Origin of the sequence: Campylobacter anatolicus (assembly GCF_018145655.1) — a bacterium.
Classification (GTDB): domain Bacteria; phylum Campylobacterota; class Campylobacteria; order Campylobacterales; family Campylobacteraceae; genus Campylobacter_A; species Campylobacter_A anatolicus.
In genome coordinates this window covers 230687-456851 of the sequence record NZ_JAGSSY010000002.1, presented here as the reverse complement: position 1 = coordinate 456851, position 226165 = coordinate 230687, and the positions used below count along the sequence as shown (strand labels likewise).

The following is a 226165-nucleotide window of genomic DNA, read 5'->3' as shown; positions in this document are numbered from 1 at the left end:
AAAGATATTTAGTTTTTTATCTAACTCTACTTTCCAAAGAAAGCCTGAGTTAAATATGGCTCAATCGATCACTTGTTTAGATTTCAAAGATTGACTAATAGTTTAACATTGTTAAGTTAAAGAACAACGATAAATAAAGAAAAGGCTTTATTAACATGTAAGTTAAAGGTGGTTTCTTAATTCGTGAGCTGGAATTATATACAAGGGAAGCTTAAAGTATGTTGAAAACATAATACAAAAACAAAATATTTTATAAAATTTGATATTTTACAAATCCAGTCTCTTTTAAAATAGTTATCTTTGCTTGGTTTCCATTTTTATCAAATAATGTTATAACACAATCCTTGCTTAACATTTTATCCGTTGCTCTAAGTGCATTTTGCATGGCGGAATGAGGTCTGCCAAGGTTGTCGAAAGCTATACTAGTAGATCGCTGTCCGCAATTTGTCAGTTTAACGCTATTTATGCCATATGTTTTTGTCAAATTTAGCTTTTTATTTAGCTTTTTATCATCATAATTTTGCTTTTGAAAGCCAGATATTAGTTTCTTTTGAGCATTACTTGGGTCATTTGCTACTTTATCTAACGAATTTGGATTACCACTAAAAGTGCTTCTACGTCGCTCATCAAAAAACACAGCATATCGCCAAACAGCACCGCTATTTTCACTATAAAAATATATCCGCCAATAACCCTTATACCACTCATCTTCACTAAGGCTAAATTTATCATCGCTAACTGCGAGATGTTGTGTATATCTAATGTGAGATACAATCTGCTCGGTAGCAAGTTTTAGACTATTACTTTTCATCTTTGGTGCAAAAATAGCAGAAAGAATGCTAATAATAACTAAAACAAAAACAATCTCTATAAATGTAAAAGCTCTTCTCATATCGGCACGATATCAAAACTAGCTATGAGTTTATCAAATTTTTCTATCTTTATCTGCGATGTTTTATCTAAATTTGTATCGATAAGCTCTTTTTTCGCACTATCGCTTGCATATATGCCATAAAATTTAAGTCTTAGTCCAAGCTTATAATCTCGAACGTAAATATCTGTCTCACCAAGCTTTTTAAGCTCATCTGAAAGCTCACGTACTATGTGAAATTTATAAGCAAAATGGCGGTCTGGGTGGTGCATGATTGTATAAAGCAAGGGGTTGAGTGCTAGAGTAATCGAGTTGAAATATAAAAATACAAGAACAAGAGCAGTAAAAATTTTATACTTTTTTCTAAATTGTGGCAATCTCACACGATAAGAGTTAAAAAATACACGAACCATGATCGGTGTGGCGATTAAACAAAACGGCAAAAACTCTTCTAACTGAAGTCGCTGACGAATAGATATAATCATACAAAAACAAAACGAGCTAGTAGCTATGAACCAAAGTAGCTCTTTGCTCTCTTTAACCCAAATTCTATAAAGCGTATAGATAAAAAACAAAAAAACAAACGGCGAAAAAACTGCCGCAAAAATACCAAACGTGTCGATGAAATGTCCGCTAGGTCGCCCGCGTGTGTCAAAGCCAAAAAGGTAAAAACTAAACAAAAGCAAAAGCCCACTCACCCAAGCAAGGCGTATATTTTTGCGATTTGTCGCAAAAAAGAAAAATGCAAGATAAAGCACCATAAAATCGCGATCTATAGCTACAAGTGATATAAAAACAATATAAAAAAGCAGATAAAATTTAGAGTGATAAAGATATACAACAAGTAGTGTTAGCATCATACAAAAACCAGCATTATCTACGACTACACCACTTGTTAAAGTGCCTGGTAAAAGAACAAAAAGTATAACACTAACGATACGATCAAACTCAAATTTTATATAAAATTTGCTAATTTTATACAGTAGAACAATACTAAGAATATTAAAAATAATCATTGGTAGACGCAAAGCAAAATCATTACGTCCAAACACCGCACAACTAGCTCTTATGATATAACTTATTGCATTATTTTTTTCAAAAAATATTGACGCTTCGTAATAACTTATGCTTAAATTTGAAACACAAAATACCAAAAATAAAGCGTCAATAAGGCAGATGAGAGTAAGTGTTAAATTTTTATGTCTTAGCATAAGCTCTCTCATCTTTTGTCTCCATTAAATATGTATATCCCAGAAAAACTCAACCCATTCGTGAGCCTCTTTAACACGATAATCAGGCAATAAAAGTGCCTTTTTCTTATAAAAAATAGTAGCTATTTTTATCTGCAAATGTGGATAACTTTTTAGTAATTGACGTTTAATCTCAACCATACTTTCGCCACTATCGATAATGTCATCTACAAGTAAAATTTTATCAAATTTAGATAGATCTGGGACGTTAAAAACGCTAATTGTGTCTAGCTTATTTGTATTTTCATAGTGGATAGAATTAAGCGTAAAAAGGTTACGATTATCAAGTGCAACAGCGAGTGAATGTCCGAGTGTAAGTCCACCACGAGCAACTGCTAGTATCACATCAGGAGCAAACTCCTCCTTTATCTCATATGCCATTTTAGCAACATCAACCGCAAATTCTTCATATGTGTAAAATACCATTCTCTCTCCTAATGAACCAAAAATACTAATAGGCTAATGAGTGAAAGCACAACTATACCGACGCTTATCTCTCTCCATTCACGACGTAAAATTTTAATGATAATATAAGCCATAAAGCCAAAAGCCAATCCATTTGTGATCGAGTATGTCAAAGGCATAAGCATAACGATAAAAAATGTCGCTACAGCCGTAGCTGGATCTTTTAAATTTACACTTGAAATTTCACTAAACATAAGCACGCCAACCATTACAAGCACTGGGTATATAGCATTTGACGGAATAGCCTTAAATAAAGGCAACATAAAAAGCGTCATAGCAAACAATGCTCCACAAAATACTGCCGTAAGTCCAGTACGTCCACCCTCTTCTACACCGCTCGCACTCTCTACAAATGAGGTAGTAGTGCTAACACCTATGAGTGAGCCAGCAACAGTAGCGATAGCATCAGCTTCAAGCGTCTTTTCTAGCTTATGGATACCTTCTGAGCTATCTTCGCTAAATATCCCTGCCCTAGTTCCTACGCCAGCAAGCGTACCAATAGAGTCAAAAAGATCAGTAACGAAAAACACTACTATAACAGGCACAAGAGCAAGGCTTAAATTCCCAACTGCGTCAGAAAATATGCTAGTCATATCAAATTCTAACAATATCGGTGAGATTGATGCTGGAAGCGAAAAAAGCTCAGTTGGATAAGGTGCAATACCAAAAAACCAAGCTATGATAGATGTCGCAAAGACTGCAAGTATAAACGCTCCTTTAAGTCTCCATACCCAAAATGCAACGACAAGAACTAAGCCTATAATTCCTAAAAGTACATTTGGCTCTTTAAAATTTCCAAGACCTACAAGCACTACATCATTATTTGTCACAATGCCCATCTGCTGAAGTCCGATAAAACTTATAAATGTCCCAATACCAGCACTGATAGCACGTCTTAGATCAACTGGAATTGATTTTATAACCCAAATTCTAAAATTTGTAAAGGACAACACCACAAAAATAACACCACTTAAAAAAACTATGCCAAGCCCAGTCTGCCACGGCACATTCATACCTATACAAAGTCCAAAGGTAAAATAAGCATTTAGCCCCATACCAACGCTCATCGCCACTGGCGTGTTTGCCCAAAGTCCATTAAATATCGTCGATAATATCGTAATAAGTGCAGTCGCTGTTATGAGTGCATCTAATGGCATACCAGCTTGACTCATGATAAAAGCATTTGTCGGTACAATATACATCATCGCCAAAAATGTCGTAAAACCAGCATTAAACTCCTGTTTTACGCTGGTTTTATGCTCTCTAAGTTTAAAAAAGTCCATCTCAACCCCCTTTAAATTTAATAAATTTTTATCTCATTATAAAGACTATCACGCTCAACTGGCACAAGTCCAGAGCTACGTATGAGATCGCAAAATGTCTTTGTCGTTGCTCCGCTCGCACTAGCTGCCCCAGCCGCACTTTGTATGCTCTCTTTTTGTATTGTGCCATCTATATCATCGGCTCCAAACTCTTGAGCAATGAGAGCTAAATTTAGTGTAGAAGTAGCCCAATAAGCTTTGATATGTGGGACATTATCAAGCACAAGGCGAGATATGGCGATAGTCTTTAAAATCTCAACCGAACCAAGAAATGCAACATCTTTTAAGTAGTTATTCTCACGCTGATATACAAGCGGTATAAATGCGTTAAATCCACCGGTCTCATCCTGTACCGAGCGAATCCTAAGCATATGATCTATGCGGTTTTCACGGCTTTCAATGTGCCCAAATAACATAGTTGCATTACTCTGTCTGCCCTTATCGTGCCACATTTTATGAATTTTTAGCCAATTCTCTGAACTTACCTTACCTTTACAAATTTTCGCCCTTACTCGCTCATCAAAAATTTCAGCTCCGCCACCAGGCATACTATCTACGCCATATTCTAGCATTTTTTCTATCACCTCATCATAGCTAAGTCCATAACGACGAGACAAAAAGTCAATCTCAGCCGCAGTTAGTGCTTTAATGTGGATTTGCGGATATTTTTGTTTTATTTTTTTAAAAATTTCTAGATACCACTCCCAGCCACTTGTGGCATTGTGAGCCGAGACGATATGTATCTCTTTTACGCCTGTTTGCACAGCTTTATCTACGATAGACATTATCTCATCATGGCTCATTAGATATGGATTTGGGTTTTTCCTGTGTGCTGAAAATGCACAAAATTTACAGACATCAGCACAGATATTTGTTGGATTGATATGGCGGTTGATGTTAAAAAAGACCTTTTTGCCATACAGCTTTACCCGCCTTGCATTTGCAAATTTAGCTAAGTCAAATAGTTCTAAATCATAAAGCCCAAATACCTCTTTGGCACTCAAACGCTCACCGCTTTGTAATTTATCAAGTAGTTTCAAATTTTATCCTAAGCTTATTTTATGGGGTGATTATACGTAAAATTTCCTTTGTTTTTGCAAAATTAGATATAAATTTATAAGTTTATTGGTTCAAATTAGAAGTTACGCAACTTTTGTACTCACTTTGTTTTTAACTTAAAGCAAAAACGTCTATAAAATTATAAATTTATTTTTGATTATTGGCTTTAAATTTAAAAGCTATGCTATAATTTGCAAAAATTTACAAAGGTAAAATATGTGTGGAATAATAGGATATATAGGTGATGCCGAAAAAAGGAGTGTGATATTAAATGGCTTAAAAGAGCTTGAATATCGTGGATATGATAGTGCTGGTATGGCGGTGATGAGCAGTGGTGAAATAAGTTATTTTAAGGCTGTAGGTAAGCTTGAAAATTTAGCCGAAAAGACAAAAGAGTATAGCTCAAATGGCTTTGGCGTAGCGATAGGTCATACACGCTGGGCAACTCATGGAAAACCAACAGAGATCAACGCACATCCGCATCTTGGAGAATTTAGCTTTGTCGTGCATAACGGTATTATTGAAAATTTTAAAGAACTTAAAGATGAGCTTAAAGCAAAAGGGGTTAAATTTGTTAGCCAAACAGACACCGAGGTTATAGTACATCTATTTGAAGAGACACTCAAAGAGCGTAGAGATAATGATGTTTTTAAGGCATATGAAGCGATGGTTGGGCGGCTAAAAGGTGCTTACGCGACACTGCTTATAACAAAACTTGCTCCTGATAAAATTTTCTTTGCAAAAGAGGCCGCTCCAATGGCGATAGGTAAAAGCGAAGCAAAAGAGCTATACTTCGCCTCATCAGACGCACCGCTCATCGGCGTAGCACGTGATGTTTGCTACCTAGATGATAAAACCTATGGCTTTGTAGGCATTGACGAGATTGCTATTTTTAAAGATGGCAAGGCTTTAGCTCAAAACTTTACACCACTGCCAAAAGATAAGAGCTACGCACAAAAAGAGGGCTATAAATTTTTTATGGAGAAAGAAATTTATGAGCAAAGTACAGTCGTAGCAGAGACACTTATGGGGCGTGTGAAAAACGGCAAAGTCGTGCTAGAAAATTTAAGCAATGAGTATCTAAAAGAGCTTGATGACATCGTGATTTGTGCATGTGGTACGAGTTATCACGCCGCACTTGTGGCTAGTTATTTATTTGAACGCTTGGCAGATGTTCGAACAAAAGTTGAGATAGCTAGCGAGTTTCGATACCGCAAACCAAAGCTAAACAAAAATGCTCTTTTTATAGTCATCAGTCAAAGTGGCGAGACAGCTGATACGCTTGAAGCCCTAAAAATCGCTAAAGCAAATGAGCTAAAAACTCTAGCCATTTGTAACGTAGATAACTCATCGATAGTCCGCATAGCTGATAACACTCTACTAACTCGTGCAGGCATAGAAAAAGGCGTGGCTAGCACAAAAGCGTTTGCTACGCAGATTATCACACTTTGGCTACTTGTGCTTCAAATAGCACAAGCCAAAGCGACACTAAATAAAACCGAACTAGACAACGAGATCAAAGCCTTACTTCATATACCGCAAATTTTAAACATAAATACGAGTCTACAAGAGAAAATGAGACGCCTAAGTAAGCACTATATGCACGGACATGGATTTTTCTTTATCGGGCGTGATATATTTTATCCACTTGCACTTGAAGGTGCTTTAAAGTTAAAAGAAATTTCATACCTTCACGCCGAGGGCTACCCATCTGGCGAGATGAAACACGGACCAATCGCACTAGCTGATGAGAAGCTATTTACCATTGCACTTATGCCACATACGCTTTTGTATGAAAAAACTAAGAGCAATATTGAAGAGCTTGCAGCAAGAGACGCATATATCCTAGCCATCAGCCCTGAAGAGTTTGAGCTAAGTGATGACTTTATTAAAACAAGTAAGCAAGATCACCCTATGAGCGAGTTTTTTGAGATGATGATCGCACTTCAACTCTTTGCACTTGAAGTAGCCATAAGACTTGGAAATAACGTGGATATGCCACGAAATTTAGCAAAATCAGTAACAGTAGAGTAATCTAAAGGAGCTTTTATGAAAACAGCTAAGCAGCGTAGAATCGAAAGTATAACAAGATTAAAAAGTGAAAATGTACCATACTTTGAACAACTACCATACCTTAGTGACGCAAGTCAGGTCAAACGCAGAAGTGTAGAAAATATCGCAAAAAGAGCCGTCACGTCTTTGGCTAGTATCATTATGGCACTTTCTATAGACCGTGGCGAGTATGAAGAGACGCTAGAGGCTATAGACGCTTTTATAGATAAATTTGGCGTTAGAAACAAGCTAACAAAACAAGAGAAAAAGATACTAAAAAACAAAGCAACCAAACAAGATATAATAAATGCTACGTGGAAATTCGAAAGCTACTGGGCATTGGTGTGGGCCTTGGGCTTTGTGGATGAGCTGAAATTCCCTGATACTATCATAGATATTGATGTAGCAATCAGTATTGTAACGCAGTTTAATAGTATGGACGAGTTAGTGGCAGCAACAAAACTGCGTGATGTGGAGCAAATTTTAGACGAAGCAGATCTCATATACCGCTACCACTGGGCATGTGTGGATGCTCGTATAAATGGACGCCAAGCACCGCAAGGACTTGATGAGAGCGTCGTAAAAGAACGTCGTGCTGGGCTATGGTGGCTTGTAGATATGGATGAAGAGGATGATTGGGATAATGTCGCTATGGATACCTGAAATGTTTAAATTTAAAGCTTTTATCACTTTTTTCTTAACATTTTGTAGTTTAAACGCAACTGAAATTGGCATAATAAGTAACAGTACAAACTCCGTAATAGTCGATAAAAACAGTAAAATTTTATATAAATTTTTTCTCTACGATAATGGCAATGACTACGAGCATGATGGACTGGTGCGTATAGTGGACAAAAATGGTCTAATAGGCTACTTTGAGCCTAGCACGCACAAAATAGTAATCAAGCCAAAATTCAGATGTGCCTATCCGTTTGAAAATGGTATTGCTAAAGTCGCCATAAAATGCAGTGAAATAACCCATGGCGAATATAAAAAGTGGCAAAGCGATGAGTGGGTTTATATCAATAAAAATGGTAAAAAAGTGAAGTGAGCCTATGAGAATTGGGTTTAATTTATAAACATTTAAATTTAACAGTATGTCAAAGTCAACATTTTAAATTTACTTCTTGTCATATTTAAATTATGTAGTGTTATATTTCAAAAAATAAACTAAATTCTGTAATATATTTTTTATTAAATTTAATCCAATCCCTGCTCTAATATCTCATTTAGTCTATTTTTTAGGCTCTGTGTAAGCCCAATTGATGAGTATATGCCATAGTCTTCACAGTATTCACCGCCGATAACTTCACAGTATTCACTAAGTGCATTTTTATATCCACCACGTACAACTGCACTACGATTTTCTAAAAAACCAGCTCCACCAAGCACGAGCGAACCAAGATCAAGCCCTACTTTAACTTTCGCACTAAATCCACTCTTTACCCAGCTTAAAAATATCTCATCATAACGTAGACTTAATGCTCCAATGCCATCAGGTACGACTAGCAAATCAACACCATAAAGGCTCTCGCTATGAATTTCAGGATGTAGTCGCAGCCCAAACTCATCTGTTATCTCAGGCTTAAAGGCATAGCACTTAACACTTACTCTATCAAAACTATGTAAAAACGCATAAATACTTGCAAAACTTTGCAAATTCACCTTATCATACATAAGTATTGCGACCTTTTTCATATCATCCTCTCTGTAGTTTTGACTCTTAATGAAGTGCTTCGTTTAGCTTTATAGCACGTTTTGATACACTTGCGGTAATACGACCATTTTGGCTATTTTGCCTAAAATGAAGACCATTAAGTCCGGCTAGTTCAAGTCCTTTATAAATTTCTTTATCAAATTTAAATCCAGCATTTATCGCTGCAAGTTGTGTGCGGTCTTCATCACTTATAAAGATCTTTGTACCTTCTAAAATAGCAATACCGGCATCTACGATACACTTATCGCCAAGCGGTATACCAGTAACTGAGTTTGCTCCAAGAAGGCAGTTTTTACCGATGCCAACAGGGTTGCCATTTGTACCACTTAACACACCAAGAATTGATGCACCACCACCTATATCGCTACCATCACCCACAACGACCGAGCTACTCACACGCCCCTCGATCATTACACTACCAGTTGTGCCAGCATTGAAATTTACATAACTCGCACCGGGCATTACAGTCGTACCATGAGCGATAGAAGCACCCATTCTGACCTTTGCGGTATCAAGTATGCGGACATTGTCGCTTGGGATTACGTGGCTTAGATAACGTGGAAATTTATCTACGCTAACGATTGCTGGATAAGAGCCGTTCATTTTTAGATTTATCTCATTTTGACGCAACCATTCAAGCTCTATTGGCTTATTGTTTGCATCCCACGCGACATTTGGTAATACTCCAAACGCTCCATCAAGGCAGAGTGAGCGAAGTGGTACTTTTTGCAGACTTAACAAGTAGAGCTTAAGATACACAATCTCAACGCTTTGTGGTTTTGCGTCATCAAACATAAATACAACTTTAAAATCGCCATCTTTTGCTACTTTACTCTCAAAAGCCTCTTTAACTGCCTTTAGCACTTGCACGTTTTTATGCTTTTCAAGATCATTTATAAACACATTAAATAGTTCTAATGCCTTATTTACAGCATTTTGCGAAAAATTAGCCACGAACTCACTGCCACTAAAATCAACCATCACACCATCTTGCTCTAATGCCCAAACAAGTGCAGCAGCCGAGAGAAAGCTCTCTTTGAAATTTACAACAGCATAACTTGTCTGTAATGTTTTACTCATATTTATCTGACCACGATCTATTCTTGCTACACCAAATGCAACAGGATCGCGATAGCCATCTTTTACTCTTAAATTTTCACAAAATTCCTTAAACTGATCGACTGAATTTATATCTATTTTTGACATATTTATCCTTATAAATTTTTCTAAAGTGTAGCAAAATATTGTTTAAAATATCATTTTAGATTTTATATTTGTGATAAATTTAAACCTATAATTACGCAGATTCTTTGAAGTTAATTTAAATGATTTAATCAGTAAAAATTTAAAAAGTATATTCAAATTTTAGACAAATAGCAAAATAAAATCCTTTGTAAATATTTAAGAATTTAATAAATACTACAAATAAAGTGTCTTGACAGAAAAAAAGGTGGATAAGTAAAATAGTGCAAGACGAATAACCTAGTTATTAATCAATAATGTAAACATTGAGTTTTAAATCATCAACAATGAAGCTTTATCGTTAAATATCTAGTTTATCAAAGCATTTAAGCAAAATTAAAGCTTCAAGATATGCTAAAATATACAAAAATTCTCCTCCTCATAAGTCTTTATCAAAACAGAAACTAAATACAAAATATACTATTAAATAGCAATAAAAACCAAATAATCCGGCATAACAATGGAATCGAATAGCTAGATTATAAAAAAGACAGATAAATAAAAAATAAGGAAGTTGGAAAAACAGAGATGTATTAAAAATTTTATATCATTGTTTTTAACTATCTTACTTATCGATGTTGCTCCAAGCTCTTTTAAACTTACAAATTTATCATATTGTTTAATAGCAATAGTTTTAAAATCAAGCTCATTTAACTCTTCATCATTCATACTCTTAGCTTCAAGGATTAAACTCACTAAGCTTTAATTTATCATCAAAACCAATCTTTTCATAAGCAAAGTTATTAAATCCGCTATCTTTGTTAAATATATTATTGTCTCTTAGATCTATCCAGCCATATTTATTAGCATAAGTATCAAAGAAATTTTTAGTGTCTGAGTTGGTTAGCTTTTGATATCTGCTTTGGGCTGAGAAGATTGTGTAGGGGTTGAGGAATGATAAGATATCCTATGATTATAAATCCTTTTAAAAGACTTTTAAAATATATCGACAAAATTTAATATTTGTTTACCTTTTAGACAATTTAATAAGTCTCTTATTATCTACAGCAATTACATTCTCTTGATTATCTAGATATGCTCGCATATCAGTAGACTTAAAATTATTTTTACAATAAATTAGATCAGATATAACTTTAATAGCTAAAGTATTATCTATATTTAAGTTTTCTATCTTGTTGATAAACCATTTTACTCATATCTTCTTTATCAGAATTAGCAAACATCGGTAAGCGAGTATTCCAGAAATGTCCAGTCATTTTATGATCTTTGATTAAACTTTCAAATTTGAAAATACTACCAAGCACACTATTTTAAACATTGCTATAACTTTTGCTTCCGAACCTATTAACTATCGACATTTTATTTAAAATAGCTAGGATTTAAAAGTGTTACAGACTTGTCGCTATCAAACTCTAACAATCCTAATGTTAACCAACTACCAGCAATTAATGACAAATAGCGATCTTGTCATATGAGACAAGATCAAACAACTTAGCCTATCTCAACAATATTCAAACTTGATATTTTACTACTATTAACAGTAGTTATGAGGATTAGTGCCTATGACAAAACTTTAAATAGCTTCAAGATACTACCATAAAACTAAGGTATGCATCTAAAGGTTGTCAAATAGATCGATAAATATTAAATAAAATAAAATAAATCTATATGAGATGTAAAATTGCTTAAACCTAGCAAATTTACATCTTTGTTACATTATTTGCTACACGCGGATTTGCCATCCATAATAGGCTGAATGCTTGAATTATCCGCACCGCCATCATTATTTATAGCCTCTATAGCCTCCCAAAGCTCACGAGCAGCAGTCTCGTAACGTTTTGCAGTTACACTATTTGGCTCATAAAAACTCACTGGTTTACCGCTATCACCGCCTATCCTAACGGCAGGTTCAATAGGAATTTCGGCTAAAATTTTAGTCTTATAAAATTTTGCAAGCTCTTCTGTTGTGCCTTTGCCAAATATATCATACTCCTTGCCATTATCAGGGCAAATAAAGCCACTCATATTCTCAACGATACCAGCGATAGGAATATGGAGCTTCTCAAACATATCAAGACCACGCTTACTATCATCAAGTGCGACTACTTGTGGGGTTGTCACGCATACACCAGCGGTTACTGGCACACTTTGAGCTAATGTAAGCTGTGCATCACCAGTACCAGGGGGCATATCTAAAAATAGCACATCAAGCTCACTCCAAAGCACATCTTTTAAGAGTTGCTCTATCGCTTTCATTATCATTGAGCCACGCCAAATAAGGCTTGTGCCCTCTTCCATAAGCACACCCATACTCATCATCTCTATGCCGTGAGTAGTGATAGGGCGAAGTTTGTTGCCTATAACTTGTGGCTGAGTATTTATCTCGCCAAGCATTCTTGGGATATTTGGCCCATATATGTCAGCATCCAAGATACCAACTTTTTTACCTAGCTTTGCCATAGAGATGGCTAAATTTAGTGTAGTTGTGCTTTTACCAACACCGCCTTTGCCCGAGCTAACCATAACAAAATTTTTAATCTGCGGTGCTATATTTTTACCACTTTGTGAATTTGAACTTTCTTTTGGCATTTTTGGCTGAATGATATTTATATCAGCCTCCACGCCACCCAAAACTCGCGAGATATCCACTTTTAGCTCATTTGCCACATCGGGATTTGAACTAACTATCTCAACATCTATTTTTATCTTGTCATCAACTTCAATTTTTTTAACAAAGCCAAAGCTCACGATATCCTTTTCAAATCCAGGATAGATAACACCTTTTAGACGCTCTAACACTTGATCTTTACTTAACATTTTTCTCCTTTAAATTTTTAAATTCCAAATATTTTGACAAAAGCTTCGCAAAATACCGAACGTATAGTATGATCTTTATCATCTTTAACTCGCTAAAAATCACCGACAATAACGCCATTTATACATATTTTACTTCACTACATAAAACCATAAGTGTTTGTAACAATAAAAAATTTTAATTTTGATCATTTATTATCTTTTGTGAAATTTTATACGCACAAAACTTTGGTCCACACATAGAACAAAAATGTGCTTCTTTAAACACATCCTGTGGTAAACTCTCATCGTGTAGCTGTCTAGCCCTATCAGGATCAAGTGCTAGTTCAAACTGCCTATTCCAGTCAAACGCATATCTAGCATCACTCATCGCATGGTCTCGCTCTATAGCTCCAGCCCTACCACGTGCAATATCGGCCGCGTGTGCTGCTATCTTGTGAGCAATAATGCCGTCTCTTACATCATCTACATTTGGTAACCCCAAATGCTCCTTTGGCGTAACATAACAAAGCATCGCCACGCCATAAGATGCCGCCAATGCCCCGCCTATGGCTGATGTTATATGATCATACCCAGCTCCGATATCACTCACCAGTGGGCCAAGCACATAAAATGGTGCATTATGACACCACTCTTGTTGCAATTTTACATTATACTCTATCTGATTTAGTGGAACGTGTCCAGGCCCTTCTACCATAACCTGCACATTTTTATCCCACGCACGAAGTGTCAGTTCGCCTAAAATTCTAAGCTCACTTAGCTGAGCCTCATCTGTAGCATCATACAAACATCCGGGACGCAAACTATCGCCTAAGGATAGTGCAACATCATATTTGGCACAAATATCACAAATTTCATCAAAGGCTTCATAAAATGGATTTTCCTTATGATAGTGCATCATCCACGTTGCCATTAAACTACCACCACGGCTTACAATACCCATTTTACGCTTTGAAATAAGTGGCATAAATTTAAGCAAAAAACCAGCATGTATCGTAAAGTAGCTTACCCCTTGCTTTGCCTGACGTTCAAGTACTTCAAGCATTGTCTCAATATTTAAATTTTCTATATCACAAACATCGTGGATGATCTGATACATCGGCACCGTGCCTACTGGCACACTTGAATTAGCGATGATTGCTGTGCGTATAGCATCTAGATCGCCTCCAGTGCTTAGATCCATCACCGTGTCAGCACCGTATTTTAAGCAAACTAAAAGCTTTTGAAGCTCACCACTTATATCGCTTGCCATACTTGAGTTGCCTATATTTGCATTTACTTTTGTTTTAGCATCTATGCCGATAGCCATTGGAGTTAAGTTTGTGTGATTTATATTGGCTGGTATTATCATCCTACCATTCGCAACCGCATCTCTGACAAACTCAGGCTCAAGGGCTTCAACCTTAGCCACATAAGCCATCTCAGGCGTTATGATACCTTGCTTGGCATAATACATCTGCGTTGGTGTTGCGTCATTTACTCGGCTCTTAACCCACTCTTTTCTCATTTTATCTCCAAATTAAATCGGACAATTTTACTACAAATTAACTTCTTTTATGCTTTAAAGGAGATTTGAAATGCAAATTTTTAAATTTGCAAAAAGTTTTATAAACAAGTAAAATGCAAGTTTTAAAAGTGTATAATATCGTAACATTTTTACAAAATTATAATATAAAAATTTAGATTTTAAATTTAAATCTTTAAAGTTATTATACAAAAAATGTATAAAACTACACAAATTTATTATCAGTCTGAAAGGATGAGTTTTGCTTGATATCTCTTTGATAATGCTCGGAGCTGGTAGTTCTAGCCGTTTTGAGCTACCTGTAAAAAAGCAGTGGCTTCGTATCGGCGATGATCCACTTTGGTTAAGGGCTACAAAAAATTTGAGTGAATTTTACACGTTTAAAGATATTATAGTAGTTAGTAAAGAGTGCGAATATATGGCTAGGTTTGCCCCTGATTATAAATTTATCCAAGGTGGCGAGACACGCCAGGAGAGTCTAAAAAACGCACTTGCTGTTTTAAGTAGTGAGTTTGTTTTAGTTAGTGACATAGCTCGTCCGTGTATCACTCGTGAGCTATTTTTAAAGATAATAGACGGCTCAAAACAAGCTGACTGCGTTGTCCCAGCTCTAAAAATAGCAGACACCGCCTATTTGGGCGATGAGCAAATTGATCGTGAGCGAGTCAAACTCATACAAACTCCACAACTCTCACGCACAAATTTACTGAAAAAAGCATTGCAAACTGAAATTACCTACACCGACGATAGCTCGGCGATAAAGGCTGTTGGCGGTAGCGTATGGTATGTTCAAGGCGATGAACTAGCACATAAGATAACAACTAAAAATGACCTTACCAAAGTCCCATTAATGCCACCAAGCACTGAGCAGTTTGTAGGCACTGGCTTTGATGTACACCAATTTAAAACAGGGCGACCATTATGGCTGTGTGGAGAAAAGATAGAATTTGAACTCGGGCTTAAAGCTCATAGCGATGGAGATGTCGCTCTACACGCACTCACAGATGCTATGTTGGGTGCAGCTGGACTTGGTGATATAGGCGAGCTTTTCCCTGACACGGATAATAAATTTAAAGATATTAGCTCAATTTTTTTACTAAAAATGGCATATGATAAAATCTTAAGCGTTGGATATGAACTAGTAAATGCTGATATCACGATAATGGCAGAACGCCCAAAAATCTCTAAATTTAAAAGAAAAATGGAGCTAAATATCGCAAATGCTCTGCAAATAGCACCAAATCGCATAAATGTTAAGGCGACAACGACAGAGAAGCTAGGCTTTATCGGACGTGGCGAAGGCATAGCCGTAGTCGCAAGTGTAAATTTAAAATATTATGACTGGACTAAAAAATGAGAATACTAATTGTAGAAAATGAGATATATCTAGCTGGCTCAATGGCTAGTAAACTAGGTGATTTAGGTCATGAGTGCGAGATTGCAAAAAGCGTGAAAGAAGCGATCGGAAAGGATGATAGCTTTGATGTTGTGTTACTTTCTACCACACTTCCTGGACAAGACTTTTACCCAATAATTGATAAATTTAAAGAGCGTATCATTATACTTTTAATAGCCTATATTAGCAGCGATACAGTGCTAAAACCGATACAAGCTGGTGCCGATGATTACATACAAAAGCCATTTATGATAGAAGAGCTGGTGCGAAAGATAAACCACTTTGAAGAGCATAGGCGTATAAAATCCATAGTAAAAAACTATGAAAACTACATACAATATAGTCTTGAACATTTTAAAATAAATGAATTTGATCCTAAAAAAATAAAGCTACCGTTGCTTATAAAAACACCAAAGATAAACTACGCTGATAAATTTGTCTATACATTTATGCAAATGACAAAAAATCTATTTATATTTACTCCAGCCACAAGCTTTAACGATGTAGAAAAAGCGATAAAACAAAATGCTCAAGAACATATCTATATCACGAATTTTCAGCTTTTAAAACAAGATGAGCGTGATAGAATTTTAGTCGCCGTTTATAAGAAAAAAGTGATTATCTCCACAACCGACCTCGAGCAAAGTGCCCCATTTGAGACACTTGAGATAGCAAATAATGATCAACTTTTTAGCATAGATGAGATCGTAACGATTGATAATTATATAAAATATGTAATAAGCAATTACCAAGATAGATTCCCTGATACGGAGCTATCTAAGAAACTCGGAATTTCACGCAAATCACTTTGGGAAAAGAGAAAAAAATATGACATCATTAAGAAAAAATAAACAAATTTTTATAAATAAAGAGGCTTATGGCACACTTGAACTGATAAAAAATCAACTATTATCAAATTTTAACTCATTTATGGACTACGATCAGATAAAAAGCGTCAATGAGAGTGGCTACTTTGATGGTGAACCAATGCCTTATTCATTTGGTTTTGCTCCATTTGGCGATATAAATCAGCAATTAATAAAAACTCTAAAAAATGGCGATATAGTTGATATTGTATTAAAAGATCGCGTAGTCGGCGAGATAAGGGTCAAAGATACTTTTAGGCTTGATGCTCAAACGCGTAAAAATAATATATTTTTAGCAAATGAATCAGCCAAAGGTAAGCAACTAAGGCTAGGAGAATACTCCATCAGTGGGGATTTTGAAATTTATAATGAAAATATGAAGGAGACGAAGCAGCGACTACATAAAGCTATACAAGATATGAAAGCTAGACGCATAACGGCGGTATTTATCACTGCAGATCCATTTAATAGGGCACACGAACGACTCGTGCGAATGACAATAGATAAAACCGATCTTGTGATTATATTTCTCATTAGGACGCTTGATGAGAGGCATATTGATTATGCACTAAGAAAGCGTGTGCTTGATTATTTTACTCAAAATTATCTACCATCAAATAGAGTTTTTGTATTTCCTCTTGAAAACACGACGCTTTTTAACTCACATACAAACCCAACTCTTGAGTGTATAACAGCTCACTCTATCGGTGCAGATAAGCTTGTTATAGGACAAAACCACTCAGGTATTGGTATGTTTTTTGATAGTAATCAAGCTCACACAATACTAGACCGCTATAAAAATGACTTAAATATGGATATAGTTGTGCTGCCTGAGCTTGTATATTGTAATGAGTGCAAGACTCTTGTTAGCACAAAAACATGCCCACACGGACAACATCATCATATCAAATACCATCCAGCCACGATAAAAGAGCTATTTTTTAAAGGCATTATGCCACCAGCTATACTGGTGCGACCTGATATATCGGCGATAGTGCTAAGTGAACTATATCCAAAGCGTTTTGAAGGGCTACAAAAGCTATGTGATGATCTATTTCCAAACTCTGGACTGCTTGAAAGTCACACAGATCGCGACTTTTACGTTGAGCTTATGAAGTTGTATCAAACATCATCATTGACATAAAGTAAATTTGGCGTTTTAAACAAACGCCAAATTTAACTAGACTAATACATTAATCTTTTCTGTACTTTTTTGAGAAATTTCTATCTCTTGGATAGGCTTCTCATTAAAATGTTTCTTTTTGTCTACTTTTTGTTTTATATCCTGCCTTTCGCACTCTCTAAGGCGTCATAAATATCACGCAAAGAAAATGGAATGCACTCCCTACCAAAAGCAACATTTTAAATCCTTTTGATAATGTAATCAAAACTAGCAAGTTTTTTAAATTTACAAATCAATCTCTTTGCAGCTTCTTTGTAAATATCTCTTTTTGTATCACACTCACTTCTGTCTTCTCCATACGGATAAACTTTAGTACAACCATCACTAGCATAATATCAATCTATACCAAATACAGACATTGCAAACGATAATAGCAATACAACTAAAGCTAACTTTTTCATTTTTACTCAATTAATAGTAGTATATTAGAAATTAAGTTATCTTTAAATAATTTTTTAAATTTTTATATATTTTTAGATACAATTATATCAAAAAAGGAATTTTATGCAAAAACTATTTTTGACATTTTTTGGCATAGGATTGTTACCAAAAGCACCTGGGACTTGGGGAAGTATAGCTGGGGCGATAGTAGCATATCTAGTGCTTTTAGCATTTTCGAATACAACTTTGTTTTTAGCAAGTATATTGTTATTTTTAGTAAGCATTAGTATCATAAACGAATACGAAAAAAGTGTAGGCGAACACGATAGCTCACATATAGTAATTGACGAAGTGGCTGGTGTATGGTTGGCGATCGCTATAAGTGGCGGAACTATAACTCAAATTTTGCTCTCATTTGTATTTTTTAGAGTGCTTGATATCACAAAGCCATCTATCATCGGTAGGATAGATAAAGATGTAAAAGGTGGACTAGGGGTAATGGGAGATGATATGGTGGCTGGATTTTTCGCTGGACTTATGAGTGCTATAATATATGGAATCTGCTTAAAACTCGGAGTAAATTTAATCTAATACCCCTTAGTTGCATTTTCGATATTAATCACTCTAGCTTCAATGCCTTGTTTAGTCTTAACAACAGCGATACTAGCACCATAAAACATACAAATGTAAAATTATAAGAATTTAAAGTAAGGAAAATTTTAAAAAGTGCGTTTAAATAGTTATTTACAATGATTTTATTTAAAATAAGGTGGTAAAAATATTTTTACATTACTTTACAAATATTAATCAAATTTGATTAATATGCAATAAAATATTTAATATCTTTTTTACAATATCTATCATAATAAGCTTAATAGTCCATAGTAGTTAATTAATAATGAAATAGACAGCACAACTACTCCCTATTTTATAAAAAATGTAGTTGATTTGATTATTTATTTTTTATAATAATTGGCTATATTTTAACTTTATGCTAATTTATTTGAATTTAATATTAAATAGCTAGTTTTTACGATTTTTACGATTTTTTATACCTTGATTTTCACTCTCTTCTATCTGTATAACGTAGGTTGGATTTTTCTTTTTTGTCTCTGTATCTAAGTATGAGATGAGCTTTGCGTCTACATTTTTATGTGAACAAACAAGCAGAATAAAACTAAAATAGGCATTTGCCTCTTTTGGAATTTTATTTTCTACTTTTAGTGGTATAGTTAAATTTGCAGTAAAATACCGCACCAGCCCAAACAAAGCATTTTTGTCTAAATTTTGATCAGATACCATACGTAAAAGGTCGTTTATATTAAGTTGTTTTGTTTGTGCCGATGAGATTTTAGATACCTTTTGCTGTGGTTGTGTGTCGCCTTTTGAGATAAATTTAATAAGAGCAAATAACAAAATGGCAATAGCTACGAGCAAGACCACTATGATAAAAACTACAATGATCTTGCTTGAAATCATATTATAATTTAGTACAAATTTGACGCTTAAAATATGCTAGTATAGACATAGCAAACATTATGCAAAGTCCGATATATACGAAATTTGGCACCGGTAGAGGATCTCCTGCAGCATATGAGTGCATACCTGCAAGATAAAAATTCACGCCAAAATATGTCATTATAATCGTCCAGTAGGCAAAAAATGATGCGACTGCAAAAGCGTATTGTCCATTTAGCTTTGGTACAAATCGCATATGTAATACCGCAGCATAAACTAGTATTGATACTAATGCCCACGTCTCTTTGCTATCCCAGCCCCAGTAGCGTCCCCAGCTCTCATTAGCCCACACGCCACCAAGAAAATTACCAAGTGTAAGTAGACTAAGCCCAAGTATCATCGCCATCTCATTTATACGTGTAGCCTCTGTGATATTGCGTGAGATTTCAGGGTTTGGCTTTGTTTTATTTTGCATTATAATCAGCAATAAAACAAAACCGCCAAGCAACGCACAAAGCCCTAAAAATCCATAACTAGCCGTTATAACTGAAACGTGTATTGTTAGCCAATAGCTTTGAAGGACAGGCACAAGCGTAGTAATCTGTGGATCCATCCAGCTAAGATGTGCGACAAATAGAGTGATACCAGCAAGTATAGATGTTAAAGCGATGGCTATTGGACTACGTTTTGAAAAGACTATACCACTAAGTCCAAGAGCCCACGCTATATACACCATCGACTCATACGCATTGCTCCAAGGTGCGTGTCCTGCGATATACCAGCGAAGTGCTAGACCTATCGTATGAGCTACAAAAGCCAGCATATTTACACCATAAACAGCCTTTACTACGCGATCGATATTAACCTTTGGAGCGAGCATTTTAACAAAGACAAATATCAAAAGTACAAAACCAGCGAGCAGATAAATAGGTGTTAATCTGTCAAAAATTTGAGCCTTGTTAAATAAAAGCTCCATATTTATCTTTGTTTGACTTGGGATAATCGCCGCACCATACTTTTGCTGATAGGTAAAAATTTTATCCAAAGCTGCGTCAGCCTTACTCCAATCCTGTGTCTTTACACCATTATCAACTGCGACAAAATAATCTTGCATCATCGCACTTACTAATTTTGCCTCTTCTGGCGAAAAATACATCATCGCAGAAGTTGGTGAATACCACGAATTTGATGGGTCATCTTGCTTAGGGAAAATTTTAAAAACTTCACCGATAAATATCATATAAAATACATTTAAACGTTCATCTATCTTTATCACATCCTTATCAAACACATTTCGTGAGCCTGGGTGTTTTCTGTTAGCTATTTCAGCAAATTTAGTCAGCTTGTATTCACTTCCGCCATCATTGCTAAATTTAAAAAAGTCATTAAAAGTAGCGTATTTGACATTTTCATCTATGCCAAGCTCTTTTTTTAGCTCCTTGCTTGTACCCACAGCGATGATTGGCTCATTTCGCCAAAAATCAGGCGATACCATTATCGATAAAATAGCTTGATTTGAGTTTAGTGACCCGACGCTATCATCTCTATGAAATTTATTTAAAACCTCTTTGCTAAGTGTATCAAACGGCTTTACCCTGCCGTCTGGACTTTGCACTAGCAATCTAGCAAGTTTATCAGCGTGTTCTTTGCTGACATTTGGTAAAAAGTCAGCTGCATTTACCTCACTAGCACTAAAAGCCACTATACCAGCCACCAAAAACGAAGCTAACTTTTTAACACTATCTCTATCTATCAAACGAGCTAACTTTTTAAATCTACTATCTGGACTTATAACATTTAGCAAAAATCCAATACCTAAAAGAAAATATCCTATATATGTTGGAATTTTACCTGGGTCTTTATTGACAGAGAGTATGGTGCCACGCTCATCTTGATCGTATGAGCTTTGGAAAAAGCGGTATCCGTCATAATCAAGTACATGATTCATATAAATTCTATAATCAAAACTCGGTGCATCGCCATCTTTAACCACAACTTCACTCGCATAACTCATCGGAGAGTTAGAGCCTGGATAACGCTTAAGTTCAAAATCTTTAAGATACAAACTAAATGGCAATCTTATCTGCTGAAGTCCCCACGACGCAGTAAATAATCTATCTTTCATGACAACCTTTGTAGGCTCTATCAAGTTAAAAAATAGCGTCATCTCTTTACTATCTCCGTTATAGCTTAACTTTGCTATAAGTGCGTCAAATTCGCTATTTTGCGTCTCTACTAGCTTTTTGCTAGCCTTGGCAGATATGAGTTGCGGTGCGAAATTTACACCAGCTATCGTATAAAGATGCATAGGTAAAAACTCATTTACACTTCCGGCTTCAAATGCAACCTTAACATTGTCAGCCATTGAAAATTTAGATATTTCTTGATTTGATGTTATATTAAATTTATTATTTTCAAAGGTAAAAAGCACATACTTTTGACCTTGTTTTGGCATAGCGTTAAATATAAAGCTAATATCTCCAGCCACAACCTCTTCGCCCTCTAATAGATATATCTCCTCTCTCTCGCTCTGATTTGATATAACTAGATCTATTACCGGCTTACCACTTTCATCCTCTACAAATTTATAAGCTGCATTTGGTATATATTTAACATACTCAAGCTGTGCATTACCATCAGGAAGTTTTAGATCTAGCTTGAAGCCTTTCTTTACATTTTCTAAACCAACTGGAATCTGAGCAAAAATTTCATTACCGTCTACTATTGTGCTAAGCGATAGATGTGAGCCTTTTGTTGTTACTATATTTGTTTCGCTATTTTCTCTTATATGGACATCACCCTCAAAACCGAGATATCTTGTTATACCGGCACCAAGCAATATCACTAAAAATCCAACGTGAAACAGCAACGCTGGAAGTTTTTTTAAATTTATTAGCTTATATCTATATACATTATAAGCTAAATTTATACCAAGCAATAGCTGCACCAACGCAAACCAACTCGCTCCATAGACATACATCCACGCCATTGCAGTGCTGGTTTTAGTCTCGATTATAGTTGCTACGCCACTTCCTATGGCAAAAACTATCATTAGCACTATAGCCGAGGTCATACTAAAAAATGCGGACACAAAGTTAAACATACACACCTCTTTTCAATATCTTTAAATTTTATCTTAGATAACTACCCTGCTTTTTCTCAGTCGAGACAGGTTTGTTTTCGCTTTTGTCTTGCTCGACTAATGCATTTTTACCTTTTAAGAAGGCGATGATAGCACCAAGGTCGTTGTTGCTTAAAAATTTAGCTTCATTTTGCATGATGATCTTGCCACTACCGCCAAATGACGGATCGCTCCTATATGATACTACAGAGTCTTCTATATCTTGTGCACTTATATCTTTAAGTGCGGTTGAGCCATATGGCTTTTTACTCGCATCATCGCCGTGACAGCTCGCACACTTTTTCGCATAAAGCTCAGCACCCAAAGATACACTATATCGCCCTTTATGATCGACTCCGATTTTTAAAATTCTATTGTCTTTATAGCGTCTTGGATCTTCATCAACTGATATCGAAATTTTTTGATTTTTCTCATCTGCATATTTTTGTGCCATATCTGCAAGCTCCTTGCCAAAGTCACCATAAGCTTGTATATAATACACTTGCGATGCACTAAAAGCACTCGCCACAAACAAAGACGCTAAAAAAGAAATTTTTAATACCTTCATATACTTTCCTTATAATGTGCCATAAATTTATAAATAACTCGTGATTATATCATAAGTTGTTTAAATAAAGCCAGACTTTTGATAATAGTGTTGATGAAATTAGCTTGATTTGGTAGATAAAACAATATAAATTTAATAAAAAAATGATAAGAATTTTTAATTAAAATTATTAAATTACGGTAATTAATCTTTTAAATTTAAAAATCCCAAGCTGGGATACCAACTTGGGATAAGTAGAGTTTAGTTAGACTAAACGATATTAGAATGAGTATTTAGCCTCAAATCTTAGCTTCTCTTGTTTAGTCTCACCCTCACCTTTTACATCTTTAGTTAAGAATGAGTAGAATGAGCTAAATTTAAGCTTTTTGTTGTATTGATAAGATACCTTTGGCATAATCTCTTCATACTCAATTTTGTCATCCGCAGATAGTTTAACCTTACCATTGATATAATCAACACCACCATAGAATTTATCATATCCATAGCCAAGTGTTACAAACCAGAAATCACCCTTACCTTTTGCGAAAGTATAGTCTGTGCCCTCTGCTTCATCGCTAAATAGTTGCTCACCTGGTGCTATAAGATGACCCTTATCTTCTATAGAAAATGATGTTGCACCATAATCTTTAGCTTTCCAACCTATATAACCAGCAGATATGTCAGCACCATATAGTCCTGTAGATAGCTCAAATGCATAGTAGTTACCATCATTATAACCTGCAGTACCTTTTAGTTTGCTATCGGCATTATTGTTGATATATTGACCAGTAAAGCCTACATTTACATCATCAGTTATATCAAAGCTACCAACTAGCTCAACACCTATAAGATCAGCTGCATTTGTAACAGTAGCATACCATAGTTGAAAGCTTATCGGATCGTATGAGCCTATGATAGCAGCACCATATAGGTTACCAGCATCATAGCCTGCTTCCCTAACAGTTTTAAATAAATCACCATCAGTCTCACCGTCAAGATTTTCAAGTGCATCAAATGCGACAGCAGCTAGTGTCAAGCCCTCTATGTCTTGATTTAAAATTTTAATACCTGTGCCGATAGCGTCATCATCAAAGAATGTACCTAAGTCTTGCTTACCAGCTATCACGGTAGTTTTACCGATTGTATAGCCTAAATATGCTTTATATACATTAAATGTTGAATCTGTATTTGTTTTATTAGTGCCCATATGTCCGCTACCTGAATCGTCTGTAGCATTATATCTAAGACCTAAAACACCAAAGAAGTTATCATCTATGGCAGCTTTAAAATCTGTTATGATTTTAAAGCCATGTCCTGACTCAGAACCAGAATGTCCACCTGCTCTTTCTCTTTTATTTGTATATCTATATCTAGCCATACCGCTTACATCTACATTTTTTATAGCCTCTTCAAGTGGTGTCGCAGACGCAACGCTTGAAAATGCACCTAGGGCAATCAAAGCTGCTAAACTAATTTTAGTTAGTTTCATAAAATTCTCCTTTTAAGAAATTGTTGTGGAGCTATTATAATACATATTTTTGAAATTTTCCTTAAAATTTAGCAAATTTATTAAAATTTGTTACCAAATATTTACCAAAATAGACCAAAAATGGATAGTTTTATAAAATTATGCACCATAATACCACTAGCAATTGTATCTATCGCTATAAATTTTTAATGAAAATAAGTAATAGTAACGCTACAAATCATAGCTAATATAATGATAATGGGTATAAATTTTATTTTTTACCTAGCATATGACTAAACAAATCACAATGATAAAAAATTAAAGATAAAAAAAGGGGCAGTTTAACAAGCCCCTTAAAAGGAGTTCTATTTTTGATTGCTTAAGTGTAATTATAACTGCACTGAGTAAATGAATGGCAATCAAAAGTTTATCTTTTCCTCTTTTGGAACTTTGATCTTTGTTTTTATGTTTTTCTTTTTTAAAGTGGGTTTTACTACATTGCTACGTAAGCCACCATCGCGTATAAGTAGCATACTCTCAAGTCTATCACCAATAAATGTCGCATACACAAGATCGCCTTTATCGTGATAGTATCTATCAGAACAGAACTTAGCACTACTTAACTTTGCGTTGCTTGTATCATTTGAAATGATAGTGTAGCAATATCTTGTATCTTGGTATGTTAGCTGAGTGATGACGCCTTTTATATGGCTTTTAATCAATTTTTGCACTACTGGTTTTGACTGAGATTTGGGTGCTGGTGTATTATGGCTACAACCGATAAATACAAATATAGCTAGTGTAAATAATATAAAATTTCTCATTGATGTTCCTATTTGATATAAAATGTGATTTTACTGGTATTGTGATTAATTTCTTCTTATTTTAAAATATTTTATGAGTAAATTCGTAGTAGAGTTTTAAAATTTATAACTTAATCAAACAACTAAAACATAAGTAAAATTATTAGAGTGTCTTTATGTTTAAATTATAGACTTTTTATGATTGTGACATTTTTTATAGATTAAAATATCTAATGTTTAACACATTCTTGACGCAAAACTATCAAAGGATAGCAAAATATGTGTAATTATTTAAATTAAACTTTTAAAAATAACTCTCTAAAAGCAAGAAATTTTGACTTAATAGCAACTCTTTAAGGAGATAAAGTATGTTTAACCTTAACCAAGCCAAACATACTTTTGATTTGGTTTTAACTTAAGCCGATACGTTTAATACGTTACCATCACCAAATTCAGCTATCTTTTTATCTATAATTTCAAGTGCTTTGTCTATAGTTTTTTGAGAGATCTCAGGTAGCTCGCCACCCCACGCTTTCTGTGCTTGCTTAAAGCCATTTAGTATGCCTTCACGACCTACTTTTAGCTTATTTAAGTCATCACCAGCACCATTTAGCACAAAATTTGAAAGTCTATCAGCGGTATTTTGTATGCCAAAGTATCCATCTTCGCCCACTAAAGCATTTGCCTCATCTACGCTTAGCTCACTAATGGCTTTACCATTATAACCTATCGCAGTGTAGTCTATACCGCTTAAAATATCCATTAAATTTTCTGGTGCCTTAAATCCACTAAAAAGAGTATCTAAGCCACCCTGTGCGTTTATCTCATTTAATGCTTTGGCTGAAAACTCTAAAAAATAGCTATTTGAGATCTCTTTGACGCTCATTTGTGTAGCTTTTTTGAGTGTGTCTGTGTCATTTAAATTTAAAGCGTTTAAATTTGTATTTTGATCTTGTGCTTTTTGAGTGTCATTTTTACAGTTTTGTGCGATGTCTGCTACTTTGTAGGCACTTGTATTTATGCTAACTTGCATTTTAGCTCCTTTATCTTTAGTGTAACATCGGTAAATTTTGGATTTTATTTAATTTTTGCAGATTTAGATTATAAATTTAAAAGGACGCTCAAATTTGAGCGTCCTAAAATAAGTTATTTGCCAAGTGTTGCGTTTAGTAGCCAAATAGCTTTTTCATACTTCTCAACTTTCTCTTGAGCATAAGCTTGAGTACCGACATCACCCTCAGCGATCTCATCAAGCTTCTTAAACTCGCCCAAAAGATGTTTATAATCAGCCAAGATCATCTCTAAAGCCTCTGTTGGAGCGTAACATGGCTTTGGCTCATACTTTATGCAACTTAGTTTCTCTAGCTCAGCTGTACCTATAACTGCCTTACCGCCGATGATAATAGCTCTTTCTGCTGTATCATCAAAGATCTCACTCATATCATTATAAGCTTTTTCTGTGTATTCGTGGATACTGAAAAACTGAATACCTTTTACATTCCAATGGATATCATGAAATTTTACATATAATGCATGTGCATCAGCCTGAATTTTGTTTAGTTGTTCTACTACTTTTGACATATCGTCTCCTTTTAATTTATTTATGGGAGAATTATAGCAAATTTTATTAAATATTTAGTAACTAGATAATAATTTTTATTGTTTAGTTAAATTTTGTATTTGTCCCCAGCGAGATTCGAACTCACGACCTCAAAATTAGGAATTTTGCGCTCTATCCAGCTGAGCTATGAGGACATTTTGTATAATTTAAAGTTCAATTTATAAATTTACTAGCTTTTTAAAACCAATAAATTTAAAGGACGAAATAAATCGCCCTTTTTATTTATAAAAGCGTTCTTATCGCTTTAAAATTTCAAAATTATTAGAGTAAAAAATTTCACTCTAAATTTTTAAAATAGCTAATCTAGACTTTAGCCATTTCTCTTTTTAATGATCTCTTCGCTTACATTCTTTGGAACCTCTTCGTAGTGATCAAATTCCATAGAGTAAGTCGCACGACCTTGTGTTTGAGAGCGTAGATCGGTAGAGTAGCCAAACATCTGTGCTAAAGGACAAAACGCTGTAACTATCTTATTGCCACTTCTTTCATCCATTGAATTTACTTGACCGCGACGTTTATTAAGATCTCCTATAACATCGCCCATATACTCCTCAGGTGTCTCAACTTCAACTTTCATCATAGGCTCAAGTATAACGGCACCCGCTTTTTTTGCACCCTCTTTAAAGCCCATAGATGCAGCAAGTTTGAATGCCATCTCCGAGCTATCAACTTCGTGGTAACTTCCGTCAAATAGCGTAACTTTAACATCTTCAACTGGATAACCAGCTAAAACACCACTTTGAAGTGCCTCTTTGCAGCCTTTTTCAACAGCAGGAATATACTCTTTTGGTACAACGCCACCTTTGATATCATTAACAAATTCAAATCCACTACCCGGCTCAAGTGGCTCAAGACGTAAGAATACGTGTCCGTATTGACCACGACCGCCTGATTGTTTAGCGTATTTATACTCTTGCTCAACTGGTTTACGGATAGTCTCGCGGTATGCAACCTGTGGTTGACCAACCTCTGCATCTACCTTAAACTCACGAAGCATACGATCTACAATGATCTCAAGGTGAAGCTCACCCATACCCGAGATGATAGTCTGTCCACTCTCCTCATCGGTGCCAACTCTAAAGCTTGGATCTTCTTGAGCTAGTTTTTGAAGTGCAATAGCCATCTTTTCTTGATCTGCCTTAGTTTTTGGCTCAACTGCGACAGAAATAACTGGCTCTGGGAAATCCATCTTCTCTAAAATAACTTTATCTTTTTCACTTGTAAGCGTATCACCTGTTAGAGTATTTTTAAGCCCAACAACCGCACCGATCTCACCAGCGTGAAGCTCTGTTATCTCCTCGCGTTTATTTGAGTGCATTTTCAAAAGACGACCGATACGCTCTTTGCTATCCTGGACGGTGTTGTATGCATAACTACCACTCTCTAAACTACCACGATACACGCGGATAAATGTAAGCTGTCCTACAAATGGGTCAGTCATAATCTTAAACGCAAGGGCAGCAAATTCGCCATCATCAGTTGATTCTACAGCTACTTCTGTGCCGTCTTCATAGACACCTTTAATAGCTTCAATCTCATCTGGTGCTGGAAGATAAGCTACAACCGCATCAAGCAATGGCTGGATACCCTTGTTTTTAAATGCTGTTCCACAAAGCATAGGCGTAATAGTCATTCTTAAACAACCGGCTTTTATGCCTTTTACTATCTCTTCCTCGCTTAATTCTTCACCACTAAAAAATTTCTCCATTAGACTATCGTCTGTTTCTGAAACTGCTTCTATAAGTTTTGCTCTATACTCTTCAGCTTTTTCAAGCAAATCAGCTGGAATTTCTTTTACTATATAATCTGTTGGTTTTTTATCATCTTCCCAAACATAAGCTTTCATCTTTACTAGATCGATAACGCCTTTGAAGTTATCCTCAGCTCCGATTGGAATTTGAATAGGCACCGGATTTGCTTTTAAGCGATTTCTAATCTGGCTTTCTACATTGTAAAAATTTGCACCGATTCTATCCATTTTGTTTACAAAAACTATTCTTGGAACGTGGTATTTATTTGCCTGTCTCCAAACGGTCTCAGATTGTGGTTGGACGCCACCAACCGAACAAAATACAGAAACAGCACCATCAAGAACACGCATAGAACGCTCAACTTCGATAGTAAAATCAACGTGTCCCGGAGTGTCTATAAGGTTTATCTGATGATCTTTCCAAAAACAAGTAGTAGCAGCCGACGTTATCGTGATACCACGCTCTTTCTCCTGTTCCATCCAATCCATCGTAGCAGCACCATCATGCACTTCGCCGATCTTATGACTCATACCAGTAAAGAATAAAATTCTCTCGCTCGTAGTGGTCTTGCCAGCGTCAATATGAGCTGCGATACCGATATTTCTAACCATATGTAATGGTGTTTTTCTATCTGCCATAAGAACCCTTTCTTACCAGCGGTAATGTGCAAATGCTTTATTAGCCTCTGCCATTTTATAAGTATCCTCTTTCTTCTTAAATGAAGCACCTTTTGAATTTGCAGCGTCAAATAGCTCATTTGCAAGTTTATCTATCATAGTTCTTTCGCTTCTTTTTCTAGCATAAGTGATAAGCCAACGAATAGCAAGTGCTTGTTGACGTGCTGGGCGAACCTCAACTGGAACTTGGTAAGTCGCTCCACCAACACGGCGTGATTTTACCTCCAAGAGAGGTTTGACATTTTCAATAGCGTCGTTAAATACATCTATGCCTTTAACATCGCCACTTTTTTTCTCGATAGCCTCGATCGCACCATACATTATCTCAGTAGCGACACTTTTCTTACCATCATACATAAGTGAGTTAATAAATTTAGTGATTACTTTATTTCCATATATCGGATCAGGTAAAACTTCCCTTACAGGGGCTTTTCTTCTTCTCATTTGATTATTCCTTCAAATTTTATAAATTTTACTCAAACGCAACCAAATTTATGTGGCGTCTGCGAACCTAAATTTTATTTTTTACTAGCCGCTGCTCCAGCTTTAGGGCGTTTGGCACCATATTTAGAACGTGAAACTGTTCTTTTAGCAACACCTGCAGTATCTAATGCACCACGAACAATGTGATATTTAACACCTGGCAAGTCTTTAACCCTACCACCACGGACTAGCACGATGCTGTGTTCTTGTAGGTTATGACCCTCACCACCGATATAGCTAATGACTTCAAAACCACTTGTTAGCCTAACTTTGGCAACTTTTCTCAAAGCTGAGTTTGGTTTTTTAGGAGTTGTTGTATAAACTCTCGTGCAAACTCCTCTTCTTTGAGGACAATTTTTTAGCGCTGGAGATTTTGACTTTGTCGTTACCTTTTTGCGCTCATTTCTGACCAATTGATTTATGGTTGGCACAGTAATTCCTTTCAACTAAATTTATTAAAAAAGAGCAATTTTATTTAAAATTTGCTTAAAAGATGGTTAAACACTAATGATTAAAATTTAGCTTTTACTTATTTTATTAAAGCTCTACTCGTAAATTCCTTTTGCCATAAAGCCTTGATTGTCTTTTAAAATTTTACCCTTTGCTATCATAAACTCTAGGTTTAAATTCTCATCAAAAAGCAAAATATCTGCGTCATATCCATTTAAGAGCTGCCCCTTTTTACTGCCCAGAGCAATAGAATTTGCCACATTTGTCGTAAAAAATGTAAGTGCCTCTTCAAGTTTAAAGCCATCATTTATAAAACTTATAAACTCTTCAAATATCGCTTTTACACTTGCAACACCGATTTTAATCAACTTTCCATCACTATCATAATTTGAGTAACTTCCGTATCCATCGGAGCTAATAGTAGTTTTGTGAGTAGAAATTCCAAGTGATTTTATACGTTTTACCGCTTCAAGTGGCGTAATCTTATTTTTACAAGTTAAGTCAATATAGCCACCGTCTTTTGTAAATTTAATAGCCTGAGCAAATAAATTTTCATTTCTATTTACATGTGTAGGCTGAAAAAATGTAATAGGTATATCATATTCGCTAAGTACGTCATACACTAACTCAAGTCCTTTTTGCCCATCTCCCATATGCAGTGTAGTGTGTCCGGATTTGGAGCTTATCATACCAGCAACACGTCCCGCAGAGACAATACGAGCCAACTCATCACGTGTTACAGATGATGAGCGATGATCGCTTATAGCAAGTTTCGTGCCAATAATAGTCTCTATAAAAACGATATCTTTTTGTATATTACCAGTTATAGTCGGAGTGTCAGCGTTATAGGCTCCGGTATGTACGTAACAGCTTATGCCCTCATCATTTAAAGCATTTGCCTTAGCGACTAGATTTTCTACACTCCTAGTCGCACTATCAGTACCTAGCAATCCTACTGCTGTCGTGATACCTGCTTTGATAAATTTAGAGAGCATTATCTCGGGTACTCTTGTTTTAAATCCGCCCTCACCGCCACCACCAGTTATATGTACGTGCTTATCTATAAGTCCAGGGGTAGCAATGAGTTTTGAGCCGTCTATTTGCTTTAAATTTGGCAAATTTGGCGAGAGATCATTATCTATGCATACTATTTTACCATTACATACAAAAATATCTTTACGTCCTAAAAATTTTGGTGAAAAAATTTCAATATTTTTTATAAGCAACATTACTAAGCCTTTTTGCTATCTATCTTTGCAATGCCTATGCCAGTTATAGCAAGTATCACGGCAAACACTATACCCATATAATTTACTACAGCCCAAGGCAGATACTCAATAGTCGCCACTCCAAGCGTAGCAGTCATATATGCACCAGCCGCAGACCAAGGTATGAGTGGGACTATAACAGTGCCAGAATCTTCAAGAGTTCTTGATAAATTTCTAGCAGCTAAGCCCTTTTCTTTGTAAAAATCTCTAAACATCTCACCTGGAACAAGTATAGATAAATATGAACTACCTGTTAAAAATGCGACTGTTACACAAGATGAGATAGTTGAAATGATAATGCCTGCCTGAGTTTTTACACTTGACATTATAGTATGTAAGACGACATTTAGCATACCTGTAACTGATAAAATTCCAGCAAAAGCCATAGCACAGATAACTAGCATAGTTGTTGAATTTACAGAGCTTACGCCACCACGATTTAAAAGCTTCATAATATCTTTTGAAAACTCTATATCAAGACCTGTCATATTTAGGTTAAAACCTGTCATAACTGAAACAAAGCCATTTTTAAGACTAAAATCTTGAAAAACTATACCAAAAATAATCGCTAAAAACGACGATATAAGCATAGCTGGTATAGTTGGCCACTTAAAAAATGAACCAGCTAAAACTATAAGAGCTGGAAGCAAAAGAATTATATTAAAATCAAAAACTTTATCAAGTTCACTTTGAAGCGATAATATAGAAGCTGATACGTCACCACCACTAGCTGCGTTTGAACCTATAAAAAAGTATATAAGTAATGCGACTATTGTAGCTGGTATAGTGGTGTAAAACATATGACTAATATGCTCATAAAGCTCTGAACCAGCAGCAATTGGAGCTAAATTGGTAGTATCTGAAAGAGGTGAGAGCTTATCTCCAAAATACGCTCCAGCCACGACCGCTCCGGCAGTAGCAGCAAGATCAACGCCAAGCCCTTGGGCTATACCCATAACAGCCACACCAACTGTTCCTGCTGAACCCCACGATGTGCCTGTAACTGTAGACAGAATAGCACATATCAAAAACGCCGTTACTACAAGGTATTTTGGACTAACTATCTCAACTCCGTAATAAATAATCATCGGAATCGTGCCTGAAAACATCCAAGCTCCTATCATAAAACCAACAGCCCAAAGTATCATAAGAGCTGGAAGCGAGCTTGAAATTTTCTCAATTATCCCAGCTTCTAGATCTTTGTAGCTATATCCGATCCACCAAGCTATAAATCCAGCAACAAGGGCTGATATGAGTATGATTGGCTCAACTTTTAGTTTAAGATAGCCAACTCCTATAGCAAGTCCTAAGATCATCACTAAAATTGGCATTACACTTTGTGTAAACGTGGGCTTGCGTTTATCATTTGACATTTTGGCCTCCTAAAAATTTAAATAATTTAAATCTATATTTAAAAGGCTTAAAATATTATTAAAATTTGATAAAAATTAATAATATTTAATAAATATGTAACAAATTTTAATCTCTTGCAACGGCATATTTACCACTACCCATAAAAACAAGGCAGAGTGCCATAGCTATATAAAGGTATAAAATCTCAGCTTTAAAACCACCGTATTGTGTAAGTGCCAATAAATTTGGATGTGCAACATAAAGTATAACAATTGAGTTAATAGCTATAATAGCCGATGAAATACGTGAATAAAAACCGATTATAAGTGCAAGTGGAGCGACCACTTCACCAATATAAACACCGTATGATAAAATTTCAGGCAAACCAGCACCGACAACCATCGATTTGACAAAACTAATGCCACCGGTAAGCTTCGCAAATCCGTGGATAAATAGACAAATTCCAAGTCCAAGACGGAGTAATAAAAGCCCCAAATCACTATTTTTTAACATTATACATCCTTTAAAATCAAGGATTATACTAAAAAATAGTAAATCAAATTTAATACATAGCCCCTAAAACAAGGGGCTAACAAAGAAAAAGAATATTAAATTTCTTTTAATTTTATCTTTTTATCTTTATAAAGACCAGTTCCAACAGGTATCATACGGCCTAGAATAACATTTTCTTTTAGATCTTCAAGATAGTCAAATTTAGCAGCTATTGATGCCTCTGTAAGCACCTTTGTAGTCTCTTGGAAAGATGCTGCAGATATAACACTATCACTACCGATAGCCGCACGAGTAACACCTAGAAGTATCGGCTCAGCAATGGCAGGTTCACCACCCATTCTCATAATACGCTCATTTTCTTCTTTAAATTTAGTACGCGAGATCATATCGCCAACGATAAAATTTGTATTACCACTATCAACGATCTTAACTTGACGCAACATCTGAGATACAATGATTTCAATATGCTTATCAGCTATCGCAACACCTTGACGGCGATAAACCTGTTGAATTTCACTAATCAAATAGTAATGGAGTGCCTTTTCGCCCAAAATTCTTAATATATCATGGCTTGAGATAAGACCATCAGTTAGTTTCTCGCCAGCATGAACAAACTCACCATTTCTAACTTGAATTTGACGTGTTTTATCTATAAGATACTCAGCTGTCGCACCATCCTCTGCTTCTATAATTATACGCTCTTTTGAGCGAAGTGGCTTGTCAAATCTTACAACACCATCAATCTCAGCAACAATAGCTGTATTTTTAGGGCGACGTGCCTCAAATAACTCAGATACACGTGGGAGACCACCGGTGATATCTTTTGATTTTGCGACCGCTTTTGGTGTCTTAGCTAAAATATCAGCTTGTGCAACATCTGCACCATCAGTAACGAAAATAGCTGTTTTTGGCTCAAGCTGATATCTCATAAGTCCACCTGTCTGTGTTGCTACAATGATAGTTGGTTTTACACCACTTGGCAGATACTCATTTATAACCAAACGGCTCTGTCCTGTAGCCTCATCAAACTGCTCAGCCGCACTATATCCTGGCTCGATATCTTCAAAGCTAACCACACCAGCCTCTTCTGCGATGACTGGGCTTGAGTATGGATCCCACTCAGCGATTATTAGCTTATCGCTACTCTCAGGTAGTGCGATAATAGTTTTTGTATCAACGGCTTCATTATCATCTAGCTGAATAATAGAATTTCTTGGAATGTAGTGGCGAACAGCCTCACGTCCATCTTTATCAGAAACGACGACAAATAGCCCTTTTTCAGTTACTTTATGACCCTTTTTTATCTCTTTAATACGCTCTAAATAATCACCATTGAGTATGAAAAATTTAACAATACCGATCGCACCTGATAAAATTTTCTGCGTTACTGGCTCTCCATCTGTTATCTTTAACTCACTTGCATAAGGGATACGATTTGGCACATTCCAGCCCTCTTTTATAATCTCTACAAGGCTTTCATTTGCACTTATCTTATCGCCATTTGCATAAGGGATATACATCTTTCCTTCGATCTTACCACTAACACCAGCAAGCTCATTTGGCTTTGCTAGATCGTGCCTACGGATAGTGTATTTAACCTCTTCTTTTTTGCCTTTAATAGTTATATTTACGTCTTCGTGAGCAAATTCTATCTCTACTTTACCGTCAATAGTTGATTTAATCTTTGGCTCTACTAGTAAAACAGCAGCACTTCTTCTATTTGCAACAATTATCTTACCATTGTTTTCGTATGTATTAAGGTTATAAAATCTTATAAAGCCCTCTTGCTGAGCGACTACTTGACGGTCTTGCTGCTCAGTTGATGCTGTTCCACCGATATGGAATGTTCTAAGTGTTAGCTGAGTTCCTGGCTCACCGATAGATTGAGCTGAGATGATACCGACAGCTTCACCTGGTTTGACTAGCTTACCTTCGCCCAAATTTATACCATAGCACTTAGCACATACACCTTTTGGTGCTTTGCAAGTAATAGGCGTCCTTATACTTACTGATTTTATACTAGCGTCTGCAATAGTTTTTGCCTTCTCTTCGTCAATAAGCGTACCTTCTGAAAATAAAATTTCATTTGTTATAGGATCAATCACATCATCAGCCAAAATACGACCCAAAATTCTCTCTTCTAAGCTCTCTATAAGTTCACCATTTTCTGTTATATCAGTGATCTCAACACCTTCGTGAGTACCACAATCATGCATAGTGACCTTGACATTTTGTGCGACATCTATCAACTTACGAGTAAGATAACCAGCGTTTGCAGTTTTTAACGCAGTATCCGCAAGACCTTTTCTGGCTCCGTGCGTAGAAATGAAGTATTCCATTATGTTTAGACCCTCACGGAAATTTGAGGTAATCGGAGTCTCAATAATCGAGCCATCTGGTTTAGCCATCAAGCCACGCATACCAGCAAGCTGACGAATTTGTGCCGCAGAGCCTCTAGCTCCAGAGTCAGCCATCATATAAATAGAGTTAAATCCACCTTTATCATTTTGGATAAGTTTCATCATCTCACCAGCAACAGAGTTATTTGTATCTGTCCAGATATCAACGATCTTATTATACCTCTCACTATCCGTTAACAGACCAGCTCCGTATTGACGCTGAATCTCACGTACCTTTTTCTTGGCTTCATCGATATGTTTTTGTTTGCTATCAGGAACTATAATATCAGCTATAGAGATCGAGATTCCAGCTTTTGTCGCATAACGGAAACCTAAATTTTTAAGCTTATCTAAAAAATCTGCCGTTACTTCAAGTCCACCATTGCGATAAACATAATCAACCAAATTCGCAATATCTTTTTTCTTCATTACTTTATTCCACATATTATCTGGAACAAAATCTGGTAGTATCGAACGAAGTATCAAACGTCCAGCGGTCGTAAACATCGTCCTATCATCTATCATTGTCTTTATCTTGGCATGAAGCCCTAGGGTATTTGCCTCTTCGGCTATCATAACCTCATCAACTGATGCAAAAATTTTATTCGCACCTTTTTCATCAGTTCGCTCTAAGCTTAAGTAATAAATCCCTAAAACCATATCTTGGCTAGGCACAGTTATAGCCTTACCGCTGGCTGGAAGTAAGATATTCATAGAGCTAAGCATTAAAATTTTACACTCTGCAATAGCCTCCTGCGATAGTGGCACGTGAACCGCCATCTGGTCACCATCAAAGTCTGCGTTAAACGCCGCACAAACTAGCGGATGAAGCTGTATTGCTTTACCTTCAACTAACACTGGATGAAACGCTTGGATGGATAGTTTGTGAAGCGTCGGAGCACGGTTTAGCATAACTGGGTGATCTTTAACAACCTCTTCTAAACACTCCCATACCTCGTTTGTCTTATCCTCTATCATTTTCTTAGCTTGTTTTACAGTAGTTGCATAGCCCTTTTCTTCTAAACGTGCTAAAAGGTGTGGCTTAAATAGCTCTAATGCCATTTTCTTAGGCAAACCACATTGATCCATTCTAAGCTTTGGACCGACAACTATAACGGAACGACCAGAGAAATCCACACGTTTACCAAGTAAATTTTGTCTGAAACGCCCCTGTTTACCTTTGATAATCTCGCTTAACGACTTAAGTGGACGTTTGTTTGCACCTTTTACGGCATTTGCTCTACGGCCATTGTCAAATAGTGCATCTACTGCCTCTTGAAGCATACGCTTTTCGTTTCTTATAATAATCTCAGGTGCATCAAGTTCTAAAAGACGCTTTAAACGACTGTTTCTATTTATTACACGACGATATAAATCGTTAACATCTGAAACAGCAAATTTACCGCCATCAAGGCTGACAAGTGGGCGTAAATCAGGCGGTAGCACAGGTAAATTTGTAATCATCATCCACTCTGGGCGATTGCCTGAGTTTAAAAAGCTCTCAATAACTTTTAAACGCTTAACAATAGTTTTTTTCTTTGCTTCTGAATTTGTAGCCTCAGCTTCAGCCTTAAGTTGCTCTAATGTAGCCATTAGATCAATATCAGTAAGCATATCGCGGATAACTTCACCACCCATTCTAGCGACAAAACCATTATTTTCATAGCGTTGAGCTAAGCTTTGATACTGTTCTTCATTTAAGACATCGTATTTTTCAACCTTTTTAGAATTCTCATTATCATAAAATGCCTCGCCTGGTTCTTCGACTATATATGCCTCATAATAAAGCACACGCTCAAGATCTTTCATTTTTATACCAAGCAACGTTCCTATGCGACTTGGAAGTGAATTTACATACCAAATATGAGCTACAGGAGTTACAAGCTCAATGTGTCCCATACGTGAGCGACGAACTTTTGAGCTAGTTACTTCAACGCCACATTTTTCGCACTTAACGCCCTTATAACGCATCTTTTTGTATTTTCCACAAAGGCACTCATAATCTCTTATCGGTCCAAAAATTTTAGCACAAAAAAGACCATCACGCTCAGGCTTAAGTGTGCGATAGTTTATAGTTTCAGGCTTTTTTACCTCGCCGTGACTCCAAGATTTTATCTTTTCTGGACTAGCCAAACGAAGTTGAAAGGCCTCGAAATTTCGTGGTCTATGATCTTCTTTTATCTCAATCGGTATTAAATTATTCGTTTTCATTACTCTCATCCTCATCATATATCTCAACATCTAAAGCTAGTGATTTTAGCTCATTTGTAAGAACAAAGAACGTCTCTGGTATGCCTGTCTCTGGGACATTTTCACCACGTGTTAATGCCTTGTATGCTGATAAACGACCCTCTACATCGTCTGATTTGACTGTTAGCATCTCACGAAGCGTGTGTGCTGCACCGTAAGCCTCTAAAGCCCAAACCTCCATCTCTCCAAATCTTTGTCCACCAAACAATGCTTTGCCACCGACAGGCTGCTGAGTAACCAGACTGTATGGTCCAGTGCTTCTAGCATGGACTTTCTCGTCAACAAGGTGGTGAAGTTTAAGCATATACATACAACCAACATTAACACGCTCACGAATTTTTGAACCTGTGCGTCCATCGTATAGCTCTGTTTTACCGTCTGGGTCGATGTGTGCCATCTCAAATAGCTTGGCAAAATCCTCAACTTTAACACCTTCAAAAATAGGTGTCGCAAATCTCACGCCTTGTCGCCAATCTTTAGCATATTCAAGTAACTTATCATCACTCATCTTACTAAGTGCATTTTTTGCATCCATAAGCTTTGATACGCTTGCTATCTCTATCATTTTAGCACGTAACTCTTTTATCCATTCGCTCTTTTTAGTCTCAAAAATTTCATTTATCTGCTCACCTAAGCGGTAGCCAACAAGACCTAAGTGACTCTCTAAAATTTGACCAATATTCATACGGCTAGGAACACCTAGAGGGTTAAGCACTATGTCAACTATCTGACCACTAGGTAGATATGGCATATCAACCTCTGGAACTATATTTGAGACGATACCTTTATTTCCGTGCCGTCCAGCCATCTTATCACCCACTTTTAGTTTACGTTTTGTAGCCACATAGACCTTAACAAGCTTGACTACACCACTTGGCAATATATCGTCTTTTTCTAAAATTTCTATTTTAGCATCGTGTTCTTCTTTAAGTTTTTTCTTCTCATTTTGGAAGTGATTTTTAAGCTCATCATACTGCTTTTGCACCTCTTTTGAGAAGCTTTTAACGATAGCATTTAGCGTAAAGCGATTAGCGTTTTCTAAATCATCTATTGCTATCTTTGCACCTTTTTTATACTCTTTTTTGTTTATAGTTTGTGCTGATGTTAGTACATTTTTAGATAGTAAAGATGTTACTTTTAACATTTCTTCGCGATCTAACATCAAAAGTCTATCGTGGTGCTCTTTTTCTAAGATTGATTTCTCTTCCTCATAAGCTTTGTTTGTCCTAGCATCCTTCTCATGTCCCTTTTTCGTAAAAATTTTAACATCAACCACGACGCCTTCCATAGAAGCAGTCGCATATAGGGATTTGTTGACAACGTGTCCTGCTTTTTCGCCAAATATAGCACGAAGCAACCGCTCTTCAGGAGTTGGTTTGACCTCGCCTTTTGGAGATACTTTGCCTACTAAAATCATACCAGGCTTTATTTGTGTTCCTATCTTTATGATGCCGCTCTCATCAAGATGTAATAAGTCCTCTTCTTTAACGTTTGGAATATCTTTTGTGATCTCTTCTACTCCGTCTTTTAACTCACGAGCCTCTATCTCTTTTTCATAAATATGAACGCTTGTAAATGCATCTTCGCGTATCATCTTTTCGCTTATAACAATCGCGTCTTCGTAGTTATATCCATTCCAAGGCATAAATGCGATAAGAGCGTTTTTACCGATCGCAAGCTCACCTTTCTCCATGCTCGGACCATCAGCTATTATCTGATCTGCCTCGATCTCTTCACCTTTTTTAACAATAGGGTGTTGAGAAAAAGTTGTATTTTGGTTTGTTCTTAAATTTTTATCAAGAGAGTAATGGTCTATAAATGGACCTGCTTCATCTTCACCTAAAATAAATATATTTTTATTATCTACTTTTTCTACGATACCACCGCGTTTAGCCTTTACACTTTCCCAAGTATCACGTGCGATAACGCTCTCCATACCAGTTCCAACTATTGGGGCTGTAGAACGAAGTAATGGAACAGCTTGACGCTGCATATTTGATCCCATCAAAGCACGGTTAGCGTCATCATGTTCTAAAAATGGAATTAGCGATGCAGCCACACCAGCTATCATGCCAGAGCAAAGGTCTATAAGTGTTACCTCTTCTCGACGTGCAAGCATCATCTCACCCTCACGCCTAACTTCTAACAAATCTTCAACAATATAACCATTCTCATCGACTTTTGTCGAAGCAGGAGCTATGACGTTACCCTCTTCTTGGGTTGCTGTTATATATATAATCTCATCAGTTACCTTGCCGTCAACGACCTTTTTGTATGGTGCTTCAACAAAACCAAGTTCATTTACTTTAGCATATGTAGCAAGGGTGTTGATAAGACCGATATTTTGACCTTCTGGCGTCTCAATAGGACAAATACGACCATAGTGCGTAGGATGTACGTCACGCACTTCAAATCCAGCACGCTCTTTAACTAAGCCACCTTCACCAAGTGCTGAAAGACGGCGTTTGTGAGTAACTTCGCTCAGCGGATTTGTCTGATCCATAAACTGGCTTAGCTGTCCGCCAGTAAAAAATTCCATTATCGTAGCTGTTATCATCTTTGGATTTATAAGATCATATGGCATTATCTCTTCTACATTACTGCTTAGACTTGTAAATTTATCGCGGATCGCCTTTTGCATCTTAACAAATCCCAAATGAAGCTCATTAGCCAAAAGTTCACCGATAGATCTAATACGTCTATTTCCAAGGTGATCGCGATCGTCGATATATCCTTGCCCATTTTTAACTTTTATAAGATATTTTGCCGTTTTTATGATATCTTCACTAGTTAAAACTGTTACATATTCTGGTACATCAAGCCCAAGCTTGTGATTCATCTTCATACGACCAACTTTTGTCAGATCGTATCTCTCTGGATTAAAGAATATATCATTTACAAAGCTCTTTGCTGCCTCTTTTACGACTGGCTCGCCAGGACGCATAACTTTATAAATTCTAATTGCAGAAAGGTCGTTTTCATCATCTACACCTTCGGTTTGGCGTAAAATTTTAAGCATCTCATTATCAGCGATAAATGAGTTAATAATTGCGTCATCAACGCCAGAAGCTGAGTTATTGATAATCTCAATACTATCTTGTTCGTTTAAAATTTTAATGAGTTTATTTTCATCAAGTTGAGAAAGTATATCATAAAGCACTTCGCCACTTTCTTTATTTATAACAGGGGATGCCAAATAACGGCTAAGTAAAACTTCTGTTGGATACTCAACCCATTTTACACCATCTTCGATAAGCTTATCTGCTTTTTTCTTAGTTAAACGCTTACCGGCTTGATGAAGGACATTGCCATTTTCATCTTTTATATCATAATCAATCCTACCAAGATAATCATCTGGATTAAATGGTGTCAAAAATTTATTATTTTTAATGCCTAATGTTTGAATTGGATAAAATAGCTTTATAATATCTTGTTTTTTATATCCAAGTGCTCTAAATAGTATAGTTATAGGTACTTTTCTGCGTTTATTAATTCTAACGTATAAAACGTCTTTTGTATCATATTCAAAGTATAACCAAGAGCCACGATCTGGTATGATTTGAGCTGTATGAATAAGCTTGTTTGCAACAGTCGCACTCTCTTCTTGTTTAAAAATAACGCCTGGACTTCTGTGAAGTTGATTAACAACAACACGCTCAACGCCATTGATAATAAATGAAATTCTATCTGTCATTAAAGGAATTTCTCTAATATAAATTTCTTGCTCTTTTATATCTTTAACGCCTATCTTTTCACCAGTTTTTTCATCTTTTTCGTGAAGAATAAGGCGAATTTTCATCTTTAAATTTACAGAATATGTAAGACCACGCTCAATACACTCTCTAATAGTATATTTTGATTTACCGATCTCAGAACTGACATATTCTAAGCTTAGACGATTTTGTGGATCGTGAATAGGAAAAATTGATCTAAAAACTTTTTCGATTCCACTCTCTGCTTGATTATTATCTAAATTTAAAAAATTATCAAAACTCTTTTTTTGTAATTGTAGTAGGTTAGGAACATCTATCTCTTTGGCGACATTAGAGAAATCAACTCTAAGACGATTTCCTGAGTATAAGCTATTTAACATTGCATCTACCTCGTGGTAATTTTGAAAGAAAGTATAGCCCTTTTAAAAAGGCGTCTAAATTTAAAAAAAGAGAGAGCATTGCCCTCTCTGCGATTAATAACTTCAAGTTGAAATTATTTAAGCTCGACTTTAGCACCAGCTTCTTCAAGCTCTTTTTTAGCTGCCTCAGCTTCATCTTTGCTGATGCCCTCTTTAAGAACAGATGGGGTTCCCTCAACTGCATCTTTTGCCTCTTTAAGACCAAGACCCGTAAGAGCTCTAACAACCTTAATAACGTTGATTTTTTTATCACCTGAATCAACTAAAACTACGTTAAATTCAGTCTTCTCTTCAGCTGCCTCAGCAGCACCGCCAGCTACAGCACCGCCAGCTACCATAACTGGAGCAGCACTTACACCAAATTTCTCTTCAAACTCTTTTACAAGTTCACTTAACTCTAATACTGAAAGGTTAGAAATAAATTCTAATACATCTTCTTTAGTAATTGCCATTTTATTATCCTTCTAAATTTTATGCTGATTGTTCTTTTTTCTCTCTAAGCGCATTTAGTCCAATTGTGAAATTTTGGATAGGCGCATTCCAAACTTGCAAAAGCATACCAAGAAGCTCATCACGACTAGGCATTTTAGAAAGAGCGACAACTTTTTCAGCTTTTGCAACCTCTCCATCGATATATGCTGTCTTAATTTTAAAAAGCTCAGAATTACTCTCTTCAAATTTAACAACAACTTTTGTTACAGCTAGTTGATCTTCACCCCAAACGTAGATATTTGTATCTTTTAGATCCAATCCACTTTTTTCTACATTATTAAGAGCTATATTAGCGAGTGTATTTTTGATAACTTGAACTTTTACACCTTGCTCTCTAGCAGCATTTCTTAAAACTTCAAGTCTTTTAACACTTAAACCGCGATAATCACAAACAACAATCGCTTGTGCTTCTTTAAATTCATTTTCAAGATTAGCTATAACTTTCGATTTTTCGTTACGTGTCATATTACTCCTTTCCGACCGGTGATTTCAAGCAGAGTGGGTCGAATCAATTAAGCCCTAAGGCCTCGGCTATCTCCAATCTAAGATAAAAATCTAAATACTAAAGTATTCACATTTTTAGCTTAAATTTAAAAGAGCCTCTAAAGAGGCTCATAAATCTATTTTAGATCCATAACTTCTTGAGTATCAAGTGCAATAGACGGACTCATTGTTAATGACAATGTAGCATTTTTAACATATCTACCTTTTGCTGTAGCCGGTTTATGTTTGTTTATAGCTTTTATAAAAGTTGAAATATTTTCAACGAGTTGCTCTTTACTAAAGCTTACTTTACCAAGACCAGCGTGTATATTTCCTTGCTTATCAACACGGAAATTTACCTGACCGCTCTTTGCATTGTTAACGGCTTGAGCTACGTCCATAGTAACTGTGCCTGTTTTTGGATTTGGCATAAGACCTTTTGGTCCAAGGATACGACCGACTTTACCAACTAGCCCCATTAAATTTGGTGTTGCTATAAGAACATCAAAGTTCATAATACCCTTTTGAATATCCTCTACAAGCTCATCAGAACCAACTATATCAGCACCAGCAGCCTTAGCCTCATCAGCTTTAGCATCTTTTGCAATGACTGCAACACGAACAGTCTTGCCTGTCCCAGCTGGTAATACTACCGAGCCACGAACCATCTGGTCTGCATGTCTTGGATCAACATTTAGTTTAAGAGCAATCTCAACTGTCTCATCAAATTTAGCAGATGATAAAGTTTTGATAGTATCTATCGCCTCTGTAAGATTATAAATTTTATTTGCATCTACTTTTTTTAGTAACTCAGCAAATCTTTTAGTAGTTTTTCCCATTAAATTCTCCGCATTTTAAAGTGCTTCCGTCTTATGTTAATCAACCCGACGGTAAAGGTTTTAGTCTATTACTTCGACACCCATTGAACGAGCTGAACCAGCAATGATCTTAGCCGCTTGCTCTTTATCTTTTGTATTTAAATCTGCAAGTTTTTTCTCAACTATCTCTAAAACTTGAGCTTTTGTAAGTTTACCAACTTTGTTTTTTAAAGGGTTATCTGTTCCTTTTGCTATACCAGCAGCTTTTTTTATAAGGTCTGTTGCAGGTGGTTGCTTTGTAATAAATGTAAAGCTTTTGTCAGCATAAACAGTTATAACTACAGGGATATTAAACCCCACCATATCTTTTGTTCTTTCGTTAAATGCTTTACAAAATTCCATAATATTTACACCCTTTTGACCAAGTGCTGGACCAACTGGAGGGCTTGGATTTGCCTTTGTAGCAGCAATTTGTAATTTAATTTCGCCTATAACTTTCTTAGCCATAAACTTTCTCCTTAGATTATCTTCTCAACTTGTGAATATAAAATATCAACTGGTGTGCTTCTACCAAATATCGAGACATTTAGACGAAGTTTTCCATGAACCATATCGTATTCTTCTACAATACCTGTAAAGTTTGCAAAAGGACCATCTATTATTCGAACACTCTCACCTTCTTCAAAGAAGATTTTTGGTTTAGGTGCAGCACGTTTTTCTACTTTTTCCAAAATTGTATTAATATCTTTATCGCTTAAAGGCGTAGGCTTTTTTTGCTCACCTATAAATCTACTAACTTTTGGCAAGGACTGAATTTTATGCCAAAGAGCAGTATCAAGATCTAATAGTGCAAAAGCATAACCTGGATAAAGAGTTCTCTCATTTATCTTTTGTTTTCCATTTTTAATCTCTATGACATCTTCAGTAGGAACTATAACATTCTTTAACCGATCTTCAATACCATGATCTTTTACTAAATTTTCAATACCTCTTTTAACAGCCATCTCACTACCAGCATAAGTCTGAATAGCATACCACTTATGTGCCATCTTACAATTCCTTATATTATTTTAGAAAGCGTAAATGACATAATCGCATCAACTAACGCCAAAAAAAGTGATACTACTGCAACTACGATAAAAACTGTAATAAAAGCATTTCTTACTTGCTCTTTGGTAGGAAATATAACTTTTAAAATTTCAAGCTTAGATAATTTTATATAATTTATTAATTTTTCCATTTTTAACCTTATTATGGCAGGGCAAGAGGGATTCGAACCCCCAACCATTGGATTTGGAATCCAGTGCTCTACCGTTGGAGCTATTGCCCTAATGGTATTAGCCCATTAACTTTTTAATTTTACTTCTTTGTGAATAGTATGTTTTTTAAGTCTTGGGCAATATTTTTTAAGCTCTAACTTTTCTGTCATAGTCTTACTATTTTTAGTTGTAGTGTAGTTTATATCACCACTTTCAGAACATTTTAAACCAACTTTAACTCTCATCAATTTTCCTTAAAATTTAAAGAGCGAATTTAATCGCTCTTTATTTGAATTATGCAAGTATTTTAGAAACAACGCCTGAACCAACAGTTCTACCACCCTCGCGGATCGCAAAACGTGTACCTTCTTCAAGTGCAACTGGAGCGATAAGCTCAACAGAAATTCTTATATTATCACCAGGCATAACCATCTCAGTTCCTTCTGGAAGTGTAATAGAGCCTGTAACGTCAGTTGTTCTAACATAAAATTGTGGTCTATAATTATTAAAGAATGGAGTGTGGCGTCCACCTTCTTCTTTAGTCAAGATATAAACTTCACCTTCAAATTTTGTATGAGGAGTTATTGATTTTGGCTTACATAAAACCATACCACGCTCAACATCCTCTTTTTTAGTACCTCTTAATAAAACACCAACATTGTCGCCGGCCTCGCCTTGATCCATCTCTTTTCTAAACATCTCAACACCAGTAACTGTTGTTGTTTGAGTGTCACGGATACCAACAATCTCAATAGTGTCACCAACCTTTACAACACCTTTTTCGATTCTACCAGTAACAACTGTTCCACGACCTGATATTGAGAAAACATCTTCGATAGGCATCAAGAAGTCTTTATCAGTTGCACGAGTTGGAGTTGGTATATAGCTGTCAACTGCAGCCATAAGCTCCATAACTTTTGCTGACCACTCACCATCTTGACCTGCTTTAGCCTCTTCAAGAGCTTTAAGTGCAGAACCAGCTATAATAGGCGTATCATCGCCTGGGAAGTTATATTCGTTTAAAAGCTCACGAATTTCCATCTCAACTAACTCTAAAAGTTCAGCATCATCAACCATATCAGCCTTATTCATAAATACAACTATATATGGAACGCCGACTTGGCGAGAAAGTAGAATATGCTCTCTAGTTTGTGGCATCGGACCATCAGCAGCAGAAACAACTAGTATCGCACCATCCATTTGAGCCGCACCAGTAATCATATTTTTAACATAGTCGGCGTGTCCTGGACAATCAACGTGAGCATAGTGGCGATTTTCTGTCTCATACTCAATGTGTGAAGTAGCGATAGTTATACCACGCTCTTTCTCTTCTGGAGCATTATCGATATTATCATAATCTTTAAGCTCAGCAAGACCTTTTCTTGAAAGAACAGCAGAAATGGCAGCTGTCAAAGTTGTTTTACCGTGGTCAACGTGACCAATGGTACCTATATTTACGTGTGGCTTGTTGCGTGAAAATTTTTCTTTAGCCATCTTATCCTCCGTTATGATATGTGTTTCATCAAATAAAAATTTATATTAAATTTAGCTTCTCACAAAATACGTGGAGCTCATAGCGGGACTTGAACCCGCGACCTCTTCCTTACCAAGGAAGTGCTCTACCTCTGAGCCATATGAGCGATGAACACTCGGCTGAGATGACTAAATAACAATATAAACAACTAACTGGAAACATTAAATACTGAATAAACTGCAGGTATAATTATATATTACAGCTCCCAGTTTCAGTTTCCAAATTCTGGAGCGGGAAACGGGGCTCGAACCCGCGACCCTCAGCTTGGAAGGCTGATGCTCTAGCCAACTGAGCTACTCCCGCAATAGCATTATGGTGGTGAGACGTGGATTCGAACCACGGAAGACATAGTCAGCAGATTTACAGTCTGCCCTCGTTGGCCACTTGAGTATCTCACCCTTTAAAATAAAATTGCTTGGTATTTCTGGTCAAACACTGTTACAAAAATGGAGCTGGTGAACGGACTTGAACCGCCGACCCACTGCTTACAAGGCAGTAGCTCTACCAACTGAGCTACACCAGCACCAAAGTTGTGAAGTGGCAATTATATCTCAAAACAAAATAAATGTCAAGGATATTTTATCATATATATAAAATTTTATGATTTTAACTATTCTTAAACGATAAATTCATATAATTATAAAAAATTTATTAAGGATATGAATATGCAATTTCTACCTTGGGTTATCATTTTAGCACTCATTTACATTATGTATTTTATTATGGTTCGTTATGAAAAACGCATAGTAACACTTTCAAAACTGATAGAGCAAAATAATGAAAAGATAAAAGAAAATCGTGAGCTTATTAACCACAATAGATCTTTAATAGAACAAAATAAAAAACAATCAAAAGATATAAATTTAGAAGATTAATTCTTCCAAAAAATTTCTTTTTTTTCTTTTTCTAGTAGCTTTTCATAAGCTACTATTTTGATATTTGCAGGTTCTAAATTTATGCCATCTTTTTTAAATTTATAATACTTACCTCCCATAAGGCAATAATCGACCTTTATGTCGTACCGCTTAGAAAGAGGTAAGACTTTAAAACTTAAATTATCAAGAATAAGTGGCTCATGTTTGGCATCTTCCCAAACAGCCAAGACCATATGATAAGAGCCTGAAAATTTATCTTTTACGACTAAAAGGCAACTTTGATTATCTATGCCGAGATCTTTTAAACTATCTCTTTTTGCTATGGCATACTCTTCACAATCGCCACCACCACGACGCAAAAACTCTCCACGAGTACTCCAAATGTCAATATTTGTATTATAAAAATCATCGTATCGTGGCATAAGTGTGTTAATATAAGAATTTATAAGCTCCAACTTTCTTATAAAACTTTCATTTTTTATATTTTTTAGATAATTGGCATAGTGATTTAATATATTCTTACAACGCTGATCTTTACAGGCTGATAAATTTTGAGATGCCAATTCAAAATTGATGGCAAATAACTGACAGCAAAATATTAAAATTATAAAAATTTTAGGCATTTGCAAGTTTTTGCATAAATAGCACCAACCCTATCCTATCTTTGACACCAAGCTTACTATATATAGATGTTATATGTGCCTTGACAGTTCTTAGAGTTGCATCTATATTGTCAGATATTTCTTGATTTGTTAAACCTTTATATATAAGATCAGCAACCTCTTTTTCACGACTTGTAAGTACATCTAGACTATCATTTTTTGTAGAATTAATGTTCTCGTATGAATTTGTAAGCTCAACTATCATCTCCTGGACAAACTCTGGATAAAGCCATACGCTACCATCTCCTATAGCCTTAAATGCATCTTTGAAATGGATCTCTTGCATATGTGAGTTCGCGTAGCCCTTTATACCAAGTGCAAGCATATATTTACCTTGAATAAAATTTGGTTCATTTGCAAGGATAAAGATTTTGGTATTAGGAAATTTTAGACTTAATTCATCTAAATTTCCTTTTATATCATCCTTTATCGTATCAAAATCTATACCAGCTATTTCAACTTTATAGTCTCTAAGCACATTCAAAAAGTCCTTTTTATTGTGTGCAAATTTAACATTTTTACCAAGAGAGTAACTTCTCCACAAATTGTTTAGAGAACCATTTTTTGTAAATAGAACAATCTCCATCTTTTATCTTCCTTAATTTGTAAATATTTTATTATACACTATTTTATCATTTATGTATATAATAATATTTTTATTACTATTAATTTTTGAATCAAAATCACATTCGAGTGTTGACAAAAACGACACTACACTATCCCTATCTGTATCTAAAAATATACTCATTTCAAAGCTATCATTTGTTATAGCGTATCGATATGGCACATTTAAAGTAAGATTATCGAGATCAAATTTAAAATTATCATTAGTCTCGTTGTAGCCTTTTATGACTATTTTTATGCTTTTTATGATCTTATCTTCAATTTTTATCTCATCTGTGTCAATAGACCAAACATCTCTTTGTATATCAGAGATTTGATAAAAATTTTTAGTGCAATCAGCGAAAATAAACTGCTCTATCTCATCACTAACTAGATCACAAATTTCACTATTTTGAATGATGACAAAATTTTCTATGCTTCTTGTTGGTAATATCTTATATGTTGAAAAACAACCATCATAATAAGCATTTTTTGAATCTACCATTACCTCTCCGTTAATGCATTATGCTTTGCTTTTAATATAGGTTTTAGTAAATAATCAAGTATCGTTTTCTTGCCAGTAATAATATCAGCCGAAACTATCATACCAACCTTTATACGAAGTGGCTTTGCCTCACTGCCAAGATAGTTTTTCTCAGTCTCTATACGCACTAGATAGTAACTCTCTCCGGTCTTTTCATCTGTTTCAGTATCGGCACTTATCTGTGTTACGTTGCCATCTAAGCCACCATAAATACTAAAATCATACGCTGTAAATTTAACAACAGTTGGTAATCCAGGACGCAAAAATGCAACATCGGCAGGTTTGACTTTGACTTCTGCGACTAGCTTATCTTCAAGTGGCACTATCTCAGCAATGCTCTCACCTGGTTTTATAACACCAGAAACAGTATGCACCATCAACTTACTAACGATACCATTTACAGGTGAACGTACATATGTTCGCTCGACTCTATCGCTTAAATTTATCTGCGATTCGTTTATCCTAGCTATCTCTGCTGAAACTTCATTTAGTTCTTTTTTAGCATTGTTTTTAAATGCAAGTTTACTTTCGGTTATTTTATTTTGTGCCTCTTTTATGGTTGATTCCACACGTGGTACCGATAGTCTTGCAGCATCAAGTTCACCCTTTAAACCACTTAATTGCCTTTGCAGTTGAAGGTACTCAACCTCACTTACAAGACCTTTTTTAAATATCGGATCCATTATATCTTTCTCTTTAAGCATAAGGCTATAACTTGTTTGAGTCTGTGATATTTTATTATAAAGCTCATTTAGCTCACTTTGACGCTGACGAATTTGCTCTGAAAGTATGCCAACTTGCTCATCAAGTTGAGCCATATTTGAGTGATATAAACTAAGCTCATACATTATCGCTTTTGAATTATTTGTATCACGCGTCGCATTGTATTCAAACACTTTATCATTAGCCTCTGCATCAAGCCTTAAAAATTTAGCTTGAAGCTCATCAAGTCTTAGCTTGGATTCGCCATAACTACTTGAAAAATTTTTATTATCTAGACGCAATATAACCTGATCTTTTTTAACCTCGTCACCCTCTTTGACTAAAATTGCCTCTACAATACCGCCTTCAAGGTTTTGAATGGCTTGATTTTTACCAGATGGTATGATCTTGCCATTGCCACGTGTTATCTCATCTATCTCGGCATATGAAGCCCAAAGTATTAGCCAAAAGCAGGTAAATGCAACCGTATATAAAATTTTCTTAGAATTTGATGGCGTTTTTGCCAAAACTGCCTCAGAAAGACTTGACATAAATTTAAGATCTTGTGAGTCGTACCCTTTTGTTTGCAATCCAGCCCTAATATCTTTTACGGCGTTATAAACATTATTGCCTATTCTTTCACGCTCTGACACGTCTAGCTGCAGTTTTTGACTATCTTGATCTTGTGTCACTTCAGATGGCTGATTTTCGTTATTTTTTATCTCTTCACTCATTGTTATTTCCCACTAAGCTTTTGTAATACTTCATCTCTTGAGCCATCAAGCAAGATTTTGCCATTATCTATCACGATTAATCGATCGACTAGGTCAAGCAATGACATCCTATGCGTTATAAGCAACATCGTCTTATTTGCCATACTTGCTTTTAAATTTTGCTTTAATTTATTTTCTACAGTATTATCCAGCGAATTTGTTGGCTCATCAAGCAATATAATTGGACTATTCAGCAAAAATGCCCTTGCCACGGCAATACTTTGACGTTGTCCACCGCTTATACCATCGCCACGTTCAAGCACAGGCATATCAAATCCAAGTGGATGAGCATTTATATACTCATCGACACCGCTTATTTTTGCGGCTTTAATAATCTGCATATCATCAACATATGGTGCTTTTTGTACGATATTTTCACGAACTGTGCCTTTAAATAGTATAACATCTTGTGGCACATAGCCAATATTGCGTCTTAGATCGGCTGGATCGATCTGATTTATATCGATACCATCTATCAAAACAGAGCCTTCTGTAGGAGAATAAAGACCCAAAATAAGCTTTTGAAGTGTGGTTTTACCAGAGCCGTTTTTGCCTATTATACCGACTTTTTCACCAGGTTGAATAACAAAACTAACGCGATCCAACGAGCCTTTTGTAGTTTCTGGGTATGTAAAGCTAACATTTTTAAATTCTATCTTACCATCAAAGGAATTTCGTCTGACAAACTTTTTACCTTCTGGACGCTCAACTGGCATCTGCATAATTTTACTAAGGCTTTCATATGCATTTTTAGTCTGTTCAAAATTTGCAGCCAATGCCGCTACTTGCCCCATAGGAGCGATCGCTCGTGAGCTAAGCATAACGGCAGCAATAAGCCCTCCCATCGTAAGCTCAGTCTCTTTTATCATATACACACCAAGAACAATAATGGCAATAGTGTTTAGCTGCACCAAAAATGACGTTATTGTTGTGATCGAAGTTGTTATCATTTTTGATTTTATGCTACGATTTGCTATCTCACCAGTCGCCTCCTCCCAGCTCCACTGGACGTGCCCACTAGCACCAAGTGTCTTTATAGTCTCAAGTCCGCTCAAACTCTCTATCAAAATTCCATTTTTCTTAGCAGATGCTTCAAATGTGCTTTTTATCGCATTTTGAAGTGAATCTTTTATAAAAAATGTATAACATAAGATAATCAGGATTGTTATCACTGGCACAACAACTAAATATCCGCCTATAAAATATGTAACTGCTAAAAAAATAACAGCAAATGGGAGATCAACTAATGCCGCGATAGAGGCCGATGAGAAGAAATTTCTAACAGTATCAAATTCTTTTAAGTTACTAGCAAATGATCCTACAGACTTTGGTTTATTGCTAAATTTCATATCCATAACCCGCTCAAATAGCATTGAACTCATTATAATGTCGCTCTTTTTACCAGCAACTTCTAAAAAATACGAGCGGACAAATTTTAAAAATAAATCTATACCGTAAACAACAACTACGCCAAGTGCAAGAACCCAAAGCGTTTCTATTGCGTTATTTGGCACAACACGATCATAAACATTCATTGTAAAAAGTGGACTGGCTAGAACAAATAAATTTATAACAAGACTGGCTAAAATAACATCAAAATAAATTTTTCTTGAACGCTTTAAAGTACCCCAGAACCAATGATCTTTTCCAGCATCTATTAGATGTGTCGAACTATTGTCCTCTGGGACAAATTCGCGTTTTAGATAGTATGCATAGCCTAAATGCTCTTCTTTTAGCTGATCAATATCAATAGTGCTAGTTCCAGTTGATATATCTGGCGTAATAATAGTCGCTTTGGTCCTATCAGGACTTATACTCTGTAATATACAAGCACGTTTACCACGTAGCATAAGTATACAAGGCAGAACAAGCGGAGAAATCTCATCTATCTGCTTCCTAACAAGTGTCGAAACAAATCCAGCTCTTGCTGCTGCACGAGAAAATAATGACTTTGAACCATTTAAAGAAAATAGCTCAATCTCTTCACCTTCTTGCACTGGAAGTCCAATGGTAAGGGCATCTGCACTATATGGGTTATTATGCAGTTTAGTAAATATTACTAAACATTCAAGCAACTCGTCTTTTATCTTTTCATTTTGCATTTTTTATCCAATATTTTTAATCTCATCTATAAACATACCTTGTAAATTTGTTATACCAAGTTTTATAAGTCTATCTTTTTGCTCTTCACTCTCAACACCAATCGCGATAAGCTTAATCTCTTTTGAGCTCATAATAATCTCAAGCGACTGCCTTGTTTGGACACTGCTCTCATCGCTAAAAAAGTCAATGATATTTGCTGCTTGTATTTTAACATAATCTGGATTAAGTTCTTTTAATTTCTCTATACTTTTTGCATCAATACTAAAATGATCAAAACCAAAACCAAAACCAAATTCTTTAAGTTTTTTAGTCAGTTTAATAACACTTTGCATACTAATATCATCTTTATTTGGAATTTCTATATAGTTTTTAAATTTAGAATTTGCTGCGATCTTTTTAAGGGCTGATTCAAGTTTATAAAAGCTATCGTCTGAGTTTAAGATCTCTTTGCCTAAATTTATTGCTAAAGATGTTTGTGGGAGAATTTTATTTGGTAAAATTTGAGCTATTCTATTTAGTATATGCAAATCAAGCGTAGCACTAAGCTCAAGTTCATTTACCATCGGCATAAAATATGATGCCATCTGCCACTTACCATTTTTGTCGACAAGACGTAAATAAAGCTCAAAATGCTCAAAATTTTCACTACCAAATACTACCTTTTGAGCTGCAAATTTAAACATATCATTTTGCATAGATTTAGCGATTAAGTCACGATATTTCTCTTTGCCAATTATCAGTGCATTTGTATCATCCTTAAAAATTTTATACTCAAAGCTTCCTATCAAACGAGCTGAAGCCAAAGTAACGTCAGCAGTTGTAAGGAGCGTCTTTAGATCGCTTTGCGGAGTATATGCAACGACGGCTGAATTTTGTGAATGTTCGTTATCATTTATATCAAAATTTTTATAAATTTCTTTTATATTTTCTGTTATATCTTGGACTAAATTTATAGTACTATCTACGTTTGTGCTAGGTATCAAAATTGCAAAATCATTATCGTTTAATCTTGATACAACGGCACTATGTCTACTTTCACTTACACAATCATTTAGTTTTTGAGCAATCTTTATAATCAGCTCTTGCCACTTTTCAAAGCCTAAAGTTCTCTTTAAATTTACAAGCCCCTTAAAGCTTATAAGCACTAAAACACCACTTGAATACTCCTCACTTGCATGATACTCACTAAATTTAGTCTGAAAATATCGTCTATTATAAACACCGCTTATGCTATCTTTATAAAGCAACTCTTGGTATTTATCAAGTGTTTGTGCCTCTCGCTCAAATATATCCTTAACCTTTGCAACCATAGAGTTCATAGCAAGCACCATCTGCTTAAGATCAGTTGTAAATGGAATTTTTTCTTGGATTAAAAATTTATTATCAAGTATCGCTTCAGCTTGTTTTTGTACATTGTTTAACGGTCTAAATATAATCTTTAATCCAAAATATGTTACCACAAGAGCAATCATCATCATCACAACTAAAAACTCAGATATATATTTCATATTAGAATAAAGACCAATATATGCAAGTCCTGTATTGCTTTGAACGTAAAGCGTACCAAATTTAGCCCAGCCAGTCATTATCTCGCTACTCTCAACTGGTGCTGTAAATTTAGCAAATTTTAAAAACCACTCAGGAACACCATCGACAACAATCTCCTGTGAGCTCTCCACTAAGGTTTTGCCATCGACATCGTCAAGTTTTATCAGGCTATAATACCCACTATCAAACATCGAATTTATCATCGTTTCAGCCATAGAAAGATCATCTGGATCAAGCACTGGTTTAAGAGAAAGCCCTAATGAATTTGCCGTATGTCGTGCATTTATGCTAAGCTGATCGTTTATATAATTATTTAAACTCTTAAAATTTAAATACCCAACTGCAACAAATATCATAAAACAAAAAGCCATCACGGCCAACATAATCTGTTTAAATAGTGTCATTAGTCCTCTTTTTCCATTTTATCCATCAGCTCTATCCACTTTGGATTTTGTTTTTTATTGCCACCCGGCACAGCTTGCCCGAGCCCCTCTTGCTTCGCTAAAAATAGTGAATCACCATTAAAACTATATACGGGAAGAAGATCTGTTCTTTGTGTTGCGATCTTTATTTTGCCATTTATATTATCTAAAATTAGTGGTATTGATTTTGGCGTATCATAATAAGAAAGCACCATATGAGCCTGATTGTATTTAATGGCTTTTACATATGTAAAATACAATTTACTAGTTGGGACACCAAGTTGTTTAAGTGTAAAATATTTCGCTATGACATAATCTTCGCAGTCTCCTGCACCTTTTCCTAGAAATTCCATTCTCGTTGCCCAGTAGTCCTTTTGCCTCCAAACTTCCATATCAGAAGCCCATCTAAGGGAGTTAAAAAAATCATTTACCTTTACAAGCTTATCTTGTTCGGTTGCACTTGAAAGTGATGCCATAAGGGCATTTAAGGCAACAACTCTTCGTCTAGCACTATCACCATAAATTCGCTCCATTTTTTTAATAGTAGCATTTTTTATAAAATCAGCAATAGAATTTAATGAAAACAAAAGAGTGCCAACTATTAGCACTCTTATTAGTTTTTTTATCATTTATTACTTTAGATCATTTTGTATGCTACAAGCACCTTGAATATATCTTTTTGCAAATCCTGGCTCAAAGCTATCTGAGATCATACCCATATTATCAAGTATTCTATATTTTGCATAAAGTAAAGTTGTCTCTGTATTTATAATCTCTTTTAAGGCCGTATTATACTCAGTCTCTGCATCAAGTAGGTTTATAAGATCGCGACGACCTATTCTAAACTCATCTTGATAAGAATCAAGTGTAGCTTTTGCATATTCAACGTGTTGATTTAGATAAGCCATTTTTTCTTGTGAATATGTGTAGTTCTGCCAAGAAAATTTAAGTGCCTCCGTAAGCCCTCTAACTAAATTATCCATAGTATGTTGCTCTTGTTGAAGTGCTAGTTGGCTCTTTTCTTTATCTAGCTTATCGCTTCCTTTATTATAAAGGTTATAATTTACTCTTACCAATGCATCAAAAGTATCTTCTTTATAATGATTATACAATACATCGGTGCCATCATGAGTTCCAGATACCACTAGATCAACTTTCGGTAAAAATGGTGCATTTTTCTCTTTTATCACTGATTCAGCCATAGCGATATTTGATCTTTGAACTAGCAAAGATGGATTACAAAGCATTGATTTATCGTATACTACTTGTTCTGTTGCTGGAAGTGGTATATTAAAGTCTGGCATTACTAAATTTTCAGCAGCTACTGGCTTTCCATATAACTTTTGAAATGTAGATATCGCATCATCGTAGTTATTTTTAGCAGCTATGTAGTTTGATTGAGCCAGTGTAAATCTCGATCCAGCTTGACGCTCTTCAGATGCTACCCCATATCCTGATTGGGCTCTTTCTTTGATCTGATTATAAATTCCTTGGTGATTTTTAACATTTAGTTCTTCAATCTCTAAAATTTTCTTAGTCTTTATTACTTCAATATAAGCATTTACAGTATCAAGAGCAAGTCTATCAGCCTTTTGAGCTACACTATAAGCAGCTGAGTCCAAACGAGCACTTTGGGAATTAATTCTATTCTTATCAGCTCCGCCATTATATAAATTTTCTACTAAAGTTAGGCTACCGTTCATAACTTCACCGTCACCTATTCTGCTCTTTTCGTTTTTATTTTCTCTACGTCTTTTTTTCTCGTATCCATATGATACAGACGCATCAAGTGTAGGATAGTAAGCATTTTTAGCTATTTTTAGATCTTTGCCAACTTGTAAATATGCAAACTCGGTTGCTTTTAAGTCTGGATTTTCAGCCAATATAGTTTTAACTACTTGATTTAGTGTCAAAGTGCCATTTTGAATAGGATCTACTGTTTGAGTGTTTGATGCTGCCATCTCAGTAGTAGTCTCTGTTTGTGCTTTAGTATCTACACTCTCGCTACTAAAAGCCATTGATGGAGTACCTTCTTTTTCCTTCATATATGCGTCAGAATGTCCATTCATTCTCTTAAAGTCAGCCAAAATACTGTTTGCTTCAGCTTGGCTCATAGCAGTTGTATCAACGTATAAAATTCTCTGACCACTATTTGTAGTATACAAACCAGAGCTTAGTCTAGAATCTCCGGCAATCTTATCTTTGATCTTATCAGCAATCCTTTTTATGCCGACTTCATTGCCACTCTTACTAAAAGTACCCAAAAATATCCTATATGATACATCTTGAGCAGACAAAACAGTAGCTGCAACCAAAGCACTCATTGCAATCATTTTTTTCATACATAGCTTCCTTTAATTATAAAATTTTGTTTCATTTGGATTATATATAACACTTGTTTAATTTTTTATTAATTTGTAATGCATATATAAAAAAATTTACAATATTTTTACAATGTTTTTGAAAATCTTCTTAAATTCTCTGGTATTTTTTTAAGATACGCATCAAAACACATCGCTATATTTCTTATTATTAATGTTCCCGTTTCATTTACATTTATCCTATCTGCAGTAATTTTAACAAACTCACTTAACTCACTAAGCTCAGCTAAATCATTCTTAAAATATTCACTAAATTTAATACTAAATTCAGTTTCAATAGCCTTTATATCTACAGCAAAGTTACTCATCAAGCTCATTATCACACTCTTTCTTATAAGGTCATCATCACTTAGATAAATCCCTTTAAAATATGGTAACCGGCCAGCATCTATCGCAGCCTCATACTCATCAAGCTCTTTGAAATTTTGTGCATAATGCCTCTTGCCCTCACCGATACTCGTTACTCCTATGCCTATTAAATCCGCTCCACCTTTAGTAGTATAGCCTTGAAAATTTCTATGCAAAGTACCATTTTCTAACGCTACAAATAGCTCATCATCAGGCTTTGCAAAATGATCCATACCTATCATTTTATAGCCATTTTGTGTTAAAAACTCGGCTGTATATTTTAAAATTTCTAACTTAATCTGCGGACTTGGCAGAGTCGTCTCGTCAAATTTACGCATTGACTTTTTAATCCACGGTACATGTGCGTAGTTAAATACCGCAAAGCGATCAGGACTAAGCGTAAGTGCTAAATCTAAGGTGCGTTTAAAGCTATCAAGGCTCTGATATGGCAGTCCGTAGATAAGATCCATATTTATAGAGCTTATACCCTTTTTGTGTGCTAAATTTACCGCATTTTGCGTGACTTCGTATGGTTGGATACGATGAATTTCTTTTTGCACTCTCTCGTCAAAATCCTGCACACCGTAACTTATGCGATTAAAGCCATGAGAAGTTAGCACATCAAGCTGAGCTTCATTTAAAAAGCGTGGGTCTATCTCGCAACTAACTTCAGCTTCTGGTAAAAAATTTGGGAATTTTGCCTTTATTAAATTTATAATCCGATCTAGTTGCTCAGCACTATAAAATGTCGGAGTCCCGCCACCAAAGTGCATCTGAAGCACTGGTGAAGAAGTATCAAGATGGTGGGATAAAATTTCAAGCTCACGTTCAATATATCCTATATAACGCTCTTTTTTATCCTCTTTACTCGTATATATCACGTTACACCCACAGAAATAACAGGCACTTCTGCAAAACGGTAGATGCAAATATAGCGAAAGTGGTCTGGCTTTATCACGATTTTTAAGCTCGTTTATATAATCATCATAGCAAAATTTATCACTAAACTCAGGTGCGGTTGGATAGCTTGTGTAACGAGGTCCTGGACGTGAATACTTCACATATGCTGCAAAATCAATCATCTGTTCTACTCCTTGCCATATTTATCATCGCTTCGATATTTACAAACAAATTTGGATGCTCCTTCTTTATGTTTTTTACAAGTTTTTCAATGTCAATACTAAAATTTCTATCACTCTTTTCAGTGGCCATTTTGCGTATCTCATCCATCGCAACAACCCAAACATCACTAAAATCAACCGGTACGTTTTGATATATCGTCTTTTCAAGTTTTAGATCAAAGTTCTCTTTTTGCAACTCTTTAAACTTATCTAAAAGTTCAGAAAGCGACTTTATAGAGACCATCGTGTGTAAATTTTGTTTATCATCTATAGCAAACCACGGCTCCACACCATCCCACGAGCCACTTTTCAGGCTTAGCGTGTGTTCGTTTGGATTTTTAGTCGGCACTATCTCAAATATCGTTCGTTCACTATCTTTAATACCTAAATTTGAGCTTATTTCATCTATCTTATCATATACGTTTTTATCTTCACTCATTTTTTATCCAAATTTAAAAATTTATAAATTTCTCTGCCTATCTAGCCAGACCATTATGCCCTTTTGTGCGTGTAGGCGGTTCTCAGCTTCGGCAAAAATTTCATCCGCATGTGCTTCAAACACCGCTTCACTCACCTCATATCCACGATAAGCTGGTAAACAGTGCAAAAATATCGCATTTTTATCTGCCAAAGCCATTATACTCTCATCAACGATAAACCCATCAAAGTCTTTTATACGTTGTTCTTTTTCACTCTCTTGTCCCATTGATACCCAAGTGTCGGTAGTAACGACATCTGCATTACGCACAGCATCTTTTATATCATTGCTGACATAAATTTTAGCCCCTGAAAGCTCTGCATTTTTATAGGCTTGTTTTAAAATTTCACTATTTACTTCATATCCTTTTGGTGTGGCTACTCTTAGCTCAAAGCCAAGCTTTGAGGCCAACATCAGCCACGAATGAGCCATATTATTACCATCACCTACATAAGCTACAACCTGCCCTGAGCCAAACTCTTTCATAGTAAGAATATCAGCCATAAGCTGCACTGGATGGTAAAGGTCGCTTAGTCCGTTTATAACAGGCACTGAACTAAATTTAGCAAACTCAGTAAGCGTATCGTGTGAATTTACTCGCATCATCACCATATCAACCATTTTATCAAGCACTCTAGCGGTATCTCTTATTGGCTCTCCACGTCCCATTTGTATGTCATTTTTTGATAAAAATAGTGCGTTACCTCCAAGCTGGTTCATCCCGACCTCAAAGCTCACACGCGTTCTTGTAGAACTCTTTTCAAATATCATAGCTAAGTTTTGTCCTTTTAGATATGGTACAAACTCACGGCGTTTTGTCTGCTCCTTTATCTCTTTTGCAAGGACTAAAATCTCTAAAATTTCATCTTTACTAAAATCATTTAACGTTAGAAAATGTCTCATTATCTACCTTTTATATCTATATCGCAGAGCAAATCCACTTATCGCAGCGTAATCGCCGAAGTATCTTTTTGCCCTATAAAAAGGCTTTTACACGCTCTCATATTGCTCTCCTTAAAATTTCAGCTGCTTCCTTAGCATGATAGGTTATCATCATATCCGCTCCGGCACGTTTTATCCCAAGCAACGTCTCCATCATCACACGCTCATAATCAATCACTCCAGCATTAGCCCCAGCTTTTAGCAAGGCATATTCACCGCTTACATTATACGCACATATCGGCAAAAGCGTTGAGTTTCTTAACTCACGGATTATATCAAGATAGGCAAGTGCTGGTTTTACCATTAGCAAGTCAGCAGACTGAGCTTCATCTTGCAAACTTTCATTTATCGCCTCCAAGCGATTTGCACTATCCATCTGATAGCTTCTGCGATCGCCAAAACTAGGAGCAGATTCTGCCACATCACGAAAAGGTCCGTAATATGCTGAAGCAAATTTAGTAGAGTAAGCCATAATTGGCAAATTCTCATATCCATTTTCATCTAAAGCTTCACGCAAAGTAGTAATAATGCCATCCATCATACCGCTTGGTGCTATCATATCGGCACCATTTCTTGCGTGAATGATCGCTTGTTTGGCTGAAATTTCTAGCGTTGCATCATTATCTACTGTATTATGGACGTGATCTAGTATACCACAGTGTCCATGATCTGTGTATTCACAAAAGCAAAGATCTGTTATAACTACCAAATTTGGAAACTTATCTTTTATCACACGAAGTGAAGTTGCGATTATACCATCATCGCTTAGAGCATCAGAGCCGATACTATCTTTTAAATTTGGTATACCAAATAAAATAATCGCCTTTATCCCAAGGCTCACAACGACTTCGCACTCTTTTAAAATCTCATCCAAGCTCATCTGAAAAACACCAGGCATTGAGCCTATCTCTTTTTTCACACCACGGCCTTCAACTACAAAAAGTGGGTAGATAAAGTCGTTTGGACTTAAATTTGTCTCACGCACAAGCTCTCTAATATTTGGATTTATCCTAAGCCTTCTAAATCTTTTAAACATATATTTGCCTTTTTCTGTTAAAATATTCCGTTTTAGTTAGTGTAACACAATCGGAGTAAATTTAAGATGAATATTGAAATTTCAAATGAAGCAAACTTGCCATCACGCTTTGGTGGTTTTAAAGTTAAGGCTTTTAAAGAGGGCATTAAGGAACATTTGGCGATATACAAAGAGCCATTTGATGAAATTTTAAACGTACGTATCCACTCAGAGTGTCTGACTGGGGATGCCATAGGTAGCCTAAAATGCGACTGCCGTGACCAGCTAGAGGCTAGTTTGAAATACATTGAAAAACACGGCGGTATGGTAATATACTTACGTCAAGAGGGACGAAATATCGGACTTTTAAACAAGATAAACGCTTACGCACTGCAAGATAAAGGACTTGACACTATTGAGGCAAATCACCAGCTAGGCTTTAAGACTGATGAACGCACTTATGAGATAGTTGATTTTATCTTAAAACATTTTGGCATAAAACGTATAAATTTACTTACGAATAATCCGCTAAAACTTATGGGGCTAACCTGTGTTGAGATCGTAAAACGTGTACCTATCATCATAAAACCAAATAAATATAACGAGAATTACTTGCGTGTAAAAAAAGAGCAGATGGGGCATAAGCTTTGATGGTTTTACCGAGTAATTTTAATGCAAAAGTGGCTAAATTTAGTGAGATTTTAACTAAATTTAACCGTATTCATAGCTTGACAAACTATAAATTTATAGACGAGCAAGTCACCGATAGTATCGCACCGATAGAAATTTTTGAGCTAAATTTAGAGCAAAATACACCTAAAATCGCCATCGATGTTGGCAGTGGTGCTGGGTTTCCAGCGGTATTTTTGGCAATGATTTTAGAAGATTGCGAGTGGCATCTGTTTGAACCAAATGCTAAAAAATCATCATTTCTTAGCCTTATCAAGGTTGAATTGGGACTGATAAATTTAAAAGTGCATAGTCAAAAGATAGAGCAGTGTGATAAATTTAGAGCCGATCTTATAACATCAAGAGCATTAATGAAAATGCCACAGTTTATAAAAATTTGCAGTGGTTTTTATGATAAACAGACTAAATTTTTACTCTATAAAGGTAGTAGCGTAGCAGATGAGCTTAGTGGATATAATGCAAAAATTTACAATAATAAAAATAGAAATTACATTTTAATGGATAATATATTATGATAACTAAAATTTTAGTCGCAACCATCGTACTTTTCATCATCTATATAGTATTTTTCAAGGCAAAAAAACAAGTCGATGAGAGAGTGGAAAATTTCGTTGAGTGCGGTAAATGTGGCACTTTTGTTGATATAAAAGAGAGTATTTTGCGAAACGGAAAATACATCTGCAAAGACTGTGAAAAGGAGAATTAATGCAACTTATCGGGCATGAGCTAGTAGCATATGAGCCACTTTTTGTAGTGAGTAGCGAGAGCCAGATAATGGCTGGACGAGTAAATTTATTTGATTTTGATAAAAATATGATAGCTTATGCAAATGAGCTAAATACCGAATTTGCAGTGTATTGTAGCGATGTTAGCCAAGCAATAATCGCAAATGCAGCAGGAGCAAAGCTAATCATCGCAAATGAGCTAGAAAAAGCTAAAAAATTCGCCGAATTCGCTCAGTTTTATCTGTTTGATAGCAAGATAGCTTATGTTATAAACGATGAAGTAGAACTTGAAACTCTAGCTCAAAACGGTGTAGACGTAGCGATATTTAAAAAAGGGATAGACAATGGAGATATTTAAAACCTGTTTTTTGATGGTTGGCATGATGATGCTTTTTATGTTTGTCGGTAGCCTAGTTGGCGGTCAGCAGGGTATGATAATGGCATTTTTAATAGCAGCTGGCATGAATATATTTTCATACTTTTTCAGCGATAAACTCGTGCTAAAACGATACAATGCAATTGAAGTTGACGAGGCTAATGCTAGTGGACTTTATACTATCGTGCGTAGACTAAGCAAAAGGGCAAACATACCTATGCCACGTGTTTATATCATACCAGAGTCTGCACCAAATGCATTTGCAACTGGTCGCAACCCTAGCAATGCCGCAATCGCCATAACAGAAGGGCTTTTAAATTTATTAAATGAAAATGAGATAGAAGGTGTTCTAGCTCACGAACTTTGCCACGTAAAACACTACGACATCCTAACAGGTACGATAGCTGCGGTAATGGCAGGTGCAATAGCGATGCTTGCAAACTTTGCTAAATTTGGTGCAGTTGCCAATCAAAACTCACAAAATAATAAAAACAACGGTGTAATAATGCTCTTAGTTGCTATAATAATGCCAATTGCTGCCACAATAATCCAAATGGCAATCTCACGCGAACGCGAATACAAGGCAGACAAAGGTGCAGCCTTGTTAACCGGGCATCCTGAGTGGCTCGCAAACGCTTTGCGTAAACTTGAAAGCTACTCACAAAATCGCATAATAGCAAACGCTACTCCACAAAGTGCACATATGTTTATTATCAATCCATTTGGTTCTATCAAAAATACACTCTCATCTTTATTTCGTACGCATCCGCTAACAAGCGATCGCATAGCTGAGCTTAAGAAAATAGAGCAACATCTAAGAGAATAAAAATTAGTGGAGAATATACAACCCTCCACTAGTTTAAATTTAAATTCTAAAATTTATAAAATTGACATTAATTTAAGCTAAAAAATTTATTGATTATCGCTTATTTATGCAGTCAAGTTTGTTTATTTGGTAGTTAAAAAGAAGCCTACCATCTTGCGTATAAAACACCTGATCCATCGTAATGTTATTATCCAGCATAGCCATCGCTTCACTATCTTGACAAATTTGAGCCAGATTCATCTTGCGTGTTTCGTCGGCATATTTTTTAAGCTCTTGTGTATTAAATTTACTCACCCAAGTCTTTTTCGTGTCATTTACTGCGTAACGATACAAAAGGTTATCGCCTATGTTTAAAAGATCGTTTAATACGAGATTTGAGTTACGCCGCAAAGGTATAGCTTTTTTATAAAATTTTGCATATTTAGCTGCCATTTCATAGGAGCTTGCTCCAAAAATGAACGAGCTAAAAAGCAAAGTAAAAACAACTACTCGCAACTACTTTTATCCATCTTTATATCAAAAAGGTGTCTGCCATCTAAATGATAGCTACCAAACAAAACTATGCCACGATTTAGCAAGGCAATAGATACACTCTCTTTACAAAGAAATTTCTTGCCATTGCTCTTAAATTCGCTCTTTAATGCCTCAAGTTGTTTGCTATTAAATTTAGAAATTTGTCTAGTCTTAATATCATTTAGACTAAAAATTGCATTTATATTTAAGCCATTAGCGTCAAGTGAGCTTATGGTGGTTATCTCATCTATCCTGCGTGGTAAATTTAAACTTGCAATACCCTCTATAAACTGCGGTATCTGCTTGGTTTTTAACTCAGATAAAATTTGCTCATAAAATGCCCTCTCAGTTGTAGCTTTTTTATCAAAGCTATCCGCGTTTGCAAGGGCTAAAAAAGCCGTTAAGATTAATAAAATTTTTCTAATTAAAATCACAATTTTATACCCACACTCGCTTTATAAACGGTGAAAGCTTCGTGACAACATCATAATTTATAGTACCAAAAAACTCTGCCCAAACATTTGCATCATCAAACACGCAGATCCACTCACCAGCATCTATGCTACTAAAACTATCCATAGACATCTTGCCAAGCAGTATATTACCATTAGCTAAATGCAGCTCCCCAACGCCGTTATAACGCAAAAGTCCATCGCCATACCCAAGATCATAAGTGGCGATATTCATATCATTTATAGCTGTAAATTTTGCACCATATCCTACGCTTTGACCACATTTTAACACACGTCCACTCACTTTATTTGCCCACAAACTAAGCACTGGACGTAAATTTAAACTATCATCAAACTGAGCATATCCGTGCTGAGCGATACCAACACGCACCATATCATCACTGTTTTCACTAAATCGCTCCAAGCCAGCTGAGTTATGCGAGTGAAATATAGGTCGTGTCAATCCAAATTTATCACAAAGACTTAAAATTTGCTCCTTTGCCACCTTGAAATTCTCTCTTTGTACAAAATAATCAGCATTTAGCTCATCACTTGCACGAAAGTGCGTATAAGCCCCTTCAAGCTTTAATTTTTTAGCCAACAAAAGCTTAAAAACTAAGTTTAGTTCACTTAAATTTAGTCCATTTCGATGCATATTTGTATCTATACAAAGGTGTATACGCGAACCATTCTTTATCCGCTCTAAGCCCCGTATATCATTTATAGCGTAGATGAACTTATCCGTTTCGTTTCCATTTGCAATATGAGAAAGTATCAATATATTTTTAAAAAAAGGCTCTATCTCATTGGCTTCAAACTCATTTTTAACCGCAACAAATTTTATCCCAAACTCACTAGCCTCTTCTGCGATAAGCCTAGCTCCGTGCCCATAAGCATTATCTTTTAGCACCAATATAACTCGATCTTTGCCATTAGCTTTAGTGCAAATTTGAGTTAAATTGTGTCTATAAGCAGTGCGATTTAGTCGTATCTCAGACATTGAAATTCACATCGTAAGCGGCATAAACATCTGGTAAAAGCTTTCGCACATTGTAATCATAGGCATAAAATTTAGCATAAATCTCTTTTAAATTTGTGCTACTCACTGCATTAAAGTCAAAAACATCTGTATTGTTTATCTTTGGGACTTGCCTATCAAGCTCTGCAAAAAACTCGCTCCTTGCTTTAAAAATTTGCTCCAACTTGGCTGCTACTTGTTCTGCTTTGTCATTATTATTTTGCATATTTACTCCTCGATAAATATCTTCATCTCATCGCCATAAAGCTTGATATAAAGGGTTTTTTGGCCCTGAAATTTATGTGTTGATGAAGTATAGTCTTCATAAAAGCTCACACGAAACAGTTTATCATTTTTAGAATTTGGGTATGGCGTGATGATAAAATTTGAAAATCTTATCTCTTTGCTCTCATTTCGTGAAAATATCATCTTTTTCATCGCTTTAAAATTTGCCAAACTCATACCATCATAACGAGCAAAGTCCTTATCATAAAATTTCAAATACTCATCTATATTGCTATCAGTCCAGCTTTTTTTCCATTTAAAAAGTCCAGAGATGATAGTAGCGATCTCGTTTGAGTCAGTGATTGGTAATGTTTTTTCATATATTAAAGCAAGGCTTTTTTTGTAATCTATAAGCTTATCATACTGCATAAGTATATCATTTTCCATAGCTACACAACCTTTAGTTTTAAGCTCATCTGTGCGACTTCCGTCAAGTGGATAGCCGTGTATCCATATGCCACCGCCATTGCGATGAGCTAACTTGTCAAGTAAATTTGGATAAGAAAGTGAGAATGCAAGAGGTCCGAGATATCGGTCACTTGGGGTAAATCTACGTGTTAGCTCATAAACTCCAATTGGCGTTTTTAGATCGCCCTCAGCTAGTTTATCACCACTTTTACCAACTATGACATTACTAGCAAAAATTTTATTTAAAACACCATTTTTATAAGATATGACTTTTAAATTTTTAGCCGTTTTATCAACGATAGTGAGTAAAATTTCATTGTCGTAATAGCCATATTTTACATCTGTATCTTTTAGTTTATTAACCCAATAATCTTTACTTAAAATATTTTTTTCAATTGCATTTATAACAGCTTTGGCTCCATTTTTAAGATAAATTTCTTCGTAATCTTTAGCATTAGCAAATATGATCAAAATAAATAAAAGCACTATCTTTCTCAAAACAAAATCCTAAAAAATCATAAATTTAAAGCGTAATTATAGCCTAAAAAATTACATTTTTTTATAATTTAAACTAAATTTTATGCTTTATAATTGTATAATTTGAAAATTATTATTAAAAATTTCATCAAAAGGAGATACTTTGAAAAAAATTATTATGTCTGCGATCATCGCAACTTTCGGCATTTCGGCTCTTATGGCATCTGATATTAGTATAGATAATGTCCGTGCAAGAACAACAAAACCTGGCTCTAACAATAGTGCGATATTTATGGATATAAAAAATAAATCAAATAAAGATATAAAGCTACTCCAAGCACGCTCAAGCGTATGTGCCAACACAGAGATACATACCCACAAAATGGAAAATGGTATGATGTCGATGATGCAGATTGATAACATAAATATTGCAAAAAATAGCGAAACCAAACTTGCTCCTGGCGGACTTCATATAATGCTTATAAATTTAAACAGACCACTAAATGATGGCGACAAAGTCGATGTTGAACTTGAGTTTGATAATGGCGAGAAGATAAAGCTTGATGATGTTAAAGTAACACCAAATTTTAAATGAAAAAAATACTGATCTTAATTATATCTTTGATTTTTATTAGTGGCATATTCGCAACTTGGTATGTTATCAAAAGTAGCAAAAGTGAAGATTCTCTTGAGTTTGCAAATTTTAGCACTACACTTGAGCCACTTAGCTGCGATATGAACATTCAGCCTTGCGAAGTGAGCTTTGGGACGAATAAATTTATATTTGAGCTTGAGCCAAGACCGATATATCCTATGAAACCTATAAATTTAAAGATAAGCGGTGCAGTAAAATTAAATTTAAAAGAACCTAGCCTTGATATATATGGGCTTAATATGAATATGGGCGTAATAAAGGCGAAGCTTGAGCCACGTGGCGATGATTTGGTCGCAAATATCGTGCTTAGTGCATGTGTGATAAATGTCATGAGATATAGATTTGATGTATTAAGCGATGGTAAAAAAACTGGTCTATATATAGATTTTGATCTAAAAATTTAGGATACCTTATGAAGTATGTTTTTGCATTTTTAGTTTGTTTTTTTATAAGTAGTGGTGCTTTATTTTTAGTTTTAAAGTCTGATAAATATGACTTTATTGCTGAATCTGTAAATGGCGAAGTAAGTCTTAAAAGTTTTAATGGCAAATATAAAATTTTATACTTTGGTTATCTCTTTTGCCCCGATGTTTGCCCTAGCACACTTGCATTTATAGGCGATGTCTTAAACGAGATAAAACGCGATGACTTTGAGCTTGTATTTATCACATTAGATCCAGAACGAGATACACCAGAAAATCTAACGCTAATGGTACAAAATTTTTATAAAAATGCGATCGGACTAAGGCTAAAAAATCTAGATAAAGTTGCCAAGAACTATGGTGTAAAATACCAAAAAATTAATCTTAAAAACTCAGCTATGCTCTACTCTATTGCACATAGCTCATCGATATATCTCTTTGATAAAGATAGCAAATTTTTTACTGAAGTTTCAAATTTAACACCACAAAACATAAGGGAAAATATAAAAAATTTAATAAATAATCGTCCATAAAAATAAACTATAAGGAAAAATTATGAAATTATTAAAGATGGTATTATTAATCGCAATAGTTGCAAACATTAGTTTAGCTGAAGTTAGCGAGATCGCAGTAAAACCTCAAGAGTTATCAAACTACAAACAAATCGTAGATGTCCGTACACCAAAAGAGTGGGCTGAAACTGGCGTTATAGATGGAGCAAAGTTAGTAACTCTAAGTGAAAACAAAGATGAGTTTATAGCAAAATTAAAAGAGGTTGGGGTAAATATAAATGAGCCAGTAGCCTTTATCTGTAGAAGTGGAAAAAGAAGTGCCAAAGCTGCAAATCTTATAGATAATGGTAATACAAAATATATAAATTTAAAAGGTGGTATGAGTCAACTTATAAAAGATGGCTATCAAACAAAGCCTTATAGCGAGAAATAAGTTAATTTCTGGTGGTTTATCTATCAAATTTAAAAAATAGTAGCCAAAATTTTAGCCGCAATGTTAAACGATTGTTTAATAAATAAAATTTAACTTAAAAGTATAAGCACATTAGCAATAAATTTTTACTTAAATTTATAATTTATATGTCAATTATGGTCGATATCTTCGGCTTTTAGATCATCGTTTGTTAAAATTTCACTTATCCTGCCTTCTGCTTCTAGTCTTACACGATCTGCATCACAATTCTCTTGATAGCTATAAACCATCACTACGCCAGCCACACTATCTATCGTTTCTATATTTTTAAACACTCTTATTTCATCGTCAATATTTTCAGCCGTTACAACATACATTGTCGTCTTGTACCGCGATGATCTCGCACTTATTCATTAGCTCTAAATTTTTTAAAATTTCATCAATTTTTTGACTATCTTTTACATAAACTATCAAACTTGAGATATTCGTCTTACTCTCCAAAATAGTATCGTTTTTTCATACGCACTTGTTATAAGTTCGTTTTCATTTATAAAAATTATACTATTTATCATTTATCGTTATCTGTAAAACCGCTTTTGAAATCAAAGTCATTTTATGCTTAAAATCAAAGTGAGTTAAAAACTATGCTTTTCACTTTGATTTCTAACCCAAAATTAACCACCTTTTAAAACCACTTAACGTCTTAAACCCATCAGATTTTTATAAATTTTATCCTTTGGTTTTAACGCTTTAATGCCACTATCTAAAAGCGGTGGATTAATCTTTGGCATAGGCTCTCCTTTTTTACGGACATTTTTTTAAAAAATATTTTCTATCCGCTAAATTATCCGGAAAAAATCTTGTAATAAACTTAAACATATTGTAATAACCTGAAATATATTAAAACATAGATATTGTAACAAAATATCATTTTTACGAAGTTTGTTAAACGTTTTGAAATGTAATGAAATAAGTTTAAATATTAAAAATGGTGGAAGTGAGGGGGATTGAACCCCTGTCCAAAAACAAAACAATCACAGCCTCTACATACTTAGCAAAAGTGAAAGCTTCATCTAGCTACGCTCACCTTCCAAAACGACTAGCCAGACTAAGACAAATATTCAGTCCTCGCATTGTCAAAACGCAGACCTACACTATCTAGAGTTACTCGCAGGCTTTTTAGATAGTATCAAAAGTGCAAGGCTCAACTGAACTTACGCGACTTTAGCGTAAGCAGGAGCAAATTTAACGTTATTTGCGTTTAAATTTAAGTTTGAGCTTTTAACGCTTTGCTCAAAGCGGTATGCAACCATGACAACTCTGCTCCTGTCGAAGCCAAGTCACTCCCATAAAAAGGCAGATATTATAGTATTTTTTAAAATTTTAATCAAGTTCAGTCGGTATATCGATAATTTTAGGGTTTAAAACGCTAAAATGTTCAGCATCATTTTCTATATCTTGCTTATATTTTTCAAATTGATCGCTTGCAAGTAAAAGCCAATCTATAAATTTATCATTTGCAGGACCATCTAACTCTCTAGCCTCTGAGCAGACCTTCTCAGCCAATGTTGTGAGCTTCATAATTGGATCAATATGCATAAATCCTGCAGCGGATTTGATGTTATGAAAAATCCTAAAAAGCTCATTGATATTTTCTTTATACCTATTTTCACGACTTAAGCTTATAATCAAAGGTTCCATTAGATCGCACATCAAAGCATAATGCGACAAAAAATCATCAACTATATCATAAGAATAATCAATCTCTAATCTTTTTAATATTCCCATAAATCACATCCTTAAATAATTTTATAATTGTATCAAAAATTTGGTAAAATTATAACGATTTTATAAAATTTAAGGAAAAATAAATGCAAATTAGAGGCAAAAAGCTAAGTGTAACAGATATAAAAAATAAAAAATTTAGTGAACCAATAGTAATGATAACCGCCTACGATGCGTTATTTGCACGACTTTTTGAAGGTATTGCTGACATTATTTTGGTGGGTGATAGTCTAAATATGAGCTTTAATGCTCAAAAAGACACACTAAGTATCTCAATGCGTGATATGCTTTATCACACAAAAGCTGTTAGCAAAGGAGCGGAAAATACTTTTATCATTGCTGATATGCCATTTGGTAGCTACTTTGATGAAAAAACCGCACTTAAAAATGCTATCAAATTTTATAAAAAAGCGGGAGCTGACGCTGTTAAACTAGAAGGTGGCATTAAGACTGCACCAATAGTAAAGCGTTTAGTCGATGAAGGTATAAATGTGATGCCTCACATCGGACTTATGCCTCAAAGTGTGCGATTTGACGGCGGATATAAGATAAAAGGACGCAATGAATCTGATGCAAAAAGACTAATATCTGAGGCTAAGGCCCATGAAGCGGCTGGAGCATTTGCGATAGTGATTGAAGGTGTTATTAGTAGTGTTGCTGAGGAGGTCGCAAAAAGCGTAAAAGTGCCAGTCATAGGCATAGGAAGTGGTGCAAATATAGATGGTCAAGTGCTTGTTTGGTCTGATATGCTCGGCTTTTTTGATGAGTTTAAGCCAAAATTTGTAAAACGTTATATTGATGGGGCAAATTTAGTCAAAGCGGCGGTGAGCGAATACGCAAATGAAGTCAGAACCAGAAAATTCCCAAGCAAGGAGTTTGAATATAAAGCGTAAATGGCTATTTTTAAATTTAAAAATGTATAATTAAATCTAAAAATTTAATGAGTGATAAATGGATAGAATAGTTGAGATAGAAAAAGTAAGCTTTGAGAGCGAATTTGAAACATCATTGCGTCCGAGCAACTTTGATGATTACATCGGACAGGAGAAGATCAAGCAAAATTTAAATGTCTTTATAAAAGCGGCTAAAAAACGTGGCGAGTGTCTTGATCATGTGCTATTTTACGGTCCTCCAGGGCTTGGTAAAACAACACTTGCTCACATCATCGCAAACGAAATGGGCGTAAACATAAAGATGACCGCCGCTCCTATGATAGAAAAGAGTGGCGACCTAGCTGCCGTGCTTACAAATTTGCAAGAGGGCGATGTGCTCTTTATAGATGAGATTCATCGCTTAAGCTCGGCTATTGAAGAGGTTCTTTACCCCGCGATGGAGGATTTTCGTCTTGATATCATCATAGGTAGCGGTCCAGCAGCTCAGACTATAAAAATAGATCTACCTAAATTTACTCTAATTGGTGCTACGACACGGGCTGGTATGATCTCAGCACCGCTTCGTGATCGCTTTGGTATGGATTTTCGTTTACAATTTTATAGCCATGCAGAGCTTACAAGAATCGTGCAAATAGCGTCTTTAAAGCTTGGTAAAGAGTGCGAAAAACTAGCCGCTCATGAGATAGCACGCCGCTCACGAGCCACACCGCGTATCGCTTTAAGACTGCTTAAACGCATTCGTGATTTTGCCGAAGTAAATGATGAGTTTATCATTACACAAAATCGTGCAAAAGACGCTTTGGACGCACTTGGAGTAAACGAAATAGGCTTTGATGAGATGGATATAAAATACCTTGAAATTTTACTAGAAGCCAGGCGTCGTCCATTAGGCCTTAGCACTATAGCAGCAGCACTTAGCGAAGACGAGGGCACGATAGAAGATGTCATAGAGCCATATCTAATCGCAAATGGCTACATCGAGCGAACGGCGAAGGGACGGATCGCAAGTGCGAAGTGTTTTGAGACTTTTCATATAAATTTGCACTCTAACAAAGGGTTGTTTGATGAGTAATATGATAAAGTTAAACCATTTTAAAAATTTTAAATTTAACAAAGCAAATAAATCGCCACGTTAAATTTTCGCTTTTATTTTTGATATAATTGCAAATACAAAAAAGGAGATAGATGAATAACTCAAAAATTTTTATAGCGTTTTTTGCATTTTTCGCACTTGCACTTTTGCTCTATCTGTTTAAGCCATTTTTATTAAACATATTCATAGCAGCACTCCTTGCGGTTGCTACATCAAATATAAATATAAAATTTTTACAGCTCACAAAAGGACGCAAAAGCCTATCAGCGGCACTTACAACAGCGGTACTTTTTGCACTGTTTATCGCACCGTTTTTATATACTATTATTGAGCTTACTGGATATGCTTCGACGTTTAACATAGCTCATATTACAAATATGATCGAATATATCAAAAATTACGACTTTGGGCTACCATCGAGCATTGAGTTTTTAGAGCCAAAGTTTAAAGAATTTATCACTACTATAGATATAAAATCAATCAGTGCAAATATATTTACAAACCTTGCAAATATAGGCAAACTTAGTGCTAAATTTATAACTGATGTCACCTTTATCTTGGTATTTTACTTTTTTGCGATACTATACGGAAATGAGCTTGTTGCATATCTAAAAAGTGCTCTCCCGATGAGAAACGATGAGAGCACAATGATACTAAGCGAGGTCGCAAATGTAATGAGCGTCGTGCTTTACTCTATCATCATAAATGCAATATTACAAGGAATTTTGTTTGCTTTTATTACGACTCTGTATGGATATAATGGCATTTTAACAGGCGTTTTATATGCATTTTGTTCGCTCATACCCGTCGTTGGTGGCATACTAGCTTGGGGTCCTATTAGTCTTTATGAATTTACTATTGGAAACACGAGTGTATCCATCGTGATCGCACTTTATACCATTATCGTTATATCAGTGATAGCTGACACATTTTTAAAGCCACTTGTTATTAAATTTATAAATGATAAACTAGTGAAAATCCCAACTAAAATCAATGAACTTTTGATATTTTTTGCAATGATTGCTGGTATGACAACGTTTGGCGTATGGGGTTTGGTGCTTGGTCCAGCAATAGTTACATTTTTCCTATCAACAATAAAACTTTATGTGCTTTTAAAAGAGCATGAGATAGTCTAAAAAGGGAAATTTATGATATATAAAGATAAATTTATAAGAGTTGAACGCGAAGATAACGAGCTTCCATGGGTTAAAATTTTTGCACAAAATAACTTTCGTGAGTTAAGTGATTGTGATGAAACCACACGCACAAGGCTATTTGAAGCGATGATGATAGCGGAGCAAACTATGATTAAGTTTTATGCTCCAACAAAGATAAATATCGCTAGTTTTGGCAACTATGTGCCACAAGTGCATATCCACGTTATCGCTCGTTTTGAAAACGACAGCTTTTTCCCTGAGAGTGTTTGGGGTAAAAAACAGCGAGAAAACGAACTAAACCTGCCAAATTTTGATGAATTTGCAAAAATTTTAAGCTCAAGTTTAAGGACAAAATTTGAGTAAAAAAAGCCTTATAATTACGTTCATATCGGTTCTATTTGCTATTGTTTGCTTTTGGCTTTATCTGTTTTATAGTGCATATAAAACAGAGCAAAATAGCTTTGCAATAAAGCTATTTTTTGATAATCAAATAAAACAATTACATAAAAGCGTAGAAGATGCCAAACTCTCATCAATGGCGATCGCTGTTTTACTAGGGCAAAATAACACGATACATATGTGTTTTTTAAATGATAACCGCGATGGGTGCTTAAAAAATATAAAAGAGCTTATAAAAACACTCAGTGCGGTCTCGATGTATAATGACATAAAAATTCATCTACATACAAACGATCTAAAAAGCTACGTCAGAAGCTGGGATACACAACGCTATGGAGATACTTTAGTCTCTTTTCGTCATCTTTTAAATGAAGCAAAAAATAGCAAAAAGCCAGTCTCTGGAATAGAAGCTGGTGTAGCTGGAGTATTTATCCGTGCAGTCTCAAATGTAACCTATAATAATCAAAATATCGGTAGCATCGAAGTATTGTTAAATTTTGAAAATATTGGCAAATTTTATAAAGAACAAGGCGTAGATCTATATGTTTTGATAGATAAAGTAAAATCAAAAGCCACAAAAGACGAGACAAATAGTAAAATTTTAGATGATTTTTATATAGAAAATCTAAGCAGTGCAAACTTAAATTCCTTAGAAATTTTACGCGATATTGAATTTAATAAGGTAAATTTTTATGAATACAAAACGCATTTTTTCAGTATCGTGCCACTTATAGATGCAAGTGGACAAAAGATAGGCTATTATGTCTTACATATAAATACTGATGCAAAAGAGCGTAATATCTCACAAAACTATCAACCACTTGATGGATTATTTTGAGTTTTAAATTTATAAGAAAATATACTTCCAACGTTTACTTCGCTCTTGACATCGTAGATTATGTCATATTTATGGCAGATTTCAGAGACGATATTTAGCCCCAAACCAAAGCCACCTTGCACTTCATCCTCACGCTCATAACGCTTCCAAATTCGTTTGATGTCTTTTATGCCATTGCCAAAATCCTGTACGCTAAAGACTACAAAATCACCATCGCGATATAAATTTATAAGTATTTTGCTATCAGCTGGACTGTATTTAATAGCGTTTGTTATTGTGTTATCGATTATGCGTTGAGCAGCTAGTTTACTGATAAAAACCGTATCATGGTTAGTTACATATAGCATAAGTTGAGTGTGCTTAGCACCTGCCACGCTTTGTAAAAATCCCACTCTCTCACTTAGATAACTGCCTAAATCAAGCCACTCTTTTGGAAATTTTATATATCCACGTTTTATAAAATACTCTACGTCCTCATAGGTTATTTGCATCTGCTTTAGAGCATTTTTGATGCGACTTGTGTATTTATTATCCACACCAAGCATCTCTAAATTTATCCCAGCCACACCAAGCGGTGTTTTTAGCTCATGCATGGCGTCATTAAAGAAGTTATTCATATACTTTTGTATATCCTTATATGGCTTAACACTTCCAAGATATGAAACATAAAGTATGAAAAATACAGCTAAAAGCACGAGTGTAAGCATCAAAGCAGCGATAAATATCATCTTTTTATGCCCCTGCTCTTGTGCGACAATGATGTAATATGGATGCTTATCTTTAAAAAAGAAACTTTTATAATACAAATAACCATCTTCCTCAAGCATAACAAATTTTAAACTCTCTGGCACCTTTTCTAAATTTGAAACGATCGGCATCAAATTAGTATCGATTATCGCATACCTATATATCATTGAATTTGGCAGTGTTGCATTATTCAAAAATAGCTGTTTGATTTGCGATTCAAATTTAATGAGTGCAAAGAGGTTTTTATAGCTCTCATCTTTTTTACTTAAATTTATTATCGTTAAGCTTTGAAAAACAAACAAAGCCATAATCACAATAGTAGATATTATCGGAATCTTAAAGCTTTTTTGCATCTATTTTGTAGCCGATCCGCCTTTTTGAGATAATAAAATCATTTGAAGTTTTTTGACGAATTTTTAGAACATGCATACGAATATCAGCTGAATCTATCTCTTTGTCTCTCCATACTTGATCTCTTATATCTTCCATACTAACATAGCGATTTAGATGCATTATCAAGCATTCAACTAGCTCAAGCTCTTTCGCACTAAGTCCAACATCCATGCCATCTTTTTGTAAAATTTTACTAGCGGTATTAAACTCAAAACCGCCACCTAAAATGATGATATTTTTATCATCAAGGCTATAATATTTTCTCATAAGCTCACCAACACGGAGTTTAAGCTCGGCTAATTCAAATGGCTTTTTTAGGTATTCGTTACAACCAAGCTCATATCCTATTGCCATATCATTGACATCTATAAGCGAAGTCATTATCATTATCGGTGTATCTAAACCTAAATTTTTGATGTATTTTATCACTTCAAATCCACTTAAATATGGCACCTTGACATCAAGTATAAAAAGATGGTAAAAATTTGCTACTATCTTATCGCAAGCTACCTGTCCATCATTGACCGTATCTACGTCATAACCAAGCCCTTGCAGATATTCGCATACGCTCTCACAAAATTGAACGTCATCTTCTAAAAGTAAAATTTTCAAATATTCCCCTCTTAAATTTATATGAAATGTAATTTTAAGGATCTTTGGGCGTCATAAAACGCCCAAATTTTAAGCACCTGTAAAAATTTGTCCAGCATAAACTATATAATATCTTAGCAAAATTACTCCTGTGATTACAATAAGAGTGTTAAAAATAATCACAGCTGGTTTATACGCGTGTCCTTTTAGTGCAGTAAAATCAATAATGATAGGCAGTATAAGCCCTACTCCAATAACCCCAAACCAGAAAATTTGAGATAGATAGCTACTGCTTAACACACTCTTTGCTACTGCAACACTCGCTTCATTTCCACCAAACATAAGAGCAAACAAGACACCCAAAAGAACCAACTCACACACTATCGTAATAAGATCAAATTTAAGCAAGCTTGCAACTATATGTCTATCAACATCTTTTTTAAACAAAAGCATACCGCCAAGCACACTAGCAGCTATACCTGAGCTAAATCCTGAAACTAAAAATAGTATCGGTAGTATCGGTGTATCCCAAAGTGGCAGTTTATGCACCGCACTTAGTAAAAATCCTGTATAAACACCAACGCCAATCGCTAGGATAAATAGTAAAATTTCTATAAATTTAAGCAATAGTGGGCGTAACATCAAATTTGATAAGCCGTTTAAAAGACCTATATTCATTGACTTTATCTGTGGAGCAAATGCAACGAGCAAATAAGCAAACGCAAATGGCGTATAAACAAGCAACAAAGCAACACCTATTGACATTACAGAGGTGAAGTTATACTTTAAAAGTATCCAATAAAAGTTAAGTGGCTTACCAAGATCAAACACTAAAAGTGAAAGTCCGATACATATCGTTATGGGTGCGATGATAGTTGCTGCCTTAAAACAAGCATCAAATTTAGATTCAGCACTAACAGCATTTGGATCAATAAGCTTCCATCTAAGCTTAATCGCCACCATCATAGCACCCGCTGAAAGCCCTGCTAAAAATAGATAAATCGCTATCGGCCACGGCCAGTAAATCTCGGTGTATTGAGCCATACTTCCCCACATATTATTCATTGTGTCCTCCTTTGCGGTTTGCTATCATAGCTAGTTGCGGATGAGTATTTAGCTCCGCCTTTGGTAGATAGTATTTTTTCTCTTTTAAAATTTTAGAAACTTCTGAGGTTTCATCGTTTAAATCACCAAAAATGAGTGCGTCAGTCGGACACACCGTTACACACGCTGGCTGCTCGCCTTTTGCTAAACGCGTCTCGTAGCAGAAAGTACATTTGCCTATCTCGCCAGTATCAGGCTCAACAAACCTAGCGTCATAAGGACAGGCTAAGATACAGTATTTACAGCTTACACAAGTGCGATGATCTAATAATGTGATGCCCTCTTTGGTTTTAAAGCTTGCTCCGGTAGGGCAGACATCTACGCATGGACTATCTTCACACATAACACAGCTTTGGCGTATAAAATCCATCTTTAAATTTGGAAACTCTCCGCTTACTTTTGAATGCACTTGCAGACGATAAACACCCATAGGAACGCCATTTTCGCTTCTACATGCTACCGAACAGCCCTGACAGCCAATACATAAATTTTCATCGTGTATCATCATATATTTTTTTACATTATTACTCATTTTAACCCCCTTATGCCTTAACTATATCCACGCCAACATTTGTAACCATAGTCGCTGCAACTGGTCCTTCGGCTGGATTTAAAAGGACACTAGAATTTACACCTAAACCATTTGCACGAGTAGCTCCTGGTGTGATATGCCCAAATCCATGATAGACAAACAGCGTATCCTCACGGATGCCTTGTGTTAGCATTATTTTACCTTTTTGCTTACCAAATTTATTTTGCAGATAAACCAAGTCGCCATCTTTTAAGCTCTTACGCTCGGCAGTTTTTGGATGTATCCAAATAGGCGATTCGCTCATCATATCGTGTAAAAATGGTACATTTTGAGTATGTCCGTTTGTGTGTATCGGCGTTTTACCGCTCATCAAGCAAAGCTCGTGTCCATCATAAACATCTATATCTTTAAAATTTAGTCCACCATATCCAGGAAACTGAGCCTCTACATCTTCTTTAAACAGCTCAATCTTGCCACTTTTTGTCTTTAATCTCGCCATATCGTCCATAAGTCCATTCTCGCCAACAAACTGCATAGCATTAGGATACTTCTCTACAAATTTAGCAACTGAGCCCTTTTCGCGGTATAAGATACCAGGCACTTTCCACGTGATATAGCCGTTCTTTTCAAGAGCAGTTAAAAGTTCAACATTTCCTTTAACCTGTTGCATACGCCACTCACGCATATCGTTGTATTTATAAAGTTCATCGATTTTCATTTTACGAGCAAGCTCTCTAAATATACTTAGTCCGTCTTTCGTATCACCGATCGGTTCTACGATCTTATTGCGTATCATATAGGCTGGTTTTTGACCTGATTTATCTTCAATACCCTCATCACGTTCTAAATACGTACTCTCAGGCAACACAACATCAGCAAATGTTGCCATATCATTTAGATATATATCGCTCACTACGATAAAATCAAGCTTTTTAAGAGCTTCTATGCTCTTTTGTGTCCCAGCAACGTTTATGAGATGGTTAAATCGAATATTAAACCAGCCTTTTATAGGGTAAGGCTTTTCATTTAAAATAGCATCTGCTATATCCATCAAAACACCGTGTTTGTTACTGACAAATTTATGCTTTCCATCTTCACCAGCAAAGTCAAGGCGTTGCACTTTTGGTAATTTAAATTCTTTATCAGGGTTACTAAGCTCTGGGAAATCACTCGTGCCAGTTAGTTTATTAAATGTCTTAGCATTTTTACCACCAAACAAACCACCCTTAACTTCCCAGTTACCCATCATCGCATTTGCGACCATTATTGCTTTAGTCCGCATATATTCGGCTTTTGTAGTAGTTGTCTTATGCCCAAAGTCGATGATGACCCTTGGTGCAGCAGCCCAAATTTCAGCTGCTATGCGTTCAACTGTCGCTGCAGGTATACCGGTGATGCTCTCTTGCCATTGTGGGGTTGTATCTTTGGTATCTTCGATGATCTTATCAAAGCCAATAGTAAATTTTTCTATGAATTCTTTATTGTAAGTACCATTTTTGATCCAAGTGTTTATAAGTGCCATAACAAAGGCTATATCTGTGCCAGGCTTTACTGGTAGCCATTCATCAGCCTTGGCCGCGACGACACTAAAGCGTGGCTCAAGCACGAGCAATTTTGTATCTTTTTTATCAGCAAATTTAGCCAACTTTTTCGCGTCTGAAATGACGATACCTTCAAAAAGGTTATGTCCAAAATTTACAATATATTTTGCGTTTGAGAAGTCTCGTTTTAACTTTGCGATACCATACATATGTTCGCAGACCATTTGGTATGTGATCGGACAGCAAGAGAAGTGTGAAAAGCAATTTGGTGATCCATAAGCACTAGCAAAGCTTACCATAAGCTTGTGTGTTTGGCTTGATTTAGCAGTAAAAACAAAGCTTTGTGCCCCATATTTTTGTTTTATTTCACTCATCTTTGTAGCGACTAAATTTAATGCTTCGTCCCAACTCGCCTCTCTCCACTTGCCCTCTCCACGCTCACCAACTCTAATAAGTGGTTTTACGATACGCTCTGGATCATAAAGCTGGTTGTGTCCTGCTCCGCCACGCGCACATACTGATGTTGAACCAGCATTATGATTGCCTTGTATAAAGACATTTTTGCCATCTATAACGCGTGCTTCGATCGGACAACGAGTAGAGCACATCTCACAAAAACTACATGTAAAATTTTCACTTCCCTGTAAAGCCCTAGCACCAACAGCACCAAGACTTCCAGGCGTAAGACAGGTTGCCAATGCACCAGCACCAGCACCGACTTTAAGAAATCTTCTTCTAGATTTATTCATCTTATCCCTCCTTAAATCTAAAAAATTAATTTTATTTTACAGTATTTACGTAAAAATAAGGTAAAAACTTAATTATAAAATTTAAACTTATAAATTTATAAATTGTTTGATAAAAAATTTTAATACAGATCAAATTTTAGTTAAAATATGGGGTTAAAATTTGAATTTTAATATATAAATTTATTAAAAAATGTTTAAAATTATTATCAAAATTAGACTAATTATCCATGTAAATAGCCAAAAATTACTCTTTTTACTTAATGCATAAAATATCTTTTTGTTATATTTATATCACTTTATATTAAAGTGCTAACTCTGTAAATTTATTTAATAGCTCTTGAGTTTGTTTATTATTTTTATTTTTAGATTTGAAATTTAATGCATTAGTTTCATTGCTATCTTAACTTTCTACTATAGAAACTTTAAATCATGATAGGCCATTTGAGCTAAAGTACCTACCTTATCTATTGCTTTACATTGCTAGCCGGTTAGATCTATGACATTTATCAGCTATTTTACTTTATAAATCTCATATGCTCTATCATAAGCAATATTTTAATACCGAATTTATACTATCTATCTTAACGAGTAGCAACCTCAAGCTGAGTTAGTTTGCCGTTAAAGGACTTATTGTTGCTAATAGTTTGGCTTAAAATTTCATACAAGCTTGCAACATTATCGCATTATCGCTTACTTTACTTTGCAAGTAGTCATTTAGCATACACAAATCAATCGACTCAAAGCAAACAAGATCTTGATTTTAGAAGCTACTTTGACTAAACTTTAAATTTACATACTTATACCCCATTTTATGCTATTTTATCACTATCGGCATTTAAAATTTCATCCACATACGATATCCTTATATAAGCTATCTATAAATGCAGTAACTACTAAGTCAAATATTATCATTATCTAATGTAATAAAAATTATTTTAAGCAGATTAAAAAATATTAGTATTTAAATTTATTTGGTTATTTTCACTGATAAAACTTACCATATTAGTTTTGTTATCAAATTTATTAAATTCTTTTGTAATTAAGTAAAGTCATTCTTGTATCTTAAACTATTATCATTGCTTTTATATTTATCTTTGGAAGATAAGTAGCAATGACTATCATAACTACACTTTTTTACATTCTATTATTTCACCAATAACAAACAAAAAGCTAAAAACAACTAAAGTTAATACGAACTTTTTCATTGCAATCTCCTTAATAGTAGGATATTTTAGCTTTTAAATATCAAATCGGTAAATTTTAAATAATATTAAAAATTTAAATACCGAGAGAAAGCTCTCTCGGTTAAATTTATTATAGCAAAACTGGAGCTATTAAAAATCCCAAGATAACAGACAAAGTGACCATTATTGTACCAGGGATAAAGAATGAGTGGTTAAATACAAATTTACCAACTCTTGTTGTACCGGTATCATCCATCGCTATAGCACCCAAAGTTGTAGGGTATGTAGGAAGGACAAACAAACCTGACACAGCAGCAAAAGATGCTACAAGTATCCAGATATTTTGCGAGTTTTCTGGACTTGTCATACCAAGTGCAGCAGCTATAGCTGGCATCATAACTCTTGTGGTTGCAGCTTGTGAATACAATAAACAACTTAGGAAATATAACGCGATAGCAAGAACAAATGGATACTCTATAACAACCGCTTTAGCTATGTCTTTAATAGAATCAAGGTGTCCATTAACAAATGTTGTACCAAGCCAAGCAATACCGATAACACATATGCAAGCGTTCATACCACTTTGGAAAGTGCTAGTTGAGAGCAACTTACCAGTGTCGATCTTGCATAAAACTGCTATCAAAAAGCCGATAGTTAGCATAAAACTAATGATTGCGTTATCTCTTGTTAAGATTGGATTTTCTATTAGTCCGATATTTTTTGATATAACAAGTGCGTAAGCAACGATGATTAAAACGCCAATGCCAAATATCATAACTGAGCGTTTTGCGTATGGTTTTGGCTCTGCATACTCCTCGGCTTTAATCTCGGCGACCAGACCTCTTGCTAATCTATCTTGGTATGTAGGATCTTTTGAAAGGTCAAGGTCATAAAATTTATTTACAAAAAGAGCAGTAACTATCATCGCTACAAATGTTGTAGATATGCATATAAAAAGCAATGTCGGATAAGCAACACCAAGAGGCTCACATACGCCAGTCATAGCAACAAATGCTGCTGAAATAGGGCTTGCTGTAATGGCAACTTGAGAAGATACAACAGAAAGTGCTAACGGTGCCGATGGTTTTATGTTTTGACCCTTTGCTACCTCTGTGATAACTGGTAACATAGAAAACGCAGTATGCCCAGTACCTGCAAATATAGTAAGCAGGTATGTAACAACCGGTGCTAGTATATTTATCTGTTTTGGATTTTTACGTAAAATTTTAGATGCTACTTGAACCAAATAATCAAGTCCCCCTGCCACTTGCATAGCCGTAATAGCAGATATAACAGAAGCAATGATAAGGATAACATCCATAGGGATACCCTTCATCTCTACTTTCATACCAAGCATCGCTAAAACAATGACACCCAGACCACCTGCGTAACCAACGCCCATACCACCTAGTCTAACACCTAGGTATATGCCCCCAAATAGGACTATAATCTGTAAAATCAGCATTATATCCATATCTTACTCCTTTTAAAAAATTAATTTCAGATTTTAGATTTCAGATGGCAATTAAATCAATCTTAACACCATCTGAAGCCAGAATTTTATTGCACTTAATATAAAATTTTAAATTAAATTATTAAATTTATAATTAATTTTTATTTACCTATGCTATCTTTATCCATACTAGGATTTAACATATTCTTAGGCTCTAAAATTTTATCTATCTGCTCTTTACTTAGGTATCCACGCTCTAAACATATATCGCCAACTGCTTTACCAGTTTGCAAGGCTTCTTTAGCTATACTTGCTGATTTTTCATAGCCTATATGTGGGTTAAATGCTGTTACTATGCCAACTGAACCAAGAACTGCTTTTAGGCAAGCTTCAGGATTTGCAGTGAGTTTTCTGATAGCTTTTTCAGCTAGTGTTTTCATCGCATTTTCAAGTATGCTTATAGAGTTAAATAGTGCGTAGGCGATACCTGGTTCAAATGCATTTAGCTCAAACTCGCCACGCTCTGAACAAAGCATAATAGTTACATCATTGCCGATAACTTCATAGCAAGCCTCACCAACAACTTCAGCTATGACCGGATTTACCTTGCCTGGCATTATAGAGCTACCCGGTTGCATTTGTGGTAAATTTATCTCACCAAGTCCGCATCTTGGACCCGAGTTCATAAGGCGTAAGTCATTTGCTATTTTACTTAGTCTAACAGCAGCGGTTTTTAACGCACCACTTACATGCACAAAATCCGCAGTATCTTGAGTGGCTGCTATAAAATCTTCGGCTGGTTTGTAATTTACACCAGTTATCTCACTTAGCTTTTTTTCAACTACAAATTTATAATCAGGATGGCAGTTTATGCCAGTTCCGATAGCTGTTGCACCCATATTTAGGTATGTCATAGTCTCTCTTGCTGCTGTAATCTTTTCGATGTCACTTTTTATATAACTTGCAAATGCGTTAAAAGTATTTCCAAGTGTTGTAGGAACAGCATCTTCAAGCTCTGTTCTACCCATTTTTATAATATCTTTAAATTCTTTCGCTTTTATCTCAAGCTCAGTCTTTAAAAGCTCCATCGCTTTAAGCAGATCTGTAAGTTTTGCATATGCCGCTACTTTAATGGAGCTAGGATAGCTATCATTCGTGCTTTGCCCAAGGTTTGTATGGTCGTTTGGATGAAGATATTGATATTCGCCCTTTGCGTGTCCTAAAATCTCAAGTGCAACGTTTGATATAACCTCATTCGCATTCATATTTGTAGATGTTCCTGCACCACCTTGTATCATATCAACTACAAATTGATCTAAAAATTCACCTGCTATTATGCGGTCGCAAGCCTTAGCGATAGCATCAGCTTTTGTGCTATCTAAAACGCCGACTTCTTTATTTGCAAGTGCTGCAGCTTTTTTTATCTGAGCAAATGCTTTTACAAAATATGGATAATCTTTAAGCGTTCTTCCACTCATATGAAAATTTTCGAGTGCTCTAAATGTTTGCACACCATAGTACACATCATTAGAAATTTCAAGCTCTCCAATGAAGTCGTGTTCTTTTCTAGTACTCATAATATTTTTTCTCCTTTAAAAGAATTGTTATTAAAACTATACAACTTTTAAAAATATAAACAATTAAAATTTAAATTAAAATTTAATATTTATATTAAATGACGATATTTACGATATTGTTACAAATAATTAATCCTATATTTTAAGCTTATTTTTATATTTAATCCATAAAAATATCAATATAAATAAAAATATAACTTTTTTATCACTAAAATATAACTAAAATAATATGATTTTTGAGTATTTTTTAAGCTTAAAAGATAAAATATCTATTTTAATTAAATAACAACTTTGTTTTTAAATTTAAATTTTTATGAGTATTTTTGTATTTCTTGGTTTCTTTTTAAATAAATTCTGATTAATAGGCAAAATATAGCTACAATCTACATAAATTTTAGTAACTTACTTTGACAGTACTTAATAACTAAAATATGGACTATACTGAGATGTTGCTGTGTTTTAAAAAGCATTTATTCTTGACTTTATGACTTATGGCTTAATTGCTTTTTGCACTATGGTTGCTTGCATATTTTGATATAATGTCCACAATTTTTCATGATAGTTATACGACAATGACTTCGTCAAATTTATCTAAGATAATATAATCTCTATCTGAATTACTTACTCAACCTATCGCTGGTACTATTGTAGTACTAACTCCTAGCAAAATTAACTGCAACCACTGATGAAAGTATATGTTTTATAAGTTTGTTTTGTTTAAAAAATGTATTTTAAAAATTTTAATTTAAAGAGTTTGGGAGCAAGATGGAGAGATATCCAGCTCCCATAATAAAAGTTATTAATTAGCTTTAAATTTAGTTACTATCCAACTTGCCGCCATAGCAAGAAGAATGATAAAGGCTAATCCAAATCCTAACAAGCAACAGTCTGCCATGGAGCCAAATTTCATCGATGGGATAAGATACCAGCCATCGCTGTAAAGCTCGACTAAGTATTGTTGTAGTGAGCTAAGCACTACACCATCTGGAACTATCGGGCTGTCAAAACCACAGTCACCTGTCGGTAAAAACCAATCAGGAAACCACTTCTCAAGTGGGATGCCAAATGGATAGTGAGGCTCAGTAGAACAACCTTGAACACCAAATGGATCATCGCTATGAACTGCTGCATGGATCGCTGCTAGTTTAACGCAATACATTATACCTTGTATCGCACCCCAAAATGCCAAAACATATCCGATGAGCTTAAGTGCGACATTTTTAGGATTAATTGCCGCTATAATACCACCAAAAAACATACAAAAAAACGCAAATCTAATATATACACACTGTTCGCATGGAGCCATATAGACATAGTGTTGAAAAATACTATGTGCGACTATTACGAGCAATAAAGACGCCGCACTCATCAAGAGCCACGGAAATCTTGTATCCTGCCAAGCTGCTATTTTCTCTATAAATTTCACAGCTAACCCTTATTTTTTAGCCAGTTCTTTTACAAGATCGACCATGCCATCTATAGATGAGATACTCTTTGTGTAGATTAAGTATTTACCATTTACTACAAATGCCGGAACACCTTGAATTTTAGCTACATCATAGCTTTCATCCCATAGTTTTAATATATCTTGAACCTTTTGATCCTTTACACCAGCTTCAAAGTCAGCTTTGCTTACACCAGTAGCGTCAAGACCAGTTTTTAAGAATGCGTATGGATCTTTACCATCGCTCCATCTCTCTTTTTGGTCATGATATGCTTTATAATAGGCCATTTTTGCTTTTTTAAGTAAAGATTTATCACTAAAAAGATCAACGCCAGCATCTGTATCTTTTACATATAAATAGGCGAAAAATTGACTTCCTAACTCACCATATTTACCCTTAGTTTTGAGGTGATATGGTATAAATTTAACAGTATCTTTTGTCTTTTCTACAACTTTTGGAGTTACACTCTTTTCATATTTGTAGCAAAATGGGCAGTCATAGCTGAATATTTTTATAAGTGTATTTTCAGCATTTGTTAAAGGTTTTTCAAGCTTTACATAGTCTGTCCCCTCTGTAAAAGCACTTGCATTTAATGCACCAAACAATGCAACTGCACCTAATAGTTTGATTGCTTTTGAAAATAAAGCAAAATTTTTCATAATATGCTCCTTAAAATTTGATCTAGTGCAATTATAAAAGATGATTATCTCATAAAACTAACACAGAAATTAAATCTAGCTGAAATTTTAAAAAATATGAATAAATATAAAAATTTATAGTTATAAAGATATTAAAAAAACAGTTCAAGTACTAAATTTAATAGTTTAATTTATATTTGGCTTCACATCTTTGCCATACGCACCATTGTAATAAATAAAAAATTTAAACTCCATTATAAGTTCTTTTACCTTGTTCTGCCGACATTTGCGATATAGATTTATCGCCAAAATTTGTCATAAGATAAATCTATTGCTCTAAATTTAAAGTCAAAACTTAGACATATGACAACAATTTTAAGGATCGATGTTTATAGTTATTATGGTATTTTAATATCATAACTAACCGCCTACATAAGGCTTAATATCAAATTCCCACTGTTTGGCTCAGTATAAGTAGCCTCTATAATACTGATGTTATACTCTCGTCAGCTCCGTTTTATATTATCCTTGGCAATGACTAAAAGCTCATCTCATAAAGTAGTGCCGACTTTTATCATATCAGTCATGAATGTCATTTGAGAATATGATGTTTTCTATATTGATTAAAATGTCTAATGTTTGGCACACTTTTGACACAAAATCATAAAGAGATAGTGAAATATGTGGAATTATTAAAAAATAAGATTTTAAAATTTCTAAGTAGTTTTGCTTTCTGCGATGCTTTTTATATTCGCAGAAAGCTATAAATTTTATCTTTTGCTTAGTGTTATTTTACACTTACCATCTTACGACGCATATATGCTATGCGACTTTGAAGCGGTAGGTGTTTAGGACAGTTATCCTCACAGCCAAGAAGACTCATGCAACCAAACACTCCATCATCATCACCGATAAGTTCATAAAAATCCTCATCTGTGCGTTTATCAAGTGCATCTATTTTAAAGCGTGCTACGCGATTAAGCCCTACTGCACCGATAAAATCAGGTCGCATTATAGCTGTTCCACATGCAGCTACGCAGATACCGCACTCTATACAACGATCAAGCTCGAAAACCTCTTGTGCCACTTCTGGCTCGACTTTTTCTTCTAGCTTTGCAATCTCAGGCTCATGATCTGTATGTATCCAGCTCTCGACTCTCTTACTCATTGCATTCATCCAGTTGCCAGTATCGACACTAAGATCTTTTAGTAGTTTAAATACTGGAAGTGGCATAAGCTCTATCACTCCACTTGGGAAGTCCTTGGTTAGTGTGCGACACGCAAGACTTGGTTTGCCATTTACTAGCATTCCACAGCTACCACAGATTCCCGCACGGCACACAAAGTCAAAACTAAGGTCTGGATCAAATTTCTCACGAATTTGATTTAGTGCGATAAATAGTGTCATTCCAGACGTCTCTTCAAGCTCATATGTAACAAAATGTGGTTTTGAAATTTTGCTTAATGGATTGTATTTAAACGCTCTAATTGTTATTTTTCTACTCATATCCTATACCTGCCCTTTCATTTGGTGCTTTGTATTTTGGTTGAAGCTCGTAGTGCATTAGAGCTTCTTGAATTTCATATCTACTTTTGCCCTCAGCTTCCATTTTTGCACGTATCTCATCAACTTGTGCTTGACGGATGGCACTATTTGGGTGTTCTATGATATTGCCCTTAGCACCGTATCCACGAAATGCTGGTGGAATTTCCATCTTCATTATATCAAGTGGCTCATATGTTATAGTTGGCATCGTATCGCCATCTTTCCAGCTTGCTAGTGTTCTATTTAGCCAGTTTAAATCATCACGTTTTACGTAGTCTTCGCGGTAGTGTGCCCCACGACTTTCAGTCCTATCTAATGCACCTTTTGCAATACAAAGTGCTAATTTTAGCATTTTTGGCACACGGTAAGCCTCTTCAAGCTCTGGGTTACCAAATAGCGTTTTATTTGTTACTTTGACATCAAGTGAGTGGATATAAAGCTCTTCAAGCTCTTTAACTGCCTTTTCCAAACCTTCGCCAGTTCTAAATATCGCAACGTGTTCCCACATCACATCTTTCATCTTATTTTTGATATCAAATACATTAAATTTACCTTCTTTATCAAGTAGGCTTTGCAAGTAATCTTGCTCTTTATTTACAAATTTAGCTATATTATCAGTCTTTATCTCTATCTCATGAGAGGCACAGAAATCCGCAAAATAATCACCCACTATCATACCAGCAACAACTGTCTCTGATACAGAGTTGCCACCTAGTCGATTAAAGCCGTGCATATCCCAGCATGCAGCCTCGCCAGCACTAAATAACCCTGCAAGTGTTGGACTCTCTCCAGTCGGTTTTGTCTTTATACCGCCCATTGAGTAGTGTTGCATAGGCAGGATCGGTGCCCAGCCCTTCGGACCCTCGTCTGCTGGATCGATACCATTAAAAATTTGACAAATTTCTTGTACATCACGTAAATTTTTCTCTATATGCTCACGTCCAAGTATGCTTATATCAAGCCAGACATGCTCACCATATGGGCTTTTTACACCTTTACCTTTTCTGATATGCTCCATTATACGGCGACTAACAACATCGCGACTAGCAAGTTCTTTTTTCTCTGGCTCGTAATCAGGCATAAAGCGATATCCATCAACATCTCTTAAAATTCCACCATCACCACGACATCCCTCAGTTAGCAAAATACCGCTTGGCACGATAGGTGTTGGGTGAAACTGCACTGCTTCCATATTGCCAAGCTGGGCCACACCAGTCTCAAGTGCGATAGCTGCTCCGATACCCTCACACACGACAGCATTTGTGGTGTGTTTATAGACACGTCCATATCCACCAGTTGCTATCAGGGTGCCTTTTGAAACATACGCAGTTAACTCACCAGTTACTAGATCACGCACGATCGCACCATAACAGCGGTTATTTTCGTGTATTAAGGCAATTGCTTCTTTTCTATCGTGTATATCAACGTTGTGTTTTAACGCCTCGTTTGCTACAGCAAAAAGCATAGTATGTCCCGTTGCGTCAGCCGTGTAACAGGTTCTCCACTTTTTTGTACCACCAAAGTCTCGTGAATGGATTAGCCCATGAACTTCTTCTTTTTCTACAATTGTCGTCTTTTGTGCATTAATAATCGCACTTCTTTCACCCTTTGTTATCCTAGTCCACGGCACACCCCAAGCAGCAAGCTCACGTATAGCTTTTGGTGCAGTTTGACAAAACATTCTAGCTACTTGCTGGTCGCAACCCCAGTCGCTACCCTTTACGGTATCAGCAAAATGCACATCTTCATTGTCGCCCTCACTCATCTTTGAGTTACCAAGGCTTGCTTGCATACCGCCTTGTGCGGCAGCTGAGTGAGAACGTTTAACCGGTATAAGGCTTAAAACTATCGTGCTTAACCCCTTTTCGCCTGCTGCAACAGCAGCTCTAAGTCCTGCTAGACCCCCACCTATAACTAATGCATCACAATATTTTATATTCATATTTTTAGCTCCTATTATCTAATGACTAAGACCGATCCACACGAAATCAGCGATTAATGCGATTAATGCGAGTGTTCCAAAAATAGCAAATATAACAAGCCTAGCCTTGTTTCTCTTTGCCAACATTTCAGTCTTATTTATACCATCTATGCTTATCCATTTTACATACAAACGATACATTCCAACACCAGCATGAATTACCATAAATACAAGCAATGCAAAATAAAATATCTCAAGTGTTTGAAAATTTGCAGCCGAGTTATCAGCAGTAATATGTCCACCAAATACTATATCAACCAAGTGTGCACTAGCTGCAAAAAATAGTGCAAAACCAGTCAAAAACTGAAACCACCAAAGTGTTGTATCAGCGTGTTTCATACGATCTTTGTGCCCTTTAAACATCTTATATTGTCTATAATTTGCCGGGAATTTTCTCATAGCTAAAAATGCATGAGTTATAAAAATGACAAATATAACTGCTGCGATAACGTTTGTTATCCACCAAGTCGATTCACCAAATAAAAATTTAGCTTCTGCGAAACCAACAACGGCGTTAAATACTTCTTTGCCAAGCAAGATCGTAGAAGTAAAAACCATATGGCATAGGATAAAACAGGCTAAGATGAAACCCGTTATACTTTGCCATCTATCCCAAGCAGCAGGTATTCTACTCTTTTTGGTGTCAACCTGCCTACCTAAAAAACCCTCTATAAGCTCACTCATGAGCCCTCCTCTTAAGAAATATTTTAAATGAAATTTAAAAAAAAATATTAAATTTCATATGATTTTACATAATGATACTCTAATCTAACTTTAACAACAATTAAATACAGATATTTTTCCTTTTAAGTATAGCGTAAGCCATAAGACCAGCACTAAACATAATAATAGATAAAATTTGTCCCATTGAAAGCCCTAAAAATATAAATCCAAGTCCACTATCAGGCTCTCTGTAAAATTCACATATAAACCTTGCTAAAGTATAAAGCATAGCATAAAGTGCGATTAGTTCGCCGTCAAATTTTTTAAATTTACGATATATAAAAAGAATAATAAATACCACCACTCCCTCTAGTAATGCTTCGTAAAGCTGCGACGGATGACGCAAAATACCAAGCACATAAATGCCCCAGCTAACGTCCGTGGCTCGCCCTACTAGCTCTTGATTTAAAAAATTTCCAATCCGCCCAAAGATATAGCCAAAAGGAATACACAAAGCACAAAGGTCTAGTAAAGTCCATAAATTTTGTTTAAATTTTTTACAAAACATCACCGTTGCAAGCAAAAAACCAACTACTGCTCCGTGATAGCTCATACCACGGATCCCAACAAACTCGCCGTTGTGAAATGGATTAAAAATTTGCCATGGATGAGTTATGAAATAAAACGCATCGCCTGAGTAGATAAAGCACCAGCCAAGCCTAGCACCAAATATCACACCTATCTCCACCCAAAAAAAGTAGTTATCTAGTATCGGATCTTTTATGTTTATGCCATCTTTTTTAACAAAGTATTTAGCCGCCATAAGTGCAGTAACTAAAGCTAAAACATACATAAGCCCATACCAATGCACGTTAAATCCAAATATACTAAACGCCACAGGATCAAAGTTGTTATATATATTATTCCAAGTTTGCATTATATTTCTTTGTATTAAATTTAAAGAATTTTATAAAATTTTTGCTTAAAATATTGATTTAGCGATAAGCGGAAGGGCTAAGAATTTAAACCCTTGCATATCATAAACATGAGCAAATTCATAAAATTTATAAAACTCATCTTGCTTTAGATTTACATTCCACGTAGCACCATTAGTGACAAACTCACGCTCATACTCTATACCGTCTTTAAAATAATATTCAAATCTAGCCATAAGCGAAAATGGCGTAAAAAACTTTGTTTCGCTTTTTTGCTCAAATTCTATTAATCTCGCTTCATCTATGGCTAAATTTACAGCTGTGCCATAGGCTCTGACAAGTCCGCCTGTGCCTAGCTTTATCCCACCAAAATATCGCACGATAAACACACCTGTATTTATTAAATTTGCTCCACGCAAGGCATTTAAACTAGGAGCTCCGCTAGTGCCTTTTGGCTCTCCGTCATCGTTTTGATTCTCTACGATTTGATTGTATTTATTAAGCTCTCTGTAAGCCCATACGATATGCACCGCCTTTTGATGCTCGTTTTTTAGCCACTCGTGAGTACTTTTAAATTCACTCATTGGACATAAAAATGACAAGAAATTTGATTTTTTTATCTCAATTTGGGCTTTATAAATTTTATCTATCGTCTGCATTTTAATTTATAAGGTAGGGCGGAAGTCCGCCCAAGACTTATTTGCGAGTTTTAGCATCTGGTGTAAATAGTTGCTTATTAAGTAGTTTAAAATCAGCTACAAACTTTTGACCCTCTTCGCCCGTGATCCACTCTATAAATTTATTAGCATTCTCAATGTCTGCTTTTTTGCAGTGTTTAGGGCTAACTGCAATGACTGAGTAGAAATTTTTAAGGTCATTATCGCCTTCGTTTATAATGACTAGATTTGGATCGCCTTTTTCGTTTGCCTCATACTTTATATATGTGCCACGATCTGTAAATGTAACACCTTTTTGCTCCTCAGCAGCTTTTATAGTAGCAAGCATTCCTTGTCCTGTTTGGCGATACCAAGCGTCATGTTCTGGCACATCTCCGATGATCTTTTTCCAAATTCCTTTTTCTTTATTGTCCGTGCCTGACTTATCACCACGTGAGAAAAATGGAATTTTCTCTGCCTTTACCATATCAAATGAGCCTTTTATATCCTTACCTTTAAATTTATCAGCAATTGATTTATCAGCAATTAAGACAAAGTCATTATACATTACCGCTTTACGCTCAACGCCAAATCCCTTTTCGATAAACTCTTTTTCTACCTTTGGTGAATGCACAAAAAGTATATCCACATCGCAGTTTTCGCCCATTTTTAAAGCCGCACCAGTACCTACGGCAGTCCATTTTAGATCAACACCAGTTTTTGCTTTATACACTGGATATATCGCATCAAGTAGCCCTGTGTTATCAGTGCTTGTCGTTGTTGCCATATTTAAGTCGCTATCGGCTGCAAACATAGAAGTTGCAACTAAAATAGACGCTAAAACTATTTTATTCATTAATACTCCTTTAAAATTTGGTTTAATTATGCTATCATAGCATAATAAATTTAATAAAGGTTATTTTTGGATTATATTATTGATGGAATTTTTGCCGCTTTTCACCTTTTATTAAACGGCGATCCGCAAACATACTCAGCGATAAAAGCAACACTTTATACATCTAGTGTCTCTATAATTTTTGCTCTCGCATTTGGACTACCGCTTGGCTTTATACTTGGATTTTATAAATTTCCATGTGCTAAGGCACTTAGGCTTGTCAGTGATACGATGCTTGCAGTGCCTACCGTTGCTATAGGGCTTATTTTATACGCATTTATCACGCGTAACGGGCCTTTTGGCTCACTTGGGCTACTTTTTACGCTTAAAGCGATTATGATAGGGCAGTTTATACTAGCCTTACCGATTATAATCTCGCTAAGTGCAAGTGTAGTTGGAAATATGGAGAAAAAGCACTATTACACGATATTTGCATATCATTTACACCCATTAAAGCTACCATTTTGTGTGCTTTATGAATTGCGTTACTCGCTTATGGTAGTCGCAGCTACTGCGTATGGTCGTATAGTCGCTGAGGTAGGTGTGGCGATGCTAGTAGGTGGAAATATCAAGTGGTTTACCCGCACGATAACAACTGCCATATCGCTTGAGACAAATAAGGGCGAGTTTGATATGGGTATTGCCCTTGCCATAGTGCTTATAAGCATTGCATTTATAGTAAATTTATTTATCCACTCGCTAAAAAGGCTTGATAGATGATAGAAGTTTCAAATTTAAGCGTAAGATACGGCACTCATCAAATTTTAGATATAAAAAATTTACAAATTTCTACTAGTAAAATAACCGCTCTGCTTGGCTCAAACGGCTCTGGTAAAAGTACTCTAATACGCTGTTTAAGTCACTTAGAAAAGCCAACTTGTGGCGTTATAAAAATTTGGGGCAAGGAGCGTTTAAGGCTTAATGAGTTACGCGATATATCAGTGTTGCTACCTGAGCCAATGTTGCTAAAACGAAGTGTAAGAGCGAACTTTGAATTTGCTCTAAAAAGTCGTGGGAATTTAGACAAATTTAAAGCTTACGTAGGCGAGGCATTAGCTCTTGTGGGGCTTGATGAGAGTTTTTTAGTTAAAAAGCACTATGAGCTAAGCTCCGGACAAACTCAGCGTGTAGCATTTGCTCTTTTGCTCTGTCTGCGTTCTCGTCTAAATTTATTAGACGAGCCGACAAATGCCGTAGATATCGCTACTGCAAGGCTTTTTGCAAAAGCAATTGAATACGCAAAATCTCAGTATAAAAGTGGCTTTATAATCGCTAGTCATGACGAGAAGTGGCTAAGTGCGATTAGCGAGGAGAGTGTTTTTTTGCATCAGGGACGAGTGAGTGAGTTTGAGATAAAAAATATATTTAGTGCTGCTAATGGAACCGTGGAGTGTGGCGATGGTGTGAGATTTGTCTTGCCTAAGACACTTAAAGCTTCATCAAAAGTCGCTATAAATCAAAATCTTATAAATTTGAGCTTTACACATATTAACGGCTATTTCGGCGGTATTTTACACTCAGTTTCACTTATTTATACCGATAAAATTTTAATCAAAATCAAAGTCGGTTCGATACTGCTAAAATGTGTAAAAGAACGTAAAGAGTTTAGCCAAGATCGCCTAATTACAGGTGATAAAATTTATTTTAGTATACCAAATGAGGCATTTTTAAGCTTAGAGTAGTTAAAATTTGAAGACTAAATTTAAAGGATAAATATGATACAAACTTGCCTATTTCCGGCAGCTGGATATGGAACGAGATTTTTACCAGCAACAAAGACGCTTCCAAAGGAGATGTTGCCTATTCTTACAAAACCGCTCGTGCATTACGGCGTTGATGAGGCATTAGAAGCTGGTATGGATAATATGGCGTTTGTAACAGGGCGTGGAAAACGTGCCTTGGAGGATTATTTTGATATTAGTTATGAGCTAGAACACCAAATAGCAGGGACTTCTAAAGAGCCACTTTTAGCTGATATTCGTGAGCTTATGGGGCGTTGCACTTTCTCTTTTACTCGCCAAAATGAGATGAAAGGTCTAGGACATGCCATACAAACAGGCAAGACGCTCGTGCGTGATGAAGCCTTTGGTGTGATACTAGCAGATGACCTTTGTGTTAATAAAAATGGCGAAGGTGTGTTATCACAAATGGTAAAAATTTATGAGAAATGCCGCTGTTCTATCGTAGCTGTAATGGAGGTGTCAAAGGAGCAAGTTAGTGCGTATGGTGTTGTGAGCGGACGCTTTATAGAAGATGGTCTTATGATGATTGATGATATGGTTGAAAAGCCCGATCCTAGCGAGGCTCCGAGTAATTTAGCTATAATAGGACGTTATATCTTAACGCCTGATATTTTTAACATTTTAGAGCGTACCAAACCCGGTAAAAACGGTGAGATACAGATAACTGACGCACTAAAAACTCAGGCGAAAGAAGGCATAGTATTAGCTTATAAATTTAAGGGTGTGAGATTTGACTGTGGTAGCATTGACGGCTACGTAGAAGCAACAAATTTCTTCTATCAAAAAAGTAAAGCCGATGGTAACAAATAGCTTTAAATTTAACTTCGCAGATGCTGCAAATATCGCCGCTTACGCAAAGAGGATAAACGATGAGTATGAAAGTGGCGAGATTGGGTATTATCATCTACCTAGGCTTGGTGCGTCCTTGATGGATGAAATTTATGAGTATGAAAATAGTTTAAAGCATATAAAAAATGTCGTACTTGTGGGTATCGGAGGTAGTTCGCTAGGTGTTAAGGCTCTTGATGGGCTACTAAGTGCAAATGGGCGAAAACGTGAGCTATTTTTCTTAGATAACCTTGATACACAAAGCTACAAAAATGTATTAAGTAGTGTAAAATTTAGTGAAACGCTTTTTATAATAAGCTCAAAATCCGGCAATACGATTGAAACGATTACGATATTTAAATGCCTTTTAGATGAGTTTAAGCCACAAAATTTGAGTGAAAATTTTCTAATTATTACCGATCCTGATACAAATTTACAAAATTTTGCCAAAGAAAATGACATTAAGTATTTTAATATCCCATCAAATGTCGGAGGTCGCTTTAGTGTGCTTAGTTGCATTGGACTAGTCCCGCTCGCTCTTTGCGGATATGATATAGCACAGCTTTTATCTGGGGCTTTAGCGTGTAAGGCACAATATATTATACAAAATGATAGTTCAATCATCGCAAAAGCTCATCATTACGCAACACACCGCCATGCAAATATAAATGTTGTATTTAGTTATTGTGATAGATTTGTTAAATTTAACGACTGGTATGTTCAGCTTTGGGCAGAGAGTCTTGGCAAAAAAAGTGGTTACAAACGCATAGGGCGTACGCCTGTAGGACTCATAGGAAGCCGAGATCAGCATAGCTTTTTGCAGCTTATAATGGATGGTGTGAAGGATAAAACGATAACTTTTATCAAAGTAAAGGAGCAAGATAGTGGTGCAAATAAACCTTTAAAAGTGCCAAATTTCAGCTTAAAGGGGCTTGAGAGTTGTGATTTTGTGGCAGGACTAAGCTTAAGCGAGCTTTTAAATGCTCAGTGCGATGCGACTATGGCGGCACTTGTGCAAGAGGGGCTTAGCGTAGATATGATAGAGCTTGAGCGACTTGATGAATGGCACGCTGGTTGGCTGATATTTTACTATGAGCTGCTAACATCTGCAACAGGGATAATGCTAGGGATAAATACTTACGATCAGCCCGGAGTAGAGATAGGTAAGCGTATCTTAAAAACTATGCTCTCTAAATAGCGACTTATCTTTTCTATATTCAAACTTTATAGATTAAATTTAATAATATTCTAACTGTAAATCCAAGACATAGTAATCTTAAGCGTGTGAGAGTTGGAGTTTATTGAAGATAGGAGTAGTTTTTACTTTGTTGCACTCACGACTACAAGCAAAGTGTGATTATACTCATACCATTAACAAAAGATTAAACACTTTACTGGACGAGCAAAGACTTTAAAAAGAGTTATGATGTAAATAAGAGTAAAACTTATTATAAGACCGCAAATATAACTTTGATTTTGTTAGTCACCTATCTTTAATAAAAACAAAAGCTCGCAAAATAAATCTTGTCATTTACAAATTATCGTAATTTAACCAAACTTTTGGCACAATACAGCAAAAATTAAGAAAATTTAAAAGGAAAGATATGTTAGAAGTTAAAGGACTCACACAAAGATTTGCAAGTAGTTTGCTCTTTGAAGATGTGAGTTTAAAACTCAATCGTCATAATCGATACGGCTTAATCGGTGCAAATGGGGCCGGGAAATCAACATTTTTAAAAATTTTAAGTGGTGAGATAGAAGCCACTAGTGGTGAGATCGTTATAGAAAATGGCTTAAAAGTTGGCGTTTTAGGACAAGATCAGTTTGCATTTGAAAACTTTACACTTAAAGATGCTGTTCTATATGGTAACAAACGCCTATACGATGCGGTCAAAGAGAAAGAAAAGCTTTATATGAGCGAAGAATTTACAGACGCTATAAATGACCGCTTAAGCGAACTCGAGATGATATCAGCCGAGGAAGATCCAACATACGAATATGAGACCAGAATAGAGAAAATTTTAAGCTCACTGGGGCTAAATGAGTTTGATAAGCTAATGAGCGAGGTTGAGAATTCCGATAAAGTCAAAGTACTTTTAGCTCAAGTGCTTTTCCCAAAGCCTGATATTTTATTTCTTGATGAGCCGACAAACAACCTTGATATTGACGCGATTGCTTGGCTAGAGAATGAGCTAAATCACCACGATGGAACACTCGTTGTTATAAGCCACGACAGACACTTTTTAAACAGAGTTTGCACGCATATTCTAGATGTGGATTTTAAAAAAATTCGTGAGTTTAGTGGCAACTATGACGACTGGTATGTAGCAGCAAATTTGATAGCAAAACAGCACGAGATGGAACGCGATAAGAAGTTAAAAGAAAAAGAGGAGCTGGAGCGTTTTATCGCACGATTTTCAGCAAATGCAAGCAAGGCAAAACAAGCTACTAGTCGTGCAAAACAACTTGAAAAGCTTGACATTGCCGAGATTGCCATATCAAGTAGAAGAGATCCGAGTATTTTGTTTCGTGCAAATCGTGAGATAGGAAATGAACTAATAGAGCTTAAAAATATCAATAAAAAATTTGATGATAAAATTGTATTTAATGGGCTAAATTTCAAGCTTGAAAAGGGTGATAAACTAGCTATCATCGGACACAATGGTGTTGGTAAAAGTACACTTTGTAAGCTTATTACCGGCGAACTAGCACCAGATAGCGGAGAGATGCATATAGGAGCGACCATTGAGCTTGGCTACTTTGCACAAGATACAGTCAATAAAATAGATGGCGAATTAAAACTATATGAGTATCTGCAAGATGCAAAAAATAAAGACATTGATGAAATTCGCAAGTGTCTTGGTAGAATGCTATTTAGCGGAGCAGATCAAGAAAAATCAGTCAGTGCGTTAAGCGGCGGAGAAAAACATAGGGTTCGCTTAGCACAACTTATGCTCCATCGTCCAAATCTGCTCGTAATGGATGAGCCAAATAACCACCTTGATCTTGAAGCCATTATCGCACTTGGCGAGGCGTTTTATAATTTCACTGGCTCAGTCATCTGTGTGAGTCACGATAGAGAGCTAATAGACGCATTTGCAAACCGAATTTTACATCTTAAAGGTGATGGCGAGATAGTTGATTTTCGTGGGACATACGAAGAGTATCGCACAAATTTGGGACTTGAATATTAAAAGATAAAATTTAAGTGAGTAGTTTTATTAATATAGCAAAAGCTAGTAAAACAGATAAAACCTCACTTGTTTTGCAGATATTTCAGCAAATTAACTTTACTTATAAAGTAGCATTTTAGTTGTAATGTATGACAAACTACTTATCAAATTTCAAACATACTTAACCACACATACCTTTTATCCAATAAATAGCAAAAGTCATTCAGAGTTTAAAAAGTATGTATTTATCAAATAAAATATAAATAAAACTATTAGAGCGTCTTTATCCCTAAAATACGGATTTTTTAATGAGTATGATATTTTCCATATTGATTAAAATGTTTAATGTTTGATACACTTTACACTAAGCAAGAAAATCCCATGCTAATTTTATCTATAATCAGTTTTGTATTTTAAAATTCATCTCTTAGTACTCATTAAATCACCGATATGATCGCTATGCAAACAAGCAAGTACAATGTGAGTTATATTATCAAATTTTTCATTTTTCACAAGTATTGCGTTGTGTTTGTCGCTTACTTAAATTTTAACTATTAACTCTCACTTCTAGTAATGAGTTTATCTGCAAGATAAATATAATTAAAACGATATATGTTACTATCAGCCATCTTTATATAATACATAAGACAACACCACAAACATTACTAAAAATCAAGATCAGACTAATAAATTTTATAGTTCACTGATTTATTTTATCATACCGATACTCTCGGCGAATTTAAGGCTTTTACCCTCAAATAAATTATACTCTATCGCATCTTTTTCGCTAATTATCACGATAGTTGAGCCAAGCTCAAAGTTACCCAGTTCATCACCCTTTTTTACTTTTAGATTATCATATTCATAAATTTGTGTGAAGTTAGACATTGCATTTGTCTGTATCCGCTCATCAAAGACAAACTTCATCTTTCCGACATTTAATGCCCCAACAAAGACAAGCCATAGCTTTTTACCACTACTAATCTCACACTCTAGTGCCACACGCTCGTTTTTCGTATATAGGCTATCAACTTTTTTTAACCACTTAACTGCCACACTATAAAGTCGCCCAGGGATATAGATCGCCTTTTTTATGTTTATATCGCAAGGTGCGTGGTATCGGTGATAGTCCTTTGGGCTAAGATATATGTTTGCAAAATCATAGCTATTTGATAGATCTTCACCAGCCTCGTAACCCAAAAGCTCAGCCATATCATAGCTCATACCTTTGATACTAAATGCCCTACTCTGTTCGCTCGTGCCTACGCTTAAACATGTGCCATCGCTTGGACTGATAAAGATCTGCTCTGCTGTATCAAACATACGTGGCTTTATGAGTGAGCGTGTAAAAAGTGCGTTTAAGCTCACATACTCCTTTGCGTCTTGAAACTCACTCATATCTATTTTAAAGCACTTTACATATTGTGTGTTTATGAAATTTTGTATGATTTTTGGAAATTTAATCCCACTAAAACGCCCAAAAATACGTGAAATAATCTTATCGTTACTCATTTTACTCTCCGATTAAATTTAATATCGCTATCTCACTTGGTGCCATTATACGCACCGGTGGTCCCCAAAATCCAGCACCAGAGCTAACATAAACTTGCATTTTATCATTATGTTTATAAAGTCCACGTAAATAGTGCTGATCTAACCAAACCAAAATTTGAAATGGAAAAATTTGACCACCGTGCGTATGTCCGCAAAGCACTAGATCTACGCCTTTTTTACTTAGCTCGGCATCATATTGTTTTATAAATTTTGGCTGATGAGAGAGTAGGATAGTTGGTAAATTTTTATCCATATTTTTAAGTGCAGCATCCAAATTTGGCTCAAGATGTTTAAATCTAAATCCAGCCAAGTCATAAACACCAGCTAAATTTACGCCACCGATTTGGACGTTTTTATTACCAAGTATAGTTACGTTATGACTAGAAATTTTATCCATTATGCCGTCAATACCGTGGTAATACTCGTGATTACCAGGCACATAAAACGTTCCATAAGTTGATCGTAACTCATCAAGCGGATCTAAAAAACTTCCTATCTTATCCGCCTCAAAATCAATCATATCGCCCACTATCACGACTACGTCTGGCTTTGTTTGGTTGATACTATAAACAAGTGTTGCTAAAAATTCTTTCTGCAAAAACTCACCGATATGCACATCGGTAATCATTGCTATCCTAAATGGTACTTTTAAATTTTTTATCTTTATTTCAGTAAAGTTTATTTTCGGTGGCGTTAATGCGTTAAATAGCCCTTTAAAAAAGTAGCTAAATAGTAGTATCAAAAATGTAACATCAAAGCAAAATTTGATAAATTTACGTCGATTTTGGCTAAATTTGGTCCGCCTAAATAAAACTCTTAAAACATCATAAATCACGCTAAGCCCAAATAAAAATAGCGAAAATGCGATTAAGGCTGCCGAAAACATATAAAGCTCAATACTTAAAAATGCAAATCTAATCTGCAAAACAAATACAAACTCAACAATTGATACAACAACCAAAGACCAACGTATGTAGCTTAAATACGGCTGCAAAAATACAATCTTTTTTATAAAACGTTTATATGAGTAAAAATTTATAAAAGCACTAAATATAATTGCACCAATGATTATGCGTAAAAGACCCAAATATTTCCTTTTTAAAAATTTAAAAAGATTATATTGAGTTTTATTAAACTAAATGAAAATTTAAAGATGAATTTAAAAAGGGCAGGTAAAGATCCTGCCCCATAAGAGATTAAGTATTAGATTACTCTATTTTACCGCTTTCTATTCTCTCTTTGTAGATCTTACGAAGTTTTCTGATATCATTTTTAACTTCAAATACTCCATGCCAGTGTGAATAATCAGGTCCGCCCATTAAAGCACCTTGTCTCATACGACGACCCTCGTGGTGCCATAAGTGATAGAATACATCTTGAAACTCATCTTCCCACATATCTTCAAGCAATAAATTTTTAGCTTTTAGATCATCAAGCATCTTCTTAGCCTCATCATAATAGACATTATAAAGTTGAACTTGCTTATCAGCCATCTCAAAGAAGTTGTTTGTATGGGTTGTCGTATGGCATACCTTACATACCAGCTTCATCTCAGCACGTGCAGCCTCTGGTCCATTTGGATGTCCTGCAAGTGGCGTTCCGACGTTAATCTTGCCAGTTTTTGTGTATTGCTCATAAGCTTGGTCATAACCTGCTGTTCTTAACTCACTTCTTGGTGCCCAAAGATTCCATTTTAAACGTAGTGAAACGTTGTGAGTTGTCGTAGTCTCACCTACACCACTCATATGGCAAGTTGCACAAGTAGGCCCTCTAAAATCTGGCACATCCCAAGTATCAGGAGCACTATCGTAATTCCAAGTATGACCTTCAGAGTTAAAGATATGCCCGTGCATTGAGTTGTTAAATATCTCAATATCTGGATGATCTGGTCCAAGGTGGCAAGATGCACAAGCCGCTGGCTTTCTAGCCTCCGAAATTTTAAAAGTATGCGAGCTATGACAAGAGCGACAATTGCCTACGCCACCATCAGGATATACGTTTGCTATACCGTAATTTGGCCAAGACGCAGCAATAGGCTTTTTATCAGCATCAAGCTTTATAATAGTGCCATGACACTGACTACATCCAGTCGCATCTGGAGCCATTTTAAAGTCTTTATGATCTGCTCCCTCGTAGTGATACATAAGCTTAACCATAGCTGGATTTGCATACATCTGCATACCACCTCTTGCATGTCCGCTTTGTAAAAATTCTGCTACCTCATTCTCGTGGCATTTAGCACAAGTTTTAGGGCTAACTAACATAGAAACGTGGTTATTTGAATCTTTTGGATGCACTTTGACTGATGCCATTGGACTATCAGCATTTACAGAGTGGCAGTCCATACAGCTAACACCAACGTGTGCGTGGCGACTATTTTTCCAATCCGCAACGATACCGGGCGTCTTCTCTGCGTGGCACTCAACACAGCTTTTTGACAGATCAGACATCTTGTGTGCGACCTTAATGTTTTTTACAACATTTAATTTGACCGCGTCTGTCTGATTGCCATCAGTAGCATTAGCACTTAAGCTAAAAGATACTAAACAGGCTAATAAAATAGCAACTTTTTTAAACATCTCTCCTCCTTATTTAGTTATATTATTTTCTTTTTGTTTTTCAAATTTATCTATATAAAAACCTAAATTTTTATGACCTACGTGGTTATGACAATCAACACAAGATTTTTTATTTGCATTGCCAAGGACGAAATAATCACGGTGTGGTAAAAATGACTTACCTGATTGGATAACATCTTTTAAATTTGAATGACAGGTCATACATCCGCTATCATATGTAAAGTGCGATGCATGTTCGCGTTTTTTACGCCAATCAATCTTATTTGTATTGGTAAAAAATGTCTTATATCCGTCATTTATAGATACTTTTATCTTTGTTAAAACATATGTATATGCACTAGTGTGATCAAGATGACATGCTGAACACTCTGCCTTTATGCCGAGCTTGTTTTTACCACCATGAGTATCCTCGTGATACGCAGCATTCATAGGATCCATCGTATGGCACATCGTGCACACAAAGCCACTCCCAGTAGCGTGAAGCACATCAGCAATACCCATAGATGCGATCAATCCTGCCACTATGCCTATAACTACAGATGACCATACAAGAAATTTCTTTTTAGCAGTAGCCAAGTTTTCTCCTTGTTTCGTAAATATTAAATTTAACGAATTTTAAACTTAATATTACTATAAATAAAATAAAAAAGCATTGATTTAAATCAATTAATATTTACTTGATATTAAATATCAGTATGAAAAAATTTCAGCCAATTCTTCGGAATTTTTCTCTACGATTTGGTTCTTTTCATCAAGTTTTATAATATTTGATATTTTAAATTTATTTAAAATTCTTGAGAATGTTTCTGGAGTTATGTTTAAAATAGATGCAATCTTTGTGTGTTTTAACTCATTAAAGAGATCTTCGTGCATTAAAATAAACTTAGCCACCTTTGCTTCTGAACTTAAAATTAGTTCTTGATGCAAAAGATTACTTGTGATTTTTAGCTTTTGCGACATAGATTTGATAAAATTTAAAGAAATTTTCGGATCAGTTAAAAACTCTTTATAAAATTTTTCATAATCAATCTTTAGCACCTCACCAGATACTACAAATATCGCACTTGCAGGGTATTTTATATTTTCAAAATTTACAACCTCGGCGACAAAATTCATTGGCGGAAGTTGATGAAGGAAAATTTCTTTACCATTTTGGCTAGTTTTATAAAGCTTTATAGAGCCACTAAGCAGGAAAATAAGCCACTTTGGCTCATCTCCTTCCATAAATAAAAACTCCCCCTTTTTATACTTTTTTAAAATAGTTATGGATTCTAAACGCTTAAGCTGAGTTTCATCCAAATCTTTGAAAAATGAAATTTTGCTTAGCATTTTTACTCTCCTAATCTTAAAATTTATTTTTTAAGAAGGTCCCTTATCTCTGTTAAAAGTGCGATATCAGCTGCTGGTGCTTCTGGCTCAGCAGGGAGCTTTTCTTGTTTGCGTTTTAACGAATTTAGTGCTTTAATAACACAGAATATACAAAATGCGATGATTAAAAAATCAACCATAGTTTGTATAAAACTGCCGTAATTTATAGTAACCGCTGGTACTTCGCCAACTGCATCTTTTAACACCACTTTTAAGTCTGTAAAATTTACACCTCCGGTTATGACGCCTACGATTGGCATAATAACATCACCAACGAGCGATGAAACTATCTTGCCAAAAGCACCGCCGATAACGACACCCACAGCCATATCTATGACATTGCCCTTCATTGCAAATTCTTTGAATTCGCTGATAAAACTCATTTATTCTCCTTGAAATTTTATAAATATTATGCGATTGTATATAAATATCGCTTTTAAACGCATAAAATTATAAATTACTAAATTTGAATATGATATAATTTTGTCCATTTTTAATGTAAGGAAATTTTATGTATCGTTTTGCACCGTCCCCAACGGGAGATATGCATATAGGCAACCTACGTGCCGCAATATTTAACTACATCTGCTCACTTCAAGACAAAAGTGGCTTTATACTTCGTATAGAAGACACCGATAAAGAGCGAAATATAGATGGTAAAGAAAAAGATATCTTAGAAATTTTATCGCGTTTTGGTATCACTCCACAGCAAATTTATATCCAAAGTGAAAATCTTAAATTTCACCGTCAACTTGCCTCAAAACTTTTAATCGATAAAAAAGCATTTGCATGTTTTTGCACCGAAGAGGAGCTAGAAAGCAAAAAGCAAAAAGCAAAAGATCAAGGCGTGGCATACCGATATGATGGTACTTGTGAACATTTAAGTGATGCAGAAGTTTTATCAAACAAAAAACCATTTGTCATACGTATGAAAAAGCCAGAACACACTATGAGCTTTACTGACACTATCAAAGGCGAACTTAGTTTTGAGCCTGATTCGGTCGATAGCTTTGTCATTATGAGAGCAGACAAGACACCAACATACAACTTCGCTTGTGCAGTTGATGATATGCTTGAAGGTGTTACTTTTGTCATACGTGGCGAAGATCACGTAAGCAACACGCCAAAACAAGACTTGATACGTGCTGGACTTGGCTACACTGACACTATGCACTACGCTCATTTACCGATACTGCTAAACTCAGAAGGTAAAAAGATGAGTAAGCGAGATAACGCAAGTAGTGTAAAATGGCTATTTGAACAAGGATTTTTACCTGAAGCGATAGCAAACTACCTTATACTTCTTGGTAACAAAACACCGAGTGAAATTTTTACTATAAATGAAGCTGTCCAGTGGTTTGACATAAGCAAAATTTCACGATCGCCAGCTAAATTTGACATAGCAAAGTTAGAACAACTAAATAGAGAACACATCCGTCTAGCTAGTGACGAGCGAGTGTGCGAACTATTTAATGTCAGTAAAGAGCGAGTAAACTTAGTCAAATTTTACACTCAAGAAAGCTCACTTATCCCTGAAATAAAAGAAAAAGTAGCTAAAATTTATAGCACCAAAACAGCACCAGATGAGTATAAAAACGAATTCGAAACTATAAAAAAAGCGGCTTTAAATTTAAAAAAAGGCGAGAGTTACGAAGAGTTTAAAAAAGAGCTTATGAGCGTGACTGGTTTAAAAGGTAAAAATTTCTTTATGCCCCTTAGACAGCTACTAACAGGCGATCTACATGGGCCTGAGCTAAGTGAGCTATACCCACTCATCAAAGACGATCTAGATAAGATCATTATATAATTTTAGGAGAATAAATGATAATTTCAACATTCATAGCAGCCGTTGCAAACATACTTAGCACAGTCATTCATATCTACATCTGGATTATCATCATAGCAGCACTCATTAGTTGGGTCAGACCAGACCCATACAATCCTATAGTGCAACTTTTACAAAGACTAACAGAACCAGCATATGCCTTTATCAGACGATTTATACCGACTACCTTTAATGGTATAGACCTAGCCCCTATAATCGTGCTGCTCGCACTTCAATTTTTTGACCTATTTATCATCAGGCTTTTACTAAATGTCGCTGCGTCTATTTAGTTTTTTAATGCTCATTTGCATTGGTGCTTGCGGAAAAATTTTAAGCTTCGATGAGTTAAAGGACAAACCAAGCGGACTTGCAAAGGATTATTATATCAACCGCTTGATAAATGAAACAAGTCCTACTAAAGCACAAGTGCAAGAGCTAAGCAAAGATGTCTTTCGCCGTGCTGGGGCAGTGCAAAGTTCAATAGATAAAATTCTACCGCCAAAGCCACACCCTAGCCTTTGCCCAAAGGTAACTGTAGCAAATATCTTAGATGCAAATACAACTTGCCAAAACACCATAACCACGATAAGCTTTAGCTTAAAACTAACCGCTGATGTAAGAGCCAAACTAGCTGAAAAACTAACCATTTCGCACCCAGCTAAAGCAAAAATGCTTTTAAGCTTAAATAGTGAAAATCCTGCAATAGTCTTTGCTAATAACGGCGAAACGGATAAATTTTTAGCCCTTTTTAATGCAAGCTCTACCATACAAAAAGAAAAATTTTTTGCCACTGATTTTAGTGGCGAGTTTATGGATAAATTGTATTCACAAAAAGGATTTACAACTTTTTTAAACAAGATAGTTATAAATAAAAGCAACACTAAATTTAGACAAAATTTACTTAAAATTTCTCCACTTATAACTAGTGAAAACGATGCTTTTATACTTGGCATAAACGCTATTACGCTGCTTAAAGAGAGTCGTGCAGCTGAGTTTTTCAAACGTGCAAAAGAGACTTATAAAAGGCAGTTTTATATTGATAATGCGACATTTTGGCTATATCTAATAAACAAAGATGAATCATTTTTAAACGAACTTGCAAACAGCACAGATATAAATATCTACTCGCTTTTTGCCAAAGATTTTGTCCACTCCAAACCATTTGAGATAATAGTGCCAAATCCAACCGAAGAAAATGTAAGGGATTTTGACATCACAGATCCTTTTTTATGGCAAAAGACCGCCGAAAATATCAAAAATTTAACCCCAGAACAAGCAAAAGTACAAGCTAAAAAATTTTACGCAAAAGATAGTATAGGGATATATGTCTATTTTATGCAAAGAGCAACTGAGTATAAAAACCACTACTTCATCATGCCAGTTTCGCCTGAGCTTAGAGGACTTAACCCGCATAGAAGTTCGCTTATTTTTGCTTTAGCTAGGCAGGAGAGTCTATTTTTACCAAGCGTTATCTCAACATCTTATGCACTTGGGACTATGCAGTTTATGCCGTTTTTAGCTAATGCTATCGGCAAAAAGGAGCTTAAAATCCCAAATTTTGACCAAGATGATATGTTTAAGCCAGAGATTGCTTATAAATTTGCAAATCACCATTTAAATTATTTGGAGAAATTTCTACAACACCCACTATTTGTTGCATACGCATACAATGGTGGTATCGGTTTTACAAAAAAGATGTTACTTCGTGATGATATGTTTAGAGATGGCAAGTTTGAGCCATTTTTGTCGATGGAGCTAGTGCCACTTAGCGAAAGCCGACTATACGGCAAAAAAGTCCTCGCAAACTACGTTATTTATCGCTCTCTTACTCGTTCCAATATAAAGATTTCGCAACTTTTTGAAACTCTAACAATACCTGCTTTGACGGACAAGTTTCGCAAGTAATTATATTAAATTTAAGCGTGAGTTTGTCTGCTATTTTAGTCGGTGCCGTAATCTCATAATATCTAGACCAAGGCATATTAAATCCGCTCAAGCCCAAAAGTTCATCATTACTTTCAAGCATACGCACTGTAGTGCCGTTATTTTCGTTATTTAATGTGATACTAGTGACGTCTATCTCGCTCTCTTTTGGGTTTATGGCGACTAGAAATTTCTCTTGATTTGCAATTGAAATTTTACTTTGATAAATAGGATTTAAATAGGTCGCAATTATTAAAGTGCGATCTTGTCCATCTATAAGCTCACTCTTGCTCGTGTAGGCTAAAATTTCATTTTTTAGCGGCTCATGGATAATATTTTTATTAGAACAAGCGATAAATAGTGCTATAAATGTAGCAAAAAGTATAAATTTTCTCATTTTCTTCCATTTTTAATTTATTCGTATTTTAACATTTTTATTGTTAAATTTCGCCTACTCATATTTTTTAAAGCCTATTTTGTGTATAATCACTCTCATTTAAACAAAAAAGGCATATATGAAGCGATTAGCCATAGCGTTTTCTGGTCCATCAAATAGTGGTAAAACTACTCTTATACTAAAAGTTTTGGAAAAATTTATAGCAGATGGACTTAAAGTGGTGATCATTAAACACGATCCGGGCGATAAAGCGAGATTTGACGTGCAAGGCAAAGATAGCTACCGCTTTGCTCAAAGTGGTGCAGATGTAGTCGTGCTAAGTCCGACTAGAACGACATTTTTCTCACAAACTAGCTCAGAATTAGACGAGGTTATAAGAATGATCGGAGAGTTTGATCTACTTTTGGTTGAGGGGCTTAAAACCTTGCCACTACCGCGACTAAGTGTATTTAAAGATGAGATAGATGAGAGCTATTTGAGCTTTTCAGACGCTATAGCCACATATAAAGATAGTGTGCCATATAATATAACAAATATAAATTTAGATGATATAAACGCAATTTGTGCGTGGATACTTCAAAATGCAAAGGCTGTATAATGAAAGAGTTAGAACAAATTTTTAACGCGATAAAAGATGTCGCAAAACAGATAAGCGAAACTATAAAATACGCCGACTTAGGCTACACAACGCACGAAAATGCTACTGGTGACACTCAGTTAAAACTTGATGTGCTTAGTGATGAGATAATAACGGCCAAATTTAAAGAGCTAGAGTGTGTAAAAGCCCTAGTCAGCGAAGAAAAAGATGAAATTTTAAATTTAAACAAAAATGCAAAATACCTTATCGCTTACGACCCGCTTGACGGCTCAAGCTTAGTTGATGTAAACTTCGCAGTCGGCTCGATCTTTGGTATATATGAAAACGAGTTAAAGCCACAAAATTTAATAGCTGCAGCTTATAGCATATATGGACCACGAGTTGAGCTAGTTATAAGCGATAAAAAGGGAGTAAAGCCTAAATTTTACCGCCTTGATAGAAATGGCGAGTTTAAGCTTATAAAGGAGCTTGAATTAAAGCAAAAAGGTAAGCTAAACGCCACAGGTGCGACACAAAGTGGCTGGAGCGAAACTCACTGCAAATTTATAAAATCACTCTTTGACGAAGGATATCGCCTTCGCTACTCTGGTGCAATGGTAAGCGACCTGCATCAAATTTTACTCAAAGGCGGTGGACTATTTAGCTACCCAGCCACAAGCGATCATCCATATGGCAAACTTAGAGTGTTGTTTGAAGTATTACCGTTCGCATTTATCTACGAAAACGCTGGTGGAGCTACAAGTGATGGCGTTAGTAAGAGCCTTTTTGATATCACTATTACCAAAATTCACCAAAGCACTCCCTGCTTTTTTGGCTCAAGCTACGAGATAAAAACACTTCATAAATTTTACGGACAAGCTTAATGAGCGAGCTAAGCGAAAAAATAAAAGATAAATTTGAACTAGACAGAGATGAAAAAGCCAAAGCTCTAATGCAATGTCAAGCGGATAAAGGGCTAAATAGCTGTTTTAAATGCGAAGCTCTATTTGAATGCGAAACACGCAAAAACTTTGTAGATGCGACATATAACGCTATGTCAAAGGGTAGCACTGGCGGATTTGATTTTTAAATTTAAAGGAAAAATATGAAAAAGAAAGCCTATATTACAACTCCGATTTATTATGTAAATGACGTGCCACATATCGGACACGCCTACACGACCATCATAGCTGACACTTTGGCTCGTTTTAAGCGTTTGCAAGGATATGACACTTACTTTATGACAGGCACCGATGAGCACGGACAAAAGATAGAGCAAGCCGCTAAAACACGCGGTAAAACACCCAAAGAGTATGCCGATGAGATAAGTGGTAAATTTCGTTCACTTTGGGATGAGTTTAAGATAAGCTACGATCATTTTATACGCACAACGGATGCAGAGCACAAGCTCACTTCACAAAATGCGTTTGAAAAAATGTATGAAAATGGCGATATCTACAAAGGCGAATACGAGGGATACTACTGCGTTAGCTGTGAAACATTTTTCACCTCAACGCAACTACTTGATGATGAGTGCTGTCCTGACTGTGGTCGTAAAACAAGCATAGTTAAAGAAGAAAGCTACTTTTTTAGACTATCAAAATACCAAGACGCACTACTAAAATGGTATGAAAATAATGAGCAATGCATAATCCCAAAAGGCAAAAAAAACGAGGTTATTAGCTTTGTAAAAAGTGGACTAAAAGATCTATCCATCACACGCACGAGCTTTGACTGGGGCATAAAACTGCCTAAAAATTTAAACGATCCAAAGCACGTGATGTATGTTTGGCTTGACGCACTCATTAACTACCTAACCACACTTGGATACTCACGTGACAATGAACTTATGGGATACTGGGAGAACACAACACATATCGTAGGCAAAGATATCTTGCGTTTTCATGCGATTTATTGGCCTGCGTTTTTGATGAGCCTTGGACTTCCTTTACCAAAACATATCGCCGCACACGGCTGGTGGACTAGAAACGGCGAAAAAATGAGTAAAAGCAAGGGAAACGTAGTCAATCCAAAAGAGGTTGCGGATGCCTATGGGCTTGAAAATTTTAGATATTTTATGCTTAGAGAAGTGCCATTTGGTCAAGACGGCGATTTTAGCCAAAAAGCTCTCATTGAGCGGATAAACTCAGAGCTTGGTAATGGGCTTGGTAACCTATTAAGCCGCATAATAGGAATGAGCGGCAAATATAGTGAGTTTAAGATAGACGCTCAAAATACAACTAAATTTTATCAAGCCGAGCTAAATGAAGCACACGAATATCTTGACTTAGCTGTATCAAATTTAGAAGTACTGGCGACAAATCGCTATTTAGAGGAACTTTGGAAAGTCGTATCTTTGGCAAATGGCGTAATCGCCAAATACGAGCCGTGGGCGATGATAAAACAAGGTAAAATAGACGAAGCAAACGCTCTTGTGGCACTTTGTGCAAATTTATTAGCAAAAATTTCTGTGCTATTAAGCCCAGCTATGCCAAAGACTTGTGATAAAATAGCACAGGCTCTAGGCTTTGAGATAAACGAGAAAGTATATCAAAATCTAATAATAAAAAATGAGCTTATAAATTTTGTAGCAAAGCCGACAGAACCACTATTTCCACGCATAGAAAATGAACTTTTACCACACTCTAGTGCCATAAAAGAGTCAAAAAAAGTAGAGAAAGAGGAACTAAAAAGTGAGATAATCTCAATTGATGACTTTGCTAAAATCGTTATCAAAGTAGGCGAAGTACTTGAGTGTGAAAGAGTTGAGGGCAGTGAAAAGTTGCTTAAATTTAAGATAGACTTAGGAGAGGCTCAACCACGCCAAATTCTATCTGGTATCGCTAAATTTTATGATCCAAATGAGCTAATCGGCAAACAAGTCTGTGTTTTAGCAAATTTAAAAGAGCGAACAATGATGAAAAAATACGTATCACAAGGGATGATATTAAGTGCTGAAGATGGCTCTCTTACGTTGCTTAGCACTCATTCAAAGGTCAAAAATGGGGCAATAGTCGGCTAAATGACGATAGAAAATTTAATAAGACTTATCAATGGACGCATCATAAACAAACCAAGCGTATCAAGTGTGAGCGATTTTGTTTTTGAACCAAAAAATATCAAACGTGGATATGCATTTATAGCAACAAACGCCGATGAAAATGATATAAAAGACGCTATAAAACATGGAGCTTACGCTATTATAAGTGAAGATGAGCTTATACCAAGTGATGGCGAGATCGCATATATAAAAGTTGACAGTCTACAAAATGCACTTATGCGACTTATGAGATTTGAAGCGACACATAAAAATTTAAAATTTTGTTCTATAAATGCTGTACAAAAAGCGATAATTGAACGTATGAGCCTAAGCAAAAACGCTATACTTATGCCAAGCGAGATTAAAGAGCTTTTTTATAAGATAGTAAAAGCTAAAAATGGAGATATATTTTTTAGTAACGAAGTGCGAGTATTACAACGTATAACGCCCCTTTATGATGCAGTTTGGACAGATACAAAGGCTCAAGCGATCAATCCAAGCTCAATATTTTTTACAACTATAATCTGTGATGATGTTTATTATCAAAATTTAAATATCCCGCGTGTTTTTATGGGTATGTTTTGTGGACTTTTGCACTACTTTAAACAAAATAATATCACTTTTAAGCTAAATGATCACCGAGTTTTTGGGCATTTTGAGCCGATATTTATAGATAAAAATTTCAAGCCCATAAGCTTTGGCAGCAGTTTTCGTGCTTTAATAATTGAAAAAGACGAGGAACTATTTAGCATAGAAGCGGCATATCTGTATAAAAATTTCAGCGAAGATGAAGTTGTTCTTTGCTTGCCACGAGATAGTGAAATAGACGCATCTCAAGCTTTTAGATATGATGATTTAAGTGAGATAAAGGGCCTTAAAGGTTTTAGATACGCACTCATTTTATGCGATAAAAATGAAATTTTATCTATGTTAAATCAAAGCAAAGATCAAAAAAAGCTGTTTGAGTTTTAATCAAACAGCTTTAATTTGTTATTTTTGCTTCACAGTTTTTATATTTCTACTTTTACTTAGCTCTTGCTCTTACTCGCAACTGTTAATTACTACTCTGCAAATCATATTTTTACCACTTTGGCATAAAAACTCACTTTCGCTAACCCAAAAAGTACCTCAAATCAGCTTGTGCATCGCCACTTATGAGACGCACATTAAATTTTTCAACTAAGAAATTTATAATCTCTTCGTTAAAAAACTTCGGTAAAGTTGGTCCAATATTAACATTTTTCATACCAAGATAGAACAATGCTAAAAGTATAATGACCGCCTTTTGCTCCATCCACATTAAGACGATAGAGATCGGTAGATCATTGACAGCTATACCTGTGGCTTCACTTAGTGCAAGAGCAATTTTAACCGCTCCGTTACTGTCGTTGCACTGACCAAGGTCTATGTAGCGTGGTAGCTCAGTACCTGGGACATTACCAAAGTCAATGTCGTTAAATCTAAATTTACCACAACTTGATGTGAGTATCACGCAGTCTTGTGGTAGGCTTTTAGCTAACTCTCGGTAATACTCACGCCCTTTACCTGGTGCATCACACCCCGCTATAACGAAAAATCGTCGGATCTTACCTGTATTTATCGCATCTAAAATTTGCGGAGCTAAACTTAAAATAGTCTTATAATGACCGCCAGTTACTAGTGTCTCATCACTTTCAAAGCCACTCACATCACCACAAGAAATAGCACACTCAATAAGTGGCGTAAAGTCGTCATTTTCTATATGTCTAATACCGTCAGTCCCAGCAATAGAGTAGCCAAATAAGCGATCGGCATAAGTACAATTTGAACGAAGCGGAACTATGCAGTTTGTAGTCATCAGTATCGCACCCTTAAACTCATTAAATAGCTTAGTTTGATCAAACCATGCCTTGCCTACATTGCCCTTTAAGTGTGGATATTTGCGTAGTTTAGGATATCCGTGTGCTGGGAGCATCTCTGAGTGAGTGTAGATGTTTATACCTTTGTCTTTTGTTGCCTCAAGCAACATCTTAAGTGCGTGCAGATTGTGTCCGCTGACTAGTATAGCCCTACCCTCAACTTTATTTTGGCTCACTTTTACAGGCGTTGGCAGACCAAATTTAGCTATATGAGCCTCGCTTAATATATTCATCATCTCAACGCCTGCACCACCGACTGCTAAAAGTTGCTTGATATGCTCATCAAAGTTAAAATTTGAGTTTGTCAACGTAAAATAAAGCGTATCGGCAATAACACGATCAACCGCACTTGTGTCGGCTCCAAGCTCATCAGCGTGGTGGCGATACGCACTAAGACCTTTTAGTCCAAAGACCATCGTATCTTGCAAACGTGCGAGCGTATCGCTCTTTCCGCAAGTGCCTCTACTCTGTCCCTTTGCACCACAGCCACTATCGGCACTCATCTCGCATTGATGACAAAACATCTTTAACTCTTTATCCATTCACTATCCTTAAATTAAAATTTAAAGATATATTACAGAAAATTTCAAATTTTTAGATTGATTTACGTCAATAACTTTAAGAAATATAAATTAATTTTATTGTTTAAGTTTTTTGATTTTGCTTATCATTTTAACTAAAATTTATTAAATTTTATATCTTATCGGATCTTGTGTATTAGCCATCTTAAATCCACGCAGACGCAGACGACAACTATCGCACATGCCACACGCCTCATCATCGTTTTCATAGCAACTCCAAGTTAACTCAAGTGGCGAGCCAAGCTCAAGCGATCTAGCTACGATTTGAGATTTATTTAAATTTATCAGTGGTGTTATGATTTCAATATTTGTATTTTTGGCAGTTCCAACATTTATCGCGTTATTTATCTTACTTATAAAACTTGCCGTGCAGTCAGGATAACCACTACCGTCTTCTTCAACCACACCGATAAATATCGCACTAGCTCCATGCTTTTCGGCAAGTGCAGTGGCTATTGAGACAAATATACCATTACGAAATGGCACGTATGTGTTTGGGACATCTTGACTATCTTTTTGAACGTTTGAGTTTTTAGTATCACTTAAATTTTCTCTGTCATTTTTAATATTTGAGTTTTTAAGCTCACTCAAACTTTCTCCATTTTTAGGCACTTGTATACTCATATCAGTCAAAGAGCTACCGCCTATATCAGCGATAAAACTTACATCTAGGTTTAGTTTTGTAGTGATGCCTAGCCTATCACAAATTTGCTCAAACGCAACCTTTTCACGTCTCATTGTGCGTTGATTATAATCAAAATGAAGTGCAACAATCTCGTATCCCTCATGCTTTGCGATAGTGGCACAAAGTGTACTATCCATACCGCCACTCATTATACATACTGCTTTTTTCATAAATTTACTCCATTTTAATTAAAATTTATAAGATATTTTAAAATTTTATAAGTAAAATACTTTCGTCTCTTTTATATCTTACCCTATTTTTGACAAAATCTTAGCTAGGTGATAGCAAAGCCATAATTTTAGCAGATAACTAAGTTGAAGGTAAAATATCATCAGACTTTTCAAATTTTCTTAAATTTCTGCTAAAATTATACAGATTTTTCCATAAGAAAGCCTAAAAATGATAATATGCGATGATAAATATCCTAAAATTTTAGATAAGATTTGTGAATTTTTGACTCCTGGCGATGTTGAACTTAGCTTTGTTAATAGCAATCAAATGCGTGAGATAAACCTGCGTGAACGTGGGATTGATAAGACAACGGATGTGCTTAGCTTTCCATTTGAGTTTGTTATGCACACCCCACTTGGCTGTATTGTGATAAATTTAGAGCTAGTCAGTCAAAAGGCTACTGAATTAGGACACTCAGATAGCGATGAAGTAGCACTTTTATTTACTCATGGGCTACTTCATGTGCTTGGATATGATCACGAGAAAGATGATGGGCAAATGCGTGAAAAGGAGTGCGAAGTGATAGAAAATTTTAACCTACCAAAAAGCTTGATCGTTCGTACAGAAGAGAGCTAAATTTATTTTTTATCACTATTTTTATCGTTAATTTTATCTAAATTTATATAGCCCATTTCAAGCAGTTTGTTATAAATTTGTGATATCTTTGGTCCTGCCGCACTTCCACCATGCCCACCATGCTCTATAACCATAGTTACGACATACTGTGGATCTTCGTATGGTCCATAAGTCGTCATCCAAGCATGCGATCGTGTCAGATACGCCATATCTTCTTCACGCATACGCTTTTTATCGGTTTGTGAGATACCAACGACTTGAGCGGTGCCAGTCTTTGCTGCGACTTTAATCTTGCAGTCTAAAAAGTGTCTATTTGCCGTGCCTTTTGGATGATTTGCAACCTCATACATAGCGTGTCTTATATATGGTAGTTGTGATTTTTCGAATTTGTTAAATTTATCATCTCTTGGCATAAAGTCTACCACGATATCATCGATACTATGCAAAAAATGTGGCGTTATGTTTAATCCAGTTGCAAGTTCAGCCGTGTGCTTTGCTATTTGCATAGGAGTAACAAGAAAATTGCCTTGCCCTATAGATGTTATAAGCGTCTCACCCTGATACCACGACTTACCATATTTTCGCATCTTCCATTCACGACTAGGCAGAGTGCCGACAAACTCATTTGGTAGATCAACGCCAGTTTTAACACCAAAGCTAAAACGCTCAAGTATTGGGACTATTGCATCTATGCCGATCTTTTGAGACGCTTTGTAAAAATAGTCATCACAACTCTCTCTAATAGCTCTATTCATATCGACATTTCCATGTCCATATGAGTTCCAACAACGAAATTTACGTCCACCAAGCTCATACGAACCAGAGCAGAAAAAACTATCATATCGCGTCATGCCGTTATCTAAAAACGCCATTGCCATTGCCATTTTTATAACTGAACCAGGCGGGTAAAGTCCATTTACTAGCTTGTTTGTAAATGGATGATCAACATCTTGTATCAGCTGCTCCCACTCGTCCTTACTTATGCCAAGTACAAAAGGGTTTAGATCATACTCAGGAAAGCTTCCAGCTGCGATGATAGCACCATTTTTAAGATCCATAATAATAACGCTACCGGCATCTTTACCAAATACATCTGCTACGAATTTTTGAAGTTCTAGATCTATACTAAGCCTTATATCTTGTGAGCTTGCTGGGGTAAAATTTATCTGCTCTATCTCTTGATTAAGTGCATTTACCTTTGTACGCCTAAAGCCCTGCTCACCTTGCAATATCGAGTTATAATACCGCTCAACACCACTTCTGCCAGTATAGTTTGTGAGCTTTGTTAGTGGATCATCTTCTATATCTTTTTGATTTGCTCTGCCCACATAACCTATAATATGTGAAGCTATATCATTGTATGGATAGTGGCGTTTCGATGCTGGTTCGATCCGTAAATTTGGGCGTAATGAAAGGCTTGTAAAATACGGTAAAAACTCATCATAATCTATAAAATCAACAACATTTATAAAATCTTGATTATAAGGCGAATCATTTTTTATGTATTCACGACGTAATTTTGTAGTGTTTAGATCAGTAAAGAGTTTAGTTATCTCGTTAAGTTCGTTATCTAAAATTTGCTCCTTTGAGCTTAAATGCGGCTTGATAGCTATCGAAAACCCTAGTCTATTTATCGCCATTGGGCGATTTTTAATATCGTAAATAACACCACGAACAGGTGGTATATACTGAGTTTTTACTGCATTTTGTTCAGCTTTTTCTTTATAATATTCATTAGAATTTACGCTAAGATGATAAATTTTTGCAAGAAGCATTATCCAAAAAATAGTAATAACACCAAATACAATACGCAATCTCATAGCACACGATCCCTAAACAAAACGATCGCCAAAATACTCTCTGCGACGATATAAACGATATATTCGTGGCTTAAGCTTAGCAAGGTCGTATTTTTTATATATGAGATTAGATTATTTACTAAAAATGTGCCGATATATCCACTCGCAACTAGTATTGCAAGTAGACAGTTACGCCATCTCATCGTCGAAAAAAGCCAATCACAAACAAAATGAAAAAATATCAAAAATGCTACAATGCTAGAAAAAAGGTAAAATCCGTGAATTTGTTCTGAAAACATCATAAATAAGATAGCAAAATACCAGCCTGCACTAAAGTCATTGAGCGTCCTTTGCTTGGTAAAATACTCAATAATCATATACGCAAAAAATAATCCCATCAAAGGAGGTAGAAAACTAAACTGCGTCGTGACAATAGTGTAGCCAAATATCACAACAGCTACAATAAAATTTTTTACTAAACTTTGACTGTTTGCGTAAGTTTTTTGCATATTTATAGACCAAATGTATGTTTAACAATGAGCTCTCTAGCCTTATCTATGCCATTTTTATTTAGCGTGGAAACTAAAACTCCACTTGGGTCAAATCTCATAACGGCACTCTTACTGCTTTGATTTAGCTTATCCGCCTTTGTATATAAATTTAAAATTTTCTGATCCGCACGAATAAAACTATGCAGATATTCATTTACTTCAGTATCAATGCGTAGATCAAAATGCCTAGCATCGATAAGGTGTATAAAAAGCTTGATATTTATTCTAAATTTTAAAAACTCATCCAAACTTCGTCGCCACTCATCGTGCTTTGACTTTGAGACCTTTGCATAGCCAAAACCGGGCAAATCGACAAACATTATCTTAAAACGTTGCCTTATCTCGCCTTGCTCATTTTGCTCTTGAGTGTCTAAATATATCTCTTTTATCTCTTCAAAATCAACTTCAAAAAAATTTATCAGCTGAGTCTTACCAGGCGTTGATGAACTTTTAGCTAGACCATTGTGATTTGTAATAGCATTTATCAAGCTTGATTTACCCACGTTTGAACGTCCCAAAAACACAACTTCACTCGTCGCAAAATCAGGGGCGATATTGATATTTGGTGCAGATGATATAAACTTAGCACCGATAGCTCTTATCACTTAGCTTTATCCTCGACTTGAAATATAAATTTCACCGGTTTTTTATCGCCACTATTAACATTGTATGTGCCATTTAGCTGATTTACCACAATCTTTTCACCATAGATATTTTTATCCGTTTCAACCTCGTGTATATAGCCATTACCAATAACAGTATAAATTTGTGTAGTTGGCTCATATGTGAGTGTATCGCCCTTGCCATCGTAATGTTTGTCTTTTATTACTAATTTTAGCTTTGCATTGCCAGTCGCAATATATTTTACTGGTTGACGATTTTTATCAAAATGAACGATAACTTTGTTTGCCTTAAGCTCGTCGTAATTACCCTTTTTTATATAAACATTACCATTAAATTCGCCAATCTGTTTACCTTCATCAGCAAAAAAACTATCCGATGTTATCTCAACTTGCTCGGCAAATGCCACAAAAGTCGATATGAAAAATACCGCTAATGCCTTTCTTGCTCTATCCACGCTTTAAATCCTTTTATATCTGTCTGTTTTTTTACCATATCATATCGTAAACTTTTGCCTATTATTTTATCACCATTTTGTATCGCAATAAAAGGCACTTTAGATATGGCAATTTTACTTTTTGTATTGTAAATCACTTCGTCTGAACTAAAATTCAAACTCTCATTATTGTCATATTTCACACTGTCTTTAAATGTAATATTATCGTCTCGCATGATGGCTTTTTGTGAGCTTATATCGTGTTTTAAATTTCCACGCAACACATTTGCTTTAAAGTGCAAAAATTCATCTTGATTTGAGTAGCGAACAATCTCGTCAGCTTCATAAATTCCACTAACTACACTCGCATTTATCTCATAATCAACTACATCATTAACCTGCATATTTGCAACTCTTACGTCCTGTTTTATCTCATCAGAAAAGTATGGATCCTGAAACACTACAAACACCATCACAATACTAAATACCGCAATGATACAGTAAAATATCCTTATAACCAACGCTTAGACCACTCTGTAAACATATCTTGTTTACTTATTATCATCTCTATCATCTCTCTAACTGCACCATTGCCACCTTTGTGTTTTAGGCGAGTTGTTACACTTAGCTCTTTTATAGCATCCTTTGGCTTAAAGCTCCAAGCAACAGCGTTTAAAATTTTATAATCATTATAATCATCGCCAATAGCTGCGGCATTTTCAAAGTTCAATCCTTCAAATTTAAGTATCTCTTGTGCTATTTTAAATTTATCACTCACACCTTGATAGACATGATTTATCTTTAAATCTTCAGCCCTACGCTCAACTATTTGAGACTTACGACCCGTGATGATAGCGACTTTTTTACCAAGTTTTAGCCAACTCTCTATCGCATAGCCATCTTTTACGTCAAAAAATTTAAGCTCCTCACCATTTGCATTGTAAATTATCTTACCATCTGTCAAGCAACCATCAACATCTAAAAATATAATCTCTATCATAGTACACCCTTTGTGCTAGGCGTCGAGATATTCTCATTTTTTGCTAAAGCTCTACGAAGTGCTACTGCAAGAGATTTAAATGCTGCTTCTATGATATGGTGATTATTCTTACCACGAACTTTACTAATATGAAGTGTAATATTTGCATTCATTGCTAAGGCCCTAAAAAATTCTTCAACTAGCTCGATATCAAACTCACCAACCTTGCCATTTTCATTAAATCCATCATAGACTAAAAAAGCACGATTGCTTAGATCCAAAGCACATAAAACCGCCGCCTCATCCATCACAACAACACTATCACCAAATCTTTCTACTCCACTAACTGGATAAATTGCATCCTTTAAAAGTGAGCCAATAACTATGCCAACATCTTCAACACTATGATGAAAATCAACGTGCGTATCACCCTTGCAAATAACTTTTAAATCAAGCAAAGAGTGCTTACCAAACGCTTCGAGCATATGGTCAAAAAAACCAATACCAGTTGCTATTTCGCACTTGCCTGTGCCATAAATCTTAAGCTCCGCCTCTATCTGTGTCTCTTTTGTCGTTCTATTAAATTTTAAAAGCTCATCTCTCACAACTAACCCCTTACTATAAATGCACCATTAAATTTACCACTCCTAGCGTAATCTCTTGCCTCATCTTCGCTTCTAAATCCATTCAAAAATACGCGATAAATCGTATCACCATCTACGCTAAATGTCCTAACCACAGAGCGGTAGCCATCTATACTTTGATGTTCTCTTTGGTATCTTTGTGCTCCACTTTGGTTTTTAAAAGCACCGATTTGAACCATAAACTCACCACCAACTACACTAGTCTCAGCCGACATAACAATACCTGTGCTTTGAGATTTGCTCTTTTGTGTTTTAGCTGTAGAATCGATGCCAATATCAGCGTCAAATCCTATAACTTCCATACTCACCGGTGCCGTTCCAACCCCGATCACATCAAGCTTTGTCGCTGCAGCTTTTGATAGATCTATTACGCGATTTGCTACGAAAGGTCCGCGATCGTTTATACGAACTATGACTGATTTATTATTTTTTAAATTTGTAACACGTAAAATTGTATTCATTGGCAGTGTTTTGTGTGCTGCTGTCATGTTATACATATTATAAATTTCGCCATTTGATGTCTTTTTGCCATGAAAATTTGGTCCATACCAGCTAGCTATACCACTTGCTTTATCGCCAACACTAACAATAGTCGGATAGTATGTCTTGCCATTTATTGTATATGGACGCATTGTGGCCTTTTGTACAGCTTTTGAGTTGTTTATCTTTTCGTTTGTTGGGCCGGTTGGTCCTGGATTAAATGGTGCCCCAATCCACGAGCAACCTACTAAAAGTAGTCCGATCGCTATGCTAAATACTAATCTAAGGTATGACAATGTTTGCTCCGATATTTAGATCCGAACTAGCCATCGCATTTGCCTCCTTTATATCATCAACTTTTACATTAAATTTTTTCGATATGCTTACCAAAGTATCGCCATTTTGCACGATATATTTTTGATTTTTATTACTTTGTGTAACTGGGATTATTAGCTTTTGATTATATGCGATTGCATTTGTTTTTAGTTCATTGTATTCACGTATAGCACGATGGCTTATGCCTGTTTTTTTAGATATATGAAAAAGTGTATCACCCTTTTTCACGACATATGTATAGAAGTGATTTTTGTTATAGCTTGGCTTAAAATTTGTTGCAAAAAGTTGCTTTTTATTTTCAGGAATATATATATAATAATCCTTTAAATTTGGTGGTGTAAATACAAATTTAAGATGTGGATTATTATCTTTCATCTTTTTTACACTTAGCCCAATGCTATCTCCAACTTGAGCCAAATGAGTTCCACCGGGAATCTGAACCTTTGCAAGTTTTAATCCACCAGTTGCGTTAAGTAATGATGAATCGCTTGATGAGAGCAACCTCTCTGCATCTTTTGCGATATATGCTGCTCTTAAAATTTTAACAACAAAGCGTCTAGTCTCTTTTGGAAGATATTTTTTATCTTCATCTAAAAGCACGGCTATATCGTTAGTGCCCGCCTTTTGTATCGCTCTAGATAACGCACCTTCACCGCAGTTATATGCCATCACGGCAAGATACCACTTTCCAAATTTATCCTTCATCGAACGCAAATATGTCGCTGCAGCTTTTGTCGAAGCTATAGGGTCTTTTCGCTCATCAACGTATTCATTTACTTTTAGTCCGTGAAGTCTAGCCGTGCGTTCCATAAATTGCCAGATCCCAACTGCTTTTGCTTTTGATGTCGTATGCGTCTCAAACCCAGACTCAATCATCGCCAAATAAAAAAATGACTCCGGAATACCAGAAGTCTTTATATGGGTTTTTATCATAGGAATATACATATATCCATTTTTTAATGCATTTGCAAAATTCCTAATGTGTGTATTTTGCATACGATATTTTGCATCAATATAGCTCTTAGTTTTCATAAAGCTAGGGTCTATATCAAGCTCTTTTAAAATTTTTGCTTGGGTATTGTATGAACTATGCTCAGAAGTATTTGCAAATAGTGTTAAACTACAAACAAAAAGTAAAAAAATCTTAAGTATGGCTTTCATTTATATCCTTTTTCGTCAAAATAGACAAACTTATGCTCACGCAGACAGATCCACAAAGCATTTAAATAGTCTCTTGGCATTACTTGAAGTAAGATCTTCAATCTCATCAAGCGAAAGACTTAAAATTTCAGCTATCTTTTTAGCAACAAATTTTGTAAATGACGGTTCATTTCTCTTGCCACGGAATGGTTCTGGCGTAAGATATGGTGCGTCAGTCTCTATTAGTATCTTATCTCTTGGTATTTTTGGTAAAATTTCAACTAAATTTTTAGCATTTTTAAAAGTCAAAACTCCGCCTATACCAAAATAAAAATTACCAAGATTAGCTAATTCTAAAAGCAATGGTGATGCGTTATAACAATGCAAAACCGCCCCAGCTTTAAGATGTGGTGCGTAATCTTTTAAGATACTAAAACTATCCTCGTTAGCATCGCGTATATGCAATATAACGGGTTTTTGTAACTCAACAGATAAATCAAGTTGAGCTATAAAAACACGTTTTTGCTCCTGTTTTTCGATAAATTTTTCACTTTCATCTTTTGGTAAACGAAAATAATCAAGCCCACATTCACCCACTGCAACACATTTGTCGTCTTTCGCAAATTCACGCAAAATGCTCTCATCAAAGCCGTCTTTGTCATATGGATGAACGCCAACTGCAAAATATACATTTTTATTTAAGTGCGATATTTTAACAGCTTTTGGTAAATAAGAGATATCGGCTCCGGGTATAACTACGCCTAAAACGCCATTTTCACGAGCCCTAGCGATAACTTGCAAAATGTCATCATCATAACTTTTATCATCTAAATGACAATGCGTATCTATGATCACTAAACGATCTCCACGCGGTTACGACCGCCCTCTTTAGCTCTATAAAGTGCCTCATCCGCCATCTCAATAATCTCATCTATACTATGATCGTGTAACCCAAAAGCAACACCTATAGATACGGTAAATTTAATGCTTTCACCCTTATATTCTAGGCTACTTGCAGCGATCTTTGCCCTTAAATTTACAAAAAATTTAATAGCATCTTCACGAACAATATCTTTAAGCACTATACAAAACTCTTCTCCGCCAAATCTTGCAACAATATCGCTATTTTTTGTCTCGTCTATCATCTTTTTAGCTAAAAATTTAATAACTTTATCGCCACACTCGTGTCCACGAGTATCATTGATCTTTTTGAAAAAGTCAACGTCAATCATCGCCAAAGCATAATTTTCTTGTGTATCTTCGATTGATTTTAGATAAACGCCCATATCTTCATAAAAATATCGTCTATTTGAAACGCCGGTTAGAAAATCGCAGTTGGCGAAATTTGCTATTTGATTTATATTTTCTATCGCCTCAACAATGTTATTCACACGACATGTTAGTTCCTCTTTACCAAATGGTTTTGCGATAAAATCATTTGCTCCATTCTTAAGAAACATCGCTGCTGTTCCTTCGTCGTCTATCGGAGTCATTGCGATTATTCCGAGTTGAGTTTTATTATGCTCACGTCTAAGTTCTCTAAGCAGTTCAAGCCCATCTTTAACCGGCATCCGATAATCTGTTATTATCAAATTTATATCTGGATTGTCATTAAAATAATTCATCGCCTCTTCGCCGTGAGCCGCCGCAAATACCTGAAATTGTAATCCCTGAAGCGTCTTTTTTATATTATTCCTAACAGAGATGGAATCTTCAACAACCATAACTTTATATTGGCTATTTTTACTAAGGCGATTTATAATCTGAAATATATAATTTATATCATCCATATTGCCTTTATAAATATAATCTACAATATCTTTATGTATAAAATTCTTCTTTGTGTCATCGTCGATACTCCCTGTCAAGACTATACAAGGAAGTTCTTTTGATATAACATAATCAACAATCTCGCCATTTGGTGCGTCTGGCAAATTTAAATCAAGCAATGTTATAAAATAATAACCGCTATTTTCTAAAAATTTCTGTGCTTCAGCAAAAGAGTGTGCCACATCTATAAACATCTCTATATTTTCTTCCATCTTTTTAGCAATTAGTTTTGCTAAAGCCTTATTGTCTTCAACGATTAAAATTCTATTTTTTTCCATTACCTTAAATATCCAAATTATAAAAATTTTAAGATTGCTGATTTTACCATTTTTTTCTTGGGTGAAAATAAATTTTGTTTACAAGCCATCTTTCATAAGTCCTTTTGCAAACTCAACCGCTTCATTGCTAACATACTCACCACTTATCATACGAGCCAGTTCCTCAACCCTTTCATCATCTCGTAGCTCCCTAACACTCGATATTTCACCGCTTTTTTCCACTAAAAAGTGTGTGTCTGCTTTTGAGCTAAGTTGTGGTTGATGGGAGATAGCAAAAATTTGATAAAATTTAGCTAGTTTTAGTAAAACATTTGCAATACTCATTGCCTCTTTACCGCTTAAATTTGCGTCTATTTCATCAAGGATTATCACACCACTTCCAGAGTTTGTTATCTGCGTCTCAGTGGCTATAAACGCAAGGCGAAGACGGTTTAGCTCACCTGAGCTTAAATTTTTAAGATTAGTTTCATTTAGCTTTAAACTTACCTCATCAACACCAAGGGAATCCATATTTTTAATGCCTATTTCAAGGTTAATATCATCCATATAAAGCTCTTTTAGATACGAGTTTATAAGGTTTTCAAGCTCTTTTAAATTTTTCACTCTTGCAGCCGAGAGCTTGTCTGCAAGACTTGATACCTCAGCTTTTAGTCTGTTAAATTTATTTTCTAGCTCGCTCTTTTCAAAACTGATATTTTCATATCTATTTAGCTCATCTTGACGCTTTTTAAGCACTACCAAAGTCTCTTCTATACTGCCATATCTATGCACAAGTGAGTTAAGTGCCTCTATCCTATCAAGCACTTTTTCCACATCTATCTCATCTAAATCCTCCAAACTCAACCCATCTCTCAGTACGCGTAACTCATTCATCGCCTCTTCAAAAAAACTCGCATCTATATCGCTTATATGAAGTGCGTCTAATACTGCACGTTCGGTGTTAAATACCACATCTGCCCTAGCCCACGCCTCGTTTATCTTATCTTTTTTACTAAGGCGTTTTTTCACATCCATTAACTCCTCAAACTCCCCTACTTTTGGGCTTATGCTCTCTATCTTTGAGATCTCAAAACTAGCAAATTCTTTTAGCTCTTCAACTCTTTTTTCATCATCTATTAATCTATTTAGCTCACGTGATACGACCGAAAATTCTCTAAATTTGTCCCCAAACTCAGTGAGCAAACTTTTAAATTTACCATCTTTCTTGCTCTCAAGTTCATCTAAAAGATACAAAAATCGCTCATTTTCAAACTCATTTATCTCTTTTGCAGAGAGATATTTAATATGTTCTCTTGCAATTTGTGCTAAATTTTTCTTTGAAACGGACTGTGAGTTTATAAAATACCGAGCCGACTTATCACGCAAAAGCTTAAAAGTATTAATATCTTCATTTTCTATGCCAAACTCACTCATCTGAAATTTATGCTCCACATCCGCTTCAATCACTCTCGCGTCAACATCCTTTAGTCCAAATACGCCCATTATCGCACTCATCAGTACCGACTTACCGGCACCACTCACACCTGTAAATACACTCAATCCTTGTTTAAAATTTAGCTCAACATTTTCAAAATTTAAATAATTTTTAACTAAAATTCGTTCAATCATTGTAACCCCAGTGTAGTTTCTCTTTTAGAATTTGAAAATAATCACGCCCCAAATGTCGCACTAACCGTGCAGTTTTCTCGCTTAACCTAACGCTTACGAGATCTAAGTTTGACATCTTAAAGCGATCTTGTCCGTCAATAACAAGTACCGCCGCACTCACTGTCTTAAACGCTACCTCAAAATACCCAGGCAACACGACAGGACGCTGAGTTAGTGAATGCGAATTTATCGGCGTTACGATAAAAACTGGGCTTAGTGGATAAACAATTGGTCCATTTGCACTCATATTATAAGCAGTTGAACCAACTGGCGTCGTTGCCATTATCCCATCGCCAAAATATGAGTTAAAGTGTTTGCCATTTAAACATGCTTCAATATGTGTAACCGCACAGACTTTTTCACCCACTATAACAGCATCATTAAAGGCTACTTTTCGCACTATTTCGCCATTTTTTTTATGAAGTGCGACATCTAGCATAAACGGCGTTTCTATACTAAATCTACCTTCAAAAAATTCTGCAAAAAACCTCTCGCATTCACACATCGTCGTATCTGTCAAAAATCCAAGCCGTCCTGCGTGGATACCTAGTACAAATGGCGAAATCTCCGCAGTTTTGCGACAAAGCGAGATGATTGTGCCATCTCCGCCAAGCGATATAAGTAGTTCGCACTTTTTAGCCAGTTCTATCTCTGTGTATCCGCTCTCATTTAAGCTTAAAGCCTTGCAAATGCTATGTTCTAGCACTAAATTTATACTAAATTTAGCCAAAATCTCTTTTAAAATTTTTATATTTTTAGGCAGTTCAGGCGTGAGCTTTGCAACAAGTCCAATATTTTTTATACTTTTTACATCTAAATTTTTCATAGTATGGATTTTACCAAAAATTTAATGTGATTTTTAAATTTTTATAACAATAGTGATAAATTTTTGGCTAATCTTAGCAAATAAAAAGCAAATTTTTAGTAAAATTGGCTATTTTTAAATGATTTTATAAGGAGTTTGAATGCGAAGTCATTATTGTACTGAGCTTGACAGTAGCGACATCGGCAAAGAGGTAACGCTTTGCGGTTGGGTAAATACTTACCGAGACCACGGTGGCGTTATATTCATTGACCTTAGGGATCGCACAGGGCTTATCCAGCTAGTTTGCGATCCAGCTGATAGCAAAGAAGCACATGAAGTAGCCTCAAAGGTGCGTGATGAGTATGTTTTAATAGTAAAAGGCAAAGTAAGGGCTAGGGGTGAAGGACTTGTAAATCCTAGATTAAAAACAGGTGAGATAGAGATCGTTGTAAGCGAGTTTGTAGTGGAAAATCCAAGTGAAGTTCTACCATTTAGCATAGGTGATAGTGCCGTAAATGAAGACATTAGGCTAAAATACCGCTTTTTAGACCTACGCAGTGATCGTTTGCAAAATATCTTTAAAATGCGTTCAAAGGCTGCCATAGCAGCTAGAAACTCACTTGATAAGATGGGGTTTTTAGAGTTTGAAACACCGATTTTAACACGTGCTACACCTGAGGGTGCAAGGGATTATTTAGTGCCAAGCCGTGTTTATAATGGACAATTTTATGCATTACCACAAAGCCCGCAACTTTTTAAGCAGCTTTTGATGTGTTCTGGATTTGATAAGTATTTTCAGATAGCAAAGTGCTTTCGAGATGAGGATTTACGTGCGGACAGACAGCCTGAATTTACGCAAATTGATGTTGAAATGAGCTTTGTAGAGCAAGAAGATATCCTAAATATGGCTGAAAATATGCTAAAAGATGTATTTGCCGCTTGTGGATACGAGATAAAAACTCCGTTTCGTCGTATGAGCTACAAAGATGCGACTGAAACCTACGGTAGCGATAAGCCAGATCTCAGATATGATCTAAAAATGATAGATGTTATTGATATTTTTGCTCACTCAAGCAATGAAATTTTTAGCAAAATCGCTGCCGAGCCAAAGAAAAACCGCATAAAAGCACTCAAAGTGCCAAATGGCGATAATATCTTTAGTAAACGCGAAATGAATAGATTTGAAGAGTTTGTCAAAAGTTTTGGTGCACAAGGGCTTGGATATTTTCAGATGAAAGAGGATGGGTTAAAGGGTCCACTTTGTAAATTTTTCGCTCAAAGTGACCTTGATGATATAATCGCTCGTTGTGAACTAAAAGTCGGTGATGTCGTATTTTTCGGTGCTGGAAAGAAAAAAATAGTTCTTGATTATATGGGTAGATTTAGAATTTTCTTAGCTGAACAAATGGGTATCATAGATAAGGATAAGATGGAGTTTTTATGGGTGCTAGATTTTCCTATGTTTGAACAAAATGATGATGGCAGCTACTCTGCGATGCACCATCCATTTACTATGCCTAAAAATATAGACGAACCAGACTTAGAAGATATCCTTTCAATCGCTCATGATGTTGTATTAAATGGCTTTGAGCTTGGTGGCGGTAGCGTGAGAATTCACAAAAATGACATTCAGCAAAAGGTCTTTAAGCTACTTGGCATTGACGAGGCTGAGCAAAGGGAGAAATTTGGTTTCTTGCTTGATGCACTTAGCTTTGGAGCACCACCACACGGTGGTATCGCTATAGGCCTTGATAGACTTATAATGTTAGCAACAAAATCAACAAGCATACGCGATGTCATAGCATTTCCTAAAACACAACGTGCTCAGTGTCTTCTCACAAAAGCACCGAGTAGACCGAGCGACGAACAACTACGTGAGCTTGGACTTAGGATAAAAGAAAAAGAGTATAAGGCTTAAGATATGTCGTCATCACATAGTGGCTTTAAATTTAAAGGACAAAATATGAAAAAACTATTTTTAATAATCGGTGCACCAGGTAGTGGAAAAACTACAGATGCGAGTCTAATCGCACAGCAAGATAGCAAATACGCACACTTCTCAACAGGAGATCTATTGCGTGAAGAGGTGGCAAGTGGTTCAGAGCTAGGCAAACTCATAAATAGCTTCATCTCAAAAGGCAACCTTGTCCCACTTGAAGTAGTCGTAAATACGATAATCTCGGCCATAAAGGGCTCAAACAAAGAAAATATCATCATAGATGGATACCCACGAAGTGTAGAGCAGATGCTTGAGCTTGACAAGGTTTTAGTAACGCATAATGAGATCTCTTTGCGTGGCGTTATAGAGGTAGATGTGAGTGAGAACGTCGCACGTGAGCGTGTGCTGGGTCGTGCTAGGGGAGCTGATGATAACAACGAAGTATTTAATAACCGTATGAAGGTCTATCTAGAACCGATAGAGGCAATACGTAAATTTTATAAAGAAAAAGATCTGCTTCACGTTATAAATGGTGAACGAGATATAGAGTCAATAGTAGCTGATGTAAAAAACGTAATAGAAAATTTATTATAACTCCCAAAATAGGTCGTAAGAGTGGCTTACGACCTATTTGCCATACATTTATGATATCTTTAATATAATAAACATTGAATAAATTTAAAAACAAGGAGATGTATGAAAAAATTAGCATTATCAGCATTAGTTGTGACCTCACTTTTTGCAACAGGTGGCTTTGTGGGTAAGGGCAGTGCAACACTTGTGAGCATCAAAGAGGCTTTAAATTTAAAAGATGAAGCGCCAGTTATACTAGAAGGCAAGATAAAATCACAGCTTCGTGCAGAGCATTATGAATTTGTAGATAAAAATGGTGATACGATAGAAATTGAGATAGATGATAAAAAATGGGGTGATATAAAAGTAGATGAAAACACATCGATACAGATAATCGGAGAGGTAGATAAGGACTTTACTAAAACAACAATAGATGTAAATTCACTAAAAATCTTAAAATAACTCTGCAAGGTTAGCCAAATTTAGCTAACCTTTTAACACAAAATAAGCCTTTTATCTGTATAATAATGCAAATTTATTATAAGGATAACAAATGGATATTTCAAAAATAAAGGTAGGTTCAAACCCTGATAAAATCAACGCCGTCATAGAGATACCTTACGGCTCAAATATCAAATACGAGATAGACAAAGATAGTGGTGCTGTAATGGTTGATAGGGTGTTATATTCTGCTATGTTTTACCCTGCAAACTATGGCTTTGTGCCAAATACCTTAGCCGATGATGGCGACCCAGCGGACATACTCGTGTTAAACGAATACCCACTCCAAGCTGGTAGCGTTATCAAGTGCCGTTTAATAGGTGTTTTAGTAATGGAAGATGAAGCAGGAATGGACGAAAAACTCCTAGCAGTGCCAATTAACAAGATAGACCCAAGATATGAAAGTATAAACTCATATACAGACTTGCCTACTGCAACACTAAATAAGATCAAAAATTTCTTTGAAACTTACAAAATACTTGAGCCAAATAAATGGGTAAAAGTCAAAGAATTTAAAGATGCTAAAGTGGCGGAAGAAATTTTAGAAAAAGCTATCAAAAACTATAAATGATAAAATAAAGCCCTATTTTAGGGCTTTTAAGGCTAAAATTTGAATAAATTTATAATAATTTCATTTATGTGTGTTATGGCATTTGGTGCTTCATCGGCTAATAATTATAAAGTTGGTGGCAAAAATGATGGGCTTATAGATATGCATGGCAGAAATAGCCAAAACTATGGTGGATTTTCAAACAATTTTAATAACAAAAAAAGTAACACTTTTATGCCAAAAGATAGCAAAAAATCGGAACAGAACTTAACAAATTTAAATAAATAATCAAATTTTTACCTTTTACTAAGTAAAATTAGTGAAAATTTTATATTTAAATAAGCTAAAATCTTGTATAATCACATTTCATTTTAACTTGATGGGTTCATAGCTCAGTTGGTTAGAGCATCCGGCTCATAACCGGATGGTCCCAGGTTCGAGTCCTGGTGAACCCACCACATTTCTTAAAAACTCCCAAAATTTAAAGAAATATTGTATCAAAATACACAAACAGAACTAAATGCAGGAATAAAGTAAGACGCTAGTGCAACGCTAAAACGTGGAGAGATGACTAAAAATATGAAGCTTGCAAACAAAGAGATAATAAAGATAATAAAGTAGAGTGCAAGATATACGAAATGGGCGTTATCGTGCTAAAAACCGAGTTTTTGAAAAAGGTATAATCAAATTTTATGGCTAAAATATCCACATAAACCAAAAACAAATTTAAAGTATTCTAAAATTTTACATATTAAATTTTAAGACCAAACATAATAAAATTTCATATCACTTTGCACTAAACATAGCATAAAGTTACTATTCTCTTATAGCGAACTACTTTTGCATAAATATTCAATTTTCCATAAATTTAGAATTAAAGCTTTATCTTGACCGAGCGATACATAGGATCAAACCTAAAAGTTAGCAAATTTTGTAGTATCCCAAAAAGCACTATAAATGTAACAAAACTACTACCGCCATAGCTAAAAAATGGCAATGGAACCCCTACGACAGGAGCATACCCTATAGTCATAGAGACATTTACGCCAACATAGATAAATATCAGCACCGCAATCCCAGTAGTGATAACCTGCGTGAAATGATCGCCCTTTAATCCATAGTTAAGACTTAAAAGATGAAATATCAAAGCACCATAAAGGCTAAGCAATCCCAAAGCACCATAAAAGCCGAAACGCTCTATATTATAAGCAAATATAAAATCACTCGTCGCAATTGGTAAAAATTTAAAATGCGTCTGTGTTGCCTCATCCTTTGGCTTACCGCTAAGACCACCACTGCCGATAGCAATAATGCTCTGCTTTACGTGATAACTAGGCTCTTCTGCGATAAAATCATGAATACGCTTTTTTTGATAATCGTGCAAATTTTCATACATTATAGGAGCCAAACACGCCACACTAACAAATATCGTAAACCAAATTTTTTTATTAACACCGATGACAAAAAGCACCGCATATCCAACTAGCAAAAGTATGAGTGCAGTGCCTAGATCAGGCTCTTTTAGTATCAAAACAAATGGTAAAAGTATATAAAAGCTAAGGCGTAAAAAATCCTTTAATCCATATCCATCGACATCAGGAGGACGACGTTTTATCAGATAACCAAGCATTAGCAAAAAGGCTGGCTTCATTATCTCAGACGGCTGAAGTGTAAAATGAACAAATGGAATTTCTAGCCACCTTTGAGCACCAAGTTTACTAACGCCAAATATATCAACGCTTATTAAAAGCACGATATTTATCCAATAAAATAATGGTATAATCCACTCAAGTCTACGAATCGGTGTCAAAAAAAGTATAAAAAACGATAAAAACCCTATACCAAAATAAACAAGCTGTTTATTTGCTAATGTTTCATTAGCTTCAGATACCAAAATATATGAAAATACAATAATCGGAATAATCAAAAAAAACTGTAAAAAGTCAAAATGTGATAAAATACGGCGATCTAATCTAATCAAGTGTAGGCCTTTTTGATTGGATTATAACATAAACAAAGGACAAATTTGATAAATTTTACTCAACTTTTGCCATCAAGACTTGATGTCGCACTCTCATTAAAGCTCCAAATTTCGCGTAATCAAGCGACAAATTTAATAAAATCAAATTTAGTAAGCGTAAATGGTAAAATCATATCAAAGCCATCATTTGCTATAAATTTAAATGATATGGTAAATGTAGAATTTGCTGATAAAAAGGAGCAAAAAAATCTATATGAAGTAAAATTTGATATACCAATAATCTATGAAGATGACGATTTGCTAGTGCTAAACAAGCCACCACTTGTAGTTGTGCATCAAGCCCCAAGTGTCAAAGAGGCAACTCTTGTTGAGTGGCTAAATCAAAAAGGCTTTATGTTATCAAATTTAAATGGCGAAGTTCGTGCAGGTATAGTTCATCGGCTTGATAAAGGCACTAGCGGAGCAATCGTCGTCGCTAAAAACAATGCCACACACGCACATCTTAGCTCTCAGCTAAGCGATAAAAGTATGGGGCGGATTTATCTAGCATTAAGCGACTTACCGCTTAAACAAAACTGCATAATAGACCGCCCGATCGGACGAAATCCATCAAATCGTCTCAAAAAAGCTATCGTAGCTAACGGCAAAGATGCAAAAAGTGCGTTTGTAAATTTAATAAGCCAAGATAATTTAAATTTGATCGCAGCAAAGCTCTTTACTGGACGCACACATCAAATAAGAGTGCATTTAGCAAGCATAAACCGCCACATTTTAGGCGATAATTTATACGGATTTAAGAGCGAAAATGATAAAATAAAGCGAGTTATGCTCCACGCCTATATGCTTTACTTTATCCATCCAAGGACAAATGAACCTATGGAATTTATAGCACCTACGTGGGATGATTTTAACCAAATAATATATAAAAAAATATCCAAGGAGATACTTGATGAAAAAATTGATCCAAAATTTATCACTTCTAGCTTTAGCGATACTAGCGACTGGTTGCGGATCTAAAGTCCCAACTCAGCAAAGCATTACACTGCCAACGATAACAAATTTAAAAACCATATCAGATATGACCGAAATAGCATTTGAGTGGAGTCCGACAAACGATGAAAATGTGCTAGGCTACTATCTATATCGCTCTAATCCAAATGAGATAAACTCCAAAATGCAAATCGTAGCCGATATCAAAGATCGCTTCGCAACACACTATGTAGATACAAATCTCGCACCAGAGACAACATACTCATACCAAATGAGAAGCTACTCAAATAATGCCATCTCCCAACCAGGCTCAAACATACAGGCTACAACTAGACCACTACTTGAATCTGTGCCATTTGCACAAGCGATTACAAATTTACCAACTCGCGTAAAGCTCTTATGGCGTCCGCACCCAGATACACGCGTAAATAGTTATGTTATACAAAGAAGCGATGCTGGAAAAAATAAGTGGAGCAACATAGCAGAGATCAAAGGTCGATTAAATGCCGAATATATCGATACTGATGTCAAAAATGGCTACTCATACGAATACCGAATTTTAGTCAAAACTAGCTCAGGTGTACTATCTAAACCAAGCCAGGTATTAAGTGCAACTACAAAGGAGTTACCCTAAAAGCGTTATAAATTTACAAGCAACAACAAATGCCCCAAAAAAGATAATACTAACTTGGGATAGTAGCATTAGCAATGATTTTAGCCACTATAATATATATAGAAGCAAGAGTAGATTTTTGCCTTATACATACCTAGTCAAAACATCTAGCAACTCATACGAGGACTTACTGACTGCAAATGGAGTGGAATATCTTTACAAAGTAACAGTCGTCGATAAAGATGGGCTTGAGAGCTTAAAGCAAGACGAAGCAGTACTTGGCAAAACGCTTGAAGCTCCTGTCGCACCTGTATTTGTCTCAGCTCATTTTGACGGAAACGCTGTAAATTTAAGATGGAATATCGTAGAAAATGCAAAAGGCTATACGCTTTATAGAGAAGGTGGCTCGACTGAGCGTGTGATAAACGATATACAAGCTACAAACTATACAGATCGCAACGTGCAGATGGATACAAACTATACCTACTACGTTGTAGCAGTTGATGAGTATGGCCTAGCCTCAAACAAGTCAAATCAAGTGCAAGTACAAGTAAAAATTTCAGTGCAATAATGCCAAATTTCATAGCTAAAAATTTAAAAGATAAAGTCTATCCATTTGGGCACGATGGTGTGCAATTTTTATGGGAAGCACAAAGCAAGAGCGAACGTCTGATATATACACAAAATGGTGATGAGAAATTTTTCATTGTAGTTAAAAAAACAGGTGATGGAAAAAATTTTGTCATAAAAGGCGAAAAGCTAACAAAGCCTGATCGTATTGGGCTCTTGCAACAAGCACTATGTGTATATCGCGATGAAAATACCACCGATGTGGTCTCACAAGCCTTTGCTGTTAAAAATAAACAACTCACACAAAAGATCAATACAATCGTAGATATAAAAGAGTTTTTAAGTCAAATTACTAATTTGCGTGAGAAATATAGCAAAATTTTTATTGAGATTGGATTTGGCTCAGGTAGACACCTTCTTTTTCAAGCACAAAATCATCCAGATGCCCTATTTATCGGTATAGAAGTATACAAACCAAGCATCGAACAAGTCGCCAAACTCGCACATGCTAAAAATTTAGAAAATATCCGCGTTATAAACACAGATGCAAGGCTACTTTTATCGCTTATCGCATCAAATTCTGTAGATAAAATTTTCCTTCATTTTCCAGTACCGTGGGAGAAAGCAGAATACAGACGCGTCATAAGTGAGGCGTTTGCATTAGAGTGTGAACGTGTTTTAAAAGTTGGTGGGACATTTGAGCTACGCACTGATGTGCGTGAGTATTGTGACTTTGGATTGCACCATTTTTTAAATTTAACTATGCCAAAGATCAAACTTTTTAAAAACCGCGACTTAGCAGTAAGCAGTAAATACGAAGATCGCTGGAAACGTGAAAATAAAGATATTTATGATATGCTTTACACTTGTAACATTACCTCTGATGAGTTAAGTTTAAATGGAAATTTAGACTTTGATAAGTCCTACTATGTATCAAAAATCATATCAAATTTTAAAAATGAGACGATAAAGCAGAGCGATTATTTCTTACATTTTGAAGAAATTTTCACTATCGATGAGACAAATGCCTTGCTTAAAATTTCATTTGGTGCATTTAATAAGCCTGAGCAATGTTTTATAAAAATCAGTCCAGATAGCACGGAATATTTTATAAAACGCCCTATTTTGACACGGGAAAATTTAAAAGCACATGAAAAACTTAAGGAGTATTTGGCATATGCAGCAAATTATTAGTGCACGTAACTTGACTCTAGCTTACGAACGCAACGAGATCGTAATAAATAACGCAAATTTAGACATTTTTATAAATGATTTTGTCTTTATAACTGGTAAAAGCGGTAGTGGTAAATCAACGTTACTAAAGTCATTTTACGGCGAGATTGAGCCACTAGCTGGGGAGTTAAACGTCTGTATGTCCTCGCTTGTTAATATAGATGAAAAAAGATTGAGCGAACTGCGTCAGCGTGTAGGTATAATATTTCAAAATTATCGCCTGATAAACGAATGGAATGTCGAACGCAACGTAATGCTACCACTTATAATAAAAGGGATAAATCAAAGTGTCTGCAAAAAACAGGTTGCAAAACTACTAAAACACGTCAATATGCTTCACAAAGCGGATAAATATCCTATGGAGTTAAGCGGTGGCGAACAGCAACGTGTCGCTATGGCAAGGGCTTTAGCACATAATCCAAATTTGCTACTTTGCGATGAGCCAACTGGCAATCTTGACGAATACTCAAGCGACGTCATATGGTCGCTACTAAAGTCTGCACGTGAATTTTTAGGCACAAGCGTAGTGGTAGTAACACATCACGTGCCATCATCTTTGCGTATGCCATATCGTCATTTTGTGATAGAAAATGGAGGCGTAAATGAGATCGCTTAAAAACCATTTAGGATTTATTTTTCCGCTAATCGCACTACTTTTTGCAATCGCTTTTAGTCTTATGAGCGATAAAATCGTAAAAAGCTATGAAAATTTAATGAGCAATGACTACAATATTGTCATCGTCTCAAATAAAGAGCTAACTGACGCTGACATAAAACCGCTCGTTAGCACTTTTGCAGCAATTAAGCCACTAAGTGCACAAAAAATCTTAGATCGCCTAAGCAACGACATATCTGCTAAAAATTTATCGATCCTACAAAATGCACTGCCTAAATTTTACTCACTAAAACTAAATGTATTTCCTAGCACTAAATTTATGAACGAGATAAAAGCAAAGCTTCAAAAGCTTGATGGGGTAAGCAAAGTCGAAACATTTTCAAAAGCACACGACAAGGTCTTTAAAATTTTGCAGCTTTGCAAAATGCTCTCTTATATGTTTATGTGGATCTTAGCCCTCATCGGCACAATGCTTATGTTAAAACAAGCTAGAATTTGGCTATACCAGCATAAAGAACGCATTGAGATTATGAGCTTATTTGGTGCCCCATTTTGGCTTAAAAGTGCTTTACTCTATAAAAGTGCTATCGTAGATAGCTTTATCTCTACGCTCGTTGTTGTCGGCTTTTTTTATTTTTTACCTAGTATCAAATTTTTTAGCGATTCTTTGGCACAAGTCGATATGATAACCCCTAAAATAGACATCATAAGAGAGGGTGGCACACTACTTGGTATAGCATTTATACTAAGTATATTTGTCGTAAGTCTTGTGATGAGAAAAGCCAGAAAAAGTCAGATATGAAATTTAACTTATTTTTAGTTATCTTACTGACTCTTAGTCTAAATGCCACAACTACAAAAGAGAAGATAAAAAGCTCTAAAAATTCCCTTAGATCTACTCAAGCAATGAGTGAGCAATTAAACAAAAAACTTGATGATCTAGCCTCCGATATAGTAAATGGAAACAACAAATTAAAAACCATAGCCAAAGATATATTTGAACTAAAGGAGCAAATTTCACACTTAGAAAACAGTGCAAATAGTGCAACAGATGAGCTAGAAAAGCTTACTACACAGAACAAGGAGCTTATGCAAACGCAAAAAAAGCTTGAACAAAATATCATACGCATAATAGCCGAAGATCTCTCTTTTGAGCTACTTTTAGATACTGACGAAAACAAAACAAGTGAAGATAGCATAATGGTTTCGCAAATTTTAAATAAACTAAATAGCATAATGAGAGAGGATTTCAAAAAGATCACGATTGATTACGAAAATACAATAAGCCAAATCAAAAATCAATCAGATAAAATCAATCAGATAGAGACAAATTTAAAAGATTTTAGACGAAAACAAAATGATCTATTAGAACTTGAAAAAAGTCAAAAAAATACAATAAATACCCTAAAACGCGATAAAGAAATTTATAGTAAAAAACTTAGCAAACTTCAAAGTCAACAAGATGAGATACGAAAAACTCTTGAAGAACTCGCAATCGTGCAAAAACAAGAAGATGAAGCTGCAAGACGTGAACGTGAAAAACTCGCCTCACAAAGCAAAGGTAAAAAGGCTCAAAAAGATAGCGATACAAGTGTAAAACAGATGGGTTCAAGCTATCAAACAAGCTCTGTTAAACGTTACACAGGTGTAAAAACTATCGCACCGCTGGATAGTTATACCGTGAAACAAAAATTTGGAAACTACACAGATCCGATATATAATATAAAAATTTTTAACGAGTCAGTTGTGCTTACCTCAACGACACCCGATGCAAAGGTTAAAAGTGTACTAAACGGCAAAGTCGTCTTTGCTAAGCAAACCCCAGTACTTGATAATGTAATAATCATAGAAAATGAAAATGGCATACATACGATATACGCCCACCTAAGTCAGATAGCACCCACAATAAAAGTCGGCTCAATCGTGCAAAAAGGCTACGTGATTGGCCGTGTGCGTAATGATTTAACGTTTGAAGTAACACAAAAAAATTATCATATAAACCCTCTTGAACTCATTAAATAAAAACTTATTAGCTAAATTTAAAGGCTTTTTAGCTAAAATGAGCGAATTTTAAGGAGCAAAGTAATGAGCAAAAAAAAGCGTATATTAGTTAAATTTTCGGGTGAAGCGTTGGCTGGCGAGAGTGGCTTTGGCATAGACAGCAATATACTTAAATTTATAGCAGGCGAGATAAAAGAACTCGTGCAAAACGATGTCGAAGTCGGTATCGTCATCGGTGGAGGTAATATTATACGTGGCGTGAGTGCTGCAAAAGATGGCATCATAAAACGAACAAGTGGGGATCATATGGGAATGCTTGCTACTGTTATAAACTCGATCGCAATGCGTGAGGCATTAGAGAGAAGTGGGCTTGATGTACGCGTGCAAAGTGCTATAAAGATGGAGGCAATCTGTGAAACATTTATCGTAGGGCGTGCCATTAGACATCTTGAAAAAGGGCGTGTTGTAATATTTGCTGCTGGGACTGGCAACCCATTCTTCACAACCGATACAGCAGCGACACTACGAGCTATAGAGATAAGCTCAGATATGATTATAAAAGCGACAAAAGTAGATGGTGTATATGACAAAGATCCAAATAAATTTAATGATGCAAAACTACTAAAAACCCTAAACTACGATACTGCTATGAAAGACAACATAAAAGTTATGGATGATACTGCTATAGCACTAGCTAAGGATAATTCACTTCCAATACTAGTATGCAATATGTTTAAACAAGGTAATCTATCTAAGATAATAAACAACGATGCAGACGCACTTTGCTCAATTGTAAAATAAATTTAAAGGATAAAGATGAGAACAGAACAGATAACAGCAAAAGCACTTAAACAAACAGATGGTGATAGATATAAACTATCTTTAATCGTAGCAAAACGTGCAGAAGCACTCTCTAATGGTGCCAACGTGCTACTAGATATAGATACGAGCAAGATGAAATTTGCCGATATAGCACTTTTAGAAGTTGCAGAAGGCAAGATAGGGTTCGAGGCTATTGTTGAAGAAAAATAGTATATTTATCGAGCAACTCATCGATGAAATAGCAGTTTGTAAGAGCGTCTTTGACGCTACGCAACTTCTATTTTCATTTTACGATAGAACAGAAATACTACAAAAAGCCATTAATACCTGTATCAGTTCACATGCTGATCAATACCGCAAAAGTGGCGAGCCCTATGCGATCCACCCAATTTTAGTAGCGTGTATAGTAGCTTATATGGGTGGTGATGAAAGTATGATAGTAGCTGCTTTACTACATGATGTAGTTGAAGATACAGCAGTAACACTTGAAGAGATCAAACTAGAATTTGGTGATGAGATCGCAAAACTAGTTGAAGGACTAACAAAAATAGTAGCCATACGTGAAGACAAACTTGCAAGTTCTGATAGCAATGAACGTCTATCTACTTCGGCTCTGACATTTAGACGTATGTTACTTGTATCGATAGAAGATGTCAGAGTATTAGTCGTAAAGCTTTGCGATAGATTGCATAATATGTTAACTCTTGACGCTCTAACGCCAGATAAACAAAAAAGAATAGCAGAAGAGACGCTTGTAGTTTATGCACCTATCGCACATAGACTAGGCATCTCATCGATAAAAAATTTACTTGAAGACCTAAGCTTTAAATATGTATTGCCAGATGAATACGAAAAAATTTACAACTATATTGACGAGCACAAGCAACAACTAGCACTCAAGCTAAATTCTTTTCACGAAAAAGTAAGCGAGATTTTGCTTAAAAATGGTTTTATCGAAGGTAGTTTTGAGATACAAAAACGTATGAAGCACTACTATTCAATATACCTTAAAATGCAACGTAAAGGCATATCGATAGAAGAGGTTCTTGACCTGCTTGCGATCCGTATCATCGTCAAAGAACCACTTGAGTGTTATCTTGCACTTGGAAATTTACATATAAACTTTAACCCCTTAATCTCGCGTTTTAAGGACTATATCGCACTTCCAAAACAAAATGGCTACCAAACTATTCACACGACTATATTTGATAACAAAAGTATATTTGAGGTGCAGGTACGAACATACGATATGCATAAGATCGCTGAATATGGCGTCGCTGCACATTGGAAATATAAAGGTGGCGAAGGCAGTATGCTTAATCCAAAACTAGACTGGCTAAATGACTTAAATATGCAAAATGATGAAAGTGAAAATAATCCAGAAGAGCTTTATGAATACGCAAAAGATAGCCTATATATCGAAGATATAGCGGTTTATTCGCCAAAAGGAGCGATATTTACTCTGCCACGCGGTGCGACTGCACTTGATTATGCTTATGAGGTGCATACAGAGATCGGACTGTATGCAAAAGAAGCTTATATAAACCGCGTTAAAATGCCACTTTTAACCGAGCTGAAAAACGGTGATATCGTGCGTATCGTAACAGACGATGAGGCTAAATTTAGATGCTCATGGATAAATAGCGTCCGAACTGGCAAGGCACGAGCCACGATAAGATCATTTTGCAAACAAAAGATAAAAGATCTAAATAATAAAATCGCTATAAATATACTACAAAATATCTTTGATGTGCCAAATCAACGAGTTTTAAGCTGGCTAGAGAAAGAAAATCTAAGCAAAAAGATTTCAAAAGCTGCGACTGACTCAATATACTTGCAAGATGTCGTAAATTCGCTTAAAAAACATATACAAAAAGAGCGACCATTTATAATCTCGATTGGCAATAAATATACCGTAAAAAAACAAAAATTTGAAAATATAGTAATCTACTCAAACCACAAAATAAACAATGTTGAGTTTGATTACTGTTGTAATCCAAAACGTGGCGACAGTATCGTTGGTTTTAGAAATATGCAAAATGTAACAGTGCATCACAAACTATGTGAACGAGCAGCAAAACTACTTGAGACAAACAAAGAAGCAATATTTGTTAAGTGGACACGAAACGCACCGCATAGATATAAAATTTTATTAAATTTAGAAAATCGCAAAGGTTCTTTGGCTGAATTTTTGACTTATCTTGCACGACTTGATGTAAATTTAGCCACAATCACAATAAATGAAAATAGCGACGTTTCGAGCAACCTATTTACATTAAGCGTTGAAATAGGCGAAAATATAAATCCAAACGATGTAAAAGAAAGACTTAAGGATAGATATAAGATAATTGAGTTTATATCTCAAAACGATGCGTATCATAATTAAATTTTAAGGGAAAACAATGAGTGAAATAAGCAAAATAATTCAGGAGATAAAAAGAGGCGTTGCTGAGATCATAGACGAAGAACGCATAATAAATTTAGTTAAAAATTACTATGAAAACGGCGAAAATTTCTACGTTAAAGCTGGATTTGATCCGACTGCACCAGATCTTCACTTAGGACACTCTGTCGTGCTAACAAAGATGGCATTACTTCAAAAGCACGGAGCGATTGTGCAATTTTTGATAGGGGATTTTACAGGACAGATAGGTGACCCAAGCGGTAAATCAGCAACTCGCAAAAAACTTGATGCAAAAACGGTGGCTAAAAATGCCAAAACCTACGAAGAGCAAGTTTTTAAAATTTTAGATCCAGCAAAGACGATTATAATGTTTAACTCCAAGTGGTGCAATGAACTAGGAGCTGCCGGCATGGTGGAGCTAACTAGTACATTTCCAGTCGCTCGTATGCTTGAACGAGATGACTTTGAGAAGCGTCTAAAAGCAGGCAGCCCCATATCAATAAGCGAGTTTTTGTATCCGCTTATTCAAGGTTATGACAGCGTTGCGATGAATTGTGATATAGAAATGGGTGGCACAGATCAGAAATTTAATCTACTAATGGGGCGAACTTTACAGAGAATTTACAATGTAGGCAAAGAACAAGCTGTCATTATGATGCCACTACTTGAAGGACTTGATGGCGTTAACAAGATGAGCAAGAGCCTAGGCAACTACATTGGCGTAACCGATAGTGCAAATGATATGTTTGCTAAAACTCTAAGCATATCAGATGAGCTTATGTGGCGTTGGTATGAGCTACTAAGTGTAAAAAGCGTTGATGAAATTTTAAATTTAAAAAATATGGTACAAAGCGGTAGCTATCATCCTAAAAAAGCAAAAGAGGATCTAGCCACTGAGCTAACTGCACGTTACCACGGAGAGAGTGCAGCGGCTGCAGCAAAAGATGAGTTTAACAGTATACACTCACAAAATCAAATTCCAACCAAACTTGATGAATATACGATGAACGCTCCTGCTTGGATCGTGGAAGCCTTAACGTATTGCAAACTTACTCCGACAAACTCGCAAGCACGTCGTGATATAGTAGCAAACGCCGTGAGTGTGGATCAGGTAAAGATAAATGACGAGCAATTAAAGCTTGAAAAAGGCGAATATGTCTTGCAGGTTGGCAAGAGAAAATTTGCAAAACTAAAGGTAGAGTAATGAAACCGATAAAAATAGGCCAATATGAGCTGAAATATCCGATATTTCAAGGTGGCATGGGACTTGGAATAAGCTGGGACAAACTCGCCGGTAGCGTCAGCCTTGAGGGCGGTCTAGGGATAATTAGCTCCGTTGGCACAGGTTATTATGAAAACCGTGCACATATCGACAAAGAACTAAATGCAAAACCATTTGGTAGTGAAAATTTTTACTCAGCAAATGGATTAAAAGCAATCGTAGCAAATGCACGTAAGATTTGTAGCGATAGCCCACTTGGTGCAAACATAATGTATGCAGCAAATGACTATGCGAGGGTTGTTAAAGATGCTTGCGAAGCAGGGATTAATATCATAGTATCCGGTGCAGGACTACCTACAAATCTGCCTGAATTTACACAAAATTTCAAACACGTCGCCCTTGTACCTATCGTCTCAAGTGCAAAAGCTTTAAAAATCATCTGCAAACGTTGGACGCAACGCTATAACAAGCTACCAGATGCTGTGGTACTAGAAGGACCGCTTAGCGGAGGACATCAAGGTTTTACCTATGAGCAGTGTTTAGATCCTAAATATCAGCTAGAAAATTTAATAAAACCAGTCAAAGATGAGATAAAAGAGTGGGGAGATTTCCCACTTATCGCAGCTGGCGGGATTTGGGACAAAAATGATATTGATAAAGTTATGGCTCTGGGAGCAGATGGTGTTCAGATGGGTACTCGCTTCATCGGTACTCACGAATGTGATGCTGATATAGGCTTTAAAGAGGTTATATTAAATGCAAAAGAAGAAGATATTGAGCTTATAAAAAGTCCAGTGGGCTACCCAGCTCGTGGCATACGCACAAATTTAATAAATTTGGTACAAAAAAGACTTGGACCAAAGATCCAATGTATAAGCAACTGCGTCAGCCCATGCCAACGTGGCAAAGAGGCAAAAGAAGTGGGATACTGCATAGCTGATAGATTGTTTGACGCTTTTAGCGGACGTAAAGAGACTGGACTATTTTTCACCGGAGCAAACGGATATAAGTTAAAAGAGATAATCAGCGTAAAAGAGCTATTCGCAAAGTTGATAAATGGTGAAAATAACTAAATTTTTATTTATATTTTTACTTGCTTTTGGTGTTGTATGTGGTGCAAATGACAAAGTATTTGCAAATTTCGATAAGAATTTTGCTACTGCTTCAAAGGCTATAAAGAAAAATTTTCACAACGATATAAAACAAATTTATGTCAATGCGATAATCAAAAATAATAAAAATTTACAAAAGCAAAGTCTTGAAAGACTGATAAAAAGCTCACATGAGCTAAATTTAGATGCGAGTGGCTACGAAGCAGACCTAGCAAAACTAAGCAAAGCAAACTCTACAAATAATACAAAAGATAAAAACACGAGAAATATTACAAAACAGACAGATACAAACAATGATAAAAAGCCACTTTATCTACTCAGTGCAACAAAAGGCGATAACGAGCTGGTGCTTAAATTTAATAAAAATCTAAACTCAAACTGGCTTAATATCTCATCACTAAATACAAAAGAAAATTTTAGAAATATCATAAATATAAATGGTATATTAAACGGCAAAAGCCTAACATATAAAAATTTTATAGTAGATGAGATCCGCATAGCCCAATTTGATAAAAGCACTATACGAATAGTTTTTAGCGACAAAGAACAAAAGACGATAAGTGCCGATGTTGTGGATAATAAACTAAAGATCGGAGTGGAAAATTTCATATCAAAAGAGACAGTAAAAACCCTCAATAAAAACATAAAAGATAAAAACGCACAAAACGATACACTTAAAAAACAGACGCAAATCACTAAAAATACCACTATCAAACCGCCTACACATACAAAAAACTCAAAAACTGTAGTCATAGATCCTGGACATGGTGGAAGCGACCCGGGTGCAGTAAATGGCAAATTAAAAGAGAAAATCGCTGTATTAAATGTAGGCAAAAAACTTGGCGAAATACTCAAATCACGCGGATACAAAGTGCATTACACACGCACAAATGACACTTTTATAAACTTACGCTCACGCACAAAATTTGCAAATGATAAAAATGCCGATCTTTTCGTCTCTATCCACGCAAACGCTGCTCCAAATGCGACAAAAGCAAAGAGTATGCATGGCATAGAGACATTTTTCCTATCACCTGCACGAAGCGAACGAAGCAAAAATGCTGCTGCTTTGGAGAATAAATCAGATATTGAAGAGATGAATTATTTCTCGCAACAGACATTTTTAAACGTACTAAATCGCGAAAAGATAATCGCTTCAAATAAGCTAGGTATCGATATACAAAGAGAAATTTTAACAGGTGCTAGAAAAGTTTATAACGCAAGTGATGGAGGTGTCAGAGAGGCACCATTTTGGGTGCTTGTAGGTGCCCTTATGCCTGCGGTTTTAGTAGAAATCGGCTATATCACACATCCAACTGAAGGAAAAATGCTCTACGATGATGCATATCAAAAAGCTTTAGCAACAGGTATCGCTAACGGTGTAGATACATATTTTGTAAAAAATAGATGAAAAGTGCCAAAGTGAGTTTTAAGGGCAAGATAGCCTTTAGTGAGAAATTTGACGATATTTATTTTAACACAGATAAACCTTGGAGTGAGAGCGAGTATGTCTTTGCTACAGCAATTGATGAGATCTGGGGCGACAAGGATAGCTTTATCGTAGCTGAAGCAGGGTTTGGTGCTGGGCTAAATTTTCTTACACTCGCAAATAAATTTAAAAACAGCCATAAAAAACTACACTTTGTAAGCATTGAAGCAAATCCGATAAACACAGATGACTTGGCTAAAATTTATAAACACTTAGATGTTTTTAAGGCTTTAAACGCTCATTTAATAAAACTCTATCCACCGCTCATCAGTGGCTTACACCGCATTAAATTTAGCCCAAATATCACACTTGATCTCTGCTTTGGTGAGATAAACGAGATGATAACCGAGCTTGATTTTGAAGCGGATGTGTGGTTTATGGATGGCTTTGCACCGAGTAAAAATGCAGATATGTGGAGCCAAAAAGTTTTTACACATATCGCACGACTCACGCGACTAGGCGGTGTCGTGCGGACATATTCTTGTGCTAGAGTAGTTCGTGATAGATTTACTCAGTTTGGCTTTGAGCTAGAGTTACGAGAGGGATACGGCAAAAAGCGTCATATGAGCCACGCTATCTTGCGTGAAAAAAATATACAAATTTCACGCCCATATTTTAGCACAAATGGAATTACTCAAAATCTTTTTACAAATAAAAATTTATCAGCATTTTTACAAAATAACTACAAAGTCAAAAAGCCAACCGCACTTATAATTGGGGCTGGTATAGCTGGGCTTGCAACTGCTTTTAATTTTATACAAAATGGCTTTCATGTCATCATCGCAGAAGCAAGAGATGGCGTTGCACAAAATGGTTCGGGTAACGTTTGTGGGGCACTTATGCCTCTCATTACACAGCCTAGTGTTGCACTTGGGCGTATGCATATAAATGCGTTTTTGCAAGCAGTTAGATTTTATAAACAAAATTCTAGACAAAATCTTATTAAATTTAACGGTTGTGTTGAGTATGCCTATGATGAGCATCTATATAAACGCTACGCTCACTGGCTACAAATACAAGCAAACGAAGTGCTTAAATTTGACGCAAATGCAAAGCCATATCCTGCAATGTTTATCAAAAATGGGGCAACCGTGCAACCACATAAACTCTGCAAATCCCTAGCAAGAAATTTTAATATCTTGCTAAATCACCAATACAAAAGCCATCATCACCTTAAAAATGGTCAAATAAGCGTTAAATTTAAAGCTCAAAAAAGTATAAAGACCGATATTTTGATATTTGCCACAGGTAGCGAGAGTATAAAAATATTTAAAAATTTGCCAATCAGCTCAGTGCGTGGGCAAGTAACTCACATAAAACCACTCTTAAATAACGACACACCATTAAGTGCAAAAGGCTACATCTGTCCAGCCATAAATGGCACACAAATCATCGGTGCTACATACGCTAGAAATGAGTATTATGATGAGCCACGAGATGCAGACAATAATGAAAATTTAAGCTCAGTTAGTGAATTTTTACAAGGAGAAAAGCCACAAATTATGGGGGCAAAAGTGGGTTACCGCAGTTATAGTAGCGACCGCTTCCCTATCATCGGAGCGTTGCACGATGAAACGGCATATAGACAAATTTATAAAAATTTATTTTGGAATAAGCACAAAAATGACAACGCCTTAGCCATTTATGAGCCAAATGTTTTTGTAAATATTGCTCACGGCTCACGTGGACTAAGCACAGCAATACTTGGAGCAGAACTGATAAGCGATCTTATATTAAAACGACCACTATGCATAGAAAAGTCGCTATTTGACGAGCTTCACTCGGCTAGGTTTTTAGTGCGTCAGTTAAAACGAGGTCAAATTTAGCAACAATTTTATTTTACGAAAAACGCTATCACATAAGTGTTTAAGCTATAAATGCAACCTTTTATATGCCCTAAATTTTTATTTCATCCTACAAAGATTTTTGAATTTTTACTCATCCAATAAGATACTTGCGTATCCATCAATTTACTTATAAAAAATTTTAATTTATCTAAGTTTTTTCATTGAAAATAGGAGATAAGAATTAAAAATTTTTACCATTTGTTCTTTTTGTTTACAATACTACAAAACTGCAACTACTAAAAGCAAAACGTTAAATTTAAAAATCAAAGATTCAAAATCTGAACGCAATAAAGGTGAAGTATTGTTAGATAATTTTAAATTTTTAAATCATTTATCAAAGAGTGCTTAACACAATAAAAGCACTCGCAGAACAAACAGCTAAAGCCTAGTTTTCATTTTATCAAATTCATCTTTTATTATCTGCTCATGTGGCTCTGCCGTCATCTTATTTATAGCATCGCCCCAGATACTCACAACCACGATAGCTATACTTGATACGATGATACCTGGTAGTATTTCATACACCTCTTTATGTAATCCTGAACTTATCCAAAATAACACCGTTGCACCACCAAATATCATACCAGCTAACGCTCCAAGTGCACTCATACGCTTCCAATAAAGGCTAAAAAGCAACACCGGTCCAAAACTCGCACCAAACCCAGCCCAAGCGTGTCCTACAACGTTTAAAACGTTATCATTTGATACAAATGCCAAAAATGTAGCAATAATAGCAACAACGACAACAGCGTATCTACCGATGGCAACTTGCATACTAGCAGATAGATCTTTTTTATAAAATGCTAGGATAAAATCCTTTGTAACCGAGCTTGCACTCACAAGCAGTTGACTTGAAACAGTACTCATAATGGCAGCTAAAACAGCTGAGATGATGATGCCTAAGAAAAATGAAGGAAATAGTGTCTCTCCAAGCTTTAAAAACACCGTCTCAGGATCACTCAGACCACCGCAAGTGGAAAAATATACAAGCCCTACAAGTCCACTTATAACAGCACCAAGTAGCCCTATCGCCATCCAGCCGATGCCTATACGACGAGCCTGTGCGAGTTCTTTTGAGCTACGTATCGCCATAAATCTAACTATAATATGTGGTTGACCAAAGTAGCCAAATCCCCATGCCATAAGTCCTAAAATTCCCCAAAAACTCTGTCCTGCAAATAAGTCAAAGTGCTGAGGTTTTAGTTTTATTATCTCTTTTATTAAATTTGTATCACTTGGTAGATCAAGGCTAAAATACGCTACTGTTGGGATTGCTACAAGCACTATAAACATAAGCGTGCCTTGAAACGCATCTGTTATACAAACCGCACGAAATCCCCCAAAAAATGTGTAAAAAACAACTATCATCAGTGTAAATAATGCCCCATAAACAAATGGTAATCCAAAAAAGCTCTCAAAACTTTTACCGCCTGCAATTATGCCACTTGCTACATAAATCGTAAAAAATACGAGTATAACAAGCCCTGAGACTATACGTAAGATTTTAGTACGGTCTTTAAAACGATTTTCTAAAAAATCAGGTATCGTTATACTATCACTTGCGACCTCCGTATAGACACGAAGCCTCTTTGCTAAAAATAAGTAATTACAATACGCACCTACAATCAGCCCCAAAATCATCCAAGTATTTGCGATACCAGTAGCATACAAAGCACCTGGCACTCCAAGCAACATCCAACCACTCATATCACTAGCCCCAGCACTCAGTGCCGTCACGACAGGTCCTAGTGAGCGGTTATCTAACAAGTACTCATTCATATTTGCATTTTTATTATAAGAGTAGCGACCGATAAATAGTAAAAGACCAAAATATATTGCGATAGCGATATAAGCACCAATACCCACGAGCGTCCTTTATTTTTAATTAAAAATTTTATTGTAGTAAATTTTTCTTTAAATGCTAATCAAAATTTTATTTTTCGCTTAAATTTCGTTACGTTTAAGCGAAATAATATCAAATTTTTCGTATCATTATTGACTTATTCAAATTTAAAAGGTCTTGTGTTGTTTAACGAGAAATTTTTTAAAATTTTATTTTTTATATTTATCGTAACTGTCGGAGTTTACTACACCTATCCAAGTGAGCTAAATAATGTCCAGCTTATGGCATATTTAAAGAGCTACGGAGTTACACTTGGGCTAACATTTGGCGGTATAGTTATCGGTATAACGCTTGGCTGCATTCTTACATTTGTTCGCTTTTTAAACAACAAAATTATAAATTTTTTTATTGATGAATACATTGACATCTTACGTGGCACACCTATAATCTTACAACTTCTAATATTTTCAGTCGTCATTTTTGCAACTTGGAGCGATAACTTTTACGTGGCGATGATAGCCCTTGGACTAAACAGTTCAGCCTATGTCGCCGAGATTATGCGTAGCGGTATAAATAGCGTAGATCGCGGTCAGATGGAAGCAGCTCGTGCAATGGGGCTAAACTATATGGTCTCTATGCGTGAGATAATCTTTCCACAAGCAACTAAAAACATACTCCCCGCTTTGGCAAATGAATTTATATCACTATTTAAAGAGACATCAGTCGTTGGATATATAAGTGTCATAGATATCACAATGCAAAGCAAGAGCTTACAAGCAGTATTTTACAACCCAAAGCCAGTCATTTTTACAGGTATTGTCTATTACGTGAGTGTTAAGTTTTTCTCGCTTTTAGCCAAAAAACTAGAGCAAAGGCTAAATAAAAATGATTAAGATAGAAAATTTAAGCAAAAACTACGGCAATCTGCAAGTTTTAAAAGACATTAGCGTTGATATAAAAAGCGGTGAAGTAATAGCTATAATAGGCCCAAGCGGTGGTGGTAAAAGCACATTTTTACGTTGTATAAACCGCTTAGAAGAGCCAAGTAGCGGACGCATACTTATTAACGGCGAAGATATATTAAGCAAAAAAGCAAATATAAATAAAATTCGCCAGAAAATTAGTATGGTTTTTCAGCATTTTAATCTTTTTGCAAATAAAAGTGTTTTACAAAACTTAACCCTAGCACCGATAAAAACTGGCTTAGCTACGCAAGAACAAGCTGAAGAAAAGGCACTTGAGTTACTAAAACGTGTCGGACTAAGTGACAAAAAAGATGTCTATCCGCACAAGCTCTCAGGCGGACAAAAGCAACGTATCGCCATAGCTAGGTCATTAGCGATGAATCCTGATGTGATACTCTTTGACGAACCGACATCAGCACTTGACCCGGAGATGATAGGCGAAGTTCTTGACATAATGCGTGATGTAGCACACGATAGGCTAACTATGCTTGTAGTTACTCACGAGATGGGCTTTGCTAAAAATGTAGCAAATCGCATATTTTTTATGGAAGGCGGCAAAATTTCAGTTGATGATACACCTAAAAATATCTTTGAAAATCCGCAAAATCCACGCTTAAAAGAATTTTTAGGCAAAATTTTAAACCATTAATTATAAATTTAAAACAAGGATAAAAATGAAAAAAATTTTAAGTTTTATTGCAACAGCTCTGCTATTTATAGGTTGTGTTAGCGACACAGAAAAAGAGAGTACAAAAACTGAGACAAACATAGGCGAAAAGATATTAAGGATAGGTATGAGTATGGACTATCCGCCGTTTGATTATCTTGATAGCTCAAACAAGCCAACTGGATTTGACGTAGACATGATAGCTGAAGTTGCAAAACGTATAAATTTAAAATATGAGCTAAACAACATAAGCTTTGACGGACTTATTCCAGCTTTAAAATCAGGCAAGATAGACGCTATATTAAGCTCTATGAGTGCGACTGCTGAGCGTAGAGGCTCAGTTGATTTTACAAATACATATTTTATCGGTGAAAATATCTACTTAAGACAAAAAGGTGCTGATATAACTATGGATAACATTGAGGGCAAACGCATAGGATTTCAACAAGGTACTATCCAAGAGCTAGTTGCAAAGGCTGTAAAAGACGCTAAAATAATGCCATCAGATGCGATGCCAGCGGCAATACTAGCACTAAAAGCTGGAAAAGTAGATATAGTCATAACAGATGCTTCAACTGGACTAAGCTATATCAAGCAAAACCCTGACATAGAGAGCTTTCACAAGGAGCTTGATGGTAGTGAGGGGCTATCTATGGCATTTGATAAAGGTAAGCATACAGAACTTATCGCAAAGATAAATAAAACACTAAAAGATATGAAAAAAGATGGTTCAATAGATAAAATCCTAGTCAAATACGAGTTAAAATAAATTTAAAAAGGGGGCGAAATTATGAAAAAAATCATTACGTTTTTAATAATGACTTTAGCGTTTGTAGGTTGCTCTAGCGAAAATACAAAACAAGAACAAAACAAGGTAGAAAATGTAGTGGCAAAAGAGCAGGTTATAAAATTAGGAACAAGTGCTGATTATCAGCCATTTGAATTCATAGACGATAAGAACCAAATCACAGGCTTTGACGTGGATTTAGTCGCTGAGATAGGCAAGAAAATCGGTGTTAAATTTCAAGTACAAAATATCAGCTTTGATGGGCTAATACCAGCGATAAAAACTGGCAAGATAGACGCAATCGCAAGTGCAATGAGTGAAACACCAGAAAGAGCGATGTCAATTGATTTTACAAAGCCATACTATAACACTGAAAATTTATTTATCCGTAAAAAAGGTAGTGATGTAAGCGAAGAAAATTTAAAAGACAAGAAAATCGGTGTTCAACTAGGCACAGTCCAAGAGATGGCAGCACAAAAGATAACTGACAAAGTGGTTCCTGCCGACGCTCCGGTTAGCTCTATTTTAGCACTTAAATCAGGTAAGATAGATGTCGTGCTGATAGATAGCTCAATCGGTTATGGTTACTTAAAACAAAATGATGATTTAGAAGAGTTTTTAAAACTACCTGATGGCTCAAATGGCTTTTCTATCGCATTTGACAAAGGTAAACATACTGAGCTTATCACAAAGATAAATAAAGCACTTGATGAGCTAAAAAAAGATGGCACATTTGATGCTTTACTAGCAAAATATGACTTAAAATAGGTGATAAATTTGAAAAATATCTTAATAATAGCAGGCTCTGATAGTATCGGCGGTGCCGGAGCTCAGGCAGATATAAAGACGTGTGAGGCGTATGGGTGTTACTCAGCTACTGCGATGACTGTTTTTGTATGCGAAAATACACAAGTAACTTACGATATATCAGGGTTAAATGCGAAATTTGTAGATAGTCAACTACGTGGTATAACAGAGGAACTAGACATTGATGCCATTAAGGTCGGTATGCTATTTGATACAGAAATTATGCGAGTTGTGGGCGAATGGCTACCTAAATTTAATGTCCCTATTGTCATAGATCCAGTTTGCATCAGTAAATCAAATGTAAAACTCATCAAAGATGACGCTATAGAAGCACTTAAAGAGCTTTTAAAATTTGCAACTGTAGCCACGCCAAATAGATACGAAGCAAAAGCACTTTTTAATGATGACTTTAGCTTGTTGCCTTGCGATATGATAGTTAAAAAGCATATTGTAGATGGAAAATGTGTAGATACTCTACATAAAAAAAGTGGTGAGCAGATCAATTTTTCTACATCACTTGCTAACCCTCTTATTATGCACGGAGCTGGTTGCACCTTTTCAACCGCTATAGCTTGTGGCTTAGCGAAAGGACAAAGTCTAGAAGTCGCCATAGCTAATGCCAAAAACTATGTCTATAATGCTATAAAAAGTGGCTTAACTAACAAATTTGGCAAAACTCTACTAAATCATAAAGTTCAAATTTGAGCCAAATTTACGCACTTAGCGATGATATTCTTAGTCCAGAAAATACTATCATCGCTAATGCTCGTGAAATTTTAAAAAGCGGTATTAAGCTATATCAATACCGATGCAAAAAAACAAAGAATATGCAAATCGCTCGTGAGCTTTTAAGCCTTTGTGATGAGTTTGAAGCTAAATTTATTGTCAATGATGATGTGGATTTTGCTGCAAATATTGGTGCAAAATGCGTTCATTTAGGTAAAGATGACGCAAGTATCGCAAAAGCTAAAAGAATTTTAGGCGATGATGCTTTTATCGGTGTAAGCTGTTATGGCGATATAAATTTAGCAATAACAGCTCAAAATCTTGGAGCTAGCTATGTGGCGTTTGGAGCTATTTTTACAAGTTCGACGAAGCCAAATGCACCTTGTATAGGTACTCAAATTTTAAAACAAGCCAAAGAAATTTTAGATATACCTATCTGTGCCATAGGTGGTATAGACGCGTCAAATATCACTGAAGTCTCACCATTTGTTGATTATATAGCAATAGTTAGTGCGATATATAAACCATACTCAATCACACAAAATATAAAGAACCTGCAAAAGGCTATGTGAATTTAAAATTTGTATTTTTCAAATTTAAGATACTCACTTCACTTTACTCATTATGAAATTTTTTATTTGTGCTTTCTTTATTTATTAAAGAACAAAGGCAGATTAGATTAAAGCTATATCTAAGCTATATCTTTTGTATGCTTTCTTAACGACACTTTTAAATTTTATTCACACAATAAGATATAATACGCTTTTTGTGTTTGCTATCATTTCGCTAAAAATCAGTGACAATAACTTTGCTTTATAAAAACTAGAATGTTTATTAAAATAATTTACTAAATTTTAATATAAAAAAATAAGACTAAGTATTTTTTGCTAGATACAACAGTTTTTAGCAAAGGAGTTACTAGCTTAAGTTAAACCAAAAAAATAACAGAATAATATAGTAAAACAAACCATAAAAGCAAAGTCAGCTTAAATGCAATTACTGTCTTTACTCTCTCCCATCATCGCATAAAATGACTTCTCTTCCGCCCATAAATTCCTATATTTATCTATGCTCTGTTTTATAGCATATATCAAAAAGTCAATATCTTTCATCGTGTGCGTATAGTGCAGACTTACACGCACCCAGCCAGGTTTGGTTTTTAGTGGCACATTGTCTTTTAATCCTAACAGTTCATGTCCGTATGGGCCAGCACAGGCACATCCTGCACGCGTCTGTATGCCATAGTCATTACTTAAAAGTGCAGCAAAATCATATGGCGATATATCTTTAATATTAAATGAAAATATCGGCAAACGCTTTAAGTTTGATGGGCAATAATTCACCACTTCGCCGATCTCACCAAGTCTTCGCTCAAAATAATCTCCAAGTTCTCGCTCATTTTCGCATATTTGCACTATGCCTATCTCATCACGCAGACGATACGCAAGAGCTGCACGTATGAGCTGTGTTATAGGAGGTGTGCCACCCTGTTCTAGCTGCTCTATGTCATTTACAAACACATGTGTTGTTCGGCTTACATAGCCTACCGTCCCACCAGCAGCAAATGTCGGTTCATCACCCTGCACTAGACTCTTACGTATAGCCAAAAGTCCACAACTGCCAACGCCACCTAAAAGTTTATGTGGTGATAAAAATAATGCATCAAAATAATCACAATCAACGTTAGAATACGCACTGCAACTTGCCGCATCAAGAGCGAGGATGCCGCCATAAGCCTTTACCATCGTGTAAATCTTACGATAATCGCTTATCACGCCTGTTACATTTGAAGCGACACTAAAACTAGCAATGATCTCACGTTTAGCATTTAGCTTTAAAATTTGTTCTAAATTTGTAAAATCTATGCCACCGCTCTCATCAAGTCTCACACGCATAACATCGCACAGACCCTCGCGAAAACTAACCTCATTTGAATGATGTTCGTAAGGCCCTATGATGACTAGCGGAACATTTGTTGGCTTTATATTGTAGCGTTTGCGAGTTTGTGGTGGGACATAAATGCCTAAAAGTTCTTGGAATTTTTTTATCGCACTACTTGAGCCGTATCCGCAAGGTAGCAGATAAAACCGCTCATCAAGCTCAAGTCGCTGCTTTAACTCAGCACGTGCATTTTCATATAAATTTTGTGTTTTTATCGCACTACTTGAGCTATCTGAGTGTGTATTTGCATAAGTTAATAGAATCTGCCTAACTTGCTCCTCTATATCTTTATACGCAAGACCTGAGGCTGTAAAGTCAAAATAGTGTATACCCTCTTTTAAGATGATTTTTCTTCTAATATGTTCTAAATCTATCACAAAAATGCCCTTTAAATTTAACCAATATTATAGCTATTTTTCATAAATTTTATGTTACAATCAAGACTAAAAGGAGATAAAATCAAACCACTAAACGCAACTTATGAGCGTATGAAGCACCTAAATATCGATGAACTTATCAAATTTCACCTTGTTTTTGATGACTTAAAATTTGAAGGTGCGTATTATGACGTATTTGAAGCGATAGAGTGTGAAATTTTAGCTAACTTTAAATCCCTTATGCCGCGATTTTATTTTGCTAACGACACAGACAAGGCAGTCAAAAAGGCTCTTATAAAACTTGCAAATGGCGATAGAAAACGCCTTAGTATACACAAAGTCTTACCACAAACATTAGCTAAAAAAGTCTATGCTGAGCTTTTTAGCAAGGATTTTTTACTTATTGAAAAGAGTCGTGAAACACAGCCTATAAAAAAGAAACATCAACAGCTAAAAAAGGTCGAACGCAGATACAAAAAAGATGACAAAGTGCATTTTAACAGCCATTTTTCAAGGTTTTGGTTTAAATTTATCGAGCCAAATTTGTCACTTTTAAAATCTGGCGATAACAAAAAACTTATGCAAATCATAAAAAGCGAATTTGATGAATACGCTAGTTTAGGCTTTGAAATTTTAAGTGGCGAACTGATAGCAAAAGAGTTTGGGATTGATAAAATTTTATTTACGAGCTTTTGGCAAAGAGGGCTTGAGGTCGATATATTATTTAAATTTAAAGACAAAATCATTATAGGCGAAGCAAAGTATAAAGAGCGAAAAGTATGTAAAAATGTGCTTAATCTAATGCTTTATAAATGCGATAAACTTGGCATAAAGCCTGATATTATCGCGATTTTTTCAAAAAGCGGCTTTAGCAATGAGCTTAAAAATTTAAAAGACGATCGCATTAGACTTTATGGGCTAAGTGAATTTGAAAGGTTATTAAATGGATAATCAAAACATACAAGATGGACTTAAAAATCTAATAGAGCAAACCTATCTCATCGAACAAGAGTATAAAAATCTCCACTCATCATACGAAAATCTCCAACGCATAATAAAAGAAGTTGTCGAGTCTATGCCAACAGCTCTTTGGGTGTTAAACAATGACGGAAGTCTATTTTTACAAAATTCAGAAGCCTTGCAAAATACTGATATCTTTACTAAAATAAATTTGAACTTAAACGTTCAAGAGATCGAGCTTAATGGACTAATATATCTAGTCAAAATCACTCAAAAAGATGACAAAAAGATCGTCTCTTGTATCGATATAACAGAGCAAAAACGCACCGAACGCTTAGCGTCGATGGGGCAAGTAGCAGCCCATTTAGCTCATGAAATACGAAACCCCATAGGTTCGATCACGCTTTTAGCCGAGACACTTCTAAAACGTACGGAAGAGAGAAATATACCTATCGTAAATGAGATACAAAAGGCGATCTGGCGAGTTGAGCGTATCATAAAAGCTACACTACTTTTTACAAAAGGGGTGCAGATAAATCCACAAGAATTTGACTTTTTAGAGCTTAAAAACGAATGCGAAGATGCAATAAAATACTACGCATATTCAAAAGAAATAAACATAAATCTAAACTTTGTGAGTAAAATATATAAAGCTGATAAAAATCTTTTATCTATGGTCTTTCAAAATTTACTCTTTAACGCGATAGACGCAATAGAAGAGAGTGATAATGACAGCGGTGAAATAAATTTATGGTATGAACAAAGCGAAGATGAGCATAAATTTTACATCTATGACAGTGGCGTGAGTATCACTGATAAAAATATCGTATTTGAACCATTTAAAACAAGCAAACTCAAAGGCAATGGCTTAGGACTAAGCTTGTGTTTGCAGATCATTGCTGCACATAATGGTAGCATAGAGGTCTTGTTAAACCCAAAGACATTTTGTATAAATTTACCTATTATAGAGGAAAGCAGATGAAATTAACACCCAAATCTTATGAATTCTTAAAAACGTTGCAAGATTGGAGCGAAACATTAAGCGATATGAGTCTGGATGACCTTTTAAGCAATGACGCCAGAAATGTTGCGTTTGTGAGTGTAGATCTAATAAATGGCTTTTGCAAAGAGGGGATGCTATCAAGCCCAAGAGTAGGTGCTATCGGCAATAAAGTCGCACATATCTTTGCTAAAGCATACAAAAGAGGGTTGAGAAATTTTATATTAATTCAAGATCGCCATAGTAAAAACTCAGCAGAATTTGACGTCTTTGCACCGCACTGCATAGGTGGCACAAACGAAGCCGAAACGATAGATGAACTAAAAAAACTTGAGTTTTTTGATGAGATAAAAATTTTTTATAAAAATTCCATAGATTCAGCCTACTGCGTTGAGTTTAATAAATTTTTAGAGCTTAACCCACAAATCGATACTTTTGTTGTATTTGGCAACTGCACCGATATATGCGTCTATCATTTAGCATCGCACTTAAAGCTAAGTGCAAACGAGCACAACATAAAACGCAACGTCATCGTCCCTGCCAAACTCGTACAAACATATGATGCATTATCTCACGACGCGGATTTTTATCATCTTGTCTTTTTAAATCACTTACAATTTGTCGCCGATGTCACTATAGTCAGAAATTTACATTAATACAAATTTATCTATTAAAAGGCTTAAGTCTATTGATATCTTTAAAGAATTTAACTTTATTACCCCTTAAGATACGTCTACCACTTTTAGCTTTGCTTTTATAATCTAAAAATACCACATAAATAGATAAGGTGTCATTACCTGAATCATTAAGTTTTAGACAAGCTTTACTAAATAACTGAATACACTTTTATATTAAAATTTGTCACTATTTAACGCCAAAGGTCTTAAAAGCACAATTTACTCGCCCAAATTTCTTTAAACTACAAACATCTCATCAGTACTATCAGCTAGAATTTCCTCGGACTTTAAAGTTATATTTATCAGATGTATTTTTACTCTTATAAACTTTTTATTAAATTTATTAGTTTAACGGCGTGAGCGGTTTATTTATCACGCATTTGAGTGACTTTTCCGCTATCGCTTCGCATAGAGTAAGATACCGCTACTATAAACTGATCCGACCGATTTAAACCAACTATACTTGTAAGCTGTTTAAGCAAAGTCAAAGGCTCATCTACCATACCACTCTGGGCTCCGCCGAGAGACAACCGACTTTTTGCCTTTTAGCCTATATCCAATACCGACATGATAAAAGTCGTTTATAAAATATCTTCAAAATATTTTTGTAACTTTGATGATACAAAATATAAAAAATGGGAATATGAGTACTATAACATTAGCTTTTATAAGCCTATTGCTCGATCTTGGTGTCTATTTCATAATCATCATAAAGCCTATCAACGTAAAAAATCTCAGCTATTAACAAAGTGGGGCAAGACTTATTTATGATAGTTTTATTATTTAACTGGTTTTAGATATCAGTATAACCTGATATGATTAAGATATTTTCATTTAAATTTAAAGACATTATAACAATATGTTAACATATTACCATTGCTTAACCTGCAAATTTATAAATTTAGCCATGATTTCTTAAAAGATCACAATACTTTAGATTGTAGCTTAGGTTACGCATTGTCTTAAAAACATAATCAATGACACTCACGATACAAGTCGCAGTGCCTTTTCTTCTATACTCTCATTTACTATAAATTCAGTTTTATACACAATAACTTCCGCTGTTTTTTCATTTTTTATTTTTATAATAAGGCGTTTTGAGTTTTGCTCATTACTTTCATCATACGCTAGATTATAAAGAGCGATTATCTTATCTCGGCTTAGTTCACTCAAGTTTAGCATAAGTTCTAATGTGTCGTATTCTCGTGGTTTTTGTATATTTTCGTTGCCCTGCTTTGCGTATCCGCCACGTTGCTTGATCGCTTTGGTTTTAAAATTTATATCCATTGCTTCTTCCAAGCTTAATATATCATTAAGCCTTGTTCTTACAAACTGATCATCGCGTGTGATATTTATCTTAAATCCATATGGCAAATCTTTATTATTTACGTCCGTCCAAATTTCTTCTATACGCACAAGCTCTCTTTCAAATACTGCGATCTCGATATTACCATGAAAATCAAGTACATTTATCGTTCCCATCTTTTTACCGCTTTTAGTTATCCGTGTGCTAAAATCCTCAATCTTACCTACCACAAGTATCTCCGCACTCTCTGGAAGCGTCTCAAACTCTGAGCTTAGCGTGTATTTGATAGCATCTATCTTTTTGCGATAATCATCTAGCGGGTGTCCGGAAAGATAAATTCCAGCACTTTCTTGCTCAAATTTTAGCATCTGTTTGATGTCAAGCTCATCTGTTGTGACGATGAGATTTACCTTTACATCGTTCATACTCTCATCTTCGCCAAATAAACTCTCAGCAGCATTTTTACGAATTTGCCCTGCATTTTTACAAGCTTCTATGATATTTTCAATATTATTTAAAAGCATTTTACGTGTAAAACCAAACTCATCAAAACTACCTGATTTTATAAGGCTTTCTATAACCTTTTTATTTGTCTTAAAGGCATCTATACGCGAAACAAAGTCATCTAAGCTTTTAAATTTACCATTCTTCTCACGCTCATATATAATATTTTCTATCGCTGCACTACCAACACTTTTAATCGCCCCAAGCCCAAATATAATGCCATCTTTTCCGTTATTATCAACAACACTAAACTCAGACATCGATAAATTTATAGACGGTGGCAAAACGCCGATATTTAGCCGTTTACACTCATCAATATATCGCACTATTTTATCAACATTATTCTCTTCGCTAGTCAGTAATGCAGCCATAAACTCAGCGGGATAATATGCCTTAAGATACGCCGTTTGAAATGTTACATACGCATATGCAGCGGAGTGAGATTTGTTAAATCCATATCCTGCAAATTTTAAGATAAGATCAAAAAGATCACCTGATTTTTTCTCATCAAAGCCCTCTTTTTTCGCCCCTGCAACAAATAAATCCTTCTGTTGTTTAAGCAATTCTGGATCTTTTTTACCCATCGCACGACGCACCAAATCCGCCCCACCAAGGCTAAAACCACCAATAACTTGCACGATCTGCATAACTTGCTCTTGATAGACAATGACGCCATAAGTTGGCGAAAGTATCGGTTCAAGCTCCTTAAACGCATATGTTATCGTAGCCTCACCGTGCTTACGCTTAACAAAATCATCAAGCATACCGCTCTCCATCGGTCCTGGACGATAAAGGGCCAACATCGCAACTATATCTTCGAAGCAGTCAGGTCTAAGGCTAGCACCAAGCTTTCGCATACCCTCACCCTCTATCTGAAATATGCCTATGGCTTGTCCGCTTTGGATCATACTATAAATCGGTGCATCATTTTTATCGATCTGTTCCCAAATGATATCATTTCCTGTGCGACGCTTAATGAGCTTTATAGCGTTATCGATAACAGTTAATGTCTTAAGTCCCAAAAAGTCAAATTTAATCAGATCCACATCTTCAAGATATTTAAGGCTATACTGCGTTACGTAGTGATCTTCTGGGCTATTTGGCTGACGAAAAAGTGGAGTTTTGTTCCACAGCTCTTCGTTTGAGATCACTACTCCAGCTGCGTGCTGACCAGCGTTGCGATTAAGACCTTCAAGATCAAGTGCGAATTTCCAAATTCTATTTGCATTTGAATTTGCCTCAATAAGCTCCTTAATCTTTGGCTCTTTTTCATAAGCATCAGCCAAAGTAATACCTAGCTCATCAGGTATAAGCTTTGCCATAGCATCGGCTTCAGCATAAGGCATCTCACAAACTCTTGCAACATCGCGGATAACTCCTTTTGCAAGAAGCTTACCAAAAGTTATAACACCAGCGACATTAAATTTACCATATTTTTGCGTAACATAATCAATGATCTCACCACGTCTACTTTGACAAAAATCCACGTCAATATCAGGCATACTCACACGCTCAGGATTTAAAAAACGCTCAAAAAGTAAGTTATATGGTATAGGATCAAGATCAGTTATTTTTAATGAGTAAGCCACTAGTGATCCAGCCGCCGAGCCACGTCCAGGACCCACTGGCACACCGCGACTTTTAGCCTCGTTTATAAAGTCCCAAACTATCATCATATAGCCTGGAAAATTCATCTTATCAATTATCTCTATCTCACGTTCAAGACGTTTTTTATACTCATCGTGACGGTCACTTGGGATAAATTTAAGTCGCTCTTCTAGCCCTTTTTTACACTCATATTCAAAAAATACTACGTCATTTTTAAAGCTATACCGCTCATTTGGCTCAGGTAGCTCTATGCCTCTTTCTGCAGCATATTCAAGTGTAAATTTAAAATTTGGCGGTGTTGGATTGCCTAGTTTTAGCTCAAGATTGCATTTTTCTACAATCTCTTGAGTATTTTCTATCGCTTCAGGTATATCCAAGAAAAGCTCTTTCATCTCCTCTTCAGTTTTAACAAAAAACTCATGGACACTGTGGCGAAGGCGATTTGGATCATCAAGCATTTTATTCATAGCGATACACATAAACACCTCATGTGCGTCGGCTCGTTCTTTGAAAGTATAGTGTGTATCATTTGTTGCTATAAATTTTATCCCAGTCTCTTTGGCGATACGCAGTATATCATCGTCTATCCGGCGTTGATCGCCGATACCGTGCCGCATTATCTCAAGGTAAAAGTCATCACCAAAAATCTCTTTGTATTCTAATGCAACCTCTTTTGCACGTTCATACCCTTTTGCTCCAAATTTAACATTTCTATCGCTTAAATTTAGATGCCAACTTACCTCACCCTGCAAACATGCAGCTGAGCAAACTAATCCTTCGCTATGCTCTTTTAATATTTTCTTATTTATGCGTGGATAATAATAAAATCCATCAATGTAGCTCATAGAGCTAAGATACATTAAATTTTTATAGCCGATCTCATTTTTGGCTATAAGTATTAAGTGAAATCTCTGCTTAGTGCTTTTATCACTTAGTTCGTCTTGATTGTGGATGTAAGCTTCGATACCGATAAGTGGCTTTATGCCCTCCTTTTTCATCGTAGTGTAAAAGTCAATCGCTCCAAACATATTGCCATGATCGGTTATGGCAACACTTTTAACACCTCTTGATTTTAGCGTTTTTGCAAGCTCTTTGATCTTATTTGCTCCATCTAGTAAAGAGTATTCTGTATGTAAATGTAGATGTGTAAAATGACTCATTTTGCTTCCTTGTTTTATTAGCAAAATAATAGCAAATTTTAACTTTTAGAGTTCTTTTGATTTTCTTTGATATTGTTTAAATTTGATTGCCGTCAAAGCTGACGGCAATATAAGTTTTAGTCTCTTGGACGAGCTTCATTTACCCTTAATGCACGTCCGCCAACGTCTTTATCATTTAACGCTTCAATAGCCTTTTTAGCCTCAGCATCATTGTCCATCTCTACAAATCCAAAACCTTTTGAGCGGTTTGTCTCGTGATCTTTTACAATTTTAATACGCTTTACTTCGCCAAACTGCGCAAAAGCCTCCTTTAACTCTGCCTCTGTCATACGATATGACAAATTTCCTACATAGATATTCACAGGAACATTTCCTTAAAAAAATTTCCGAATTACTCGGTTATACTAATGATAGCTAAATTTTAAACAAAAAGATATAATTTTTTAAAATTTCTATAAAAATTATATCTTTTTTGCTTAAATGCTACAAAATAGCATAAAATGGGATATTTTTAGTCTTTTTGCTAACTTAAGATGAGTTAAATTTTAAATATAAAAAATTATAAAATAAAATTATAAATTTTTTATAATCTATTATAAAGTAATTCGTTCTTTAAATTCTCATAAGTGCCAATACCACAAAGCTCTTTAACTATTTCAAGAGCAAAGATCATAGATGTAGCAGGACCTGCTGAGGTAATGATATTTTGATCGCTGACTACATTTTTATCACCCACAAAACCGGTCTTGTCTGCCCTGACATTCATCTCAAATCCAGGATAACACGTAAAACTATCCTTCAAAACACCAGCTACGCCAAGTGCCATAGGAGCAGCACATATTGCCCCGATCAGTTTACCATCATTATCAAAACGTCTTAAAACTTCACAAAGCTCCTTACTTTGAGCTAAATTTGTAGCTCCAGGCAATCCACCAGGAAGTACTATCATATCAAACTCATCAGTGTTTAGCTGATTTAATAGCATATCAACCTTTACGCTAATACCGTGAACTCCTACGACTATCTCCCTATCAAGTCCAACTATAAAGACGTCTATGTCAGCACGACGTAATACATCCACTATGGTAATCGCTTCAATCTCCTCAAAACCATTGGCAAACATAACTGCTACTTTTTTCATCTTTTTATCATATCTCCTTTGTTTTTGATATTATACATTTATTTATTTAAATATGCTATATTTTATAATATTTTTACAGAAAGGATAGAGAATGCAAGTAAAAATCACTTACTGCAACTCTTGAAACTATCGTCCAGTAGCTTCTCGTGTAGAAGATGAGATAAGAAAAAACTTCGACGATGCTAGAGTTGATTTGGTTTTGGGTAGTGGTGGAAATTTTATCGTCGATGTTGATGGTGATGTTATATTTTCTAAAGTTGACCGTATAGGAAACGAAGAATCGAGATTTCCGCACGGCGAAGAGATAACTAGGCTAATAAATAAGCGTTTAGAGCAAAAAATCGCCTAATATTTGGGGCTATATTTTAGCCCCAATTTTTTAACTCATCTATACACTTATATCTAAACAATTATAATCACTGTGTTTTAAGTAAATTTTATTAAATTTATCACTCCTACTGCCTTTAAAAAGATATCATATTTTAATAAAAATTATATAAACTCATATATGTTATATATATTTTCTACACCTTAATTTAATTTATTTTAAATTATTAATAAGCTCAAATAGTTATTACGCTCAATCTTATATGCAATACTTGCTACATAATATAAACGGATTTTTAAATAACCACTCATACCCTTTTAGTGTCTTAGTGGTTAACACGCAAAATATCATTAAATTTGTAAATTTTAACGACTTTTGTTAAGGCTATGACCTTTTAACAGCGATATTATCTAGTAATTTATGATAATTTCTAACTTTTTAAAAGAGGCGGTATTCGTATCAAACCGCCAAATTTTATAAATTTATTTATTTGCTCGTTCTATATACTCGCCACGAACTGTATCAACACGGATGACTTCGCCTTCAAGCACATGAAATGGTATCTGCACTACTGCACCGCTCTCAAGAGTAGCTGGTTTTTTACCACCTTGTGTGTCACCCTTGAAATTTGGTGGAGTTTCTACTATTTTTAGCTCAACGACTTGCGGGACTTCAACGCCGATAGCATTGCCATTGTGAAATAAAATATCTACCATCATACCATCTATCATCCACTTTTTTACATCGCCAACATCTTCATCAGAGATCGCTACTTGCTCATAAGTCGTTGTATCCATAAATTGGCAAAACTCACCATCATCGTAAAGATACTGCATCTCTTTCTCTTCCAAATTTGGTTGCTCGCACTTATCGCCCGCGTGAAAAGTCTTCTCTAACACTTTGCCATCTACAAATGACTTTATCCTTGCACGAACAAATGCTGCACCCTTGCCTGGCTTTACATGCTGATACTCTACTATCTTATACGGAATACCCTCTAGTTCGATCTTAAGCCCTTTTTTTAAATCACCCATTGAATATGTTGCCATCTATTCTCCTTTTAAATTTTAAATAACTGCGTATTGAGCCCAAATGCAAGTATCAAGTGCATTAAGCTTTGTTAGTATATCACTGCTAATATGTTCATCGACGAGTATAACAGCAAGTGCCATTCCATGATCGTCGCGTCCAAGCCTAAAGTCAGCGATATTTATCTTCTCGTCTGCTAGTATCGCACTAATCTGTGCGATAACACCTGGAACATCGTTGTTCTTAAAGATTATCATCTTTCCTTTTGGCTTAAAATCAGTTTTAAATCCATTTATACCAACAATTCGTTGCTCAGTCTCTCCAAATACTGTTCCGCTTATCGTTGTTGCATCACTATCTGTTGTAATCTTAACTGAAATTTTATTATTATAGCCTGATTGTGGAACAACAATAGCTTCGTTTATAATACCTTTTTCATCGCATAAAAATTTAGCATTTACATAATTTATCGCATCACCCAAACTCTCTTTTAATACACTCACAAGTGCAAAAGTAAGCATAGAGTTTGCATACTCCCCTATCTTTCCTTCGGTCTCTACACGTATCGCTTTTATCGCTTTTTTATTGATCTGAGTTGCCAAAAATGCCATCTTGCTTATAAGCTCAATATATGGTTCAACAAATGGCGGCAGATCTTCCGTTTTTATCGGTAAATTTAGTGCATTTGGATAGCTTATGCCACGTGCTGCACTGATGGCTTGTTCTACTGCTTCAATTGCGATATTTCGCTGAGATTCAAGTGTATTTGCACCAAGGTGTGGTGTAACACTGACATTATTAAGATCAAGTAACGGATGATCCGTAGCTGGTTCTTTTGTGAAAACATCAATACCTGCAAAGGCTATCTTACCGCTTTTTAGCCCATTTTCTAATGCCTTCTCATCATACAAACCCCCACGAGCACAGTTAATGAGTCTTACGCCATCTTTCATCTTTGCTATTTCGGCTTCGCCGATCATACCAATGGTCTCTTTTGTCTTTGGCGTATGAATCGTGATAAAATCACATGCTAAAATATCATCAAAATTTTTAGTATAGACTCCGCCCATATCGACAACCTTGGCTGAATCTATGTATGGATCATAAGCAACAATCTTCATACCAAATGCTTTAGCTCTAGCCGCAACACGAGAACCGATATTTCCAAAGCCAATAATACCCAAAGTTTTATTAAAAAGCTCGACACCATACCACTTTTCGCGTTTCCAAATTCTATCTATTTTTAAGTCATTATGAGCGTATTCAAGCGATCTAGCAGCTGCAAGCATATGTGCCATTGTAAGCTCGACGGCAGCTATCGTGTTTGCAGTAGGGACATTCATAGCGATTATCCCACGGCGAGAACAGCCGTCGATATCCACATTATCCACACCAACACCAGCACGAACGATAGCTTTTAGCTTCTTACCGGCATTTAAAAATGCTTCATTTATCTCTGTTGAGCTTCTAGTGATCGCCACATCCGCATCTCCTAAAATTTGTAAAAGCTCATCTTTTGGTACCTTAACCGCATCGATAACATTTATATCTTGCTCTTTTTTAAGCAACTCAAAACCAACTGGATGTATCGCATCACACACAATAATATTTTTCATATTTTGACCTCTCTTACACTTGAGTGAATGTCATAAGTTCTTAGCTGTAAAATAATACGCTGAAGTAGCTCAGAATCTTGGGTGTTTAAAAAAATTTGACTTTTAGTGCTATCTTTTATAACTGAAAAATCAACTTGGCTATTTCTTAATGTCTGCATAAGACAAAACACGGAGTATATATCATTTTTATCGATTATCAACTCAAATGCTGTTATTATCGGTATCTCTTTTTTATGTTTATTATATTCGATAAAAATTTCATTTGTAGCAAATGTATAATCTTTTTTACCTATACTTGCTAGATCACTTATCCAACCACCTTGTTTGTCTATCTTTGTTTGAGTAGTATTTTGCTCTCTTGATTCTGTTGTGCTATAAATTTGCACTAAATTTGAGTTGGCGTATCTATATAAAAATACGCCACAAACCCCAAGTGCAAAAAACAATATCACAACTATTACTAAAAGAGTGTGTCTACCCATTAGTTATTGCAATTGCTCCTTGATAATATCACCAAGGGTTAACTTATCATTATCATTTATCTCATTTAGCACTTCACGCTCTTTTTGTTTTGCTAGGCGACGGATACTTAGACGGATTCTATTTTTTTTCTCATCTATAAAAGCAATAGCCGCCTCTATATCATCACCTATTTTCAGACCAGCCTCATCAACGCTACCTAGGTCCTCTTTGCGAATAAGTGCGTCTACATTATTACCAAGTTCAACAAATACGCCAAACTCTTTTATATCGCGGATTTTACCCTTAACTATATCGCCAACATTAAATTTATTAGCAAATTCTTGCACTGGGCTTTGTTTAAGATCTTTTAAACTAAGCGATACTTTTTGATCCTCGCTGTCTATTTTAATAATCTTTACTTCAATCTCATCGCCATTTTTAAACAGATCTTTACATTTGTCGTTTCTATCCCAAGATGCATCTTCGTTATGCAAGAGCCCCTCTATCAAACCACCTATGCGGATAAATGCACCAAATGATGTAACACTAGTGACCACGCCTTTAACAACATCGCCCTCTTTAAATTTAGCTTTAAACTCATCAAATGGCTTTGGCAATAAATTTTTAAGGCTAACTCTTAGACGGTGTCCTTTTGCGTCTATCTCAATAACTTCAACATCTATCTCTTCGCCTTCGCTTATGTGATCTTTTGGATTTTTAATATTCTTATCCCATGAAATTTCAGAAATATGCAAAAATCCCTCTATGTCATTACCAAGATCCACAAACGCACCATAAGGCTCTATGTTGCTTACGATAACTTTTATCGTATCACCGACATCTAAGCCATCTTTTATCTCATCCCAAGGATCAGGCATAGCCGCCTTGATAGATAGCGATAAGTGACGTTTTTCATTATCGTAACTTATAACCTTTACCGCCACCTTATCACCTTCTTTGTAAAGTGTATTTGGATTAACAGGTCCTTTATAGCTTATCTCACTATAGTGCACTAAGCCATCAACACCACCAACATCAACAAACATACCATAAGTTGTGATCTTTTTAATAACACCTTCCATAACATCTGTATTATCAATGATGTTAGCTAGTGCTTCTTTACGTTTTTTACGGTCATCATCTAAAATTTTCTTACGAGATACAATGATACTTTGCTCATCTTTATCTACTTTTATGACACGCACTTTGTAGTTTTTACCTACTATATCGTTAGTATTTTTGAAGCCACTTTGTGTTTTTGGTAGGAAAAACTCAACACCATCAGTATCTTGTGCCACAAAGCCACCTTTATTTTTATTAACGATTTTAACGTCTATTTCATCTGTATTATCAGGATCGTAAGAGTCTATAAAAGCCTTTACTTTCTCTTTTTTTAGTGCTTTTTTATGAGAAACGATAGGCCTGCCACCCCTTGAGCCAGTTATCGCGACCTTTATGGTATCGCCAACTTTATACTTCAAGTTGCCATCAAAGTCAGTTATCTCAAAGATACTTAAAATACCCTCTGATTTCTTGCCAACATTGACTAAAACCTCATCACCTTTGATATCGACGATCACTCCATCGCTATCTTCTTCAGCCTTCTTAAAAGACTCCTCTAACATAGTAGCAAAGTCTATATCTTCTATATCATCGTCCTTTGCTTTGAGTTGAACGCTCTTGTTCACAGCCATCTTGATCCTTTATATTTTTTAGTTGTCCGCAGACAAAGTTTTTAATTATATTTAAAAATCGCTTATTTACGGATTAAATTTATCTCATCTACATTATTATGAGTTCTAAATTTTTTCTATCTTATCTACAACTTTTTGAATAATCCAATCTGGTGTACTAGCTCCTGCACTAATACCACAAAGATTTTTGTTGTTAAACCACTCATTTTTTAACTCATCCTCACTTTCTATCAGATAACTATCCTCGCAGAAATTTTTAGAGATTAGATAGAGTTGCTTTGTGTTTGAGCTGTTTTTGCCACCTATTATAACCATCACATCGGCTTTTTGTGCTAGTGATTTAACCGCCTCTTGATTTTCAAAAGTAGCGTTACAAATGGTGTTAAACACACGCACCTCACGCACTTTAAGTATTAAAAAATTTACAATCTGCATAAATTTCTCAACCTTACGTGTCGTCTGACTCACAACGGCCACTTTTTGCTTTAATCGCACATTTTCAAGCTCACTCTCATCAAGTACAACATAGACGTTGCCGTTTGCATAGGACTTAACCCCTTTTACCTCGGGGTGTGTGGCATCTCCGTAGATAACCACGTCATAACCCTCATTGCTCATCTGCTCACAAATTTGCTGCGGTTTAGTAACAAATGGACATGTAGCGTCAATGATATTTATGTCACTTTTTTTTAACTCCGCAAGGTCACTTTTTGTGATACCGTGAGTGCGTATAATAGCTTTTTTCTCGTCCTTTAACTCATCAATTCCTTCAAGCGTTTTAACATTAAATTTAACAGACAAACGATTTATCTCTTCGTTATTATGTATGAGCGGTCCGATAGTTGCGGCATCTTTGGCGTTTTCAGCTATCTTTATCGCCCTTTTTACTCCAAAGCAAAATCCATAACTACTAGCAAGCTCAATCTTCAATACTAGCCCCTATTTTACGCATAATCTGGCTAAAATTTGGAAAAGATGTTGCAATAAATTCGCTCTTTTGTATAATCATTCCACACCTTAGCCCAAGCACAGCAAAGCTCATAGCAATACGATGATCTCCGTGACTATCAATAATAGCTGAGTTTGCCGTGCCACCAGTTATCTCAAAGCCATCCTCAAGCTCATGTGCATCTATGCCACATTTTTTAAGCCCAGCTACGCTAACGGCAATACGATCGCACTCCTTCACACGTAGCTCCCTTGCATTTCTTAACCTACTTGTTCCACTCGCACACGCAAATGCCACCGCTAGTGCAGGTGCCTCGTCAATGAGCCACGAGATGTTCTCACTTACGCTCACAGCATGAAGCGGAGCATACCTTATCTCTATCTCACCAACACTCTCATACTCGCTTGTCGTCTCTTTAAATTTAATATCAGCACCCATTCTCTCAAGCACTTTATAAGCCTCTATGCGAGTTTTGTTAAGTAGCATATTTTTTAACACCACATAAGATCCAGGCACGATACACGCTGCAACTGCAAAGAAAAATGCCGAGCTTGGGTCGTTTGGTACATCTATATCAAGAGGTTTAAGTGGCGATTTCATCGGCTTTAAGCATATATTAAGTCCATTGGTTACGATGTCGGCTCCCATACCTTTTAACATACGTTCGGTGTGATCTCGACTTAGCTCATTTTCACTAAATTCACAACCATTTGAGTAAAGTGCTGCAAGTAGTAATGCACTTTTTATCTGAGCTGAAGCTATTGAGCTATGAAATTTAAACCACTCAAGCTTTGTACCACGTATACAAAGCGGTGCGGTGTCACCATTGTTTGTGCCGTCTATCTTTGCTCCAACTGCAATGAGTGGATTACTCACACGTGCCATAGGACGAGCGTTTAAATACTCATCGCCACTTAAGACATAAAAGCCATCCTGTGCTGCAAGTAGCCCCATAAACAGTCGCATAGCCGTGCCTGAGTTGCCACACTCTAAAACTTTATGTGGTTCGGCTATATTTACAGGAGGAGTAATGACGATCTCATCGCCATCTTGCTTCACATTTGCACCCAAAAGCTCCACTATCTTTAAAGTATTTAGCGTATCTTCAGCTCTTAGATAGTTACGCACACGACTCGGTCTGTCGCTGAGTAACGAAAATATCGCCGTTCTATGCGATATAGACTTATCACTTGCAATGCGATCTAAAAGTGCATTTATCGGCTCATTTAGTATGCAAACTTTCATCTTATGGCGATACCTAGCTCATTTTTAAGCACAGATAAAATTTTATCCATCAAAGATACCACTTCATCATCTTCAAGCGTCTTATCCATATCTTGAAATGTTAGTTTTAGGCTAACACTAGCTGCGTTTTCAAGCCCTGCTCCACGGTAAATATCCACCGGTACAAGCTCTTTTAGCTCTTTTAAATTTAACCTGCGGATACACTCATAAATTTTCCCAAACTCAAAGCCATTAGGCACAACAAGACTTAGATCGCGACTGATACTTGGGAATTTAGAGTAAATGTTTACTTTGATTGTCTCAAATTTTAAAGCGTCAAATTCTATCTCGCAGATGTATGTTTTAGGAAGATCTCGTAAGCTTTCTACTCGTATATCAACACGCCCAATATAGCCGATCTTCTTACCATTTTGATAAATTTCAGCCTGTTCATATGGACTTAAGTAGTTTAAATTTTCACTCTTTTTAAGCTCAAATTTACCAACTACATTTTGCACCGCAGATGCAAACTCATAAAAATTCGCCTCCACACCTTTTGAACCATTTGTAAGCGTAGGCTCATAAGCTAACCCACTCATTACAAATCCCAAACGATCGCTTTGCACAGCATTTTCGTCAAAAACTTCACCAAGCTCAAATAGTTTAACTGATTTACGTGAGTTTTTGATATTTCTCTCACAAGAGTTTAAAAGATGATTTACTAGTGTTGGACGTAGCGTATTTAGCTCGTTATTTATAGGGTTTAATATACTGATTTTACAAGGCTTAAAGCCAAGACGAGTTAGTTCATCAAGATTGTCAAATACATAATGAACACTTTCAAAAAAACCACAATTCGCCGCACGATGGCGTAAATTTAAGGCATTTTTGTATCGTAAATATGTCGGTGTTAGACGATTTTGTTCGGCAAAATTTAATGGAACAGACGCGATATTATCAATACCTACTATACGCACGATCTCCTCACAAACATCGTGTGAGTTTGATATATCGTGGCGAAATGCTGGAACTTTTATATTTATGCTCTCTTGTTCCACATTTACACCTACTTCAAAGCCAAGCTTTTTTAAAATTTTAACGATCTCATTACGCGGTATCTCTTGACCTATCATACAAGTAAGCTCATTTAAAGGTATACTAAAAGTAAACAGATCTTTACGTAATATGGCTTGTTGTGATCCTGCATAAAGGCTAACATCTTTTAAATTTGACAATCTTTTAAACAAATAATCAGCTCCATAAGCTATATTTGGCTCACTTCCGCGACTTGAGCGATAGACTTGTTCGCCCTTTTTGATAGATTTATCTTCGCCAGTAGTTTGAGCTATCACGGCTGGTTCTGTGTAGTTTGCCTCGATGATTACAATCTTTGAATGCTCATCAATGCCAAATTTATCATCTTTATAAATCCCAGCAATACTTAAAATTTTATCATTGCAAGATACGATATTTTCACCATACTTACCCTTTTTTATATCAAAAACAACACGTTCATTATCGCCAACTAACTTTGTGTAATCATATGTATTAAACAAGACTCCTGTGCAATACGTCACATAATCAATCAATCTATCAACAGCATTTTTACTCTTGCTATCAATGAGTGCTAGACGCAGGCGTGTGAGGAGATTTTCGTAAATTTTATTTTTTATTTCAAATGCACGATACAAGAATGAGCCTCTTAGTCCTTCATCTGCACGCACAGATACAAGTCTACCAATACCCAATAAATTTTCAGCATCTTCAAATGGTAAATTTTCACGCATATTTAGATCTAGTGCAGCACAAATTTCACGTGCGATGCCGTGCAGGCTTTGACAATCGCCACGATTTGCCGTTATATCGACTTCGATAATGTCATCACTAAACACACCAAATTTATTTAAACTAACTCCGAGTTTGAGCTGTCCTATACTCTCATCAAGTGACATAATGCCGTCATTTATCTTAACAAGACCTAGCTCAGTAGATGAGCATATCATACCATAACTCTCAGCTCCTCGTAGCTTCGCCTTTTTTATCTCAAGTCCATTTGGCATAGTTGTGCCGATGAGTGCGACAGGAACAAACTGCCCTACTTCAACATTTTTTGCACCGCAAACTATTTGCAACGTCTCACTACCTACATCCACTTGACAAATGTTTAACTTATCGGCATCTGGATGCTTTTCTCTGCTTTTAACATACCCAACAACTATACTATCAGGGATGCTTACTTTGTTATAACTATCTACCTCTAAACCTATCGAATTTAACGTCTTTACGAGCGTTTCACCACTCGTCTCGCCAAGCTCTACCCACTCATTTAGCCAGTTTTTTGATATTATCATTTAAATTGCTCCAATAATCTTAAATCTCCCTCAAAAAGTGATCTTAGGTCAGGAACTTGATTTATTAGCATCGCAAAACGCTCCACACCAAGTCCAAACGCGTATCCGCTGACATTTTTATATCCAACGGCTTTAAATACATTTGGATCGACCACACCACAGCCAAGGACTTCTAGCCAACCGGTTTGCTTACATACTCTGCAACCATCTCCATGGCAGAATATACAGCTTATATCAACCTCGGCACTTGGCTCAGTGAATGGGAAGAAGCTAGGGCGAAAACGCACCTTAACATCACCAAATATAGCCTTTAAAAAACCCTCGAGCATACTCTTTAAATTTGCAAAGCTTACTTTATCACCATCTTCTACAACAAGTCCTTCAACTTGATGAAACATAGGCGTGTGTGTCATATCCATATCACGGCGAAAGACAGTTCCAGGTGCTATCATACGTATAGGAGGCTTGTTTGCCATCATCGTTCGCACTTGAACCGGACTTGTGTGAGTGCGAAGTAGCTTAAAGTCATTTAAATAAAATGTATCTTGCATATCACGTGCAGGGTGATATTTTGGTAAATTTAAAGCTTCAAAGTTATGAAAGTCATCTTCTATTAAAGGTCCTGTCTCAAGCGAGAAATTTTGTGATATGAAATACTCTATTATCCTATCCATCGTAGCCATAACCGGATGCAATGCTCCTGCTGCTACTGGCTCATTAAATAACGTTATATCAACGGCTTGAGCTTTCATTTTTTCTACTACTTCACTCCGTTCGAGTTCTACTTTTTTAGCCTCTATCAAAGCTGTAAGCTCATCTCTTTGCTTGTTTAAAAATACGGCAAATTCACGCTTTTCATCTTCCACCATACCTTTAAGCTTTGCAAAACTACTTGTTAAAATGCCCTTTTTACCAAATATCTCAATACGAATTTTTTCTAATTCACTTAAAATTTGGCACTCGTTTATCCTATCTATAAATTCTTGCAATGTTAAACCTTTACAATTTTTCGATGATTGTATAAAAATTCAGATAAAAACGCACTAAATTTAAGCCTGTGATGATATAATTTTAAAAATTTAAAGGAGAAAATATGACAGTATTTGAAAAAATCATAGTCGGAGAGATACCTTGCAACAAGGTGATTGAAAATGATAAATTTCTAGCTTTTCATGATATAAACCCAAAAGCACCTATACATATCCTAATAATCCCTAAAAAGCACTTTGAAAATATCCAAGAGATGGAGCCAGATTTAATGGGCGAAATGCTACTTTTTATACAGCAAGTCGCACGCCTTATGGGCGTAGATAAAAGTGGCTATCGTCTCGTTACAAACTGCGGTGAAAATGGCGGTCAAGAGGTTATGCACCTTCACTTTCATATGCTTGGTGGTGCAAAACTTGGTTGGACTGATGCTGCGATCGATCCACAATCAACCTTTTAATAAATTTAAAGTGGCAGTATCTATCCTGCCACTTTTTAATCAAATATAAGACAGTCAAAGCTCAACTATATATAATAATTAATTATTTTCTTACTTGTTTCATAGCTTCAAGCAAGGCTTCAAAGCCGACTTTGCTTGAGTTTTCAACATCTCTAAGTATCTCGATACCTTCACTATCATCTTTACTCGTATCTGAAAAAATTTCTATAGCCTTTGTAAGTCCTCTATGAACATTTTCATGATGTTTATTTACACATGCAATAGCTTTTTGATCATCTTTAAGTAGCTCTTTTACTTGACTTGTAAACCATTTACCAAATCGACAACTATGATGATCTGGAATACTTTCAAACTCACTTTTTAGTGCCGCACGGTAGCCTTTTAATTTCACATTTATATGATCTATCTTGCCTCTGCTTATGCATACTTCGTTTGTTACATTTATAGTTTGATTTAAGATATTTTGAGTGTTATCATTGACAATTAATATGCCTTGATTAAACTCACCAAGTTTTTTCATAGAGTCTGACGATAAAAGTACAAACTCTCCACTCATTTGAGATATTGTATTTGAGCTTTGTTTTAAACCGTTTATATTTACCTCAACTTCAAGCGTCGCCTTTTGCGTTCTCTCAGCTAGTTTTCGCACTTCATCAGCCACCACGGCAAATCCTCTGCCATGTTCACCAGCACGGGCTGCCTCTATGGCTGCGTTTAATGCAAGAAGGTTAGTCTGATCAGAAATATCTTTAATCAAATTTATGATCTCGGCGATAGAATGAACGCTATTATCAAGCGAAGATGCATTATTTTGTAACTCACCGCTCATCTGCTGGATGTTTTGCATTGAGCCAATTATCTCAGTGGTTTTGGCTCTTAGACTATCTGTTTGAGCGAAAGTTTTGTTATTTAACTCATTCATATTATCAAGCATTTCTAGATTTTCTCTTATTGTGCCTTGCAAGAAATCTACACTATTTTTATAACTCTCAAGTAGTAAAAATACAATGCTATTTTTGTCATCACACTTACTCGTTTGCGATATGTCGGCGATATTTGTGAGTTCTTTATGTGCTAATTCAAGCTCACTTTTAAGTCGCTCATTCTCCTGCTTTAAAGCCTCATTTTGCTTTTCAAGATCCGATTTTTTATCAAATCCAAACATCTCGTCTCCTTTAAGTTTAATTGGCAATTTTCTTAATTATATCTAAAAATGTTAATATTTTGTTTAAGTATATTCCCGTGATGGCATAATTTTTTACTTAAAATTTACGTTTTTATCTGTAGCAAATACTATTTAATTAGTAAAATTAATAGCGAGATAATCTTTGCGTCATAGTTGTAAACGATACTTAGCACCTAAATTTTGTACAACATCCATATTCATCTCTGGCTAAAATCACCAACTAATGTCAAACTTATCAAGCTCTGCACCATTATCTGTCACAAAGCACTCATCAAAGTCCCATTAGTCGGTTAAAAGCCATTTTATCTTGATCTATTTAAATTTTTCTTCTTTCCAAGCCTTGCTATTGGATTTGAACTCAGCCTCTGCAAACCACGCTTCAAGCATCTTAATCTGAGTTAAAACACTAGGATTTGCCGTACCGCCAGCTGATTTTCTAGCCTCTTTTGATACGTTTAAATTTAAAAACTCAACCGCATTTGCGTCTAAGTTTTCATCCACATTTTTTAGTTGTTTGGCATTTAGTTCACTTAGATCTATACCCAAACTCTCAGCCATTGCTACTGCTTTACCGGTGATAAAGTGAGCCGTGCGAAACGGTATGTTTTTCTCACGTACGAGATAATCAGCCAGGTCTGTCGCACTTAAATGTCCTCTTTGTGTCGCTTTTAACATATTTTGCTCATTAAATTTAACCTCTTTTAGCATCTCATTTAGTATCACAACCGAGCTAAGTGCAGCATTAATGCTATCAAACACGCCCTCTTTATCTTCTTGCATATCTTTATTGTATGCAAGTGGTAGACCTTTCATAGTTGTTAAAAGTGCTATCAAATTTCCATTTACTCGCCCAGTTTTACCGCGTATCAACTCACATACATCTGGATTTTTCTTTTGTGGCATTATGGAGCTACCAGTTGAGTAGCTATCGCTTATCGTAATAAAGCCAAACTCTTGCGAACTCCAAAGTATAAGCTCCTCACAAAGGCGTGAAGTGTGAGTCATTAAAACGCTAATGTTAAATAAAATTTCAAGTGCAAAGTCACGATCACTCACGCTATCCATAGCATTTTGCGTAACTCCTGCAAAGCCAAGCTCGTCTGCTACTATCTCTCGATTTATAGGGTGCGGGGTACCAGCAAGTGCAGCTGAGCCAAGCGGAGAGAGATTGTTTCGCTCATACGAACTAATAAATCGCTCATAATCACGCTTAAACATAAAAGCATACGCAAGTAGATGAAAAGCAAGGCTAACTGGCTGAGCGTGCTGCAAGTGTGTGTAGCCAGGCATTAGCGTATCTGTATGTGCTTTGGCTAAATTTGTAAGTGTGATTATAAATTTATAAATTTCTTGTGAAATTTTGAGATTTTGACGCATTACAAAAAGCTTAAAATCAAGTGCAACTTGATCGTTTCGGCTCCTTGCAGTATGAAGTTTGCCACCAAGTTCAGAGCCAATAAGCTCACTTAATCGCTTTTCAACTGCCATATGAATGTCCTCATCTTCTACTTTAAACTCAAACTTACCGCTTTTAATCTCGGCTAAGACCGCATCAAGTCCAGCCATTATCGCCTCTGCCTCTTTACGTTTTAACACTCCACACTCACCAAGCATTTTCGCATGTGCCTTGCTACCCGCGATATCCTCATGGTATAAATTTTTATCAAAGCCGATAGAAGCATTAAACTCCTCAAGTAGCTTTGAACTTTGTTCGCTAAAACGACCAGACCACATCTTTTTCATAATTATGCCTTTTAAATTTATTTTTATCATTTTATCAAAATTTTTAATTTTTTTATAAAAATAGTCAAATTTTGTAAAATTAAACAAGACTTTACAAGATTGTTCTATCATATGAGAGATAAAGTAGTTGCTATCCACCATAGTTATATTTATAAAAAATAGCAATAGATACAAGATAGTCGCTATAATAACATATATGGGTAAGGTAACTAAATTTAAAGTCTGCGATAGAGCTTATAAGTAGGGCGTATGTTAGATATTTAACTAAACTGCGATAGAGCAAATACAGTACAAAATTCTTAATTTTTCACACATATCTATAAAGATATCAACTTTAAAAATGCTACACTACTATTTTATACTGATATCACTACATATTTGCCATGCAACCATGAGACAAATTTATTGATTGCACGAGGCAGCAGTAAAAGCATAGTTTAAAATATGTCTAATGCCATAAAAGCACTAAAATCCACAAAATCATAAGAGTCAATGCTTCCAACTAAGCCACAAATAAGATAAAATTTACAAACTTGACAAGAAGATATGACAGAAGTAGCATATAACTCTTAACTATAAAAGAGCTAAATTACTATAGCTTAAGCAGATATTTTTATACCTAAATATAGTAAACAACTTTACAAACTGACATTTTATACACAAAATACAAATAGCATATGACTGATAAAATGCTACTTATCCCCTATCATAGTCCTTAAAGCGTTGCAAAAATCAGCCAAAAAATATCCCATAGCTTGATAAAATTTACTCATAGCCCTGTTTTGTAGCTCAGTAGCGACCTGTGTTGCATATGGTAAGAAGAAACTAACGCTAAAGCCTGATAATAGGCGTTGCGAGTTTGCATTTGCATCTTGCTTTAATATGGTAGCGATTAGCAATAGCTGATTTGATAGACTATCCGTTTCGCCTATTTTTGGCGTAAATTTAATACTTTTATAAAATTTCTCCAAATCATCTTTTGCACTAGGATAGTAAAAACTAGCACTAAATTTAGGCTTTAAAACAACAAAGTCATCACAAAGTGCTGCACTACTTTCATCCTTTAAAAACTCGGCGTAAATCTCACTCCCACGCACATTTGCTTCGCTTTTGTTATGCACTATCCAGCCACCTGATTTTTTAATATTCATAAACTCTTTTACACCTAAAATTTTATGAAAATTCCCTGCAAGTGCGAGTGCAACAACACCATAAACCTCTCCAACTCTCAATTTTATCCCTTTAAATTTAAAAATCTAAGACGAAGCGAGTTTAGTACAACAGTAACTGAGCTAAAACACATCGCTAACGCCCCATATACCGGACTTAGCAACACTCCAAATAGTGGATAAAGTGCCCCTGCTGCCACTGGTATACAAAGAGCATTATACACAAAAGCCCAGAATAAATTCTGCTTTATCGTTTTTATCGTATTTACGCCAAGGCTTAGAGTGTTTAAAACCCCGCTTACATTATTTTTTATAAGTACGATATCTCCTGCTGTCTTTGCGATATCTGAACCAGAGTTCATTGCTATGCCAACATCAGCACGTTTTAAAGATGGCGAATCATTTATACCATCTCCCACAAACATCACTTTTCCTTGCTGCGAAAGCTCGGCTATTTTATCAAATTTATCAGTTGGTAACATATGTGCGTAAAACTCGTCCACACCAAGCTCAGAAGCAACTTTACTGACAACATTTTCGCTATCGCCCGATAAGATGATACTTTTTACACCAAGTGATTTTAATCGATCTATGCTATATTTTGCATCTGCTTTTAGCTCATCACTTAATGACACAAAGCCCACAAATTCGCCATTTATAGCACAAAGCACTATACCACTACCACTTTGAAATATCTCATTTTCATCAGCTTTTTGTGTATTATTTAGATAGATATTGTTATCGTTTAAAAGCTTTTCATTGCCTATTATTATGAAATTATTTTCATCTTTATACGTTATGCCAAAACCTACTATATTTTCAAATTTACCAGCGAGTTTGAGAGGTTTTATGCAATTTTGCTCGGCGTAAGCAACGATCGCTTTTGATATATGATGTTCACTTAAAGCCTCCACGGACGCAACTAAACAAAGATGATAGTGACCCAAATTTGAGCCATTTACACTAATTTTTCCCTTGCTTAGAGTGCCAGTCTTATCAAATACAACAAATTTAATATCCTTCATTATCTCGATAACTTCAGGATTTTTTATAAGTATGCCATCCTTTGCACCACGTGCTAAAGCCGATATTATAGCGATCGGTGTAGCTAAGCCCAAGGCACAAGGACAAGATATAATAAGTACACAGATTGCACTTGATACAGCGTAAGCAACATTTCCGCTAAGCACTATCCATGCGATAAACGCCACTATCGCGATAGCTATCACGCTTGGAACAAAGATATTTGCCACACGATCAGCAAAGCGACTGATATTCATCTTTTTCGTGCTTGCATCACTCAGTAAGCTTAAAATTTGAGAAAGTAAAGTCTGATTTGATCGCTTAGTGACTTTTATACTTATATAACCATTTGTATTTAAAGTCCCTGCAAATACACTATCTCCTACTTTTTTATATATAGGTAAACTCTCCCCTGTCAAAGCTGAAGTATCAACCTCTGCACCGCCTTGAATGATTACTCCATCGCAAGGGACATTATAGCCATTTTTTACGACAACTATATCACCTACATTTAGCTCATTCACATCGACAGCTATATTTTGTCCATCTGGTTTGACAACAAGTGCAGTTTTGGGTGCAATCTGAAGTAGTGCTTTTAGATAATCCCCGGCTTTAGCCTTTGAACGCTCTTCTAAAAATTTACCCAAAAGCACAAAGGTGATTATCATTGCAGAGCCAGAAACATACATATATCTAAGTGCGTCAGGCAATGTGGACGAAGCCAAACATACAAAAAGTGAGTAGGCAAATGCCGAGCCAGTGCCAAGTGCAACAAGCACGTTCATATCGTAGTTGCGATTTTTAACCGCTTCAAAAGCGTGAGTAAAAAAGTCGCGTCCAGCATACACAATAACCAAAAGCACAAGGGCTAACATCAAGAAATTTTTAAAAGAGCTTTGCTCGCCACTCATCTCAAGTGTCATTATCACAACACTCACGATAAGGGAAAATATAAATTTATTACGTAAATTTTTTATATGTTTTGCACGTTTTTGTTCAAAATCATCGATATTTGTTGCGACATCGTAGCCTAGCTTTTTTATCTTTGCTTCTAACGTTTCTCTAATGCTATCATCACGCAAAATAAACTCACCTATCGAGTTTGCAAAGCTGACTTTTGCCTCAATGACACCATCGAGCTTTTTAGCAACTTTTTCGATCGCATTTGAGCAATTAATGCAGGTCATTCCGGTAATATTTAGCTTTAAATTTTTAGACATTATATCTCTTGCAATACTTCAAAGCCTAGATCGCTTAGCTCATCTTTAAATTTTTGCTCATCACCATCTTTTAGATCCACACTTACTAAACGTGGCTCAACACTAAGATCGACAAAAATTTCACCAAAATCACTCTCAAGTGCATTCTTTATCGTTTTTGCACAATTCTCACAATGGATATTTGCAACTTTGTAAGTTTTCATAAAATTTCCTTTATCATATGTTCATATCGATGTTTGCAGACAATCATCTCCGTGTCTTTACTAAATCCCAAACTTTCATAAAGCCTTTTTGCCTTTGGTTTGTCTATATCTACGATGAGTGATACTTTTTTTATACCTTTTTGCTTTGCCAAAACAGACGCGTATGCGATCAGCTCTTTGGCGATCCCACGTCCTCTATAACTCTCATCGACCGCAATACTATCGATGTAAAATTCATCATCAAAGCACTCGCTATCTAATTCATCACAAATGCCGATCGAATTTAGATGTGATAGTATAGGCTCATCTAAAATTTCTATTTTAGCACCATCATAAACACACATCACACCGACTATTTTACCATCAAATTTATAAACGTAAATATTATTGTAGCTTAGTCGATTAATCTCACTAACAAAAAATGAACGTAAAATTTCATCACTCTCATCGCGTTTATCAGTACCACTAAGCTTAAAAGCGATCTCATCCATAGCCAAATTTAATAGCTCAATACAACGAGCTGCATCTTTTTTATCTGCTCTTTTTATCATAGCTTGCATTATAAGACTAAAAATGTAAATTTTTACCAAATATTTGCTAAAAATGAGAAAGTCTGAATAAATTTAAACATTTATTTAAAAACAAAATAAAAAAAGTTTAGATATAATCTTTCAAAAATTTTTTTAAGGAAACCTATGGGACGAGCATTTGAGTATAGGCGTGCAGCAAAAGAAGCACGCTGGGATAAGATGAGTAAGGTGTTTCCAAAGCTCTCAAAAGCAATAACAGTCGCAGCTAAAGAGGGTGGAACTGAACCTGATATGAATCCAAAATTACGTGCAGCGATCGCCGCAGCCAAAGCTGAAAATATGCCAAAAGACAACATCGACGCTGCAATAAAACGTGCAAATGGAAAAGATAGTGCGGATATAAAGACGATATTTTACGACGGTAAAGCAGCTTTTGGAGTTCAGATCATCGCTGAATGTGCGACTGATAATCCAACTCGCACGGTGGCAAATGTCAAGGCTATATTTAGCAAAAATGGTGGAGAGGTGTTGCCAAGTGGAAGCTTAAGCTTTATGTTTTCACGTAAGAGCGTGTTTGAACTAGATAAACCAGATCGTGATCTAGAGGAGATTGAGCTTGAGCTTATAGATTTTGGACTAACAGAGCTTGAAATACAAGATGACACTCTCTATATTTACGGCGATTACACTAGCTTTGGCACACTTCATGAAGGCATAGAAAAGCTAGGGCTTGAGGTAAAAAAAGGAACGCTTCAATATATCCCAAATGCAACGATCAGCTTAGATGAAGAGCAGATGACTGAGATCGAGCGACTTTTAGATAAGCTTGAAGATGACGATGACGTCCAAGCTGTATATACAAATATCGAATAATCTAAATTTAAAGGAAAAGTATGAGAAATGAAGAGTTAAAAATTTACGAGATAAATATAGATGAGCTTAAAAAAGATAAATTTGCTGTATTTCGCACAGACAAAGGTGATATGACACTTGAGCTTTTTGCCGAAGAAGCTCCACAAGCAGTGGCAAATTTCGTTCATCTTATAAAAACAGGCTTTTATAACGGCTTAAACTTCCACCGCGTTATACCAAATTTTGTAATACAAGGCGGTTGTCCTTACGGCACTGGCACAGGTGGTCCGGGCTGGAGGATTAAATGCGAATGCGATAATCAAAATGTCCGCCACGAACGCGGAAGCCTCTCTATGGCACATGCTGGACGCGACACTGGTGGATCGCAATTTTTTGTATGCCATAGTCCACAGCCACACCTTGATGGAATACATACTGTATTTGGCAAGTGTGTTGATGATGAGAGCTTGAAAGTGTTAGATGCTATTCGTCAGGGAGATAAGATCGTATCTGCCGAGGTAAAAGAGAGCTTATAAGGTAAAAATTTAATGAATACAAAAAAGCAAATACAAAAAAATACTCTACTAAAAATAGTTACAAATTTAGCTTTTTGGGTAGTTTTGGGTATCGCTGGAGGTGTTTTAGTCGGTATATTATCACCAGAACTTGGCATAGCAAGTAAGCCTGGCATAGATTATTTCATCAAAGCTTTAAAAATTCTCATAGGTCCTATTATATTTCTAACAATAGTTTCAGGTATCGTTGGGCTTGAGAGCTTAAAAGAGCTTGGTAGTATCGGACTAAAAGCGTTTATATATTTTGAAGTTGTTAGCACTTTAGCACTTGCAGTCGGTATTATCTTTGGTGAGACTTTACGTCCAGGACATGGAATGAATCTAGACTACACGCAGTTAGATCCAAAAAGCATGGAGAAATACACACATATAGATCGTGACATAGGTTCGATGTGGAGTATACTAAAAAGTGCAATACCAAGCGATCCTATAAGCCCATTTATACATGCAAATACACTTCAGGTGTTATTTATGGCGATCTGTGTTGCCATTACTCTTTCATTTTTAAAGCCAGAACATAAAAAAATTTGTCTAAAACCGCTTGAATTTATCCAGCACTATGTGCTTAAAGTGCTTACTTGGCTTATGTTATTTAGCCCAGTTGCTGCATTTTCAGCTATGGCATATCTCATCGGCAAATTTGGCATATCGTCACTTCTTGGTATGATAGAGCTACTCGTAGTTATGGCATTAGCAAGTATGTTTTTTATATTTATTGTGCTTGGAGCAATATGCTACTTTGCAAAGGTAAATATCTTTAAATTTATGCGATTTATATCAAAAGAAGTCTTAGTTGTATTTGCAACTAGCTCGAGCGAAACAGCCCTAGCACCGCTTATGCAAAAGCTCGAAGCTGCTGGTATAAACCGAGGTGCAGTTGGACTTATCATACCAACTGGGTATTCATTTAACCTTGACTGTACAAATATTTATCTAAGTCTAAGTATCATTTTCTTAGCACAGGCATTTAATATACCGCTCACATTCGAACACCTTATAAGTGTGCTAATAGTGCTAATGATAACAAGCAAAGGGGCCGTTGGCGTAACAGGATCAGGCTTTATCGTCCTAGCTGGAACACTTGCTGCTTTACCTAGCACTGGCATACCAGTAGTCACGGTCGCTGTGCTACTTGGGGTGGATAAATTTATGTCAGAAATGCGTGCAGTTGGTAATCTCTGCGGTAATGCTGTTGGTTGTATGATAGTTTCAATATGGGATAAAAAGGTCGATATGGATAAATTTAGATATGCCCTAGATCACCCAAAAGAGTTTCAATTTCACTCATAAAATTCACTAGAATGTCTTAGTTGCATTCTAGTTTTATTTTCTCATAAAACGATCGCTCAAAATTTTAATAACTCTTGAGCGATCAAAGTATTAAAATATCTTCCTATCCAAACCAAACTCAACACCGACTTTAGCAAGCTCAAGCGTAGCATCTATAAATTTATACTCCGCTCCAACAAATGGTAAAAATATCGGTATCTCCGTACAAGCTGCGATATAAACATCAGCTTTGATCTTGCTAAGTGTCTGGTTAAAAAGCGATACATACTCATCAGTTTTACCAGCTTTTACGCCTTTATATATGCAATCCATCAAATTTTGCTGCTGCTCTTGCGTAAAAGCAATACTATTTAAGCCGTATTCATCGAGTATCGCATCATAAACACGTGCCTTTTTTGTGCCACTCGTTGCGATGACTGCGACATCTTTGGCATTTGGATAGTATTTTTTAATAGCATCTACCGCCGCTCTTGCAATATGTAAAATTTTAACTCCAGCTTCACGCTCGATAGCTGGAGCAAAAAAGTGAGCGGTATTGCAAGACATAAGCATAGCCTCACATCCTGCTGCCTTTAATCTCTTTGCACTCTTTACAAGCTTTGGTAACGGATCATCGCCTTCACCCATTATATACTTAGTCCTATCTTCGATCTGAGCATAGCTATCAATCACAATATGTAGATGCTCTTGATCACAACTAGCTGGAGTTAAATCTATAATCTTTTTATAAAGATCGGCAGTCGCTAATGGTCCCATACCACCTATAATACCTAATTGTCTCATGAGTTATACACCTTCTCATCAAGCTCTTTTTCACTCTTTGCAACCACTACGGCACCAATCATATCACCGACGACATTCATCGATGTCCTACCCATATCAAGTATCGCATCAATACCAAGTATCATACTATAAGCTATCGCAACAACACTTCCTGCTTCAACCTTTAATCCAACCGACTCAAGTACCATAAGCAACATAATCGCCCCAGCACCTGGCACACCAGCCGTACCAATACTGGCTAAAACAGCTGTTATTACAATAGTGAATTGCTGCGAGAGATCAAGCGGAACACCAACAACGTTTGCTATAAATATCGCACAAACACCCAAATATATCGTCGTTCCATCCATATTTATCGTAGCACCAACTGGGATCGTAAAACCAAATATACTCTTAGGAACACCCATTCGTTCTGCAGTTTCCATAGATACAGGTATGGTCGCACCAGATGAGCGTGTGACAAAAGCAGTTATCATAGGTGGTCGAACCTTACTTAAAAATTTAATAGCACTAAGTCTAAAGATAGCACAGATCACACAATAAACGCATAAAATTTGTATCAACAATCCCACATAAACACTTATAGTTACACTCGCAAGTGGACCAAATGCCTCTGCACCATTTTTAGAAAATACGATAAATATAAGAGCAAACACTCCTATTGGAGCGTATTGCATAACCCAGCCTACGACTTTAAGCATTATCTCACTCATACCCTCAAAAAATACAAACACTGCATCCCCTGCGTGCTTTATTCGCTCATCTTTACTGTCTTTAACGAAGGCAAGTGCAACGCCAAAAAATATACAAAAACATATAGTTGGTAAAACATCGCCTTTTGCAATAGAGCCGAAAGGATTTGTAGGGATTATGTCAAGTAAAATTTCAACCAAAGTTGGAGATTTTGCCTCTTTTGCTATGCCAGCGATATTTGCAAGCTCCAGCCCCTGACCTGGTGCCATAATATTACCAATCAAAAGTCCTACAATGATAGCAAAAAGGGATGTAACCATATAAAATATAATGACTTTTACACCAACTTTACCTAAATGTGATGGACTAATAGAGCTCGTACCAACTATGAGTGTGCATATAATGATTGGCATCATAATCATCTTCAAAAATCTAATAAAAATATCACCAAATGGCTTTAAAAATGCAATCGCCCCAGAAGCATCTTGAAATATAATGCCACAAATAGCTCCTAAAATCAGACCAAATAATATCCTAAGCAAGAGATTACTCTTAAAATACCACGAAAATAGACCGTTTTTTTGATTACTCATAAGACACCTTTTTGTAAAAATTTAATATATAAATTATATTATTTTTGATATAAAAAAAGCAATATCAATTTATATATTTATAAAAATTTTTAAAGACAAACCCTCAAATTTACACAATTTACAAAGTAAACGTATCAATATTTTTTTATTTTTATTTAGCTGTTTAATTTAATATCCAAATCATCGGTTAAAAGTGTAAAATTCCATTTGTAAGACTTATTGCTACTGTCTTAGTGTCACCAATTGTCTGCTTTAAAAACTCATTTAAAAATTTATTTGCCTTTGTTTTATCACTTTTATAAAGTATGACGTATTCACGCTGTATTTGAGCTTGTTTTAAGCCCAAAGTAGCTTCAAATTTAGTATATACTTTTTAACTATCGGAGCATAATTGTTATAATCAGTCATTACAAGTGTTTAAACTTACGACAAGTCCAGTAGATTGAGCTATCATTGGTCTTATTTACGCGACAGATAAGTACTAAGATTGCTTATACTCATAGCTACATATACAGTAGCCACGGATGCATCTGCATAATATTCAAATTATATTTCCCAAACACGCTAACAGTATGATAATGTTATCTCTTGTAGTTTTCGTTATATGGATCAACTTTTAGTAGCTTGTCTTTGATATATATCATCTATATGTACTTATGCAAACACTAGTTGTATTGTAACAAACTGCTCCGCGAAGCTTTTGTCTGCCAGTTTAGCACAGTCGTATAATGCATAGAGAATTTTGGTAGTTGGTACATAAAGTCGTTTGCCTTTGGTGTGTCTTTAAGCTATGCATTCCGCTTTGATTGTGCTTTTTGAGTGAATTAAAAAGCTAAGTCTTAGCTACTTTACTATTAGCACTCCTAGAGATTAGTATTAAGCCATCGCTTGAGACTTCATTGATAATAAGTATGGTTTTACAAGCAAATGCAGGACTAGTTAAAAATACACGTAGCACAATGAAGATTACGACAAATCTCACTCTTTTAATCATTACTCCTTAAAAATATTGTAATAAAACAATATAACTTAAAAAGTAAAAAATTAATATAAAAATTTTTGAAATTTAGTAAAGAAATGATTAAAAATCAGCTTAAAGTTTTAAGATTTAACCCTAGTCGTTAGACTAGGGTTTTTATAAATTAAGCTTTTGGTCCAGCTTTTGCGTATTCAACGCCCTCTTTTACATCTTCGTAGCGTTTGAAATTTTCTACAAACATCTTAGCCAATTTCTCACGAGTAGCTACATACTCTGCACTATCACTCCAGGTATTTATAGGATTAAGTAATTTTGTCTCAATACCATCAAGTTTTTTTGGTATAGCAAGATCAAATTTATCAAATTTTTCAAACTCGCACTTTGTTATACTTCCATCAAGTATGGCGTTTATACAAGCACGGGTAGCCTTTATACTCATTCTTTTACCAACGCCGTAAGCACCACCACTCCAGCCAGTATTTACAAGATAAACATTGACATTATGCCTATCTATCTTTTCGCCTAAAAGCTTAGCATAAACAGTTGGGTGAAGTGGCATAAATGGCTCACCAAAGCACGCTGAAAACGTAGCCACAGGCTCGGTTATACCACGCTCAGTCCCAGCAACTTTAGCCGTATAACCACTTAAAAAATAATACATGGCTTGCTCTTTTGTTAGCTTTGCAACTGGTGGTAACACACCAAATGCGTCAGCAGTTAAAAATATGATATTTTTCGGATGTCCGGCACTTAGGCTTGGTTCGTGATTTGTGATATGCTCTATCGGATAGCTAACACGTGTGTTTTCAGTCTTGCTACTATTTTTATAATCAACCACGCCATTTGCATCTGCAACGACATTCTCAAGCAGGGCATCACGAGTGATAGCACCATAAATTTCAGGCTCATTCTCAGGATCAAGGTTTATGCACTTTGCATAGCAACCACCCTCGAAATTAAACACACCATCATCGTCCCAGCCATGCTCATCATCTCCTATGAGTCTGCGGTGTGGGTCGGTTGAAAGTGTCGTTTTGCCAGTCCCACTAAGCCCAAAAAACAAAGCCGTATCACCGTCTTTACCGACATTTGCCGAGCAGTGCATGCTTAGCTTTCCCTCAAGTGGTAGCCAATAGTTCATCATCGAAAAAATTCCTTTTTTCATCTCGCCACCATACCACGTACCGCCTATTACTGCGATATTTTCTTCAACATTAAATATAACAAATACTTCTGAGTTTAGTCCATCTTTTTGCCACTCATTATTTATGCACTTACAAGCATTATATATAACAAAATCAGGACTAAATTTATCAAGTTCAGCCTGGCTTGGACGGATAAACATATTTTTTACAAAGTGTGCCTGCCATGCTACCTCAGTCACAAAACGCACAGACTTTTTACTCTTTATACTAGCACCACAAAATGCGTCTTGCACATAAATATCTTTACCACTTAACTGCTTTTTTGCCTTTGTTAAAAGCTTGTCAAAAAGCTCTTTTGAGATAGGTTGATTTACCTTACCCCACGCTATAAATTTTTGGCTTGGATCAGCCTTTACAAAGTATTTATCCTTTGGGCTACGACCAGTAAAAATCCCTGTATCAACCATAAAGGTGCCGTTACTACTAACTCTGCCTTCGCCATTACGCTGTTCATGTTCAAAGAGTTCATCATAATTTAGATTATGATAGACTTTTTTAATATCTATAAGACCGAGTTTATCTAACTCATTTACCATAATTTTTCCTTATAAATTTATTTAAATATCGACAAAAGCACACCAGCCGCGACAGCCGAGCCGATAACGCCTGAGACATTTGGACCCATAGCGTGCATAAGCAAAATATTAGTGCAATCTTCCTTAATACCTTCTTTGTTTGCCACACGTGCTGCCATCGGTACAGCACTTACACCAGCTGCTCCTATTAGCGGATTTATCTTATCTTTGCTAAATTTATTCATTATCTTTGCCATTATTACACCACTTGCCGTGCCTATTGCAAATGCAATGAGCCCAAGCACCAATATGCCAAGTGTATTTGCAACTAAAAATTTTTCAGCTGCAAGTTTAGAACCTACAGAAAGCCCTAAAAATATCGTAACAATATTAATAAGAGCATTTTGCAAAGTATCGCTAAGTCGCCCTACTACACCACACTCACGGACTAAATTTCCAAACGCTAAAGCTCCTATTAATGGTGTAGCATCAGGTAGTATCAGCACACAAAGCATTAAGATTGTTATAGGAAATATAATCTTTTCACGTTTACTAACTTCACGAAGCTGTATCATACGAATTTGTCGCTCAGCCTTTGTTGTGAGAGCTCTCATAATGGGTGGCTGAATGATCGGCACAAGTGCCATATATGAATACGCTGCAACCGCTATAGCACCAAGTAGATCAGGTGCTAAGCGAGAAGCTAAAAATATCGCAGTCGGCCCATCTGCACCACCGATAATACCAATGGCTGCCGCATCAGCAAGAGAGAAGTTAAATATGTTAGTGTATTGAGTTAACACCAAAGCTCCAATAAGCGTAGCAAAAATTCCAAACTGAGCCGCACCGCCAAGCATCGCTGTTTTTGGATTAGCAATGAGAGGAGAAAAATCGGTCATCGCACCAACACCCATAAATATAATAAGCGGAAATAAACCACTTTCAATGCCAAAGCCATAAATAATACCCAAAAATCCGTTTGGTCCAGCGATCTCAGCTATCGGAATATTTGCTAAAAGTCCACCAAAGCCAATAGGTAGTAGTAGTAGTGGCTCAAAGCCCTTTTTAATAGCTAGATAAAATAATAAAAAGCAAACAAAAAACATAATAACCCTACCCCAACTCTGGGTAAATTTAGAAAGTTCATGTCCGCTACTATCTTTATATCCATCGGTTGGATTTAACAGGGCATTTATACCAGTTGTCTTGTAAAATCCACTAAAAAGTTCACTTAAGCTCTTTGAGTGATACTCACTATTTTTTACACTAGTTGTAAACGTAGAGGTATTTTGCTCTATGCCATTTAAATTTAATACGCCAAAAAAAGTGGTAAATATAGCTAAAAATATAAACTTTTTCATATGCTACATTCTTGCTAGAATTTGTCCGTTTTGTACGGTTTGTCCTTGCGTTATCTCTACTGCACTTATAACGCCATCCTTTGGTGCAGGGATCTCTATCTCCATCTTCATTGCCTCTAGTACGATGACTGCTTGTCCCTTTTTAACATTATCGCCAACTTTGACTAAAATTTTAAAAACCGTTCCTGGTAGTGAGCTAAGTATTACATCGCCACTATTAGATGCAACCTGAGTAGTTTGCGTGTTTTTAGACTCGACAACTGGCGTTATGCTCTTTACTTCTACATTATCGTTAAATCCATCACTAACCTCTACGTTGTAGCGTGAGCCATTCACAACAACGCTGTATTTGCCACTATTTGTAGAAGTTGTAGTTTTTGTTGGTTTGGAATTTGGCATTTGGCTAATTTTTCTCACATTTACTTTTGCCTCACCTTTTAAAAATGCTATACCCTTCTCTTTACATGCTGCGGCGATAAATAAATTCTCATCATTTACTTCTATTTTCTCACTCTCTAAAATTTTACGGGTATAAGCCAAAGACTTACTCTCATCACGATCTGCAATGTCTAGAGCTTTTTCCTTTGTTGGCTCTAAATTTAACTGTTCGCTAGCTAGTTTTACGACATCAGCGTCTGGTTCACAAGGCGTTTTACCAAAGTACCCAAGCACCATTTTGCCGTATCCATCAGCTATCTTTTTCCACTTACCAAACATTACATTATTAAAGGCTTGTTGAAAATAAAACTGACTTACCGGCGTTACACTCGTACCGTATCCGCCCTTTTCTACTACTTCACGCATAGCGTCAATAACAGCTGGGAATTTATCTAAAATATTATTATCACGCATCATTTGAGTATTTGCAGTCAAAGCACCGCCTGGCATAGGCGAAAATGGTATGAGCGGACTGACCTGCGTTGCTTCCGGTGGTGTGAAATAATCGCTCAAGCACTCTTTTAAAACACTCTCATATTTAAGCACTTTTTCAAGTTCAAGTCCACCTAGATCATACTCCTTGCCCTTAACAGCGTGCAGCATAGTAAGGATATCAGGCTGACTAGTCCCGCCACTAACTGGTGAAGCAGCCAGATCTATACCGTCTACTCCCGCATCAAGTGCAGCTAAATAACACGCCACACTCACGCCAGCAGTTTCATGCGTGTGAAGGCGTATGTGAGTACCACTTGGAAGTAATTTACGTGCCATTTTGATAGTTTCATATACCTTTTGTGGGCTAGATGTTCCACTAGCATCTTTGAAGCAGACACTATCATAAGGAATACCAGCATCTAAAATCTCACGTAAAATTCTCTCATAAAATGCTACATCATGTGCTCCAATGCAGTTAGGTGGCAAGTCCATCATAGTAACTACAACCTCGTGTTTAAGTCCATTTGCAACTATGCGTTCACCTGAGTATTTCAAATTTTCAACATCATTTAACGCATCAAAGTTTCGTATCGTAGTCGTGCCGTGCTTTTTAAACATTTTTGCGTGTAGATCAATTAGCTCACGACTACCAGTATCAAGCATAACGGTATTTACGCCACGTGCAAGAGTTTGCAAGTTCGCTCTATCCCCAACGATAGAGCGAAATCTATCCATCATCACAAAAGCATCTTCATTTAAGTAAAAATAAAGGCTTTGAAATCTAGCTCCTCCGCCAAATTCAAAGTGAGTTATACCAGCCTCTTTTGCCGCCTCCAACGCTGGGAAGAAGTCATCCATAAGCACTCTAGCACCATAAACCGACTGAAAGCCATCGCGGAAAGTAGTATCCATAACATCAATAAATTTCTTTGCCATTTTTTGCCTTGTGTATTAAATTTTACTTTTTTCAAACTCAGTAATAGCAGCACCTATGACTGCGACTAGTTCGTTATTATCTGTATTAGTTTGAGTGGGAGAGATGTGAAGTTTTATAGGCTCTTTGAAAAACTTTTTAAGTATAACTCCTTGCATTTTTAGCACAAACACCATTAACACCAAAAATACAAAAACGCTTAGCATTCCAAGCACCATAAACCTAAAACCCTCAGCTACTAAATTTATCTCCACTGCATTTCCTTAAAAATTTAAACTAAAATTTTCTTATATTTTACAATGAATTTCTTTAAATTTCACTCATTTAAATAACTAAATTCGTAAATAAATTTTATATCTTTGCTTTTATTTGAATTTAAGTTAAAATCCCATACCATACGCCACATTTAATGACATCACTCTGCTTTTGATTATTATCCATTAATATACCTCAATTTGTCTATTAATACTAAGTTGTGTCATATTCCCAAATTTAAACATGTTTGGCTCATTTACCATTAAACTCACTCTTAAAATTTACCAAGTTTTTTAAAGCAAGTGTCATTACGCTTTAAGTCGAGGCTGTGCGATAAATCTGTCTCTTTTTTGTCATCTCAATACCATCTCATAGCTCTGTGCCACCATAGACCATGGCTTAAAAATCTTATTAAAAGCATCTTAACATACTTAAACTGATATATTACGACATTAACCTCATTTTACATCGATATTTGGTTTTAAATTTTAACACATCGGCGACATTTAAGCCAAAGCTTTTATAAACTCGCCATTTTATATAAGTGCTTTAAAGTAATTACTCACACCGCAAAACCTACGTTTATCACACTCATAAAATAAACTCATAATTTTAAACTGGCTCTTTTTTATATCACTAAACTTTCAATCTCACAATACATCAACTTCAAACTGCTACAAATTTTTATCATCAAGTAAGCTAAAACTGCTACCTTGTTTACACAAATTTGTATAAAAAACAACTATATTTTTATAAATTTTAATCAAATTTCCACCAGCAAAAGCAAAAAATGCCAAACACTAAAACAATAGACAAATCTTTCACGCCATATCCTTATCTAAGCAACCAATACGTAAAAAATATCAATACTAAAATTTGAATAGCAATAAATGGCACAACACCTTTATATATCGCACTTGTTTGTATCTGTGGTGGTGCAACTGAACGCAAGAAAAACAGACTAAAACCAAATGGTGGCGTTAGAAATGAAGTCTGTAAATTCATCGCAATAACGATAGCAAAATAGCTTGGATTTATCTCTAAACTAGTGGCTATCGGCACAAGTATAGGCAACACTATATATGAAATTTCAACAAAATCTATAAAAAATCCAAGCACAAATATCACAACTAAGCTAAATATGATAAATCCCCACTTCTCGCCGGGTAAATTTAACATAAACTCTTCAACTATCTCATCGCCACCAGTATAACTAAATACTAATGAAAACGCCGTTGCACCTATAAGTATAGCAAATACAAGAGCAGTTGTCTTTACACTCTCTTCAAGCGATTCTTTTATCATTTTAAACGAAAAGCTTCTGTAAAAAAATGACAACAAAACTGCACCCACACAGCCAAATGCAGAACTCTCAGTTGGTGTAGCTATACCCATAAATATCGAACCCAGAACACATACTACTAGTAAAAGTGGTGGCAATATCGCCTTTAATGCATTTATAGTTTGTTTAAATTTATCCTCACCATATTCTCCCACTACAGCAGGTGCAATATCTGGTTTTGTATATGAGATAATCAATATGTAAACTACATAAGCACCAACTAAAATTAGGCCAGGAACGATCGCTTCGTGAAACAGATCGCCAACCGGCACAGCAAATATATCACCCAAAATAATAAGCACAATAGATGGCGGTATAATCTGTCCAAGCGTTCCAGCCGCACATATAGTGCCACATCCTAGGGCTTGGTTATATTTGTATTTAAGCATAACAGGTAGACTAATAACACCCATTGCGACAACACTCGCACCAACAACACCAGTCGAAGCAGCAAGCAAGGCACCAACTAATACAGTGCTAATGGCTATGCCTCCACGAATTTCACCAAAAAGCAAAGCAATACTTTCAAGTAATTTCTCAGCAAGTTTAGCCTTTTGAAGCACGATACCCATAAATACAAAAAGCGGGACGGCAATTAAAATTTTATTTTCCATTATAGAATAAATTCTATAAGGCATAAATGCAAACATATCTTTAAATATTGTAAAGCTACCAATCAATCCATCTCCATCGGCAAAGCTCTCCGCCATCGCACCAATAAATCCAAATATCATAGCAACAGCACCAAAAGTAAATGCAACACCAAAGCCAATACCAAGCATCAAAAGTGCAGCAACAAACATAACGATACCAGCCATACTAATCCTTTTTTGCCACTAGGTATTTGTTTAAATTTTTAATAAAAAAACCAATAGCAAAAAATATAAGCAAGAATACCGAGATCGGTATGAAAGACTTTACGATCCATCTGTGAGTTAGACCGCCAGGATCGGCACTAGCTTCATTTGAAGTAAATGCTTCAAACACAAAATCAATCGACAAAAATCCTATCAGAAGTGCAAATGGAATTATAAAAAATATAGCTCCCAGCATATTTATCATAGCTTTTGTTTTGGGGTTAAATTTAGTATAAAATATATCAACGCGAACGTGTGCATCCTCTTTTAACGCATAACTCATACCAAGCAAAAATATAACCGAGAATAGATGCCACTCAAGCTCTTGAAATCCGACATTTCCGTATTTAAAAAAGTATCTTGCGATAACGTTAAAAAAGACATCAACTATCATCAACGCCATCAAAATCATACAAATATATCCGATAAAATTTCCAAATTTATCAAAAAATCTCTCAATCTTTGACAAAATTTTATCCTTTGTTAAAAAATAGTGCATTTATCATCACGATAAGGACGCAAAACGGTGCGACAAAACGTAGACAAAAATACCAAATTTTAAATACTATTTCGCCCATATAAGGAATGAAAAGCTCTCGCAAAACATTAAATTTTATAAAATAACCAACAAAAATCGATATTATAATACCGCCAAGTGGAAGCATAATGTTTGAGCTAAGATAATCAAGGCAATCAAAGAAGGTCTTACCAAAAAATGTCAAGCTATCTTTTATGCCATCGATATTTGAAAGAGCACAAAGCACACCAAGCAGATAAACGACACTGCCGACGATAAAAATAGATTTTAAGCGACTTAGTCCATAATTTTGATTAAGATAAAATATACAAGGCTCAACCATAGAAATAGCTGATGTAAGTCCTGCAAATATAAGTGTAACAAAAAACAGAAAAGATAGAATATTTCCAAGCAATCCAAGTTTAGCAAATAGCGTAGGCAAAGATATAAAAGCAAGTCCGGCACCCTGCGAAGGCTCAGCATTAAACTCAAAAACAAAGGTAAAAACAATAAGTCCGATTATGACGCTAATGACAATGTTTAGCACAACCACATAAAGCGAAGAGGTAAACAAATTTGTCCTATCATCCAAACTTGCCGAATACGTAAGAACGCAACCGATTCCGACGCACATCGTGAAAAATGCAAGCCCAAGTGCCATAATGATAGACTCTTGAGTAACTTTGTTAAAATCAGGCACGAGTAAAAATTTAGCTGCTTTGTCAAATCCATCCATGCTCATCGAATATCCAAGCATCAAGAGCAAAAGAACAAAAAGTATAGGAATAAGCCATAAATTTACACGCTCAATGCCACTTTTCACGCCCTTTGTAAGAATAAAAAAATAGGCAAAAAATGCAACGCTAAAATATAAAATTTGTTCAGCTGCACTACTAGAAACAAATGTGCCAAACATCGCTCCAGAAGCATTTATATCACTTGGCAAAGTACCTAAGCTAAGCACGGCATATTTAATAACCCATCCGATAATGAGAGTATAAAAAGACGCCACAAAAACGCCAGTTATCATTATGACGCCAACCATTCCCCACGCATTTTTATGGGATGGAGCAAGGGTTTTAAAGGCATTTACAGTATCAGTGCGTGAAATTTTACCCATCGCCATCTCGGCAAAAAATATGCTAAGACCAACAACCAGGGCAAAAAATAGATACAAAAGTACAAATGCCGAACCGCCATTATTTCCAACCATATATGGAAATTTCCACGCATTGCCAAGCCCAACAGCTGCACCAACAATGGAGAGAATAAAGCCCAATTTTGAGAATCTCTCGGCCATTTATTTACTCACTATCTGATAAAGCATAATAACCACAATCGCAATCGGAACGACAAAACGAAGCAAAAAATGCCACACTTCAAACCAGAACTTACTCATAAATCCACTAAAAAGCAAATAAAGTCCATCTTTTTTAAGCACAAAGCCCACAAATATACTAAAAGCAATAGCTCCTATTGGCATTAAGACATTTGAAGTGAGATAATCAAGCACATCAAATATCGGCTTACCAAATAGTATAAAATTTTCTGCTGTAGGCTTGTAATACGATAAAATACACATAATACCCAAAATATAAACAAATACGCCTATGAAAACTAAAGCCTTTTTACGTGAAAATCCAAATTTATTAATCAAATAGTAAGTAAATGGTTCAATCATCGAAACCGCACTCGTTATACCAGTAAATAAAAGTGATGAAAAAAATGCAATTGATATGATATTTCCTATAAAACCGAGCTTGGCAAATAGCGTCGTAAGTGAGACAAATATAAGTCCAGGACCTGCTTGAGTCGTATCCTCTCCGTATGTAAACATAAATGTAAATACAATAAGCCCCATCATAATACCTATCAAAATATTAATAAAAATGATAGAGAGTGTTGATTTGAGTAAATTTGTATGATCTGGTAAACTAGCTGCATATGTTGAAACCGTCCCCACACCCATAGATAGCGAGAAAAAAGCTAGTCCAAGTGCTTGAAGGACGATATCTGGCGTAATCAAACTAAAATTTGGTATAAACAAAAATTTAGCTGCCGCTACAAAACCATCTGTGATACTCATAGAGTATATAAGCATACATAAAAGCAGAACAAAAAGGGTTGGCATCATCCAAACATTTAGCTTTTCTATGCCACTTTTTATCCCTCTTGAAACTACGCAAAATACAAGAAGAAATACTGCACTAAAACACAAAATAGCACTAAAAATATCACTGCTTAATAAATTTCCAAACTCTTCAGCAGCGTCTTTACTACTCTGTGGTAAAGCTGAAAAACTAGATACAATATACCTTAATATCCAACCAATAACCACCATATAAAATGAAGCGATGAGTACTGCCGTAACCATAAAAAAACCAGCCAACGACCAAGCATTTTTATGCCTTGGTGCGAGTTTGTGTATAGAGCTTACAACATCAGTTTCGCCAAGCTTTCCTATACTAAGCTCAGCTAAAAATGCAATAAATGCCACACCAAACGTAAGTAATAGATAAAGCAGAATAAATGCCGAACCGCCATTATTTCCAACCATGGTTGGAAATTTCCAAGCATTACCAAGCCCAACAGCAGAGCCTGCCATAGCTAAGACAAAGCCAATTTTAGAGAATTTTTCGTTTAACATAGTGGCCTTAAATTTTAATATAATATAAATAATTTTTTGAGCTTATCATAAAAAAACTTTTATTTTTCTAAGAAATACAAAGTATTGACATAAAATATCAAATTAATATGGAAAAAACGAAACATAAAATTTCTAGACTCTAAAAAATTAAAATTTAAGCTATTTTTTTGTATTATACGCTCTTATAAAGTTTTGAGTAGGGGACAGATCCGAAAGGGCTTTAAATTTAAAAAGGAGTAACGATGAAAAAAATCGTTTTTTTAACTTTCGCTCTTGTAGCATTCGCATTTGGTGCTGATGGCGAGATGGTAAAGTCTTATTCGCTTATCGCAGCTGGTATAGGTCTAGGTCTAGCAGCCCTTGGTGGTGCTATCGGTATGGGTAATACAGCAGCGGCTACTATCAGCGGAACAGCTAGAAACCCAGGTGTAGGCAGTAAACTTATGACTACGATGTTTATCGCACTTGCGATGATCGAAGCACAGGTTATCTACGCATTAGTTATAACACTTATTGTTTTATACGCAAACCCAATGCTTGGTTGATATCTCGCCCCCTTTTTTTGGGGGCAGATACATTATGCGACCTTGGTGGAATGGTAGACACGCTACTTTGAGGTGGTAGTGCCGTTACGGTGTGCGAGTTCAAGTCTCGTGGGTCGCACCATTTTTTTATCTCTTATTTATAATTTAAATTATACTCATCTTTCAATCAACTATACTACTGATATGCCTTTGAAGCAACACTACATCATCAGCACCAAATGCGAATGCTACAAGAGCGAAAGTTAAAAAAACAATTTTTTCATCATTGCTACTTTTTAAATTTACTTTTATCAAAAAAGAATCTATGAAATTTCTTAAAACATCAGGCAAAGCAGTATCTTATAAACTTTTAACCACTATTACAAGCATTAAAATTTGAAAGCTATTTTGTATAATAAACTTCATTACCTTTATTGCTATTTTATGTATTAAATTAAAATCGTATGTGGTTTTAAATATAAAAGTAGATGCGTCCAGTCATAACTAGACGCAAATTTTTACATAAATACAGGTATATCTGTGTGAGCTAGAAAAAATCTAGAAGTGCCACCTAGTACCATCTCAATTAATCCATTTTCGCCATGTCTTCCAGCCACTATAAGGTCTGATTTATTTTCTTTGGCTGCTTTTAGTAATGCCTCTCCTGGTATCGATGTAGTATCAATAACATCGAAAGTCGCCTTTATATCGTGAAGCTTAAAATACTCTTCAAGCTCTTGAAGATTTCTCTCTGTATCGTCACCTAAGCTCACACGAGATGTTATACAATGCACCTTTTTAGCTCTTTTTAAAAGACCAATCGAACTAGTTAATGCACGTGAGCTTTGAGATGTATCAGTCCAGCTTACAAGTATGTTATCGGCACTAAATTCCTTCAAATTTCTTGGTATAGCGATGACATTTTTGCCACTTTTTATTACAGCTGCTTCAAAAGTGCCTGTTATACGTCCATCAATAGGCACGGCAGCTATGACCATATCGCAAAATTTTGACTTCTCTTTGACTATCGCACTGCGTTTGCCACGATGAGTTGTAAATTTAGCCGTGCAAATACCCTCTTCATACTCATCGCTAATCTTTATATCTAAATCGGCACATATTTTTTTAAATAAATTTTCATTTTGTTTGCTTTCTTCTTCTAGCTCAGACTTGGCTGATTTTAAAAATTCCTCAAACAAAACACCTCCACGAAGCGTCATCTTCATATTATAAACTATACTTGGATCAAGCTGAAACGCCATAACTTCGATGTGTGTCTTTAGCCATTTTGCTACTTTTAAAGCACCATAAATTCTAGGCTCAATGTCATCTCCTGCACCAATTGGAAATAAGATCTTTTTATACTTCATATTTATCCTTTAAAATTTATTCAACCAAGCTAAGCGAAATTTTATTACCTTTTTGTTCGCTTACATACACTTTAACGCGATCACCGACATTAAACGGCGTCTTTATTTTTGATATGTGGAGTAATCCATCTACTCCATCTTTAAGTTCAATAAATACACCAAAATCAACGATATTTTTTACAACTCCATCAAACTCATCACCTATATTAAATACTGACTTTAACTTGTCTTTATCACGTCTATCACCATGCTTTTTAAAGCCACCACGCGAGTTGTCTTTTGAGGTGATTGATATAATGTAATCCTTTGCAGCATCGACATTTTTCTTGGCATCACCTGCTATTTTAACTTCGCCTTTTTCCCTATCAAGATCTATTGAAACTTCAAATTTTTCTATTATCTCTTTTATAGTCTTACCAGCTTGTCCGATAATATCTACTATCTTGCTTGGATCAACGCTAAATAGCTCAAGTTTTGGCAGCACATCATCATTTATCTCTATCTTTGCGTCCGCTTGCTCCATTAAATTTAATATATGATCACGTCCACGTTTAGCCTGATAAAGAGCTTCTTTAAGCACTTCAAGACTTATACCGCCTAGCTTTATATCCATTTGGAGTGCAGTTATGCCATCTCTTGATCCAGCAACCTTAAAGTCCATATCGCCATCATGATCTTCAAGCCCCATTATATCAGTTAAAACTGCGTGCTGATCTCCTTCAAATACAAGCCCCATCGCTACACCAGCAACTAGCTTTTGCGTATCTACACCAGCTGCACGAAGTGCGAGTGAGCCACCACAAACACTAGCCATAGAGCTTGAGCCGTTACTCTCTAAAATTTCAGAAACTACACGTATAGTGTAAGGCGAGCTTATATTTATGCTTGGCATTAAAGCACGTTTTGCAAGATTACCATGCCCTAATTCACGTCTGCCTGGAGCTTTTAGCGGACTTGCCTCACCTACACTAAATCCTGGGAAGTTGTAGTTAAACATAAATTTTTCAGTCAATGCACTCTTTTCGGTAAGCATATCATACATCTGAGCATCGCTATCTGTGCCAAGAGTGGCTATAACTAGAGCTTGTGTCTGACCGCGTGTGAATAAACAAGATCCGTGTGCATTTGGTAATAAATTTGTCTCTATACTTATCGGACGAACCTCATCAAGGGCTCTACCATCAGCCCTTACACGATCGTTTATAATCTGCTCACGCACAATTTTCTTCTTAAATTTAGCCAATACATTTGATATGACAGCCTCTTCCCAGCCCTCTTTTTGTGCGACTTCATCGCTTAAAATTTGCTTGGCGATCTTGTTTAACTCACTGGCACGTTCGCTTTTTGCCATTTGATTTATAGCATTTTTCACATCATTTTTATAAAATTTATCTATATAAATAGCTATGTTTTCATTCTCTATCTCTGGTTTAAGCTCTAAAATCGCATCCTCTTTTTTATGTGGAGCAAAAGCCTCTTCATAAGCACTACTTGCACGAAGTATCGCCTGAGCTGCCACATCGATAGCCTCAAGCATTTTATCTTCGCTAAATTCATTCATGCTTTGTTTTTGTGCTATACTCTCGCTAAGACTTGGATCGATCATCGGATCTATCGCTACGATAGGAATGACTTGTGAGCTTTGCTGTGCTATACTTCGCATCTCAATCATCAAAAGTTCATCTTTTGTTCCAGCCACATATAGATCTAATGCGCTTGATTTTAGCTCTGTATTACTTGGATTTATCACAAATTTATCATCTATATACCCCACTCTAACACCACAAACTGGACGATTGACAGGAATGTCGCTAAGATATAGTGCCACACTAGCAGCATTTAGACCAACTACTTGCAAATCCACCTCAGGATCAGCTGAAAGCACCATAACTACTATCTGTGTTGGATATGCATACCCCTTTGGGAAAAGCGGACGTAGTGAGCGATCGATAATGCGTGATGTAAGCGTCTCAAACTCCCCAGGTTTGGTCTCGCGTTTAACATATCCGCCTGGTATACGTCCAGCAGCATAAGACTTTTCTAGATATTGCACTGTTAGCGGTAAAAAATCTTCACTAACTTGTGTATCATCACGTGCAACAGTGGCTAAAACAACTGTGTTTTTTACTCGCAAAAGCACTGCACCAGCGGCTTGTTTAGCGACTTTATTTAGGTCAAATACTTCAACCTGATTATTTACTTCTATACTATATTGCATTGGTTTTTTCTCCTTGTTGTTTTTGCAGCGGTAGATAGTACGGGCTATCTTCTAGTATCGATATTATGCATTCACTATTTGCTTCGATTTTTTTATTATAATATGTATCAACATCGATAAAATCTGCGACCTTTTCGACCGTATAAATTTCATCGACCAAATCACTAAGGCTAGTAGCAACATCAGTAGCGATAATCGGCGTAGCATATGAGATGGTTTTTACTTTCAGTTTTGATAAAGTTTTTATACAAACTAGTGCAGTCAGCCCCGTCTCACAGCCCTCGTCCATTAAAAGCACATTACTCCCTTTTAATGATCTTAATAGATTGCCCTTTCTAAATTTATAAACATTTTTTAGAATTTTCTCTTCATATTTTCTATGTGCTTCACCGTAAATAAAATCATATGTAATATCAAAAGCTTTTGTTAATTCGTCATTAACGACTATATCTTCAGTCTCGCTTACTATGGCTATATCACACTCATTGTTATTTGGTGCGGCTATCGGTTCAGAAAATAGCATCTCATAACTTAAACCTAGCCCCTTGCATATCTCATCTGTCATTATAACTGAGTCAAGAGACATACAAACAACTATAGTTTTAGCTTCGACTAGCTCTTTTTTAGGTAAAATTTCAAGCATTTTAGTTGCAGCATCTAGCTGGTCTTTAAATTTATAAACGCTACTTTGTAGCATTAGTTGTTTCCACTATCTTGCGTTTTATCAACCGAAAAATCATAATGCACACCACCCATAGGATAAAAATTTATAGTAAAATATACGCCATTTGACTTTTTCGTTGCAGAGCCACTCGTGGTCGTTGTAGGCTCTATATCTTTTTGGAATACTATGCCATAGTTCCAACACTTTCTATTATGTTGAATGCCAAAACGCCACGACTTTGAATAATCCTTTTCCAAATCATATTGCCAACTGCCAAGTAGTTTAAACTGATGTGGCAGCTTTATGCTAGCCGATGTCGCTATATAGCTATCCTTCGTGTAGTTTAAGTTGCGTCGCATAGTATGTAATATGTTTGCTGCAAACAATTCATTTGAGTATATTATGCCTGTTTGTAGTCGTTTGATCTGACTATCTATGTGTGAATATTCAAAATTATTGTATATAGATAAATTTTTAAACGGATAAAAGGCTATTTTATTCTTTAAATTTGCGTATTCATCATCTTTTATATAGTATCCTTGTGAAATACTGTGGCGTAAAAATTTTCTGCCACTAGATAAGAAAAAATACTGCGTCGCATAAAGTGAAAACTCCTCTTTGTTTTTTCCCTGTATTAAGAAATTTTCATAGTGCGTCGAATCTAGATCGTATATAAACTCATCATCTAATTTACCCTTATCATATCCTGGTAAAAGATATTCACTGCCAAGATTTATAGTATGGAAAAATCCATCATACGCTTTAGCAAGATCTGTATGAAGTGCAAATTTATGGTAGTTATTAACATAATCAGTGCTTTTATCTTCCCTGCTATCAATAGCTGAGTTTGCTTTGTCATTATAGTTGATGTGTGTCGCATAAAGCTCTTCATAAAATGAAAATGTTGCTAAATCATCAAAAAGTGGCAAATGTGCTGATATAGGCAGTCTAAATTCATACTGTGTGGCCGTTATGCCTATACTTCTGTCGTATCTATGCGACTGAAGATCTATAGAGTATAATAAATTTGGAAGCACCAAATCATCGGTAAATTTATGGTATTGAAGCGATGGCAACTCTTGAAGCGTATCTTTGTTGCTATTTGGGCTGCCTATCTTTTCAGTATCGATATAATACTTCGCATACGCACCAAAATAGTGCTTGTCATTTGACACAAAATAGTTAAATTTAGACTTTACAAGTGAGTCAAAATCATCATCGCGACCCTTTAAATTTAAATAGTCTATATCATTTAATCTCATTGCATCTATCCACAAACCCTCTTGTATATCGACCTCTGTTAAGTATTTTATCAGCTTATCACGATCGTATTTAAAGCCAATGCCATTATGAGTTTTGTTTTTTAAACTAGCATCATTTGAGTTTTTATTTTTCTGCCGCTGTCTATATGAATTTGTGTCACTAAATGTACCAAAGCTTATCTCTCCGCGTGAATCAGGCGAATCTGCAAATCTAAACGTGCCATAAACTCCCGCACCACGACTAGTGCGAATTTGTGGATCAAGCTCAAAGTCCCACTCGTTATATGGAGCAAAATATATTGGTTGTTTGTAATAAAAGCCCTCATTTTTGCTATATCCTATCTCAGGTGGCAAAAGTCCGGTTCTACGTGTCGTATCGGTGGAAAATCCAAAATACGGTAGGTAAAAAACAGGCACTTGTCCAATATAAAACACAGGGTTAAACATATGTAAAAATTTGCTATTTTTATTTAGCATTGCGGAGCTTGACGTTATGCTCCAGTCTGGGCTTTGCACATTACAGCTTGATACCATTGCCCCTTTGGTGCGATAATACTCACTATCAGAACTACTCTCGTCGCTTCTTAGCCAGACCTCCATATCTTTATTCATCATAAAAAGTGCATCAAAACAACTACTATTATCTTTTAAATTTAGTTTAGCGTAGTTTGAACGTGAAATCTCGTCTTTGCCTTTCATCATATTGACATTACCAAAAAGCTCAATAACTGAGCTTTTTTGATCATACACGGCACGATCGGCCGTAACTAGGTAATTTTGTGAATATACAACTACATTTTTATTCGCTGTTACTATACCATTTTCTTGCCTGACATCATCAGCGAGTAGCTGAACATCTTCAATCGCAGCATTTAAACTTAAAGAAAAAGCTAATGATAGATATATAAATTTATGAAACATTTACTACAACCGTTTTAGCGACTTTGTCCTGCCAAGTCTGACGCTCATGGTTACCAAACGCCCAAACAAATCCAAGATAAAAACAGCTCTCACTAAATACTCTTACCACTGATCTTAAAATACTGGCTGATAAATCTGGCTTATCTAGTATATCTACATTTACGCAAATTATTTTATTAAGCATCATACCAACAGTCGCACCATAATACCAAATAAAAAATGCGTGATAAATAACTTTTAATGCTATCATCTGAAACAATAAATTTGAAGCCAATACCATCACCGCCTCATAAGTCTGAGCTAATGAAAACTGCTCATAATATATCACAAAAAATAGCACACTAATAAGTATCTCATCTATAAAAAATGCCCAAGCACGTTTGCTAAAACTAGCCAAAGATATACTCTCTCGCTCTAATTTATCTAATAAATTTAAGCTCATCTAAGTGCCTGCCAAGCTATGTCTTTGCGGTATTGCATACCTTTAAACTCAACATTTTTGCATAGCTTGTAAGCATTTTGTTGAGCATGTTTTATGCTATCCCCAAGTCCCACACATACCAATACTCTGCCACCACTTGCGTATATAACGCCATTTTCTTCGCTCACACCAGCGTAAACTAGATGTGAGTTTGTTGGTATTTTATGAACGATTATTGGCTGTTTTGGTGAGTTTTTATATGGGTAGTTTTCACTTGCGATCACGACGCCAACGGCGTATTGCGATTTTAAGCTTATATTTTTAAGTGTGCCTTCTGCTGCATTTTTTAAAATTTCACTAAGATTCCCATCTATCAAAGGCATAAGCACCTCACACTCAGGATCACCAAATCTTACGTTAAACTCAAGCACATATGGCTCATTATCTACAACCATAAGTCCTACAAAAAGCACTCCGCAAAACTCATTACCCTCGGCTTTCATACCTTTTAATGTTGGTTTTACAACCTCTTCTTCAACTCGTTTTATTAAATTTATACTCGCTAGTGGACTTGGTGCATAAGCCCCCATGCCACCAGTATTTACACCTTCATCGTTATCTAAAAGTCGTTTATGATCTTGTGCCACAGGCAATGTTACAAAGCTATCGCCATCACATATGGCAAAAAAGCTCAGTTCAAAACCATCTAAAAACTCCTCCACAACTACTCGCCGACCAGCATCACCAAAGCTCTCACCACTTAGCATATCAGCCACAACCGCCTTTGCTTCATCATGCGTTTTTGCTATTATCACGCCCTTACCAGCACAAAGACCATCGGCCTTAACAACGACAGTTTCACCCAAAGTGTCTATAAATTTAAAAGCTTCATTTTTATCATCGGTATTTAGATAACGTGCTGTTTTTATGCTATTTCTGGCTAAGAAATCCTTCATAAAAGCCTTGCTACTTTCAAGCTTGGCTGCTGCCCTACTTGGACCAAATATGACCAAACCATAAGCCTTAAAAACATCCACTATACCAGCACTAAGCGGTGCTTCAGGACCTACGATGGTTAGGGATATACTGTTATCTTTGGCAAAATTTGCAAGTTCGTTAAAGTCGGTTATATTTAAATTTTCACCAAGCTTTGAAGTCGCTCCATTGCCGGGTGCGAAGTAGAGTTTTGATACATTTTTTTCAGATTTAAGCTTAAGTGCGATAGCGTATTCTCTACCACCACTGCCGACGATAAGAATTTTCATTGTCTCTCCATAAATTTAAAACCCAAGTGAGCGTCGCATAAAAGAGTGGCCCATAAAACAAAGCCAATCTTGCAAATAGATGAGTGCTTTAAGGTTGCAACTTCTCGTGCTTTATAGGCATTTAAACAAAGCCACATCACATAGCCCCCATACATCTTCGCTAATACAAAAGTGTTGGACCCCGTTAGAATGCTTATTCGCATCACTCAGGCTTTAAAATTATATATGCTTTTTGCTTAAAATAACGTTTTAGCTAGTTTTATACACTCATCAATGCTTTGTATCGACGCTATAAGTGGCGTTGTAAGCTTATTTAATTCATTTGCTGTGGTGCGACCTATTGCGACTACTTTATAGCTTTTGTCCCAGCCAAAATTTTTTATAAAATTTCTCACACTTGATGGTGCAGTAAAGATTAAAATACTATTTTGTGGTGGTTTTAAGGCTTTTGGTAATTCGTTAAAGCTATTTTTATAGGCTATTATCTGTGTCAAATTTATGTCATTTTGCCTTAAAATTTCAGCCACATTTGATGCAGTCTGCATAGCTTTTAAAAATAGTACTTTTTTATCACTTAAAAATGGTATTATCTCATAAGCAAAGTCATCTCCGTGCGAGTTAAAAGCTGTATAAATTTGAGTAAATCCAAACTCACGTGCAGCTCTAGCACAAGGCTCTCCGATAGCAAAAACCCCTAAATTTTTATCTAGTTTTATCTGGTTTTGCCTTAATGCCTCAAGTGAGTTTTTAGAGGTTAAAACAAGTACATCAAAGTCGCTCAAGCTAACGCTAAAATCTAAAAATTTAATAGCACTCACATTTAAATTTATAACATTAGTGTCGTTTGTTTGAGTGTTTGAGATGAGATAAATTTTTGCCATTTTCACTCCAAATATCCACGCACGATACTCCACTCACGTACCAAATCATCAAGTCTAAATTTAGCATTTGCAGGACTTGTTGATAGTAGCTTTATCACACTATTTTGAGTCGCGTTTTTTATATCTTTTGCTAAAAATTTAAGACAAATTTCATATGCCTTACCGCCATTTGCAAAGACCTGTTTTATATTTGCTGTTTTAAAGATAGGCTCTAAATTTACTGGCACGACCTGCGTCATTGCCGCATCACTTGAACCATCTATACTACAACTTAGTGCAGCATCATAAATCGCAACTCCATGTGCTAATAAAAGCTTACGTTTTTGATCTACGTTTTGCGGGATCTCAGCCCTTAAAATTTTTGCCAAAACACGCCAAAAGCGATTTTGTGCATTTGCATAGTAAAATCCTTGCTCACGAGAGACAATAGACGGAAACGAGCCGAGTATCAAAACTTTAGAATTTTTATCAAATATCGGCTCAAATGGATGAATTAAGCTCATTTTAAATCTAAGCAAGTCTGACAAAACACCAAACTATCGCTCCCTGTCTTTAAATACATTAACATACACTCTTACTCCCACTCTTCTTTTTCTAATATTCTTTTCATATAAAGCCGTTTAAAATAAAAGCTTTTCGTTTGTGCTGTTTAGAAACTTTTACTCCATAATACTATCTGTTTTACAGTGTTTAATCTCATGTCTTATTCCAATTAAAAACCTATCTTTTCCGTTTGCCTTTCATATGAAAATATCTATAGTCTATACTTTTCTTGTTGGTTATTGATCTACCCATTTAAAACCTCCGACTATAAGCGTTTTTTAAAAGAAGCCTTAATAGCAATCACTTTATCTATCACTTCATTTATTAATTCATCATAGTTTTCATGATTATCAAAATCTAAACCGCCAATATAATAGATAATCCTAGAAGCTTTTTTATTATCTAATCTCTGCCAATCCATACAAAAGCGTATTTCATTTTGTATTGTTTTAGATTCCAAGTATAACTTATCGAAAAGTTCCTTATTATCATTTATATAAACTTCAATGCCTATACTGTTTGTTTTATTTACCAATGTAATTGATATATGTGCTTCGCTTGTGCCAAGAGCAACATCATACCAATGATCTGTTGTGGCTTTTCTTACATTAAATGGCTTATTTCTTAAAATTAAAACTTCATTAAATCTATTCCAGAAATTCAATCTTTCAGCCTGTGCTTTGCTTAACTCTCCACTATCTATACTGACATTTGCTATTTTTACAAAATCATTAGGCTTCTCTATAATCACAAATTTAGGTGCGGGCAAAGAATCACCAATCTTATATGCACGAATTTCCATTAGAAAAAACGAAATATCTTTAGTTGTCTTATTGTTTAACCACTCTATTGCACTTCTGTGTTCTTCTCTTGCTTCTTTAACTACCCAGATCACAACATTTGCATCTAAACCGGAAGCATATGTTATTATTTTGCCTAAATGGTTATGGTCGGTAGCGTCCAGTTGATTTTCTATAATTACTTTAATTCCTGTGGTTTCATCTTTTGCCACTAAATCACAACGGTAAGAACCAACAAAGACTTCTTTATTTATCTCTGTCAATGTTAATCCTATTTCATCGCTTAGTATTTCAATATTTTCTTCGTTGGATAACCATTCCGAAAAATCATATTGCTCATGCTTCCAGAGTTCTTTAATATCAACTTCTTCTAATTTTCCTAATTTCAATTTGTTTACCACTCTTTAAATATCTTTCAATATTGCTATCAAATTTTTCATTTCTTTAGAGATAATATATCGATTCATAAGCTCAAAATCTATATTTCCTAATTCATTCACCGGCATCATAACCTTTTGTCTTGCCATTCTATCGCCATTAAATTTATAAGCATAACGATATTTTTCTTTCTGCTGCAGTATCATTTGTTTTAAGAACATATAGCAGTATTTATTTTGCCCTTGTTTATCCTTAATGATACTCGCTTTACATCATCTGAAAAAACACAAGAATATGGGTGATAGAAGCTTTCAACAACGCTACCATTATAATTTACACCCAGCACATTTTTATCAAATGAAGCATTCGTGTTTGAAACAAAATTTGTAATTCCATTGTTTGAAACTGTCACTCCAATAAATGGTATATTCCCGTCTTTCATATTTGCTTTTGTCAATCTTACACCTGAGTTAATATTACAAATATCTGATAAGAAAAATTCTTTCCAATCAACCTTATCAAAATGGTTAAACATTATATATATTCGTCAAGATATTTTAGAATATTTTTTATCTGTTTTTGTTCTATATTTTTTATAAAATTTTCCATATAAGCCCAGTTTGGCTCGCCGTTTAGGTCGATTGGTAGAGCAATTTTTGTCCTATTTAGCCTGCCAAGAGTTGCACCATTTCCACCCCAATTAAACTTCTGCATCTGAATTTTTAACAAAGGTATTATAAACATTGCATTATTTTTATTTAGGTTTTCATTGCGTAAAACTTGGATATTTTGTCCGGTAAAAAATGAATTACTTTGATAAAAAACAGTTTGCGTATCTAAACCTATGGTTATAGCATTTCCTTCATCTTGTTTATATTTTTCTTTTTGTTTATTGATAATAAACAAATTTATTCCATTATCTATTTCACTTCTAGTTATATATGGAACGTTGCCGCTTTCGATGTTTAATTTATTTTTATCAATGCCACTTTTTGTAGCTGTTATATCAAAAATTCCATCATTGCCGCCCATAAAAAACTCTCTCCATTCAACATCTGTTAAAACTTCAGGACAAAGAACCAAATCGAGCAATCTGCTCTTGCAGTATTCATTTAAGTCGTTCCTTTGCTTGTTTTCTCTTTCTTTGATGTATTCCTCCATAAAATGCCAATTCGGATTCTGTTCTTCGTCAAGAGGCAACATAACTTTTACCCTTGGCAAATCTGTACTTGATAGTTGATTACCATAAGAAGAATACATTAAATTATTTTTTACTGCATTTATCAAAAACTGTGCATTATATCTATTCAACTCAAAATTTCGGGGTATTAATGCATGTACTTTCATATCAATAGAGGCTTTATATGGATGGTAAAAAACACCACCCAAAAATGAAACACTAATAAAATTTTCAAAAATCCTAAATTTTTTATCACTTGAGTGTACGAAACTATCTATACCATTATTTGTTTCTCTTACAGTTATTCTAGGTAATTTTGATTCACTAAATAGTTCCTTTTTAATGTAGCTACCAGTAGGTGTTTGCAATCCATTTGTACCAAAGTGCGTTTTAAAAATATCCTTTATAGAAAATTCGCTCCACTCCACGTCTTCTAAATGATACTTATACATAATCAGCACCATCCTCTGTAACCTTTAACACATCGTCTTCTATCTGTGCTATTTTTTCTTCAATACCAAATAAATAACCTCTTCCATGTGTTATCATATTAACTTCAAAAGTTAAATAATCTGCAATAGTCTTTTCAAAATCTTCATCACTAGGAATTTCATCATTAAAATAATAAAAGGAGTGCAACCACTCATCTGTGTCTTCTACCGTTGTTTCTACACAAAATTTTGTCGGTGCTTCGATCTCATCGTTCCATACATCAAGTAAGTGTTGCTTTTTGTCCTTCGCACTCCCGTCATCAATTAGCCCTATATGTTTACTTACAACGTAGCCGTCATTTTCGAAATTTATAAATTTAGATTTCTTGGTCTTGCTATGAGGTATGCCTGCTGTAAAAATACCGATACAAGGGTTCGTTCCTACTCCATAAAAAGTATTCTTATTAAGCGTTACAACTCCTTCGAGTGTATGATTGCTTAAAATTTTTGTCTTTAGATTCTGCTCATCCTTAGTTTTTCCTGTAAAAGTCGATTGCGGTACAATCACAGCAACTTTAGCTCCTTTTACTAAACTTTCTAATAAATGATTTACAAAGTTTATCTCATATAACTCAGGGTTTTGTTTAGAACCTTGAGAATATGGTGGATTCATCATTCCTACTGTACAGCCTTTAAGTTGTATCTTACTTGGATTTTGTGCTAAGAAATCTTGGTTTTCCAAATTGCTCTTTCCATCACCACGCAAAATCATATTTGTCGTCGCTATCGTAAACATATAATCTTGAAGTTCAATACCAAACAGTCTGTTTTTTCTAATCTCCATCTGTTCAGCTTCATCTTGTGTCTTTGACAGCATCTGATGCATGGCAGCAATAAGAAAACCAGCAGTACCACAACAAGGGTCTAAAACCTTATCTGTTGGCTGTATATCAAGTAATTCACAGAACAGATCTGTAATATGTCTTGGAGTTAAGATAATACCTAAACTCTGCCCATCTCCTCCAGAATAAGACATAAATTCACCATAAAATCTGCCGATATAATCTTCTGTAGATGAACTATATTTTATATTTGTGAAGATGCTGTTATATAAAACCTCTGTAAAATATCTAAGTGGAGTTTTTCCAAGATTGGAATTTTTTTCATTAATTTTATTGTTATCTTTTATGATATTGAATTGGTTAAGAAGCTTATCTCTTTTAACTTCAGGACTGACATTAGCTCTTTTTAAGTTATCTTCTATTGCCTTATATATCTTTGAACCATCAGTCCTTATTTGATCGCCTATCAAATCAGAAATATCAAAATTTTTATATTCTATTTCGGATAATGCAAGCAAAATTCCTGAAACAATCAATGGCTTATTCTTATCTTCTAAATTTCCGTAATTTCTTAAATCTTCATGAAGGGAGCGTGCAACTTTTAATAACTCTTCCGTCTTTAACTCATCATTAGTTTTGATTTCTAAAATTTCTCTTTCGTAATACTCATTTATGTTATCAAGGCTAAAAGATATAAACGTCTCAACATCATTAAGTTCCTTATATCCACCTCTTTCATCAATAAATAGGGGCGATATTCTGTGATTTTTTTCATTACCACTCACACCGATAGCAAGAATTTTTTTGTAGGTTGTATTTTTAGCTAAATGCTTTCCATAAAACAAAGCCCCGTTCACAGCATAATCTGTTATTGACTTAACATCTTCAGCTATCAAATCATTTTCGTTTCTATTAATATGTTTACTTATACTAGCTTTATCTTCTATAACAATCAAAAAATCTTTAATAACTCCAACATACTCTGGAAATCCTACTTTCCCCGTGCCTTTTTTTGATGCCGATTGTAAAGCTTCGTTTATTTCTTTTATATTGCTTCCTTGTGCAGAAAATTCATTATAAACCCCTATCTCTTTCAGCATATCGTAAACCCATAAATCGGTCGCTATTTCCTTTTTAGCCATTGCTTTATTTCTCCATACTTGCATAATTTTCTTTATAAAAAGTTTTCAATAATTGTTGCATTTCATCACTTTTCGTTGTGTTATTTTCATTTTATTTTTCGTGATCGAATAAAATAATTCATAGTTCTCATAACTAACTCATGTATATATCAGGTGACGGTGTTTTTCTTATTTTTGAGTAAAGAAAATCCATATCTTTATGATTATATTCATCAGGTTGAAGTTCTACTATGATTTTTTATATACTTCAAAACTTGGAGTATTTATTCCATCTTCAATATATTTCAAGTTAGAATTTGAAAAATCAATCCTTCTTGCAAGTTCTCGCTGACTAATTCTTATATTTTCTCGAATTAACTTTATTTTTTCACCAAGTTTTTCTTTCAATTCTTTTTTTCTTCTTTTTCACGTTTTTTAAATACTCTTCTTTTCTTTTTTGTTATATGCTATGTAACATAAAATATTATATCACGAATACATAAATTTTTTATCTAAAAAACAAAAGAACTGCTGATATTTTTATCAACAGCCCTCTAAATTTTATCGTGTCATTTATTCAGGTTTCTCGTTCTCTTTGTCAGTAAGAAATGTATCTCTCATATTTCTTTTGCAATATTTTCAATCTCTCCTTGCATTTTTTTAATATCATTTTTATAAATAACTCCAATCTGATTTACTCTCTTTACTATTTGGCCTATATTATTAGATACTTTCACTAACAAGTTATTCAAATCTCTAAACGGTTCTAAATCAATAATATAAATATCACCTTCCATGGCACATTTTCTTTTCAAAAATTGTTCTCTTTCTCTGTAAGTCTTATTTTTATAAGCTCATTCTTTCTCTATTTTTCATAACTCGATTCTCATTTTCTTTAATTTCTGGGGTATTATGGTTCTTTCTAACAAGTTAAATTTGATTAAAATATTGGGAGCGAAGCAATACTTTCTGCATCACCTTCCTCCTTTCAGATTTTTTGTAAAGTTCTACATCCATAGCTGAAATTGGACGAACATCAATTTAATAAACTTACATTCTTTTCAGTTCACAAATAAACTGTTTCAGTTTTATTATAAATAGTTCATTTTAATTCTGTCAATAGTGATTATAAATTTTGTCTTAATATCAGATTTTATTAAAGTAGTTTTTAAAAATATATACAGAACACTTTTGTTGTGTTAAATCATAAAATATGGTAAAGTATAAAAAATATTTTTAAAAAATAAGTGTTCTGAAATGATCTCTGGTAAGAAATTAAAACAAATTTGCTTGTTTAAAAAACTAACACAGAAAGAACTTATTATAATGTAAGATGGTCAACTGCCCTTTTATCTCATAATCCTCATTTAATGACTTTTTAATCAAATGTGATGAAATGAGAAAAACACTATAATGGCGAAATCTCTGATGAAGAATTAGACAATTATTGGGATTATCCTTTTTAAAATCTTTACCAAATTTTGCCCCAATTCGACCATTGTAATAGGCTAAAAAACCTTGTTTTAAGCTATTTCTGTGTTTTTTATACTCTTATTCCCACTCTATCGTTGCAGGCGGTTTTGAGCTAATGTCATAAACTACGCGATTTATGCCATTTACCTCATTTATGATACGTTTGCTTACATTTTCAAGTAGCTCATATGGCAGACGTGAAAAACTCGCTGTCATACCATCACTGGCATCCACAACACGGATACATACAGCATTCTCATATGTGCGATTATCACCCATCACGCCGACACTATGGACGTTTAAAAGCACACAAAACGCCTGCCAAGTCTTATCATACCAACCACTTGATTTTAGCTCATCACGCAATATAACATCAGCTTTGCGAAGTAGCTCTAGGCTAGGCGTATTTACCTCACCCATTATGCGTATAGCAAGTCCTGGTCCTGGAAATGGATGGCGAAAAACTAAATCACGACTAAGCCCAAGTTCAAGCCCCAAAGCTCTAACCTCATCTTTAAAAATTTCTCTTAGTGGCTCAATGAGTTCAAATTTCATCCACTCAGGCAGACCTCCTACATTATGATGACTCTTTATAGTCTTACTTGCACCCACGACCGAGCTTTCAATAATGTCAGTATAAAGTGTGCCTTGAGCCAAGAATTTAACATTTTTATGTTTTTTAGCCTCTTTATCAAATACCTCAATAAAAGTTTCACCGATGATTTTGCGTTTTTTCTCTGGATCGGTTACTCCTGAAAGACGGCTTAAAAATAGCTCACTTGCATCTATTACAATAAGATCAACGCCAAGCTTTGTTTTAAATGTATTTTCTACCTGCTGACGCTCATTTGTGCGAAGCAAACCATTATCCACAAAAACAACTATCAAATTTTCTTTTATACAATGTGCCAAAAGTGCGGCAACTACTGAGCTATCTACGCCACCACTAACCGCACAAAGGACTTTATCATTACCCACCTGTGCCTTTATACGTTCCATCTGCATTTTTGCAAAACTTCCCATATTCCAAGTGCTTTCACAACCGCAGATATATTTTGCGAAGTTCTTTAAAATTTGTGAGCCAAACTCGCTGTGCTGCACTTCTGGGTGAAACTGAAGTGCGTAAAATTTACGGCTATCATCGCCAAATATGCAAAACGGCGAATTTTCACTCACAGCTAATGCTTCAAAACCGTTTGGGAGCTCTTCAACCACATCAGAGTGACTCATCCAAGCCACTTGTGTCTTTGGCGTATCAGCAAATAAAATATGCTCTTTTATCACTTCAAGTCTAGCTTTGCCATATTCGCTCTTATTTGCAGCCGTTACACTCGCACCAAAGTGATGGGCCAAAAGCTGCATACCATAGCAGATCCCAAGCAATGGTAACCCAAGCTCAAACACGCCCTTATCGCAAAAATATGCATCTTTTGCATACACACTAGCTGGTCCGCCACTTAGCACGATGCCTTTTGGTTGCTTTGCTTTTATATCATCAAGCTTTGAATCAAATGGTAAAATTTCTGCATAAACCCCTTGTTCTCGCATCTTACGAGCGATGAGCTGAGTGTATTGAGAGCCAAAGTCTAAAACTATAATATCCGCTGTTTTCATTAATACCATCCTAAAATTTCAAACTGTATATACCAAACTAAAAGTGATATTATGTAACCAGCAACGACTTTCCATGCTTGAGACATATGTGCACCAAATGTATAAATACCTTTTAATTTACCCATTACGCCAACACCAGCTGCTGAACCAAAGCTTATCATCGAGCCACCGATACCAGCTGTGAGTGTAACAAGCAACCACTCATCGATACCCATACTAGGATTTGATTTTAGAACCGCTGACATAACTGGCACATTATCAACGATGGCTGAAACAAAGCCGATAGCTATATTGACGCTAGTAAATCCAAATATATCATAAAGCCTGATAAGATAGTCCAAAAATCCCAAAAAGTGTAACGCACCAACAGCTGAGAGAATGCCAAAGAAAAACATAAGCGTATCATTTTCTATCTTTGACATAAAATGAAATAAATTTATAGGCTCTTCTGTTTTGTGAGTTCTTTTAAATATATATGTATAAACTCCTAGCAAAGACATACCAAACATCATGCCAAACATCGCTGGCAAGTGAAATAACTGATGTCCTAAAACCGCACAAATGATCGTAAAAATTCCAAGATAAATGATAACCTTACCACCTTTTTTGATAAAAAATTTAGGCTCGTTTTCAGCGTCAAAATTTGGTTTACCATCTGGTACACTTAGTGATAATAGATAAGCAGTTAAGAGCCAACCAATGATAGAAGTAGGGAAAAGTGCTAAAAAGTCTATAAACGGTGATTTACCTGCAGCCCAAACCATAAGCGTAGTAATATCACCAAATGGACTCCACGCACCACCTGCATTTGCTGCGACTACTATATTTATAGCTCCTGCGACTAAAAATGGTTTATTTGTTCTATCGATCGTTAAAAGCACGGTTGAAAGGATAAGTGCAGTTGTAAGATTATCAGCGATCGGGCTAAGAAAAAATGCGATAACACCAGTCAGCCAAAATAACTTTTTGTATGAGTAGCCCTTTGAAACAAGGTTGTATTTAAGTGTGTTAAATACATCTCTATCGATGAGTGCTTCTATATAAGTCATCGCAACGGTTAAGAAAAATACTATCTGTGCTATCTCTAAAATAAGGTGATTCACTTCATTGTTTAAAGAGGTAGTTGGTATGCCATTTATCACCATATAAATACCCGTAAGCATAAACATTAATGTCCCTATAAACATCGCTGGTTTAGCTTTGTTTATATGGTATTTTTCTTCAGCTGCTATAAAATAATAGCCAACTAAAAACACTATAAAGCATAATATTCCAACCCAAGTTGTGCTTAGATCGATATGCTCTGCACTACTACTAACATCTGCACTGCCAAAAGCCAGAGCAAACATAAAAGTAAGTAAGCTTAAAATTTTCATCATATATCTCCTTGTAATTTTAAAATTTTTCTATTTTATTTAAAAAGCACTAAATTTTATATAAGATTAATTATTTAAATTCTATTTATTTTTTCAGTCTTTCTATGCTCTTTACTTGGGACATCCCCATAAAATGGGTCGTCCTTATATCCGCAACCATTTAGAAATATTGAAACAAAAATTAATACAAAAAATGATAAAATCACCTTATGAAAGACGCTAAAACCATTATAGAACATATATATGATTATCCTTTACTTAGTAAAAATTTACGCAGAGCAAACGAGTGTCATGAGCTTGTATCGCTTTTTCCAAAGGCTCATCAAAATTTAATAGCCTTTTGCTATGTGAGAGAAAACACGCTATTTTTTGCATTAAAGCACCCTTTGGGTCTGTCTGAACTAAAACGTGATAGTAGTATATTTATGATAAAAGGCTTATTAAAAACAATCATCTCATCACGCAAAGATAGCATTTTTACACATATTAAAGAGATTAAATTTTTCGTTACAAAGTTGCTTAAATTTAAAGAACAAGAGCATTATCGCACAATATATCGCCCAAAAAGTAAGGGTGAGTTTATAAATTTATGCAAAGATAGCGAGTTTTATACCAAATTTGAAGAGCTTCGTGAGATATTAAAACGTAGAAACGAGCGATTTGATGCTATTAGATGAGATAAAGACTCTACCAAGCGAGAGTGGTGTATATCAGTATTTTGATAACTCAAATAAGCTACTTTATGTCGGTAAGGCAAAGGTGCTAAAAAATAGAGTAAAAAGCTATTTTAAATTTACCCCGCACTTTGCACCATCAGACAAAATAAGCCCACGAATAGCTAAGATGATAAGCGAGACAACTCACCTTGAATATATCGTAACACCAAGCGAAGCCGATGCTTTGATACTTGAAAATTCGTTAATAAAACAGCTCAAGCCAAAATATAATATCTTACTAAGGGATGATAAGACCTATCCATATATATTTATAAATTTAAATGATGATTATCCGCGTTTTGAGATCACTCGCAAGATAGTTAAAGGCTCAAATATCCGCTATTATGGGCCATATTTTAGTGGAGCGAGCGAGCTACTTGAAGCGATTTATATAAATTTTAACTTAGTTCAAAAAAAATCTTGTATAAAAGGTAAAAAAGCCTGTTTGTTTCACCAAATGGGGCGTTGCGATGCACCTTGTGAAGGCAAAATTTCAAAAGAGAACTACGCTAAAATAGTAAATGCTGCCACAAACGCTCTGCAAAATCCAAATTTATTGCTCGATCGGCTCACAAATTTAATGCTAAGCTATGCAAAGGCTGAAAACTACGAACAAGCTGCTACTATGCGAGATAAGATAGAGAAGCTTAAAAATATGCAGACAAAAATAGAAGTTGATCTAGCAAGATTAGAAGACTTTGAGGCTTATGCGGTCGTGAGTGAGTCAAATATGCTCTGTGCAGTTCGTTTTAGCATACAAAATGGTAAGATAAATGGGGTAAAGACTAATATCGTAGGTGTAAAAGATAGCGATAAAAGTGAGATAGACGAGGCATACAAGCACATTATATTGGAGAGTTTTTTAGCCGATCAACCTATCGTTACTACAAAAATTTATACTTACGCAGACTTTGAAGACGCCGAGCTTTTAGAGCAGATTTTAAATGAACGACATGAGAGAAAATTTAGTATATCAACGCCAAAAATAGGTGAAAAACGTAAAATTTGTGAGATTGCTGCAAAAAATGCAAGTGTGAGTATAAAGAAATATCTAAGCACTCACGATAATGCCTTTTTAGAACAAATCCGTGAGTATTTTGGACTTTCAAACACACCTTATATCATTGAAGCTTTTGATAATTCACATCTATTTGGCGAGGCTAGTGTTGGAGCTATGGTGCGTTACGCACATGGCGAGTGGGACAAGCAAGGCTACCGACATTTGCACTTACAGAGTAAAAATGACTATGAACAAATGCGTGAGAATCTAACTGCAAGAGCTTTGCGGTTTGATAAACTAGCACCGCCTGATCTATGGGTTATAGATGGCGGAGAAGCATTGCTAAACTTAGCAAAAGAAATTTTAGCAAGTAGCGGTGCAAACGTGGATATTATAGCTATCTCAAAGGAAAAAATAGACGCTAAAGCTCACCGAGCAAAGGGTGCTGCAAAAGATAAAATTTATACTCAAAACGGTAAATTTAGCCTAAATACTGATGATAAAAAGCTACAATTTTTACAAAAACTGCGTGATGAGAGCCATAGATTTGTTATCACGTTTCACAGAAAGACACGGCAAAAAGATGATTTGCAAAGCTCGAAACTCACAAATGTTGGGATAAGTTCAGGAAGTATCGCAAAATTAATAAGTTTTTATGGAAGTTTTGATAAAATCTATCAAGCAAATTTAGATGAGATTGCAAAGCTAACAAATAAAAGCGTAGCAGAAAAACTAGCAAATTTAAAGGATAAAAGTGATTGTTTATGATAACAATTGCAAGATCGTTGGTATGAGTGATAAAGTTCTTGAAATTTTAGAGTTTCAAAACGTTGATGAGTTTTTAAATACCCATAACGATATAGACGAGATGCAAGAAAATTTTATTAAAAATAGCAATGCTCTGCCACTCGTGCGTGATATACTTAACTGTGCCGGAAAGAGCAGGATATTAAACCTAAATACAAAAAATGGCAACTCTTTGAGTGTTTTAGCAAAAGCTGAAACTATAAATTTACCACAGAAAAAAGAGGCGTTTAAGCTTGAAATTTTAGTGCAAAACAGCCCAATAGATAGAAATTTTTTAAATTTACGCCTACCACTATTACAAAATTTAAATAACCAAAGCTCACAAGAGATGAGAGTATCAAGCCTTAATGATCAATGGTTTAAACAAACGTGTAAGTTTTTAAATTTAAGCCAAGATGACTTCTTATCGTATCTAACGCTACTTGTAAAAAACATCAATCAAAATATGCCATCTCTTCAAAACGCCGTTATAGCACAAGATGAACTAAAAATAACAAATATCATTAATCTATTAAAAGAGCCAACGATAAATTTACGCGTAACACCACTTGTTAAAATTTATGAAGCTATACAAAAGACGCAAAGTACTGAAATAGGTGGCTACATCATAAGTATCAGCGAATGTTTAGATAGCTTGGGTAAGCTAATAGATAAAAATCAAAGAAAAGCATAAAGATGAAATGGATAAATGACTATAAACTTTTAGTATCAATTGTAGCAGCTATAATCCTATGCAGCCTAATAACCTACGACTTACTAGACGAGGCTATAAATTTAAGACAACTAAATAATGCAATAGACAAACAGCTCAAACTCAAAGATGTAATGAAAGCCCTATCTAGTGAGCGTGAAGCATCTTTAGAATACATCAAAGATAGCTCCGAGCAAAATACATTAAATTTAAAAATAAAGCAAGAGCTAACCGATAAAGCCATATCAAATATGTTATCAAATTTAGAATATACCTCAACTAGTACAAATGAGCTTATCTCAAGCATAAACTATGTAAGGAAAAATATCTTAGAAGAACAGCTTAAATTTTTATCAATATTTTTCAGTTTGTATGATCGTATAAATAACTCCATAGTAGAAAACTATGTCTACTATAAAGGAAGAAAAATAGACAATCAAACAAAGCTATACCTGTCTGTTTTATTAAATCTTTATGATATGCTTGATAAGACTAACTCTGCACGAAGCTATCTTGTGTCTGTATTGCAAAATGACGCTAAACTAAACAAAGATAGCATAAGAAGAAAGCTATTATTATTAAATTTTAGCCCATTTAGAACATTTTTGTTGCCAAATATTGAGTTAAGAAGGCAGATAAACGAGACTATAAATTTGCCAAAAAATTTAGAGATTTTTAGAAATATCGATATCTTGCGATCCAAATTTATAGCACTTGAAAGCTATGAGATAACAAAAGATGATATAACAAAGCTTGATATGCTTGAACGTGAAAAATTTCTCTTACTTCTTGACATCTCAAACACTATAGAAAACAAACTCGTAAAAGAGACAACATACACATACTCAAAAGTTCATTCTGAATTTATAATAGCTTTTATCATCGCATTAGCCCTTATCTTGGCTATATTTAAACTAAAAGAGAAACTACTAATCCTAGATAATATCAAAAAAAGTATAATCCGTATAAAAGATATACCCGAAACTAAAATCCAAATAGATCCGAGTAAAACTCTAGAAAATTTTATCATCTCATACGAAAATTTAAATGATGAGTTTAAAAAAGCAGATCTGTTTAATAAAATAAAATCAGAATATCTGATGAATCTAAGCAAATCTCAAGAGAAAAAATATAAAAACAATATACAAAGCCTTGAATTTTTACGCAAAACGTGTATATCATCAGAGCAAATGAGAGCGATAAATATTATCGAAGAAAATAGCAATATCTCATACTTAGTATTTGAAAATATAAAAAATATTTTAAATATAGAAAATACAGATTTAAGCTTAAATATAACAAATTTCAATCCACAAACACTCTTTGCTAGTGTGCTTGAATCAAAAATGAATGAAGTAACACAAAAGCAGATAAATTACATCACATTCATCGATCCTAAGTTAAATACTTGGCTTGAAGGAGATGAGTCTAAGATAATGACGATAGTCTCAAATTTACTATCTATTGCCATCAGCGAATGCAATCCATACTCAAATGTCATAGTCACGATAAAAACCTTAGCCAACCAGCTTTCAAACGACATCGTCAATCTCAACATAAGCGTTACAAGCGAAACAAATCCAATAAATAAAGAAAATATGAACGAGAGTATGACATTTTGGCTTAAAAGCATAAATATGTTCCTAAAGATGATGGACTCCAAACTCTCTATAAACAACATACAAAACACGAGAAATAAATTTAACTTTATCTTAAAACTAAAAAGTAAAAATCGTTTAGAGATATTTAACCACGATAAAGATCTAAAAATAGGCCTTATCAACGATCATAACTCCGAATACAATAAATTTTTCGCTCAAATTTTAGATGATTTTGAGATAGATTACGAGATGATACCAAATGTAAAAACTGCTACAAATCTCGATAAATACGATATTATATTTATAAGAGAGAGTAAAAACATCCCAAGCGATATAAAAAATTTAGTAACGATAAAAGATCCGCTAACTCCTATAAATGTATCTCAAAATTTACTCAAAAAATTTGTCGTAAAATCACTACAAAAATTTACTCTAACAAGACCACAAATCCTCGTATACGAGCCAAATTCAGTTGTACTTAAAATGATAGAATATTCGTTTAAGCCCTACAATGTAGATCTAACACTTAAAAACAACTACGATGAGTTTATAAACTCTGGTAAACACTCATTTTTTGACCTTATTTTTATAGATACACAAAATTTTAGTGGCGGTATTTCAGAATTTGTCACAAGATACAATAACGTAAAAGCAATAAACCAAAATAGCACTGCACCTATAATAGGAATGACTTCAAACACTAGTGAGCTATCAAAAGATGAGATAATTTCAAATTTTGATGGATATATCAAAAAGCCATTTAATGCAACGATCTTGCGTGAGATACTGCAAAAATTTATACCTAATATTTATAATTTTATCAAAAAAGAGGCTATGTTTAATAAAAATAATAAAATTTTATTATGTAAGAAAAATAGCGTAGAAAATAAAATTTTTGCTGCTGCTTTAAGTGATTTTAAAGAAAATTTAACTACAGCAAACGATCTATTTGATCTAATCAACAAGATAGAAAATACACCTTTTGGTATAATACTCATCGATGCCAACACACTTGGATTTGATGCACAAAGCTTGATAGATGCGGTGGAAAATTTAAGAAAAAATTTCGACGTTGATACACAAATTTTCGTATTTAACGACAAACCTATAAAAGAGCTAAGTACTAAGCCATATATAAAGATACTATCAACGCATATTAGCAAAGTCCAACTCGCAGAGGTGATAAAACGTGAGCTAAATGGGGGGGGGGTATGAGCTATAAAAAATAAAAATTTTAAATAAAAATCAGCTCTTAATTAACACATATCTGCTAATTATCCTGCATTTGCTTTTAATAAATTTTATAAGTCATAAGTCACTTAAACCAGCTTTTTATCTTATCAAATACACTTTCATCCTCGCCTACACTTTTGCCACTTTTAATCTCAAAACTATCTTGAAGCTTTTTTATAAGTTCTGTTTGCTCATCTGTGAGTTTTTGTGGTGTTTGTATAGAGATCTGTGCGATAAGCCGTCCTATACGCTTTGAATTTATCTGTTTAACACCTTCACCATCAAATATAAACTGCTGTTTATCTTTTGCTCCTATCGGAAGTTTTAGCTCTGTTTTGCCACGAAGCGTTGGTATCTCGATACTCTCGCCAAGTATAGCCTGAGTGAAAAACACCGGAACCTCTATATAAATATCACTATTGTGTCTTATAAAATACTCATCTTCTTTTACATTTACACTCACATAAAGATCGCCCATATCACCTTTTGGACTAATGTTGCCTTTACCAGCTACACGCATACGCATACCATTATCTATACCCTCTGGCAGACTTATCTTTATACTTTGATCAACCTCTTTAAATCCATCTCCACCACATTCGCCACACTTTTCGCTTATGCTTTCTCCAGTACCGTTACAATACGGGCACTCTTGTATAACACTCATAAAGCCACTACTACGTGAAATTTTACCTGTTCCGTTACAATATTTGCAAGTATGAGTTTTACCGTCTTTGCTACCTGTACCATGGCAATTTTCGCATGGAGTTTTTTGTTTGTATTTTATCTCTTTTTCGCAGCCAAAGATAGCCTCATTAAACTCAATCGTTATAGCTACTTCAAGATCTATAGGATACTTATCTGCA

215 protein-coding genes, 8 tRNA genes, 1 other RNA gene and 2 pseudogenes (1 of these 226 only partly in view) are annotated in these 226165 nt (G+C 35.5%); 77 read left to right on the top strand and 149 right to left on the bottom strand.

Annotated features, from left to right (window positions below; genetic code table 11):
- Positions 1–250: 250 nt before the first annotated feature.
- The 5 genes from KDE13_RS05340 to mqnE are packed head-to-tail and all read right to left on the bottom strand — an operon-like array spanning position 251 to position 4948.
- Positions 251–892 carry a pilus assembly FimT family protein gene (locus tag KDE13_RS05340; RefSeq protein WP_212143040.1) on the bottom strand — a complete coding sequence of 214 codons (642 nt, stop codon included), beginning with the start codon at positions 890–892 and terminating at the stop codon, positions 251–253.
- On the bottom strand, positions 889–2094 hold the full coding sequence (locus KDE13_RS05335) for a glycosyltransferase family protein (protein ID WP_212143039.1): 1206 nt from the start codon (positions 2092–2094) through the stop codon (positions 889–891). The genes KDE13_RS05340 and KDE13_RS05335 overlap by 4 nt, the downstream gene beginning before the upstream one ends.
- A 12-nt stretch (positions 2095–2106) precedes the next feature.
- Entirely contained in the window at positions 2107–2547 is a 441-nt protein-coding gene (locus tag KDE13_RS05330; protein ID WP_212140960.1) for a phosphoribosyltransferase, read from the bottom strand.
- Between the two features lie 8 nt (positions 2548–2555).
- Positions 2556–3869 carry an NCS2 family permease gene (locus tag KDE13_RS05325; protein ID WP_212143038.1) on the bottom strand — a complete coding sequence of 438 codons (1314 nt, stop codon included), beginning with the start codon at positions 3867–3869 and terminating at the stop codon, positions 2556–2558.
- Between the two features lie 17 nt (positions 3870–3886).
- Entirely contained in the window at positions 3887–4948 is a 1062-nt protein-coding gene (gene mqnE / locus KDE13_RS05320) for an aminofutalosine synthase MqnE (RefSeq protein ID WP_212143037.1), read from the bottom strand.
- A 235-nt stretch (positions 4949–5183) separates the two neighbouring features.
- Here mqnE and glmS point away from each other — a divergent pair, with 235 nt between their 5' ends.
- Genes glmS through KDE13_RS05305 form a run of 3 tightly spaced genes read left to right on the top strand, consistent with a single transcriptional unit; the run spans position 5184 to position 8070 of the window.
- Positions 5184–7001, top strand: a complete 1818-nt coding sequence (gene glmS, locus KDE13_RS05315; RefSeq protein WP_212143036.1) for a glutamine--fructose-6-phosphate transaminase (isomerizing) — start codon at positions 5184–5186, stop codon at positions 6999–7001.
- Between the two features lie 15 nt (positions 7002–7016).
- Positions 7017–7682 (top strand): DUF4272 domain-containing protein, encoded by a 666-nt coding sequence (locus KDE13_RS05310; protein ID WP_212140956.1) that lies wholly within the window; start codon positions 7017–7019, stop codon positions 7680–7682.
- A complete protein-coding gene (locus KDE13_RS05305) occupies positions 7663–8070 on the top strand; it encodes a hypothetical protein (RefSeq protein ID WP_212143035.1) in 408 nt (135 codons plus the stop codon). Before KDE13_RS05310 ends, KDE13_RS05305 begins: the two co-directional genes overlap by 20 nt.
- A 149-nt stretch (positions 8071–8219) precedes the next feature.
- On the opposite strand, the gene KDE13_RS05300 is transcribed toward KDE13_RS05305, so the two are convergent.
- From KDE13_RS05300 to thiC, 4 genes are all read right to left on the bottom strand, one after another.
- The gene (locus KDE13_RS05300) at positions 8220–8717 is read right to left on the bottom strand and encodes a type 1 glutamine amidotransferase family protein (protein WP_212143034.1); all 498 of its coding nucleotides are present in this window, start codon (positions 8715–8717) and stop codon (positions 8220–8222) included.
- A gap of 25 nt (positions 8718–8742) precedes the next feature.
- Entirely contained in the window at positions 8743–9942 is a 1200-nt protein-coding gene (locus KDE13_RS05295) for a tetrahydrodipicolinate N-succinyltransferase N-terminal domain-containing protein (protein WP_212143033.1), read from the bottom strand.
- A 1713-nt stretch (positions 9943–11655) separates the two neighbouring features.
- A complete protein-coding gene (locus tag KDE13_RS05290; protein ID WP_212140952.1) occupies positions 11656–12756 on the bottom strand; it encodes an Mrp/NBP35 family ATP-binding protein in 1101 nt (366 codons plus the stop codon).
- Positions 12757–12931: 175 nt separating this feature from the next.
- Positions 12932–14260 (bottom strand): phosphomethylpyrimidine synthase ThiC, encoded by a 1329-nt coding sequence (gene thiC, locus KDE13_RS05285; protein WP_212143032.1) that lies wholly within the window; start codon positions 14258–14260, stop codon positions 12932–12934.
- A 259-nt stretch (positions 14261–14519) separates the two neighbouring features.
- Between thiC and KDE13_RS05280 the strand changes: the two genes are divergently transcribed.
- The 4 genes from KDE13_RS05280 (at position 14520) to KDE13_RS05265 (ending at position 18695) form a co-directional block, all read left to right on the top strand.
- Entirely contained in the window at positions 14520–15635 is a 1116-nt protein-coding gene (locus tag KDE13_RS05280) for a bifunctional 2-C-methyl-D-erythritol 4-phosphate cytidylyltransferase/2-C-methyl-D-erythritol 2,4-cyclodiphosphate synthase (RefSeq protein WP_229204366.1), read from the top strand.
- Positions 15632–16525, top strand: coding sequence for a response regulator (locus KDE13_RS05275; protein ID WP_212143031.1), 894 nt, complete (start codon positions 15632–15634; stop codon positions 16523–16525). The genes KDE13_RS05280 and KDE13_RS05275 overlap by 4 nt, the downstream gene beginning before the upstream one ends.
- Complete coding sequence (locus tag KDE13_RS05270) at positions 16503–17684, top strand: sulfate adenylyltransferase (protein WP_212140949.1); 1182 nt, start codon at positions 16503–16505, stop codon at positions 17682–17684. Before KDE13_RS05275 ends, KDE13_RS05270 begins: the two co-directional genes overlap by 23 nt.
- A 543-nt stretch (positions 17685–18227) precedes the next feature.
- Complete coding sequence (locus KDE13_RS05265) at positions 18228–18695, top strand: phosphatidylglycerophosphatase A family protein (protein WP_212140948.1); 468 nt, start codon at positions 18228–18230, stop codon at positions 18693–18695.
- A gap of 432 nt (positions 18696–19127) precedes the next feature.
- On the opposite strand, the gene KDE13_RS05260 is transcribed toward KDE13_RS05265, so the two are convergent.
- The 29 genes from KDE13_RS05260 to KDE13_RS05120 all read right to left on the bottom strand — a co-directional run bounded on the left by KDE13_RS05260 (position 19128) and on the right by KDE13_RS05120 (position 47507).
- A complete protein-coding gene (locus tag KDE13_RS05260; protein ID WP_212143030.1) occupies positions 19128–19583 on the bottom strand; it encodes a fatty-acid--CoA ligase in 456 nt (151 codons plus the stop codon).
- Position 19584: 1 nt separating this feature from the next.
- Positions 19585–22665 (bottom strand): cytochrome c biogenesis protein CcsA, encoded by a 3081-nt coding sequence (locus tag KDE13_RS05255; protein ID WP_212143029.1) that lies wholly within the window; start codon positions 22663–22665, stop codon positions 19585–19587.
- Between the two features lie 28 nt (positions 22666–22693).
- Positions 22694–23251: a c-type cytochrome gene (locus KDE13_RS05250; RefSeq protein ID WP_212140945.1), complete on the bottom strand. Its 558-nt coding sequence runs from the start codon at positions 23249–23251 to the stop codon at positions 22694–22696.
- A 259-nt stretch (positions 23252–23510) separates the two neighbouring features.
- Complete coding sequence (locus KDE13_RS05245; protein WP_212143028.1) at positions 23511–24719, bottom strand: major outer membrane protein; 1209 nt, start codon at positions 24717–24719, stop codon at positions 23511–23513.
- A 398-nt stretch (positions 24720–25117) separates the two neighbouring features.
- Positions 25118–25522 carry a hypothetical protein gene (locus KDE13_RS05240; RefSeq protein WP_212140943.1) on the bottom strand — a complete coding sequence of 135 codons (405 nt, stop codon included), beginning with the start codon at positions 25520–25522 and terminating at the stop codon, positions 25118–25120.
- Between the two features lie 394 nt (positions 25523–25916).
- Positions 25917–26534, bottom strand: coding sequence for a hydrogenase-4 component G (locus KDE13_RS05235; RefSeq protein WP_212143027.1), 618 nt, complete (start codon positions 26532–26534; stop codon positions 25917–25919).
- A 113-nt stretch (positions 26535–26647) separates the two neighbouring features.
- A complete protein-coding gene (locus KDE13_RS05230) occupies positions 26648–27082 on the bottom strand; it encodes a Dps family protein (RefSeq protein ID WP_212140941.1) in 435 nt (144 codons plus the stop codon).
- Between the two features lie 100 nt (positions 27083–27182).
- Positions 27183–27256: transfer RNA gene (locus KDE13_RS05225), tRNA-Arg, on the bottom strand.
- 176 nt (positions 27257–27432) lie between these two features.
- Positions 27433–29511: an elongation factor G gene (gene fusA, locus KDE13_RS05220; RefSeq protein ID WP_212140940.1), complete on the bottom strand. Its 2079-nt coding sequence runs from the start codon at positions 29509–29511 to the stop codon at positions 27433–27435.
- Between the two features lie 12 nt (positions 29512–29523).
- Positions 29524–29994: a 30S ribosomal protein S7 gene (gene rpsG, locus KDE13_RS05215; RefSeq protein WP_212140939.1), complete on the bottom strand. Its 471-nt coding sequence runs from the start codon at positions 29992–29994 to the stop codon at positions 29524–29526.
- 74 nt (positions 29995–30068) lie between these two features.
- Positions 30069–30464, bottom strand: a complete 396-nt coding sequence (gene rpsL, locus KDE13_RS05210) for a 30S ribosomal protein S12 (protein ID WP_212140938.1) — start codon at positions 30462–30464, stop codon at positions 30069–30071.
- Between the two features lie 114 nt (positions 30465–30578).
- Positions 30579–31712 (bottom strand): beta-aspartyl-peptidase, encoded by a 1134-nt coding sequence (iadA, locus tag KDE13_RS05205; protein ID WP_212142412.1) that lies wholly within the window; start codon positions 31710–31712, stop codon positions 30579–30581.
- A gap of 2 nt (positions 31713–31714) precedes the next feature.
- Positions 31715–33124 carry a Na+/H+ antiporter NhaC gene (gene nhaC / locus KDE13_RS05200; RefSeq protein ID WP_212143026.1) on the bottom strand — a complete coding sequence of 470 codons (1410 nt, stop codon included), beginning with the start codon at positions 33122–33124 and terminating at the stop codon, positions 31715–31717.
- A gap of 106 nt (positions 33125–33230) precedes the next feature.
- Complete coding sequence (locus KDE13_RS05195) at positions 33231–33617, bottom strand: DoxX family protein (RefSeq protein ID WP_212143025.1); 387 nt, start codon at positions 33615–33617, stop codon at positions 33231–33233.
- 95 nt (positions 33618–33712) lie between these two features.
- Positions 33713–38227: a DNA-directed RNA polymerase subunit beta' gene (gene rpoC / locus KDE13_RS05190; RefSeq protein ID WP_212143024.1), complete on the bottom strand. Its 4515-nt coding sequence runs from the start codon at positions 38225–38227 to the stop codon at positions 33713–33715.
- Positions 38214–42359, bottom strand: coding sequence for a DNA-directed RNA polymerase subunit beta (rpoB, locus tag KDE13_RS05185; protein WP_212140933.1), 4146 nt, complete (start codon positions 42357–42359; stop codon positions 38214–38216). Before rpoB ends, rpoC begins: the two co-directional genes overlap by 14 nt.
- 113 nt (positions 42360–42472) lie before the next feature.
- Positions 42473–42850, bottom strand: a complete 378-nt coding sequence (rplL, locus tag KDE13_RS05180) for a 50S ribosomal protein L7/L12 (RefSeq protein WP_018136211.1) — start codon at positions 42848–42850, stop codon at positions 42473–42475.
- 19 nt (positions 42851–42869) lie between these two features.
- The gene (gene rplJ / locus KDE13_RS05175; RefSeq protein ID WP_212143023.1) at positions 42870–43355 is read right to left on the bottom strand and encodes a 50S ribosomal protein L10; all 486 of its coding nucleotides are present in this window, start codon (positions 43353–43355) and stop codon (positions 42870–42872) included.
- A gap of 155 nt (positions 43356–43510) precedes the next feature.
- The gene (gene rplA, locus KDE13_RS05170) at positions 43511–44212 is read right to left on the bottom strand and encodes a 50S ribosomal protein L1 (protein WP_212140931.1); all 702 of its coding nucleotides are present in this window, start codon (positions 44210–44212) and stop codon (positions 43511–43513) included.
- A gap of 60 nt (positions 44213–44272) precedes the next feature.
- Complete coding sequence (gene rplK / locus KDE13_RS05165) at positions 44273–44698, bottom strand: 50S ribosomal protein L11 (protein WP_212140930.1); 426 nt, start codon at positions 44696–44698, stop codon at positions 44273–44275.
- A gap of 11 nt (positions 44699–44709) precedes the next feature.
- Complete coding sequence (nusG, locus tag KDE13_RS05160) at positions 44710–45240, bottom strand: transcription termination/antitermination protein NusG (protein WP_212140929.1); 531 nt, start codon at positions 45238–45240, stop codon at positions 44710–44712.
- Positions 45241–45251: 11 nt separating this feature from the next.
- The gene (gene secE / locus KDE13_RS05155) at positions 45252–45431 is read right to left on the bottom strand and encodes a preprotein translocase subunit SecE (protein WP_212140928.1); all 180 of its coding nucleotides are present in this window, start codon (positions 45429–45431) and stop codon (positions 45252–45254) included.
- Between the two features lie 14 nt (positions 45432–45445).
- A tRNA-Trp gene (locus KDE13_RS05150) sits at positions 45446–45521 on the bottom strand.
- A 15-nt stretch (positions 45522–45536) separates the two neighbouring features.
- Positions 45537–45695, bottom strand: a complete 159-nt coding sequence (gene rpmG / locus KDE13_RS05145; RefSeq protein ID WP_212140927.1) for a 50S ribosomal protein L33 — start codon at positions 45693–45695, stop codon at positions 45537–45539.
- 49 nt (positions 45696–45744) lie between these two features.
- Positions 45745–46944, bottom strand: coding sequence for an elongation factor Tu (gene tuf, locus KDE13_RS05140; RefSeq protein ID WP_212140926.1), 1200 nt, complete (start codon positions 46942–46944; stop codon positions 45745–45747).
- A gap of 71 nt (positions 46945–47015) precedes the next feature.
- Positions 47016–47090, bottom strand: a tRNA-Thr gene (locus tag KDE13_RS05135).
- 120 nt (positions 47091–47210) lie between these two features.
- A tRNA-Gly gene (locus tag KDE13_RS05130) sits at positions 47211–47287 on the bottom strand.
- Between the two features lie 10 nt (positions 47288–47297).
- Positions 47298–47382, bottom strand: a tRNA-Tyr gene (locus KDE13_RS05125).
- Positions 47383–47431: 49 nt separating this feature from the next.
- A tRNA-Thr gene (locus KDE13_RS05120) sits at positions 47432–47507 on the bottom strand.
- Positions 47508–47649: 142 nt separating this feature from the next.
- Here KDE13_RS05120 and KDE13_RS05115 point away from each other — a divergent pair.
- Complete coding sequence (locus KDE13_RS05115) at positions 47650–47859, top strand: hypothetical protein (protein WP_212140925.1); 210 nt, start codon at positions 47650–47652, stop codon at positions 47857–47859.
- Here KDE13_RS05115 and KDE13_RS05110 read toward each other — a convergent pair.
- The 12 genes from KDE13_RS05110 to hemB all read right to left on the bottom strand — a co-directional run bounded on the left by KDE13_RS05110 (position 47856) and on the right by hemB (position 61522).
- A complete protein-coding gene (locus tag KDE13_RS05110; protein ID WP_212140924.1) occupies positions 47856–48482 on the bottom strand; it encodes a transglutaminase-like cysteine peptidase in 627 nt (208 codons plus the stop codon). The two genes, KDE13_RS05115 and KDE13_RS05110, sit on opposite strands and share 4 nt — an antisense overlap.
- Complete coding sequence (locus KDE13_RS05105) at positions 48475–49107, bottom strand: response regulator transcription factor (protein ID WP_212143022.1); 633 nt, start codon at positions 49105–49107, stop codon at positions 48475–48477. The genes KDE13_RS05110 and KDE13_RS05105 overlap by 8 nt, the downstream gene beginning before the upstream one ends.
- A 12-nt stretch (positions 49108–49119) precedes the next feature.
- A complete protein-coding gene (locus KDE13_RS05100; RefSeq protein WP_212143021.1) occupies positions 49120–49629 on the bottom strand; it encodes a DUF5416 family protein in 510 nt (169 codons plus the stop codon).
- Positions 49629–51104, bottom strand: coding sequence for an HlyD family type I secretion periplasmic adaptor subunit (locus KDE13_RS05095; protein ID WP_212143020.1), 1476 nt, complete (start codon positions 51102–51104; stop codon positions 49629–49631). Before KDE13_RS05095 ends, KDE13_RS05100 begins: the two co-directional genes overlap by 1 nt.
- A gap of 2 nt (positions 51105–51106) precedes the next feature.
- Positions 51107–53245 (bottom strand): type I secretion system permease/ATPase, encoded by a 2139-nt coding sequence (locus KDE13_RS05090; protein WP_212140920.1) that lies wholly within the window; start codon positions 53243–53245, stop codon positions 51107–51109.
- Positions 53246–53248: 3 nt separating this feature from the next.
- Positions 53249–55198, bottom strand: a complete 1950-nt coding sequence (locus KDE13_RS05085) for a bifunctional diguanylate cyclase/phosphodiesterase (RefSeq protein WP_212143019.1) — start codon at positions 55196–55198, stop codon at positions 53249–53251.
- A complete protein-coding gene (locus KDE13_RS05080; RefSeq protein ID WP_212140918.1) occupies positions 55198–55845 on the bottom strand; it encodes a transglutaminase-like cysteine peptidase in 648 nt (215 codons plus the stop codon). Before KDE13_RS05080 ends, KDE13_RS05085 begins: the two co-directional genes overlap by 1 nt.
- A 3-nt stretch (positions 55846–55848) precedes the next feature.
- Complete coding sequence (locus tag KDE13_RS05075) at positions 55849–57558, bottom strand: TolC family outer membrane protein (RefSeq protein WP_212140917.1); 1710 nt, start codon at positions 57556–57558, stop codon at positions 55849–55851.
- Positions 57559–57665: 107 nt separating this feature from the next.
- Complete coding sequence (hemN, locus tag KDE13_RS05070; RefSeq protein WP_212143018.1) at positions 57666–59027, bottom strand: oxygen-independent coproporphyrinogen III oxidase; 1362 nt, start codon at positions 59025–59027, stop codon at positions 57666–57668.
- Positions 59020–59505 (bottom strand): DUF2603 domain-containing protein, encoded by a 486-nt coding sequence (locus tag KDE13_RS05065; RefSeq protein ID WP_212140915.1) that lies wholly within the window; start codon positions 59503–59505, stop codon positions 59020–59022. Before KDE13_RS05065 ends, hemN begins: the two co-directional genes overlap by 8 nt.
- A gap of 21 nt (positions 59506–59526) precedes the next feature.
- A complete protein-coding gene (gene argF, locus KDE13_RS05060; RefSeq protein ID WP_212143017.1) occupies positions 59527–60447 on the bottom strand; it encodes an ornithine carbamoyltransferase in 921 nt (306 codons plus the stop codon).
- Positions 60448–60544: 97 nt separating this feature from the next.
- A complete protein-coding gene (gene hemB, locus KDE13_RS05055) occupies positions 60545–61522 on the bottom strand; it encodes a porphobilinogen synthase (RefSeq protein ID WP_212140913.1) in 978 nt (325 codons plus the stop codon).
- A gap of 66 nt (positions 61523–61588) precedes the next feature.
- On the opposite strand from hemB, the gene ribA reads away from it, so the two are divergent.
- The 5 genes from ribA to htpX are packed head-to-tail and all read left to right on the top strand — an operon-like array spanning position 61589 to position 64118.
- Positions 61589–62152 carry a GTP cyclohydrolase II gene (gene ribA, locus KDE13_RS05050; protein ID WP_212143016.1) on the top strand — a complete coding sequence of 188 codons (564 nt, stop codon included), beginning with the start codon at positions 61589–61591 and terminating at the stop codon, positions 62150–62152.
- Positions 62152–62706: a 16S rRNA (guanine(527)-N(7))-methyltransferase RsmG gene (gene rsmG / locus KDE13_RS05045; protein ID WP_212143015.1), complete on the top strand. Its 555-nt coding sequence runs from the start codon at positions 62152–62154 to the stop codon at positions 62704–62706. The genes ribA and rsmG overlap by 1 nt, the downstream gene beginning before the upstream one ends.
- Entirely contained in the window at positions 62703–62897 is a 195-nt protein-coding gene (locus KDE13_RS05040; RefSeq protein WP_229203848.1) for a polysaccharide deacetylase family protein, read from the top strand. Before rsmG ends, KDE13_RS05040 begins: the two co-directional genes overlap by 4 nt.
- Entirely contained in the window at positions 62897–63274 is a 378-nt protein-coding gene (locus KDE13_RS05035; protein WP_212142424.1) for a hypothetical protein, read from the top strand. The genes KDE13_RS05040 and KDE13_RS05035 overlap by 1 nt, the downstream gene beginning before the upstream one ends.
- Entirely contained in the window at positions 63261–64118 is an 858-nt protein-coding gene (gene htpX / locus KDE13_RS05030) for a zinc metalloprotease HtpX (protein WP_212140909.1), read from the top strand. Before KDE13_RS05035 ends, htpX begins: the two co-directional genes overlap by 14 nt.
- 93 nt (positions 64119–64211) lie before the next feature.
- Here the strand turns inward: htpX and KDE13_RS05025 are convergent, their stop codons facing one another.
- The 5 genes from KDE13_RS05025 to pgp2 are packed head-to-tail and all read right to left on the bottom strand — an operon-like array spanning position 64212 to position 67292.
- Positions 64212–64550, bottom strand: a complete 339-nt coding sequence (locus tag KDE13_RS05025; RefSeq protein ID WP_212143014.1) for a hypothetical protein — start codon at positions 64548–64550, stop codon at positions 64212–64214.
- Positions 64551–64603: 53 nt separating this feature from the next.
- The gene (locus tag KDE13_RS05020) at positions 64604–65065 is read right to left on the bottom strand and encodes a hypothetical protein (protein ID WP_212143013.1); all 462 of its coding nucleotides are present in this window, start codon (positions 65063–65065) and stop codon (positions 64604–64606) included.
- A 4-nt stretch (positions 65066–65069) separates the two neighbouring features.
- Positions 65070–66083, bottom strand: coding sequence for an alanine racemase (locus KDE13_RS05015; RefSeq protein WP_212142426.1), 1014 nt, complete (start codon positions 66081–66083; stop codon positions 65070–65072).
- Positions 66076–66327, bottom strand: coding sequence for a CmeU family protein (cmeU, locus tag KDE13_RS05010; RefSeq protein ID WP_212142427.1), 252 nt, complete (start codon positions 66325–66327; stop codon positions 66076–66078). Before cmeU ends, KDE13_RS05015 begins: the two co-directional genes overlap by 8 nt.
- Before the next feature lie 2 nt (positions 66328–66329).
- Positions 66330–67292: a cell shape-determining L,D-carboxypeptidase Pgp2 gene (gene pgp2 / locus KDE13_RS05005; protein WP_212140905.1), complete on the bottom strand. Its 963-nt coding sequence runs from the start codon at positions 67290–67292 to the stop codon at positions 66330–66332.
- A 142-nt stretch (positions 67293–67434) separates the two neighbouring features.
- On the opposite strand from pgp2, the gene KDE13_RS05000 reads away from it, so the two are divergent.
- The 4 genes from KDE13_RS05000 to KDE13_RS04985 are packed head-to-tail and all read left to right on the top strand — an operon-like array spanning position 67435 to position 69293.
- Positions 67435–67866 carry a copper chaperone PCu(A)C gene (locus tag KDE13_RS05000; protein ID WP_212143012.1) on the top strand — a complete coding sequence of 144 codons (432 nt, stop codon included), beginning with the start codon at positions 67435–67437 and terminating at the stop codon, positions 67864–67866.
- Positions 67863–68330 (top strand): hypothetical protein, encoded by a 468-nt coding sequence (locus KDE13_RS04995; RefSeq protein WP_212143011.1) that lies wholly within the window; start codon positions 67863–67865, stop codon positions 68328–68330. Before KDE13_RS05000 ends, KDE13_RS04995 begins: the two co-directional genes overlap by 4 nt.
- Before the next feature lie 8 nt (positions 68331–68338).
- Positions 68339–68881, top strand: a complete 543-nt coding sequence (locus KDE13_RS04990) for an SCO family protein (RefSeq protein WP_212143010.1) — start codon at positions 68339–68341, stop codon at positions 68879–68881.
- 22 nt (positions 68882–68903) lie between these two features.
- Positions 68904–69293: a rhodanese-like domain-containing protein gene (locus tag KDE13_RS04985; protein WP_229203846.1), complete on the top strand. Its 390-nt coding sequence runs from the start codon at positions 68904–68906 to the stop codon at positions 69291–69293.
- 149 nt (positions 69294–69442) lie between these two features.
- Here the strand turns inward: KDE13_RS04985 and KDE13_RS09560 are convergent, their stop codons facing one another.
- The 4 genes from KDE13_RS09560 to KDE13_RS04970 all read right to left on the bottom strand — a co-directional run bounded on the left by KDE13_RS09560 (position 69443) and on the right by KDE13_RS04970 (position 71060).
- On the bottom strand, positions 69443–69649 hold the full coding sequence (locus KDE13_RS09560) for a hypothetical protein (RefSeq protein WP_229204125.1): 207 nt from the start codon (positions 69647–69649) through the stop codon (positions 69443–69445).
- Positions 69630–69773: a hypothetical protein gene (locus KDE13_RS09555; RefSeq protein ID WP_229203844.1), complete on the bottom strand. Its 144-nt coding sequence runs from the start codon at positions 69771–69773 to the stop codon at positions 69630–69632. Before KDE13_RS09555 ends, KDE13_RS09560 begins: the two co-directional genes overlap by 20 nt.
- A gap of 488 nt (positions 69774–70261) precedes the next feature.
- Positions 70262–70620: a transfer-messenger RNA gene (gene ssrA, locus KDE13_RS04975) on the bottom strand.
- Between the two features lie 35 nt (positions 70621–70655).
- Entirely contained in the window at positions 70656–71060 is a 405-nt protein-coding gene (locus KDE13_RS04970) for an Hpt domain-containing protein (RefSeq protein WP_212143009.1), read from the bottom strand.
- A gap of 83 nt (positions 71061–71143) precedes the next feature.
- Between KDE13_RS04970 and panB the strand changes: the two genes are divergently transcribed.
- The 5 genes from panB to KDE13_RS04945 all read left to right on the top strand — a co-directional run bounded on the left by panB (position 71144) and on the right by KDE13_RS04945 (position 75437).
- On the top strand, positions 71144–71950 hold the full coding sequence (panB, locus tag KDE13_RS04965) for a 3-methyl-2-oxobutanoate hydroxymethyltransferase (RefSeq protein ID WP_212143008.1): 807 nt from the start codon (positions 71144–71146) through the stop codon (positions 71948–71950).
- 58 nt (positions 71951–72008) lie between these two features.
- On the top strand, positions 72009–73022 hold the full coding sequence (gene ruvB, locus KDE13_RS04960) for a Holliday junction branch migration DNA helicase RuvB (protein WP_212140899.1): 1014 nt from the start codon (positions 72009–72011) through the stop codon (positions 73020–73022).
- A gap of 113 nt (positions 73023–73135) precedes the next feature.
- Complete coding sequence (locus KDE13_RS04955) at positions 73136–74179, top strand: AI-2E family transporter (RefSeq protein WP_212140898.1); 1044 nt, start codon at positions 73136–73138, stop codon at positions 74177–74179.
- 12 nt (positions 74180–74191) lie between these two features.
- Positions 74192–74563 carry an HIT family protein gene (locus KDE13_RS04950; RefSeq protein ID WP_212140897.1) on the top strand — a complete coding sequence of 124 codons (372 nt, stop codon included), beginning with the start codon at positions 74192–74194 and terminating at the stop codon, positions 74561–74563.
- On the top strand, positions 74556–75437 hold the full coding sequence (locus KDE13_RS04945) for a cache domain-containing protein (RefSeq protein WP_212143007.1): 882 nt from the start codon (positions 74556–74558) through the stop codon (positions 75435–75437). The genes KDE13_RS04950 and KDE13_RS04945 overlap by 8 nt, the downstream gene beginning before the upstream one ends.
- On the opposite strand, the gene KDE13_RS04940 is transcribed toward KDE13_RS04945, so the two are convergent.
- From KDE13_RS04940 to tupA, 15 genes are all read right to left on the bottom strand, one after another.
- Complete coding sequence (locus KDE13_RS04940; RefSeq protein ID WP_212140895.1) at positions 75413–76537, bottom strand: sensor histidine kinase; 1125 nt, start codon at positions 76535–76537, stop codon at positions 75413–75415. The genes KDE13_RS04945 and KDE13_RS04940 overlap by 25 nt on opposite strands.
- Positions 76521–77189: a response regulator transcription factor gene (locus KDE13_RS04935; protein WP_212143006.1), complete on the bottom strand. Its 669-nt coding sequence runs from the start codon at positions 77187–77189 to the stop codon at positions 76521–76523. Before KDE13_RS04935 ends, KDE13_RS04940 begins: the two co-directional genes overlap by 17 nt.
- Before the next feature lie 69 nt (positions 77190–77258).
- Positions 77259–78233: an NrfD/PsrC family molybdoenzyme membrane anchor subunit gene (nrfD, locus tag KDE13_RS04930; RefSeq protein WP_212140893.1), complete on the bottom strand. Its 975-nt coding sequence runs from the start codon at positions 78231–78233 to the stop codon at positions 77259–77261.
- Complete coding sequence (locus KDE13_RS04925; protein WP_212140892.1) at positions 78226–78804, bottom strand: 4Fe-4S dicluster domain-containing protein; 579 nt, start codon at positions 78802–78804, stop codon at positions 78226–78228. The genes nrfD and KDE13_RS04925 overlap by 8 nt, the downstream gene beginning before the upstream one ends.
- 10 nt (positions 78805–78814) lie before the next feature.
- On the bottom strand, positions 78815–81094 hold the full coding sequence (gene phsA, locus KDE13_RS04920) for a thiosulfate reductase PhsA (RefSeq protein ID WP_212143005.1): 2280 nt from the start codon (positions 81092–81094) through the stop codon (positions 78815–78817).
- A 1314-nt stretch (positions 81095–82408) separates the two neighbouring features.
- Complete coding sequence (locus tag KDE13_RS04915) at positions 82409–83752, bottom strand: anaerobic C4-dicarboxylate transporter (protein WP_212140890.1); 1344 nt, start codon at positions 83750–83752, stop codon at positions 82409–82411.
- Positions 83753–83892: 140 nt separating this feature from the next.
- Complete coding sequence (locus KDE13_RS04910) at positions 83893–85308, bottom strand: aspartate ammonia-lyase (protein WP_212140889.1); 1416 nt, start codon at positions 85306–85308, stop codon at positions 83893–83895.
- Between the two features lie 799 nt (positions 85309–86107).
- Positions 86108–86734 carry a protein-disulfide oxidoreductase DsbI gene (gene dsbI, locus KDE13_RS04905; RefSeq protein WP_212143004.1) on the bottom strand — a complete coding sequence of 209 codons (627 nt, stop codon included), beginning with the start codon at positions 86732–86734 and terminating at the stop codon, positions 86108–86110.
- Positions 86735–86743: 9 nt separating this feature from the next.
- A complete protein-coding gene (locus KDE13_RS04900) occupies positions 86744–87412 on the bottom strand; it encodes a thiol:disulfide interchange protein DsbA/DsbL (RefSeq protein WP_212140887.1) in 669 nt (222 codons plus the stop codon).
- 766 nt (positions 87413–88178) lie between these two features.
- The gene (locus KDE13_RS04895; RefSeq protein ID WP_212140886.1) at positions 88179–88898 is read right to left on the bottom strand and encodes a fumarate reductase iron-sulfur subunit; all 720 of its coding nucleotides are present in this window, start codon (positions 88896–88898) and stop codon (positions 88179–88181) included.
- Complete coding sequence (locus tag KDE13_RS04890; RefSeq protein ID WP_212140885.1) at positions 88891–90879, bottom strand: fumarate reductase flavoprotein subunit; 1989 nt, start codon at positions 90877–90879, stop codon at positions 88891–88893. The genes KDE13_RS04895 and KDE13_RS04890 overlap by 8 nt, the downstream gene beginning before the upstream one ends.
- Positions 90880–90897: 18 nt before the next feature.
- Positions 90898–91602 carry a fumarate reductase cytochrome b subunit gene (locus tag KDE13_RS04885; RefSeq protein WP_212143003.1) on the bottom strand — a complete coding sequence of 235 codons (705 nt, stop codon included), beginning with the start codon at positions 91600–91602 and terminating at the stop codon, positions 90898–90900.
- A gap of 100 nt (positions 91603–91702) precedes the next feature.
- A complete protein-coding gene (gene lgt / locus KDE13_RS04880) occupies positions 91703–92518 on the bottom strand; it encodes a prolipoprotein diacylglyceryl transferase (protein ID WP_212143002.1) in 816 nt (271 codons plus the stop codon).
- A gap of 45 nt (positions 92519–92563) precedes the next feature.
- Positions 92564–93175: an IMPACT family protein gene (locus tag KDE13_RS04875; protein WP_212143001.1), complete on the bottom strand. Its 612-nt coding sequence runs from the start codon at positions 93173–93175 to the stop codon at positions 92564–92566.
- 37 nt (positions 93176–93212) lie between these two features.
- Entirely contained in the window at positions 93213–94028 is an 816-nt protein-coding gene (gene tupA, locus KDE13_RS04870) for a tungstate ABC transporter substrate-binding protein TupA (protein ID WP_212140881.1), read from the bottom strand.
- Positions 94029–94094: 66 nt separating this feature from the next.
- On the opposite strand from tupA, the gene tupB reads away from it, so the two are divergent.
- The 5 genes from tupB to KDE13_RS04845 all read left to right on the top strand — a co-directional run bounded on the left by tupB (position 94095) and on the right by KDE13_RS04845 (position 99831).
- The gene (gene tupB / locus KDE13_RS04865) at positions 94095–94787 is read left to right on the top strand and encodes a tungstate ABC transporter permease TupB (RefSeq protein ID WP_212140880.1); all 693 of its coding nucleotides are present in this window, start codon (positions 94095–94097) and stop codon (positions 94785–94787) included.
- Entirely contained in the window at positions 94784–95749 is a 966-nt protein-coding gene (gene tupC / locus KDE13_RS04860) for a tungstate ABC transporter ATP-binding protein TupC (RefSeq protein WP_212143000.1), read from the top strand. Before tupB ends, tupC begins: the two co-directional genes overlap by 4 nt.
- A 33-nt stretch (positions 95750–95782) precedes the next feature.
- Positions 95783–96619, top strand: coding sequence for a UTP--glucose-1-phosphate uridylyltransferase GalU (gene galU, locus KDE13_RS04855; RefSeq protein ID WP_212142999.1), 837 nt, complete (start codon positions 95783–95785; stop codon positions 96617–96619).
- Positions 96606–97835, top strand: a complete 1230-nt coding sequence (locus KDE13_RS04850; RefSeq protein WP_212142998.1) for a glucose-6-phosphate isomerase — start codon at positions 96606–96608, stop codon at positions 97833–97835. Before galU ends, KDE13_RS04850 begins: the two co-directional genes overlap by 14 nt.
- Before the next feature lie 406 nt (positions 97836–98241).
- Positions 98242–99831 carry an ABC-F family ATP-binding cassette domain-containing protein gene (locus KDE13_RS04845; RefSeq protein ID WP_212142997.1) on the top strand — a complete coding sequence of 530 codons (1590 nt, stop codon included), beginning with the start codon at positions 98242–98244 and terminating at the stop codon, positions 99829–99831.
- Positions 99832–100518: 687 nt separating this feature from the next.
- Here KDE13_RS04845 and KDE13_RS04840 read toward each other — a convergent pair.
- The 6 genes from KDE13_RS04840 to mscL all read right to left on the bottom strand — a co-directional run bounded on the left by KDE13_RS04840 (position 100519) and on the right by mscL (position 105694).
- Positions 100519–101322 (bottom strand): phosphatidylserine decarboxylase, encoded by an 804-nt coding sequence (locus KDE13_RS04840; RefSeq protein ID WP_212142996.1) that lies wholly within the window; start codon positions 101320–101322, stop codon positions 100519–100521.
- Between the two features lies 1 nt (position 101323).
- The gene (locus KDE13_RS04835; RefSeq protein ID WP_212142995.1) at positions 101324–102451 is read right to left on the bottom strand and encodes a metallophosphoesterase; all 1128 of its coding nucleotides are present in this window, start codon (positions 102449–102451) and stop codon (positions 101324–101326) included.
- A 121-nt stretch (positions 102452–102572) separates the two neighbouring features.
- Complete coding sequence (locus KDE13_RS04830; RefSeq protein ID WP_212142994.1) at positions 102573–103943, bottom strand: multiheme c-type cytochrome; 1371 nt, start codon at positions 103941–103943, stop codon at positions 102573–102575.
- 9 nt (positions 103944–103952) lie between these two features.
- Positions 103953–104519, bottom strand: a complete 567-nt coding sequence (locus tag KDE13_RS04825; protein WP_212140872.1) for a cytochrome c3 family protein — start codon at positions 104517–104519, stop codon at positions 103953–103955.
- Between the two features lie 114 nt (positions 104520–104633).
- Positions 104634–105272, bottom strand: a complete 639-nt coding sequence (locus KDE13_RS04820) for a Crp/Fnr family transcriptional regulator (protein ID WP_212142993.1) — start codon at positions 105270–105272, stop codon at positions 104634–104636.
- A gap of 23 nt (positions 105273–105295) precedes the next feature.
- The gene (gene mscL / locus KDE13_RS04815) at positions 105296–105694 is read right to left on the bottom strand and encodes a large-conductance mechanosensitive channel protein MscL (protein WP_212140870.1); all 399 of its coding nucleotides are present in this window, start codon (positions 105692–105694) and stop codon (positions 105296–105298) included.
- Between the two features lie 128 nt (positions 105695–105822).
- Between mscL and gltX the strand changes: the two genes are divergently transcribed.
- From gltX to KDE13_RS04800, 3 genes are read left to right on the top strand one after another with little or no spacing between them, the layout of a single operon-like run.
- The gene (gene gltX, locus KDE13_RS04810) at positions 105823–107118 is read left to right on the top strand and encodes a glutamate--tRNA ligase (RefSeq protein WP_212142992.1); all 1296 of its coding nucleotides are present in this window, start codon (positions 105823–105825) and stop codon (positions 107116–107118) included.
- A gap of 14 nt (positions 107119–107132) precedes the next feature.
- Entirely contained in the window at positions 107133–107426 is a 294-nt protein-coding gene (locus KDE13_RS04805; RefSeq protein WP_212140868.1) for a YggT family protein, read from the top strand.
- Positions 107407–109041 (top strand): lytic transglycosylase domain-containing protein, encoded by a 1635-nt coding sequence (locus KDE13_RS04800; RefSeq protein ID WP_212142991.1) that lies wholly within the window; start codon positions 107407–107409, stop codon positions 109039–109041. Before KDE13_RS04805 ends, KDE13_RS04800 begins: the two co-directional genes overlap by 20 nt.
- Here KDE13_RS04800 and KDE13_RS04795 read toward each other — a convergent pair.
- Positions 108962–109456 carry a hypothetical protein gene (locus tag KDE13_RS04795; protein ID WP_212142990.1) on the bottom strand — a complete coding sequence of 165 codons (495 nt, stop codon included), beginning with the start codon at positions 109454–109456 and terminating at the stop codon, positions 108962–108964. The two genes, KDE13_RS04800 and KDE13_RS04795, sit on opposite strands and share 80 nt — an antisense overlap.
- A gap of 118 nt (positions 109457–109574) precedes the next feature.
- On the opposite strand from KDE13_RS04795, the gene mobB reads away from it, so the two are divergent.
- Genes mobB through KDE13_RS04770 form a run of 5 tightly spaced genes read left to right on the top strand, consistent with a single transcriptional unit; the run spans position 109575 to position 114045 of the window.
- Complete coding sequence (mobB, locus tag KDE13_RS04790) at positions 109575–110054, top strand: molybdopterin-guanine dinucleotide biosynthesis protein B (RefSeq protein ID WP_212140865.1); 480 nt, start codon at positions 109575–109577, stop codon at positions 110052–110054.
- Entirely contained in the window at positions 110054–110917 is an 864-nt protein-coding gene (locus KDE13_RS04785; protein WP_212141311.1) for a class 1 fructose-bisphosphatase, read from the top strand. Before mobB ends, KDE13_RS04785 begins: the two co-directional genes overlap by 1 nt.
- Positions 110917–111123, top strand: coding sequence for a hypothetical protein (locus KDE13_RS04780; protein ID WP_212140863.1), 207 nt, complete (start codon positions 110917–110919; stop codon positions 111121–111123). Before KDE13_RS04785 ends, KDE13_RS04780 begins: the two co-directional genes overlap by 1 nt.
- Positions 111124–111138: 15 nt before the next feature.
- Positions 111139–113055 carry a methionine--tRNA ligase gene (metG, locus tag KDE13_RS04775; protein ID WP_212142989.1) on the top strand — a complete coding sequence of 639 codons (1917 nt, stop codon included), beginning with the start codon at positions 111139–111141 and terminating at the stop codon, positions 113053–113055.
- The gene (locus tag KDE13_RS04770) at positions 113056–114045 is read left to right on the top strand and encodes a ferrochelatase (RefSeq protein WP_212142988.1); all 990 of its coding nucleotides are present in this window, start codon (positions 113056–113058) and stop codon (positions 114043–114045) included.
- Positions 114046–114184: 139 nt separating this feature from the next.
- Here KDE13_RS04770 and hcp read toward each other — a convergent pair whose 3' ends face one another.
- Positions 114185–115513, bottom strand: a complete 1329-nt coding sequence (gene hcp, locus KDE13_RS04765) for a hydroxylamine reductase (RefSeq protein WP_212140860.1) — start codon at positions 115511–115513, stop codon at positions 114185–114187.
- A gap of 144 nt (positions 115514–115657) precedes the next feature.
- A complete protein-coding gene (locus tag KDE13_RS04760; protein ID WP_212142987.1) occupies positions 115658–116407 on the bottom strand; it encodes a 7-cyano-7-deazaguanine synthase in 750 nt (249 codons plus the stop codon).
- A 229-nt stretch (positions 116408–116636) separates the two neighbouring features.
- Between KDE13_RS04760 and ybeY the strand changes: the two genes are divergently transcribed.
- A complete protein-coding gene (gene ybeY / locus KDE13_RS04755) occupies positions 116637–117044 on the top strand; it encodes an rRNA maturation RNase YbeY (RefSeq protein ID WP_212142986.1) in 408 nt (135 codons plus the stop codon).
- A 2-nt stretch (positions 117045–117046) separates the two neighbouring features.
- On the opposite strand, the gene mrdA is transcribed toward ybeY, so the two are convergent.
- The 13 genes from mrdA to KDE13_RS04690 all read right to left on the bottom strand — a co-directional run bounded on the left by mrdA (position 117047) and on the right by KDE13_RS04690 (position 128611).
- Positions 117047–118864: a penicillin-binding protein 2 gene (gene mrdA, locus KDE13_RS04750; protein WP_212142985.1), complete on the bottom strand. Its 1818-nt coding sequence runs from the start codon at positions 118862–118864 to the stop codon at positions 117047–117049.
- Positions 118861–119352 (bottom strand): hypothetical protein, encoded by a 492-nt coding sequence (locus tag KDE13_RS04745; RefSeq protein ID WP_212142984.1) that lies wholly within the window; start codon positions 119350–119352, stop codon positions 118861–118863. The genes mrdA and KDE13_RS04745 overlap by 4 nt, the downstream gene beginning before the upstream one ends.
- Before the next feature lie 2 nt (positions 119353–119354).
- Entirely contained in the window at positions 119355–119999 is a 645-nt protein-coding gene (locus KDE13_RS04740) for a GTP-binding protein (protein ID WP_212140855.1), read from the bottom strand.
- Positions 119996–120472: a lipopolysaccharide transport periplasmic protein LptA gene (lptA, locus tag KDE13_RS04735; protein ID WP_212140854.1), complete on the bottom strand. Its 477-nt coding sequence runs from the start codon at positions 120470–120472 to the stop codon at positions 119996–119998. The genes KDE13_RS04740 and lptA overlap by 4 nt, the downstream gene beginning before the upstream one ends.
- Positions 120448–120972, bottom strand: coding sequence for an LPS export ABC transporter periplasmic protein LptC (lptC, locus tag KDE13_RS04730; RefSeq protein ID WP_212142983.1), 525 nt, complete (start codon positions 120970–120972; stop codon positions 120448–120450). Before lptC ends, lptA begins: the two co-directional genes overlap by 25 nt.
- Entirely contained in the window at positions 120963–121451 is a 489-nt protein-coding gene (locus tag KDE13_RS04725; RefSeq protein ID WP_212140852.1) for a KdsC family phosphatase, read from the bottom strand. The genes lptC and KDE13_RS04725 overlap by 10 nt, the downstream gene beginning before the upstream one ends.
- Positions 121448–122035, bottom strand: a complete 588-nt coding sequence (hisB, locus tag KDE13_RS04720; protein WP_212142982.1) for an imidazoleglycerol-phosphate dehydratase HisB — start codon at positions 122033–122035, stop codon at positions 121448–121450. The genes KDE13_RS04725 and hisB overlap by 4 nt, the downstream gene beginning before the upstream one ends.
- A gap of 2 nt (positions 122036–122037) precedes the next feature.
- Entirely contained in the window at positions 122038–122850 is an 813-nt protein-coding gene (locus KDE13_RS04715) for a septal ring lytic transglycosylase RlpA family protein (protein WP_229203843.1), read from the bottom strand.
- Complete coding sequence (locus KDE13_RS04710) at positions 122837–124051, bottom strand: lytic transglycosylase domain-containing protein (RefSeq protein WP_212142981.1); 1215 nt, start codon at positions 124049–124051, stop codon at positions 122837–122839. The genes KDE13_RS04715 and KDE13_RS04710 overlap by 14 nt, the downstream gene beginning before the upstream one ends.
- A 36-nt stretch (positions 124052–124087) precedes the next feature.
- Entirely contained in the window at positions 124088–124885 is a 798-nt protein-coding gene (locus tag KDE13_RS04705) for a TatD family hydrolase (RefSeq protein WP_212141318.1), read from the bottom strand.
- A complete protein-coding gene (locus KDE13_RS04700) occupies positions 124885–126138 on the bottom strand; it encodes a GGDEF domain-containing response regulator (protein ID WP_212142980.1) in 1254 nt (417 codons plus the stop codon). The genes KDE13_RS04705 and KDE13_RS04700 overlap by 1 nt, the downstream gene beginning before the upstream one ends.
- A gap of 78 nt (positions 126139–126216) precedes the next feature.
- Positions 126217–127746: an AAA family ATPase gene (locus KDE13_RS04695; RefSeq protein ID WP_212142979.1), complete on the bottom strand. Its 1530-nt coding sequence runs from the start codon at positions 127744–127746 to the stop codon at positions 126217–126219.
- Positions 127739–128611, bottom strand: coding sequence for an NAD(+) kinase (locus KDE13_RS04690; RefSeq protein ID WP_212142978.1), 873 nt, complete (start codon positions 128609–128611; stop codon positions 127739–127741). The genes KDE13_RS04695 and KDE13_RS04690 overlap by 8 nt, the downstream gene beginning before the upstream one ends.
- 139 nt (positions 128612–128750) lie before the next feature.
- Between KDE13_RS04690 and aspS the strand changes: the two genes are divergently transcribed.
- The 7 genes and pseudogenes from aspS to KDE13_RS09760 all read left to right on the top strand — a co-directional run.
- Positions 128751–130508, top strand: a complete 1758-nt coding sequence (gene aspS, locus KDE13_RS04685) for an aspartate--tRNA ligase (RefSeq protein ID WP_212142977.1) — start codon at positions 128751–128753, stop codon at positions 130506–130508.
- A 45-nt stretch (positions 130509–130553) separates the two neighbouring features.
- Positions 130554–131123 (top strand): adenylate kinase, encoded by a 570-nt coding sequence (locus KDE13_RS04680; RefSeq protein WP_212140985.1) that lies wholly within the window; start codon positions 130554–130556, stop codon positions 131121–131123.
- A 102-nt stretch (positions 131124–131225) separates the two neighbouring features.
- On the top strand, positions 131226–131564 hold the full coding sequence (locus KDE13_RS04675) for a NirD/YgiW/YdeI family stress tolerance protein (protein WP_212141323.1): 339 nt from the start codon (positions 131226–131228) through the stop codon (positions 131562–131564).
- 91 nt (positions 131565–131655) lie between these two features.
- Positions 131656–132174, top strand: coding sequence for an inorganic diphosphatase (gene ppa, locus KDE13_RS04670; RefSeq protein ID WP_212142976.1), 519 nt, complete (start codon positions 131656–131658; stop codon positions 132172–132174).
- A gap of 39 nt (positions 132175–132213) precedes the next feature.
- On the top strand, positions 132214–132441 hold the full coding sequence (locus tag KDE13_RS04665) for a hypothetical protein (RefSeq protein WP_212140842.1): 228 nt from the start codon (positions 132214–132216) through the stop codon (positions 132439–132441).
- A gap of 93 nt (positions 132442–132534) precedes the next feature.
- Positions 132535–132611: transfer RNA gene (locus KDE13_RS04660), tRNA-Ile, on the top strand.
- 82 nt (positions 132612–132693) lie between these two features.
- Positions 132694–132836: pseudogene (locus KDE13_RS09760) on the top strand (PhnA domain-containing protein); the annotation flags it as partial.
- A gap of 191 nt (positions 132837–133027) precedes the next feature.
- On the opposite strand, the gene KDE13_RS04650 reads toward KDE13_RS09760, so the two are convergent.
- Positions 133028–134134 (bottom strand): FtsW/RodA/SpoVE family cell cycle protein, encoded by a 1107-nt coding sequence (locus KDE13_RS04650; protein ID WP_212142975.1) that lies wholly within the window; start codon positions 134132–134134, stop codon positions 133028–133030.
- Between the two features lie 45 nt (positions 134135–134179).
- Here KDE13_RS04650 and KDE13_RS04645 point away from each other — a divergent pair, with 45 nt between their 5' ends.
- From KDE13_RS04645 to mnmC, 14 genes are all read left to right on the top strand, one after another.
- The gene (locus tag KDE13_RS04645; RefSeq protein WP_212142974.1) at positions 134180–135151 is read left to right on the top strand and encodes an RluA family pseudouridine synthase; all 972 of its coding nucleotides are present in this window, start codon (positions 134180–134182) and stop codon (positions 135149–135151) included.
- Positions 135084–135758, top strand: a complete 675-nt coding sequence (locus KDE13_RS09755; RefSeq protein WP_338083714.1) for a fibronectin type III domain-containing protein — start codon at positions 135084–135086, stop codon at positions 135756–135758. Before KDE13_RS04645 ends, KDE13_RS09755 begins: the two co-directional genes overlap by 68 nt.
- Positions 135733–136308, top strand: coding sequence for a fibronectin type III domain-containing protein (locus tag KDE13_RS09750; RefSeq protein WP_338083713.1), 576 nt, complete (start codon positions 135733–135735; stop codon positions 136306–136308). The genes KDE13_RS09755 and KDE13_RS09750 overlap by 26 nt, the downstream gene beginning before the upstream one ends.
- Positions 136308–137501 (top strand): tRNA (guanosine(46)-N7)-methyltransferase TrmB, encoded by a 1194-nt coding sequence (gene trmB / locus KDE13_RS04635; protein WP_212142973.1) that lies wholly within the window; start codon positions 136308–136310, stop codon positions 137499–137501. The genes KDE13_RS09750 and trmB overlap by 1 nt, the downstream gene beginning before the upstream one ends.
- On the top strand, positions 137485–138156 hold the full coding sequence (locus KDE13_RS04630; protein WP_212140838.1) for a cell division ATP-binding protein FtsE: 672 nt from the start codon (positions 137485–137487) through the stop codon (positions 138154–138156). The genes trmB and KDE13_RS04630 overlap by 17 nt, the downstream gene beginning before the upstream one ends.
- Positions 138143–138958, top strand: coding sequence for an FtsX-like permease family protein (locus KDE13_RS04625; RefSeq protein WP_212140837.1), 816 nt, complete (start codon positions 138143–138145; stop codon positions 138956–138958). Before KDE13_RS04630 ends, KDE13_RS04625 begins: the two co-directional genes overlap by 14 nt.
- The gene (locus tag KDE13_RS04620) at positions 138955–140178 is read left to right on the top strand and encodes a murein hydrolase activator EnvC family protein (RefSeq protein WP_212141327.1); all 1224 of its coding nucleotides are present in this window, start codon (positions 138955–138957) and stop codon (positions 140176–140178) included. The genes KDE13_RS04625 and KDE13_RS04620 overlap by 4 nt, the downstream gene beginning before the upstream one ends.
- A 63-nt stretch (positions 140179–140241) precedes the next feature.
- The gene (gene pyrH, locus KDE13_RS04615; protein WP_212142972.1) at positions 140242–140958 is read left to right on the top strand and encodes a UMP kinase; all 717 of its coding nucleotides are present in this window, start codon (positions 140242–140244) and stop codon (positions 140956–140958) included.
- Positions 140959–140973: 15 nt separating this feature from the next.
- The gene (locus tag KDE13_RS04610; RefSeq protein WP_212140834.1) at positions 140974–141189 is read left to right on the top strand and encodes a DNA-directed RNA polymerase subunit omega; all 216 of its coding nucleotides are present in this window, start codon (positions 140974–140976) and stop codon (positions 141187–141189) included.
- Positions 141176–143365 carry a RelA/SpoT family protein gene (locus KDE13_RS04605; RefSeq protein ID WP_212141328.1) on the top strand — a complete coding sequence of 730 codons (2190 nt, stop codon included), beginning with the start codon at positions 141176–141178 and terminating at the stop codon, positions 143363–143365. The genes KDE13_RS04610 and KDE13_RS04605 overlap by 14 nt, the downstream gene beginning before the upstream one ends.
- 16 nt (positions 143366–143381) lie before the next feature.
- Positions 143382–144587: a tyrosine--tRNA ligase gene (tyrS, locus tag KDE13_RS04600; RefSeq protein WP_212142971.1), complete on the top strand. Its 1206-nt coding sequence runs from the start codon at positions 143382–143384 to the stop codon at positions 144585–144587.
- Positions 144587–145678 carry a nitronate monooxygenase gene (locus KDE13_RS04595; protein WP_212142970.1) on the top strand — a complete coding sequence of 364 codons (1092 nt, stop codon included), beginning with the start codon at positions 144587–144589 and terminating at the stop codon, positions 145676–145678. The genes tyrS and KDE13_RS04595 overlap by 1 nt, the downstream gene beginning before the upstream one ends.
- On the top strand, positions 145671–147128 hold the full coding sequence (locus KDE13_RS04590; protein ID WP_212143054.1) for an N-acetylmuramoyl-L-alanine amidase family protein: 1458 nt from the start codon (positions 145671–145673) through the stop codon (positions 147126–147128). Before KDE13_RS04595 ends, KDE13_RS04590 begins: the two co-directional genes overlap by 8 nt.
- Complete coding sequence (gene mnmC / locus KDE13_RS04585; protein WP_212142969.1) at positions 147125–149032, top strand: bifunctional tRNA (5-methylaminomethyl-2-thiouridine)(34)-methyltransferase MnmC2/FAD-dependent 5-carboxymethylaminomethyl-2-thiouridine(34) oxidoreductase MnmC1; 1908 nt, start codon at positions 147125–147127, stop codon at positions 149030–149032. The genes KDE13_RS04590 and mnmC overlap by 4 nt, the downstream gene beginning before the upstream one ends.
- A 399-nt stretch (positions 149033–149431) precedes the next feature.
- On the opposite strand, the gene putP is transcribed toward mnmC, so the two are convergent.
- Positions 149432–150919 carry a sodium/proline symporter PutP gene (putP, locus tag KDE13_RS04580; protein ID WP_212142968.1) on the bottom strand — a complete coding sequence of 496 codons (1488 nt, stop codon included), beginning with the start codon at positions 150917–150919 and terminating at the stop codon, positions 149432–149434.
- Between the two features lie 159 nt (positions 150920–151078).
- On the opposite strand from putP, the gene KDE13_RS04575 reads away from it, so the two are divergent.
- The 6 genes from KDE13_RS04575 to thiE are packed head-to-tail and all read left to right on the top strand — an operon-like array spanning position 151079 to position 155420.
- Entirely contained in the window at positions 151079–151789 is a 711-nt protein-coding gene (locus KDE13_RS04575; protein ID WP_212142967.1) for an amino acid ABC transporter permease, read from the top strand.
- Positions 151782–152510 (top strand): amino acid ABC transporter ATP-binding protein, encoded by a 729-nt coding sequence (locus KDE13_RS04570; RefSeq protein ID WP_212142966.1) that lies wholly within the window; start codon positions 151782–151784, stop codon positions 152508–152510. The genes KDE13_RS04575 and KDE13_RS04570 overlap by 8 nt, the downstream gene beginning before the upstream one ends.
- 25 nt (positions 152511–152535) lie before the next feature.
- Complete coding sequence (locus KDE13_RS04565) at positions 152536–153297, top strand: transporter substrate-binding domain-containing protein (RefSeq protein WP_212142965.1); 762 nt, start codon at positions 152536–152538, stop codon at positions 153295–153297.
- A gap of 21 nt (positions 153298–153318) precedes the next feature.
- Positions 153319–154083 (top strand): transporter substrate-binding domain-containing protein, encoded by a 765-nt coding sequence (locus tag KDE13_RS04560; protein WP_212141334.1) that lies wholly within the window; start codon positions 153319–153321, stop codon positions 154081–154083.
- A gap of 9 nt (positions 154084–154092) precedes the next feature.
- On the top strand, positions 154093–154827 hold the full coding sequence (locus KDE13_RS04555) for a hydroxymethylpyrimidine/phosphomethylpyrimidine kinase (RefSeq protein WP_212142964.1): 735 nt from the start codon (positions 154093–154095) through the stop codon (positions 154825–154827).
- Positions 154824–155420, top strand: a complete 597-nt coding sequence (thiE, locus tag KDE13_RS04550; RefSeq protein WP_212142963.1) for a thiamine phosphate synthase — start codon at positions 154824–154826, stop codon at positions 155418–155420. The genes KDE13_RS04555 and thiE overlap by 4 nt, the downstream gene beginning before the upstream one ends.
- A 414-nt stretch (positions 155421–155834) precedes the next feature.
- On the opposite strand, the gene KDE13_RS04545 is transcribed toward thiE, so the two are convergent.
- Complete coding sequence (locus KDE13_RS04545; protein ID WP_212142962.1) at positions 155835–157166, bottom strand: aminotransferase class V-fold PLP-dependent enzyme; 1332 nt, start codon at positions 157164–157166, stop codon at positions 155835–155837.
- Between the two features lie 51 nt (positions 157167–157217).
- On the opposite strand from KDE13_RS04545, the gene KDE13_RS04540 reads away from it, so the two are divergent.
- The 3 genes from KDE13_RS04540 to KDE13_RS04530 are packed head-to-tail and all read left to right on the top strand — an operon-like array spanning position 157218 to position 159782.
- The gene (locus KDE13_RS04540; protein WP_229203930.1) at positions 157218–158117 is read left to right on the top strand and encodes a DUF234 domain-containing protein; all 900 of its coding nucleotides are present in this window, start codon (positions 157218–157220) and stop codon (positions 158115–158117) included.
- Positions 158110–159108, top strand: a complete 999-nt coding sequence (locus tag KDE13_RS04535; RefSeq protein WP_212142961.1) for a sensor histidine kinase — start codon at positions 158110–158112, stop codon at positions 159106–159108. The genes KDE13_RS04540 and KDE13_RS04535 overlap by 8 nt, the downstream gene beginning before the upstream one ends.
- Positions 159105–159782, top strand: coding sequence for a cysteine hydrolase family protein (locus KDE13_RS04530; protein WP_212141338.1), 678 nt, complete (start codon positions 159105–159107; stop codon positions 159780–159782). The genes KDE13_RS04535 and KDE13_RS04530 overlap by 4 nt, the downstream gene beginning before the upstream one ends.
- Before the next feature lie 386 nt (positions 159783–160168).
- Here KDE13_RS04530 and KDE13_RS04525 read toward each other — a convergent pair whose 3' ends face one another.
- From KDE13_RS04525 to KDE13_RS04510, 4 genes are all read right to left on the bottom strand, one after another.
- A complete protein-coding gene (locus KDE13_RS04525) occupies positions 160169–160333 on the bottom strand; it encodes a hypothetical protein (RefSeq protein WP_212142960.1) in 165 nt (54 codons plus the stop codon).
- A 454-nt stretch (positions 160334–160787) separates the two neighbouring features.
- Positions 160788–164381 carry a DNA polymerase III subunit alpha gene (gene dnaE / locus KDE13_RS04520; RefSeq protein WP_212142959.1) on the bottom strand — a complete coding sequence of 1198 codons (3594 nt, stop codon included), beginning with the start codon at positions 164379–164381 and terminating at the stop codon, positions 160788–160790.
- A 116-nt stretch (positions 164382–164497) separates the two neighbouring features.
- The gene (locus KDE13_RS04515; RefSeq protein WP_212142958.1) at positions 164498–164743 is read right to left on the bottom strand and encodes an RNA recognition motif domain-containing protein; all 246 of its coding nucleotides are present in this window, start codon (positions 164741–164743) and stop codon (positions 164498–164500) included.
- 221 nt (positions 164744–164964) lie between these two features.
- Positions 164965–165522, bottom strand: a complete 558-nt coding sequence (locus KDE13_RS04510) for a DJ-1 family glyoxalase III (RefSeq protein ID WP_212142957.1) — start codon at positions 165520–165522, stop codon at positions 164965–164967.
- Positions 165523–165613: 91 nt separating this feature from the next.
- On the opposite strand from KDE13_RS04510, the gene KDE13_RS09655 reads away from it, so the two are divergent.
- Positions 165614–165871 carry a SelT/SelW/SelH family (seleno)protein gene (locus KDE13_RS09655; protein ID WP_267873704.1) on the top strand — a complete coding sequence of 86 codons (258 nt, stop codon included), beginning with the start codon at positions 165614–165616 and terminating at the stop codon, positions 165869–165871.
- Between the two features lie 461 nt (positions 165872–166332).
- Here KDE13_RS09655 and efp read toward each other — a convergent pair whose 3' ends face one another.
- From efp to pheS, 8 genes are all read right to left on the bottom strand, one after another.
- Positions 166333–166899, bottom strand: a complete 567-nt coding sequence (efp, locus tag KDE13_RS04500) for an elongation factor P (RefSeq protein WP_212140815.1) — start codon at positions 166897–166899, stop codon at positions 166333–166335.
- Positions 166900–166917: 18 nt separating this feature from the next.
- Entirely contained in the window at positions 166918–168495 is a 1578-nt protein-coding gene (gene serA, locus KDE13_RS04495) for a phosphoglycerate dehydrogenase (RefSeq protein ID WP_212140814.1), read from the bottom strand.
- Positions 168492–168977: a hypothetical protein gene (locus KDE13_RS04490; protein ID WP_212140813.1), complete on the bottom strand. Its 486-nt coding sequence runs from the start codon at positions 168975–168977 to the stop codon at positions 168492–168494. Before KDE13_RS04490 ends, serA begins: the two co-directional genes overlap by 4 nt.
- Positions 168978–168980: 3 nt before the next feature.
- Positions 168981–170651: a 30S ribosomal protein S1 gene (locus KDE13_RS04485; RefSeq protein ID WP_212142956.1), complete on the bottom strand. Its 1671-nt coding sequence runs from the start codon at positions 170649–170651 to the stop codon at positions 168981–168983.
- A gap of 105 nt (positions 170652–170756) precedes the next feature.
- Positions 170757–171581 (bottom strand): 4-hydroxy-3-methylbut-2-enyl diphosphate reductase, encoded by an 825-nt coding sequence (locus tag KDE13_RS04480; RefSeq protein WP_212140811.1) that lies wholly within the window; start codon positions 171579–171581, stop codon positions 170757–170759.
- On the bottom strand, positions 171571–172845 hold the full coding sequence (gene aroA / locus KDE13_RS04475) for a 3-phosphoshikimate 1-carboxyvinyltransferase (protein WP_212141343.1): 1275 nt from the start codon (positions 172843–172845) through the stop codon (positions 171571–171573). Before aroA ends, KDE13_RS04480 begins: the two co-directional genes overlap by 11 nt.
- The gene (gene pheT, locus KDE13_RS04470; protein ID WP_212142955.1) at positions 172842–175175 is read right to left on the bottom strand and encodes a phenylalanine--tRNA ligase subunit beta; all 2334 of its coding nucleotides are present in this window, start codon (positions 175173–175175) and stop codon (positions 172842–172844) included. Before pheT ends, aroA begins: the two co-directional genes overlap by 4 nt.
- Positions 175172–176164, bottom strand: coding sequence for a phenylalanine--tRNA ligase subunit alpha (pheS, locus tag KDE13_RS04465; protein ID WP_212140808.1), 993 nt, complete (start codon positions 176162–176164; stop codon positions 175172–175174). The genes pheT and pheS overlap by 4 nt, the downstream gene beginning before the upstream one ends.
- A 104-nt stretch (positions 176165–176268) precedes the next feature.
- On the opposite strand from pheS, the gene KDE13_RS04460 reads away from it, so the two are divergent.
- Complete coding sequence (locus tag KDE13_RS04460) at positions 176269–176622, top strand: histidine triad nucleotide-binding protein (protein ID WP_212140807.1); 354 nt, start codon at positions 176269–176271, stop codon at positions 176620–176622.
- Positions 176623–176704: 82 nt separating this feature from the next.
- On the opposite strand, the gene KDE13_RS09810 is transcribed toward KDE13_RS04460, so the two are convergent.
- The 7 genes and pseudogenes from KDE13_RS09810 to KDE13_RS04430 all read right to left on the bottom strand — a co-directional run bounded on the left by KDE13_RS09810 (position 176705) and on the right by KDE13_RS04430 (position 183717).
- The gene (locus KDE13_RS09810; RefSeq protein ID WP_420838375.1) at positions 176705–177142 is read right to left on the bottom strand and encodes a CZB domain-containing protein; all 438 of its coding nucleotides are present in this window, start codon (positions 177140–177142) and stop codon (positions 176705–176707) included.
- A 45-nt stretch (positions 177143–177187) separates the two neighbouring features.
- A pseudogene (locus KDE13_RS09805) lies at positions 177188–177388 on the bottom strand (methyl-accepting chemotaxis protein); the annotation flags it as partial.
- Between the two features lie 732 nt (positions 177389–178120).
- Positions 178121–179551 carry an argininosuccinate lyase gene (gene argH, locus KDE13_RS04450; protein WP_212142953.1) on the bottom strand — a complete coding sequence of 477 codons (1431 nt, stop codon included), beginning with the start codon at positions 179549–179551 and terminating at the stop codon, positions 178121–178123.
- Positions 179552–180243: 692 nt separating this feature from the next.
- Positions 180244–180783, bottom strand: a complete 540-nt coding sequence (locus KDE13_RS04445) for a hypothetical protein (RefSeq protein ID WP_212142952.1) — start codon at positions 180781–180783, stop codon at positions 180244–180246.
- A 2-nt stretch (positions 180784–180785) separates the two neighbouring features.
- Positions 180786–182963 (bottom strand): heavy metal translocating P-type ATPase, encoded by a 2178-nt coding sequence (locus KDE13_RS04440; protein WP_212142951.1) that lies wholly within the window; start codon positions 182961–182963, stop codon positions 180786–180788.
- Positions 182963–183166 carry a heavy-metal-associated domain-containing protein gene (locus tag KDE13_RS04435; protein WP_212141349.1) on the bottom strand — a complete coding sequence of 68 codons (204 nt, stop codon included), beginning with the start codon at positions 183164–183166 and terminating at the stop codon, positions 182963–182965. Before KDE13_RS04435 ends, KDE13_RS04440 begins: the two co-directional genes overlap by 1 nt.
- Entirely contained in the window at positions 183163–183717 is a 555-nt protein-coding gene (locus tag KDE13_RS04430; RefSeq protein WP_212141350.1) for a GNAT family N-acetyltransferase, read from the bottom strand. Before KDE13_RS04430 ends, KDE13_RS04435 begins: the two co-directional genes overlap by 4 nt.
- Before the next feature lie 144 nt (positions 183718–183861).
- Between KDE13_RS04430 and KDE13_RS04425 the strand changes: the two genes are divergently transcribed.
- Genes KDE13_RS04425 through KDE13_RS04415 form a run of 3 tightly spaced genes read left to right on the top strand, consistent with a single transcriptional unit; the run spans position 183862 to position 186413 of the window.
- The gene (locus KDE13_RS04425) at positions 183862–184569 is read left to right on the top strand and encodes a YebC/PmpR family DNA-binding transcriptional regulator (protein ID WP_212140800.1); all 708 of its coding nucleotides are present in this window, start codon (positions 183862–183864) and stop codon (positions 184567–184569) included.
- A gap of 20 nt (positions 184570–184589) precedes the next feature.
- A complete protein-coding gene (locus tag KDE13_RS04420; protein ID WP_212141352.1) occupies positions 184590–185084 on the top strand; it encodes a peptidylprolyl isomerase in 495 nt (164 codons plus the stop codon).
- Between the two features lie 12 nt (positions 185085–185096).
- Positions 185097–186413 (top strand): cation:dicarboxylate symporter family transporter, encoded by a 1317-nt coding sequence (locus KDE13_RS04415; RefSeq protein ID WP_212141353.1) that lies wholly within the window; start codon positions 185097–185099, stop codon positions 186411–186413.
- A gap of 90 nt (positions 186414–186503) precedes the next feature.
- Here the strand turns inward: KDE13_RS04415 and cuyB are convergent, their stop codons facing one another.
- The 12 genes from cuyB to KDE13_RS04360 all read right to left on the bottom strand — a co-directional run bounded on the left by cuyB (position 186504) and on the right by KDE13_RS04360 (position 199967).
- Positions 186504–187196: a cysteate racemase gene (gene cuyB, locus KDE13_RS04410; protein ID WP_212142950.1), complete on the bottom strand. Its 693-nt coding sequence runs from the start codon at positions 187194–187196 to the stop codon at positions 186504–186506.
- Positions 187193–188482 (bottom strand): dicarboxylate/amino acid:cation symporter, encoded by a 1290-nt coding sequence (locus KDE13_RS04405; protein WP_212142949.1) that lies wholly within the window; start codon positions 188480–188482, stop codon positions 187193–187195. The genes cuyB and KDE13_RS04405 overlap by 4 nt, the downstream gene beginning before the upstream one ends.
- 187 nt (positions 188483–188669) lie before the next feature.
- A complete protein-coding gene (locus tag KDE13_RS09550) occupies positions 188670–188828 on the bottom strand; it encodes a hypothetical protein (protein WP_229204364.1) in 159 nt (52 codons plus the stop codon).
- Between the two features lie 486 nt (positions 188829–189314).
- The gene (locus KDE13_RS09545; protein ID WP_229204363.1) at positions 189315–189476 is read right to left on the bottom strand and encodes a hypothetical protein; all 162 of its coding nucleotides are present in this window, start codon (positions 189474–189476) and stop codon (positions 189315–189317) included.
- Positions 189477–189624: 148 nt separating this feature from the next.
- The gene (gene pckA, locus KDE13_RS04395) at positions 189625–191202 is read right to left on the bottom strand and encodes a phosphoenolpyruvate carboxykinase (ATP) (RefSeq protein WP_212142948.1); all 1578 of its coding nucleotides are present in this window, start codon (positions 191200–191202) and stop codon (positions 189625–189627) included.
- Positions 191203–191219: 17 nt separating this feature from the next.
- Complete coding sequence (locus KDE13_RS04390; RefSeq protein WP_212140794.1) at positions 191220–192542, bottom strand: sodium ion-translocating decarboxylase subunit beta; 1323 nt, start codon at positions 192540–192542, stop codon at positions 191220–191222.
- 3 nt (positions 192543–192545) lie between these two features.
- A complete protein-coding gene (locus tag KDE13_RS04385) occupies positions 192546–194351 on the bottom strand; it encodes a biotin/lipoyl-containing protein (protein ID WP_212141357.1) in 1806 nt (601 codons plus the stop codon).
- A 15-nt stretch (positions 194352–194366) separates the two neighbouring features.
- Positions 194367–194603, bottom strand: a complete 237-nt coding sequence (locus tag KDE13_RS04380; RefSeq protein WP_212142947.1) for an OadG family protein — start codon at positions 194601–194603, stop codon at positions 194367–194369.
- Between the two features lie 835 nt (positions 194604–195438).
- Positions 195439–196764: a TRAP transporter large permease gene (locus KDE13_RS04375; RefSeq protein WP_212142946.1), complete on the bottom strand. Its 1326-nt coding sequence runs from the start codon at positions 196762–196764 to the stop codon at positions 195439–195441.
- 1 nt (position 196765) lies between these two features.
- Positions 196766–197272 carry a TRAP transporter small permease subunit gene (locus tag KDE13_RS04370; RefSeq protein WP_212142945.1) on the bottom strand — a complete coding sequence of 169 codons (507 nt, stop codon included), beginning with the start codon at positions 197270–197272 and terminating at the stop codon, positions 196766–196768.
- A 4-nt stretch (positions 197273–197276) separates the two neighbouring features.
- Positions 197277–198620 carry a sodium-dependent transporter gene (locus KDE13_RS04365; RefSeq protein WP_212140789.1) on the bottom strand — a complete coding sequence of 448 codons (1344 nt, stop codon included), beginning with the start codon at positions 198618–198620 and terminating at the stop codon, positions 197277–197279.
- Complete coding sequence (locus KDE13_RS04360; RefSeq protein ID WP_212142944.1) at positions 198621–199967, bottom strand: sodium-dependent transporter; 1347 nt, start codon at positions 199965–199967, stop codon at positions 198621–198623.
- A gap of 242 nt (positions 199968–200209) precedes the next feature.
- On the opposite strand from KDE13_RS04360, the gene KDE13_RS04355 reads away from it, so the two are divergent.
- Together KDE13_RS04355 and KDE13_RS04350 are read left to right on the top strand one after the other, a co-directional pair.
- Positions 200210–200512, top strand: a complete 303-nt coding sequence (locus tag KDE13_RS04355) for a F0F1 ATP synthase subunit C (protein WP_212140787.1) — start codon at positions 200210–200212, stop codon at positions 200510–200512.
- Positions 200513–200548: 36 nt separating this feature from the next.
- Positions 200549–200633 (top strand) — tRNA-Leu (locus KDE13_RS04350).
- 41 nt (positions 200634–200674) lie between these two features.
- Here KDE13_RS04350 and KDE13_RS04345 read toward each other — a convergent pair.
- The 18 genes from KDE13_RS04345 to nhaD form a co-directional block, all read right to left on the bottom strand.
- The gene (locus KDE13_RS04345) at positions 200675–200842 is read right to left on the bottom strand and encodes a hypothetical protein (protein ID WP_212142943.1); all 168 of its coding nucleotides are present in this window, start codon (positions 200840–200842) and stop codon (positions 200675–200677) included.
- A 167-nt stretch (positions 200843–201009) separates the two neighbouring features.
- Positions 201010–201861, bottom strand: coding sequence for a universal stress protein (locus KDE13_RS04340; RefSeq protein ID WP_212140786.1), 852 nt, complete (start codon positions 201859–201861; stop codon positions 201010–201012).
- Between the two features lie 16 nt (positions 201862–201877).
- Complete coding sequence (locus tag KDE13_RS04335; RefSeq protein WP_212141362.1) at positions 201878–204079, bottom strand: polyribonucleotide nucleotidyltransferase; 2202 nt, start codon at positions 204077–204079, stop codon at positions 201878–201880.
- Positions 204069–204776, bottom strand: coding sequence for a sodium:proton antiporter (locus KDE13_RS04330; protein WP_212140784.1), 708 nt, complete (start codon positions 204774–204776; stop codon positions 204069–204071). Before KDE13_RS04330 ends, KDE13_RS04335 begins: the two co-directional genes overlap by 11 nt.
- On the bottom strand, positions 204776–206926 hold the full coding sequence (locus KDE13_RS04325) for an LPS-assembly protein LptD (protein ID WP_212142942.1): 2151 nt from the start codon (positions 206924–206926) through the stop codon (positions 204776–204778). Before KDE13_RS04325 ends, KDE13_RS04330 begins: the two co-directional genes overlap by 1 nt.
- Complete coding sequence (locus KDE13_RS04320) at positions 206916–207368, bottom strand: RDD family protein (protein WP_212142941.1); 453 nt, start codon at positions 207366–207368, stop codon at positions 206916–206918. Before KDE13_RS04320 ends, KDE13_RS04325 begins: the two co-directional genes overlap by 11 nt.
- On the bottom strand, positions 207365–208612 hold the full coding sequence (purD, locus tag KDE13_RS04315) for a phosphoribosylamine--glycine ligase (protein WP_212142940.1): 1248 nt from the start codon (positions 208610–208612) through the stop codon (positions 207365–207367). Before purD ends, KDE13_RS04320 begins: the two co-directional genes overlap by 4 nt.
- A 236-nt stretch (positions 208613–208848) precedes the next feature.
- Positions 208849–209493, bottom strand: a complete 645-nt coding sequence (locus tag KDE13_RS04310) for a uroporphyrinogen-III synthase (RefSeq protein WP_212142939.1) — start codon at positions 209491–209493, stop codon at positions 208849–208851.
- Between the two features lie 2 nt (positions 209494–209495).
- Complete coding sequence (locus KDE13_RS04305; protein WP_212141367.1) at positions 209496–209996, bottom strand: DNA-deoxyinosine glycosylase; 501 nt, start codon at positions 209994–209996, stop codon at positions 209496–209498.
- A 305-nt stretch (positions 209997–210301) separates the two neighbouring features.
- A complete protein-coding gene (locus KDE13_RS04300) occupies positions 210302–211225 on the bottom strand; it encodes a DUF4268 domain-containing protein (RefSeq protein WP_212142938.1) in 924 nt (307 codons plus the stop codon).
- Between the two features lie 15 nt (positions 211226–211240).
- Positions 211241–211363 (bottom strand): hypothetical protein, encoded by a 123-nt coding sequence (locus KDE13_RS09650; protein ID WP_267873703.1) that lies wholly within the window; start codon positions 211361–211363, stop codon positions 211241–211243.
- A 62-nt stretch (positions 211364–211425) separates the two neighbouring features.
- On the bottom strand, positions 211426–211749 hold the full coding sequence (locus KDE13_RS04295) for a restriction endonuclease subunit S (RefSeq protein ID WP_212142937.1): 324 nt from the start codon (positions 211747–211749) through the stop codon (positions 211426–211428).
- Positions 211749–212858, bottom strand: coding sequence for a restriction endonuclease subunit S (locus KDE13_RS04290; RefSeq protein WP_212142936.1), 1110 nt, complete (start codon positions 212856–212858; stop codon positions 211749–211751). The genes KDE13_RS04295 and KDE13_RS04290 overlap by 1 nt, the downstream gene beginning before the upstream one ends.
- Complete coding sequence (locus tag KDE13_RS04285; RefSeq protein ID WP_229204361.1) at positions 212839–214833, bottom strand: HsdM family class I SAM-dependent methyltransferase; 1995 nt, start codon at positions 214831–214833, stop codon at positions 212839–212841. The genes KDE13_RS04290 and KDE13_RS04285 overlap by 20 nt, the downstream gene beginning before the upstream one ends.
- A 204-nt stretch (positions 214834–215037) precedes the next feature.
- Positions 215038–215196 (bottom strand): helix-turn-helix domain-containing protein, encoded by a 159-nt coding sequence (locus tag KDE13_RS04280; RefSeq protein WP_212142935.1) that lies wholly within the window; start codon positions 215194–215196, stop codon positions 215038–215040.
- 209 nt (positions 215197–215405) lie between these two features.
- Positions 215406–215603 (bottom strand): hypothetical protein, encoded by a 198-nt coding sequence (locus KDE13_RS04275; protein ID WP_212142934.1) that lies wholly within the window; start codon positions 215601–215603, stop codon positions 215406–215408.
- A 736-nt stretch (positions 215604–216339) separates the two neighbouring features.
- Positions 216340–217875, bottom strand: coding sequence for a glutamine-hydrolyzing GMP synthase (guaA, locus tag KDE13_RS04270; RefSeq protein ID WP_212141371.1), 1536 nt, complete (start codon positions 217873–217875; stop codon positions 216340–216342).
- Positions 217875–219251, bottom strand: coding sequence for a sodium:proton antiporter NhaD (gene nhaD, locus KDE13_RS04265; RefSeq protein ID WP_212140978.1), 1377 nt, complete (start codon positions 219249–219251; stop codon positions 217875–217877). Before nhaD ends, guaA begins: the two co-directional genes overlap by 1 nt.
- 209 nt (positions 219252–219460) lie before the next feature.
- On the opposite strand from nhaD, the gene KDE13_RS04260 reads away from it, so the two are divergent.
- From KDE13_RS04260 to KDE13_RS04245, 4 genes are read left to right on the top strand one after another with little or no spacing between them, the layout of a single operon-like run.
- Positions 219461–219928, top strand: a complete 468-nt coding sequence (locus KDE13_RS04260; protein ID WP_212140756.1) for a hypothetical protein — start codon at positions 219461–219463, stop codon at positions 219926–219928.
- A complete protein-coding gene (gene uvrC / locus KDE13_RS04255; protein ID WP_212143051.1) occupies positions 219915–221735 on the top strand; it encodes an excinuclease ABC subunit UvrC in 1821 nt (606 codons plus the stop codon). The genes KDE13_RS04260 and uvrC overlap by 14 nt, the downstream gene beginning before the upstream one ends.
- The gene (locus tag KDE13_RS04250; protein WP_212142933.1) at positions 221722–222447 is read left to right on the top strand and encodes a hypothetical protein; all 726 of its coding nucleotides are present in this window, start codon (positions 221722–221724) and stop codon (positions 222445–222447) included. Before uvrC ends, KDE13_RS04250 begins: the two co-directional genes overlap by 14 nt.
- A 2-nt stretch (positions 222448–222449) precedes the next feature.
- Entirely contained in the window at positions 222450–225281 is a 2832-nt protein-coding gene (locus KDE13_RS04245; protein WP_212142932.1) for an ATP-binding response regulator, read from the top strand.
- Positions 225282–225381: 100 nt separating this feature from the next.
- On the opposite strand, the gene dnaJ is transcribed toward KDE13_RS04245, so the two are convergent.
- On the bottom strand, positions 225382–226165 hold the 3' portion of the coding sequence (gene dnaJ / locus KDE13_RS04240) for a molecular chaperone DnaJ (RefSeq protein WP_212142931.1). It continues 323 nt past the right edge of the window; the window shows 784 of its 1107 coding nt (coding positions 324–1107); the start codon falls outside the window, past its right edge; its stop codon occupies positions 225382–225384.

Bases quoted from the DNA above. Each gene is read 5' to 3' on its own strand.
- KDE13_RS05340 (WP_212143040.1), bottom strand. From the start codon at position 892: ATGAGAAGAGCTTTTACATTTATAGAGATTGTTTTTGTTTTAGTTATT.
- KDE13_RS05335 (WP_212143039.1), bottom strand. From the start codon at position 2,094: ATGAGAGAGCTTATGCTAAGACATAAAAATTTAACACTTACTCTCATC.
- KDE13_RS05330 (WP_212140960.1), bottom strand. From the start codon at position 2,547: ATGGTATTTTACACATATGAAGAATTTGCGGTTGATGTTGCTAAAATG.
- KDE13_RS05325 (WP_212143038.1), bottom strand. From the start codon at position 3,869: ATGGACTTTTTTAAACTTAGAGAGCATAAAACCAGCGTAAAACAGGAG.
- glmS (WP_212143036.1), top strand. From the start codon at position 5,184: ATGTGTGGAATAATAGGATATATAGGTGATGCCGAAAAAAGGAGTGTG.
- KDE13_RS05310 (WP_212140956.1), top strand. From the start codon at position 7,017: ATGAAAACAGCTAAGCAGCGTAGAATCGAAAGTATAACAAGATTAAAA.
- KDE13_RS05305 (WP_212143035.1), top strand. From the start codon at position 7,663: ATGTCGCTATGGATACCTGAAATGTTTAAATTTAAAGCTTTTATCACT.
- KDE13_RS05300 (WP_212143034.1), bottom strand. From the start codon at position 8,717: ATGAAAAAGGTCGCAATACTTATGTATGATAAGGTGAATTTGCAAAGT.
- KDE13_RS05295 (WP_212143033.1), bottom strand. From the start codon at position 9,942: ATGTCAAAAATAGATATAAATTCAGTCGATCAGTTTAAGGAATTTTGT.
- KDE13_RS05290 (WP_212140952.1), bottom strand. From the start codon at position 12,756: ATGTTAAGTAAAGATCAAGTGTTAGAGCGTCTAAAAGGTGTTATCTAT.
- thiC (WP_212143032.1), bottom strand. From the start codon at position 14,260: ATGAGAAAAGAGTGGGTTAAGAGCCGAGTAAATGACGCAACACCAACG.
- KDE13_RS05275 (WP_212143031.1), top strand. From the start codon at position 15,632: ATGAGAATACTAATTGTAGAAAATGAGATATATCTAGCTGGCTCAATG.
- KDE13_RS05270 (WP_212140949.1), top strand. From the start codon at position 16,503: ATGACATCATTAAGAAAAAATAAACAAATTTTTATAAATAAAGAGGCT.
- KDE13_RS05265 (WP_212140948.1), top strand. From the start codon at position 18,228: ATGCAAAAACTATTTTTGACATTTTTTGGCATAGGATTGTTACCAAAA.
- KDE13_RS05260 (WP_212143030.1), bottom strand. From the start codon at position 19,583: ATGATTTCAAGCAAGATCATTGTAGTTTTTATCATAGTGGTCTTGCTC.
- KDE13_RS05255 (WP_212143029.1), bottom strand. From the start codon at position 22,665: ATGTTTAACTTTGTGTCCGCATTTTTTAGTATGACCTCGGCTATAGTG.
- KDE13_RS05250 (WP_212140945.1), bottom strand. From the start codon at position 23,251: ATGAAGGTATTAAAAATTTCTTTTTTAGCGTCTTTGTTTGTGGCGAGT.
- KDE13_RS05245 (WP_212143028.1), bottom strand. From the start codon at position 24,719: ATGAAACTAACTAAAATTAGTTTAGCAGCTTTGATTGCCCTAGGTGCA.
- KDE13_RS05240 (WP_212140943.1), bottom strand. From the start codon at position 25,522: ATGAGAAATTTTATATTATTTACACTAGCTATATTTGTATTTATCGGT.
- KDE13_RS05235 (WP_212143027.1), bottom strand. From the start codon at position 26,534: ATGCAAGTTAGCATAAATACAAGTGCCTACAAAGTAGCAGACATCGCA.
- KDE13_RS05230 (WP_212140941.1), bottom strand. From the start codon at position 27,082: ATGTCAAAAGTAGTAGAACAACTAAACAAAATTCAGGCTGATGCACAT.
- fusA (WP_212140940.1), bottom strand. From the start codon at position 29,511: ATGGCAGATAGAAAAACACCATTACATATGGTTAGAAATATCGGTATC.
- rpsG (WP_212140939.1), bottom strand. From the start codon at position 29,994: ATGAGAAGAAGAAAAGCCCCTGTAAGGGAAGTTTTACCTGATCCGATA.
- iadA (WP_212142412.1), bottom strand. From the start codon at position 31,712: ATGTTGCTTATAAAAAATATTGAAATTTTTTCACCAAAATTTTTAGGA.
- nhaC (WP_212143026.1), bottom strand. From the start codon at position 33,124: ATGTCAAATGATAAACGCAAGCCCACGTTTACACAAAGTGTAATGCCA.
- KDE13_RS05195 (WP_212143025.1), bottom strand. From the start codon at position 33,617: ATGTTAAAAAATAGTGATTTGGGGCTTTTATTACTCCGTCTTGGACTT.
- rpoC (WP_212143024.1), bottom strand. From the start codon at position 38,227: ATGAAAACGAATAATTTAATACCGATTGAGATAAAAGAAGATCATAGA.
- rpoB (WP_212140933.1), bottom strand. From the start codon at position 42,359: ATGTTAAATAGCTTATACTCAGGAAATCGTCTTAGAGTTGATTTCTCT.
- rplL (WP_018136211.1), bottom strand. From the start codon at position 42,850: ATGGCAATTACTAAAGAAGATGTATTAGAATTTATTTCTAACCTTTCA.
- rplJ (WP_212143023.1), bottom strand. From the start codon at position 43,355: ATGACACGTAACGAAAAATCGAAAGTTATAGCTAATCTTGAAAATGAA.
- rplA (WP_212140931.1), bottom strand. From the start codon at position 44,212: ATGGGAAAAACTACTAAAAGATTTGCTGAGTTACTAAAAAAAGTAGAT.
- rplK (WP_212140930.1), bottom strand. From the start codon at position 44,698: ATGGCTAAGAAAGTTATAGGCGAAATTAAATTACAAATTGCTGCTACA.
- nusG (WP_212140929.1), bottom strand. From the start codon at position 45,240: ATGGCACATAAGTGGTATGCTATTCAGACTTATGCTGGTAGTGAGATG.
- secE (WP_212140928.1), bottom strand. From the start codon at position 45,431: ATGGAAAAATTAATAAATTATATAAAATTATCTAAGCTTGAAATTTTA.
- rpmG (WP_212140927.1), bottom strand. From the start codon at position 45,695: ATGAGAGTTAAAGTTGGTTTAAAATGTTCTGAAAGTGGTGATATAAAC.
- tuf (WP_212140926.1), bottom strand. From the start codon at position 46,944: ATGGCTAAAGAAAAATTTTCACGCAACAAGCCACACGTAAATATAGGT.
- KDE13_RS05115 (WP_212140925.1), top strand. From the start codon at position 47,650: ATGCAATTTCTACCTTGGGTTATCATTTTAGCACTCATTTACATTATG.
- KDE13_RS05110 (WP_212140924.1), bottom strand. From the start codon at position 48,482: ATGCCTAAAATTTTTATAATTTTAATATTTTGCTGTCAGTTATTTGCC.
- KDE13_RS05105 (WP_212143022.1), bottom strand. From the start codon at position 49,107: ATGGAGATTGTTCTATTTACAAAAAATGGTTCTCTAAACAATTTGTGG.
- KDE13_RS05100 (WP_212143021.1), bottom strand. From the start codon at position 49,629: ATGGTAGATTCAAAAAATGCTTATTATGATGGTTGTTTTTCAACATAT.
- KDE13_RS05095 (WP_212143020.1), bottom strand. From the start codon at position 51,104: ATGAGTGAAGAGATAAAAAATAACGAAAATCAGCCATCTGAAGTGACA.
- KDE13_RS05090 (WP_212140920.1), bottom strand. From the start codon at position 53,245: ATGCAAAATGAAAAGATAAAAGACGAGTTGCTTGAATGTTTAGTAATA.
- KDE13_RS05085 (WP_212143019.1), bottom strand. From the start codon at position 55,198: ATGACACTATTTAAACAGATTATGTTGGCCGTGATGGCTTTTTGTTTT.
- KDE13_RS05080 (WP_212140918.1), bottom strand. From the start codon at position 55,845: ATGATAAAAAAACTAATAAGAGTGCTAATAGTTGGCACTCTTTTGTTT.
- KDE13_RS05075 (WP_212140917.1), bottom strand. From the start codon at position 57,558: ATGAAAAAAATGATTGCAATGAGTGCTTTGGTTGCAGCTACTGTTTTG.
- hemN (WP_212143018.1), bottom strand. From the start codon at position 59,027: ATGATTGATTTTGCAGCATATGTGAAGTATTCACGTCCAGGACCTCGT.
- KDE13_RS05065 (WP_212140915.1), bottom strand. From the start codon at position 59,505: ATGAGTGAAGATAAAAACGTATATGATAAGATAGATGAAATAAGCTCA.
- argF (WP_212143017.1), bottom strand. From the start codon at position 60,447: ATGAGACATTTTCTAACGTTAAATGATTTTAGTAAAGATGAAATTTTA.
- hemB (WP_212140913.1), bottom strand. From the start codon at position 61,522: ATGTTTAAAAGATTTAGAAGGCTTAGGATAAATCCAAATATTAGAGAG.
- ribA (WP_212143016.1), top strand. From the start codon at position 61,589: ATGAATATTGAAATTTCAAATGAAGCAAACTTGCCATCACGCTTTGGT.
- rsmG (WP_212143015.1), top strand. From the start codon at position 62,152: ATGGTTTTACCGAGTAATTTTAATGCAAAAGTGGCTAAATTTAGTGAG.
- KDE13_RS05040 (WP_229203848.1), top strand. From the start codon at position 62,703: ATGATAACTAAAATTTTAGTCGCAACCATCGTACTTTTCATCATCTAT.
- KDE13_RS05035 (WP_212142424.1), top strand. From the start codon at position 62,897: ATGCAACTTATCGGGCATGAGCTAGTAGCATATGAGCCACTTTTTGTA.
- htpX (WP_212140909.1), top strand. From the start codon at position 63,261: ATGGAGATATTTAAAACCTGTTTTTTGATGGTTGGCATGATGATGCTT.
- KDE13_RS05025 (WP_212143014.1), bottom strand. From the start codon at position 64,550: ATGGCAGCTAAATATGCAAAATTTTATAAAAAAGCTATACCTTTGCGG.
- KDE13_RS05015 (WP_212142426.1), bottom strand. From the start codon at position 66,083: ATGTCTGAGATACGACTAAATCGCACTGCTTATAGACACAATTTAACT.
- cmeU (WP_212142427.1), bottom strand. From the start codon at position 66,327: ATGCAAAATAATAATGACAAAGCAGAACAAGTAGCAGCCAAGTTGGAG.
- KDE13_RS04995 (WP_212143011.1), top strand. From the start codon at position 67,863: ATGAAAAAAATACTGATCTTAATTATATCTTTGATTTTTATTAGTGGC.
- KDE13_RS04990 (WP_212143010.1), top strand. From the start codon at position 68,339: ATGAAGTATGTTTTTGCATTTTTAGTTTGTTTTTTTATAAGTAGTGGT.
- KDE13_RS04985 (WP_229203846.1), top strand. From the start codon at position 68,904: ATGAAATTATTAAAGATGGTATTATTAATCGCAATAGTTGCAAACATT.
- KDE13_RS09560 (WP_229204125.1), bottom strand. From the start codon at position 69,649: ATGTATGTTGTAACGGCTGAAAATATTGACGATGAAATAAGAGTGTTT.
- KDE13_RS04970 (WP_212143009.1), bottom strand. From the start codon at position 71,060: ATGGGAATATTAAAAAGATTAGAGATTGATTATTCTTATGATATAGTT.
- panB (WP_212143008.1), top strand. From the start codon at position 71,144: ATGCAAATTAGAGGCAAAAAGCTAAGTGTAACAGATATAAAAAATAAA.
- ruvB (WP_212140899.1), top strand. From the start codon at position 72,009: ATGGATAGAATAGTTGAGATAGAAAAAGTAAGCTTTGAGAGCGAATTT.
- KDE13_RS04955 (WP_212140898.1), top strand. From the start codon at position 73,136: ATGAATAACTCAAAAATTTTTATAGCGTTTTTTGCATTTTTCGCACTT.
- KDE13_RS04950 (WP_212140897.1), top strand. From the start codon at position 74,192: ATGATATATAAAGATAAATTTATAAGAGTTGAACGCGAAGATAACGAG.
- KDE13_RS04940 (WP_212140895.1), bottom strand. From the start codon at position 76,537: ATGCAAAAAAGCTTTAAGATTCCGATAATATCTACTATTGTGATTATG.
- nrfD (WP_212140893.1), bottom strand. From the start codon at position 78,233: ATGAATAATATGTGGGGAAGTATGGCTCAATACACCGAGATTTACTGG.
- KDE13_RS04925 (WP_212140892.1), bottom strand. From the start codon at position 78,804: ATGAGTAATAATGTAAAAAAATATATGATGATACACGATGAAAATTTA.
- phsA (WP_212143005.1), bottom strand. From the start codon at position 81,094: ATGAATAAATCTAGAAGAAGATTTCTTAAAGTCGGTGCTGGTGCTGGT.
- KDE13_RS04915 (WP_212140890.1), bottom strand. From the start codon at position 83,752: ATGGATATAATGCTGATTTTACAGATTATAGTCCTATTTGGGGGCATA.
- KDE13_RS04910 (WP_212140889.1), bottom strand. From the start codon at position 85,308: ATGAGTACTAGAAAAGAACACGACTTCATTGGAGAGCTTGAAATTTCT.
- KDE13_RS04900 (WP_212140887.1), bottom strand. From the start codon at position 87,412: ATGAAAAATTTTGCTTTATTTTCAAAAGCAATCAAACTATTAGGTGCA.
- KDE13_RS04895 (WP_212140886.1), bottom strand. From the start codon at position 88,898: ATGAGTAGAAAAATAACAATTAGAGCGTTTAAATACAATCCATTAAGC.
- KDE13_RS04890 (WP_212140885.1), bottom strand. From the start codon at position 90,879: ATGAATATAAAATATTGTGATGCATTAGTTATAGGTGGGGGTCTAGCA.
- KDE13_RS04885 (WP_212143003.1), bottom strand. From the start codon at position 91,602: ATGAGTGAGCTTATAGAGGGTTTTTTAGGTAGGCAGGTTGACACCAAA.
- lgt (WP_212143002.1), bottom strand. From the start codon at position 92,518: ATGCAAACTTGGAATAATATATATAACAACTTTGATCCTGTGGCGTTT.
- KDE13_RS04875 (WP_212143001.1), bottom strand. From the start codon at position 93,175: ATGCAGACGATAGATAAAATTTATAAAGCCCAAATTGAGATAAAAAAA.
- tupA (WP_212140881.1), bottom strand. From the start codon at position 94,028: ATGAATAAAATAGTTTTAGCGTCTATTTTAGTTGCAACTTCTATGTTT.
- tupC (WP_212143000.1), top strand. From the start codon at position 94,784: ATGATAGAAGTTTCAAATTTAAGCGTAAGATACGGCACTCATCAAATT.
- galU (WP_212142999.1), top strand. From the start codon at position 95,783: ATGATACAAACTTGCCTATTTCCGGCAGCTGGATATGGAACGAGATTT.
- KDE13_RS04850 (WP_212142998.1), top strand. From the start codon at position 96,606: ATGGTAACAAATAGCTTTAAATTTAACTTCGCAGATGCTGCAAATATC.
- KDE13_RS04845 (WP_212142997.1), top strand. From the start codon at position 98,242: ATGTTAGAAGTTAAAGGACTCACACAAAGATTTGCAAGTAGTTTGCTC.
- KDE13_RS04840 (WP_212142996.1), bottom strand. From the start codon at position 101,322: ATGAGTAACGATAAGATTATTTCACGTATTTTTGGGCGTTTTAGTGGG.
- KDE13_RS04830 (WP_212142994.1), bottom strand. From the start codon at position 103,943: ATGTTTAAAAAAGTTGCTATTTTATTAGCCTGTTTAGTATCTTTTAGC.
- KDE13_RS04820 (WP_212142993.1), bottom strand. From the start codon at position 105,272: ATGCTAAGCAAAATTTCATTTTTCAAAGATTTGGATGAAACTCAGCTT.
- mscL (WP_212140870.1), bottom strand. From the start codon at position 105,694: ATGAGTTTTATCAGCGAATTCAAAGAATTTGCAATGAAGGGCAATGTC.
- gltX (WP_212142992.1), top strand. From the start codon at position 105,823: ATGTATCGTTTTGCACCGTCCCCAACGGGAGATATGCATATAGGCAAC.
- KDE13_RS04805 (WP_212140868.1), top strand. From the start codon at position 107,133: ATGATAATTTCAACATTCATAGCAGCCGTTGCAAACATACTTAGCACA.
- KDE13_RS04800 (WP_212142991.1), top strand. From the start codon at position 107,407: ATGTCGCTGCGTCTATTTAGTTTTTTAATGCTCATTTGCATTGGTGCT.
- KDE13_RS04795 (WP_212142990.1), bottom strand. From the start codon at position 109,456: ATGAGAAAATTTATACTTTTTGCTACATTTATAGCACTATTTATCGCT.
- mobB (WP_212140865.1), top strand. From the start codon at position 109,575: ATGAAGCGATTAGCCATAGCGTTTTCTGGTCCATCAAATAGTGGTAAA.
- KDE13_RS04785 (WP_212141311.1), top strand. From the start codon at position 110,054: ATGAAAGAGTTAGAACAAATTTTTAACGCGATAAAAGATGTCGCAAAA.
- KDE13_RS04780 (WP_212140863.1), top strand. From the start codon at position 110,917: ATGAGCGAGCTAAGCGAAAAAATAAAAGATAAATTTGAACTAGACAGA.
- metG (WP_212142989.1), top strand. From the start codon at position 111,139: ATGAAAAAGAAAGCCTATATTACAACTCCGATTTATTATGTAAATGAC.
- KDE13_RS04770 (WP_212142988.1), top strand. From the start codon at position 113,056: ATGACGATAGAAAATTTAATAAGACTTATCAATGGACGCATCATAAAC.
- hcp (WP_212140860.1), bottom strand. From the start codon at position 115,513: ATGGATAAAGAGTTAAAGATGTTTTGTCATCAATGCGAGATGAGTGCC.
- KDE13_RS04760 (WP_212142987.1), bottom strand. From the start codon at position 116,407: ATGAAAAAAGCAGTATGTATAATGAGTGGCGGTATGGATAGTACACTT.
- ybeY (WP_212142986.1), top strand. From the start codon at position 116,637: ATGATAATATGCGATGATAAATATCCTAAAATTTTAGATAAGATTTGT.
- mrdA (WP_212142985.1), bottom strand. From the start codon at position 118,864: ATGAGATTGCGTATTGTATTTGGTGTTATTACTATTTTTTGGATAATG.
- KDE13_RS04745 (WP_212142984.1), bottom strand. From the start codon at position 119,352: ATGCAAAAAACTTACGCAAACAGTCAAAGTTTAGTAAAAAATTTTATT.
- KDE13_RS04725 (WP_212140852.1), bottom strand. From the start codon at position 121,451: ATGATAGAGATTATATTTTTAGATGTTGATGGTTGCTTGACAGATGGT.
- KDE13_RS04710 (WP_212142981.1), bottom strand. From the start codon at position 124,051: ATGAAAGCCATACTTAAGATTTTTTTACTTTTTGTTTGTAGTTTAACA.
- KDE13_RS04700 (WP_212142980.1), bottom strand. From the start codon at position 126,138: ATGGAAAAAAATAGAATTTTAATCGTTGAAGACAATAAGGCTTTAGCA.
- KDE13_RS04695 (WP_212142979.1), bottom strand. From the start codon at position 127,746: ATGATTGAACGAATTTTAGTTAAAAATTATTTAAATTTTGAAAATGTT.
- KDE13_RS04690 (WP_212142978.1), bottom strand. From the start codon at position 128,611: ATGAAAAATTTAGATGTAAAAAGTATAAAAAATATTGGACTTGTTGCA.
- aspS (WP_212142977.1), top strand. From the start codon at position 128,751: ATGCGAAGTCATTATTGTACTGAGCTTGACAGTAGCGACATCGGCAAA.
- KDE13_RS04680 (WP_212140985.1), top strand. From the start codon at position 130,554: ATGAAAAAACTATTTTTAATAATCGGTGCACCAGGTAGTGGAAAAACT.
- KDE13_RS04675 (WP_212141323.1), top strand. From the start codon at position 131,226: ATGAAAAAATTAGCATTATCAGCATTAGTTGTGACCTCACTTTTTGCA.
- ppa (WP_212142976.1), top strand. From the start codon at position 131,656: ATGGATATTTCAAAAATAAAGGTAGGTTCAAACCCTGATAAAATCAAC.
- KDE13_RS09755 (WP_338083714.1), top strand. From the start codon at position 135,084: ATGAAAAAATTGATCCAAAATTTATCACTTCTAGCTTTAGCGATACTA.
- trmB (WP_212142973.1), top strand. From the start codon at position 136,308: ATGCCAAATTTCATAGCTAAAAATTTAAAAGATAAAGTCTATCCATTT.
- KDE13_RS04630 (WP_212140838.1), top strand. From the start codon at position 137,485: ATGCAGCAAATTATTAGTGCACGTAACTTGACTCTAGCTTACGAACGC.
- KDE13_RS04625 (WP_212140837.1), top strand. From the start codon at position 138,143: ATGAGATCGCTTAAAAACCATTTAGGATTTATTTTTCCGCTAATCGCA.
- KDE13_RS04620 (WP_212141327.1), top strand. From the start codon at position 138,955: ATGAAATTTAACTTATTTTTAGTTATCTTACTGACTCTTAGTCTAAAT.
- pyrH (WP_212142972.1), top strand. From the start codon at position 140,242: ATGAGCAAAAAAAAGCGTATATTAGTTAAATTTTCGGGTGAAGCGTTG.
- KDE13_RS04610 (WP_212140834.1), top strand. From the start codon at position 140,974: ATGAGAACAGAACAGATAACAGCAAAAGCACTTAAACAAACAGATGGT.
- tyrS (WP_212142971.1), top strand. From the start codon at position 143,382: ATGAGTGAAATAAGCAAAATAATTCAGGAGATAAAAAGAGGCGTTGCT.
- KDE13_RS04595 (WP_212142970.1), top strand. From the start codon at position 144,587: ATGAAACCGATAAAAATAGGCCAATATGAGCTGAAATATCCGATATTT.
- mnmC (WP_212142969.1), top strand. From the start codon at position 147,125: ATGAAAAGTGCCAAAGTGAGTTTTAAGGGCAAGATAGCCTTTAGTGAG.
- KDE13_RS04570 (WP_212142966.1), top strand. From the start codon at position 151,782: ATGATTAAGATAGAAAATTTAAGCAAAAACTACGGCAATCTGCAAGTT.
- KDE13_RS04565 (WP_212142965.1), top strand. From the start codon at position 152,536: ATGAAAAAAATTTTAAGTTTTATTGCAACAGCTCTGCTATTTATAGGT.
- KDE13_RS04560 (WP_212141334.1), top strand. From the start codon at position 153,319: ATGAAAAAAATCATTACGTTTTTAATAATGACTTTAGCGTTTGTAGGT.
- KDE13_RS04540 (WP_229203930.1), top strand. From the start codon at position 157,218: ATGTTACAATCAAGACTAAAAGGAGATAAAATCAAACCACTAAACGCA.
- KDE13_RS04535 (WP_212142961.1), top strand. From the start codon at position 158,110: ATGGATAATCAAAACATACAAGATGGACTTAAAAATCTAATAGAGCAA.
- KDE13_RS04530 (WP_212141338.1), top strand. From the start codon at position 159,105: ATGAAATTAACACCCAAATCTTATGAATTCTTAAAAACGTTGCAAGAT.
- dnaE (WP_212142959.1), bottom strand. From the start codon at position 164,381: ATGAGTCATTTTACACATCTACATTTACATACAGAATACTCTTTACTA.
- KDE13_RS04510 (WP_212142957.1), bottom strand. From the start codon at position 165,522: ATGAAAAAAGTAGCAGTTATGTTTGCCAATGGTTTTGAGGAGATTGAA.
- efp (WP_212140815.1), bottom strand. From the start codon at position 166,899: ATGGCAACATATTCAATGGGTGATTTAAAAAAAGGGCTTAAGATCGAA.
- serA (WP_212140814.1), bottom strand. From the start codon at position 168,495: ATGAAAAATATTATTGTGTGTGATGCGATACATCCAGTTGGTTTTGAG.
- KDE13_RS04490 (WP_212140813.1), bottom strand. From the start codon at position 168,977: ATGGGTAGACACACTCTTTTAGTAATAGTTGTGATATTGTTTTTTGCA.
- KDE13_RS04485 (WP_212142956.1), bottom strand. From the start codon at position 170,651: ATGGCTGTGAACAAGAGCGTTCAACTCAAAGCAAAGGACGATGATATA.
- aroA (WP_212141343.1), bottom strand. From the start codon at position 172,845: ATGAAAGTTTGCATACTAAATGAGCCGATAAATGCACTTTTAGATCGC.
- pheT (WP_212142955.1), bottom strand. From the start codon at position 175,175: ATGATAATATCAAAAAACTGGCTAAATGAGTGGGTAGAGCTTGGCGAG.
- KDE13_RS04460 (WP_212140807.1), top strand. From the start codon at position 176,269: ATGACAGTATTTGAAAAAATCATAGTCGGAGAGATACCTTGCAACAAG.
- KDE13_RS09810 (WP_420838375.1), bottom strand. From the start codon at position 177,142: ATGAAAAAACTTGGTGAGTTTAATCAAGGCATATTAATTGTCAATGAT.
- argH (WP_212142953.1), bottom strand. From the start codon at position 179,551: ATGAAAAAGATGTGGTCTGGTCGTTTTAGCGAACAAAGTTCAAAGCTA.
- KDE13_RS04440 (WP_212142951.1), bottom strand. From the start codon at position 182,963: ATGTCTAAAAATTTAAAGCTAAATATTACCGGAATGACCTGCATTAAT.
- KDE13_RS04435 (WP_212141349.1), bottom strand. From the start codon at position 183,166: ATGAAAACTTACAAAGTTGCAAATATCCATTGTGAGAATTGTGCAAAA.
- KDE13_RS04430 (WP_212141350.1), bottom strand. From the start codon at position 183,717: ATGATAAAAAGAGCAGATAAAAAAGATGCAGCTCGTTGTATTGAGCTA.
- KDE13_RS04425 (WP_212140800.1), top strand. From the start codon at position 183,862: ATGGGACGAGCATTTGAGTATAGGCGTGCAGCAAAAGAAGCACGCTGG.
- KDE13_RS04420 (WP_212141352.1), top strand. From the start codon at position 184,590: ATGAGAAATGAAGAGTTAAAAATTTACGAGATAAATATAGATGAGCTT.
- KDE13_RS04415 (WP_212141353.1), top strand. From the start codon at position 185,097: ATGAATACAAAAAAGCAAATACAAAAAAATACTCTACTAAAAATAGTT.
- cuyB (WP_212142950.1), bottom strand. From the start codon at position 187,196: ATGAGACAATTAGGTATTATAGGTGGTATGGGACCATTAGCGACTGCC.
- KDE13_RS04405 (WP_212142949.1), bottom strand. From the start codon at position 188,482: ATGAGTAATCAAAAAAACGGTCTATTTTCGTGGTATTTTAAGAGTAAT.
- KDE13_RS09545 (WP_229204363.1), bottom strand. From the start codon at position 189,476: ATGATTAAAAGAGTGAGATTTGTCGTAATCTTCATTGTGCTACGTGTA.
- pckA (WP_212142948.1), bottom strand. From the start codon at position 191,202: ATGGTAAATGAGTTAGATAAACTCGGTCTTATAGATATTAAAAAAGTC.
- KDE13_RS04390 (WP_212140794.1), bottom strand. From the start codon at position 192,542: ATGAAAAAGTTTATATTTTTAGCTATATTTACCACTTTTTTTGGCGTA.
- KDE13_RS04385 (WP_212141357.1), bottom strand. From the start codon at position 194,351: ATGGCAAAGAAATTTATTGATGTTATGGATACTACTTTCCGCGATGGC.
- KDE13_RS04375 (WP_212142946.1), bottom strand. From the start codon at position 196,764: ATGGCTGGTATCGTTATGTTTGTTGCTGCACTTTTGATGCTTGGTATT.
- KDE13_RS04365 (WP_212140789.1), bottom strand. From the start codon at position 198,620: ATGGCCGAGAGATTCTCAAAATTGGGCTTTATTCTCTCCATTGTTGGT.
- KDE13_RS04360 (WP_212142944.1), bottom strand. From the start codon at position 199,967: ATGTTAAACGAAAAATTCTCTAAAATTGGCTTTGTCTTAGCTATGGCA.
- KDE13_RS04355 (WP_212140787.1), top strand. From the start codon at position 200,210: ATGAAAAAAATCGTTTTTTTAACTTTCGCTCTTGTAGCATTCGCATTT.
- KDE13_RS04340 (WP_212140786.1), bottom strand. From the start codon at position 201,861: ATGAAGTATAAAAAGATCTTATTTCCAATTGGTGCAGGAGATGACATT.
- KDE13_RS04335 (WP_212141362.1), bottom strand. From the start codon at position 204,079: ATGCAATATAGTATAGAAGTAAATAATCAGGTTGAAGTATTTGACCTA.
- KDE13_RS04330 (WP_212140784.1), bottom strand. From the start codon at position 204,776: ATGCTACAAAGTAGCGTTTATAAATTTAAAGACCAGCTAGATGCTGCA.
- KDE13_RS04325 (WP_212142942.1), bottom strand. From the start codon at position 206,926: ATGTTTCATAAATTTATATATCTATCATTAGCTTTTTCTTTAAGTTTA.
- KDE13_RS04320 (WP_212142941.1), bottom strand. From the start codon at position 207,368: ATGAGCTTAAATTTATTAGATAAATTAGAGCGAGAGAGTATATCTTTG.
- purD (WP_212142940.1), bottom strand. From the start codon at position 208,612: ATGAAAATTCTTATCGTCGGCAGTGGTGGTAGAGAATACGCTATCGCA.
- KDE13_RS04310 (WP_212142939.1), bottom strand. From the start codon at position 209,493: ATGGCAAAAATTTATCTCATCTCAAACACTCAAACAAACGACACTAAT.
- KDE13_RS04305 (WP_212141367.1), bottom strand. From the start codon at position 209,996: ATGAGCTTAATTCATCCATTTGAGCCGATATTTGATAAAAATTCTAAA.
- KDE13_RS09650 (WP_267873703.1), bottom strand. From the start codon at position 211,363: ATGGCAAGACAAAAGGTTATGATGCCGGTGAATGAATTAGGAAATATA.
- KDE13_RS04295 (WP_212142937.1), bottom strand. From the start codon at position 211,749: ATGTTTAACCATTTTGATAAGGTTGATTGGAAAGAATTTTTCTTATCA.
- KDE13_RS04290 (WP_212142936.1), bottom strand. From the start codon at position 212,858: ATGGTGCTGATTATGTATAAGTATCATTTAGAAGACGTGGAGTGGAGC.
- KDE13_RS04285 (WP_229204361.1), bottom strand. From the start codon at position 214,833: ATGCAAGTATGGAGAAATAAAGCAATGGCTAAAAAGGAAATAGCGACC.
- guaA (WP_212141371.1), bottom strand. From the start codon at position 217,875: ATGAAAACAGCGGATATTATAGTTTTAGACTTTGGCTCTCAATACACT.
- nhaD (WP_212140978.1), bottom strand. From the start codon at position 219,251: ATGAAAATTTTAAGCTTACTTACTTTTATGTTTGCTCTGGCTTTTGGC.
- KDE13_RS04260 (WP_212140756.1), top strand. From the start codon at position 219,461: ATGAAAGACGCTAAAACCATTATAGAACATATATATGATTATCCTTTA.
- uvrC (WP_212143051.1), top strand. From the start codon at position 219,915: ATGCTATTAGATGAGATAAAGACTCTACCAAGCGAGAGTGGTGTATAT.
- KDE13_RS04245 (WP_212142932.1), top strand. From the start codon at position 222,450: ATGAAATGGATAAATGACTATAAACTTTTAGTATCAATTGTAGCAGCT.